The sequence below is a fragment of the Xanthomonas cannabis genome, from assembly GCF_040616535.1.
Classification (GTDB): Bacteria; Pseudomonadota; Gammaproteobacteria; order Xanthomonadales; family Xanthomonadaceae; genus Xanthomonas; species Xanthomonas cannabis.
On sequence record NZ_CP136580.1, the window covers coordinates 4,484,331 to 4,715,016 of the forward strand.

Annotated in this window: 168 protein-coding genes, 2 tRNA genes, 3 rRNA genes, 4 pseudogenes and 1 riboswitch (2 of these 178 only partly in view); of the genes and pseudogenes, 73 read left to right on the forward strand and 104 right to left on the reverse strand. The window is 66.0% G+C overall.

The genetic code is table 11. From position 1 onward, the window contains the following. Positions 1–2,184, reverse strand: the 5' portion of a protein-coding gene (locus RZV17_RS19040) for an ankyrin repeat domain-containing protein (protein WP_355605726.1). It extends 1,137 nt beyond the left edge of the window; 2,184 of the gene's 3,321 nt are visible here — the first part of the coding sequence; it begins with the start codon at positions 2,182–2,184; its stop codon lies beyond the left edge, outside the window. Continuing rightward, positions 2,177–2,437 carry a YcgL domain-containing protein gene (locus RZV17_RS19045; protein ID WP_039414450.1) on the reverse strand — a complete coding sequence of 87 codons (261 nt, stop codon included), beginning with the start codon at positions 2,435–2,437 and terminating at the stop codon, positions 2,177–2,179. The genes RZV17_RS19040 and RZV17_RS19045 overlap by 8 nt, the downstream gene beginning before the upstream one ends. 218 nt (positions 2,438–2,655) lie before the next feature. Between RZV17_RS19045 and RZV17_RS19050 the strand changes: the two genes are divergently transcribed. Genes RZV17_RS19050 through RZV17_RS19065 form a run of 4 tightly spaced genes read left to right on the forward strand, consistent with a single transcriptional unit; the run spans position 2,656 to position 7,062 of the window. After that, complete coding sequence (locus RZV17_RS19050) at positions 2,656–3,852, forward strand: beta-ketoacyl-[acyl-carrier-protein] synthase family protein (RefSeq protein ID WP_166744949.1); 1,197 nt, start codon at positions 2,656–2,658, stop codon at positions 3,850–3,852. Then, positions 3,852–4,625, forward strand: a complete 774-nt coding sequence (locus RZV17_RS19055) for a beta-ketoacyl synthase chain length factor (protein ID WP_355605729.1) — start codon at positions 3,852–3,854, stop codon at positions 4,623–4,625. Before RZV17_RS19050 ends, RZV17_RS19055 begins: the two co-directional genes overlap by 1 nt. Beyond that, positions 4,622–5,443, forward strand: coding sequence for a glycosyltransferase family 2 protein (locus RZV17_RS19060; RefSeq protein WP_039414444.1), 822 nt, complete (start codon positions 4,622–4,624; stop codon positions 5,441–5,443). The genes RZV17_RS19055 and RZV17_RS19060 overlap by 4 nt, the downstream gene beginning before the upstream one ends. Then, on the forward strand, positions 5,440–7,062 hold the full coding sequence (locus tag RZV17_RS19065) for an NAD(P)/FAD-dependent oxidoreductase (protein ID WP_355605732.1): 1,623 nt from the start codon (positions 5,440–5,442) through the stop codon (positions 7,060–7,062). Before RZV17_RS19060 ends, RZV17_RS19065 begins: the two co-directional genes overlap by 4 nt. A 669-nt stretch (positions 7,063–7,731) precedes the next feature. On the opposite strand, the gene fabG is transcribed toward RZV17_RS19065, so the two are convergent. The 9 genes from fabG to xanC all read right to left on the reverse strand — a co-directional run bounded on the left by fabG (position 7,732) and on the right by xanC (position 15,203). Next, positions 7,732–8,469, reverse strand: a complete 738-nt coding sequence (fabG, locus tag RZV17_RS19070) for a 3-oxoacyl-ACP reductase FabG (protein WP_355605735.1) — start codon at positions 8,467–8,469, stop codon at positions 7,732–7,734. Positions 8,470–8,636: 167 nt separating this feature from the next. Beyond that, positions 8,637–9,077, reverse strand: a complete 441-nt coding sequence (locus RZV17_RS19075; RefSeq protein WP_184390084.1) for a phosphotransferase — start codon at positions 9,075–9,077, stop codon at positions 8,637–8,639. Then, on the reverse strand, positions 9,064–11,430 hold the full coding sequence (locus tag RZV17_RS19080; protein WP_355605739.1) for an MMPL family transporter: 2,367 nt from the start codon (positions 11,428–11,430) through the stop codon (positions 9,064–9,066). The genes RZV17_RS19075 and RZV17_RS19080 overlap by 14 nt, the downstream gene beginning before the upstream one ends. A 138-nt stretch (positions 11,431–11,568) precedes the next feature. Beyond that, a complete protein-coding gene (locus RZV17_RS19085; RefSeq protein ID WP_355605741.1) occupies positions 11,569–12,216 on the reverse strand; it encodes a LolA-related protein in 648 nt (215 codons plus the stop codon). Further along, the gene (locus tag RZV17_RS19090) at positions 12,140–13,114 is read right to left on the reverse strand and encodes an acyltransferase (protein WP_039404851.1); all 975 of its coding nucleotides are present in this window, start codon (positions 13,112–13,114) and stop codon (positions 12,140–12,142) included. The genes RZV17_RS19085 and RZV17_RS19090 overlap by 77 nt, the downstream gene beginning before the upstream one ends. Next, complete coding sequence (locus tag RZV17_RS19095) at positions 13,111–13,338, reverse strand: hypothetical protein (protein WP_228890650.1); 228 nt, start codon at positions 13,336–13,338, stop codon at positions 13,111–13,113. Before RZV17_RS19095 ends, RZV17_RS19090 begins: the two co-directional genes overlap by 4 nt. A 71-nt stretch (positions 13,339–13,409) precedes the next feature. Continuing rightward, complete coding sequence (locus RZV17_RS19100; protein ID WP_184557948.1) at positions 13,410–14,159, reverse strand: lysophospholipid acyltransferase family protein; 750 nt, start codon at positions 14,157–14,159, stop codon at positions 13,410–13,412. Between the two features lie 53 nt (positions 14,160–14,212). After that, a complete protein-coding gene (locus RZV17_RS19105) occupies positions 14,213–14,896 on the reverse strand; it encodes a ketosynthase (protein WP_184557976.1) in 684 nt (227 codons plus the stop codon). A gap of 37 nt (positions 14,897–14,933) precedes the next feature. After that, positions 14,934–15,203: a xanthomonadin biosynthesis acyl carrier protein XanC gene (gene xanC / locus RZV17_RS19110; protein ID WP_011260626.1), complete on the reverse strand. Its 270-nt coding sequence runs from the start codon at positions 15,201–15,203 to the stop codon at positions 14,934–14,936. A gap of 301 nt (positions 15,204–15,504) precedes the next feature. On the opposite strand from xanC, the gene RZV17_RS19115 reads away from it, so the two are divergent. Together RZV17_RS19115 and RZV17_RS19120 are read left to right on the forward strand one after the other, a co-directional pair. Next, positions 15,505–16,839, forward strand: a complete 1,335-nt coding sequence (locus tag RZV17_RS19115; protein ID WP_355609504.1) for an FAD-dependent oxidoreductase — start codon at positions 15,505–15,507, stop codon at positions 16,837–16,839. Continuing rightward, positions 16,836–17,843 carry a pteridine-dependent deoxygenase gene (locus RZV17_RS19120; protein WP_228313489.1) on the forward strand — a complete coding sequence of 336 codons (1,008 nt, stop codon included), beginning with the start codon at positions 16,836–16,838 and terminating at the stop codon, positions 17,841–17,843. Before RZV17_RS19115 ends, RZV17_RS19120 begins: the two co-directional genes overlap by 4 nt. Before the next feature lie 95 nt (positions 17,844–17,938). Here the strand turns inward: RZV17_RS19120 and RZV17_RS19125 are convergent, their stop codons facing one another. Then, positions 17,939–19,282: an AMP-binding protein gene (locus RZV17_RS19125; RefSeq protein ID WP_039565974.1), complete on the reverse strand. Its 1,344-nt coding sequence runs from the start codon at positions 19,280–19,282 to the stop codon at positions 17,939–17,941. A gap of 804 nt (positions 19,283–20,086) precedes the next feature. Here RZV17_RS19125 and RZV17_RS19130 point away from each other — a divergent pair. From RZV17_RS19130 to hemF, 4 genes are all read left to right on the forward strand, one after another. Further along, the gene (locus RZV17_RS19130) at positions 20,087–22,447 is read left to right on the forward strand and encodes a prolyl oligopeptidase family serine peptidase (protein WP_355609507.1); all 2,361 of its coding nucleotides are present in this window, start codon (positions 20,087–20,089) and stop codon (positions 22,445–22,447) included. Between the two features lie 545 nt (positions 22,448–22,992). Then, positions 22,993–23,709 (forward strand): hypothetical protein, encoded by a 717-nt coding sequence (locus RZV17_RS19135; RefSeq protein ID WP_355609510.1) that lies wholly within the window; start codon positions 22,993–22,995, stop codon positions 23,707–23,709. After that, the gene (locus RZV17_RS19140; protein ID WP_355605745.1) at positions 23,706–24,272 is read left to right on the forward strand and encodes a hypothetical protein; all 567 of its coding nucleotides are present in this window, start codon (positions 23,706–23,708) and stop codon (positions 24,270–24,272) included. Before RZV17_RS19135 ends, RZV17_RS19140 begins: the two co-directional genes overlap by 4 nt. A gap of 678 nt (positions 24,273–24,950) precedes the next feature. Beyond that, entirely contained in the window at positions 24,951–25,850 is a 900-nt protein-coding gene (gene hemF / locus RZV17_RS19145) for an oxygen-dependent coproporphyrinogen oxidase (protein ID WP_039404874.1), read from the forward strand. A 584-nt stretch (positions 25,851–26,434) separates the two neighbouring features. Here the strand turns inward: hemF and polA are convergent. Continuing rightward, positions 26,435–29,215: a DNA polymerase I gene (gene polA, locus RZV17_RS19150; RefSeq protein WP_355605748.1), complete on the reverse strand. Its 2,781-nt coding sequence runs from the start codon at positions 29,213–29,215 to the stop codon at positions 26,435–26,437. A 77-nt stretch (positions 29,216–29,292) separates the two neighbouring features. On the opposite strand from polA, the gene RZV17_RS19155 reads away from it, so the two are divergent. After that, positions 29,293–29,583 (forward strand): DUF2782 domain-containing protein, encoded by a 291-nt coding sequence (locus RZV17_RS19155; RefSeq protein WP_228315076.1) that lies wholly within the window; start codon positions 29,293–29,295, stop codon positions 29,581–29,583. Between the two features lie 146 nt (positions 29,584–29,729). Here RZV17_RS19155 and RZV17_RS19160 read toward each other — a convergent pair. The 3 genes and pseudogenes from RZV17_RS19160 to RZV17_RS19170 form a co-directional block, all read right to left on the reverse strand. Continuing rightward, positions 29,730–29,873 (reverse strand): annotated as a pseudogene (locus tag RZV17_RS19160) (type VI secretion system protein TssA); the annotation flags it as partial. 104 nt (positions 29,874–29,977) lie between these two features. Further along, complete coding sequence (locus RZV17_RS19165) at positions 29,978–30,445, reverse strand: nuclear transport factor 2 family protein (RefSeq protein ID WP_228315075.1); 468 nt, start codon at positions 30,443–30,445, stop codon at positions 29,978–29,980. After that, on the reverse strand, positions 30,442–31,341 hold the full coding sequence (locus RZV17_RS19170) for an oxidoreductase (protein ID WP_355605753.1): 900 nt from the start codon (positions 31,339–31,341) through the stop codon (positions 30,442–30,444). Before RZV17_RS19170 ends, RZV17_RS19165 begins: the two co-directional genes overlap by 4 nt. Before the next feature lie 234 nt (positions 31,342–31,575). Between RZV17_RS19170 and RZV17_RS19175 the strand changes: the two genes are divergently transcribed. Beyond that, complete coding sequence (locus RZV17_RS19175; protein ID WP_355609513.1) at positions 31,576–32,457, forward strand: LysR family transcriptional regulator; 882 nt, start codon at positions 31,576–31,578, stop codon at positions 32,455–32,457. Positions 32,458–32,883: 426 nt separating this feature from the next. Here RZV17_RS19175 and RZV17_RS19180 read toward each other — a convergent pair whose 3' ends face one another. The 3 genes and pseudogenes from RZV17_RS19180 to ecfK all read right to left on the reverse strand — a co-directional run bounded on the left by RZV17_RS19180 (position 32,884) and on the right by ecfK (position 35,823). Then, positions 32,884–33,057 (reverse strand): hypothetical protein, encoded by a 174-nt coding sequence (locus RZV17_RS19180; protein WP_355605756.1) that lies wholly within the window; start codon positions 33,055–33,057, stop codon positions 32,884–32,886. Between the two features lie 163 nt (positions 33,058–33,220). Further along, positions 33,221–35,305, reverse strand: a pseudogene (locus RZV17_RS19185) (serine/threonine-protein kinase); the annotation flags it as partial. Next, on the reverse strand, positions 35,284–35,823 hold the full coding sequence (ecfK, locus tag RZV17_RS19190) for an ECF-type sigma factor EcfK (protein WP_039404884.1): 540 nt from the start codon (positions 35,821–35,823) through the stop codon (positions 35,284–35,286). The pseudogene RZV17_RS19185 and the gene ecfK, both read right to left, overlap by 22 nt. Before the next feature lie 366 nt (positions 35,824–36,189). Here ecfK and RZV17_RS19195 point away from each other — a divergent pair, with 366 nt between their 5' ends. Together RZV17_RS19195 and tagK are read left to right on the forward strand one after the other, a co-directional pair. Next, a complete protein-coding gene (locus tag RZV17_RS19195; protein WP_355605759.1) occupies positions 36,190–36,447 on the forward strand; it encodes a hypothetical protein in 258 nt (85 codons plus the stop codon). Between the two features lie 47 nt (positions 36,448–36,494). Next, positions 36,495–37,153 (forward strand): annotated as a pseudogene (gene tagK / locus RZV17_RS19200) (transcriptional regulator TagK). A gap of 193 nt (positions 37,154–37,346) precedes the next feature. On the opposite strand, the gene RZV17_RS19205 reads toward tagK, so the two are convergent. The 6 genes from RZV17_RS19205 to RZV17_RS19230 all read right to left on the reverse strand — a co-directional run bounded on the left by RZV17_RS19205 (position 37,347) and on the right by RZV17_RS19230 (position 45,884). Further along, entirely contained in the window at positions 37,347–37,793 is a 447-nt protein-coding gene (locus RZV17_RS19205) for a universal stress protein (protein WP_039405036.1), read from the reverse strand. Positions 37,794–38,101: 308 nt separating this feature from the next. Further along, the gene (locus RZV17_RS19210) at positions 38,102–38,683 is read right to left on the reverse strand and encodes a sugar O-acetyltransferase (RefSeq protein ID WP_039404889.1); all 582 of its coding nucleotides are present in this window, start codon (positions 38,681–38,683) and stop codon (positions 38,102–38,104) included. A gap of 527 nt (positions 38,684–39,210) precedes the next feature. Continuing rightward, positions 39,211–41,397, reverse strand: a complete 2,187-nt coding sequence (gene uvrD, locus RZV17_RS19215; RefSeq protein WP_179456843.1) for a DNA helicase II — start codon at positions 41,395–41,397, stop codon at positions 39,211–39,213. Between the two features lie 81 nt (positions 41,398–41,478). Continuing rightward, positions 41,479–42,915 (reverse strand): FAD/NAD(P)-binding protein, encoded by a 1,437-nt coding sequence (locus RZV17_RS19220; protein WP_355605763.1) that lies wholly within the window; start codon positions 42,913–42,915, stop codon positions 41,479–41,481. Positions 42,916–43,141: 226 nt separating this feature from the next. After that, positions 43,142–44,560: a cardiolipin synthase gene (gene cls, locus RZV17_RS19225; RefSeq protein ID WP_166752545.1), complete on the reverse strand. Its 1,419-nt coding sequence runs from the start codon at positions 44,558–44,560 to the stop codon at positions 43,142–43,144. Between the two features lie 13 nt (positions 44,561–44,573). Continuing rightward, positions 44,574–45,884 carry a LysR family transcriptional regulator gene (locus RZV17_RS19230; RefSeq protein ID WP_355605766.1) on the reverse strand — a complete coding sequence of 437 codons (1,311 nt, stop codon included), beginning with the start codon at positions 45,882–45,884 and terminating at the stop codon, positions 44,574–44,576. 101 nt (positions 45,885–45,985) lie between these two features. Between RZV17_RS19230 and RZV17_RS19235 the strand changes: the two genes are divergently transcribed. The 3 genes from RZV17_RS19235 (at position 45,986) to RZV17_RS19245 (ending at position 48,804) form a co-directional block, all read left to right on the forward strand. Beyond that, the gene (locus RZV17_RS19235) at positions 45,986–46,657 is read left to right on the forward strand and encodes a 4-carboxy-4-hydroxy-2-oxoadipate aldolase/oxaloacetate decarboxylase (protein WP_355605770.1); all 672 of its coding nucleotides are present in this window, start codon (positions 45,986–45,988) and stop codon (positions 46,655–46,657) included. After that, positions 46,650–47,705 carry a 4-oxalomesaconate tautomerase gene (locus RZV17_RS19240; RefSeq protein ID WP_355605773.1) on the forward strand — a complete coding sequence of 352 codons (1,056 nt, stop codon included), beginning with the start codon at positions 46,650–46,652 and terminating at the stop codon, positions 47,703–47,705. The genes RZV17_RS19235 and RZV17_RS19240 overlap by 8 nt, the downstream gene beginning before the upstream one ends. Before the next feature lie 76 nt (positions 47,706–47,781). Beyond that, positions 47,782–48,804: an amidohydrolase family protein gene (locus RZV17_RS19245; protein WP_355605775.1), complete on the forward strand. Its 1,023-nt coding sequence runs from the start codon at positions 47,782–47,784 to the stop codon at positions 48,802–48,804. Between the two features lie 328 nt (positions 48,805–49,132). Here RZV17_RS19245 and rpmG read toward each other — a convergent pair whose 3' ends face one another. The 8 genes from rpmG to rsmG form a co-directional block, all read right to left on the reverse strand. After that, positions 49,133–49,300, reverse strand: coding sequence for a 50S ribosomal protein L33 (gene rpmG / locus RZV17_RS19250; protein WP_002809462.1), 168 nt, complete (start codon positions 49,298–49,300; stop codon positions 49,133–49,135). A 13-nt stretch (positions 49,301–49,313) separates the two neighbouring features. Next, on the reverse strand, positions 49,314–49,550 hold the full coding sequence (rpmB, locus tag RZV17_RS19255; RefSeq protein ID WP_002809459.1) for a 50S ribosomal protein L28: 237 nt from the start codon (positions 49,548–49,550) through the stop codon (positions 49,314–49,316). A 479-nt stretch (positions 49,551–50,029) separates the two neighbouring features. After that, a complete protein-coding gene (locus RZV17_RS19260) occupies positions 50,030–53,245 on the reverse strand; it encodes a CusA/CzcA family heavy metal efflux RND transporter (RefSeq protein ID WP_355605779.1) in 3,216 nt (1,071 codons plus the stop codon). A 176-nt stretch (positions 53,246–53,421) separates the two neighbouring features. Then, positions 53,422–54,693, reverse strand: coding sequence for an efflux RND transporter periplasmic adaptor subunit (locus RZV17_RS19265; protein ID WP_355605782.1), 1,272 nt, complete (start codon positions 54,691–54,693; stop codon positions 53,422–53,424). A 191-nt stretch (positions 54,694–54,884) separates the two neighbouring features. Then, complete coding sequence (locus RZV17_RS19270) at positions 54,885–56,156, reverse strand: TolC family protein (RefSeq protein WP_355605785.1); 1,272 nt, start codon at positions 56,154–56,156, stop codon at positions 54,885–54,887. A 54-nt stretch (positions 56,157–56,210) separates the two neighbouring features. Further along, complete coding sequence (locus tag RZV17_RS19275) at positions 56,211–56,594, reverse strand: hypothetical protein (protein ID WP_039404961.1); 384 nt, start codon at positions 56,592–56,594, stop codon at positions 56,211–56,213. Positions 56,595–57,117: 523 nt separating this feature from the next. After that, a complete protein-coding gene (locus tag RZV17_RS19280; RefSeq protein ID WP_355605788.1) occupies positions 57,118–58,932 on the reverse strand; it encodes a DUF885 family protein in 1,815 nt (604 codons plus the stop codon). Positions 58,933–59,969: 1,037 nt separating this feature from the next. Next, positions 59,970–60,608, reverse strand: coding sequence for a 16S rRNA (guanine(527)-N(7))-methyltransferase RsmG (rsmG, locus tag RZV17_RS19285; RefSeq protein ID WP_047697899.1), 639 nt, complete (start codon positions 60,606–60,608; stop codon positions 59,970–59,972). 193 nt (positions 60,609–60,801) lie between these two features. Between rsmG and RZV17_RS19290 the strand changes: the two genes are divergently transcribed. Further along, a complete protein-coding gene (locus tag RZV17_RS19290) occupies positions 60,802–62,388 on the forward strand; it encodes an alkaline phosphatase D family protein (protein WP_355605792.1) in 1,587 nt (528 codons plus the stop codon). Here RZV17_RS19290 and RZV17_RS19295 read toward each other — a convergent pair. After that, complete coding sequence (locus RZV17_RS19295) at positions 62,373–62,969, reverse strand: 4'-phosphopantetheinyl transferase superfamily protein (RefSeq protein WP_355605795.1); 597 nt, start codon at positions 62,967–62,969, stop codon at positions 62,373–62,375. The two genes, RZV17_RS19290 and RZV17_RS19295, sit on opposite strands and share 16 nt — an antisense overlap. A gap of 126 nt (positions 62,970–63,095) precedes the next feature. Here RZV17_RS19295 and RZV17_RS19300 point away from each other — a divergent pair, with 126 nt between their 5' ends. After that, positions 63,096–63,347 carry a GlsB/YeaQ/YmgE family stress response membrane protein gene (locus RZV17_RS19300; protein WP_355605798.1) on the forward strand — a complete coding sequence of 84 codons (252 nt, stop codon included), beginning with the start codon at positions 63,096–63,098 and terminating at the stop codon, positions 63,345–63,347. A gap of 52 nt (positions 63,348–63,399) precedes the next feature. On the opposite strand, the gene RZV17_RS19305 is transcribed toward RZV17_RS19300, so the two are convergent. From RZV17_RS19305 to RZV17_RS19325, 5 genes are all read right to left on the reverse strand, one after another. Further along, positions 63,400–63,837, reverse strand: coding sequence for a GFA family protein (locus RZV17_RS19305; protein ID WP_355605801.1), 438 nt, complete (start codon positions 63,835–63,837; stop codon positions 63,400–63,402). After that, a complete protein-coding gene (gene xth, locus RZV17_RS19310; RefSeq protein ID WP_355605803.1) occupies positions 63,834–64,613 on the reverse strand; it encodes an exodeoxyribonuclease III in 780 nt (259 codons plus the stop codon). Before xth ends, RZV17_RS19305 begins: the two co-directional genes overlap by 4 nt. Positions 64,614–64,976: 363 nt before the next feature. Further along, positions 64,977–66,704 (reverse strand): cation acetate symporter, encoded by a 1,728-nt coding sequence (locus tag RZV17_RS19315; protein ID WP_355605806.1) that lies wholly within the window; start codon positions 66,702–66,704, stop codon positions 64,977–64,979. After that, positions 66,701–67,018 (reverse strand): DUF485 domain-containing protein, encoded by a 318-nt coding sequence (locus tag RZV17_RS19320; protein WP_047697893.1) that lies wholly within the window; start codon positions 67,016–67,018, stop codon positions 66,701–66,703. Before RZV17_RS19320 ends, RZV17_RS19315 begins: the two co-directional genes overlap by 4 nt. 69 nt (positions 67,019–67,087) lie before the next feature. Continuing rightward, the gene (locus RZV17_RS19325) at positions 67,088–68,479 is read right to left on the reverse strand and encodes a DcaP family trimeric outer membrane transporter (RefSeq protein ID WP_047697892.1); all 1,392 of its coding nucleotides are present in this window, start codon (positions 68,477–68,479) and stop codon (positions 67,088–67,090) included. Between the two features lie 295 nt (positions 68,480–68,774). Between RZV17_RS19325 and acs the strand changes: the two genes are divergently transcribed. The 4 genes from acs (at position 68,775) to RZV17_RS19345 (ending at position 73,146) form a co-directional block, all read left to right on the forward strand. After that, the gene (gene acs / locus RZV17_RS19330; protein ID WP_039404992.1) at positions 68,775–70,718 is read left to right on the forward strand and encodes an acetate--CoA ligase; all 1,944 of its coding nucleotides are present in this window, start codon (positions 68,775–68,777) and stop codon (positions 70,716–70,718) included. A 282-nt stretch (positions 70,719–71,000) separates the two neighbouring features. Further along, positions 71,001–71,666, forward strand: a complete 666-nt coding sequence (locus RZV17_RS19335) for a response regulator transcription factor (RefSeq protein WP_039566073.1) — start codon at positions 71,001–71,003, stop codon at positions 71,664–71,666. Between the two features lie 709 nt (positions 71,667–72,375). Continuing rightward, positions 72,376–72,939 (forward strand): TlpA disulfide reductase family protein, encoded by a 564-nt coding sequence (locus tag RZV17_RS19340; RefSeq protein WP_355609516.1) that lies wholly within the window; start codon positions 72,376–72,378, stop codon positions 72,937–72,939. Between the two features lie 3 nt (positions 72,940–72,942). Continuing rightward, the gene (locus RZV17_RS19345; RefSeq protein WP_005922076.1) at positions 72,943–73,146 is read left to right on the forward strand and encodes a hypothetical protein; all 204 of its coding nucleotides are present in this window, start codon (positions 72,943–72,945) and stop codon (positions 73,144–73,146) included. A gap of 208 nt (positions 73,147–73,354) precedes the next feature. Here the strand turns inward: RZV17_RS19345 and RZV17_RS19350 are convergent, their stop codons facing one another. After that, positions 73,355–74,977 carry a family 43 glycosylhydrolase gene (locus RZV17_RS19350; RefSeq protein ID WP_355605811.1) on the reverse strand — a complete coding sequence of 541 codons (1,623 nt, stop codon included), beginning with the start codon at positions 74,975–74,977 and terminating at the stop codon, positions 73,355–73,357. Positions 74,978–75,611: 634 nt separating this feature from the next. On the opposite strand from RZV17_RS19350, the gene RZV17_RS19355 reads away from it, so the two are divergent. From RZV17_RS19355 to RZV17_RS19375, 5 genes are all read left to right on the forward strand, one after another. Beyond that, on the forward strand, positions 75,612–76,622 hold the full coding sequence (locus RZV17_RS19355) for an aldo/keto reductase (RefSeq protein ID WP_355605814.1): 1,011 nt from the start codon (positions 75,612–75,614) through the stop codon (positions 76,620–76,622). Next, a complete protein-coding gene (locus tag RZV17_RS19360; protein ID WP_355605817.1) occupies positions 76,619–77,491 on the forward strand; it encodes an amidohydrolase family protein in 873 nt (290 codons plus the stop codon). Before RZV17_RS19355 ends, RZV17_RS19360 begins: the two co-directional genes overlap by 4 nt. Then, a complete protein-coding gene (locus RZV17_RS19365) occupies positions 77,488–78,258 on the forward strand; it encodes an SDR family oxidoreductase (RefSeq protein WP_355605820.1) in 771 nt (256 codons plus the stop codon). Before RZV17_RS19360 ends, RZV17_RS19365 begins: the two co-directional genes overlap by 4 nt. 217 nt (positions 78,259–78,475) lie before the next feature. Next, a complete protein-coding gene (locus RZV17_RS19370; protein ID WP_355605823.1) occupies positions 78,476–79,333 on the forward strand; it encodes a fumarylacetoacetate hydrolase family protein in 858 nt (285 codons plus the stop codon). 528 nt (positions 79,334–79,861) lie between these two features. Continuing rightward, entirely contained in the window at positions 79,862–81,184 is a 1,323-nt protein-coding gene (locus RZV17_RS19375; RefSeq protein ID WP_047697884.1) for an L-fuconate dehydratase, read from the forward strand. A 702-nt stretch (positions 81,185–81,886) separates the two neighbouring features. Here the strand turns inward: RZV17_RS19375 and RZV17_RS19380 are convergent. Further along, positions 81,887–82,246 carry an L-fucose mutarotase gene (locus RZV17_RS19380; protein ID WP_047697883.1) on the reverse strand — a complete coding sequence of 120 codons (360 nt, stop codon included), beginning with the start codon at positions 82,244–82,246 and terminating at the stop codon, positions 81,887–81,889. Positions 82,247–82,248: 2 nt separating this feature from the next. Next, the gene (fucP, locus tag RZV17_RS19385) at positions 82,249–83,550 is read right to left on the reverse strand and encodes an L-fucose:H+ symporter permease (protein WP_184385766.1); all 1,302 of its coding nucleotides are present in this window, start codon (positions 83,548–83,550) and stop codon (positions 82,249–82,251) included. A 180-nt stretch (positions 83,551–83,730) separates the two neighbouring features. Here fucP and RZV17_RS19390 point away from each other — a divergent pair, with 180 nt between their 5' ends. Then, the gene (locus RZV17_RS19390; RefSeq protein ID WP_355605828.1) at positions 83,731–84,507 is read left to right on the forward strand and encodes an IclR family transcriptional regulator; all 777 of its coding nucleotides are present in this window, start codon (positions 83,731–83,733) and stop codon (positions 84,505–84,507) included. A 355-nt stretch (positions 84,508–84,862) separates the two neighbouring features. Next, a riboswitch (yybP-ykoY riboswitch) is annotated at positions 84,863–84,989 on the forward strand. Between the two features lie 46 nt (positions 84,990–85,035). After that, positions 85,036–85,620, forward strand: a complete 585-nt coding sequence (locus RZV17_RS19395) for a manganese efflux pump MntP family protein (RefSeq protein ID WP_355605831.1) — start codon at positions 85,036–85,038, stop codon at positions 85,618–85,620. Between the two features lie 181 nt (positions 85,621–85,801). Here RZV17_RS19395 and RZV17_RS19400 read toward each other — a convergent pair whose 3' ends face one another. The 3 genes from RZV17_RS19400 to RZV17_RS19410 form a co-directional block, all read right to left on the reverse strand. Then, positions 85,802–89,251, reverse strand: a complete 3,450-nt coding sequence (locus RZV17_RS19400; protein WP_047697880.1) for a PAS domain-containing hybrid sensor histidine kinase/response regulator — start codon at positions 89,249–89,251, stop codon at positions 85,802–85,804. 734 nt (positions 89,252–89,985) lie between these two features. Continuing rightward, positions 89,986–92,385, reverse strand: coding sequence for a GH36-type glycosyl hydrolase domain-containing protein (locus RZV17_RS19405; protein WP_355605834.1), 2,400 nt, complete (start codon positions 92,383–92,385; stop codon positions 89,986–89,988). 2 nt (positions 92,386–92,387) lie between these two features. Further along, entirely contained in the window at positions 92,388–93,770 is a 1,383-nt protein-coding gene (locus RZV17_RS19410) for an MFS transporter (protein WP_355605836.1), read from the reverse strand. A 157-nt stretch (positions 93,771–93,927) separates the two neighbouring features. Between RZV17_RS19410 and RZV17_RS19415 the strand changes: the two genes are divergently transcribed. Continuing rightward, entirely contained in the window at positions 93,928–94,512 is a 585-nt protein-coding gene (locus RZV17_RS19415) for a gluconokinase (RefSeq protein ID WP_355605839.1), read from the forward strand. 658 nt (positions 94,513–95,170) lie between these two features. Further along, positions 95,171–96,901, forward strand: a complete 1,731-nt coding sequence (locus tag RZV17_RS19420; protein ID WP_349777542.1) for a PQQ-binding-like beta-propeller repeat protein — start codon at positions 95,171–95,173, stop codon at positions 96,899–96,901. Positions 96,902–97,288: 387 nt separating this feature from the next. Here the strand turns inward: RZV17_RS19420 and RZV17_RS19425 are convergent, their stop codons facing one another. The 5 genes from RZV17_RS19425 to RZV17_RS19445 all read right to left on the reverse strand — a co-directional run bounded on the left by RZV17_RS19425 (position 97,289) and on the right by RZV17_RS19445 (position 104,308). Then, positions 97,289–97,516 carry a hypothetical protein gene (locus tag RZV17_RS19425; RefSeq protein ID WP_039412260.1) on the reverse strand — a complete coding sequence of 76 codons (228 nt, stop codon included), beginning with the start codon at positions 97,514–97,516 and terminating at the stop codon, positions 97,289–97,291. Beyond that, positions 97,497–97,946, reverse strand: coding sequence for a 3-dehydroquinate dehydratase (locus tag RZV17_RS19430; RefSeq protein ID WP_355605842.1), 450 nt, complete (start codon positions 97,944–97,946; stop codon positions 97,497–97,499). The genes RZV17_RS19425 and RZV17_RS19430 overlap by 20 nt, the downstream gene beginning before the upstream one ends. 10 nt (positions 97,947–97,956) lie before the next feature. Next, complete coding sequence (locus tag RZV17_RS19435) at positions 97,957–98,385, reverse strand: hypothetical protein (RefSeq protein ID WP_039412264.1); 429 nt, start codon at positions 98,383–98,385, stop codon at positions 97,957–97,959. Positions 98,386–98,675: 290 nt separating this feature from the next. Then, complete coding sequence (locus RZV17_RS19440; protein WP_355605845.1) at positions 98,676–102,530, reverse strand: translocation/assembly module TamB domain-containing protein; 3,855 nt, start codon at positions 102,528–102,530, stop codon at positions 98,676–98,678. After that, positions 102,527–104,308: an autotransporter assembly complex family protein gene (locus tag RZV17_RS19445; protein WP_104581505.1), complete on the reverse strand. Its 1,782-nt coding sequence runs from the start codon at positions 104,306–104,308 to the stop codon at positions 102,527–102,529. Before RZV17_RS19445 ends, RZV17_RS19440 begins: the two co-directional genes overlap by 4 nt. 236 nt (positions 104,309–104,544) lie before the next feature. On the opposite strand from RZV17_RS19445, the gene RZV17_RS19450 reads away from it, so the two are divergent. Further along, positions 104,545–107,244, forward strand: coding sequence for a TonB-dependent siderophore receptor (locus tag RZV17_RS19450; protein ID WP_184375723.1), 2,700 nt, complete (start codon positions 104,545–104,547; stop codon positions 107,242–107,244). Between the two features lie 248 nt (positions 107,245–107,492). On the opposite strand, the gene RZV17_RS19455 is transcribed toward RZV17_RS19450, so the two are convergent. The 3 genes from RZV17_RS19455 to glyQ form a co-directional block, all read right to left on the reverse strand. Further along, a complete protein-coding gene (locus RZV17_RS19455) occupies positions 107,493–109,073 on the reverse strand; it encodes a sulfotransferase (RefSeq protein ID WP_355605848.1) in 1,581 nt (526 codons plus the stop codon). Beyond that, positions 109,073–111,268, reverse strand: coding sequence for a glycine--tRNA ligase subunit beta (glyS, locus tag RZV17_RS19460; RefSeq protein WP_355605850.1), 2,196 nt, complete (start codon positions 111,266–111,268; stop codon positions 109,073–109,075). The genes RZV17_RS19455 and glyS overlap by 1 nt, the downstream gene beginning before the upstream one ends. Positions 111,269–111,556: 288 nt before the next feature. Beyond that, positions 111,557–112,465 carry a glycine--tRNA ligase subunit alpha gene (gene glyQ, locus RZV17_RS19465; RefSeq protein ID WP_039412270.1) on the reverse strand — a complete coding sequence of 303 codons (909 nt, stop codon included), beginning with the start codon at positions 112,463–112,465 and terminating at the stop codon, positions 111,557–111,559. A gap of 89 nt (positions 112,466–112,554) precedes the next feature. Between glyQ and RZV17_RS19470 the strand changes: the two genes are divergently transcribed. The 3 genes from RZV17_RS19470 to RZV17_RS19480 all read left to right on the forward strand — a co-directional run bounded on the left by RZV17_RS19470 (position 112,555) and on the right by RZV17_RS19480 (position 117,027). Next, positions 112,555–114,369: a GspE/PulE family protein gene (locus tag RZV17_RS19470; protein ID WP_104581509.1), complete on the forward strand. Its 1,815-nt coding sequence runs from the start codon at positions 112,555–112,557 to the stop codon at positions 114,367–114,369. A gap of 946 nt (positions 114,370–115,315) precedes the next feature. After that, positions 115,316–116,068, forward strand: a complete 753-nt coding sequence (locus RZV17_RS19475; RefSeq protein WP_104581837.1) for a glutamine amidotransferase — start codon at positions 115,316–115,318, stop codon at positions 116,066–116,068. Between the two features lie 59 nt (positions 116,069–116,127). Further along, complete coding sequence (locus tag RZV17_RS19480) at positions 116,128–117,027, forward strand: BPSS1780 family membrane protein (RefSeq protein ID WP_355605853.1); 900 nt, start codon at positions 116,128–116,130, stop codon at positions 117,025–117,027. Between the two features lie 496 nt (positions 117,028–117,523). Here the strand turns inward: RZV17_RS19480 and RZV17_RS19485 are convergent, their stop codons facing one another. The 5 genes from RZV17_RS19485 to RZV17_RS19505 form a co-directional block, all read right to left on the reverse strand. After that, on the reverse strand, positions 117,524–117,790 hold the full coding sequence (locus RZV17_RS19485) for a hypothetical protein (protein ID WP_355605856.1): 267 nt from the start codon (positions 117,788–117,790) through the stop codon (positions 117,524–117,526). Between the two features lie 5 nt (positions 117,791–117,795). Further along, a complete protein-coding gene (tatC, locus tag RZV17_RS19490; RefSeq protein ID WP_228335251.1) occupies positions 117,796–118,533 on the reverse strand; it encodes a twin-arginine translocase subunit TatC in 738 nt (245 codons plus the stop codon). After that, positions 118,530–119,180: a Sec-independent protein translocase protein TatB gene (tatB, locus tag RZV17_RS19495; protein ID WP_355605859.1), complete on the reverse strand. Its 651-nt coding sequence runs from the start codon at positions 119,178–119,180 to the stop codon at positions 118,530–118,532. Before tatB ends, tatC begins: the two co-directional genes overlap by 4 nt. Positions 119,181–119,195: 15 nt before the next feature. Beyond that, on the reverse strand, positions 119,196–119,423 hold the full coding sequence (gene tatA, locus RZV17_RS19500; protein WP_003484969.1) for a Sec-independent protein translocase subunit TatA: 228 nt from the start codon (positions 119,421–119,423) through the stop codon (positions 119,196–119,198). Positions 119,424–119,495: 72 nt separating this feature from the next. Then, on the reverse strand, positions 119,496–120,395 hold the full coding sequence (locus RZV17_RS19505) for a YSC84-related protein (RefSeq protein ID WP_047694171.1): 900 nt from the start codon (positions 120,393–120,395) through the stop codon (positions 119,496–119,498). Positions 120,396–120,547: 152 nt separating this feature from the next. Between RZV17_RS19505 and hemH the strand changes: the two genes are divergently transcribed. Next, on the forward strand, positions 120,548–121,513 hold the full coding sequence (hemH, locus tag RZV17_RS19510; RefSeq protein WP_355609521.1) for a ferrochelatase: 966 nt from the start codon (positions 120,548–120,550) through the stop codon (positions 121,511–121,513). Then, positions 121,510–122,382: an alpha/beta hydrolase gene (locus RZV17_RS19515; RefSeq protein ID WP_355605862.1), complete on the forward strand. Its 873-nt coding sequence runs from the start codon at positions 121,510–121,512 to the stop codon at positions 122,380–122,382. The genes hemH and RZV17_RS19515 overlap by 4 nt, the downstream gene beginning before the upstream one ends. Before the next feature lie 432 nt (positions 122,383–122,814). Here RZV17_RS19515 and RZV17_RS19520 read toward each other — a convergent pair whose 3' ends face one another. The 3 genes from RZV17_RS19520 to ttcA form a co-directional block, all read right to left on the reverse strand. Continuing rightward, on the reverse strand, positions 122,815–123,600 hold the full coding sequence (locus tag RZV17_RS19520; RefSeq protein ID WP_184372322.1) for a SprT family zinc-dependent metalloprotease: 786 nt from the start codon (positions 123,598–123,600) through the stop codon (positions 122,815–122,817). Between the two features lie 737 nt (positions 123,601–124,337). Beyond that, positions 124,338–125,243 carry a recombination-associated protein RdgC gene (locus RZV17_RS19525; protein WP_166744518.1) on the reverse strand — a complete coding sequence of 302 codons (906 nt, stop codon included), beginning with the start codon at positions 125,241–125,243 and terminating at the stop codon, positions 124,338–124,340. A gap of 60 nt (positions 125,244–125,303) precedes the next feature. Continuing rightward, a complete protein-coding gene (gene ttcA, locus RZV17_RS19530) occupies positions 125,304–126,221 on the reverse strand; it encodes a tRNA 2-thiocytidine(32) synthetase TtcA (RefSeq protein ID WP_184372325.1) in 918 nt (305 codons plus the stop codon). 828 nt (positions 126,222–127,049) lie between these two features. Between ttcA and xylA the strand changes: the two genes are divergently transcribed. After that, the gene (gene xylA / locus RZV17_RS19535) at positions 127,050–128,387 is read left to right on the forward strand and encodes a xylose isomerase (RefSeq protein WP_355605867.1); all 1,338 of its coding nucleotides are present in this window, start codon (positions 127,050–127,052) and stop codon (positions 128,385–128,387) included. A 212-nt stretch (positions 128,388–128,599) separates the two neighbouring features. On the opposite strand, the gene RZV17_RS19540 is transcribed toward xylA, so the two are convergent. Further along, complete coding sequence (locus tag RZV17_RS19540; RefSeq protein WP_166744515.1) at positions 128,600–129,667, reverse strand: LacI family DNA-binding transcriptional regulator; 1,068 nt, start codon at positions 129,665–129,667, stop codon at positions 128,600–128,602. A gap of 176 nt (positions 129,668–129,843) precedes the next feature. On the opposite strand from RZV17_RS19540, the gene RZV17_RS19545 reads away from it, so the two are divergent. The 6 genes from RZV17_RS19545 to RZV17_RS19570 all read left to right on the forward strand — a co-directional run bounded on the left by RZV17_RS19545 (position 129,844) and on the right by RZV17_RS19570 (position 141,235). Then, positions 129,844–132,030: an alpha-glucuronidase family glycosyl hydrolase gene (locus tag RZV17_RS19545; protein WP_355609524.1), complete on the forward strand. Its 2,187-nt coding sequence runs from the start codon at positions 129,844–129,846 to the stop codon at positions 132,028–132,030. Beyond that, the gene (locus RZV17_RS19550; RefSeq protein ID WP_355605871.1) at positions 132,027–133,991 is read left to right on the forward strand and encodes a sialate O-acetylesterase; all 1,965 of its coding nucleotides are present in this window, start codon (positions 132,027–132,029) and stop codon (positions 133,989–133,991) included. Before RZV17_RS19545 ends, RZV17_RS19550 begins: the two co-directional genes overlap by 4 nt. An 11-nt stretch (positions 133,992–134,002) precedes the next feature. After that, a complete protein-coding gene (gene manD, locus RZV17_RS19555; RefSeq protein ID WP_166744513.1) occupies positions 134,003–135,262 on the forward strand; it encodes a D-mannonate dehydratase ManD in 1,260 nt (419 codons plus the stop codon). A gap of 20 nt (positions 135,263–135,282) precedes the next feature. After that, positions 135,283–136,971, forward strand: coding sequence for a glycoside hydrolase family 43 protein (locus RZV17_RS19560; RefSeq protein ID WP_355609527.1), 1,689 nt, complete (start codon positions 135,283–135,285; stop codon positions 136,969–136,971). Positions 136,972–136,973: 2 nt separating this feature from the next. After that, positions 136,974–139,649, forward strand: coding sequence for a glycoside hydrolase family 3 C-terminal domain-containing protein (locus tag RZV17_RS19565; protein WP_355605875.1), 2,676 nt, complete (start codon positions 136,974–136,976; stop codon positions 139,647–139,649). Between the two features lie 113 nt (positions 139,650–139,762). After that, entirely contained in the window at positions 139,763–141,235 is a 1,473-nt protein-coding gene (locus tag RZV17_RS19570) for a mannitol dehydrogenase family protein (RefSeq protein ID WP_355605878.1), read from the forward strand. 200 nt (positions 141,236–141,435) lie between these two features. Here the strand turns inward: RZV17_RS19570 and RZV17_RS19575 are convergent, their stop codons facing one another. Both RZV17_RS19575 and RZV17_RS19580 read right to left on the reverse strand, forming a co-directional pair. Further along, positions 141,436–141,825, reverse strand: coding sequence for a VOC family protein (locus RZV17_RS19575; RefSeq protein ID WP_166752898.1), 390 nt, complete (start codon positions 141,823–141,825; stop codon positions 141,436–141,438). Between the two features lie 120 nt (positions 141,826–141,945). Next, a complete protein-coding gene (locus tag RZV17_RS19580) occupies positions 141,946–142,368 on the reverse strand; it encodes a hypothetical protein (RefSeq protein ID WP_355605883.1) in 423 nt (140 codons plus the stop codon). A gap of 228 nt (positions 142,369–142,596) precedes the next feature. Between RZV17_RS19580 and RZV17_RS19585 the strand changes: the two genes are divergently transcribed. Continuing rightward, positions 142,597–142,755 (forward strand): DUF2256 domain-containing protein, encoded by a 159-nt coding sequence (locus tag RZV17_RS19585; protein WP_081422362.1) that lies wholly within the window; start codon positions 142,597–142,599, stop codon positions 142,753–142,755. A 217-nt stretch (positions 142,756–142,972) separates the two neighbouring features. Here the strand turns inward: RZV17_RS19585 and RZV17_RS19590 are convergent, their stop codons facing one another. Further along, a complete protein-coding gene (locus tag RZV17_RS19590) occupies positions 142,973–143,857 on the reverse strand; it encodes a DNA-binding protein (protein ID WP_355605886.1) in 885 nt (294 codons plus the stop codon). 328 nt (positions 143,858–144,185) lie between these two features. Between RZV17_RS19590 and RZV17_RS19595 the strand changes: the two genes are divergently transcribed. Further along, complete coding sequence (locus RZV17_RS19595) at positions 144,186–145,220, forward strand: kelch repeat-containing protein (RefSeq protein WP_355605890.1); 1,035 nt, start codon at positions 144,186–144,188, stop codon at positions 145,218–145,220. Positions 145,221–145,335: 115 nt separating this feature from the next. Continuing rightward, positions 145,336–146,193: a DUF3800 domain-containing protein gene (locus tag RZV17_RS19600; protein ID WP_355605893.1), complete on the forward strand. Its 858-nt coding sequence runs from the start codon at positions 145,336–145,338 to the stop codon at positions 146,191–146,193. 237 nt (positions 146,194–146,430) lie between these two features. Here RZV17_RS19600 and RZV17_RS19605 read toward each other — a convergent pair whose 3' ends face one another. The 6 genes and pseudogenes from RZV17_RS19605 to RZV17_RS19630 form a co-directional block, all read right to left on the reverse strand. Then, positions 146,431–147,468 carry an SMP-30/gluconolactonase/LRE family protein gene (locus tag RZV17_RS19605; RefSeq protein ID WP_047694008.1) on the reverse strand — a complete coding sequence of 346 codons (1,038 nt, stop codon included), beginning with the start codon at positions 147,466–147,468 and terminating at the stop codon, positions 146,431–146,433. Between the two features lie 78 nt (positions 147,469–147,546). Then, positions 147,547–148,716, reverse strand: a complete 1,170-nt coding sequence (locus RZV17_RS19610) for an endo-1,4-beta-xylanase (protein ID WP_355605896.1) — start codon at positions 148,714–148,716, stop codon at positions 147,547–147,549. Positions 148,717–148,790: 74 nt separating this feature from the next. Further along, complete coding sequence (gene galB, locus RZV17_RS19615) at positions 148,791–151,502, reverse strand: beta-galactosidase GalB (protein WP_355605899.1); 2,712 nt, start codon at positions 151,500–151,502, stop codon at positions 148,791–148,793. A 163-nt stretch (positions 151,503–151,665) separates the two neighbouring features. Then, entirely contained in the window at positions 151,666–153,087 is a 1,422-nt protein-coding gene (gene uxaC, locus RZV17_RS19620; protein WP_355605902.1) for a glucuronate isomerase, read from the reverse strand. A gap of 53 nt (positions 153,088–153,140) precedes the next feature. Next, positions 153,141–154,132, reverse strand: a pseudogene (locus RZV17_RS19625) (endo-1,4-beta-xylanase). A gap of 9 nt (positions 154,133–154,141) precedes the next feature. After that, positions 154,142–155,458 carry an MFS transporter gene (locus RZV17_RS19630; RefSeq protein ID WP_355605905.1) on the reverse strand — a complete coding sequence of 439 codons (1,317 nt, stop codon included), beginning with the start codon at positions 155,456–155,458 and terminating at the stop codon, positions 154,142–154,144. Positions 155,459–155,920: 462 nt separating this feature from the next. Between RZV17_RS19630 and RZV17_RS19635 the strand changes: the two genes are divergently transcribed. From RZV17_RS19635 to RZV17_RS19660, 6 genes are all read left to right on the forward strand, one after another. Further along, positions 155,921–158,851, forward strand: coding sequence for a TonB-dependent receptor (locus RZV17_RS19635; protein WP_355605908.1), 2,931 nt, complete (start codon positions 155,921–155,923; stop codon positions 158,849–158,851). 241 nt (positions 158,852–159,092) lie between these two features. Further along, positions 159,093–160,580 (forward strand): MFS transporter, encoded by a 1,488-nt coding sequence (locus RZV17_RS19640; RefSeq protein WP_355605910.1) that lies wholly within the window; start codon positions 159,093–159,095, stop codon positions 160,578–160,580. 33 nt (positions 160,581–160,613) lie between these two features. Next, positions 160,614–161,648 (forward strand): glycoside hydrolase family 43 protein, encoded by a 1,035-nt coding sequence (locus RZV17_RS19645; RefSeq protein WP_355605913.1) that lies wholly within the window; start codon positions 160,614–160,616, stop codon positions 161,646–161,648. Between the two features lie 708 nt (positions 161,649–162,356). Beyond that, entirely contained in the window at positions 162,357–163,448 is a 1,092-nt protein-coding gene (locus RZV17_RS19650; RefSeq protein WP_355605916.1) for a DUF262 domain-containing protein, read from the forward strand. A gap of 2 nt (positions 163,449–163,450) precedes the next feature. Further along, positions 163,451–163,918: a HEPN domain-containing protein gene (locus RZV17_RS19655; RefSeq protein ID WP_355605919.1), complete on the forward strand. Its 468-nt coding sequence runs from the start codon at positions 163,451–163,453 to the stop codon at positions 163,916–163,918. Between the two features lie 399 nt (positions 163,919–164,317). Next, a complete protein-coding gene (locus RZV17_RS19660; protein ID WP_355609530.1) occupies positions 164,318–164,851 on the forward strand; it encodes a lipocalin family protein in 534 nt (177 codons plus the stop codon). A gap of 28 nt (positions 164,852–164,879) precedes the next feature. On the opposite strand, the gene RZV17_RS19665 is transcribed toward RZV17_RS19660, so the two are convergent. The 5 genes from RZV17_RS19665 to RZV17_RS19685 all read right to left on the reverse strand — a co-directional run bounded on the left by RZV17_RS19665 (position 164,880) and on the right by RZV17_RS19685 (position 167,312). Continuing rightward, complete coding sequence (locus tag RZV17_RS19665) at positions 164,880–165,245, reverse strand: hypothetical protein (RefSeq protein ID WP_104581703.1); 366 nt, start codon at positions 165,243–165,245, stop codon at positions 164,880–164,882. Between the two features lie 88 nt (positions 165,246–165,333). After that, the gene (locus tag RZV17_RS19670) at positions 165,334–165,657 is read right to left on the reverse strand and encodes a YbjQ family protein (RefSeq protein ID WP_355605922.1); all 324 of its coding nucleotides are present in this window, start codon (positions 165,655–165,657) and stop codon (positions 165,334–165,336) included. A gap of 144 nt (positions 165,658–165,801) precedes the next feature. Beyond that, positions 165,802–166,143, reverse strand: a complete 342-nt coding sequence (locus RZV17_RS19675) for a ribonuclease E inhibitor RraB (protein ID WP_047694057.1) — start codon at positions 166,141–166,143, stop codon at positions 165,802–165,804. A gap of 208 nt (positions 166,144–166,351) precedes the next feature. Further along, entirely contained in the window at positions 166,352–166,636 is a 285-nt protein-coding gene (locus RZV17_RS19680) for a DUF5076 domain-containing protein (protein WP_355605926.1), read from the reverse strand. A gap of 103 nt (positions 166,637–166,739) precedes the next feature. Continuing rightward, positions 166,740–167,312, reverse strand: a complete 573-nt coding sequence (locus tag RZV17_RS19685; protein WP_355605929.1) for a hypothetical protein — start codon at positions 167,310–167,312, stop codon at positions 166,740–166,742. 153 nt (positions 167,313–167,465) lie between these two features. Here RZV17_RS19685 and RZV17_RS19690 point away from each other — a divergent pair, with 153 nt between their 5' ends. Then, positions 167,466–167,669, forward strand: coding sequence for a YdcH family protein (locus tag RZV17_RS19690; RefSeq protein WP_039408929.1), 204 nt, complete (start codon positions 167,466–167,468; stop codon positions 167,667–167,669). A gap of 453 nt (positions 167,670–168,122) precedes the next feature. Here RZV17_RS19690 and RZV17_RS19695 read toward each other — a convergent pair whose 3' ends face one another. From RZV17_RS19695 to RZV17_RS19705, 3 genes are all read right to left on the reverse strand, one after another. Next, positions 168,123–169,103 (reverse strand): zinc-binding dehydrogenase, encoded by a 981-nt coding sequence (locus RZV17_RS19695; protein ID WP_355605932.1) that lies wholly within the window; start codon positions 169,101–169,103, stop codon positions 168,123–168,125. A 331-nt stretch (positions 169,104–169,434) separates the two neighbouring features. Then, on the reverse strand, positions 169,435–172,098 hold the full coding sequence (gene plsB, locus RZV17_RS19700) for a glycerol-3-phosphate 1-O-acyltransferase PlsB (protein WP_355605935.1): 2,664 nt from the start codon (positions 172,096–172,098) through the stop codon (positions 169,435–169,437). Then, a complete protein-coding gene (locus RZV17_RS19705; RefSeq protein ID WP_355605938.1) occupies positions 172,098–173,084 on the reverse strand; it encodes a hypothetical protein in 987 nt (328 codons plus the stop codon). Before RZV17_RS19705 ends, plsB begins: the two co-directional genes overlap by 1 nt. Before the next feature lie 406 nt (positions 173,085–173,490). Between RZV17_RS19705 and RZV17_RS19710 the strand changes: the two genes are divergently transcribed. The 4 genes from RZV17_RS19710 (at position 173,491) to RZV17_RS19725 (ending at position 182,732) form a co-directional block, all read left to right on the forward strand. Next, on the forward strand, positions 173,491–174,543 hold the full coding sequence (locus tag RZV17_RS19710) for a LacI family DNA-binding transcriptional regulator (protein WP_166744495.1): 1,053 nt from the start codon (positions 173,491–173,493) through the stop codon (positions 174,541–174,543). Between the two features lie 164 nt (positions 174,544–174,707). Next, positions 174,708–177,746: a TonB-dependent receptor domain-containing protein gene (locus RZV17_RS19715; protein ID WP_355605941.1), complete on the forward strand. Its 3,039-nt coding sequence runs from the start codon at positions 174,708–174,710 to the stop codon at positions 177,744–177,746. Between the two features lie 324 nt (positions 177,747–178,070). Continuing rightward, complete coding sequence (locus RZV17_RS19720; protein WP_355605944.1) at positions 178,071–181,106, forward strand: TonB-dependent receptor domain-containing protein; 3,036 nt, start codon at positions 178,071–178,073, stop codon at positions 181,104–181,106. A 105-nt stretch (positions 181,107–181,211) separates the two neighbouring features. Then, complete coding sequence (locus RZV17_RS19725; protein ID WP_355605947.1) at positions 181,212–182,732, forward strand: tryptophan halogenase family protein; 1,521 nt, start codon at positions 181,212–181,214, stop codon at positions 182,730–182,732. A gap of 296 nt (positions 182,733–183,028) precedes the next feature. Here the strand turns inward: RZV17_RS19725 and pyrF are convergent, their stop codons facing one another. Together pyrF and RZV17_RS19735 are read right to left on the reverse strand one after the other, a co-directional pair. Beyond that, on the reverse strand, positions 183,029–183,760 hold the full coding sequence (gene pyrF, locus RZV17_RS19730) for an orotidine-5'-phosphate decarboxylase (RefSeq protein WP_123137723.1): 732 nt from the start codon (positions 183,758–183,760) through the stop codon (positions 183,029–183,031). After that, a complete protein-coding gene (locus tag RZV17_RS19735) occupies positions 183,757–184,716 on the reverse strand; it encodes a 5'-nucleotidase, lipoprotein e(P4) family (RefSeq protein WP_338121489.1) in 960 nt (319 codons plus the stop codon). Before RZV17_RS19735 ends, pyrF begins: the two co-directional genes overlap by 4 nt. A gap of 320 nt (positions 184,717–185,036) precedes the next feature. On the opposite strand from RZV17_RS19735, the gene RZV17_RS19740 reads away from it, so the two are divergent. Further along, positions 185,037–185,705, forward strand: coding sequence for a YceH family protein (locus tag RZV17_RS19740; protein ID WP_179456984.1), 669 nt, complete (start codon positions 185,037–185,039; stop codon positions 185,703–185,705). A 248-nt stretch (positions 185,706–185,953) separates the two neighbouring features. Here RZV17_RS19740 and RZV17_RS19745 read toward each other — a convergent pair whose 3' ends face one another. Continuing rightward, positions 185,954–186,505 (reverse strand): GNAT family N-acetyltransferase, encoded by a 552-nt coding sequence (locus tag RZV17_RS19745; protein ID WP_123137726.1) that lies wholly within the window; start codon positions 186,503–186,505, stop codon positions 185,954–185,956. 87 nt (positions 186,506–186,592) lie between these two features. Further along, a complete protein-coding gene (rep, locus tag RZV17_RS19750; RefSeq protein ID WP_104581689.1) occupies positions 186,593–188,569 on the reverse strand; it encodes a DNA helicase Rep in 1,977 nt (658 codons plus the stop codon). A gap of 211 nt (positions 188,570–188,780) precedes the next feature. Here rep and RZV17_RS19755 point away from each other — a divergent pair, with 211 nt between their 5' ends. Further along, positions 188,781–189,410 (forward strand): thymidine kinase, encoded by a 630-nt coding sequence (locus RZV17_RS19755; protein ID WP_166744485.1) that lies wholly within the window; start codon positions 188,781–188,783, stop codon positions 189,408–189,410. A gap of 438 nt (positions 189,411–189,848) precedes the next feature. After that, positions 189,849–191,093 (forward strand): GAF domain-containing sensor histidine kinase, encoded by a 1,245-nt coding sequence (locus RZV17_RS19760; protein ID WP_355605954.1) that lies wholly within the window; start codon positions 189,849–189,851, stop codon positions 191,091–191,093. Positions 191,094–191,460: 367 nt separating this feature from the next. On the opposite strand, the gene RZV17_RS19765 is transcribed toward RZV17_RS19760, so the two are convergent. From RZV17_RS19765 to RZV17_RS19800, 8 genes are all read right to left on the reverse strand, one after another. Beyond that, entirely contained in the window at positions 191,461–193,062 is a 1,602-nt protein-coding gene (locus RZV17_RS19765) for a glucan biosynthesis protein (RefSeq protein ID WP_104581716.1), read from the reverse strand. A gap of 68 nt (positions 193,063–193,130) precedes the next feature. Next, positions 193,131–194,234: a DUF4380 domain-containing protein gene (locus RZV17_RS19770; RefSeq protein WP_355605957.1), complete on the reverse strand. Its 1,104-nt coding sequence runs from the start codon at positions 194,232–194,234 to the stop codon at positions 193,131–193,133. 282 nt (positions 194,235–194,516) lie between these two features. Beyond that, positions 194,517–195,332, reverse strand: a complete 816-nt coding sequence (gene mutM, locus RZV17_RS19775; RefSeq protein ID WP_184376295.1) for a bifunctional DNA-formamidopyrimidine glycosylase/DNA-(apurinic or apyrimidinic site) lyase — start codon at positions 195,330–195,332, stop codon at positions 194,517–194,519. Positions 195,333–195,792: 460 nt separating this feature from the next. After that, a 5S ribosomal RNA gene (rrf, locus tag RZV17_RS19780) occupies positions 195,793–195,907 on the reverse strand. 127 nt (positions 195,908–196,034) lie between these two features. After that, positions 196,035–198,915: ribosomal RNA gene (locus tag RZV17_RS19785) — 23S ribosomal RNA — on the reverse strand. Positions 198,916–199,143: 228 nt separating this feature from the next. Continuing rightward, positions 199,144–199,220, reverse strand: a tRNA-Ile gene (locus RZV17_RS19790). A 19-nt stretch (positions 199,221–199,239) separates the two neighbouring features. After that, positions 199,240–199,315, reverse strand: a tRNA-Ala gene (locus RZV17_RS19795). 94 nt (positions 199,316–199,409) lie between these two features. Then, a 16S ribosomal RNA gene (locus RZV17_RS19800) occupies positions 199,410–200,956 on the reverse strand. The 16S, 23S and 5S rRNA genes sit together here with 2 tRNA genes alongside, the layout of an rRNA operon. Positions 200,957–201,667: 711 nt before the next feature. Here RZV17_RS19800 and RZV17_RS19805 point away from each other — a divergent pair. Next, positions 201,668–202,843, forward strand: coding sequence for a benzoate/H(+) symporter BenE family transporter (locus tag RZV17_RS19805; protein ID WP_184368244.1), 1,176 nt, complete (start codon positions 201,668–201,670; stop codon positions 202,841–202,843). A gap of 320 nt (positions 202,844–203,163) precedes the next feature. Here the strand turns inward: RZV17_RS19805 and bphP are convergent, their stop codons facing one another. The 6 genes from bphP to RZV17_RS19835 all read right to left on the reverse strand — a co-directional run bounded on the left by bphP (position 203,164) and on the right by RZV17_RS19835 (position 210,587). Then, complete coding sequence (gene bphP, locus RZV17_RS19810) at positions 203,164–205,068, reverse strand: bacteriophytochrome BphP (RefSeq protein WP_047696398.1); 1,905 nt, start codon at positions 205,066–205,068, stop codon at positions 203,164–203,166. After that, entirely contained in the window at positions 205,065–205,658 is a 594-nt protein-coding gene (locus tag RZV17_RS19815) for a biliverdin-producing heme oxygenase (protein ID WP_104581848.1), read from the reverse strand. The genes bphP and RZV17_RS19815 overlap by 4 nt, the downstream gene beginning before the upstream one ends. 99 nt (positions 205,659–205,757) lie before the next feature. Continuing rightward, a complete protein-coding gene (locus RZV17_RS19820; protein ID WP_184368248.1) occupies positions 205,758–207,023 on the reverse strand; it encodes a TCR/Tet family MFS transporter in 1,266 nt (421 codons plus the stop codon). A 405-nt stretch (positions 207,024–207,428) separates the two neighbouring features. Further along, positions 207,429–209,591, reverse strand: a complete 2,163-nt coding sequence (locus RZV17_RS19825; protein ID WP_355605964.1) for a lytic murein transglycosylase — start codon at positions 209,589–209,591, stop codon at positions 207,429–207,431. 180 nt (positions 209,592–209,771) lie between these two features. Beyond that, positions 209,772–209,978 carry a hypothetical protein gene (locus tag RZV17_RS19830; protein ID WP_166744647.1) on the reverse strand — a complete coding sequence of 69 codons (207 nt, stop codon included), beginning with the start codon at positions 209,976–209,978 and terminating at the stop codon, positions 209,772–209,774. A 219-nt stretch (positions 209,979–210,197) separates the two neighbouring features. Beyond that, the gene (locus RZV17_RS19835; RefSeq protein ID WP_039415530.1) at positions 210,198–210,587 is read right to left on the reverse strand and encodes a YchJ family protein; all 390 of its coding nucleotides are present in this window, start codon (positions 210,585–210,587) and stop codon (positions 210,198–210,200) included. Between the two features lie 313 nt (positions 210,588–210,900). Between RZV17_RS19835 and RZV17_RS19840 the strand changes: the two genes are divergently transcribed. Then, entirely contained in the window at positions 210,901–211,683 is a 783-nt protein-coding gene (locus tag RZV17_RS19840; RefSeq protein ID WP_199680269.1) for a TSUP family transporter, read from the forward strand. 74 nt (positions 211,684–211,757) lie between these two features. Here RZV17_RS19840 and RZV17_RS19845 read toward each other — a convergent pair whose 3' ends face one another. The 4 genes from RZV17_RS19845 to folE form a co-directional block, all read right to left on the reverse strand. Further along, entirely contained in the window at positions 211,758–215,780 is a 4,023-nt protein-coding gene (locus RZV17_RS19845) for an SbcC/MukB-like Walker B domain-containing protein (RefSeq protein ID WP_355605969.1), read from the reverse strand. Positions 215,781–216,195: 415 nt separating this feature from the next. Next, positions 216,196–216,897, reverse strand: coding sequence for a DUF4194 domain-containing protein (locus tag RZV17_RS19850; protein ID WP_355605972.1), 702 nt, complete (start codon positions 216,895–216,897; stop codon positions 216,196–216,198). Next, the gene (locus RZV17_RS19855; RefSeq protein WP_179456088.1) at positions 216,884–218,353 is read right to left on the reverse strand and encodes a DUF3375 domain-containing protein; all 1,470 of its coding nucleotides are present in this window, start codon (positions 218,351–218,353) and stop codon (positions 216,884–216,886) included. The genes RZV17_RS19850 and RZV17_RS19855 overlap by 14 nt, the downstream gene beginning before the upstream one ends. Before the next feature lie 16 nt (positions 218,354–218,369). Further along, complete coding sequence (gene folE / locus RZV17_RS19860; RefSeq protein ID WP_047692703.1) at positions 218,370–218,972, reverse strand: GTP cyclohydrolase I FolE; 603 nt, start codon at positions 218,970–218,972, stop codon at positions 218,370–218,372. Between the two features lie 130 nt (positions 218,973–219,102). Between folE and RZV17_RS19865 the strand changes: the two genes are divergently transcribed. The 5 genes from RZV17_RS19865 (at position 219,103) to RZV17_RS19885 (ending at position 224,539) form a co-directional block, all read left to right on the forward strand. After that, positions 219,103–219,558, forward strand: coding sequence for a MarR family winged helix-turn-helix transcriptional regulator (locus RZV17_RS19865; RefSeq protein WP_039413771.1), 456 nt, complete (start codon positions 219,103–219,105; stop codon positions 219,556–219,558). A 79-nt stretch (positions 219,559–219,637) separates the two neighbouring features. Beyond that, positions 219,638–219,847: a DUF1656 domain-containing protein gene (locus RZV17_RS19870; RefSeq protein WP_047692707.1), complete on the forward strand. Its 210-nt coding sequence runs from the start codon at positions 219,638–219,640 to the stop codon at positions 219,845–219,847. Next, positions 219,844–220,773 (forward strand): efflux RND transporter periplasmic adaptor subunit, encoded by a 930-nt coding sequence (locus RZV17_RS19875; protein WP_047692709.1) that lies wholly within the window; start codon positions 219,844–219,846, stop codon positions 220,771–220,773. Before RZV17_RS19870 ends, RZV17_RS19875 begins: the two co-directional genes overlap by 4 nt. Continuing rightward, positions 220,770–222,218 (forward strand): efflux transporter outer membrane subunit, encoded by a 1,449-nt coding sequence (locus RZV17_RS19880; protein WP_355605976.1) that lies wholly within the window; start codon positions 220,770–220,772, stop codon positions 222,216–222,218. Before RZV17_RS19875 ends, RZV17_RS19880 begins: the two co-directional genes overlap by 4 nt. After that, positions 222,215–224,539, forward strand: a complete 2,325-nt coding sequence (locus RZV17_RS19885; protein ID WP_355605979.1) for an FUSC family protein — start codon at positions 222,215–222,217, stop codon at positions 224,537–224,539. The genes RZV17_RS19880 and RZV17_RS19885 overlap by 4 nt, the downstream gene beginning before the upstream one ends. A gap of 191 nt (positions 224,540–224,730) precedes the next feature. On the opposite strand, the gene RZV17_RS19890 is transcribed toward RZV17_RS19885, so the two are convergent. After that, positions 224,731–226,092 (reverse strand): MFS transporter, encoded by a 1,362-nt coding sequence (locus RZV17_RS19890; RefSeq protein ID WP_184368271.1) that lies wholly within the window; start codon positions 226,090–226,092, stop codon positions 224,731–224,733. Positions 226,093–226,204: 112 nt separating this feature from the next. Continuing rightward, on the reverse strand, positions 226,205–226,756 hold the full coding sequence (locus RZV17_RS19895; RefSeq protein WP_184368274.1) for a YdeI/OmpD-associated family protein: 552 nt from the start codon (positions 226,754–226,756) through the stop codon (positions 226,205–226,207). A 282-nt stretch (positions 226,757–227,038) separates the two neighbouring features. On the opposite strand from RZV17_RS19895, the gene RZV17_RS19900 reads away from it, so the two are divergent. Then, on the forward strand, positions 227,039–228,304 hold the full coding sequence (locus RZV17_RS19900; protein WP_047695578.1) for a phosphatidylserine/phosphatidylglycerophosphate/cardiolipin synthase family protein: 1,266 nt from the start codon (positions 227,039–227,041) through the stop codon (positions 228,302–228,304). A 32-nt stretch (positions 228,305–228,336) separates the two neighbouring features. Here the strand turns inward: RZV17_RS19900 and RZV17_RS19905 are convergent, their stop codons facing one another. Next, on the reverse strand, positions 228,337–228,861 hold the full coding sequence (locus RZV17_RS19905; RefSeq protein WP_355605984.1) for a hypothetical protein: 525 nt from the start codon (positions 228,859–228,861) through the stop codon (positions 228,337–228,339). A 275-nt stretch (positions 228,862–229,136) separates the two neighbouring features. Between RZV17_RS19905 and RZV17_RS19910 the strand changes: the two genes are divergently transcribed. From RZV17_RS19910 to RZV17_RS19920, 3 genes are all read left to right on the forward strand, one after another. After that, complete coding sequence (locus RZV17_RS19910; RefSeq protein WP_166744656.1) at positions 229,137–229,343, forward strand: hypothetical protein; 207 nt, start codon at positions 229,137–229,139, stop codon at positions 229,341–229,343. Next, a complete protein-coding gene (locus tag RZV17_RS19915; protein ID WP_039564723.1) occupies positions 229,330–230,442 on the forward strand; it encodes a type II toxin-antitoxin system RelE/ParE family toxin in 1,113 nt (370 codons plus the stop codon). Before RZV17_RS19910 ends, RZV17_RS19915 begins: the two co-directional genes overlap by 14 nt. 145 nt (positions 230,443–230,587) lie before the next feature. Then, a protein-coding gene (locus tag RZV17_RS19920) for an Arc family DNA-binding protein (protein WP_179456104.1) crosses the window boundary here: on the forward strand, positions 230,588–230,686 show its beginning. It continues 156 nt past the right edge of the window; only the first 99 of its 255 coding nucleotides appear in the window; the start codon lies at positions 230,588–230,590; the stop codon falls past the right edge of the window.

Genomic DNA, 230,686 nt, shown 5'->3' on the forward strand with positions numbered 1-230,686 from the left:
CGCCAGCGACAACGGTGGGTCGCCCGCCGCCGACGGCGCGAACGGGTCGGCGCCGCGGTCGAGCAATTCCAGCGCGAACTGTTCCAGCCCGCGCGACGCGGCGTCGTGCTGCACGCAGGCACTGAGCAGCCGGGTCAGCCCACCGGCGCCGGCCGGCGACACGCCATGGCGCAGCAGGGCCTGCATGGCCGGCACCGCCTCCACGCCGCGCGAGAGCAGCGCAAACATGGGCACATCGCCGCAGGCATCGCGCACTTCGGCATCGGCGCCGTGGCGCAGCAGCCAGTCGACCGCATCGGCATTGAGCGCCAGGTGCGCGTCGTGCAGCAAGCCGCCGAGTTCTTCCGGGCCGCACAACCGCGCCAGGGCGGTCAGGCCGTCACGCTGGCCGAACTGCAGGCCTTCGCGCAGCAGCACCAATGGCGGGCGATCCGGCAGCACGGTCACACCCGGGGTGTCGCCCGGGGCGTCGCTGACGGCGGCCGGCAGCGGGTAGGCCGGATCGAGCAACTGCACGATCGCCCAGCGCCCGGCTTCGGCCGCCACGTCCACGGCGCGACGGCCATGCACATCGGCCGCGTCGGCCGGCACCTGCAGATCCAGCAGGCGGCGAATCAGCGCCGGCGAGACGCTGTCGGCGGCGCAGGCGAGCATTACCGCATTGCGGCTCTCGCCATCGACGGCCAGGACATCGGCCTTGCGCGCCACCAGGCGTTCGAGCACCGCGCTACGCGCCTGCCGCGCGGCGTCCAACAACGGCGTGCGGCCGAGCAGATCGCGCGCTTCCAGGTTGGCCCCGGCCGAGAGCAGCGCCTCGACGATGTCGCCATGGCCCGCCAGCGCGGCTTCGTGCAGGGCGCTGCGGCGCTGCCGGTCGCGCGCATCCACACGGGCCTTGTGCTTGAGCAGTAGCTGCACACCGGCCGGGTCGTCCTCTTCGGTGCCGGCGGCAGCCAGCAGCACCGGTGCGCCGCCATCCGGTTCGGAATGGGCACCACGCTCCAGCAGGAATTTCGCCAGCCGCCAGTTACCGACCTGGCAGGCCATTGCCAGCGGCGAGTGGCCGTCGTTGTTGAGCGCATCGAGTTCGGCGGCGGCATCGCGCAACAGCGCGGCCACGCCGGGGTCGGAACTGCGTACCGCATGGTGCAACGGGGTGTTGCCGTCGTTGTCGCTGGCGCGCGGGTCGGCGCCATTGGCCAGCAGGGTCATCACCGCATCCGGGCGGCCATGCCAGCTGTCGCGGGTGGCGGCCAGCAGCGGGGTCATGCCGCGGTGCGGCTGGTTGACGTCCACGCGCCGCACGATCAACTCGCGCAGCAGGCGCAGGTCCGGCAGCACCGCCGCCAGTGCCGGCAGGCTGCGTTGGTCGCGCCATTCCGGCAGCGGCATCGCCTGCGGGTCGGCACCGGCCTCCAGCAACTGCAGCGCGCGATCCACCCGGCCGCTGCGCGCGGCCTCGAACAATTCGGGCACCAGCTGATGCTGGGCCACCGGCTCCAGCGGGCGCGGCTCGGCGGCGGCCTCATTGAAGAAATCGGCCGCCTGGCGTGCCACCGGCGCATCGCTGCGGGTCGGTGCGGCGGTGCGTTGCAGCAGCAGGTGGGCGGCCGGCAGCAACGCGGCGGCGGCAATCGCCAGGCCCCAGCGCAGGCTGTCGGACAACCAGCCCGGCCAGGCCAGCGCCACCCCCAGCGTGCACACCGCCAGCACCAGCGCGGCCGCCAGCAGGCCACGCCAGGCATGCAATTCCTGCGTGGCCAGCGCATGCCAGCGCGGCGCCAGCGCGCCACCGTCGCGCTCGACCTCGCCCCACAACGGCCAGGTCCGCCACAGGCCCAGCAACGCGGCGCTGATCGCCACGCTCAGCGCCAGCGCCGCGGCCAGGCTGCCGCTGTCGCGCAGGGCGGTCAGCGGCCAGCTGATCAGTGCGGCCAACGCCAGCAGCCCGACGCCCCAGATCGTCAGCAACGGTGGCAGCGTCTGGGCAATGGCACGCGGCTGGGTCGCCAGCGCGCGGCTGCCGCGCGCCCACGACACCGCCAAGGCAAAGGCCGGCTGGGCCAGCCACAGACTCACCGCGGCAATGCCGCCGCCAAACCCGCCCAGCAGGGACAACCCCACACCGGCGGCGCCAGCCAGTGCGGCGGCGCGCACCCGCGCGGCACGCTGCGGCTCAGTCATGGTCGCACTCGCCCGCCAGCACCACCGTCTTGGGTAGCTGCAGATAGAACCCGTGCTTGCCAAGCGCCTCGCGCACGGTGGCCGCATCGGCCTGCGCCAGGCGCCGCTCAGGCGTCAACGCCACCTCCAGCACGAAGGTCAATGGCGCCAGCTGCGTGTGCACGGCAGCGGGAAGACCGGAGAAGTCGTCACGCGTGGCGAGATAGACGAAGGTGTCCTGCTTGCGTTGGCTTTTATAGACGTAGGCGTGCATGCGCGCGTGATCGCGCTCGTAAGAGAGGTGGGCCGCAGGATTGTGTCCCAATTGCGGCGACGGCGAAAGCGCGGAAGCTGCGAAAAATCCCAGCTGCGTCAGCGACATGACCGGCGCGTTCAGTTGCGCCATCGACGGGGTCCAGCCACGCCATCGATATACTGCGAGCACTTTTTGCCAGCCAGACCACCGTGAGCCAAGCGCAGCATTCGTCCCAGATGGCCCCGGTCGCCGTCACCGCCTTCACGTCCACCACCGCGCTCGGTGCGGGTCTCGCGGCCCAGGCCGCCGGCCTGCGGGCGCAGCGCAGCGGCCTGCGTCGCAACGATTTCGGGCCGCAACCGCTGCCCTGCTGGATCGGCCGCGTCGACGGCGTGGAAGACGTGGTCCTGCCCGCCGCATTGCAAGGCTGGGACTGCCGCAACAACCGCCTGGCCTGGCTGGCCCTGCAGCAGGATGGCCTGCTGGACGCGGCGCAGGCCGCCGCGCAGCGCTACGGCGCCGAGCGCGTGGCGGTGATCATCGGCACCTCCACCTCCAGCATCGGTGCCAGCGAAGAGGCCTATACACGGTTGGTGGAAGACGCCGACGGCGCGCGCTTCCCGCCCGATCTGGAGCGCCCGATCGTGCACACGCCGCATTCGCTGGGCGACTTCGTGCAGCACGCCACCGGCCTGCGCGGCCCCAGCGTCACCGTGGCCACCGCCTGTTCGTCCAGCGCCAAGGTGTTTGCGCAGGCAGCGCGGCTGATGGCCGCCGGGGTGATCGACGCGGCCCTGGTCGGCGGCGTGGACACGCTGTGCGGCAGCGTGCTTTTCGGCTTCAACTCGCTGCAGGTGGTGGCGCCGGAGATGTGCCAGCCGTTCGACGCACGCCGGGTCGGGCTGAGCCTGGGCGAGGCCGGCGGTTTTGCGCTGGTCGAACGCACCGAGGCGGCACCGGACGCGGCGCTGTGGCTGTATGGCTATGGCGAATCCAGCGATGCGCACCATATGTCCGCCCCGCATCCGCAGGGCCTGGGCGCGCAGCTGGCGATGCGCGGCGCGCTCGAACGTGCCGGCCTGGAGCCGGGTGCGGTGGGCTATCTGAACCTGCACGGCACTGCCACCCCGGCCAACGACAGCGTGGAAGCGGCCGCGGTGGCGGCGATCTTCCCCGATACCCTGCACGCCAGTTCGACCAAGGCCTGGACCGGGCACACCCTGGGCGCGGCCGGCATCGTGGAATCGGTGATCGCACTGCTGGCGCTGCGCGACGACCTGCTGCCGGGCACGCTCAACAGCGAGGTGCCCGACCCGGCCTGCGGCCCGCAGATCCGTTTCGACACTGCCCACTCCCGGATCGATTACGCAATGAACAACTCTTTCGGTTTTGGCGGCAACAACTGCTCGCTGCTGTTCGGGCGGGCACGCTGATGCTGACCGCCACCATCGAAGGCATCGGCTTCTGGACCCAGGGCCTGCCCCACTGGGAGGCCGCGCAAGCCTTCGTGCACGGCGGCGCGCTGCAGGACACCCCGGCGCGTCCGGCGCCGCAGCTGCTGGCCGCCAATGAACGCCGCCGCGCACCGGACACGGTGGCGGTGTCGCTGGAAGCCGCGCTGGCCGCCTGCACGGCCGCCGGGCGCGCCCCGACCAGCCTGCCCTCGGTCTTCACTTCCACCCACGGCGATCTGGCCATCACCGATTACATGTGCACCACCCTGGCCAGCGACCCGCTGGCCATCTCGCCGACCAAGTTCCACAACTCGGTGCACAACGCCGCGGCCGGCTACTGGACCATCGGCGCCGGTGCGATGACCCCGACCACCGCGATCAGCGCCAACGCGGCCAGCTTCGCGCAAGGCCTGCTGGAAGCGCTGGTGCAGCTCACCGACGGCGTGGATGCGGTGCTGCTGGCCGGCTACGACGCGCGCTCGGTCGGGCCGCTGGGCCGGATCTCGCCCAGCCAGGGCATGCTCGGGGGCGCGCTGGTGCTGGGCCGTGCCGGCCAGGCCGGCAAGCCGCAACTGCAGGCGCGGCTGGACGACGGCGTGCCCTCGCCAGCCGAGGGACCGTTGTCGCGGCATGTCGCCGGCAACGCAATGGCGCCGATGCTGCCGCTGTTCGAGCTGTTGGCCGGCGCTGGCAAGGCCGTGGCACTGCATGCCGGCCCTGGCCGCGTGCTGCATGTGGAGCTGCAACGATGAGCCGGGTACCCCTGAGCCGCGAGGACACCGCCATCCTGGTGCCGGCCCTGAACGAGGCATTGCGCATACGCGAAGTGGTGACCGATGCGCTGACCTATTGCTCGCATGTGATCGTGATCGACGACGGCTCCGACGACGGCACGGCCGATTGCATCGCCGACCTGCCGGTCATCCTGATCCGCCACCCGCAGCGCAGGGGCAAGGGCGCCGCGCTCCGCAGCGGGTTTGCACGCGCCCAGCAGATGGGCATGCGGGCGGTGATGACCATGGACGGCGACGGCCAGCACAAGGCCGCCGACTTCCCGCGCCTGCTGGCGGCGGCCAACCGCCATCCCGGCTGCGTGATCGTCGGTGCACGCATGCGCAAGCGCGCCACCCAGCCCACCATCCGCCGGATCGGCAACGACTTCGGCGACTGGGGCATCGCCTGGGCCTGCGGCTTCCAGCTGGTGGACAGCCAGAGCGGTCAGCGGCTCTACCCGGCCTCGGTGTTCACCCTGCCCGACGTGCCCGGCGAAGGCTTCGTGTTCGAAGCGCAGTTGCTGATTTCGGCCGCGCGCCAGGCCGGTGCGCGCGTGGTCGCGGTGCCGATCGAAACCCGCTACGCCGGCAGTGCGCCCGGCACCTTCCGCAAGAGCCACTTCCGGCTGGTGCGCGACCTGTGGGAAATCACCTCGCACGTGGTCGTCCAGGCCTGGACGTATGGGCACATCTGGCGCGAATACCGCAACGTGCGCGCCAACCCGGTGATCGTTGACGATGCCGACGGCGAATTTGCTACTGTGCCGGCGGTCACCAAGAGCAACCCGTCCCCATGAATGCACAGCGTACCGATGTCGTCATTACCGGTGGTGGACTGGCCGGCCTGAGCCTGGCCCTGCAACTGAAGCAACGCGATCCGGAGCTGGCGATCACCGTGCTGGAGCGCCGCGCGCACCCGGTGCGCGAGGCCGCCTTCAAGGTCGGCGAATCCACGGTGGAAATCGGCGCGCATTATTTCGCCGATGTGCTGGGCCTGCGCGAGCATCTGGAGACGGAGCAGATCCGCAAGTTCGGCTTCCGCTTCTTTTTCTCCGACAAGCGCGACGACATCGACCGCTGCACCGAACTGGGCGTGAGCAAGATCCTGCCGACACCCTCGTGGCAGATCGACCGTGGCCGCTTCGAGAATTTCCTCGGCGAGCGCGCCCGCGCGCAGGGCATCACCTTTCTCGACAGCTGCAGCGTCAAGGGCGTTGAATTGTCCGGGGACGAGGCCGATCACGCGGTGCGTTACGAACAGGCGGGCGTGCAGACGACGCTGAGCGCGCGCTGGGTGGTGGATGCCAGCGGACGCGCCGGCCTGCTCAAGCGCAAGCTCGGCCTGGCACAGGACAACGCGCACAACGCCAACGCCGTGTGGTGGCGCGTGGAAGGGCTGATCGACCCCAATGGCTGGTCGCAGGACAGCAGCTGGTTGCAGCGCTGCACCCCGCCCGATCGCTGGCGCTCGACCAATCACATGTGCGGGCCGGGCTACTGGTTCTGGCTGATCCCGCTGTCCTCGGGCGCGCATTCGCTGGGCATCGTCTGCGATGCGGACATGCATCCGCTGGAGACGATGAACACCCACGACAAAGCCATGGACTGGCTGCGCCTGCATCAACCGCAGGTGGCCGCCACGCTCGACAAGGCCGACTACCGGCTGCAGGACTTCCTGTTCCTGCGCAAGTTCTCCTACGGTTGCAAGCAGGTGTTTTCATCGCAGCGCTGGGCGCTCACCGGCGAGGCCGGGTTGTTCCTGGACCCGTTCTATTCGCCCGGCACCGACTTCATCGCCATCTCCAACACCTACATCTGCGAACTGATCGGCCGCGATCGCGCCGGCAAGTCGCTCAGCCCGTATGTGGAGCTGTACCAGCAACTGTATTTCTCGTTCTACGAAAACACCCTGACCCTGTATCAGGACCAGTACGCACTGTTCGGCGACGAGCAGGTCATGCCGGTCAAGGTGATCTGGGATTACACCTACTACTGGTCGCTGCTGGCGCCGCTGTTTTGCGCCGGACGCATCGCCGACCTGAGCCTGCTCTCGCGCATGAAGGCAGATTTCCTTTACGCGCGCGACATGAATCTGGCCATGCAACGCGTGCTGCACCACTGGGGCGTGCGCAATACCGAACAGGGCATCACCGGCGGCGAAGGACGCCTGCTGGATCAGTACCTGATCGGCTGGTTCAACGAACTCAATGGCGCGTTGAACGACACCCTGGACGACGACGCATTCGTCGCACGCATCCACGCCAACGTGGCGCAGATGGCAGTGCTGGCCCGCGAAATCCTGCAGCAGGCACGCCAGCGCCACCCGGACCTGCCCGACCACGACCTGGATGCGCTGACCGCCAATGCCAGCGGCGCGCCGATCCTGACGGCCACGTGGTACGCCGACGCGGCGTGAGCTTGAGCGAGCGCGCCGATACGCGGTGAGTTGTGGCGGACGTCGCGTGCGAGACGCCCGCCAGACAGTTAGGCGGCTGCTTTATTGAAAGCCCTGCGGACCGACCATCTCGACTGGTCCTTGCCCGCCCACCGTCGCGGGACCTTGAGCGGCATGGATGCCGCGCCAGAGCCTACAAGGACGTACTTGCGGCGTGTCCTGCGATGGTGGGTGGGCAAGGACCCTGCAGCAGAGGCGCAGACCATCCGCTCTGCGCCTGATCTGTCGGGATCGAGCAATCAGGTCGAGATGCCTGCACTGCGCGTATCGCGATCACTTGGCTCTTGAAGTCTGGTCGAGGGCGCGGCGCCCTCACCGATTGCGGGACACGCCGTGAATCCGTACGTGGAGGCTCGGTGGCGGCATCCATGCCGCCACACGGTCCCGCAATCGGCGAGGGCACCACGCCAGACGGTTGGTTGGTGGGTTTGTTGAAAAACGAAGATGCCTCGTCGCCAGCTTGCAGGCTGCTTGAAACCTGTGCGCACCGACCATCCTCACTGGCCTTGTCCGTCCACCGTCGTAGGACCCGTGGCGGCATGGATGTCGCCACGGAGCTACATGGACGTACTTGCAGCGTGTCCTGCGATGGTGGGCAAGCGCCAAGCGCCTGCGTTTTGCCAGCCGCCCTCAGCCCATCCCACCATTGACGCCAATGACCTGGCCATTGATGTAACCGGCAGATTCCGAACACAGGAAGGCGACCAGCGCGGCGACTTCGTCGGGTTTGCCCACGCGCCCGGCGGGTACCAATTGCTTGATCACCTCCGGCGCAAAACTTTCGCCGACCATCTCGCTTTCGATCACGCCGGGCGCGACGACATTCACTGCGATTCCGCGGCTGGCCATCTCGCGCGACAACGATTTGGTCGCGCCATGCAAGGCCGCCTTGGCGGCGGCGTAGTTGGTCTGCCCGCGATTGCCCAGCACCGCCGCCACCGACGACACACTGACGATGCGGCCCCAGCGCGTGCGCGCCATCGGCAGCAGCAACGGTTGGGTGACGTTGAAGAACCCGTGCAGCGAGACATCGATGACGCGATGCCACTGCTGCGCATTCATGCCCGCCATCGGTGCGTCGTCATGGATACCGGCGTTGTTGACCACGATCTGGATCGGCCCGGCTTCCAGCAACTGCTCCAGCGCCGTACCGCTGGCCTGCGCATCGGCCACATCGAACGCCACCGCCTCCGCGTGGCCCCCGTCGGCCACGATGGCGGCCACCACGGCTTCTGCGCGCGCAAGATTGCGATTGGCATGCACGATGACATGCCGCCCCTGCGCCGCCAGCTGGCGGCAGATCGCACCGCCAAGATCGCCGCTGCCACCGGTCACCAGTGCACGACGCTGCGGAATGGATGTGCTCATGACAGTCCCGATAAAGCCGCGTAAAAGACGGCGGAAAGAGCCTCATCCTAACGACTGGCAGCAGGCGCAGGAATAGAGCGCCCGCATCGATCGCCCACATTCGGTAGGAGCGCGCTCGCGCGCGATGGGGCTTTCGCGGTGATGCTTCATCGCGCGCAAGCGCGCTCCTACAGGGCCTGTGCAGCGCCCAGCATCACCGTGGCACGCCCTTCGGCAAGCAATTGCGCGCCGTGGGTCAGGCGAAAACTGTATTGCTGGCTGTCCTCGCCCTGCATCAGCACCTGTGCTTCGCAGTCGATCGCATCCGGCAGCGTGTCCAGATACGTCACATGCAGATCAACGCCACGCAGGGCCACCAGCATGCCCGGGCGTACCGGCTTGCCGGACTCGCGGCCCAGCAAACCGCCATGCACAGCCATGGCCTGCGCACCGTATTCGCATAGATGCAGCGCGCGCAAGCGCCCGTTGGAACGCAATGGATGCGTGTCGCTGCGATGCGCGTGACTGCGCAGCACGATGCGCTGCGCGTCCCAGTCGACCAGCTCTTCCCACAGGCACATGCTGCCCTGGTGCGGAATCAAGGCGGCAATTGCGTCACGTCCCTGCATGCGGCTCTCCATCGCGTCTGCGCTCCAGTGCCGGCTCACGCGAGACCAGCAGCGCGAGAATGAAATTGAACATTACGCCCAGCGCCACGGTAGTGCCGATCGCGCGCAGTACCGGGATGCTCGATGCAGCCAGCAGTGCGAACACCAGCAGCGTCATCAGGCTGCACACGATCAAGGCATGCAGCGTGCGCAGCTGGTCGGCATGATCGTCACCGGCATGATCGAAGAACAGCGCGTAATCCAGCCCCAGGCCGGCGGCCAGGATCAGCGCGATCAGGTGGAACAGGTTGAGCTCCACACCGGTACCACGCAGGATCGCCAGGATCAGCACCGTGGTCAGCGCCATCGGCAACAGCACGCGCACGATGCGGCGCGGACTGCGCAGTGCAATGGCCACGGTAACCGCCAGCAACAGCGCTGCCAGTACCAGGGCGCCCAGCACGCGGCCACGGTAGGCCGCCACCAGCGATTCGGAGGCGTCCTTCAGATCCAGCAACTGCGCGCCGCTGCCTTGCAAGGCGGTGGCCACGACGGCCGGATCGCGCAGGCCCGTCAGCGACACCAGGGCGGTGCTGCGATCGCCGCGCCCCAGCAACAGCCCGCCCACCGAGGTCGCCAGCGGCGAGCCGGCCAGATCCTTCGCCCGCAACGGCGGCGCACGCTTGGCCGTCTCCAGGTCCTGCAGGAACGGGGCGAAGGCATCGCCGCGGAATGGCGTGGTGGCGACGGCCCGCTCGGTCAATGCGCGCGCCTGCGCGGCATCGGGCAACGCGGCCTGACGCGCATGCTGGGTCTTGGCGCTGGGCAGATAGCGTGCCGCCATGTCGTAACCGACCAGCGCACCATCGCGCACCAGCGCATCCAGGCGCGGGCGCAACTGCTCGCTGGCCTGCAACGCCGCCTCATCGCTGGCTGCCGGCAGCGCCAGCACGTAACGCACATCGGGGGCGCCCAGTTCCTGACGCAACCGGGTGTCCTGGGCCAGGGCCTTGGGCGGCACCGGGGTGAGCTTGGACAGATCGTTCTGCCAGAACTGCCCCGGTGCGAAGGCGATCACCGCGATGCCGATCACCGCGATCGCCGCCAGGCTGAGGCGTGGGCGCGGCAGCCGCGCGATGCCACGCCACAGCAGCGCCAGCATGCGCGAGTCGGCGTAGTCGCGCGGCGCCGGGTCGATCAACCACGGCAGCAACCAGCGTGTGGTGATGGCGGCAGTCGCCAGCCCGGCGATGGTGAATACCGCCAGCTGCCGCAGGCCATCCACGCCGGAAAACAGGAAGGTCACATAGGCAATGCAGGTCGACACCACGCCGGTAGCCAGCGTGGGCCAGAGATGGCGCGCGTTGTCGCGCGGATCCAGGCCGGGCCGCTGATGACTGAACAGGTGGATCGGGTAATCCTGCACCACGCCGATCAGGGTGAACCCGAAGGCCACGGTGATGCCATGCACGCCGTCGAACAGCAGCGCTACGGCACTCAGACCAGCCAGCCCGGCACTGGCCAACGGCAACACGCCCAGCACCGGAATCTTCCAGCTGCGGTAGGCGATCAACAGCAACAGCACCAGGCCCACCGTGTCCAGCGTGCCGATCCACTGCGACTCGCCTTGCGTGCGCGCGGTGATCTCCACTGCAAACGCGCCCGGCCCGGTCAGCGTCAGCCGCGTGCCAGTGCCCTTGCTGACCTTGGCAAACGCCGCCTGCGCCGCGTCGTAGGCCAGTTGCTGGCCGGTGGGATCGAACCCGGCCGCGCGCGTCTGCACCAGCAGCAAGGCCGAGCTGCCGGCCCGGTCGAACCACACCTCGTTACGCGTCTGCGGCGCGGCTGCCGGCTGCAGGGTTTCGGCAAGATGCAGCACTTCCAGCGTGGGGTCGCGCGGCAGCAGCGGCTCCACCAATGCCGCTGCCGGTGAACCCAGATCCTGCACGCGCGCCTGCAACGCCGCCTGCAGGTTCGATGCATCCAACGGTGCCTGGTCGAAGCTGTCGCTGAGCAGATACCGATAGGGCAGCAACCGTTCGGGAATCGCATCCAGGCCGGCAGTGCCGCCATTGGCGACCAACTCGAACAACGCCGGCTGCGCCGCCAATGCCTCGCGTAGCTGCTGCGATTGCGTCGCCAGCGTATCCGGATCGCTATTGGACAACGCCATCAGCAGCAGCCGCGAGCCCGGGCCTTCGCCCAGTTCTTCGATCAGCAGTTTCTGCGCCGGCGTGCGCGGGGCGGGCATGAACTTGCGCAGGTCGCCGGTGACCTTGAGCGTCTCGCTCAACCAGATTCCGGCCACCACCAGCAACGCCAGCCACAGCAACGCCAGGCCGATGCGGCGGTTTGCATTCAACTTAAACGCCATGGTGTGCGTGTCCTGGTGCAGCGGCCGCACGTCCACCGGCCGCGCGCGCGGCATGCAAGGTCAGCGGCAGCACACGCTTGCCGAAGGTGAAGGGTGTGATCTCTCTGCAGACGACCGGCGCAACCCTCGCGCGCGCGGTCACGCGCCCGGACCGTGGCACAGCGTGGTCAGCGCGGCGGCATCGGTGACGTTGGCCGCCTCGCGCGCCGCACCAGCCAGCAGCGTGCGCTGCACGTCGCCCTTGGCCGGCACGCTTTCGATACACCTCAGCTCGTCGTTGCGCCCGTACAGACGCAATTCGCGTACCTGCTTGGCAACGGCGGCGTTCTTGGGCTGCAGCGTCAATGCCCAGGCTTGGGGTCGGCCTTGCCCACTGACGCGATACTGTTGTTCCAGCAGTGCGCGGTCGCCGCCCAGCAACGCGCCGAAGCCGGACTTCAGACCCGCCAGTTCGGGTACGCGGCTGAGCGAAAAACGTCGCGGCGGTTTGCCTTCGCGTTCCAGCACGCCTTCGTCGCCCTGCAACGTGGTGGTTTCGCGGTACGGCGCGCTGACCTCGCGCACCAGCGTCTGCGCATCCGGGCGACGGTAGTGGCCCTGCACGCGCAAGGGCGTCTTCAGCAGGGCCGAGCCACGCAGTTCGACGAATTCGGTGCTGACCGGTGCGCGGCGTGCCAGGCGCTGCAGCACCTGGCCGACGTCCAGCGTCTCAGGCGGTGCGGCGCATAGCGGTGCGGCGCTGAACAGCAGTATCAGCATCCACGGCAGGGTGCGGCACATCGGCATGGTGGGTGTTCCAGAAATCGTAGAAGTTGAACCAGTTGTACGGCGCATAGCGTGTGTAATGTTCCAGCCTGGCGGCGTAATCGCGCATGAGTACCGCCAGCACCGGTGCGCGCTGACGACGCGGCACGTCCAGCCCTTCGCTGAAAGTTTCGAACGCCAGCTCGTAATGATTGCCGCCGCGATACAGGCCGAATGCCAGCACCACCGGCACCTTGAGCGCGGCAGCGATCAACCAGGGCGAGGTCGGGAACATCGCGTTACGGCCCAGGAACATCGCCGGCAACGCGGGGTCGCCTTCGCGCGGGCGATCGATCAGCAGCGCCACCAGCGCACCGGCATCGGTGGCTTCCTTGATCGCCATGACGATCGAGGTCGCATCCATGCCGGCGTCGATGATGTTGGCGGCCAGCTGCGGGTTGAGCGCGCCCAGCAGGTCGGTCATGGCGCGGTTGTGCGCCTTGTCCAGCACGACCTTGACCTGCACGTCGGGGCGCTCGGTGGCCAGCACACGCAGCGCATCGAAGCTGCCCAGGTGCGAACCGAAGATCAGCACGCCGCGGCCGCGATCCATCTGCGTGTGCAGCTGATCCAGCCCGGTGATGTCCACGCGGAAGCGCTGCATCTGCCCGCATAGCATGTACACGCGGTCCAGGATAGTGGAGGCGAAGGTGTGGATATGCCGCGCCACGTCGCGCAGCGTTGCCTTCCGCCCCAGCACCCGCGCCAGATAGGCACGCGAGGCGGCGCGTTCGGGCGCACGCACCAGCAGGAAGTACAGCGTGATCGGATACAGCAGCGCGCGCCCCACCGCACGCCCGGCATGCCGTGCAATGCCGCGGATCAGCCACAACGCAAAGCGCCCACCGCCTTCCGGACGCTGCTTCCAGTGCTTGCTCATGCCGCCGCCTCCGCCACCAGCTCGCCGCTGACCAGCAGTGTCTGCTCACGCTGCACGCGGAAGCGCCAGCGCGGGCCATCGCCTTCCAGCGTGACCGAGGCGGTCTGCCCGGGCAGCAAGGGCTGCACGAACTTCACCTGCGGCAGGCGCGCGGCTGCGCGCGGACCATGCAGCGCTTCCACCGCCTGCAGCACATGGTCGAGCACGACCACGCCGGGTACCACGGGACGACCCGGGAAATGCCCGGGCAGGCAGGGATGATCATGCGGCACGACGAAATCCATAAGCGCAGAACTCAGATCCTGGGTTGAAGCATTGCAGCCACGGCCTTGTGTGCCTGCTCGGTCAAGCGTTGGCGGTCCGGCGCATCCGGCCCGGTCACTGCGATCGGCGCACCGATCCGTACGCGAATGATGCCGGGGCGCACCCTGAACAGACCATCGACCGGCAAGACCTTGCCGCAGCCGTCCAGTGCCACCGGCACCACCTGCACGCCAGCATCGATAGCGGCCTGCAGTAGCCCGGCCTTGAATGGCAATAATGCGCCGCTGCGGCTGCGCGTGCCTTCCGGAAACAGACACAACTGTTTGCCCTCGCGCAGCAGCGCGGCGGCCTGACGGCGCACCAGTGCTCCGGCCCGGCGGCTGTCGCGGTCCAGAAACAGCATGCCGGTGGCGCGCGCATACCAGTTCACGAACGGCACCTTGAGCATTTCTTCCTTGAGCAAGAAGCGCAGCGGCACCGGCAGCGCGTAGAACAGCGCGCAAATGTCGATGATCGACTGGTGGTTGCTCACGAACAGATAGTTCTTGGACCAATCGACCTGCTCGCGCCCTTCCACGATGACGGTGGCGCCCGCGCCGCGGAACAGCACCGGCGCCCACATCCAGGCGCCCATGCGCAGCAGGCGGTCGGCGTCGCGCGTGATCGCCAGCAGCACCAGGGCATAGACGATGCCGCCAGCGGTAAACGTCAGCGTAAAGGCCAGTTGCAACAGGTTGAACACGGCCCACGCCAGGCGCGACGGCATCCTTGCCAACGGCATCTTTGTCTTGTCCCCGAAAATATGCACGTACGTCGCTGCCCCTGGCCACGCACTCAGCGCAGCAGATCGCGCCAGAAGTCCGGCCCGAGCCGCGCCATCTGGCGCAAGAAGTCTGGCAGATTACGATAGGGACGCTGTGGAAACCAGCGGCCGCGCAATAGATATTCCCCAACGAAGAACCCGCCAACCACGCCGTAGGCGAGCAGATTGGCGAACAACGAGGCGCGCGCGTCGCTGATCGGCAGCGGCGAGGCGTAGCCCAGCTGCGCCAGCACGCCGCTGGGCTCGGCGCACAGGCCCAGCACCAGGTTGACCAGGGTCAGCGCGCACAGCAGCAGCGCCCAGGCCAGGGTGAGACGACGCGTGTAGCGGTATTGCTCCGGCGTGATCGGCATGCCGGCCTGGCGATACAGCCCTTCGACAATGCGCGTGATCAAGGGCGTGCGCCCACGGCGCAGGCTGCGGCCGAAGAACCAGGCGACCCAGCCGGTGAACACCACCGGCGGCGCGGCCAGCAGCAACATCGCATACGGCGAGTGCCACAGTGCGCTCAGGCCCAGCAACGTCAGCACCGCCAGCGCCCAGGCCCAGGCCCGGCGCGCCACCAGCGGTTCGATCAACACCATCAGCACCAGCAAACCACCGGCAATGACGGCCAGCTCAGGGCGATGGGTGGCGTTGGCCCAGTGCGCCAGCGGCGAGTACGCCACCGCCAGCAACACGCCCAGCCCGAGCACCCATGCGGGCGCATCGGCGGGTTGTGCAGCTGGCAGATCAGACGGTCTTGTTGGCTTCGACATGCGCCGACAGTGCGCGCAGCGACGCGAAGATGCGACGGTTCTCGTCGTTGTCCGAGCGCAGCTGGAAGCCGTAGCGCTTGCTGATCGCCAGCGCCAGTTCCAGCGCGTCGATCGAATCCAGCCCCAGCCCGGTATTGAACAGCGGCGCCTCCGGATCGATGTCGGCGGGTTGGACGTCTTCCAGGTTCAGGCTTTCGACCAGGAGTTCGGCCAGTTCACGTTCGGCAGCGGTTTGCGAGGACATCCAGAAGTTCCAGGGTGAGGGTCGGGCAAAAGTCGGCGCAGGCAGGCGACGGCGCGCGGCCATCGGCGGGGCGGGCGTCGCATCGCCTCGTCAGTGTACGTGGTCGTACCTGTCGATTCCGAGCGCCCGGCCCGCGTCGCATCCGGCGATCGCGCTGTCCTTGCATGGTCCTGAGTGGGTGCAGCATGGGCCCGCATCAGTGTCCGGGCCGCCGGTCAGGCTATCATGACTGCTTGACGCTCGCCCGCTGCAGGTTCGTTCCAGGATGACTTCCACTGTTGTTCGCCCCACCCCGACCGCCATGCCGGCAGCCGGGCCGGCCCCCGGACCGGAGTGTCCGGATGTCCTGATCGTTGGCGGCGGACCGGCCGGCTGTGCGGCAGCGATCATACTGGCCGAGCTCGGCTGGGCGGTGACCTTGCTCGAAAAGGCGCAGCATCCGCGCTTTCATATCGGCGAATCGCTGCTGCCGATGAACATGCCAATCCTCGAACGGCTGGGCGTGCTGGAACCGGTGCGCCAGATCGGCGTGCTCAAGCGCGGCGCGGATTTCCCCAACGACGCCGGCGGCTACAACACGTTTCGGTTTTCGCACGCGCTCGATGCCAAGGCCGACTTCGCCTTCCAGGTCCCGCGCGCGCAGTTCGACCAGGTCCTGTTCAACCGCGCACGCGCGGTGGGCGTGGATGCGCGTGAGCAGGTCCTCGTCGAACAGGTGAACATGGACGGCGAACAACCGGTGCTGCAGGCACGCAGCGCCGACGGCCAGCGCCTGCAGTTCCGCCCGCGTTACCTGCTCGATGCCAGCGGCCGCGACACCTTCCTGGGCAACCGGCTCAAGCTCAAGCGCGCCAATGCCAAACATCAATCCGCAGCGCTGTTCAGCCATTTCCGCGGCGTCGCCCGGCGGCCGGGCGAGGATGCCGGCAACATCAGCATCTATCGGCACGCACATGGCTGGATGTGGCTGATTCCGCTGCCCGACGACATCATGAGCGTGGGCGCGGTCTGCTATCCGGAGTACATGAAGACCCGTCAGGGCGACAGCGAAGGGTTTCTGATGCGCACGCTGGCGCTCAACCCCGAAGTTGCCGCGCGCATGACCGGTGCGCAGCGGGTGGCGCCGGTGCATGCCACCGGCAACTACGCCTACGAATGCACGCGCATGGCCGGGCCGCGCTGGCTGATGCTGGGCGATGCCTATACCTTCGTCGACCCGATGTTTTCCTCCGGCGTCTTCCTGGCCATGCACAGCGCCGAACGCGGCGCGGCGATGGTGGATGCCGCACTGCGCGCCCCGCAGCAGGAGGCCAAGCTGCAGCGCAGGCTGCAGCGTGAACTGGACCGCGGCATCGACGAATTCAAATGGTTCATCTACCGCTTCACCTCGCCGACGATGCGCGCGCTGTTCGCGCAGCCGCAGAACACCTGGCAGCTGGAACAGGCGGTGGTGGCGATGCTGGCCGGCGACGTGTTCGACAGCCCCAAGGTCCGCTTGCGCCTGCGCGCGTTCCGCGCCATCTATGCGCTCACCACACTGTCGATGATGCCGCGCGCCTGGCACTCGTGGCGCCTGCGTCGGCGCCAGGCCAGGCTCGGTTTCGACGGCGACACCTTGCAACGAGACCCCCAATGACCGCTTCCCCGGCCCAGACCGCGCAGCCGCTGCGCCACCCCCGCCTGCAGGTCGATTATGTCGACCAGACCGAACCGAGTGCATTGCTGGCCGACCCGCAGGTGCTGGCGGTGTTCGGATTCGGCAACGCGGCGCCTGGCCTGGACGACCCGCGCTATCTGCGCGTGCCGCTGCAGCCGTACCGGGCCGACGTGCTGGAAGTGTGGCGGACCGATGCGCCGGTGCGCAGTGGCCGTAACGGCAACATCGCCTGGTCCAGCGATGGGCATCTGCAGTTCGGCGTGATCGAGATCGACGAGCAGGAGGTCGACATCGAAGAGGCCGCCGCCAAGGCATATGCGGAAATGACCGCGTTCGTCAGCGGCAGCGCGACACCGCGCCTGCTGCGCATCTGGAACTACCTGGATGCGATCACGCTTGGCAGTGGCGACCGCGAGCGCTATCGCCAGTTCTGCGTGGGCCGCGCGCGGGGGCTGGGAGCGTTCGACACCGCGCAGTTGCCGGCTGCCACGGCAGTGGGCCGCTGCGATGCCGAGCGCATCATCCAGATCTATTGGCTGGCCGCCGCCGATGCCGGCACCCCGCTGGAAAACCCGCGCCAGGTCAGCGCCTACCACTACCCGCGCCAATACGGCCCGCAGCCGCCGAGCTTCGCGCGCGCCATGCTGCCGCCACCCGGCAGCGACATGCCTCTGCTGCTGTCAGGCACCGCCGCGGTGGTCGGCCATGCCTCGATGCATACCGGCCAATTGCTGGCGCAGCTGGAAGAGACCTTCGCCAATTTCGATGCCCTGCTCGGCGCCGCGCGTCAGCACGCGCCCGCGTTGCCCGCGCAGTTCGGCGCCGGCACCCGCCTGAAGGTCTATGTGCGCGAGCAGGACGATCTGCCCAAGGTCGCCCAGGCCCTGGATGCACGCTTCGGCAACGCGGTCCCGCGCCTGCTGCTGCACGCGGTGATCTGCCGCGACGAGCTGGCAGTGGAGATCGATGGGGTGCACGGGTAGGTAAACCACGCCCGCCGCAGATCCTGTCTGCGGCGCCCGACCGCCAAGGATGCGCGACAGGCAGCGTTTGCCGGCTGCACACGCGCCTGCAACGCTCAGCCGTTGAGCAAGCCCAGCACGGTATCGCGCGGCAGTTTGCCGGTCTCGTTGCGTGGCAGGGCGGCGAGCTTGCGCAGGCGGCGCGGCAGAAACACCGGGTCGACGCTGACGCGCAATGCGGCCAGGATCTGGGCTTCGTCCAGGCTCGGCGCCACCACCAATGCGGCGATGCGGCCCACCGCCTGGCCGGCATCCGGGGCCAGTTGCACGATGGTGCCGTCGACCACGCCGGGGATGGCGAGCAGGCGGCGGGTGAGATCGGCCAGCGAGGCGCGTTTGCCGGCAATCTCCAGCAAGTCGGCCTGGCGCCCGCGCACCTGGAAGGTGCCGTCACCGGCCACGTCCATCATGTCGGCCAGCATCACCGGGGTGGCCAGATGCGGTGCATGCACCAGGGTGCCCGCCGCCTGGGCCTGAAGACGCACGCCGGGGAGCGGTGTCCATGCCGCTTCCAGTGCGGTGCGGCGCACGGCGAACACGCAGGTTTCGGTGGAGCCGAACATCTCGCGGACTTCTCCGCCAAAGCGCGCCTCGGCGGCGGCGGCAATGTCCTGGGTCAGTGGCGCGGTGGCCGACACGATGCCCGCCAGCGGTGGCAGCGCCACGCCCGATTCCACCAATGCACGCAGGTGCACCGGCGTGGTCACCAGCACGCGCGGCGCGGGAATCTCTGAAAGCGCGCGCGCCACATCGTCGGGGAAGAACGGCCGGCCGGCGTGCACCGCCAGCTCGGTCACCATCGGCAGCAGCACCGACAGCTCCATGCCGTACATGTGTTGCGGCGGCACCGTGGCCACCACGTGCGGCACCGCGTCGGTCCCGGCCCACAGGCTTTGCAGGGCAACCAGATCCTGCCGCGTACTGGTCAGGAAGCTGCCCCAGGTCTTGGGATTGGGCTGCGGGCTGCCGGTGCTGCCGGAGGTGAAGCCGATCGCCACCAGGGCGTCGTCGGCCAGCTGCGGCACCGCGCCATCGGCCTGCGGCAGCTCGGCCGGCAGCTGCCAATACCGCGGCGGCGCCAGCTCCAGCGCCAGATCGCCCAGACAGTACGCATCGGCGTGACGGGCCTGCACTTCGCCGACCACGGCCGGCGCGCGCGAGGATGGCAGCAGCGACACCTGCCCACGCAGCGCGCAGGCGTAGAACGCGACCATGAAGCGGTACCGGTCTTCGCACAGGTTTACCGCGTGCTGGCCGTCGGGCAGCTGCTGCGCCAGGCCGTGCACGTGCGCGATGAACGTCGCCAGGTCGACCGACTGCCCCGCGCGCCACGCCAGCGGCCGGTCAGGCGCGCCGACGGCCATCGGGTGAAAAACGGCAGAAGCAGGCAGGCTGGACATGTGCACCGACAATCGCAAAAGCGCGCTAGCTTGGCGGCCACCCGGGCTGCTGGCAAGTCGGGAGGTGTCCGGCAGTGGGACGCGGCCGAACAGCTGCCAGATGCGTGCTGCCGGCAAGGCCCAGGACGACAACCGGGGCCTACCGCTGGGATGCGCGCTGCCTGCAACCAGCGACGCCGCACCTCACGGAAGTGCGGTGCCGGTCGGCGCATCCAAAGGGGCATCTTGACTGACCGCTCACCTGACGGCTGCCGTCTGAAGCACTGACCACGCGCATTGACCCGACCGCCAGCGGCCGTTTTGCATCGGTTACCCGTGCACCGAGCCATCACTGCTGCAACGCGATCAGCGCGAACAGGCATCGCTGCGCGACCACGCGCACGCCGCTTTCTGCCGCTGGACACCAGCGTCGTGCATGGCCGCACCGCTTACGCGCAAACGCGCGTGCAATGTTCGAACGCAACCGCCGCGCCATGCCGGCCGGCCGCAGCGCCAACGCGACACCGCACAAACGCGGTCGAGCGCAGGTCCGCACAGGCAAGCACGCGCGCCCGGCAGACTGAAGCGTCTAGCCCGATCCCGGTACCGCAATCGACAGCACAGAGCGACGTCGTGGCGTCGCATTGCACTGCCCACCATCACCGCGTCGATCATCGCCGTCTGCCGCCGCGCAACAGTCCCGCTCGTCATCCCAGACCGCGGCGTGGCACCGCCCACGCATGACCTGTGGCCCAAGCGTGCCGCAGAGGCAAGCTGCTAGGCTTGCCTGCTCTTCCGTTGCGCCCGTTGTTACCGATGCCCAGACTGTTGCCGTTGACCCTCCTGCTGCTGGCCGCCACCGCACATGCGCAGTCCGCCGCACCGCTCACCATCGAACAGGTCATGGCCGACCCGGACTGGATCGGGCCGTCGGTCGATCAAGCCTGGTGGCAATGGGACGGCAAACAGGTGCAATACCTGCTCAAGCGCGACGGCAGCCCGGTGCGCGACACCTATCGCCAGAGCATCGGCGGCAGCACTGCCGAACGTGTGGCCGACACCGCCCGCGCCGGCCTGGATGCGGCCAACCCCAGTTACGACGCAACCCGTCAGCGCATGCTCTTCGCACGCAATGGCGACATCTTTCTGCGTGACCTGCGCTCGGGCGCATTGACGCAGCTGACCCGCAGCAACGAGCTCGAATCGCGTCCGCAGTTCGCCAGCGATGGCGGCGCGATCTGGCGCGCGGGCAACAACTGGTACCACTGGCGTGCCGACGGCGGCACCGCGCAGGTCGCCGTGGTCAAGGCCGAGCGCGACCCCAACGCCGCGCCCAAGGCCGACGTGCTGCGGGAACAGCAACTGGCCACGCTCGCCACGCTGCGTCGTGACCGCGAGCAGCGCGACGCCTTGCGTACCCAGGAAGATGCCTGGCGCCGTGCAGACGCCACCCGTGCGGCAGCGCCGGTGTACCTGGGCGATGAGGTCGAGATCGTCGACAGCGCCCTGTCGCCGGATGGCCGGCACCTGCTGGTGGTGACGCAGGCCAAAAGCGCCGACGAAGGCCAGGCCGGCAAGATGCCCAAGTACGTGACCGAATCCGGTTACGAGGAATTCCAGGAAGCGCGCACCCGGGTGGGCCGCAACGCCCCGGCCGCGCACACGCTGTGGCTGGTCGACGTGGCAGCAGGCAGCGCACGGCAGCTGTCCTTCGATGCATTGCCCGGCATTGCCACCGACCCGCTCGCCGCACTGCGCAAGGCCGCCAAGCGCGATGCGCTCAAGGGCAACCGCGCCGTGCGGGTGGAAAGCGATGGCGACGGTCGCGGCCCTGCCGTGCACTGGAGCGACGACGGCCGCAACGTGGCGGTGGAAATCCGCGCGGTGGACAACAAGGACCGCTGGATCGCCAGTGTGGACCTGGACAACGCCAGGCTGCAGCCGCGTCACCGCCTGAGCGATGGCGCCTGGATCAACTGGGACTTCAACGATTTCGGATGGCTGCCCGACAACCGCACGCTGTGGCTGCTGTCGGAAGAATCGGGCTATTCGCAGCTGTACACGGTGGAAGGCAACGGCAAACCGCGTCAGCGCACACGCGGCAAGTGGGAAGTGTCGATGCCGGTGCCCAGCGCCGACGGCAACGGCATGTACTTTCTGTGCAACCAGAAATGGCCGGGCGACTACGAGGTGTGCAAGCTCGACCTGCGCAGCGACCAGCTCACCGAAGTCACGGCGTTGAACGGCGTGGAAGGCTTCAGCCTGTCGCCGAACGGGCGGCAGCTACTGGTGCGCTACTCCGGCAGTTACCTGCCCACGCAACTGGCCGTGGTACCGGCCACCGGCGGCCAGGCCACCGTGCTCACCGACACGCGCACGCCCGCATTCAAGGCGCAGCCGTGGATTGCGCCGCAGTACGTGCAGGTGCCGTCCAAGCACGGCGCCGGCACGGTCTGGGGCAAGTACTACGGGCCGAAAAATCCCGAGCCGGGCAAGCAGTATCCGATCGTGATGTTCGTGCATGGCGCCGGCTATCTGCAGAACGTGTCCGAGCGCTACACGCCGTATTTCCGCGAGCAGATGTTCCACAACCTGCTGGTGCAGCAGGGTTACATCGTGCTGGACCTGGACTACCGTGCCTCCGAAGGCTACGGCCGCGACTGGCGCACCGCGATCTATCGCAACATGGGCCACCCGGAGCTGGAAGACTACCTGGACGGCCTGGACTGGCTGGTGGCTACCAAACAGGGCGATCGCGCACGCGCCGGCATCTATGGCGGTTCGTACGGCGGCTTCATGACCTATATGGCGTTGTTCCGCAGCCCGGGCACGTTCAAGGCCGGTGCGGCACTGCGGCCGGTGGGCGACTGGATGCAGTACAACCACGAGTACACCTCCAACATCCTCAACACGCCCGAGCTCGACCCGGAGGCGTACAAGACCTCCTCGCCGATCAACTACGCCGACGGCCTGCGCGACCATCTGCTGATCGCCCACGGCATGATCGACGACAACGTGTTCTTCAAGGACTCGGTGGACATGACGCAAAAGCTGATCGAACTGCACAAGGACAACTGGCAGGTGGCGCCGTACCCGCTGGAACGTCACGGATTCACCCGCGCCGATGCATGGCTGGACGAGTACAAGCGCATCCTCAAGCTGTTCAACGAGCAGGTGAAGCCGTAAACGGCTGACAACTGCGCGTGCTGTCTTGAAATGGATATTGACCGCGCGCGTAGAACCTCGTTTGCGTGTGTTGGGGGCAGAAGGTGACTCCATCTTCTGCCTTGACCGCCAGCGCTTATGCGGCCCCTGACGGCAGCTGGCAGCACCAGCCCCGACGTCGAGACCTGGGTATGGCGGGTTTGCATAAAGTCGGCAGTGCCACGCCGATGCCTCTCTACGCACTTAGGCTTGTCGCTCCGAAGCGCTCTCAGTGCTCCGGGCGCGGGGCAGCGACGAACCGCCTTAGCCACGTGTGCAAACTTTTCCCCGTCTCACTATCGGCCGCCGCGGCTGCACACTCCCGGCCGCAATGTGCACGCAACCCCACGTGCGCGGCTCGGTTGCTTCGCACTCACCTGTCGCTACACAAGTGGCTCTAAGCTTGGCGCAGGATAGGTAACGCGCTGGCGCATCGCGTGCGCCGCGTTACTGGTCCGCCGAATGACCGGTGCGCCGCCGGCATGGCGGCGCTTCCACTCACCATTGGCGCAGGGAAGGTAGACACGATGGGCCTGTGGGACCGTTTGTTTGGACGCAAGACCGCTGCGGCAAAGACGCCGCGCATAGAACCAGCCGCAGTGCCCGTCGCTGCCGAACACGCATCGGAGGCGGCGGCCGAGATCGACCCCGCATTGCAGCCGGCATTGACTGCGTTTCAGCACGGCGACCACGTCGGCGCCTACAACGCTGCGCAGGCGCAGCTGCACCTGGGTGCGGACGCGCAGCGCCTGTGCGCCCTGTCGTTGAGCGCGCTGGACCGCTATCGCGAGGCCTACCCGCACTGGCTGGCGCTGTACGAGCTGGAGCCCACCGCACACAACGCGCTGCAGCTGGCGACCACCTCGGTGATGTGCAACGAGATCGAACGCGGCGAGCAATGGCTGCTGACCTTCGACGATCTCAACGCGCAGGAGCGATCGACCTCGCCGGCCACCGCGCGCACCAGCTTCCTGACCGCACTGACCCGCGCCGGCCACGGTGCACATGCCTTGCCGCACCTGGAGTGGCTGCGCGAAGCCTATGCCGGCATGTCGATCACCGACAGTCATTTCCTGTATGTGCGTGGCCTGCCGTTCCTGGAGGCCTTTCTCGAGCGCAGCACCCCGCTGCTGCGCCAGTGCCTGCCGGCCGATGCCCTGCCCGGCTGGTACGCACAGCTGCAGCCTGCGCTGGACCCGCCGGGGCAGGCCGCGGTCGCCGCGCATATCGCCTCCCTGCAATGAACGCGGCACGGCGCGTAGCACCGCAGCCGAACGGCGGATTCGTCTCGCCGCTGGCATCGGTGTCGTTGTTGCTGGGCGTGGTGAGTGCGCTGGCCAACCTGTTGCAGATCGTGCTGATCGCGCTGACGCCGGATGCAGCATCGCTGGGATTGCCCGAAGGCATCACCCTGCCGCGCTCCTGGCAATGGCTGATCGACCATGCGCTGTCGCTCTCTGTTGCCGGCATGGTGCTGTCGGCCGCCTTCGCGTGGTTGAGCTGGGCGCTGCTGCAGCGGCGCGAATGGGCAAGAATCGGTTTCGTGGTGGTGCTCGTGGTGACCGGCCTGCTCAATTTCGGCGGGCTGGCGTTGATCGGGCCGTTGTTCAACGGCGTGCAGGCGTTACTTCCCGCCGATGTACTGCAGAGCCCGGAATGGCCACAGATGCAGGCACGTCTACAGGCAACCCGGCAGATGGCGTTCATCCTCACCGGCCTGGGCGTCGTGGCAATCGGCTGCGTACACGCAGCATTGGCATGGCGGCTGTGCACGCCAGCCGTGCGCGCGGAGTTTGCCCAGGCGTAGTGGCTGCAGCAGCGCGTCAGTCACCAGCCGCGAAGTTCCTTGCCGGCCATGGTCAGGGCATGACGTCTTCGTCATCCAGCGTCTCGCGCTGGGGCGCAGACCGGGCCCTGCAGCAAAGGCGCAGATCATCCGCTCTCCGCCTGATCTGCCAGTATTGAGCCATCAGGTAGCGACGACTGCATCGCGCGTATCGCGAGCGCTTGGCAATCTTCAAGTCCGGTCGAGGGCGCGGTGCCCTCACCGCTCGCGGGACACGCCGTCAACCCGTCCATGGGGGACCGTTGGCGGCATCCATGCCGCCAACGGTCCCGCAATCGGCGAGGACACCGCACCAGACAGTTGGCTGGTGGTTTTGTTGAAGAGCAAAGACACCGCGTCGCCAGCTTGCTATTCGCTGGTTGAGATCCATGCACACCGACCATCTCCACTGGTCCTTGCCCGCCCACCGTCGCGGGACCCTTGGCGGCATGGATGCCGCCACGGAGCTACATGGACGTACTTGCAGCGTGTCCCGCGATGGTGGGCGGGCAAGGGCCTTGCAGCCAACCTGCAGATCAGTTGCTCTTCCCTCTTCCCTCTTCCATCTTCCGCCAGGCATCCGCTCTCCACATCGCCCTGCGACAAACTGGCGCGTTCGGGTGGGCGCACTGGCCGCGATGCACCGCTTAGAATTGCGCCATGAACGAATTCGACCGTGTACGCGATTATCTGACCGACCTGCAGGACCGTATCTGCGCTGCTGTGGAAGCAGCCGATGGGCGAGCGCGGTTCTCCGAAGATCTCTGGCAACGCGAGGAAGGCGGCGGCGGGCGTACCCGCATCCTGCGCGATGGCGCGGTGTTCGAGCAGGCCGGCATCGGCTTTTCCGACGTTTCGGGTACCCGCCTGCCGCCCTCGGCCAGTGCGCACCGCCCCGAACTGGCCGGCGCCACCTGGCGCGCCTGCGGCGTGTCGCTGGTGTTTCATCCGCACAACCCGCATGTGCCCACCACGCATGCCAACGTCCGCTATTTCCGCGCCGAACGCGATGGTGAGGTGGTCGCCGCCTGGTTTGGCGGCGGCTTCGACCTGACCCCGTTCTACCCGGTGGACGAAGACGTGCAGCACTGGCACCGCGTCGCCCAGGCGCTGTGCGCCCCCTTCGGCGAGGAACGCTATGCCGCGCACAAGCGCTGGTGCGACGAGTACTTCTTCCTGCGCCACCGCAACGAGACACGCGGCGTCGGCGGGCTGTTCTTCGACGACCTGGGTCAGGACTTCGAGCGCGACTTTGCGTACCAGCAAGCGGTCGGCAACGGCTTCCTGGATGCCTACATGCCGATCGTGCAGCGCCGCAAGGATGAGCCGTTCGGCGAGCGCGAGCGCGAATTCCAGCTGTACCGCCGCGGCCGCTACGTGGAATTCAACCTGGTCTACGATCGCGGCACCCTGTTCGGGCTGCAGAGTGGCGGGCGTGCCGAAAGCATCCTGATGAGTCTGCCGCCCCGGGTACGCTGGGAGTATGGCTACACCGCAGAGCCCGGCAGTGCCGAGGCACGGCTGCTGGATTATCTGGTCCCGCGCGACTGGCTGGGCTGATGGCCGCCGTGTGAGCGGCCAGTTGATCTGCTTCGGGGGATTTAACAGAAGCGCTGACGTCCTGATCAACGGGGGAGAGACGGCAGCGCCTTATCGCCATCCCCAATCAAGCGCCACTCAGTCGCGTATTCAGAATCCTCAATTCATGCAAACCTGAATTGGGAGAATGAAACACTGTGTTGATTAATCGAGTTAATCGCGCCTATTTATATTTGTAATTGCTCGCATCTCGACACCGAACTCTATTCGTGTGATGCGATGCGCCATGCGCTAGAGAGCTGTTGAGCACAGGACATAAAAAAGCCCCGCAGACCAGGGGGAGGTCGGCGGGGCCAGGGAACGGAAACTTGGGGAGGAGTTTCCGCTCCGAGATCTGCTCCAGGGGATGGGAGAGATCTGCCGACAGGCGTTGCGCCCGTCGAGGGATATAACACCATTTTCTACATTGATGGATCGTGAAGATAACTGTTAAAAAAATGTAGAATTTAGCGGTTATTCATTCCCTCAAACTTGCTGAATTCGCATTATGTTTGAGCGGCTTATGTCTGGTCTGTGCGTTCAGCATATCAGCGTCTCATGGCGCGTCAGTGCGCCTCGTCCCAGTTATCGCCAACACCCGAATCCACCACCAGCGGCACGCGTAACTCGGCCGCTGCGGCCATGCGCGTGGTGACTTCGCGCAGCAGCGTGTCCACGAAATCGGCATCTGCCTCGAACACCAGTTCGTCGTGCACCTGCAGGATCATCAGCGCGCGCTGCGCGTGGTCGGCGATCCAGCCGTCCACGCTGACCATGGCGCGCTTGATGATGTCTGCGGCGGTGCCCTGCATCGGCGCGTTGATGGCGGCGCGCTCGGCGCCGGCGCGCTGGCCCTGGCTGCCGGCGTTGATGAAGTCCAAATACAGCCGGCGGCCGAACACGGTTTCCACGTAGCCCTTGTCACGGGCCTGCTGGCGGGTGGTTTCCATGAAGTCGCGCACGCCCGGGTAGCGGCTGAAGTACAGCGCGATGTAGTCCTGCGCCTCGCCGCGGCCGATGCCGAGCTGGCGGGCCAGGCCGAACGCGCTCATGCCGTACATCAGGCCGAAGTTGATCGCCTTGGCGGCGCGGCGCTCATCCCCGCTGACGGTGTCGATGGTGCGGCCGAACACCTCGGCGGCGGTGGCGCGGTGCACGTCGGCACTGGACTCGAACGCGCCCACCAGGCCGGGGTCGCCGGACAGGTGCGCCATGATGCGCAGTTCGATCTGCGAGTAGTCGCAGGCGATCAGCTTGCGCCCGGCCGGCGCGACGAAGGCACGGCGGATGCGGCGGCCGTCCTCGGTGCGGATCGGGATGTTCTGCAGGTTGGGGTCGGACGAGGACAGCCGCCCGGTAGCGGCGCCGGCCTGGTGATAGCTGGTGTGCACGCGCCCGGACTGCGGGTGGATCATCTCCGGCAGCTTGTCGGTGTAGGTGCTGCGCAGCTTGGTCAGGCCGCGGTATTCCAGGATCACCCGCGGCAGTTCGTGCTGGTCGGCGATGGCTTCCAGCGCTTCTTCATTCGTCGAGGGCTGGCCCTTGGGCGTCTTGACCACCGCGGGAAGCTTGAGCTCGTCGAACAGCAGCGCCTGCAGCTGCTTGGGCGAATCCAGATTGAAGGTGCGCCCGGCCAGTTCGGTGGCTTTCTGCTGGGCGGCGAGCATGCGCTTGGACAGGTCCGCGCTCTGGCGACGCAGCTCGGCCGCGTCCACGCACACGCCGTTGGCTTCGATCCGTGCCAGCACGCCTACCAGCGGCATCTCGATCTCGCGATAGACGCGCTCGAGGCTGGGCTCGGCGGCCAGGCGCTTGCCCAGCACCTGGTGCAGGCGCAGGGTGATGTCAGCGTCTTCGGCGGCGTAGCGGGTGGCATCTTCCAGGCTGACATGGGCGAAGGGAATCTGCTTGGCGCCCTTGCCGCAGACGTCTTCGTACTTGACGGTGTCGTAGCCCAGGTAGCGCTTGGCCAGGCTGTCCATGTCGTGGCGGGCGCTGCCGGAATTGAGCACGAAGCTTTCCAGCAGGGTGTCGTCGGCATAGCCGGCCAGGTCGACGCCATGGCGGCGCATCACGTGCAGGTCGTACTTGCCGTGCTGGCCGAGCTTGCGCACGGCAGGGTCGGTCAGCAGCGGTGCCAGCTGGGCCAGCGCCTGGGCGCGGTCGAGCTGGGCCGGGGCGCCGGGGAAGTTGTGGCCGAACGGCAGATAGGCCGCCTGGCCGGGCTCGGCGGCCACACTCAGCCCGATCAGGTCGGCCTGCAGCGGGTCCAGGCTGTCGGTTTCGGTGTCGAAGGCAAACTGCCCGGCCGTGCGCAGGCGCGCGACCCAGCTGTCGAGCTGTTCCTGGGTGAGGATGGTCTCGTACTGGCCGGGGGCGGACAGCGCCGGGTCCAGGTCCACCGGCGCACTGGCCGGGCCGGACACGAACCCGGTGCCGCGGGCGCGGCCGGGCTCGGTGCGGGCCACCGCCATCGCTTCGGTCTGCGCCCCGGCTGCGGCCGCGCCGCCCAGTTCGCGTAAGGCCTGGCTGAAACCGTAGCGGGCGTACAGCACGGCCAAGGCTTCGGCATTGGGCTCACGCAGGTCCAGCGCACGCGGGCCGCTGGCCAGCACCACATCGGTCTTGATGGTGACCAGCGCACGGTTGAGCGGTAGCCGCGGCAGTGCGGCGCGCAGGTTGTCGCCGATCTTGCCCTTGATCTTGTCGGCGTTGGCGATGACGCCATCGAGCGAGTCGTATTCGGCCAGCCATTTGGCGGCGGTCTTGGGGCCGCACTTGTCCACGCCCGGCACGTTGTCGATGGCATCGCCCATCAGCGCGAGCAGATCGACGATCTGGTCGGGCCGCACGCCGAACTTGGCGATCACCGCCTCGTCCGAATCCATGCGGCTGCCGCTCATGGTGTTGACCAGTTCGATGCCCGGGCGCACCAGCTGGGCAAAGTCCTTGTCGCCGGTGGAGATGGTGACGCTCAAGCCATCGGCCGCGCCCTGCAGCGCCAGCGTACCGATTACATCGTCCGCTTCCACCCCGTCGATGCGCAGGATGTCGATGCCCAGCGCATGCACGATGTCGCACATCGGCTGCACCTGCGCGCGTAGGTCGTCGGGCATCGACGGGCGGTTGGCCTTGTAGTCGGCATACAAGTCATCACGAAATGTCTTGCCGGGCGCATCCACCACGAACGCGACGTAGGCCGGGCGCTCCTTCAAGGTGGCGCGCAGCATGTTGACCACGCCGAACAAGGCACCAGTGGGCTCGCCCTGGGCATTGGTCAGCGGCGGAAGCGCGTGGAACGCGCGGTACAGGTAACTGGACCCGTCGATCAGGACTAATCTGCTCATGGCCCAATTCTACGCTGCACGCCCACGCCACACCGTGCCAGCGCATACTGGCCGGCGACCTAGAACGGATGACAACGATGAAGAGAGCACGTCTTTTGCTGCTGCCGTTGCTGCTGCTTGGCGGCTGCGCCACCACCTCCGGCCGCGCCGGCGATGACAGGATCCCGGCCGGTGCCGATGTCACCAGCAAGACCATGGGCAATGGCGACAAGGTGGACGAATACCGCGTCAACGGCCAGCTGGAAATGGTGCGCGTGACCCCGGCGCGCGGCGCGCCCTATTTTCTGTACGACCGCGACCACGACGGGCATACCGACGCGGAGAAGGACAAGGTCAACAAGGTGTACTGGCAGCTGTATAGCTGGTGATTCGGGATTCGGGATTCGGGATTCGTAGAGCGTAAGCACGGCGGCTTTACCGGCCGCTGGTGGTCCGGTTCCGGTAAACCGCAGCACCTCAGTGGCGGCTAACGCTGATGCGGGTCTGCGGTATCTGACGCCGCTGGGCGCAAGCCTCAGCCGTTGTCCTGCGGGCCGGTGACGCGTTGCAGGTCGTCGATGCCGGCCGGGGCCAGTTCCTTCTTCATCAAGGCCAGGAAGTCGCAGCCCACCAGGCGCAGCAGCATCGGTACCGGGCTGGAAGGCTCGCAGCGCGCGTAGTCGCGTGTGCGCCGGATACGTATCGGTGTACACCCTGCCGAGCACGTGGGTAGCACCGCACAAGCCGTCCGCGCCTGCGCTTTGCCGGATCAGGCGCCAGCGGTCAGGGAAGCTGTGGCGTGCCGAAGGACTGGCCGCCGAACGGCTCGGTATTCAACCACATATAGGTGTAGGAACGGCTGGAAAAGCGCCAGCCGCTTGCGGTCCTTATGAAAGTGTCCGAATACATCGCCACATTGTCGTAGTAGTGATCTGCCGGACCGGTGGCCAGCTCCCGAACCGGCCAACGCGCCGCCGCACGATCGCCCTCGATCACGATCACCCCGGTCGGTACCAGCTGGGTGAAGAAGTTGCGCTCATCGCGTAGTTGATGGAGCAATGCCGCAATGGCTTCGATGCCTTCGCGCCTGACATTGAATGGCGCCCCGATCTCCCAGATGCCATCGTCCGTCCACAAGGCCTTGAAGCCATCGTGGTCGGCGCGGATGCAGGTGTCGGCAAAGCGAGCCACCAACGCGCGGATGGCGCTCTCGTCTTCCAGCCGTTGCAGTCGTTGTTCGAGGGTGTTCATGCGTGTGCCTCGTGTGCGGGACGGGAGTGGGCGGCGATGCCGTCCAGGGTTGCAAGCTGGTCTGCGGACAGCACCAGGTCGCAGGCGGCGAAATTCTCGGCCAGATGCGCTGGCGAGGATGTGCCGGCGATCACCAGCAGGTTGGGCGAGCGCTGCAGCAACCACGCCAGCGCCACCTGCCGTGGCGTAGCACCCACCGCGCTGGCGACGCCGGAGAGTAGGTCCGACTGCAACGGCGAAAAGCCGCCGAGCGGGAAGAACGGCACATAGGCGATGCCTTGCTGCGCGAGCGCGTCGATGAAGGCGTCGTCGTCGCGCTTGACCAGGTTGTAGTGGTTTTGCACGCACACGATCCTGGCCAGCGACTGCGCCTGCTCCAGCTGTCGCGCCGTGACATTGCTCAAGCCGATATGGCGCACCAGGCCTTCGCGCTGCAACTCGGCCAAGCAGGCCACCGGCTCGGCGATCGCGCTGTCGTCGGTGTCGGCCAGAGCGCCCAGCCGCAGGTTGACCACATCCAGCGTCTCCAGGCCCAGGCTCGTCAGGTTGGCGTGCACCTGCCGCCGCAGGCTGTCCGGCGACAGATCGATATGCCAGGAACTGTCGCTGCCGCGGCCGATGCCGATCTTGGTGACGATCACCACATCATCGCGGTAGGGATGCAGCGCTTCGCGAATGAGCGCATTGGAGACGTGCGGGCCGTAGAACTCGGCGGTGTCGATATGGTTGGCGCCCAGTGCGACGGCCTGGCGCAGGACCGCCAGCGCGGAGGCCTTGTCGCGCGGCGGTCCCCACACGTGGGAGCCGGGCAATTGCATGGTGCCGTAGCCCATGCGCCTGAGCTGCAGGGGGGTGCCGGGCAGGGTGAAGGTGCCACCGAGTTGAGTGTTGGTCATGAGATGTCCTTGGATGGGTGAGCGGTACGGCTTCTGCGATTGGGTGGGAGCGGCCGTTGCGGGCACGGCGCACGCTCGCCGGGGATGAGCTGTGTGGGGGTGGCGCCTGCAGCAGGGAAACGCTTCACTTCGTTAGTGCCGCTGCAATTTACGTCCGCGACCTCTGTGCAACAATCAGGTATAAATTGAACGGGCCGTACGGATTTTCGAACGATGAGCAATCGCCTGGGCGACATGGAGGCGTTCGTGCGGGTGGCGCGCGCCGGCGGGTTTCGGGAAGCGGCCAAGAGCGCGGGCCAGAGCGCGTCCAACTTCAGCGATGCGATCAAGCGCATGGAGGCCTGGCTGGGCGTGCGGCTGTTCAATCGCACCACGCGCAGCGTGGTGCTGACCGATGCGGGGAAGGCGCTGTTGGCCCGCGTCGAGCCAGCATTGATCGAGTTGGAGGGCGCCAAGGAGGTGGTCAGCGCGTTTCGCGACAGGCCGGCCGGTACGCTGCGCCTCAATGTGCCGGTCAGTGCGGCGCGGCTGGTGTTGCCGCGCATCTTGCCGCCGTTTCTCGCAGCCTACCCGGACATCACCGTGGAGGTGCTGACCGAAGAGAGCTTCGTCGACGTGATCGCTGCCGGGTGCGATGCGGGAATCCGCTACGGTGAGCGGCTGCAGCAGGACATGGTGGCGATTCCGATCGGCCCGCGTGTGCAACAGAGCGCAACCGCGGCATCTCCCGGCTACCTCGATCGGCGTGGCCGCCCCACCCACCCACGCGAACTGATCGACCACGACTGCATCCGTGGTCGTTTTCCCAGCGGCGTGATTGCCGAGTGGGAGTTCGAGCGCAAGGGAGAGATCGTCACCATCCTTCCGCGTGGGCAGCTCCTGGTGGAGATCGGCGGAGGCCTCGACCTTGCGATCCAGTCGGCGATCGCCGGAAACGGGGTCATTCACCTGTTCGAGCAATGGCTTGCGCCGCACCTGGCATCCGGCGCGCTCGAACCGGTGCTGCGCCCCTGGTGGCAACCGTTTCCCGGCCCCTATCTGTATTACCCCAACCGCAATCTCACCCCGCCCGCGCTGCGCGCGTTCATTGAATTCGTCAAACAGTTGCCTGACTGAGCCTTGCGCCTTTGTAGCGGGGCTTGCCACGACGATGCCCGACACCACGTGCTCTCACCCTCCATTGCAACGCTGCGAGTGGGACAGTCTTGCGACAGGATCCGGTTGCTCGCCCAAGCGCTGCAGACACCCCTTCGTCGCCATCTGCGACAAGCACAACTGGCATGCACAATCCCCACAGAAACCGGCGCGGACGCAGCCTGCACGCTTGCCACTCGTCGCACCTGTCGGCTACAAAGGCCAGGTGCGCTGATGCGGCCGCCTCAGGGAGGCTGCGCTCCGCCGGTCAGTCCAGGCGCTGGCAGCAATGGAGAGGCTGACCCATGCTCGCCACCACTGTTCAGGTGGCGGCATGAGGTCAGGCGACGCTATTTCCTGCCGATCAACACCCAGTCGATGTTCGCCAAGTCATGGCCTGTCGACCAGTCATGATCTCGTCGTTGCCATCCCATCGAGATCGATGATGCGCAACTGATGCGACGCGTCCAATCCGACGTTGGCAGGCTTGGCCCACGTCCAGTTATTGTCGAACTGGCCGCTACGGTTCGCGTCGATGGCATGTTGCAAGGTGTCCGGAGGCAGGCGGGTGGCAGTGTGCATCGGGGCTCTCCAAGGGGCGGCAAGATGACGACGGAGCTACTGCAGTGCGGGTGCGGTTCGACGATGCGCGGCATGACCGGTCAGTGCGTGCTGCGCGTCAGCGTTGCGCCTGTTGCAGGCGCAGTGCACCCGCAGCATCGTGACCATGGCTGTGTCCTTCACGCGCGCCGGCCAGGTTGCCTTCCACCGTCAGCGTGTCGATGGCGTTGTCGCCATAGCGTTTGCGGCTGACCTGCAGCAGCGGCGCCAGCTCGGCCTCTGTACCGGCGTAGTCGCGCTGCATCAGCAGATACATCGACAGACTGTTGCGCATCGACAGCGTGAATGGATGCGCGGGCCCGTCGAGCGCGATGCGCTCGCGCAGCAGGGCGCGCTGCAGGGTGATCGCCGGCGCCAGTTGCCCGACCTCGGCCAGCATGGCGGCGTAGACATTGCCCGCGTTGATGCGCTGCCCCGGGCGCGTGGCAGGGTTGGCCAGCGCCGCTACATAGGCATGCCGGCTTTCGGTCATGGCCTCGGCAATGCGGCCCTGGTCGCGCAGCGTCCAGGCCAGCCATCCGCGCATGTCGTTGGCCATGGTCTGCTGCTGCGCGTCGCCACGCTGCGCCTGCGCAATGCCCTGGCGCAGCAGCTGCGCGGCGTCCTCGCGCCGACCGGCACCGCGTAGCGCCTGGCCCAGCATGGAGGCCGCCTGCAATGCCGGCATGCTGCCCTCCCCGGTGCTCTGCTGCGCCAGCGTCTGCGCAGTGCGCAGGTGCTCCACCGCCTGCGGGTACTTGGCCAGTGCAATCAAGGTGCGGCCCAAGGTCAGCTCCACATCGGTGCGCGCATCCGGCTGGCTGGCCAGCTCGCGCGCGGCGCGCTGCGAGGCCTGCTCCAGCACGCGCAGCATCAGCGTCTTGTCCAGATCCTGCGCCACGCCGGGGTCCACGCTGGACAACACCGAACTCATGAAATCGCCGGTGACGCGCGCGCGTTGCGCATCGCGCGCGGCCTGCTGCAACGACCATAGCGTGGCGCCGAGGCCGGCGAGCGAGGCGACCGCCACCAGGCCGCCGGCCAGCACGCCGCTGCGATGGCGCTGAATGAACTTGCGCAGCCGCACCCAGCGGCCGGCCTGCAAGGCGCGCGGCGGGTAGCCGTCGAGCCAGCGGTGCAGATCGTCCAGCAGCGCCGATACCGAGGCGTAGCGCGCCACCGGTTGCGGCGCCAGGGCACGCAGCACGATCGCATCCAGGCCATCGCGCAGCTGCTGCTGTAGCTGCGCGTGGGTGGTCGCGCGTGCTGCGCAGATGCGTGCACGCGCATCGGCCGGCACGGCCGCCACCCGTTGCGAGGGTGGCTGCGGCACGCCGTCGCTGTCGGCTACCGGCGCCAGCCCGCAGCTCAGCTCGTAGAACATCGCGCCCAGCGCGTAGATATCGCTGCGCGCATCCACGTCCTGCACACCACGCGCCTGCTCCGGGCTCATGTAGCCGGGCGTGCCGCGGCCATGCGCGGACGTAATGCCGGGGTTGGTCGCATCGATGGCGATGCCGAAGTCGATCACGCCCGGCATCGGCCGGCCGTCGATCTCGCTCACCAGCACGTTGCCGGGCTTGAGGTCGCGATGGATCACCCCCTTCTGGTGCGCGTGCTGCACGGCCTCGCTCACCCGCAGCATCAGCAGCACGCGTGCGTGCAGCGATAGCCGATGTTCGTCGCACCACCAGGTGATGGGCTCGCCACGCAGGTACTCCATCACCAGATACGGACGGCCCTGCGCATCGGTACCCACATCGTGGATCTGTGCGATGGCCGGGTGCACCATCTGCGCCAGCAAGCGGCATTCGAATTCGAACAGGGCCCGGCCCTGCGCATCCAGCGCGTCGGCGGCCACCAGCTTGATCGCCACCTCGCGCTCGTAGGCACCGTCAGCGCGGTGGCCCAGGTACACCTGGCCCATGCCGCCTGCACCGAGCAGGCGGTCGATCGCCCACGCGCCGAAACGCGTGCCCGCCGGTAGTTCCGGCAATGGTGCGTGCAAGGCCGCAGCCGCCTGCTTGAGCGGTGCGCGCACACGCAAGGTGGCCTGCGATTCCACCGCCAGCATCGCCAGCAACTCGTCGCGCAACACGGGCGCGTCGCCTGCCTGCGCGCGCGCGAAGGCGTCACGCTCTGCGGCCGGCAACAGGCAGGCCTGATGAAACAAGGCCTCCAGCCGTTGCCAGGTGGTGGCCGCCACGCTCACAGCTGCGCCGCCAGCCACACCCGCGCAAAGCGCAGATCGCGCTCCAGCGTGGGCACCGACACCTCTAGCTGATCGGCCGCTTCGGCCACGCTGAACCCCACCAGCTCGGTCAACGCGAACGCGCGGGCCTTGCGCTCGTCCACCTGCGCCAGCTTGTCGAAGGCGTCGGCCACCAGCATCAGCGCTTCCGGCCGCGCCGCGCCATCGGACAGGCTGATGGTCAGCGTCACGGCCTGCCCCAGCCTCTTGGCGCTGGCCTGCTGGCGTGCCAGATCCACCAGCAGGTGCCGCATCTGCAAGGCCGCCACTGCATAGAAGTGCGTGCGCGAACGGAACGCCTGCTGGCCTTGTTCCAGCCGCAGCCAGGCCTCATGCACCAGCTCGGTGGCCTGCAACCCGGCACGCGCCTTGCGCCGCAGCTCGCGCAAGGCGGTCGCCCGCAACACCTCATAGACCTGCCGCGCCAAGGCGTCGCCCGCTCCGGGCTCGTCGTGCTGCCAGGCCTGCAACAACTCGGTGATCGGCAGCTCGGGCATCGAAGTCCATCTCGCCTGCGTGGACGCGCAGTATCCCGCATTGGCGAGCGGCCGGGCGCTTCAAGCCCGAACGGTTTGGTTCGCTTGCGCCGTTCCTGGCACATAGACGTTGGGACGCCCAATCAGGCGGTCAGCAAAGTGCCGGCTTCCAGGTCGGTCCTGACAAATGACGGTCACGCAGGCTCCGGCGTTCAATCGCCAGCCGCCCCCGTGCTTGATCTTGGCAGTTGCAGGATTTGCCAGATTTCGGGTTGTGGCACCTGCCCTTGCACAGATTCCCAGCATCACCAGTTGGCTGGGAATCGCCCTGCCCTCCAGCGGTTTGTTGCGCTTGACCTGGTCTGGAGTGGCGACGTCGATCCTGTGATGTCCGATCGCTTTTGCCACAAGCGGGTGGGCCGTGGTGAGTTCGGCATCATCTGGCGGACGGCGTCTGCTGCAGGACTCGTCCGTTGCTTCGGTGAATCAGCGACCTCGCACAGGAACGTGCTGGCTGTTACCAGCGCCGATCTCGATGAAGTGCACACCTTGCATCAGCGGCTGGCCAACACGCAGGCCGGCTTCAGTGGGCTCGCCAGCGTCGCGATGCATCGAGGCGAGAGCCGCCCGATTCGGGGTCGATAGCACCGATGCGTGACGCAACGCCGGATTCACGAACGGCGCGTGATGGGTTGGCGATGCTTTTCTCGGTTGATCCAGGGACAGGCCCCGGGGAGTGGGCCGCAGGCAGCACCGCATGAGCATCAGTTACTACAGCGCCATCGTTCCGCAAGCGCCCGCAGCCACGAAGGCGCACGCGCCACTGATGATCGATCTGTTGGCCTACATCGAGCAGCACATTGGCGAGGCGGAGCTTGGTACCGGGGCATTGCAACAGGCGTTCGCGCTGTCGCGTGCAGCGTTGTACCGGTTGTTCCAATCACGCGGCGGGGTGGCCAGCTATATCCGCGAGCAACGCCTGCGTACCGCGTATCGCTATCTTCAGGCGTACCCGGAGTGCAGCCTGACCTGGCTGCTGTACGAGATGGGCTTTGCCTCGGAGCGACAGTTCCAGCGCGCGTTCCAGCAACGCTTCGGCATGCCGCCGATGCAGTGGCGCCGCCTGTGCCGCGCCACGCCGCATGCACCGGCACCGCGCCGCGGCCACTGCATGCCGATGTGGCGCTTCATGCGTGAACTGAGCCAGCACCTACAACCGCCGCCCATCAGCGCATTACGCAGCCGCATGCCAGGTGCGCATGGCGCACCGCTGATGCACGCCGAGGCACTGCGCCGCCTGACGCGGCCGGCAACCGGCGCCACAGTGCAGCGCGAGCCATGGGACGCGTGAGCTGCCGCCCGCAGGAATGGGCTTGCGCGCGAGGGGTTTGCTGGGAAGGCCCTCGCGCCCGGGTGCGCTCCTACGGTGGAACGAGAAACTTGTGTGTGGCAGCTCGGGACATGGCGTTGCACCAAGGATGCAAACGACGTATTGCTGGCACAGCCGCTGGGCGCGTTGCGTGCAGCAGTGCAGCGTCGGTGCCTCAGCGAATCACCAATACCGGAATCGTGCTGTGCGTGAGCACTTCCACGGTCTGGCTGCCGAGCAGCATGCGGCGCATGCCGCGGCGTCCGTGCGACGTCATGATGATCAGGTCGCTTTTGCATTCCTCGGCGGTCTGCACGATGCCTTCGGCGGCGAAGCGATCCAGCACATGTCGCGAGGTCGCCTTGATGTTGGCAGCCGCTGCCAGTTCCAGTGCCGGGCGCAGGATCTTCTCGGCCGCCGCTTCGCGTTCGGTGCGGTACTCCGGGCTTGCTTCGTAACCCACGCTCCAGCCCATCGCATCGTACATGCCCATCGCCCACGGCTCGGACACGGTGACGATGTCGACCTTGGCGCCGGTGGCCTTGGCCAGTTCCAACCCTTGAAACAAGCCACGGTGGGACAGCTCGGATGCATCGATGGCGATGAGAATACGTTTGTACATGGTGACCTCCTGCAAGGGTGGCAGTGCTGCCGATGGGCGTGAACGCACGGTGGCATGTGCGGGTGGAACGGGCCTTGATGCGGATCAGTGCGGCGATGCTGCTGGCTGTGTTGGGGCGCGTTGATGCTGCCGAGAGTGATGTTTCGATTGCGTTGCCGTGCGGGCGGTGGCTGAATGCTTGCGAGCTTGCAGTTGCCATGCCGCTGTTGCCGCCAGCGCTCTGCCTCCGCTGTTCCTGTCTCCGTGGTGCAGGCCGCGCAGCGCCTGTGTGATCGACGACGAAGACCACGACTCGGCACGCGCTGCGCTCAATCGGTGGCAACCGCATCCGGGTCCGGGCGCACCTCGCGCAGGCGTGCCGGATTGCCGACCGCGGTCGCCCCTGCCGGCACGTCGCGCGTGACCACCGCACCGGCGCCGATCAACGCATCGTCGCCAATGGTCACGCCGGGCAGGATGATCGCCCCGCCGCCGATCCACACATTGCGCCCGATGCGGATCGGCCGCCCGAACTCCAGGCCGCTGGCACGCCCGGCGGCATCGCGCGGGTGATCGGCAGCGTAGATCTGCACGCCGGGGCCGATCTGCGTGCCGTCGCCGATGTGCACCTCGCAGATATCCAGGATCACGCAGTTGAAGTTGAGGAACACCCCGGCGCCCAGGCGGATGTTGTAGCCGTAATCGCAATGAAACGGTGCACGAATCACGGCGCCGTCGCCTACGTCGGCAAGGCGCTCGCGCAACAGTGCGTGGCGCTGTGCTGCCGTCTGCACTGCAGCCGCGTTATAGCGCAGCATCCACGCGGCCGCGGCCGCTTGATCGGCCTGCAGCTGCGCATCGGTGGCGCTGTACAGTTCGCCTGCCAGCATCTTCTGTTTTTCGGTCCGCATGGTTTGGCGTCCCACGGTAGTGATGTCGGCCTGCAGGGTGGCACGGACGCCGCGGCAAATGCATCGAGCGATGCACCAATGGTTGCCAGCTCCACCAACGGCGACTGTCCGGGTTTTGCTGTCGCGTCGTAACGACATCATCGATGCGCAGGGACGTGCCGAGCGTTCTTTCTTCGCCATTACGGGCGACGGATGCGGGAAGCCCTGGCCCGGCTGATCGGCTGCCCCAATCCGCCCTTCGGGCACCTTCCCCCGCCTGCGGGGGAAGGGAGCCATGCGGGGTGTTGCCAGCATTGATGTCTCGGCGTGCACGGGAACCCGCACGCGCGTGCAGGCCCTCCCTCTCCCGCCTGCGGGAGAGGGGATGAGATGGGGGCATGACGAAGGTGACAGATGGCAGCGGCCGGCTGGCAGCGCACCAACAACGGCGCCGTTACCCGCTGCCGGTGCGAGGACCGCTACGGCGTGTTCCAGCGCAACCGGCGACCATCCTCAAGGACGGCGCAGCGCCGATGGACGTCACCCGATTACACCACCGTCAAATTGGCGTACGCCATTACCAGCCACTTGGCGCCGACTTCGTCGAACTGCACCTGCACGCGGGCGTGCGCGCCGGCCCCTTCGTAATCGATGACCACACCGCCGCCGAACTTGGGGTGCTCGACGTTGGCGCCGAGCTTGATCGGCGCCGTCTCCACGATGCCGTGCACCGGGCCGCCCCGCGCCGCGCCCAGCGAGGCGGTGCGCGAGACCTGCACCTTCGGGCGCACTTCGTTCAACAGATCGCGTGGAATCTCGCGCAGGAAGCGCGAAGGCACGTTGTAGTTGTCCTGGCCGTGGATGCGGCGCGATTCGGCGTAGCACAGCACCAGCTTCTGCCGCGCGCGGGTGATGCCCACGTAGGCCAGGCGGCGCTCTTCTTCCAGCCGGCCGGTCTCTTCGAGCGAGCGTGCGCTTGGAAACAGGCCATCTTCCAGCCCGACCAGGAAGACGATCGGAAATTCCAGGCCCTTGGCCGAATGCAGCGTCATCAGCTGCACGCCTTCTTCGCCGGCCTGCGCCTGGCCTTCGCCGGCCTCCAGCGAGGCATAGGCCAGGAACGCGACCAGCTCGGTCATGCCCTGGCTGTCTTCGTCGTCGGGGCGGGTGAAGCGCGAAGCCACCGAGACCAGTTCGTCCAGGTTCTCGGTGCGCGACTCCGAATCCAGCCCGCCGCGACTTTCCTTGGCCCAGTGCTCGCGCAGGCCCGAACGCATCAGCACGTGGTCGATGCGTTCGGCCAGCTCCATTTCACCGGTTTCGGCATGCAGCTGGCCGACCAGGCTCAGGAACGTGGCCAAGGCATTGCGCGCACGCGCGGCCAGGCTGTTTTCCTGCGTGGCCAGCATTGCCGCTTCCCACAACGACAAAGCGTTAGCGCGCGCCAGACGGCGCACTTCATCCAGCGTGCGGTCGCCAATGCCGCGCGTGGGCGTGTTGACTGCGCGTTCGAACGCGGCGTCGTCGCTGCGATTGGTGAGCAAACGCAGGTAAGCCAGCGCGTCCTTGATTTCCGCACGCTCGAAGAAGCGCATGCCGCCATACACGCGGTAGGGCAGCTGTTCGGAAATCAGCGCCTCTTCCAGCGCGCGCGATTGCGCGTTGCTGCGGTAGAGCACCGCCACTTCGCCGTAGCTGCCGCCATCGCGCACCCACTGCCGGGCGCGCTCGACCACATAGCGCGCTTCGTCCACTTCGTTGTAGGCCGCATACAGATCGATCGGGTCGCCATCGCCCGAGTCGGTCCACAGCTGCTTGCCGATACGGTCGGGGTTGTGCGCGATCACTGCATTGGCCGCGCCCAGGATATTGGCGCTGGAGCGGTAGTTCTGCTCCAGGCGCACGGTCTGCGCGCCGGGGAAATCCTTCAGGAACCGCTGCACGTTTTCGACCTTGGCACCGCGCCAGCCATAGATGGCCTGGTCGTCGTCGCCGACCACGAACACGTTGCCGGACTCGCCGGCCAGCACCCGCACGAAGGCGTACTGGATGGCGTTGGTGTCCTGGAATTCGTCGACCAGGATCTCGCGAAAGCGCGCGCGGTAATGCGCCAGCAGGGCCGGCGTATCGCGCAGCAACTCATGCGCGCGCAGCAGCAACTCGGCAAAATCCAGCAGGCCGGAGCGGTCGCAACGTTCCTGGTAGGCCGCGTATACCTGCCGGCGCACCTCGGTCCAATCGTCGTTGGGCTCGGGCTGGATATGCTGCGGACGGCGTCCCTCGTCCTTCTGCTCGTTGATCCACCAGCTCAGTTGCTTGGGCGGATATTTGCCTTCGTCCAGTTCCAGCGACTGCACCACGCGCTTGACCAGCCGCAGCTGGTCGTCGCTGTCCATGACCTGGAACCCTTCCGGCAGGCGCGCGTCCTGCCAGTGCAGGCGCAGCAGGCGATGCGCCAGCCCGTGGAAGGTGCCGATCCACATCCCGCGGCTGCCGTTGCGCAGCTGCAGGTCGGTGCGGTGGCGCATTTCGCCGGCGGCCTTGTTGGTGAAGGTCACCGCGAAGATGCCGTGATTCGGCACGCCCTGGACTTCGTTGAGCCAGGCGATGCGATGGATCAGCACGCGCGTCTTGCCGGAGCCGGCGCCGGCCAGCACGAGGTAATGCCCCGGCGGCGCGGAAACGGCCTCGCGCTGGGCGGGGTTTAAATGATCGAGCAAATGAGAGACATCCACCGCGGTATTTTACCGGTTGTGGCGTCGCTGCGGCTGAGATTGCGATGAAGGGGTTGGGATTGCGAGGCTTCGCACTTACCCTCATCCGCCCCTGCAGGGCACCTTCTCCCGAGGGGAGAAGGGAACAACGCCCAGCATTACCAACACATCCCGCGCAATCGCCGCTGCCTGCTCGCGCAACTCCGGCACCGCCAGGCTCTCCCACAGCGAGCCGATGCGCAGGCTGCCGATCACCCGCAGCCGTGGGTTGGCCTGCCTGTCGGCGTCGATCAGGCTGCCATCGGCGGCGGTATCCACGCCGATCCCGTGCGGGCCGGCCACGGCAATGCCCTGCCCCAGCAATTGCTGCAGCAAGGGGTTGCGCATGGCCTGCACGCGCATTTCCACACCGGTGGCATTGACCAGCGCCTGCACATCCAGCTGCAATGCGTGCCCGGCACTGGCGGCGCCGGCACTCACGCGCACGCAGGCACCCACTTCGAAGGCCACATCCAGCCGCGCGCGATGCACCTGCAATTGCCCGCGCGCGCGCATGGCCTGCAGCTGCGCATGCACCGGCGCGGCGATGCGGTGACGATGCACGTCCCAGTAGCGCACCACATGGCGCAGGAAACGGCGTTGATCGGCCACCGACAGCGTCTGCCACAAGGCCTGGCTCAACGGACGAATCCGCTCCATCACGCTCTGCCACGGCCGCCCCTGCGCCAGTGCGTCGCGCGCATGCTGCCGCAGCCGGCGCAGCCGCGCGCGCAGCGGCAGTGCCAGCAGCGGCTGCGGGTCGAAGTCGGCCGCCGCGCCATGCGCCTGCGGCAGCGGCAACAGGCCATGCCGCGACACCACGTGCACTGCGCCGCGATGCGCCTGTGCGGCCAGCGTCACTACCGTGTCGGCCATGCTCAGCCCGGAGCCGACGATGCACACGGCCGCATCCTGCGGCAGCGCGGCCACCGCACCGGTGTCCCAGGCTTCCACCCGCTGCGCCGCCGACAGGCCGGTAGCGCCACGCAGCGGCAAGGGACGCAGCGCATTGCCCACTGCCAGCACCACCGCAGCGGCCAGTACCGTGTGCCCGTCGTCCAGCTGCAACAGCGCACCGGTGGCGCTGGGTTGCAGGGTCTGCACGCGTGCGGCGTGCACGCGCAGGGTGGCAGGGCTGGCGGCACGCGCTGCCTGCAGGCGGTCGCGCAGATACGGTGCGTAATGCCTGCGCCCGATAAATTGCTGCGGCAGCTGCGCAGCGTCCAGCGCCGCGCAACATCCCTGCGCGCGCAGGTAGTCGACGAAATCCTGCGGCACGTCGGCGAGCGCACTCATGCGGCCGGCCGGCACGTTCAACAGGTGTTCGGGGCGCGTGGTGGAATACGCCACGCCTTCGCCCAGCACCGCATGCGGCTCGATCAACACGATCTGCATCGGTGTGGTCGCCTGCTGCAGCAGCTGCACTGCCACCAGCACACCGGATGCGCCACCACCGACGATGGCGATCACCGCATCGCCGGGATTGTGCAGTTCAGTCATCCGGCAATTGTAGGCGATGCCTGCGTCGCGCCGATGACCGCTGCGCGACCCGGCCAGACCTACGCCCGGCCACAGCAGCCACGCCTGCTGCCTGACACATCCGCCGGGCACGCGCGTGGCCACGCTCCAGACCCGGTACGCGCCGCTACTGCCCGCAGATGCAGGAAGACCACGATCCGCCGCCGATCGGCCCTGTCGCGCACAACCCGCAGCGCCCGCGCCCGCCTCACATCAACGCATCGGCCAGCCGCGCAATGCCTTCGCGGCTGCGTCGCCAGGCCGGGCGACGGCGCCACTGCTCCAGCTCCAGCTGGCGCGCGTGGGCCAGATAGTCCTGTTCGATCTCGCGCAGCCGCTGCACCACGGTGCGGTCGTAGCAGAGCATGCCGATCTCGGCGTTGAGCGCAAACGAGCGGATGTCCAGGTTGATCGAACCGACCAGCGCAATGTCGTCGTCCATGCTCAGGTGCTTGGCATGCAGAAAGTGCGGGCGATACAGCGCAATCTTCACCCCGCAACGCAGCAGCTCGTCGAAGTAGGCTTCCTGCGCCCAGGCCGCCAGACGCTGGTTGTTGCTCTGCGACAGGATCAGTTGCACGTCCACGCCCGATACCGCGGCGATGCGCAAGGCGCTCAGCAAGGCTTCGTCCGGCACGAAATACGGCGTCACCAGCACGACCTTGCGCCGTGCCAGGTGGATCACCGCGTTGATGGCATCGCGCGCGTTCTCGAACGGATACGCCGGCCCGCTGGGCAGCAGCTGGGTGGCGATGTTGGCCTGGCACACCGGCGCATCCGGCCACACGTCCAGGCGCTGCCCGGTTTCGGTGAACCAGTCGCTGGCGAACACCGCTTCCAGATGGTTGACCACCGGCCCGCGCACGCGCGCCACCAGTTCGCGATTGGGCACGCCGTGGACGAAGCCGGCATCGGCCAGATTCTGCGAGCCCACAAAACCCACCTGATTGTCGATCACCGCGATCTTGCGGTGGTTGCGCAGATCCATGCGCCCGCTGCGGCGCCAGCGCAGCCCACCGGGCAGCACCGCCAGCACTTCGATGCCGCCAGCCAGCAGACGCTTGCGATAGCGGCGCAGGCCGCGCTTGGCGCCCACCGCATCGAGCAGCACGCGACAGCGCACGCCACGCGCACTGGCGCGCTCCAGCGCGGCTACCACCGCCTCGCCCACGGCATCGTCGAACATGAGGTAATACAGCAGATGCACGCGCTGTTCTGCTGCATCGATCGCGTCGATCAGCGCCTGCAGCGACTGCGCGTAGTCGTCCAGCAACTCCACCGCGTTGCCCAGGGTCGGCATGAAATCGCCCTGGCGTTCGATCAGCGGCACCACCTCGGCACTGCTGGTGTCCGCCTGCGGTGTCCAGCGCAATGCGTGCAATGGCAGTTGCTGTTCGCGGATCACCTGCGAGGCGGTGGCCTGCCGTTCCACGCGCAGGCGCGACAGCCACGGGTGGCCGAACAGCAGGTACAGCGGCAGGCCGACCACCGGCACGAAGCCGATCAACAGCAACCAGCTGCGCGCCGCGCCCGGCGTGGTGCGGGCAGGAATCCACAGCAGGGCGGCCAGCCGGATCACCCAGTCCAGCGCCAGCAGCCAGGTCCCTTGCAACCAGTCGGGCAGCATCAGCGCTCCGTTCTCATGAGGAAGCCGATTCTGACCGGGCCGGACGTGAACGCAACGGCGTGCTGCTACCGGCCTGTCCGCAATGGCGAAAGGGCCCCGCTTCCGAGCCTGCCGGCCGCACACGCTCGGCGCAGACCTGCCGCAGCGTCTGCACGAAGGCGGTCTGCGCGCGGGTGGGGTGCCAGTCGCTGCGCGTGGTGATGCCGATCTGCCGGCGCAGCTGCGGCCCGGCGCGGCCGATCTCGGCCAGCAAGCCGGCGCGGCGTTCGAACAGGAACTGGTCGCGCGACATCAGGGTCAGCCAGTCGTCTTCCAGCAACAGCCCGCGCACGGTCAGCTCCGCGCCGCACTCGATACGCAGCGCCGGCGGCTCCAGCTGGCGGTCGCGGAACATCCGCTCCCAGCGTTCGCGCACCGGCGTGCCGGCGGCGGCGATCACCCAGGGGTAGCCGAGCAGCTGCGCAAACGCATACGACTGCCCGGCCAGCGGGTGCCCGCTGCGCGCCACGATCACCGGCTCGTCGTCGAACAGCGGCTCCTGCAGCACGTCACGGACCGGTAGCCGCTCGCGCAGCGCGCCGATCAGCAGATCCAGCCCGCCATCGCGCAGATGTGCCAGCAATTCTGCATACGGCCCTTCGACCACGCTGATGCGCGCGGCCGGGTGCGCGCGCGCAAACCGCGCCAGCGCCTGCGGCAACAGGATCGCCCGTGCCAGCGGCATCACCCCCACCACCACCCGGCCGGCATGCTGCGAGCGCAGCGCCGCCACCTCGTCGAGCGCGGCGCGTACCTCGGCCAGCGCCAGCCGCACCTGCCGCAGCAGCCGCTCGGCCACCGGCGTGGGCTGCATCGCCTTGCCGCGGCGCATGGTCAGCGGCACCTCGATCACATCGGCCAGCGACTGCACCGCCCGATACACCGCCGGTTGCGACACCCCCACCTGCACGGCCGCCAGCGAGTAGCTGCCCGCCACATCCACCGCGACCAACGCCTGCAACTGCCCCAGCGACACGCGCCGCTCCAGCCCCGGGCGGGCGGGCAAGCGCAGCGCACGCCGCGCCACCCGGATGCCGCGGCCAAGATGCGCCAGCGCACGCTCGACCCGCGGCACCACCAGCTGGGTGGCCTCGGTGGCCACCATCCCGCCAGGCTGGCGGTCGAACAACCGCACCCCCAGCTGCTGCTCCAGCCGTGCCACCGCCTGGGTCAGGGCGGGCTGCGACAGGTTCACCTGCGGGGCGGCCGCGCTGATGCTGCCCAGCCGATGCACCACGACCAGGGCGTGGAGATGGCGAAGGTTCGGCTCGGGCAGCGGCGGCATGCTCTAACTATAAGCAAAACCAATACGCATACCTCAAATGAATCTTGAGCTGTCTCGCTCTCGCCACTCAGACTCGGCACAGCACTAACGAGGATGGATGGATGAGCCAGGTCGTCACCCAGATCGCGCGCACCCCGATCGCCGTCGTGGACGGGCTGGCGCAGGCCGGCGTGGCCACCGTGCATGAGGCGCAAGGCCGCACCGGCCTGCTGCATCACCGGCTGCGCCCGATCTACGGCGGCTGCCGCATCGCCGGTACCGCGGTCACCGTGTCGGTGCCGCCCGGCGACAACTGGATGATGCATGTGGCCATCGAACAGCTGCAGTCAGGCGATGTGCTGGTGGTGGCGCCCACCAGCGACTGCTGCGACGGCTATTTCGGCGATCTGCTGGCGACCTCGGCCCAGGCGCGTGGCTGCCGCGGGCTGATCATCGATGCCGGCGTGCGTGACGTGCGCGACCTCACCGCCATGCAGTTCCCGGCCTGGAGCCGCGCCATCTGCGCGCAGGGCACCATCAAGGAGACGCTGGGATCGGTCAACGTACCCCTGGTGTGCGCCGGGGCCCTGGTGCAGCCGGGCGATGTGGTGGTGGCCGACGATGACGGCGTGTGCGCGGTGCCGCGCGAACGCGCCGCCGAGGTGCTGGCCGAAGCGCAGGCCCGCGAAGCGCGCGAACTGCTCAAGCGCGAGCGCCTGGCGCGCGGCGAGCTGGGGCTGGACATCTACGCCATGCGCGAGCGCCTGGCGGCCAAGGGGCTGCGCTATGTCTGAGCGGGTGCGCGCGATGTGGATGCGCGGCGGCACCTCCAAGGGTGGCTTCTTTCTCGCCGATGACCTGCCTGCCGACAGCGCCGCGCGCGATGCCTTCCTGCTGCGCGCCTACGGCTCGCCGGACCTGCGCCAGATCGACGGCATGGGCGGCGCCGACCCGCTGACGTCCAAGGTCGCCGTGGTGTCGCGTTCGGCCCGCGCCGATGCCGACGTGGACTATCTGTTCCTGCAGGTGGCCGTGGACCAGGCACAGATCAGCGACGCACAGAACTGCGGCAACATGCTGGCCGGTGTCGCGCCATTCGCGCTGGAACGCGGCCTGCTGCCGGCGCGCGATGGCGAAACCGAGGTGCGCATCTTCATGCGCAACACCGGCACCCTGGCCACGGCCACCGTACAGACGCCCGGCGGCCGGGTCAGCTATGCGGGCGATGCGCGCATCGATGGCGTTCCCGGCACCGCCGCGCCGATTGCACTGGCGTTTGCCGACATCGCCGGCTCCTCCTGCGGCGCCCTGCTGCCCAGCGGGCGAGCGCTGGACACGATCGACGGCGTGGAGGTCACCCTGATCGACAATGGCATGCCCTGCGTGGTGTTGCGCGCCAGCGATGTGGGCATCAGCGGCTATGAAGACCGCGCCACCCTGGATGCCGACGCGGCGCTCAAGCCGCGGTTGGAATCCATTCGTCTGCAGGCTGGCCCGCTGATGCGGCTGGGCGATGTCGGCGCTGCAACGGTGCCGAAGATGATGCTGGTGGCCGCGCCGCGCGACGGCGGCGCGATCTGCGTGCGCTCGTTCATTCCGCACCGCTGCCACGCCTCGATCGGCGTGCTCGGCGCGGTCAGCGTCGCCACCGCCTGCCTGCTGCCGGACACGCCTGCGCATGCGCTGGCGCAGCTGCCCGGCGGCGACAGCCAGCAGGTGGGGGTGGAGCATCCCAGTGGCATGAGCAACTGCCTCATCGAGTGCGACGCACAGGGCGCGGTGGTGCGCGCGGCGGTGATCAGGACTGCGCGCAAACTGTTCGATGGTGAATTGTTTGCGTGAACCTCACCGACCTGCCCTGCGCGCCGGCAGTTGACTGCGTGCCACTACCTCTCTCCGCATCGCGACGAGCATTGCCATGATCATCGACTGCCACGGCCACTACACCACCGCGCCCGCGGCGCACGATGCGTTTCGCAAGGCGCAGATTGCGCACTACACCGACGCCAGCGCGCCCGCGCCGGTGTACCCGGCCATCTCCGATGACGCGCTGCGCGAGAGCGTCGAGCAACATCAGTTGCGCCTGCTCCGCGAACGCGGCGCAGACATGACGATCTTTTCGCCACGTGCCAGCACCATGGCGCATCACGTCGGCGACGAGGCGGTGAGCCAGGTGTGGACACGCCACTGCAACGACCTCATCGCCCGCGTGGTGCAGCTGTATCCCCACACCTTCATCGGCGTGTGCCAGTTGCCGCAGTCGCCGGGAGTGTCGATCGCCCACTCGATCGCCGAGCTGGAACGCTGTGTCACCGAGCTCGGGTTTGTCGGCTGCAATCTCAATCCCGATCCTTCCGGCGGCCACTGGACCGGACCGCCCCTGACCGACCGCGCCTGGTATCCATTCTTCGAGAAAATGGTCGAGCTCGACGTACCGGCAATGGTGCACGTGTCGGGCAGCTGCAACGCCAATTTCCACGCCACCGGCGCGCACTATCTCAACGCCGACACCACCGCCTTCATGCAGTTTCTGCAAGGCGACCTGTTCACCGACTTCCCGGATCTGCGCTTCATCATCCCGCATGGCGGTGGCGCGGTGCCGTATCACTGGGGACGCTTCCGCGGACTGGCCGACATGCTCGGCAAGCCACCGCTGTCCACGCATGTGATGCGCAATGTGTTCTTCGACACGTGTGTTTATCACCAGCCCGGCATCGACCTGCTGTTCGAGGTCATCGACATCGACAACATCCTGTTCGGCTCGGAAATGGTCGGCGCGGTGCGCGGCATCGACCCGCAGACCGGCCACTATTTCGACGACACCAAACGCTACATCGATGCATTGGCAATTTCCGCAGCCGACAAGCACAAGGTGTTCGAAGGCAATGCGCGGCGGGTGTACCCACGGCTGGATGCGCAATTGCGTGCGCGTGGGTTTTGACTGCGGCGTTGCACGGCGCGCGTGCCGTATTGCTCCCTTCTCGCATCGGGACATTGTCCTTCTTTATGGGGGAGAAGGTGGCCCGCAGGGCCGGATGAGGGTACGTGCGAAGCCTCTGGTACTCCAACCACTGCGAGTGGCTTCGCCCCGTACCATCACCCCTACCCCTCTCCCGTAGGAGAGGGGATACAGTCCGCCGAGGTGGAGTGGCCCAGGACGTATGCGGATTTAAACCATTGTTGCGATCATCCCCCCGCAACACTCCCCAAACGCAAACACCCGCCTTTCGGCGGGTGTTTGCTTGGATGCAGATCGTGTAATCGGTGGATTACTTGATCTTGCCTTCCTTGTACATGACGTGCTTACGCACGACGGGGTCGTACTTCATCATTTCCATCTTCCCCGGAGTGTTCTTCTTGTTCTTGTCCGTGGTGTAGAAGTGGCCGGTAGCGGCCGAGGAAATCATACGGATCTTGTCACGCTTGCCTTTTGCCATGACTGCTTACTCCTCAGACCTTTTCGCCGCGCGCACGCAGCTCTTTCAGAACGGCATCAATCCCGTTCTTGTCGATGGTGCGCAATGCATGCGCGGAAACACGGAGCTTCACCCAGCGGTTTTCGCTGGCGACCCAGAAACGGCGCTCGTGCAGGTTGGGCAGGAAGCGACGACGGGTTCTGTTGTTTGCGTGGGAGACGTTGTTACCCGTCTGCACACGCTTGCCGGACACTTGGCATACGCGGGACATTACGCACCTCGATAAAGTTTGGTGTCTTCCTTAGCCAGGAAAACGGCGGCCCCGACAGCCGCTTGGCTGCCACGCAACGTTGGGAATCAATCACTTAACGCTGGGAAGAGGCCGGCACCACATCGCGCTGGGTGCCGCCGTCCGGAACGATCCGGGCACAGCGAGCCGCGCATTATGCACGGCAATCCCTTGTGCTGCAAGCACTTAGGCCCGGCGCCGGTGGCGTGCGGCGGCACCTTGCGCACGCGGCCTGCGATGCGGCCTGCCTGCCGCATCGCTTGTCGTTGTCGTCGCCAGCCCTCTCCTGCAGACGCAACGAGCAATGTACCGGCTGCTTGCGCGCGTCCGGGCCGCAGCAGAAAACGCCGTGGCACTCCCGGGACAGGCCCCGAACCAGCATTGGCACGCGCCCGGCCGCGCTCATCGCCGCCCGGTCACACCCTGCGCCGCCGAGGTGCCCCGGCGCGAGCAGGGCACGCTCACGCCCCGCCCCGCTGCGGAACAGCGACATCCGCTTGCACCGCACGCCCGGCCTTGTCCTGATGCAGCCAGCGATACAGCACCGGCAACACCAGCAACGTCAGCAGGGTGGACGAGACGATGCCGCCGATCACCACCGTGGCCAGCGGGCGCTGCACTTCGGCACCGGCGCCCACGTTGAAGGCCATCGGCACGAAGCCCAGCGCGGCCACCAGGGCGGTCATCAACACCGGGCGCAAACGCGACAGCGCGCCTTCGCGCAGGGCCTGCTCCAGCGACATGCCTTCGGCACGCAGGCTGCGCACGAAGGCGATCATCACCAGGCCATTGAGGACCGCCACGCCCGACAATGCGATAAAGCCGACACCGGCGGAAATCGACAGCGCCAACCCCCGCAGCGCCAATGCCACCACGCCGCCGGTCAGCGCCAGCGGCACGCCGCTGAACACCACCAGCGCATCCCGCAGCGAGCCGAACGACCAGTACAGCAGCGCGAAGATCAGCAGCAAGGTGCCCGGCACCACCCAGGCCAGGCGCTGGCCGGCGGAGATCAGCTGCTCGAAGGTGCCGCCGTAGCCGATCCAGTAGCCGGTGGGCAGCTTGACCTGCGCCCGCACGCGCTGCTGCACCTCGGCGACAAAACCGCCCAGGTCGCGATCGCGCACGTTGGCGGTGATCACGATGCGGCGTTTACCGTCTTCGCGATTGATCTGGTTGGGGCCGAGGACGGTCTCGATCCTGGCCACCTCGCGCAGCGGCACCGTGGTCGGTTCGCCACTGCGCCAGCCGGCGGCGCGGCTGGATTCGTCGGCATCGGCGCGCTCGCCATCGCCGCGCAACGGAATCGGCAGGTCCGCCAACGCGGTGGGGTCCTGCCGCAGGCCTTCGGGCAGGCGCACCACGATGTCGAAGCGGCGGTCGCCCTCGAACAACTGCCCGGCCGCCTGGCCGCCCACGGCTGCCGCGACGGTGTCCTGCACCACGCCGGGATTGAGCCCGTAGCCGGCCAGCGCGGCGCGGTCGGGCACCACCGCCAGCATCGGCAATCCGGTGGCCTGCTCCAGGCTCACATCGGCCGCGCCCGGCACCGCGCTGGCCACTTCCTGCACGTGTTGCCCGAGCCTGACCAATGTCTCCAGATCGTCGCCATAGACCTTGATCGCCACATCCGCACGCACGCCGGAAATGAGCTCGTTCATGCGCATCTGGATCGGCTGGGTGAACTCGTAGTTGTTGCCGGGCAATTGCTTGACCGCCTGCTCGATCTCGGCCAGCAACTGCGCCTTGGGCTTGCGCGGGTCCGGCCATCGATCGCGCGGATGCATGATCAAGAACGTATCGGCGACCGACGGCGGCATCGGGTCGGTCGCCACTTCGGCGGTACCGAGCTTGCCGAACACGTGCGCCACTTCCGGAAACTGCTTGATGCGTTTTTCCAGGGTGGATTGCATGGTGATGGCCTGTTCCAGGCTGGTGCCGGGAATACGCAAGGCATGCAGCGCGACATCGCCTTCATCCAGGTTCGGAATGAATTCGCTGCCCAGGCGCGTGGCCAGCACCGCGCACGCCGCTACCGTTGCCAGCGCCGCGATGCCCACCCAGCGCCCGTGCCGCAGCGTGCGATCCAGCAATGGCGCATACACGCCGCGCGCCCAGCGCATTGCGCGGTTTTCATGCTCTGCCACCTTGCCGCCCAGCAGCAACGCAATCGCTGCCGGCACGAAGGTCAACGACAGCAGCATCGCGCCGGTCAGTGCCAGCACCACGGTGATCGCCATCGGGTGGAACATCTTGCCTTCGATGCCGGTGAGCGCGAATACCGGCAGATACACCGCGGTGATGATGCCCAGTCCGAACAGGCTGGGGCGGATCACCTCGGCGGTGGCCTCGGCGGTGAGCTCGAAACGCTCGTCGCGCTCGAGCACACGCCCCAGGCGCAATTGCGCGTCGCCGAAACGGCGCAGGCAGTTCTCCACGATGATCACCGCGCCATCGACGATCAAACCGAAATCCAGCGCGCCCAGGCTCATCAGGTTGCCGGACACGCCACCGCGCACCATGCCAGTGAGCGTGAACAGCATCGCCAACGGAATCACTGCGGCCGTGATCAGGGCTGCGCGGACATTGCCCAGCAACAGGAACAACACCACGATCACCAGCAACGCGCCTTCGATCAGGTTCTTGGCGACGGTGACGATGGTGCGGTCCACCAGTGCGGTGCGGTCGTACACCGGCACCGCCTGCACGCCGGCCGGCAGGCTGGCGTTGGCCACGTCCAGGCGCTGTGCGGCGGCTTGCGCCACGCTGCGGCTGTTGGCGCCGACCAGCATGAACACCGTGCCGAGCACCACTTCGTTGCCGTCCTGGGTAGCGGCGCCGGTGCGTAGCTCGCGTCCTTCGCCCACCTGCGCCACATCGCGCACGCGGATCGGCACGCCTTCGCGTCGGTCCAGCACGATCGCGCCGATCTGCGCGATGCCGTCCACCTGCCCCGGCACGCGCACCAGAAACTGCTGACCGTTCCGTTCGATATAGCCGGCACCGAGATTGCGGTTGTTGGCCTTGACCGCCTGTGCGACGTCATCCAGGGTAAAACCCAACGCCACCAGGCGCGCCGGATCCGGCGTGATATGGATCTGCCGCGCGTAGCCGCCGATGGTGTTGACCTCGGTCACGCCCGGCACATTGCGCAGCTGCGGGCGCACCACCCAATCCTGCAAGGTGCGTAGATCGGTCGCGGTCCACGCACTGCCATCGGGCTTGCGCGCATTCGGCTTGGCTTCGACCGTATACATGAAAATTTCGCCCAGCCCGGTGGCGATCGGCCCCAGTTGCGGCTCCAGCTCGGCCGGCAGTTGCGACTTGACCTGCTGCAAGCGCTCGGCCACCTGCTGCCGCGCGAAATACAAGTCGGTGCCATCGGCAAACACTGCCGTCACCTGCGACAAGCCATAGCGCGACAACGAGCGGGTGGATTCCAGCCCCGGCAGTCCCGCCAGTACCGTCTCCAGCGGAAACGTCACCCGCTGTTCGGATTCCAGCGGCGAGTAGCCCGGCGCGGCGGTGTTGACCTGCACCTGCACATTGGTGATGTCGGGTGTCGCATCGATCGGCAAGCGCGAAAAACTCCACGCGCCGATCGCAATCAACACGCCCGTCAAGGCCAGCATCAACCAGCGCTGCGCGATCGCGAACCGGATGATGTTAGTGAGCATGACGCGCACCTCCGCACACACTCGGCGCAACTGCGTGGACAGCCACACCGATCAGTGCGTGCGTGCCTGCGCCGCAACCACGTCGATGACCGAAAAAACGTGTCACTGAAGCACGGAAGCGGTGTTCGCACGCACCTGCCTGCGGCCGAGGAAGCAGCAAACCGGAAATGCAGCGTTCAGTGATCATGCGAGGCCCCCGACTTTTCGATGTCGGCCTTCACCAGATAGCTCTGCTCCACCACCACCATGTCGCCTGGCGCCACGCCGGACACCACTTCCACCTGCTGCGCATCGCGCGCGCCCAGCTTCACCGGCCGCGCTTCGTACACATCGCCCACCCGCACAAACACCACATCCCAATCGCGGAACCGCTGCAAGGCCCCCGTCGGCACCACCATCGCCGCCGGTTGCTGCGCCACCGTGACTCGCGCCTTCACCGCAGATCCCGGCCGCCACAAACCATCGCTGTTGCGCAGCACCGCGCGCGCCACCGTGCTCTGGCTGGCCGTGGCGGTGCCTGGCAACACGCGCTCCAGGGTGGTCTGCGCCACCACGCCATCGCTGATGCGCGTCACCGTCACCGGCGCACCGGCGGTGATGTGGCCAGCATCGGCGCCGAAGATGTGCAGATCCACCCACAAGGTGGACAGGTCGGCGATTTCGAACAGCGTCTGGCCTTCGCCCGCGTTGCTGCCCAGGCTGGCATTGCGGGCGAGCACGGTGCCGCCGATCGGTGCGCTCACCGAATAGGTGGTCAGGCTCAGATTGCTCTCCACCGTAGCCAGCACCTGGCCTGCGCGTACCTGATCGCCGACATTGGCGCGCAGGCTGCGCACCGGGCCGGGGAAACGCGCGGTGGCCTGCGCCTGCGCGCCTTCTGCGGGCGTCAACAGACCTTGCACTTCATGCTGGTCGGCGATGCTGCCAGCACCCACCGGCGCAATGCGAATGCCGGCATCCTGGGCAATTTTCGCAGCGATGGTGGTGCGGCCTTCGTAGCTGGCATAGCGCCAGCGATGCGTCTTGCCCTGCACGGTGGCGCGCACCTCCACATCGAACGAATGCGGTTCGCCCACGGTGCTGTCGGCCAGCAGGCTGCCGTCGTCGCGTGGCCCCAACCGATGCACTTCATCGACGCCGCCAAGCCGCTTCAAATGCACTTCCACGTTGCCCGCAGTGGCCGGCAACGGTTTGCCATCGCGGTACAGCCAGGCCTGGTAGGTGGGCGGTGTACCGTCTTCGGCGATCGCCAACTCCACGCTGTCGCCGTCCTGGCTGAGCAGGCGCCCGCCGTGTGCGCCTTTTTGTGCGTCTTCGCCATGTGCGTCAGCATCGGCATCAGCTTCGGCAGCATGCCCTGCGTGGTCGTCGTGAGACTCTTCGCTACTGCGGCCGCAGCCGCTCAGCAGCAGCGCCAACAGCAGCTGCGCCATCAAAAAACGTGTCATCGAAATGGGTCCTGGCTGGCGCCGATGCAGTGCGTCGGGCGAACGAATGAAGCCGGCTTGCGCTGGACGCGCGCCGGGCATGGGCAGTGCTTCGCGGCCGCTGGATGATGCAGTTGCGACTGCAGTTGCAGTTGCAGCAGATGCAACCGTGCGTACGCAGTCCACGCGAAAAAATGAGAAGGCGTCAGCGCTCATGGCCCCACCTGCGCGGCACTGTCGAGCACGAACGGCTGCCCGGTCAGGCGCTGGATCTCGATCAACGCGGTCTGCGCGTCCAGTGCGGCGGCCAGTTGCTGCTGACGTGCATCGCTGCGTTGCGCCTGCAGCTGCGCCCAATCCAGATAACTGGTGGCGCCGGCACGGTACGCGCGCTCGGCGGCGGCATCGGCGCGCGCAAGTGCGGGCAGCACATCGCTACGCATGCGCGCCACTTCCAGCTGCGCGGCGCGGTAGCGGCCATGCGCGTCGGCCAGCGTGGCGTACAGCAGCAATGCCTGCGAGTGGCGTTCGATGTCCAGCAACGACAGCTCCGCTTCGGCGGCGCGGATGTCCGGTTGCGCGCGCGCGGCGCTGCCCAGCGCCAGCGAGACGCTGCCCAGCAGCGCGGTGGCGTCGTTGGCTTCGAGCCGGCGCACGCCCACCTGCCAGTCCAGGTCCGGGCGCGCCTGGCTGCGTGCCAGCCGCACCCGCGCCTCGCGCACGCGCTGCTCGCCGTTCAAGCGCGCCAGTTCAGGCGTGGCATCGAGCAGCTGCACCAGCACCTCGAACTCGGGAATCGCCGGCAGCTGCAATGGGTCGCCAGTGACATCGCCGAAGTCCGGCGCACGCTGCCCCCACAGCACCGCCAACTGGCGGCGTGCGGCCGCCTCTTCCAGTTGCGCGCGGTCGCGATCGAGCTCCGCACGTGCCTGCAAGGCCTGCGCGGTCAACACCACCGACTCCGGCGAGGCGCCGGCCTGCAGCCGCTGACGCGCGGCGGCCACGGTGCGCTGGCGTTGCGCCAGGGTCTCCAGCGCGACGGTGCGGCGCTGGCGGGCGGCGGTGATGGCCAGGTAACGCCGCGCCACCTCGGCCAGCACGTCCAGCCCCGCGATCGCCCGTTGCGGTGCCAGCGTATCGATACGGGCCTGGGCCAGCGTGCGCCGCGCATCCAGTTTGCCGCCGCGTTCCAGCACGCCGGCCAGGGTGACGGTGAGTTCGGCCTGGTCCAGCGCGCGGGTCGGGCCGCTGCCGAACACATTTTCCAGTTCGGCGCCGATGCGCAACGGCGGACGCAGCGCGTCGCGTTCTGCTTCGGCGGTGAGGACGGCACGCTGGCCATCGGCCAGGCGCAGGTCGGGGTGCTGCAGGGCGACGCGCGCGATGGCGTCGTCCAGGGTCAGTACGGGTTTGGGCGATACGTCCTGCGCCATGGCGCACGGCACGACCGCGAAGACGGCAATCGCCGTCAGTCGCAACCACATGAGGGTGTCTCCGGAATCGGGATCGATGGACAGGCCGGCACTGCCGGCGAGGCATCAGGCCGCGATCGGGGGACGCAATCCGGTCTCGCTCAGGTGCGAGCGGTAGTGCGCAAACACGGCCACGGGCCGGGCGTGCGCGTGCGTGGACAACGGCAGCCAGGCCAGCGCCGGCAAGACGGCCGGATTCTGGCCGTGGCAGTAGCCGCTATGCATCAGGGCGTGCATCAGGCCGGCCCCATCGCGCTCGCCGGCATCGCCTTCGTCGGCGCCATCATGGCCATGCGGCGCGGTGTCTTCCAGATGCATCTGGTCGTGCGCCAACGCATGCACATCGCCCAATGCGCAGGCCACAGGCGCCACCAGCACGCCCAGCGCCAGCACTGCCAGCGCCATCAGGCGCAGCAAGGGGTGCAACAGGCGGGCGCGACGCAGCAGCATGGCTGCAGCGTATAGAGCCCAGGGTGGTTACACAATTGCATGCGGGTGTGGCGTGGTTGGGGGGGTGCTTGGATGCTCTTTCTGCTCGGATGCTCTTAAAGCGTGGTCTGTCGAGTGCGCGGTGCACTCACCGCTCGCGGGACACGCCGTTAACCCGTCCATGGGGGCTCGGTGGCGGCATCCATGCCGCCAACGGTCCCGCAATCGGTAAGGACACCGCACCGGACAGTTGGCTGGTGGTTTTGTTCAAGAACTGAGGGCGCCGCGTCACTAGGTTGCTGGTTGCCGATCGCTTGTTGAAAACTCTGCACACCGACCAACTCGACTGGTCCTTGCCCGCCCACCGTCGCGGGACCTTGAGCGGCATGGATGCCGCGCCAGAGCTACATGGACGTACTTGCAGCGTCTCCTGCGATGGTGGGCGGGCAAGGGCCCTGCAGCAAATGCAACGATGTCGAGTGCGCGGTGCCCTCACCGCTCGCGGGATTCCAACGTGATGCCCTCAGACGCCGTTACCAACACATCACGGTGCGCTGGCAGCGGCTGGCTTGGACTTGATCGGGCGTGCCTTGCTCTCGGCGATGAAGGCGCGCACCTGCTGCTCCAGCACCGGCAGGGTGACCGAACCCTGCTTCAGCACCACGTCGTGGAACGCCTTGATGTCGAAGCGCTCGCCCAGTTGCTGTTCGGCCTCGGCGCGCAGCTTGACGATGCTGATCTCGCCCAGCTTGTAGCTCAGCGCCTGGCCGGGCCAGGAGATGTAGCGGTCCACCTCGGTGGTGACTTCGTGCTCGCTGAGTGCGGTGCGGTCGCGCAGGTAGGCCAGCGCCTGCGCGCGGCTCCAGCCGTCGTGGTGCACGCCAGTGTCGATGACCAGCCGGCAGGCACGCCACATTTCGTAGGTGAGCCGACCGAATTCTTCATAAGGCGTCTCGTAGATACCCATCTCCTGGCCGAGCTTTTCGGTGTACAGCGCCCAGCCTTCGCCATAGGCGGAGATATAGTTTTCGCGGCGGAACGCGGGCTGCTCGCCCTGCTCCAGCGCCAGCGAGCCCTGCAGCGAATGCCCGGGCGAGGACTCGTGCAAGGTCAACGCCGGCAGGTTGTACAGCGGCCGCGATGGCAGGTTGTAGGTGTTGACCCAATACGTCGTGGCGCCACCGCGGCCGGCGGTCCAGAACGGGGCGATATCGTCGGGCACCGGCTTGATGGTGAAGCGCCCGCGCGGCAGCGTGCCGATGAACTTGCCCACCTGCCCGTCCACGCGCTTGGAGATCCACGCCGCGCGATCCAGCAACTCCTGCGGGGTCTTGGCGTAGAACTGCGGGTCGGTGCGCAGGAAAGTAAGGAACTGCGCGAAGCTGCCCTTGAAACCCACCTGCTGGATGATCGCGTTCATCTGCGACTGGATGCGCGCCACCTCCGCCAGGCCGATCTGGTGGATCTGCTCGGGGCTCAGCTCCAGCGTGGTGTATTCGCGGATCTGCTGGCGATAGAAGGCCTTGCCGTCGGGCAATGCTTCGGCCGCCAGCGTCGTGCGCGCCTTGGGCATGTAGTCGTTGCGGAAGAAGCCCAGCAACCTGCTGTACGCCGGAAGGACGGCCGTGCTCAGCGCGGCCTTGGCCTGTTCGCGTAGTTGCGCCTGCTCGGCAGCGGGGATCTGTGAAGGCAGCTGCTTGAACGGCGCGTAGAAGGTCGATTCGGTGGGGTCCTTGACCTCGGCGATGGTGGCGATGGAGACGTCGCGTCCATCGAGCACCGCGCGCGGCACGCTGAACCCGCGCGCCAGGCCGGCGCGCATGTTGACCATCTGTTGGTCGAAATAGCGCGGCACATCGTTCAGGCGCGCGATGTAGGCGCGGTATTCGGCAGCGGTCTTCATCGGCCGCTGCGCCATGAAGCCCAGGTTCGACCAGAACGAGCTATCGGAGTTGAACGGCATTTCGTACAGGCGCAGGCGCACGTCGGCGGCCAGGTTTTCCACCTGTGGGCGGTAGATGGCGAAGTTGATCTGGTTGGCCGGCGAGAGCTGCCTGGGGTCGATACCGTCGAGCTGCTTGAGCACGCCGTCCCACACCGCCAGGCGCGCCTGCTGGGCGGCCGCGCTGACGTCCGGCAGATGCGTGTTGTCGCCGGTGGTGTCGCTGTCTTCGTCGGCCTGCCCGGTTTCGGCCTGCCGCCAGGCCCACTCTTTTTCGTAGATCGCGCGGAAGCGTGCATCGGCGGGCGCTTCGGCGGTGAGCGTGGCCGGCGCGGGCGGCGTGGCGGCCTGCGTGGACGCGACGAACGAGGTGCCCAGCAGGGCGAGCGAGAGTGCGACGGCGAGCGGAGAGGTCACGTGCGGAAAGCCTGATCTGGAGCGAACGCCCGATCATGGCAGCCCACGCGTGAGCTGCCATGGGCCGGAAGTCCCAATGCGGGCTGGCGCCCTGTGGTGGCTGTTGAGCTCCCTCGCCTGCCTTGGAGCGCATGTGGGGCTGTTGCGCTGATTGGACGGAGTGTCATGCACTGCCCCCATCCGCCCTGCGGGCACCTTCCCCCGCAGGCGGGGGAAGGGACCTGGTGGTTGTCGAGGGTTGGTTGGTTGTCTTTCCGCCCGGGCGGGGCAACTGACGTCTTTCCACCGGGCGGGGCAACTGACCTTACTGGCGAGGCGGTGCTTATTCAGCCTTTGACTTGCGTGAGCGCTGGGCTGTTGCGCTGATTGGCCGGAGTGTCGCGCGCTGCCCCCATCCGCCCTGCGGGCACCTCCCCCGCAGGCGGGGGAAGGAACCTGGTGGTGTCGAGGGTTGTTTGGTTGTCTTTCCGTCGGTGCGGGGCAACTGACGTCTTTCCACAGGGCGGAGCAACTGACGTTGCTGGCGAGGCGGTGCTCATTCCGCCTTCCGCTTGCGCGAGGGCTTGGGCTGTCGCGCTAATGCGGCCGGAGTGTCGCGCGCTGCCCCCATCCGCCCTGCGGGCACCTTCCCCCGCAGGCGGGGGAAGGGACCTGACGGTGTCGAGGGTTGTTTGGTTGTCTTTCCGCCGGGGCGGGGCAACTGACGTCTTTCCACCGGGCGGAGCAACGGACGTTGCTGGCGAGGCGGTGCTCATTCCGCCTTCCGCTTGCGCGAGGGCTTGGGCTGTCGCGCTAATGCGGCCGGAGTGTCGGGCGCTGCCCCCATCCGCCCTGCGGGCACCTTCCCCCGCAGGCGGGGGAAGGGACCTGACGGTGTCGAGGGTTGTTTGGTTGTCTTTCCGCCGGGGCGGGGCAACTGACGTCTTTCCACCGGGCGGGCAACTGACGTTACTGGCGAGGTCGGTGTTGCCCCCTCTCCCGCCTGCGGGAGAGGGCTGGGGTGAGGGCCGCTTGAGGCCGATCGGCGTCGCCTCGGCTCAGGCCTTGCGCACCACCACCAGATGCCGCTCGCCCTCCAGGCCGGGCACCTGCAGCGGATGCACCTCGCTCATGGTCCAGCCGGCAGGCAATGCGGCGATTTCCTCGTGCGGATAGACGCCCTTCATTGCCAGCAAGCTACCGCCCGGGCGCAACAGGTGACCGCCGACATCGATGATGCCGGCCAGCGTGTCCAGCGCGCGCGCGGTGAGATGGTCGTAGGCGGCCGGCTCGTCCAGCGCTTCGGCGCGCGATTCGGCCACCCGCGCATTGCGCAGCTCCAGGTGACGCAGGGCCTCGCGCATGAAGCGCGCCTTCTTGCCGTTGCTTTCCACCAGGGTCACCTGCAGTTGCGGGCGGGTGATGGCCAGCGGGATGCCGGGCAGGCCGGGGCCGGTGCCCAGGTCGGCAAGGGTGCCGCTGGCGATGTAGGGCTGCATGGCCAGGGAATCGAGCAGGTGGCGGGTAACCATCTCGCGTGGGTCGCGCACGGCGGTGAGGTTGTAGGTCTTGTTCCAGCGCACCAGCAGGGCCAGGTAACGCAGCAGCGGTGCGGCGAAGGCCGCATCCAGGGATTGGGCCTGCAGGCCGCGCTCGAGCGCGGCGGAGACATCGGGGGCGAGTGCGGCATCGTTCATGGCGCGATTATCGCAGCTGGGGTGCCGCGCGGGCGCGCGCGTGCAGGCGAGGATGCTGCCGGGTTGTCCGGGCCGACCCGGCCGACGCCTCTTCGCAACGCTGGACACACGCGCTGCACCGACCGCAATGGACACGTGCCGGTAAGACAGCGGCGCTATATCTGGACACCGCTGCCAGAGCTTGGAGAACGCCATGCCCGCCTCCGATCGCGCCCGCCGCCGCCTCCTGCAAGGATTGGGTGCCGGCCTGTTGCTGCCAGCCACTGCCGGCTGGTCCGCGCGCAGCCTGGCCGCGCCTTCCGGGCGTCCACTGATCACCGACGGAGTGCAGAGCGGCGATGCGCTGGAAGACCGCGCGGTGCTATGGAGCCGTGCAGATCGGCCGGCGCGGATGCGGGTGGAATGGGACACGCGCCCCAGCCTGCGCCAGGCACGTCGGGTGGATGGACCGATGGCGGTGGCCGCCCGCGATTTCACTGCGCGCGTGGACCTGAGCGGCCTGCCGCGTGATCAGGACATCTTCTACCGGGTGCGCTTCGAGGACGCCGACAGCGGGGTACTGAGCGCGCCGGTACATGGTCATCTGCGCAGCGCGCCGCGGACACGGCGCGACGTGCGTTTTGTCTGGAGCGGCGACACGGTCGGCCAGGGCTTTGGCATCAATCCGGACATCGGCGGCATGCGCATCTACAGCGCCATGCGCGAACGCAACCCGGATTTCTTCCTGCACAGCGGCGACACCATCTACGCCGACAGCCCGGTTCCGGCCGAACTCACCGTCGAAGACGGCACGCGCTGGCGCAACCTCACCACTGCGGCCAAGAGCAAGGTGGCCGAAACGCTGGACGAATTCCGCGGCAATTACCGGTACAACCTGCTGGACGAGCATGTGCGCCGTTTCAATGCCGAGGTGTCGCAACTGTGGCAATGGGACGACCACGAAACCACCAACAACTGGTCGCCCGGCAAGCAGCTGGATGCGCGCTACCAGGTGCGCGAGATCGACGTGCTGGCCCAACGCGCGCGCCAGGCCTTCCTGGAATACGCACCGCTGCGCGGCGTGCGCGCCGATGGCAACGGGCGCATCTACCGCAAGATCGCCTACGGCCCGTTGCTGGACGTGTTCGTGCTGGACATGCGCAGCTACCGCGGCGCCAACAGCGACAACCTGCAACCGCAACCCGGCCCCGATGCCGCGTTTCTCGGGCCGGAGCAATTGGCGTGGCTGCAGCGCGAATTGGCCGGCTCGCGCGCGCAGTGGAAGGTGATTGCCGCCGACATGCCGATCGGCCTGCAGGTGCCCGATGGTGAAGATGGAGAGGGGCGTCCGCGCTGGGAAGCGATCGCCAATGGCGATGACGGCGTGCCGCGTGGCCGTGAGCAGGAAATCGCCACGCTGCTGCGCTTCATCAGCCGTGCGCGCATCCGCAACACGGTGTGGCTCACTGCCGACGTGCATTACTGCGCAGCCCATTACTACCACCCCGACCGCGCCGCGTTTCAGCATTTCGAGCCGTTCTGGGAATTCGTCGGCGGCCCGCTCAATGCCGGCAGCTTCGGGCCGAACGCGCTGGATGCCACCTTCGGCCCCACGGTGGTGTTCCAGAAGGCGCCGCCTGCACCCAATACCTCACCGTTGGCCGGGTACCAGTTCTTCGGCGAGGTGGAGATCGATGGCGCCAGCGGCGTGCTGACGGTGACCTTGCGCGACCTGGATGGCGTGGCACAGTTCCGTCAGCCGATCCTGCCGTATGGCGCGGGGCCTCACGCGGCCGCGTGAGGGTAGAGCGCCAGCGCGGCGCGGCACTGCGGTGCGGCCCACCATTCGTGCAGCTGCCAGCGCGCGGCCTGGCCCAGCGCCGGGTCGCACCACCGCAACTGCAGGGCGCCATCGGCGGCCAGCGCGTAGGCCAGCCGATGCAGGCCGAACGACAGGCCATGCCCATGCGCCTTGAGCAGGGCTTCCTTGGCGCACCACAGACGAAAGAACAGCGCCTGCTGTGCGTCCGCCGGCAAGGCGGCCAGCAGCGCCAGTTCATCGGGGTGGAAGAAGCGATGCGCGATCTCCAGCAGGCGCGGGCGCGGGCGGATCCGCTCCAGGTCCACGCCCAGCCGCACGCCCTGCCCCAGCCCCACCAGCAGGTAATCGCCGCTGTGGCTCCAGCCGGTATCCCAGTTCGGCAAGGCCGGCTGCAGGGTCGGGCGGCCCCGTGCGTCACGTTGCAATGGCACCTGCGCCGGATCCAGGCCCAATGCCGGACCCAGCAGCTGCCGCGCCTGCGGCTCGCCGCGTTCGCCGGGCCGGTGCGGCCGTAGCCAGAGCTGCACCGGGCCGTGCTGCCAGCTTGCGTACGCTGTCACGCGCCGCCCACCAACCCAACTGCTTCGCCAGCCCGGCGGCCGCGCTCGACAGCTGCTTCACGGCGCGATGCGTCCAATGGCGCCCATGCACCACGTCCGGTGCACAGACATGAGGAGATCGGCAACATGGGCATCATCATCTGGTTGATCGTCGGCGGCATCGTGGGGTGGCTGGCCAGCATCATCATGCGTCGCGATGCGCAGCAGGGCATCATTCTCAATGTGGTCGTCGGCATCGTGGGTGCGCTGATTGCCGGTTTTGTGTTCGGCGGTGGCATCAACCAGGCCATCACCCTGTGGACCTTCGTCTGGTCGCTGGTGGGCGCGGTGATCCTGCTGGCCATCGTCAACCTGTTTACCCGCGGCCGCGTGCGCTGATCAGCGCAGCATCGGTTGCCACGACGCCCGGGCCTGCCCGGGCGTCGTCGTTTCAGCGACCGCCGGCGGCGCGATCGGCAGGATGGTTGACGCCGTCTTCCACCGGCACCGCGATGTTCAGCGCATACGGATTGACGCCTTCCAGGCAACCGACGTTGTAGCCGTATTCGTTGGGATTGGAACGGCGCCGATGATGGGTGTAGATGCCGCACACGCCGCAGAAGTAATGCGCGGCGGCATGGGTGTTGAACTGATACAGCCGTAGCGCGTCCTGGCCTTGCACCACATGCAAGCCGTCGAGGGCGACCGAGGCGACGATGGCGCCACGCCGGCGACACATCGAGCAATCGCAACGGCGTGGGTCGAGCAGGCCGTGCGGCAACTCCAGATCGATCTGCACTGCGCCGCAATGGCAACTCAAGCGGTGCACCGGCCCCAGCGTGATATCGCCCACCTTATGGGTACTGCGACGCAGATGACGCTCGCTCATGCGCCCGCCTCCGCCAGCCGTACCCAGGCCGGCGCATGGTCGCTGGGGCGCTCCCAGGTGCGCGGTTCGCGGTCGATGCCCGATTCAACGGCACGTGCGCGCAAGGCCTCCGACACCAGGGTCAGGTCGATGCGCAGGCCCAGGTTGCGGCGGAACCCGGCCTGGCGGTAATCCCACCAACTGAACTGTTCGGCTTCATCGTGATGCAACCGGAATGCATCGTGCAGGCCCAGCGCCAGCAGTTTTTGCAACGCGGCGCGCTCGGCAGTGGAGGTGAGGATGTGGTGCTCGTTCCACACCGCCGCATCGTGTACGTCGCGCGCATCCGGGGCGATGTTGAAGTCGCCCAGCACCACCAGCTGCGGATACCGCTGCAGCTCTTGCTCGATCCAGTCGTGCACCGCATCCAGCCAGCGCAGCTTGTAGGCATATTTCTCGGTGCCCACGTCCTGGCCATTGACCACGTACAGGTTGACGATGCGCACGCCGTCCACGGTGGCGGCGATCACGCGTTGCTGCACGTCGTCGAAGCCCGGGATACCCATCTGCACGTCCAGCGCCGGCGAGCGCGACAGGATCGCCACGCCGTTGTAGGTCTTCTGGCCGCAGAACACGCTGCGGTAGCCCAGGGCAGCCAGCGCCGCATCCGGGAACTTGTGGTCTTCCAGCTTGGTTTCCTGGACGCCCACCACGTCTGGCGCAAACGCGCCGAGCCACTGTTGCAGGTGCGGCAGGCGCACGTTGAGCGAGTTGACGTTCCAGGAGGCGATTTTCATGGAGGGGGCCGTGGTCCAAACCGCCAATGGTACCGCGCCGCCCGCGCATGCCTCAGGGCCGGGCCAAAAGACGTCCCGGGCTGGTCGGGGCCGGGCGCAGGCGCTACGCCTGCACGATCGGCGCAGCACTTCTGGCAATGCATCGCCCACGTCAGCCGGCGCCGCTGCACGCGGCCGCACTCCCCGAGCGGTTCCATTGCCAGACTGTGCACGCTTTCTTGCCGCAATGAGGCTGCCGTATCCGCGCGCCTGCGCGTCGCGCTGCAAGGCGTGGCTGCCATGCCGGCACCGGGCGGCAATATCGCCAAAACGCAAGACGCCGGCGCAAGGCCGGCGTCTGCGATCACCTGTACAACGCTGCACTCAGTGGCCCGAGGCACCACTGGCACCCAGGCCGGTTTCGGCACGGATCTGCTGCGCCTTGAACGCGGCACGTTCATTGGCCGCCTGCGGGCTGCGATCCAGGATCGAGAACAGCCAGATGCCGACGAAGCCAATGATCATCGAGAACAGCGCCGGCGAGGTGTACGGGAACGGCGCCGAACCGGCCGCGTTGCCCAGCGTGTCCACCCACACCGACGGCGACAGCACGGTGAGCACCAGCGAGGACACCAGCCCCAGGAAGCCACCGGTCACCGCGCCGCGCGTGGTGCAGTTCTTCCACAACAGCGACAGGATCAGCACCGGGAAGTTGGCCGAGGCGGCGATGGCGAAGGCCAGCGACACCATGAAGGCCACGTTCTGCTTCTCGAACACGATGCCCAGCAGCACCGCGATCACGCCCAGCACCAGGGTGGTGGCGCGCGAGACCTTCAGCTCCGAGCCCGGCGCCGGATTGCCCTTCTTGAGCACCGTGGCGTACAGGTCGTGCGACACTGCCGACGCGCCGGACAGGGTCAACCCTGCGACCACCGCCAGGATGGTGGCGAAGGCCACCGCCGAGATGAAGCCCATGAACACGTTACCGCCGACCGCATTGCCGACCAGCACCGCCGCCATGTTGGCTGCACCCTTGCCGCCGTGGATGGTGCCGGCGGTGACGTCCGCAAACTGCGGGTTGGTCAGCACCAGTGCGATCGCACCGAAGCCGATGATGAAGATCAGGATGTAGAAGTAGCCGATCCAGGTGGTGGCCCACAGCACCGACTTGCGTGCCTGCTTGGCATCGGGAACGGTGAAGAAGCGCATCAGGATGTGCGGCAGGCCGGCGGTGCCGAACATCAGCGCCATGCCGAACGAGATCGCCGAGATCGGGTCCTTCACGAAACCGCCCGGCCCCATGATCGACAGGCCGGCCTTGGCGGCATCCTCCGGCGATGCACCGCCATTGGCCGCAATCGCGGTCTTCACCCGCACGCCCTCGGCAAACAGCGCCTCGAAGCTGAAGTTGAAGTGCCACATGATGGCCACGGCCATGAAGGTCACGCCGGTCAGCAGCAACACGGCCTTGATGATCTGCACCCAGGTGGTGGCGGTCATGCCGCCGAACAGCACGTAGACCATCATCAGCACGCCAACCAGGGTCACCGCCACCCAGTAGTCCAGGCCGAACAGCAGCTTGATCAGCGCACCGGCACCGACCATCTGCGCGATCAGGTAGAACAGCACCACCACCAGCGTGCCCGACGCGGCAAAGCTGCGGATCGCGGTCGGCGCGAAGCGATAGCCGGCCACGTCGGCGAAGGTGTACTTGCCAAGGTTGCGCAGCCGTTCGGCCATCAGGAAGGTCAGGATGGGCCAGCCGACCAGAAAGCCGATTGCATAGATCAGGCCGTCGTAGCCATTGGCCATCACCGCGGCGGTGATGCCCAGGAACGAGGCCGCCGACATGAAGTCGCCGGCGATCGCCAGGCCGTTCTGGAAGCCGGTGATGCCGCCGCCGGCAGTGTAGAAGTCAGCGGCCGACTTGGTCTTGGCTGCTGCCCATTTGGTGATCCACAAGGTGCCCAGCACGAAAAAGCCGAACATGCCGATCGCCACCCAGTTGGTGGGCTGCTTGTCGGCCTGACCGATGTCACCGCCGGCGGCCAGCGCGATGCCTGCCGGCAGCAGGCCGGCCAGGATCAGGAGAAGGCGCGAAGTCTTGCTCATTTGCGGGCGTCCTCCAGGATCTGCGCGGTCAGCTGGTCGTAGGTGTTGTTGGCGCGACGCACGTAGATGGCGGTGATGACGATGGTGAACACCATCACCCCGATCGCGATCGGAATGCCGATCGAGGTCACCCCGTCGCCGATGGGCTTGGCAAGGAATTCCTTGTCGAAGGCAATCAGGCCGATGTAGCCGTAGTAGGCCAGCAACATCAGCACGGTCAGCGTCCAGCCCAGCGTGTTGCGTTGGCGTTTGAGCGCGTGGTACTTCGGATTGGCATCGATCTTGGCGATCAGTGCGTCATTCGAGACGGTCATGGTCTGTCTCCTGGAGTGCGGGCGGCACGGCCCGCCCACATGCGTGGCGGGCGGCCGGCGGGGTGAACCTTAGAAGCTGTACTTGGTGGTGAACTGCAGCCGCGAGATGTCGCCGGAGTCGCCGTTTTCGGCTTCGCGGCGGCCGTACATCAGCTCTGCACCCACATCCACCTTGGGCAGCGGCGAATAGAAGACGTTGGCACGCAGGCTCTGCTGCGACTTGCTGGCAAGCCCGCCGGTGTTGGCCAGGCTATGGTCGTAATCCACCCGCGAATACATGATGGTGCTGCGCAGCTTGGCGCTGTAGTCGTGGCGCCACGCCACCCAGCCGGCCACGGTGCTGACGGTGTGGATGTTGCCGTCCACATCCAGCTCCACGTCCGAGCCGTTGCCCAGGCCCAGATAGCGCCCCAGGCCTTCGCCGTAGCTGAGCTGATAGCGCAGGTCGTTGCTGGAATTGATGATCCAGCGGCCGCCGCCGGCGATGGCGCCGCCGAACTCGGTGTCGTTGGTCAGCGCGCTGCGGGTGCGGTACTGGCGTGCGATGGCCGACAGGCCAAACGTGCCCCAGGTGCCCTTCCAGTTGTAGCGCGCGGTCAGGTCCGGCATGGCGCCGTGGTCCGAGGCCAGGATGGTGTTGCCACCCTGGTAAGGCGTGGTCAGCGTTTCGGGGTTTTCTGCAGACACGCTGAAGGCGCCACGGGTGTAGCGGATCTGGGTCTGGCGGCTGAACAACGCGCCGTCGGTCGGCCCGACGATGTCGGCCGCTTCCGGCAGGATGGTGGAGTCGACGAAGTTGGACCAGGTCTGGCCGGCCAGCCAGTTGTTCCAGCTCATGTAGGCATGCCGCAGGGTGCCGCCGTAGAGATTGTTGACCTGGTTGGCCAGCGCGTTACCGAAGAAGTCCAGCTCGATGAAGCCGGTGAGCTTGTCGCCGTTTTCGGTGACGGTGTCCACGCCCAGGTTGAAGCGCGAGAACTTGGCATGGAAGTCGGTGTCGGTGCTCGACGCCTGCCCGCCGACCGGCGTCTGGGTCGGGATGTACAGGTACCGCCCCACCGCGCCTTCGGGCAACGCACCATCGCTGGTGCGGGTGGTCATGAAGTCGGCCTTGATGAAACCACCGTAACGGAACGTTGTCCCCGCCGCTGCGTTCGGTGTGATGCTGGTGATCTGGATCGGCCGCTTGCCGGCCGGAACCGCAGGCGCGGGCGCCGCTGCCGGCGCTTGCGCCTGCAGGGTGCGCACTTCGCTGACCTGGGTCTGCGTCTGTGCGATCTGGCCCTGCTGCTGTTGCTGCGCGGTCACCAGCAGTTGAACCTGACGTTCGAGCTCGGCGATGCGTGCTTCCAGCGCCTTTTCCTTCGGCGTCTGTGCAAACGCCACACCCGGCAGGATGCTGGCCACGAACAAGGCGGCGGCCAATGGATGGCGCACCAGCGGTGCAGTACGGTGTTTCATGGAACCCTCTCCCCGATGAAGGCCTCGCGCTTGATGGCGATGCTGTGCGGAGCGTGAGGCAGTCCGCGGTTTGCAGCCTATTCGCCTTTGGTCGTAGCTGCAACGCAGCATTCCGCAAGGTGACCGATCGTCGCACCAGAGCCCGCAATGGATGTTCGCTGGCGCACTGACCTGGTTACGACCATGGTCTAAGGCGCCGTTGACCGCCGGGACAGAATGGATGCGGCACACTGATTGCCTACCGAGGGCAGCCGCAGCGCCCTCTTCCGACAAGATCATCGCAAGTGAGGGTGCCATGGCTGATGTTTATCCCGTCGATCCCGCGTTCGCCAAGGGCGCACGCGTCAATGGCGAGCAGTACGCAACGCTGTACCGCGAATCGATCGAGCACCCCGAGCAGTTCTGGGGCAAGGCCGCGCAGCGGCTGGACTGGTTCAAGCAGCCCACCCAGGTCAAGGACGTCAGCTTCGCGCTGGACGACTTCCATATCCGCTGGTTCGGCGACGGCGAGCTCAACGCCAGCGTCAACTGCCTCGACCGCCAACTGGCCACGCGCGGCGACAAGACCGCGCTGCTGTTCGAACCCGACAGCCCGGACGCCGCCTCCTACCCGGTGACCTATCGCGAGCTCTATGAGCGCGTGTGCAAGCTCGGCAACGCCCTGCGCAACCTGGGCGTCAAGAAGGGCGACCGGGTCACCATCTATCTGCCGATGATCGTCGATGCCGCCGTGGCCATGCTGGCCTGCGCGCGTATCGGCGCGGTGCATTCGGTGGTGTTCGGTGGCTTTGCCGCCAACTCGATCGCCGACCGCGTGATCGATTGCCAGAGCAAGCTGATCATCACCGCCGACGAGGGCCTGCGCGGCGGCAAGAAGATTCCGCTCAAGGCCAACGTGGATGCGGCGCTGAAGATCCCCGGCACCAATACCGTCGAAACCGTGCTGGTGGTGCGCCACACCGGCGGCGCGGTGGAGATGCAGGCACCGCGCGACCGCTGGTTCCATGATGTGGTCGATGGCCAGCCGGCCGAGTGCGAACCCGAGCGCATGAATGCGGAAGATCCGCTGTTCATCCTCTACACCTCCGGTTCCACCGGCAAGCCCAAGGGCGTGCTGCACACCACCGCCGGCTATCTGTTGTTCGCCAGCTACACGCATGAAGTGGTGTTCGACCTGCGCGAGGACGACATCTACTGGTGCACCGCCGACGTGGGCTGGGTCACCGGCCACAGCTACATCGTGTATGGCCCGCTCGCCAACGGCGCCACCGCGCTGATGTTCGAAGGCGTGCCGAATTACCCCAGCGTGTCGCGCTTCTGGGAAGTGATCGACAAGCACCAGGTCACCCTGTTCTACACCGCGCCCACCGCCATCCGCGCGCTGATGCGCGACGGCGAAGCGCCGGTCAAGAAGACCTCGCGCAAGAGCCTGCGCCTGCTCGGCAGTGTGGGCGAGCCGATCAATCCGGAAGCCTGGCGCTGGTACTACGAGGTGGTCGGCGACAGCCGCTGCCCGATCGTGGACACCTGGTGGCAGACCGAAACCGGCGGCATCCTGATCTCGCCGCTGGCCGGCGCGGTCGATCTCAAGCCCGGCTCGGCCACGCTGCCGTTCTTCGGCGTGCAGCCGGCGCTGGTCGATGCCGAGGGCAAGATCCTGGAAGGCGCCACCGAAGGCAATCTGGTGCTGCTGGATTCGTGGCCGGGTCAGATGCGCAGCGTCTACGGCGACCACCAGCGCTTCATCGACACCTACTTCCGCACCTATCCGGGCAGCTACTTCACCGGCGACGGCTGCCGCCGCGATGCCGATGGCTATTACTGGATCACCGGCCGCGTGGACGATGTGATCAACGTCTCCGGTCACCGCATCGGCACCGCCGAAGTGGAAAGCGCGCTGGTCTCGCACCCGAAGGTGGCCGAAGCGGCCGTGGTCGGCTTCCCGCACGACGTCAAGGGCCAGGGTATCTACGCCTACGTGACCTTGATCGCCGGCGAAACCCCGAGCGAAGACCTGCACAAGGAATTGGTGAGCTGGGTGCGCAAGGAGATCGGCCCGATCGCCTCGCCCGACCACCTGCAGTGGGCCCCCGGCCTGCCCAAGACCCGCTCGGGCAAGATCATGCGCCGCATCCTGCGCAAGATCGCCGAGAACGCACCGGACCAGCTGGGCGACACCTCGACCCTGGCCGATCCGTCGGTGGTGGATTCGTTGGTCAATGAAAGGCTGACGCGCTGAGGGGCCGGGATTCGGCATTCGGGATTGGGGATTGGCTGAGGAGCGGGGATTGGTGATTTGGGATTGGGAATTCGCAGAAGCGGGTTCCCATTGCCTAGTTACCCCTCTCCTCGACCATGCATTGTTTTACTGCAATGCAGGGAGAGACGGTTCTCTTACATCGGCTATTGCGGATCGAGATTCGCTTTTCGACATCCCTGCTCTTACGAATCCCAATGTCCGAACCCAGAATCCCGCGCTTTTGCAAATCCCGAATCCCCAATCCCCAATCCCGGCCCCACCATGACCACCCTGCTGATCGCTGACGACCACCCCCTGTTCCGCGAAGCTTTGCGCGGGGCAGTGCAGCGGGTGATGCCGGGGGTGGAATTGTTCGAGGCCGACAATGTCGATGCCCTCTACACGCTGGCCGATGCGCAGCCGGATGCCGATCTGCTGTTGATGGATCTCAACATGCCCGGCGCGCAGGGATTCAGCGCGCTGGTGCATATGCGTTCGCTGCATCCGCAGTTGCCGGTGGTGGTGGTGTCTGCACGCGAAGAACCCACCGTGATGCGGCGTGCGATCGACCATGGCGCGTTCGGCTTCATCCCCAAGTCCGCCGATTCGGACACCATTGGCCGTGCCCTGGCCACCGTGCTCGATGGCGAACGCTGGATTCCTGCAGAAGCGCAGAACCTGCCGCCGACCGATAGCGAAGAACGTGAGGTCGGCCAGCGCCTGCGCGATCTCACCCCGCAGCAGTTCCGCGTGCTGCAGATGCTGGGCGCCGGCCGTCTCAACAAGCAGATCGCCTACGACCTGGGTGTGTCCGAAGCCACCATCAAGGCGCACGTCACCGCGATCCTGCGCAAGCTCGGCGTCACCAACCGCACCCAGGCGGTGCTGATGGCGGGCAAGCTCGCCATCGATTCGGATGGCATCGTGCTGCCGCCGGAAGAGGAGTAACCCGCGCGGCATGTGCCTGCGTCGGGCGTCTCGGGGAAAGCCCCGTCGCGCCCAGGTGCGCTCCTACGCGTGACCCAGCATCTGCCAGGTCACGCAACAAGAGGCACCACACCGACACACCGCTGTAGGAGCGCCCCGGACGCGACGGCATCATCGATACAGCCCCAGCGCACGCAAGCGCGTGACGACGCCTGACCCTGCATCTGCCAGTCACGCAACAACGGGCACCACACCGCACACACCGACACGCCGCTATGGCAGCGCCCTGGCGCGACGGCATCCTCAAGGCAGCCCCGTCGCGCGCAGGCCACGACGCCTGGGCCCGCATCTGCCAGTCACTCGACATGATGCAGGACACCGCCAGCGCGGCAGTGACGCGTGTCCATCGATTCCCGAGACGGGCAGGCACCAATGCGCCACAGTACACGCCATGCCATGCACCGTGCACAGCAGCTGGCGCTGCGGCAGCCGCCCGTGCCACCTGGTGCGTGGCTGGTTGCTGCGGTGTTTTGCGCAAACCCGCTGCTCGACGTTGCTCCACAGTGGCAAGCCCAAGCGCAGCGGCGTGATCGTCTCCACAGCTGCGCGCCGTGCGACATCGCAGTTGTCGATATCACCATTGACCATGTGCTGATGCCTGGGCAAGGCTCGGTCACCAGGGACGCTTTGGAGTTGGGGTGGCATGACGCGACGATTTCCGTGGCTCTGGATGGGCCTGTTGGTGGCGTGCGCATTGATTGCAGTGCTGGCGTGGCAGAACCGGCAGCTGCGGCTGCAGCAGCAGTGGTTGCAGACGCGCATCAGCACCCCTTACGAGGGCATGTACGTGCCCCGGATAGAGGCGACCGATGGCGATGGTCAGCGCCATCTGCTGGGTGCGCCGCAGGGCCCGGCACAGGTGCTGTTCTTCTTCACCACCACCTGCCCGTATTGCCAGCGTTCGGCGCCAACGGTGCTGCGCGCGGCACGGGAGCTGCAGGCCAATCTACCGGGGCGGCCGCAACTGCTGGGTGTCTGCCATTGCGATGCGGCACAGGCCGCGCGCTATGCGCATGTGCATGGGTTCGATTTTCCAGTGGTCACGTTGACCGACCGTCGCGCGCTGATGCTGTTCCGTGCGCGCAACGTGCCACTGCTGATGGCCATCGATGGGGCCGGGCGCGTGCGCCATTCCCGTCTTGGCGTGTTCGATACCACGGAGCGGGTGCAGGACCTGGTTGCCGCGTTGCGCCGCACGGATGCGCCAGCGGCTTTTGCAACGGTGAAGGAGTAATGCATGAAAAAGCGTTGGGTAAGCTTGCGCAGTGCGTTGATGGCGGCCACGTTTCTGGCCAGCACCGGATTCGGTGCCTTCCAGGTGATGGCCGTGGACAACGCACAGCCGAAAGTCGAATCGTGTAGTGCATGGGCCTGCAAGGCCGAGTGTCCGGAGTTCGGTGGCGATCTCGGACAAGGCAACGTCTGCTACTGCTGCGGCTGAGTCGGCGGCGGGGCCATCCGGGCCCCGCCCTCTGCAGTGCGATGGCGGTGCTGCGCTGCCAATGCAGACCACCGTCGCGCAACCCTCGATGACCACCATCGCGTTGTCATCGTGCGCACGCTGGCCGCCGCGGTGACACCGCGCACCAACCGCTCAGCTGACCGCGAGCAAGGCGGCACCTGTTAGGCACCGATCCAGCCGTCCGCCGTCAGCCCAGCGCGCGGTAGCGGAAGTCGCGCAACACCACCTCGCCCTGCTGCGCGGCGTACATGCCCAGCTGCAGGCTCAGGAACCCGCCAAAGACGTTGTGGTGAAAGCCGGACACTTCCATGCGGGTGGGGTGGCGCGTCCACTGCCGGCCCTCGTCGAAGGAGTAGTCGAAGCGCACGATGTGGTGATCGTTGGTCAGCCGCACGCGAATGCGGCGGTGGGTGTTGGGCGTACGGGCCCACACCAGCTCTTCTGAGTATTCGTAGGTCTTCATGGTGTCGGCGGTGAAGCCGATGCCGACGAAGGCCTTGTGGTTGTAGAACAGCACGATGCCGCCTTCGGCAGTGCCGACCAGCTCCAGCGTCACCTCGGCCACGTAGGCGCGATCGGGCACGCCGCAGGTGAGCGGCGCGCTGTCGATGGGCGATGTGCCCGCGCAGGCCAGCGTCAGCGCCTTGTTCGCACGTCGCACCCGTGTCTGCTCGCCGGGCTTGGGCGCATGCAGGCTCCACTGGGTGCCGAAGCGGTCGCTGGAAAAATCGTCCGACAATGCAAAACCGCTGGCCGCGGCACGAGCGCCGACAGCTGCACGTGCGGGTGTGCGCATTGGCTTGGACAGATCGCCACCGGTGGCGCGGAACCAGCCGTCGGCGGTCCATTCGACCGGCTCCAGCAGTGTCTGCCGGCCCAGCGTGCGGAAGCCGTTTTCGTAGCCGTGATAGACCAGCCACCAATCGCCGCGCGGGCCCTCCACCAGCGTGGCATGCCCGCGCGACCACCACGGCTCCTGCTCGGACAAGGTGCGCACCAGCGGATTACGCGGGCAGTGTTCCCACGGCCCATGCACCGAACGCGAGCGCGCGGCGATCACCATATGCCCGGTCACCGGCCCGGCGGTGCCGCCGACAGCGGTCACCAGATACAGCCAGCCGTTGTGCCAGGTGAGCTTGGGGCCTTCGGGGGCGAAGTTCTCCACGATCCAGTCGTCGGGATAGCGCCATGGTGCGTAGGCCGGTTCGAGTTGCCCGTCGGTGGCCAGGCCGTCGTCGCGCAGGCGGATCTTGCGGATGCCGTTGACGAACAGGTAGCGCTTGCCGTCCTCGCCCAGCACATGGCCGGGATCGATGCAGCCGGCGATACCCAGATCGATCGGCGCGCTCCACGGCCCGCGGATTTCGTCGGCCCAGATCACGAAGATCTTCCAGCCGTGGTCGTCCGGATTGGCCGGGATGTAGATGAAGTAGCGGTTGTCGTGCTTGCACAGGTCCAGCGCCCAGATCGTGCCCAGTTCCTGATGCAGCGCCGGGCCGATCGGTGCCCAGTTGACCAGGTCGGTGGAGTGCCACAGCACGATGCCCGGGTAGGAAAAGAACGACGAAAACGTCATGTAGTAATCGTCGCCATCCTTGAGGATGGTGGGGTCCGGGTGGTCGCCGGCCACGATGGGGTTGAGGTAGGTGCCGTTGCCCAGGTCCGCCTTGCGCTGCCCTTCGATGCCGCGCGCCCACTGCGGGGTGCGAGCGCAGGGTGCGGACGGCGCCTGCGCGGCAGCCGACAAGGGCGCGACCAGCGCGCCGGCCGCCAGCACCTTGAACAAGTCTCGCCGTGTCGTGTCTGGCATGTGCCCGCTTCATCGGATGAGGGCTGGTATCTAGCCCTACGCGCGGGCCTGGGGCAACCGCGCAACCTGCGTTATAGGAACTGGTGATGCGGCATGCGGATTTTGAAATAGCCTGGCAGTGGCGCGTTGCAGCGAGCGGGACTGCGCAGCGGCATCGGGATGCATGCGCACGTGCTGTGCAGGCAGGTGTACGCGCGTTGTGGGCGGGATGGCGCTCATCTCCGCAATGACATGACAGCGCGATGCTTCATCGCGTTCGGCACCGTGAGCTCGTCGGACCGTCACCGGCCGGAGGCTGTGCGACGTTTATCGCTGGGTTGCACCTGACTGGGCATCCAGAAACTGCCTGGTATGTGTCACAGCGTTGGCAAGGTCGAGTGGACACATCTCTCGCGCATTGGCCGGAACCACACGAAAGCGATGCCCGGCCCAGGGCGCCCCGCCGCTTGCGGCGCCCTGGGCAACTGCCTGCAAGCCCACCTGCCATGCTGCACTGCAGCGTGATCTGTTCATTGATGATTGCCATATTCATATGCGAACAGCCGGGCACCCGCCGGCTGGTGGACGTTGCGATGCCCAGCTGCTGCTTTCCAGACTCCGGTTCCGCCTGCGCCGTCTTTTCGGAGCAGTGCGCATGAGCGCCGTCGCGCGGCAGCGCCTGGGGCGCACCGACGTGCAGCTGTCGGCGCTGGGCTTTGGCGCCGCGCCGATCGGCAATCTGTACGCCGAAGTGGACGAGGCCGACGCACTGGCTGCGGTGGCGGGCGCGTTCGATGCCGGCATCCGCCATTTCGATACCGCGCCTTACTACGGCTATGGCTTGAGCGAAGCGCGCCTGGGCCGCGGCCTGGCCGGCGTGCCGCGTGATGCGTACACGCTGTCGACCAAGGTCGGCCGCTGCGTCTACGACGACGCCCAGGCCGTTGCCGGCCGCGACGGCTTTGCGGTGGCCGGGCGCCACGCCGAGTTCGACTACAGCGCCGACGGCGTGCGGCGCGCGTTCGCCTCCAGCCTGGAGCGCCTGGGCACCGACTACATCGACGTGCTGCTGCTGCACGACATCGGCGCGCTGACCCACGGCGACAACCACGCCCGTGTGCTGCAGCAGGCCTTGGAGGAGGCCTTGCCGGCCATGGCGGAGTTGAAGGCGTCCGGTGCGTGCGGGGCGATCGGCCTGGGCGTCAACGAGCAGGACGTGGCACTGGAGGTGCTGCCGCGGTTTCCGCTCGATTGCGTGATGCTGGCCGGCCGCTACACCCTGCTGGAACAGCACGGCGCACGCGCGCTGCTGGACCAGGCGCAGCAACACGGCGTGTCGATCCTGTCGGCCGGGCCATACAGCTCGGGCCTGCTCAGCGATGCGCGCGGCCCCGGCGCCACCTACAACTACGCCCCGGTCGATACCGCCACCTTGCAGCATGCGCAGCGCCTGTATGCCGCCTGCGCCGCGTTCGGGGTGGATATCGGTGCGGCTGCGTTGCAGTTTCCGCTGGCGCATCCGGCAGTGACCACGGTGGTGGCCGGCATGCGCACCGTGGCCGAGGTGCACTCGGCCGCCGCACGGTTGCAGGCGACCATTCCGCCCGCGCTATGGCAGCGCCTGCGCGACGGCGGCCTGCTCGATACGGACCTGCCCACGCCATGAACCGCGTCGATGCGCATCTGCACTTCTGGCATCTGGCACGTGGCGATTACGCCTGGCTGACGCCCGAGCTTGCGCCGCTGTATCGCGACTTTGCACCGCACGATGTCGGCGCTGCGCTGGACGCGGCCGGCGTTGGCAGCGTGGTCGTGGTACAGGCCGCCGCAACGGAAGCGGAAACCTGTTACCTGTTCGAGCTGGCGCACGATGCGCCGCGCATTGCCGGCGTGGTCGGCTGGGTGGATTTTGCCGCGCCCGACGCCGCCGCCCGCATCGGCGCGCTGGTGCGCGCCGGCGGCGGCCTGCTCAAGGGCCTGCGCCCGATGGTGCAGGACATTGCCGACGTGCACTGGCTGGCAGGCGCCGAGTTGGACGCCGCCTTCGATGCGATGCTTGAACACGATCTGGCTTTCGATGCCTTGATCCGCGCGGCACACGTGCCGGCCTTGCAGACGCGCCTGAAACGGCATCCGGCAGTGCGCGTGGTCGTCGATCACGGCGGCAAACCGCAGATTGCGGCCGGCGAATTCGTCGCCTGGGCGGCCGGCATGGCCGCATTGGCGCAACATCCCAATGTGCATTGCAAACTCTCCGGTCTGCTCACCGAAGCCGCCCGCGGCGCCGGCATCGACGCGCTGGAGCCGTATGTCGCGCACCTGTTTGCGCGCTTCGGTGCGCAGCGCCTGCTATGGGGCAGCGACTGGCCGGTGCTGACCCTGCGCGCCGACTACGCGCACTGGGTCGATCTTGCACAGCAGCTCGTCACCCGGCATGCCGCCGCCCACGCCGATGCGGTGTTCGGCGACAACGCACGCACGTTCTATCGTCTGCCACGGCCGGCGGCCCCCACCCACGGAACCTTATCGGTATGACAGTCTCCATCCCCACCACACCCACCACCCGCCTGCACGGCAAGCGCTGCCTGATCACCGCCGCTGGCGCCGGCATCGGCCGCGAAAGCGCGCTGGCCTGCGCACGCGCCGGCGCGCAGGTGATCGCCACCGACATCGACGCCTCGGCCTTGCAGGCGCTGGCGGCCGAATCGGACGCCATCACCACCCAGCTGCTGGACGTCACCGATGCCTCGGCGATCGCTGCGCTGGTCGCGGAGCACGGCCCGTTCGATGTGTTGTTCAACTGCGCCGGTTACGTGCACCAGGGAAGCATCCTCGACTGCGACGAGCCAGCGTGGCGCCGCTCGTTCTCGATCAATGTCGATGCGATGTACTACACCTGCAAGGCGGTCCTGCCGGGCATGCTCGAACGCGGCCGCGGCAGCATCATCAACATGTCGTCGGTGGCTTCCAGCATCAAGGGCGTGCCGAACCGCTTCGTCTATGGCGTGACCAAAGCCGCAGTAATCGGCCTGAGCAAGGCGATTGCCGCCGACTACGTGGCGCAGGGCGTGCGTTGCAACGCGATCTGCCCGGGCACCATCAAGACGCCCTCGTTGGCGCAGCGCGTGCAGGCCCTGGGCGGCGACGAGCAGGCCGTGTGGAAGAGCTTCACCGACCGCCAGCCGATGGGCCGCCTGGGCGACCCGCGCGAGATCGCGCAGCTGGTGGTGTATCTGGCCTCGGACGAATCGTCGTTTACCACCGGCCAGACCCATATCATCGATGGCGGTTGGTCGAACTGAAAGCCGCTGGCGAAACGGTGGTGCAGCGACAAGGCGCACAACTGCTCGCTAGGTTTTTTGATCGCTCTCCGCCCGCTGACACCAGGCCACATCTCACACCTGGCGTCAGCGTTGTTTGCAGCATGCATCACCCGCATTCCTGTTCCGAGCGCACCTTCCGCACCCGTCCGCGCCGTGTGATTGGCCGCTCCACTCCTCCCCTGCAAAGGAAGACTGCATGAAACTCGTACGTGTTGGCGCCGAAGGCCACGAACGTCCCGGCGTGATCGACAACGAAGGCCGCATCCGCGATTTGAGCGGCGTCATCGACGATGTGGCCGGCGAGCACATCACCAATGCCGGCCTGGAAAAACTGCGCGCGCTGGATGTGACCACGTTGCCGCTGATCGAAGGCGACGTGCGTTACGGCGCTGCGGTGGGCCGCATCGGCAAATTCATCTGCGTGGGCTTGAACTACGCCGACCATGCTGCCGAATCGGGCATGGAAGTACCCAAAATGCCGATCCTTTTCATGAAGGCCACCACTGCGGTGTGCGGCCCGAACGACACCGTCATCATCCCGCGCGGCTCGGTCAAGAGCGATTGGGAGGTGGAACTGGGCGTGGTGATCGGCGACGTGGCGCGCGATGTGTCGGTAGACGAAGCCTTGAACCATGTGGCCGGCTACGCGGTGATCAACGACCTGTCCGAGCGCGAATTCCAGCTCGAACACGGCGGCCAGTGGGTCAAGGGCAAGAGCGCCGATACCTTCGGCCCGATCGGCCCGTGGCTGGTCACCCGCGATGAAATCGCCTACCCGCAGAACCTGTCGATGTGGCTGGAGGTCAACGGCCACCGCTATCAGAACGGCAGCACCCGCACGATGGTGTTCGGCGTGGCCGAACTGGTCAGCCACATCAGCCGCTACATGACGCTGATGCCCGGCGATGTGATCAGCACCGGCACCCCGCCGGGCGTGGGCCTGGGCCAGAAGCCGCCGGTCTACCTCAAGCCGGGCGACGTGATGGAACTGGAGATCGAAGGCCTGGGGCGCCAACGCCAGCCGGTGGTGGCGCATCCGCGTGATGCGGGTTGAGGTTTTTTGGAAGGACTGAGGGAGTACTGCATTGCAGTGCGTCCCACCTCTCAGAATGTTCTCACGCGAAGGCCGAAGTACTCGCACAACACGAATCGTGCAGCAAAGCAAAGCCCCTCTCCCCTCGGGAGAGGGGTTGGGGTGAGGGTACGTCGCCACGGATGCGCGCAACGCGACGTCAGTCCACTTGTTATGTGGCCCTGACATTTCGACGCTCGTGCTCACGCATCACACGCACGTTGCTCTCACGGAGTTGCTGCCGCATTAAGTGTCTAAACGTTGTAGCGCGTCGATCGCAAAATGCAATTGGTCGTGCAATAGATTCATTGGGGTGAGTTGCAAACGCCTGCGTCACTGCAGCGCCTCAACACCCCCAGCGCTACGCGTTCGTACCCTCGCCCCATCCCCTCTCCCGGCGGGAGAGGGGCTCAAGCGCGCTTCACTGCTGTCGTTTTCTTGATCCTTCGTTCTTGCACCCATCTGTTTTCCGCCTGTCTTCACTTCCCGCTTGCCATCGCCAGGACTTTCATGAGCACCATCATTGCCCTCGAGACCCACGACGTCCGCTTCCCCACTTCGCGCGAGCTCGATGGGTCGGACGCGATGAATCCGGATCCGGATTACTCCGCCGCCTATGTCGTGCTGCGCACCGATGCGCCGGATGACCTGGCCGGCTACGGCCTGGTGTTCACCATCGGCCGCGGCAACGATGTGCAGACCGCTGCGGTAGCCGCACTGGCCGAACACGTGGTCGGCCTGCGCGTGGATGAGGTCATCGCCGATCTCGGCGCGTTCGCGCGCCGGCTCACCAACGATTCGCAGCTGCGCTGGCTGGGCCCGGAAAAGGGCGTCATGCACATGGCCATCGGCGCAGTGATCAACGCCGCCTGGGACCTGGCTGCACGCGCCGCGAAAAAACCGCTGTGGCGCTACATTGCCGAACTCACACCCGAGCAGCTGGTCGACACCATCGACTTCCGCTACCTCACCGACGCGCTCACCCGCGACGAAGCGCTGGCCATCCTGCGCGCTGCACAGCCGCAGCGCGCGCAACGCATCGCGCAGTTGATCGAGCAGGGCTACCCGGCCTACACCACCTCGCCCGGCTGGCTCGGTTACTCGGACGAGAAGCTGGTGCGGCTGGCCAAGGAAGCGGTGGCCGACGGCTTCCGCACCATCAAGCTCAAGGTCGGCGCCAACGTGCAGGACGACATCCGCCGCTGCCGCCTGGCGCGCGAAGCGATCGGCCCGGACATTGCGATGGCGGTCGATGCCAATCAACGTTGGGACGTGGGCCCGGCAATCGACTGGATGCGCCAGCTGGCCGAGTTCGACATCGCCTGGATCGAGGAACCCACCAGCCCGGACGACGTGCTCGGCCACGCCGCCATCCGCCAGGGCATCACCCCGGTGCCGGTATCCACCGGCGAACACACGCAGAACCGCGTGGTGTTCAAGCAGCTGCTGCAAGCCGGCGCGGTGGACCTGATCCAGATCGACGCCGCACGCGTCGGCGGTGTCAACGAAAACCTCGCCATCCTGCTGCTGGCTGCCAAGTTCAATGTGCGCGTGTTTCCGCACGCCGGCGGCGTGGGTTTGTGCGAGCTGGTGCAACACCTGGCGATGGCCGACTTCGTCGCTATCACCGGCCAGATGGAAGACCGCGCGATCGAATTCGTCGACCATTTGCACCAGCACTTCCTGGACCCGGTGCGCATCCAGCACGGCCGTTATCTGGCCCCGGAAGCGCCGGGGTTTTCCGCAGAGATGCACGCTGCCTCGATCGCAGAATTCAGCTACCCCGACGGACGCTTCTGGGTCGAAGATCTGGCTGCCAGCGCGAAGGGCTGAGGCTACGGCCCCTCATCCGCCCTTCGGGCACCTTCTCCCGCACGCGGGAGAAGGAAGCAGCGGCTAGACGCGCAGGCCGGCCATGGCGGGGCGCGATGGTGGCTCGGCAGGCTCTGCGCTGCGGGTCGGCGCTTCTGGGGCCAGGTCTTGGGCCTGGCGAAACAACGGTTGGCTGACACGCAGCCCACTGCAGACACCAAGCAGATTGGGGTGCATGGCGCAAACGCACCTTGGCCGATCGGCTGCGCCAGCTGCAGCTGATCCACAGCCCCGGTGCCAACGCCGGGCACGCCCTTCTCCCTCCTGCGGGAGAAGGTGCCCGCAGGGCGGATGAGGGCGCGGGCTCAGCGCACGGAACAACGAACGGCTGACACGCAGCGCACTACAGACACCAAACAGATGGGGGTGCATGGCGCAGACGCACCACCGCGCCGGTGCCAACGCCGAACACGCCCTTCTCCCGCCTGCGGGAGAAGGTGCCCGCAGGACAGATGAGGGCGCGGGCTCAGCGCACGGAACAACGAACGGCTGACACGCAGCCCGCTACAGACACCAAGCAGGTGGGGTGCATGGCGCAAACGCACCTTGGCCGATCCGCTGCGCCAGCTGCAGCTGATCCACAGCCCCGGTGCCAACGCCGGGCACGCCCTTCTCCCGCCTGCGGGAGAAGGGCGTGCCCGCAGGGCGGATGAGGGCGCGGGCTCAGCGCTGCGCTTGGATCGCCTCGCTCAACGCGAAGATCCGCCCCGCCTCGCGCCATTTCTCCCCAGGCGCGCTGCCCGGCAGCGGTTTTTGGAACCGCCACATCAGGTCTTCCCAGGCTTGAATCCGCGGATCACCCGCATCGCGCGCCGCCTTGGCCGCCGGGTCGTAGTCTTCGCCGACCTCCATCAGCATCACCAGCCGGTCGCCACTGCGAAAGATCTCCAGCTCGCGGATGCCGGCCTGCTGCAGCGAGGCCACGACCTCCGGCCATACCTCATCGGGCCGATGCCAGCGCTCGTACTCGGCGATCAGCGCCGCATCGTCGTGCAGGTCCAGCACATAGCAAAGACGCGGCATGCTCAGGCTCCTGCAATCACGGGCGCCGCGCGACGGGCACGCAGCGCGAACAACAAGATCACCGCAAAGCATGCGCCCGGCACCACCATCGCCCAATGGATGCCGGCCATGTCCGACACCCCGCCCATCACCGCGGTGAGCAACGCGCCGCCGATGATGGACATCACCAGCAACGACGACCCCAGCTTGCGTGCGTCGTCATGCATGCCGTCCAGCCCCAGCGCGAAGATGGTCGGGAACATCACCGACATGAACACGCTGGCGGCCACCAGTGCGTACAGCCCGGTCCAGCCCGGCAGCGCGATGGCCACTGCGCACAGCACCAGATTGATCGTGGCAAAACTCGCCAGCAATTTGGCCGGCGCCAGATACCGCAGCAGCGCGGTGCCCACGAACCGCCCGGCCATGAACAGCACCAGCGAAATGGTCAGATAGGTCGCTGCAGTTTTTTCCGGCGTGCCCGGCACGGCATCCTGCAGGTAGCGGATCAGGTAGCTCCAGATGCCGACCTGCGCGCCCACGTAAAAGAACTGCGCCACCACCGAAAACACGAACAGCCGGTTACGCAGCAATTCGCCAAAGCGTGCGCGCCTGGGTGCTTCGCCGGGGGTCGCCTCCGGGGCGCCGGTGGGAAAGCGCACCAGCGCGATCAGGATCGCCCACAGCACCACCACCACGCCGATGATCAGGTACGGCATCTGCACGGCGGCCGATTCGGTGGCGAAGAACGCCTCGCGCGCGGCTGGCGCCATCGCCGCCAGTTCGGCCGGGCTGTGCTCCACGCCGGAGAAGATGAAGTGCTGGCCCACCAGCACGCCGGTGATCGAGCCAAGCGGGTTGAACGCCTGCGCAAGATTCAGCCGTCGCGCCGCACCGTCGGCGGGGCCCAGCACGGTCACCAGCGGATTGGCGGTGGTTTCCAGAAACGCCAGGCCACTGGCAATCACGAACAAGGCCAACAGGAACAACCAGTAGGTATGCACCTGAGCGGCCGGATAGAACAGAAACGCACCGCACGCATACAGCAGCAGGCCCAGCACCACCGCAGCCTTGTAGCTGTAGCGGCGCATGAACATCGCCGCCGGCATCGCGAACACGAAATAGCCCATGTAAAAGGCGCTCTGCACCAGCCCGGCCTGCAGGTCGGTCAGTTCGAAGGCCTTCTTGAACTGCTTGATCAGGATGTCGTTGAGGTTGTTGGCCATGCCCCACAAAAAGAACAGGCTGACGATCAACAACAGGGGAACCATGGCGGTACGCGCCAGGTTGCCGCGCGGTGACGCGGCAATGTCACTGTGATGCATGCGACCGATCCCCTCCCAAGGCTGTGGCGCTTGCGTTGCAATCCAGCGAGCGTACTGCGCACGCCAACGCCATGCAAATATAAAATCTTTGTTTATATTTGCACGCGCAGCATCGCACTGACCCGCGCCCGCGATGCCTGTACCCTGGCGCGCCGCACCCTGCCCTGGAACCGCAAACGGATGAGCACCGAACCCGCCAAGTACCGCGCGCCGGCCCTGGACAAGGGCCTGGACATCCTGGAGCTGCTGGCGCGTGACGCGCGGCCGATGAGCATGGGGGCGATTTCGCAGGGTGTGGGGCGCTCGCGCGGGGAGATCTTCCGCATGCTGCAGGTGCTGGAAGAACGCGGCTACCTGGTGCGCGACGCCGAGGGCGACTATGTGCTGACCAACCGGCTGTTCATGCTCGGCATGCAGCAGCCGCAGGTACAGAACGTCACCGAAGCCGCGCTGCCGGTGATGCGGCGCCTGGCCGATGCGATCTGCCAGCCCTGCCATCTGGTGGCGCCGTCGGGCGACCAGATCGTGGTGATCGCACAGATGGACGTGCCCAGCGACCTGGGCCTGGTGGTGCGCCCGGGGCATCGTCGCCCGCTGGCCCACTCCACGTCCGGCCTGGTGCTGTTCGCATTTCAGCAAGCCGATGTGCAGGGGCGCTGGCTGGAGGCGCTGGACGCCAGCGCGGTTGCCTACGACCGCGCGCAGTTCCTGAAGGACGTGCAGCAAACACGTCGCGATGGCTATGCGATGCATGCCAGCGAAGCGGTCGTCGGCGTGATCGACCTCACCGCCCCGATCCTGCAACACGGCAGCGCCACCTACACGCTGACGGTGCCCTTCATCGAACGTCGCCCGGAGCTGGTCAACGCGCGCGCAGCGCTGCAAGCCCTGTGTGCGGCAACGGCCGAGATTTCCGATGCGCTGATGTATCACCCGCCACGCGCATTGGGCGGGTGAATCGGGGCAAGACCGGGCTTGGCGCTTGTGGCGATGTCGCACGCGCGCGATCACCGGCGATGGGTTGACCGACAAGACAGGGCAATGCCGCGTGTACCTGCGATGGCACTCGAACGACCGTGATTGCACGCCCTCAGCTGCGGCTGCGGCAGATCGACGCGGCGGTCCGTTGCAGTGGCCTGGGCAGCACCTTCGCGGTACTCGTCGAAGCTGTTGCGTGCAGTGGCGAGCGGCGTGATTTCCCGCAGGAAGCCAGCATAGCGGCCGCTACGATAGCCAAGGCTATAAAGATCAGACCGACCTTCGCGTGCGGGCAAAACGCCCGAAAGCGCGTTTTGCGTTGTTACACTGCGCGCCCCTTGGGGAGTAGCCTGCTTTCGTCCATCGAAAGCGCCTGCATCAACATCCTCGGCCGTTGCGCCGTGGTGCAGGCAACCAGTGTGGTTTGGCGAGACCAACGACATGCGTGCCTGACGATGGTTGGCGCGGGCGCATGCCGTTGTGAACGTGCCCAACCCGAGCGTGTCGATGTCTCCTGTTTCCATTGTGTTGATCGGTTTTGCGATGTCCACCGATGCCTTTGCCGCCGCCATCGGCAAGGGCGCGGCGATGCGCAAGCCGCAGTGGCGTGACGCATTGCGCGCCGGCCTGGTCTTCGGCTGCATCGAAGCCATCACCCCGGTGATCGGCTGGCTGCTGGGCCGTGCGGCCTCCAGCCATCTGCAGGCCTTCGATCACTGGATCGCCTTCGGCCTGTTGGGCGCGTTGGGCATGCACATGATCGTGGCCGGCCTGCGCAACGAGCCGGACGATGCCGAAGACGCAGCCTCCCAGACGTCGAAGCGGCACGGCTTGCTGGCCTTGGCCACCACCGGCTTTGCCACCAGCATCGACGCGATGGCAGTCGGCGTCAGCCTGGCGTTTCTCGACGTGCACATCGGCGTGGTGGCGGTGGTGGTGGGCCTGTGCACCTTCAGCATGGTCACCGCCGGCATCATGCTGGGGCGTGCACTGGGCGCCTTGATCGGCAAGCGCGCCGAGATCCTCGGCGGCGTGATCCTGGTGATCGTCGGCAGCGTGATCCTCTACGAACACCTCAGCGGCGCGGCATAAGCGCAGGCAGTTGTCGTAGGAGCGCACCCGGGCGCGACGGGCATTACCAGGAAAGCCCCGTCGCGCCCGGGTGCGCTCCTACGATGCATGGCATGCGCTCCGCGCGCGATCGGCATCGTGGGATGTTTACTCGATGCCGACTGCATCGCCGCATGTCGCGGTGATGGCAGGGATGCACCCGTCAGCGCGTTTTCGCGTCGTGATACGCACTCAAAAACGCGCGCAGCGAGGCCGGTTTCACCGGCTTGGTCAGCAGGCGGTAGCCGCGTTCGCGCGCAAGCTGTTTGAGCTCGTCGCGGCCGTCGGCGGTGAGCAAGGCGCCGGCGATCGGCGCGGTTGCCGCAGCCTGCACGGCATCGAGCGTGTCCAGGCCGTCCAGGCGGTCGTGCAGGTGATAGTCCACCAGCATCAGGTCCGGTTGTTCGCGCGCACGCTCCAGCGCCTGGTCCACGGTACTGGCGGTGATGACTTCCACCTGCCAGCGGCCGAGCAGCGCGCGCATGCCGTCGAGGATTTCGCGGTCGTTGTCCACGCACAGCACGCGCAAGCCGGCCAATGAATCGCCACTTGGCAACGCGCGCGTGGCCGGCACCGGCAACAGCGGCGCCACCGGTACCGCCGCCACGCGCGGCAACAGGATCGAGAACATGCTGCCGCGGCCGACCTGGCTGCGCGCGCTCAAGTCGTGGTCGAGCAGGCGCGAGATGCGTTGGCAGATCGACAAGCCCAATCCCAGGCCCTGCTCGCCCCAGTCGAACGGCTGCTGATAGCGGCGGAACTCTTCGAAGATCTGCCGCATGTGATGTTCGGGAATGCCCGGGCCGGTGTCCCACACCTGCAGCTCCACCTGCTGCCCGCGCCCGCGCATGCCCAGCACGATGCGTCCCTGGCGCGTGTAACGCAGCGCATTGGCCAGGAAGTTCTGCATCACCCGGCGCAGCAGCCGGCGGTCGCTACGCACCCAGATCGTGCGGCTGTGCACCTGCAGGCGCAGGCCACGGCTGGCGGCCACCGGTGCGTACTGCGCGGCCAGTTCGTGCATCAGTGCGCTGGCATCGAAATCTTCCACCGTTGGCCGCAGCCCGCCGGCGTCCAGCCGCGAGACATCGAGCAGACCATCGAGCAATTCTTCGGCCGCACGCAGCGAGGCATCCACGCGTTCGGCCAGATGGCGTTGTTCTTCGTTGTTCTGGTGGCTCTCGCGCAGCGCGGAGGCGAACAGGCGTGCGGCGTTGAGCGGCTGCAACACATCGTGGCTGATGGCGGCCAGAAAGCGGGTCTTGGATTGCTGCGCCAGCTCGGCCTCGCGCGAGCGATCGGCCACGCGTTGTTCCAGATTCTCGTTGGCGTCCAGCAGCGCGCGCTCGGCGCGCTTGTAGTCGGTGATGTCGTTGTAACTGGTGACGTAGCCGCCGCCGGGCAGTGCCTGGCCACGCATTTCGATCACCTTGCCATCGCTGCGGGTGCGCTCGAACACATGCGGCGAGCCGGCACGCATGTGGCGGATGCGGCGGTCGATCTGGTCTTCGATATCGCCCTCGCCCAGCTCGCCGCGCTCGGCGTTGTAGCGGATCAGGTCGGCCACCGGGCGGCCGACGTACAGCATGCCGTCGGGGTACCCGAACAGCTGCTGGTAGCGCCGGTTCCACGCGGTCAGGCGCATGTCCGGGTCGACCACGCTGACCGCGGCGCTGATGTTTTCCAGCGTGGTGGACAGGATCTCGCGGTTGAAGCGCAGCTCCTGGCCGGCCTCGTCCAGCACCGCCACCACCTCGCCCAGCTCCATGCCCGAACCGCGCAACAGGCTGGTCAGCACCAGCCGCGCGGAGGCGGCACCGATGGAGGCGGCCAGCAGGCGCTCGGTGAACTGCACCCAGGCGCGGTCGGCCACCACGGTCGGCTGCAGCTCGCGCTCCAGCAACTGCGCCTGCTCCACGAACGCACGGCGCGCATGCCGCTCGCCCACCACGCGCTCGGCCAATGCCTGCAGGTCGCCCACCCGCACATGCCCCGGCCATTCGCCGGCCACCGCCGGACGCTGCGCATACGGGTCCAGGAAGGGCGCGGCACGCAGCCGCTCGTCCACCCCGGGGCGCCAACGCGCCGAAACCAGCATCATCGCGCCGACGTTGATCAGCAACGACCAGAAAGTGCCGTGCGCCAGCGGGTCCCAGCCGCGCATGCCGAACAACTGCTGCGGCTGCAGCCACGCAATGCCGAATGGCCCGTCCACCAACCACTCCGGCTGCAGCCAGCCCGCACGCGTGGCGGCCGGCAGCAGCAGCGTATAGATCCAGGTCATGAAGCCGAGCACCATGCCGGTCTCCACGCCCTTGCGGCTGGCGCCGCGCCAGTACAGCCCGCCGATCACGCCCGGCGCAAACTGCGCCACCGCTGCAAACGCCATCAACCCATACGCGGCCAGCGTGGTGTCGTTGGCTACGCTGCGGTGGTAGCCATAGGCGACCAGCGCCAGCAGCAAAATGGCGACGCGGCGGATCCACAGCACGCGCGAGGCCACTGCCGCACGCGCGTTGGCGCTGACGCGGCGGCGCAGCAGCACCGGCATCACCAGATCGTTGCTGACCATGGTGGCCAGGGCGATGCTGGCCACGATCACCATGCCGGTGGCCGCCGAAAAACCACCCACGTAGGCCACCAACGCCAGCACCGTGTTGCCCTGGCTCAGCGGCAGCGCCAGTACCACCGCATCGTCCACCACCGCACTGCCCTTGCCGAACAGCGCGATGCCGGCCGAGGCGATCGGCACCACCATCGCCGAGATGATCACCAGGTACGCACCGAACAACCAGCGCGCGCGACGGATATCGCCGACATCGCTGCATTCCACCACTGCCACATGGAACTGCCGCGGCAGGCAGATCACCGCCAGAAAACTCAGCAGCGTCTGCGAAATGAACCCCACCGATGGCGTGTGCTCGAACAAGGTGCGCGCCGAATCGGCGATATGCAGCTGGTGGTCGCTCAACCACAGCCAGGCAAACAGGCCCACCGCCACGATGGCGATCAGCTTGATCACCGACTCCAGGGCGATGGCCAGCATCATGCCGTGATGGTGCTCGGTGGCATCCACCTGGCGGGTGCCGAAAAGTGTGGCGAACAAGGCCATCAACAGCGCCACGTACAACGCCGGGTCGGCGAAGATGCCGCGCCCGGCACTGCTATGCCCGGTCAGCACCTCCAGGCTCATTGCCACCGCTTTGTACTGCAGCGCCAGGTACGGCACGATGCCGACCAGTGCGATCACCGCCACCAACGCCGCCAGCCGCCGCGAGCGGCCATAGCGCGAGGAAATGAAATCGGCGATGGAGACGGTGTTTTCGGCGCGTGCGATCAGCGCCAGCCGCTCGATGATGCGCCAGCCGAACAGCAGCAACAGCAACGGCCCCAGATAGATCGGCAGATAGCCGATGCCGTTGCGCACTGCCGAGCCGACTGCGCCATAGAAGGTCCACGACGAGCAGTACACCGCCAGCGCCAGGCTATAGACCGCCGGCCGCAGCCATGGCCGCTCCGGATACATCGGCCGGCGGTCGCCCCACCACGCCACGCCGAACAGCAACGCGGCATAGCCCACGGAGACCAGCAGCAGGATCCAGCTTGATACCAAGGGGCGTTCCCAGGCGGCGCGATGCGAGCCTGGGAGTTTACGCAGTGGGATTGGGGATTGGGGATTGGGGATTGGGGATTGGGGAATCGTGCCGGACTGTTTGGCGGAGGGCGAAGCCCTTCGGCCACCTGTGGCAGTTCCTGTCGTCTTGCAGGAGGCGTGGTGTCGTGATGTAGGCGTTGCACGCGTTTCGCGCTGCCGGGACGCCGGTCCTTTGAATCAGCCGCTGACCAGGGGCATCGGGCTGAAGGTCAGACGCCCCCCCATCCGCCCTTCGGGCACCTTCCCCCGCAAGCGGGAGAAGGGACCGCGGTTGCGGTGTGCCATGCACTGGCCTGCCGCATCTCTGGCCCACCAAGCTGGTTAGGGGCATCGGGCTGCAGGTCAGACGCCCCCCATCCGCCCTTCGGGCACCTTCCCCCGCAAGCGGGAGAAGGAACCGCGGTTGCGGTCTGCCGTGCATTGGCCTGTCGCATCTCCGGCCTGCCAGGTCAGGCAGCCGGCAGGGGGCTTCTGCCGCATGGCTGTACGAAAGTGTGCACGGCCGGGCGGCATGCACCGTTACGGTCGGCGACGATGCACTGTTACGGTCGGGCGACGCCGTACCGCTACGGTCGGGTCGGGCGTCGCTGCGCCGTTGTTGCGATCAGCCGATGATGCAGCGGCCACCCGGTGTTGGCCGCTCCCCTCTCCCGCCTGCGGGAGAGGGTGCCCGGAGGGCGGGTGAGGGGCGCTCAGCCCGGCAGCCGCACCTGCACCCGATACACCCGACCGGCGGTCACCGCGTGCACGCGCTGGTCCGCGCTGACCACACCATCCACCAGTACCTCCGTCGCCACCCGTTCGGCTTCGCGCTGCAGCTGTACCTCGAACTGCGCGCCCCGGAACTGGCGCGTGACCTGCGCCTGCGGCCAGTGCGACGGCAGCTGCGGACGGATCGCCAGCGCATCGCCCTCGCCGACCAACCCGAACAGACCTTCCAGCACGCAGCGATACACCCAGGCCACCGTGCCGGTGTTGAACAACTGGCTGGACCGCCCGGCGGTGCGCGGATACTGATGCCAGGCACCGCGGTAATAGTTGGGCAGCGACACCGGCAGATGGCCGCGCTGCAGCACGTCCTCGCGCGTCGGGCCCGGCAGCATCGCGCGCAGGATCTCCCACGCGCGGTCGGCCTCGCCGATCTGGTACAGGCTGTACAGATAAAACGCCACCGCGTGGTTGTAGACCGCGCCGTTCTCTGCCGCGCCCGGCCACTTCTGGGTCAGCCGCCCCACGTCGTCACGCATGTGCGTGTATGCCGGCGCCAGCATCACCGGACCATACGGGGTGTGCAGCTGCTCACGCACGGCCTCCAGCAGCGCCGCGCGTTGCTGTGCATCCGCAGTGCCGGCCAACAGCGCGAAACTCTGCGGATTGAGATAGATGCGTCCTTCCACGTCCTCGGCGATGCCGAAGCGCACACCATCGTCGGTGATGCCGCGTGCATACCAGTTGCCGTCCCACAGCTCGCGGTTCGCGTCGGCATTGACCGCGCCTACCGCCTGGCCAAACCTGTCCGCCTGCGCGCTGCGTCCGTGCGCAGCGCAGATGTCCGACCACAGCCGCAGCGCATACGCGGTGGCCACGGTCAGCCAGCCGGACACACCCTTGCCGCGCCAGCCGACCATGTTCATCGGGTCGTTCCAGTCACCCTGGGCGATGAAGCTCAAGCCGCGTGCATCGCGTGCGTCCAACAGCCACTGCATGGCCGCATCCAGCCGCTCAGCCACGCTCAGCGCCTGGCCATCCTGCGTGCGCACCACTGCTTCCAGCACGCTGGCATCATTGGTTTCGGCCAGATACGCGCTCAGGAAGATCGGCAACCACACGCAGTGGTCGGTATGCGGCACCTGGTTGATGTATTTGAGCTCGGCGCCTTCCACCAGCAGGATGCCGTCCGGCATCGCGCCGCTGGGTTCCTGCTGCGACAGCGCATGCAGCAGCGCCGCACGCGCGGTAGCCGGCTGCAGGTAGGCCATGCCCATATGGTCCTGCAGATAATTGCGCGTCTGCGGATCGGTGGTCAGGCGATTGACGTCGCCGTGGTAGAACACCTGCCGCGGCAACCAGTGGTTGACCAGGTTGTCCAGCGCCGCATCCGGCGTGGCGATCTGCACGCAGCCATGGCCGGCCTGCAGGTACTGCGCATACTCGCGCGCCGCTTGCGCAAAGCCTGCTTCCGACAGATAGCGCGCACGCAGCGCGGCGATTTCTGCATCGTCCTTGGCCGGCCCGAACGCAAAGCGGTACACGCTTGCCGCATCCGCTTCCAGATGCAGGCGGTATTGCAGCGCTGCCGCCGGGGTTTCGTAATGCGCCTCGCTGTTGCCCAGTTGTTCGGCCTGGATGGCAGAGGGCGCATGCAGCCCGCCTTCGCCTTCGAACGCCAGTTGCTGCGCGTCCCAGGCCACCGGCGGTTGTTCGTGCAGCAGGAAGGTGCAGTCCTTGAAATCGCGCTGGCGAAAGTAGTCGTCCACCTTCTGGTACGGCGCCACGCTACGGCAGACGATGCCGCCCAGCGCCGGCTCGTAGCCGCCGGACTGATGCATCCACGACATGTAGCCAACCGGGAAATACACGTACAGGCTCAGCCTGCGCGCACGCCCGGAAGCGTTGTGTACGCGGCATTCCCACAGCTCCACCGCATCGTCGGTCGGCAGGGCCACGCACAGCTCCACCACGACGTCGTCATGCTGCACGCGCCAGCGCACATCGTGCTTGCCGGCGGAGAATTCGAATGCCTGCGGCTGCGCGCGCACCGGCTCGTGCGGCACCGAATACAAGGCGCCAGTGTCTTCATCCTTGAGATAGAAAAAGCGCCCGGGATGGTGCGCGTAATACGGCTGCTCCGGCATCATGAAGTTGCGCGCCTCCAGCACCGGCGCATGCGCGTACTTGGACGGCTCCGGCTGCATGAACTGGCCGGTGGCATAACCGCGACAGGTGAGCTGCAACATCATGCGGCGGTTCCACAGGAACCCGCCGGCATTGGGCATGGCTGTGGGGCTGTAGAGCGCGTAGCGCGCGCCGTCGGCGCTGGGCGCCAGCAAGGTGGACAGATCGTCGGACGCAGCAGGGGGCAGTGCAGACACGGTCAGGGGTGCTCCGGTTCGTCGCGCTTGCGCGCGGCCAGTTCGTGCTGGATGCGGCGCAGCAAGCCGTCATCCAGCGGATAGAAACGCATGGTCCAGGCCGCCAGCAGCGCCACCGCACCGGGGATGACCGTCAGCAGCAGCACGATGCCGGTCAACGAGCCGGTGGACTGCGTGCTGTTGGCCACATAGCCCATGCCGGCCAGCACCCAGGCGATGCCGGCCGAGGCGAGCGCGCCGCCAAGCTTCTGCGAAAACGTGGCCGCCGCAAACGTCATCGCGGTGGCACGCCGGCCGGTGCGCCATTCGGTGTAGTCGGCGCTGTCGGCATACATCGAAAACGCCAGCGGCGACTTCGGCCCCAGTGCCAGGCCGATCAGCATGTTCAACGCAAAGATGGCCCACACCGCATCGGCCGGCACGAAGAACATCGCACAGCTCAGCAGGCCGACCATCACCATCAGCCCGCACATCAGCTGGCGCTTGTCCCAGTGCCGGGTCAACAGCGGCGTGATCGCCGCGCCCACACCCAACGCCACCGAATAGCAGCCCAGGAACAAGCCGACCAGATCCGGGCGCTGCACGTAATATTTGAGGTAGTACACGCCCGCACCGCCACGCATGGTGATGGTGATCATGATGATCAGCGACAGCACGAACAGCACGCACCACGGCTTGTTCTGCAACAGGTCGGCGATGTCGCGGCGTACCGGCGTGCGTTGCTGCGGCGGCGGCTGCACGCGTTCGCGCGTGGTCAGGGCCACGCCGACGAACAGCGCCACCGCGATGGCGCCATACAGCATCATCGTGCGCTGCCAGCCCAGCGCATCGTTGCCGCCGCCGAACCAGCGCACCAGATCCATCGTGAAGTAATTGACCAGCGTGGTGCCCGCAAATGCACCGATGAACCGCAGGCTGATCAGACCGGTGCGCTGCTTGCTGTCGGCGGTGATCACCCCCGACAACGCCGAGTACGGAATGCTCACCACCGTGTAGGCCAGCATCATCACCAGGAAGGTGAGCGTGGCCCACACCATGCGCCCGTGTTGATCCAGCTCCGGGGTGGTGTAGGCAAGCACGCCGGTCGCTGCCATCGGCACCGCGCCCCACAACAGATACGGGCGGAACTTGCCCCAGCGGCTGCGGGTGCGGTCGGCGATGGCGCCCATGGCCGGGTCGGCGATCGCATCGGCGATCTTGGTCAACAAAATCATCGTGCCGACTGCGGCAGCCGGCAGGTGCATGGTGTCGGTGTAGAAGATCAGCAGAAACGCCGAGATGTTGGCCCAGTAAAGATTCAGGCCCAGATCGCCGGCGCCGTAGCCGAGCTTTTCGCGCCAGCGCAGGGGCGCCGATGCAGGAGACGTTGCGGGGGGTGACGTCATCGGCAGACCTTCGCATGCGTTGTACCCGGCCGGGCACGCCGTTACGCTGGGTGCCCGCTCACCTGGCAAGGAGCGCCGACGCTACACCACGCATCGGCTGCCGCCAACGTGAAATCCGCTCAAATGCCGAATCGATCCGGAGATATAACCTGACGTGATGGACACCGCCGTCCCCGCCACGCCCGCGTCCGCTTCGCCCCTGGCCATCGTCGTGATGGGCGTCTCGGGCAGCGGCAAGACCACCATCGCGCAGGCGCTCGCCGCGCATTACGGCTACCGCTTTCTGGATGCCGACGACTACCACAGCGTGGCCGCACGCGCACAGATGGCCGCTGGCCAACCGCTCACCGATGCCGTGCGCCTGCCCTGGGTGGAACTGCTGGCCGCGACCCTGCGCGACTGCGTGCAGGCCGGCGAATCGGTGGTGCTGGCATTCTCGGGTTTACGCGGCACGCACCGGCAATTGCTGCGCGGCAGCGGCATACCGATGCGCTTCGTGTTCCTGCATGCGGCCCCGCACGTGATTGCCGCACGCCTGAGCGCACGCGCCGGCCACTTCATGCCGCCCAGTCTGCTCGACAGCCAGCTGCAGACCCTGGAGCTGCCGCTGGACGAAGCGGACGTGGTGTCGGTGGATGTGGACGCCACGGTGGCGGAGGTGGTGCAGGATGCGATCACGCAACTGGCGCTGATCGCTCCCCCTGCGGTGCACAACGCCGCACCCTCGCCTCAAAACGCCTGACGCACCAGCTAACGCGGCCCGGCATCGCACGCCCGGGCGTCTCCTGCTCACATGGGAGCAGGATGGCGCGCAGCACCGGATGAGGATGCGGGCCAAGCCCGTGGGTGCGGACGACACAGCGGCATCGCCCATCCCTTGACTCCTGAATATTCGGCGGACGCCGACGGCGAGGGCTCCAAGGCACGCGTGACAACTGCGCGCAGGCAGTGCCATATCGTCAGAGAGGAGTGGGCATCAGAACGCGCAACGCGTGCAGTACTGCGTGGCAATGCCACCACCACCGCCACCGCCACCAGAGATCGCCTCGCAGCGCGCAGCGATCGCGGCTTTACCGCCGGGTCGATCCACCGCACAAGGTGGCGCAACATTTCCTGGTTACTTTTTGCAAACCGCTGATTTGCATGGACATCCGGCGCTTTCTGGCTGAATCATTTTTTCTATCGTACTCAAGCAAAATAGTGATGAATCATCACCATTTGTGCGGTTAACGCACGCATTGAACGCAAATTTTGCGAGCTGGTACGACCAGATTCAAGCAGACCCGACCACTCTCTGAATGCAGCCGCCGAGCCGTGTTGCACGGTCGCCGCAATCGGCGATCTTCATCCAGCAGATCCGGGGGGATCCAGCGCTTCCTTCCATCAATGGACACGCCGTGATGACAAATCCCAATCGCCGTTTGCGCTTACGCAGTTTGACGCTCATCCCTTGCCTGCTCGCCAGCGCAGTGGCTTTCGCCCAATCTGGCGCCACAACCGCGCAGGCACCCGTGTCGTCGCTGGATACGCAGGCGTTCGCGCGCTCCGGCGAGGTCTGGCGCAGCTTCGGCAATGCGCTGCCCTTCGCCAGTCCCACCAGTTGGCCGATTGCCGGCGGTGGTTATCTGAACCAGCGCTTCGCGCCAGGCGAGTGGAAGATCAATCGCAGCACCGTACCCTCGCTCAAGCCGGCGTGGACCCTGACCACCACCGGCGACATCTCGGCAACGCCCAGCATCGAGGGCGGCACGCTGTATGTCCCCGACTGGGGCGGCACGCTGTACAGCGTCGATACCCAGACCGGCAAGCCGAACTGGCAGGCCAAGCTGTCCGACTACACCGGCAAGAGCACGTCGCTGTCGCGGACCACCCCGGCCATTACCCCCAAGAGCATCATCCTGGGCGACATGGCTGGCGGCACCGTGCTGGCCCTGGACAAGAAGACCGGCAAGTTGCTGTGGAAGAGCGAGGTGGAAACCAATCCGCAGGCCCAGATCACCTCGTCCCCTGTGGTCTACGGAAACCGCGTGTACCTGGGCGTGTCGTCCAGGGACTACGAAAGTCTTGATCCGACCCATCGGTTCTCGTTCCGCGGCAGCGTCGTGGCACTGGACCTCGCTACCGGCAAGAAGGTGTGGCAGTTCTACAACGCCCCCGAGGGCTATACCGGTGCGTCGACATGGGGCCAGGTTGCCGTCGATCCCATCGCACGCCGCATCTACTTCGGCACCGGCAACAACTACAACATTCCCGCAAGCGTCGGGAACTGCGTGTCCAACGCACGTTCCTACCGCGGCAGCGAACTGACGGTGCAGGATGAACTCGACTGCATGGCGCCGGACAACTATGTCGACTCGGTGGTCTCGCTGAATCTGGACACCGGCAAGCTGGTCTGGGCCAACCGGAACCAGGGGTATGACGCCTGGAACCTGTCCTGCATCCTCGCTCCCACCAATGGCCTGTGCCCGAATACCCAGGCGACCAATCTGACCGGGCCCGACTACGATTTCGGTGGCGCAGGCATCAACCTGTTTTCCGTCCAGCGCGAGGGCAAGCTGCAGCAATTGGTCGGCGCCGGCCAGAAGAGCGGCATCTACTGGGCCTTCGACGCCAAGACCGGCGCCAAGGTGTGGTCCACGCAGGTCGGCCCCGGTGGCACCACCGGCGGCATCGAGTGGGGCGCGGCGTTCGACCCCTACAAATCGCGCGTGTATGTGGGGATCAACAACAATTTGAATACCCCCTACACGCTGGCGCCGGGCAATACCGTCAGCCATAACGGCGGCTCGTGGGCAGCGTTGGATGCGGCCACCGGCCGGATCCTGTGGCAGGTCAAGACGCCGGGCATCAACCCCGTCAACCCGGCCGTGCCGGCAGGTGCCCAGGGACCGATCAGCGTCTCACCCAACCTGCTGTTTGCCGGCTCGATGGCAGGCAACATGGTGGCCCTGGACAGCGACACCGGTGCCACGCTGTGGAACTACAAGGCTACCGGCTCGGTGATGAGCGCACCATCGATCGTGGACGGTGCGCTGTACTGGGGCTCCGGCTATGCGCGCAACAACTTCGGCGTCGCAGCCACGGCCAACCAGTTGATCAAGTTCGTGCCGGACGCCCCCGCAGGCAAGTAGGGGTCAACGTGGATGCTCTGCGCGACCTGACGCGCAGCATGGCATGACAACGGCGCCACCTTCGGGTGGCGTCGTTGTGTCTGCAGTTGTCGTGATCCTCGCGCTCGATGCGCAGGAGCATGCTGCATGTCTTGCTACTCGGGCATGGCCATAGCGAGGTACATTCGAGCTCCCATCCGGTGCAGTTGGCCGCAGCGCAGCGGCACTATCTTTGAATCGCCGCTGCTGTGTGGGCGCTCTTTCCTCCAGGCGATGCGATGCGCCCTGCATACTGATCGGCCAAGGCAGCGCCACGCGGCTTTGATCCGCATCCAACGCAGGTCACGTGTGGGTGCCTGCCAAAGCATCGGCGCAGCGTCCGGCCGCGCTGTGGTAGCGGCAGGGCCGCTACAGCCGGGTCACCTGGCATAGCCGGATCTGCCCCGCCTCCAACCCATGCGCCTCGGCCGCCCGGCGGCGCAGCGCGCACACCAATCCCGCTGCATCCAGCTCGCCGTCGGCAGGCACGTCCACGCTGTGCGTCAATTGACCCCACACCACCGGCCGGCCATCGCAATAGCCTTCGTAGTCGGCAAAATAATGCAGCTGGCGCGGCTCAGGTCCCGACATGGACATCGCCCTGGATCTCCGTGCAGCCCAGATGCTCCAGCGCGATTTCCAGCCCGAGCAGATAACTCTGCGCGCAGTAGCCGCGCACGGTTGCAATGCAGGGCGCAAACCCCGGTGGCAGGCACCGCTCCGGCCGGTCCGCGCTGTCATCGTGGGTCTCCACGAACGGATACGGCAATGCACCCAGCACACGGTGCAGACGCGCACTGTCCACGCAACTGCCCGGATCGATCAACGCGATCTCCATCCGCGCCTGCCCCGCCGCGCGCAAGGCATCCAGCAATTCCTGCTCCGACCCACAGGCCCGCAGTGCCACGGTCTTGCGCGCATCGCCGGCGCATTGCACCAGCTGGCGAATGACGGCCCGCGGCAACGGCTGCGGCCCACGCACCAGCGGCAGCGATGCCTCCGGCCCACGCACGATCATGATCGACATGGCGCGCTCCTCAGGCAGCCACGCGCAACGGCGCGTGTAACGACGGCAGGCAACGCGCGGCAATGCCGAGCGACATCGCATACGCGCGCGGCGCGTCGTGCGGCGTGATCACCACCGCCAGCGGCGCATGCTGCGCATGCAGCCACGGCTCCAGCTCCTGATCGGCATCGGTATGCAGCTCGATATACGGCGTGGGCAACGCATCCACGGCAGCGCGCAAGGCCCGCGCGCAACTGCGCTCGGACAAGGGCAGATCGCCCGAATCCAGCAACACCAGCTCCACCTCGGCATCGCCACCGGCCGCATGCAACTCGGCGATCAAACTATCCACATCGGCACACGCCAGCGTGCGCAACGCGCGGCCAGCACACTCAGGCAATTGCATCGGCACCGATGGCGCCGGAATCGCCTGAGGACCTCGCAAAATCAGGATGCACATCGTATTTGGCTCAACGCACCACAGTGCGGGAGTAGCAAGGTAGGACCGATGGGCATAAAGGGGCCATTCGCGCGCTGGTGCGCCGGCATAAAAAGTGCGTAATGCCTGCGCGATGCCGGTGTGCCGCGCCCGACAATGCGGCTGAAGAGGTTGTAGATAAAACTGCAGCGCTCAACCTGGCGATGCCTCACGCATGGCCGAACATCCCTTGATATCTGCATGTGTCAGGTCTCGACCTGACACATGCGGCGCCACGCACACCATGTGATGCACTGTTGTGCGATTGACTGTTACTTCTCCCGCCGCCAGTTCACCGAGCCCTTGGTCTCCACGGTGCTCGATTCGGCCTCGATATCGAAGCCGCGGCTGAGCAGGTATTTGAGCGTCAGCACTGAGCCGCTACCGACCATCGACACGCCATAGCCGACGTAGAGTTTCGGCGAGAGATATTTGCCGAAGCCCACGACCGAGCCGGCGGTGCTGGATTCGCTCACCCCTGCTTCGTCCAGGCCGAGCTTGGCGCCGATCTGCGAGGCGATCAGGCTGCTACCAGCCGACAGGGCAGCCGAGGCAGCGCTGACCTGCTGGGTTTCGTCGCTGCTGGCGGTGGACAGGCCGCGGCCGAGCACCAGGTACGACAACGCTTCGGATTGCGACATGGCCGGCTCGGACCACACGTCGGCACGCGGCGATTCGGCGCGTCCGCTGACGTCGATGCCGGCGGTGACGTCGCCGATCTTGCGTTCGGCGCGCAGGCTCACGCGCGGGTCGGAGACGATGTTGTTGTTCCAGGTCAGCTGGCCGCGGCTGATGGTCAGGTCCTGGCCATAGGCCTTGTAGCGACCACGCACATCCAGCCCGCCGTTGGCGGTCATTTCGCGGCCCGGGCGCGCGCGGATCTGCATCTGCCCGCTCAGCCCGCCCTTCAGGCCGAAGCCGCTCATGTTGACCTTGTCGCCAAGCACGATGGCCAGGTCCATATCCAGCGGCGAGGCGGGCGTTTCTTCCGGGTCCACCGGGTCCAGCACCACCACGTCTTCGGACACCGAGGTGCCACGATCCAGCCGCTCCAGGTCGATATCGGCTTCGGGCACGGTGACCTTGCCGCGCAGCTGCATGGTGTTGTCGGTGATGCCGAACTGCATGTCCGGATTGGCAATGATGCGCAACTCGCTGGTGTTGTAGGCCAGCACGTTTTCGCCGCGGATATTGAGCAGCAGCGGCGTGCTGGTGCCGAACCACGACAGCCCGCCATCGATGTTGAGCGTGCCCTCGCCGGACTTGGCCGATGCGGTGATCTTGGCCGAGCCATCCGGCAGCGCGTCGAAGCGCCCCTTGCCTTCGCTCAGGGTCAGGCCCATCGAGGGGTACTCGGCGGTGAAATCGCTCAGCGTGGCGTCGCCGCCCAGCAGCGGTTTGTCGCGGGTGCCGCGCAGGCTCACGTGGCCTTCGACCAGGCCCTTGGGCCGCACCACGTCAGCCACGACCAGCTCCAGCCAGTACAGCCGCGACATGTTGAGATACAGCTCGCCGTTAAGCGGTGCGTACGCATCCCAGCCGGTGTTGAACTTGGCATCCACAAAGCCCGCGCCCTGGAAACCGATACCGAGCTTGGCCTGGATCTGCTGCTGGGTGAAATCAGCCTGCACGCTGAACTGGTCGTAGCGCAGCAACTCGCCGCGATTGGGATTTCCGGCCACCGCGGCGTAGCGGGTTTCACCGAGGCGAATGCCGCCTTCCGGCGAGGCAATACGCAGGCTGCCTTCCCAGGCGTTGCCGCGCGGCTTGAAACTGCCGTCCAGCGACAGCTCGCCACGCAGATAGATCTGGCGGCCTTCCTGCTTGGGCAACCACGGTTGCACCAGCGCCAGCGGCAATGCATCGCCATGCACCACCATGCCCTCACGTGGCCAGTTGGCGCTGGCGCACAGCGCGCCGCCGGTGGCCGCGCCCAGGCAGGTATCGGACAAGGTAAATGCGGCGCCATCGGTGCTGAACTGCGCCGGCTGGCGCAGCGCCCAGGCATCGCCCTTGGCTGGGGCGATCCGCAGCGTGGCGACCTGGCCCTGCCAGCGCTCGCCATTGCGGCGCATATCGCCCTGCAAGGCGACGCTGGCCATGCTGTTGGCAATGTCGGCATCCAGGCGCAAGGCTTCCACCGCACCGCGCGCCTGCACGCGCACGCTGTCCAGCACCACGCCCGCCTCGATGGCAGCGCCCTGCAAGGCCAGCTGCCCGTCGCTGCCGCGCCACGGCAGGCGGCCGCGCAGGCTGATGCTCTGCGCGCTATAGCTGCCCCAGCGCAAGCCATTGCCGGCGATGTCGGCGCTGATGTCCGGCGCATCGCGCTTGCCGCTGACCTGCAGCTGCCCGCGCACCACACCGGTGGCACCCGGCAGCACATCGTCCAGCTGCAAGGGCTGCAGCTGCGCGGCGATGTCGAGCTGGTCGCCCACCTTGCCCTTGGCGTTGATGCGGCTATTGCCCAGCGCCAGTTGCAACTCACCCTCGCCTTGTTCGCCACGCAGTGCGAACTTGCCATTGGCCGACAGCGCGCGTTGACGCAGCTGGCCGGTCAGGCTGGGTATCTCTGCAGTGGCCTCGAAGCCCGGCGAGACACCGCCGGCCGGTGCCGGCAGCTGGCGGCCCTTGGAGGCGACTTTGCCAGAGAGATTGCCGTTCCAGCCCGGCGCGAAATAGCCCGGATCGAACTTGGCCAGCTGCGCGGTGACGTCCCACTGCAGCTCCGGCGTCCAGCCCACCTCGCCGGTAAGATCCAGCGAACCGCCCGGCGTTTTCGCCTGCACCTGCTTGAGCTGCGCGCGTTGATCGTTGCCGCGGCTATCGAACACCAGCGCGGCCTGCTGGCCGTCGCGTTGCAGCGTGGCGCGGCCGATCGCCGCCCATGCCTTCAAGGTGCCGGCAATGCCCAGGCGCGCCTCTTGCAACTCCACCGGCACCAGCGGTGCATCCGGGGTGGCCGGGTCCGGCGTCGGGGTGAAGCGCAGGCCGCTGGCGTTGACGGCAAAGCGGAAACTCGGATTCTGGGTATCGCGGAAATCGGCGGTGCCGCGCAGCTGGGTGCGACCTTCGAAGGTGTCGATCACCAGCGGTTCGACGGTCAGTACCTGATCGGCCAGGCTGATATGCGACGGCTGCAGGGTGGCGCTCAACTCGCCCTGTTTGATGCTGCCCTGCAGGTCGGCGTTGCCGCCCTTGCCGGAGGCGGCCAGGTTCACTGCGATTGGCGTGGCCGGCGCGCTGGGCGCGCCATCGGCAGCTGGAATCAACAGCGAGGTGTCCAGCGCCTCGGTGACCGCCTTGAACGCCCAGGTCGGGTCGTCGCGGCCGGTGAACACCAGGCTGGCCTGCAGCGGTGCCGGCGCGCGGCCGGCGATGGCCACTTCCATCTTGTCCAGATCGCCGCGTGCGACCAGCCCCAGGCTGGCCGGCGTACGCCCGCGCGCGGCCGGCAGCACTGCGGTGGCGGTGAGATCGGCGTGGTAATCGTCGTTGGGAAGGTAGTCGCCATGCAGGCGGAAGTCGCCCATGTCGGTGTCGACCACCAGATCGCGCGTGCGCAGTTCGCCGGTGGCCACTTCCAGGCCGCCCTGCACGGTGTGCAGCACGATCATCGGCTGCTGCAGCTGGGTGATGCGCAGGTTCTGCACATCGATCTTGTCGGCCTGGATCGCCAGCGGCACGTTGATCTGCGGCAGCGACTCCGGCCAGCTGGGCAAGGTGAACGGTTCGTCGCTCTTGCCGAGGTTCAAGGTGGCATTGCTCACCTGCACGGCGTCCAGTTGCAGCTTGCGCCCCAGCAGCGGCCGCAGATCCGGCTCCAGGTACACGCGCTCGGCGGTGAAGTGGATGTCCTGATACTTGAAATCGACGTTGCGCAAGGTCAACGGGCCCGCTACCGGGCCTTCGACGGTGCCGTAGGTAAAGCTGGCGCCCACCGGCAGGCGCGCCACCACCTGGGCCAGCAACACATCGCGCCCGGCCACGGTCTGCAGCAACCAATAGATCGCGATCAAGGCCAGCAGCACCAGCCCGAGCACGGTCAGGCCGGAGCCCACCCAGAAGCGGCGCCGGCGGTAGAAGCGCGCGCGGCGCGGCGCGGAGGGCGGCGTGGGTGTACTCACAGGTTGGCACCGATATCGATATACAGCTGGAACTGCGAGTCGGGGTCGTTCAGGCCGTGCGCGATATCCACGCGCACCGGCCCCACCGGCGAGCGCCAGCGCAGGCCGAAGCCGATACCGGTATGCCAGTCGGGCGTGTTGTCGAACGCGCTGCCGCTGTCGACGAACACCGCCCCGCCCCACGGCCCGCCCTTGAGGTAATGCTCGTACTCGGCACTGGCGGTGACCGCATTCTTGGCACCCAGTGCGAATTCGTCCGGCTTGGGCGTGCGCGGGCCGACTTCGCGGAATGCATAGCCGCGGATGCTGTTGGCGCCACCGGCGAAGAAGCGCAGGCTCGGCGGCATGGCGACCAGGTCGCTGGTCCAGGTGGTGCCGCCTTCGCCGCGCAGGATCACCCGCCCGTTGTCGCCGGCGCCCAGGAACCAGCGCAGCTGCCCATACAGCTGGCCGAAGTTGGTGTCCGAGCCCGCCCCCTCGGCGCCGCCACGGATGAACATCTGCGCCGACACGCCACTGCGCGGAAACAGGCGGTCGTCGACATTGACGTAGTTGGCCTGCAACTGCGGATAGATCAGGGTGGAGGTTTCGTACACCGCCCCTTCGAAGTCGTTGCCGCTGCTGAAGCGCCAGCGCTCGCGCAAGGCGTTGATGGACGCGATCGCGCTCCAGCGCTCGTTGATCTGGCCACTGCGGCTGCCGGTGAGCTTGACATTGCGCAGGTCGATGTACTCGGTCTGCTCGTCATACAACCGCGCCGAGGCGGTGTACCAGCCGTCGAGCCAGCGGAACGCGGGGACCCGGTAGCTGGTGGTCAGGCTCTTGCGGTTCTGCGCGTAGTCCAGCTGCGTATCCATCTTGTGGCCGCGCGAATTGACATAGCGCCGCTCCACGCCGCCGCGCACACCGGCACCGCTCTCGCTGCCGTAGCTCAGGCCCGAGGTGTAGACGGTGCGCTTGGCACGGGTGAGCTTGACGTCCACCGGCACGCGGCCATCGGCGTCGGCCTCCTCGGGCTTGGGCTGGATGTCGATGCTGCTGAAGTAATCCAGCTTGGTCAGCGACTCGCGCAGCCGGTCCAGCTTGCCCTCGTGGTAGTAGCTGCCCTCGTCCCAGTACACCAGCGGGTCGAATAGCCCGTCGCGGAAGTAGTCGTAGTCGAAGCGCACCTTGCCCATGTCGTAGCGGCGACCGCTGTCCCAGTTCAGATCGATGTCGGCGGCGTGTTCGGCACGCGTCACCGCCACCCGGCGCTGGGTGAAATCGGCATCGAAATAGCCGCGCTCGGCCAGACGACGGGTGATGCGCACCTTGCTGGCCTCGTACTGCGGGTGACTGAAGACCTGGCCTTCGCGCGGCTCGAACTGCTTGAGGTCTTGCCCCAAGTAGCGGTCCTGCTCGGCCCAGCCGGTGATGGAGATATGCGAGGTGCGCACCCGCACCGGCTCGCCGCGGTCCACCGTGATCACCACCGTGACCCGGTCGCCGTTGCGCGGCGCCGCCAGCTCGATGGTCGGCGAGTAATAGCCGAACGGCTCCAGCGCCTCGCGCGTCTGTCGCTCGGCCTGGGCCAGCAGATATTCCAAGCGCGACTCGCCCTGCTCCTTGCCCACGGCCTCATATAGAGACAGGGAGACCTCGATGTTCTCGATCATCTCGGCGTCGTCGCCGTCGTCCAAGCCCTTGATTTCGATCTTGTCGATGGTTGCCCGAGCTACCGCTGGCAGCGGAACAAGCAGGGTACACAGCAGGGAGAGAGCAAACGCGACTTTAAGCATCGGCCAAGGATACCCAGCCTCGGTGTGAAGGGACAAAAAATCTGAGCAAACGCGACTATACGGCGCCCAATGGACTGGTTAGAGTCGGGGTGTTGTTAACGTTTCGTTGACACCCATCGCGTGCGGCGTCCCCCGATCACCGCGCGCCCGTTCTACACCTTTGGAGAGAGGTTTTCATGAAGCGTCATTTGCTGGTTACCGCCGTGTGCACTGCCCTGGCGATGCCGTCGCTTGCGATGGCACAGGATCAAGATGCAGTGACCGAATTGAACAAGGTCACGGTGACGGGATCGTTGATCCCCCGTTCCCAAGTCGAAACTGCAACGCCGGTCTTCTCGATCACCGCCCAGGACATCCAGCGTCGTGGCTTCAAGGACGTCTACGACGTGCTGCGCTCGCAACCGATGGCCACCGGTTCGGTGCAGGACGGCCAGTTCAGCAACGGCTTCACCGCTGGCGCCAAGTCGCTGAGCCTGCTCGGCCTGGATCCCGGCTTCACCCTGGTGCTGATCGATGGGCGGCCGATGGCCGACTACCCGTTGCTCTACAACGGCCAGAGCAACTTCGTCGATCTGGCCAGCGTGCCGGTGGGCATGGTCGAGCGCATCGACGTAGCGCCCGGTAACCAGTCCTCGATCTACGGCTCCAGCGCAATTGCCGGCGTGGTCAACATCATCCTGAAAAAGCGCATGGACGGCGTACAGATGAACTACCGCATGGGCACCTACGACGGCGGTGGCGGCAACAACCAGCGCTTCCAGCTCACCGGCGGCAACGAGATCGGCGGCGCCAACATCGTGTGGGGCCTGCAGCTCAACAACCAGGACCCGATTTACGGCTACCAGCGCCGCGATTTCGACTCCACCAACGACAATCCGGACCCGACCCTGCGTTACGGTTCACGCATCGCGCTGCACAGCCTCCCCGGCCCCCCGGCCAGCTATGTCGATCCAGGCGCAGACAACTGCGCTGCGTTGGGCCCGCTGTTCAATGGTTCGGTGCAGTACGACAACCGCGCCAACCGTGGCAACTTCTGCAGCAGCCGCGCAGTACCAGGCTATGCCAGCATCCTCAACAAGGAGCGCAGCGCCAGCGGCTATGCCAACCTGAGCTATGCGTTCAACGACAACGCCGAGCTGTACTCGACCCTGTTGCTCAACCGCACAAAGGTCGAGGTCAATAGCGGACCTCGCTTCTGGCAGAGCTCAGTCGACACCGGCGGCTTGTTCTACAACCAGGACAGCCAGCAACTGGAGGGGTATCAGCGCACCTTCGCGCCAGAAGAAACCGGCAACAACGATTTCAACAACAACCGCCAGACTGCCGATTCCTACAACATCGCGCTCGGCCTGAAAGGCGGCCTGGGTGCCAGCAACTGGACCTACGATGCGTATTACGCGCGCTCGGAATATCGTATTGATAGCCGCCAGCAGTGGCCGCTGGCGGACCGCATCGAAGATTTCTTCCGCGAACAGTTCCTTGGCGCACAGCAAGGCGAGTACTACGGCTACCCGATCTACTCGCCCAACGATGCCAACTTCTATCGCGCATTGACGCCGGCGCAGTACCGCAGCTTCAACGATGAAATCCGCACCAAGTCCAGGACCTGGACCCAGAACGTCAACCTGCAGCTGACCAACACCGAATTGTTCAACCTGCCGGCCGGTGCGGTCGGCATTGCCGGCGTGTTGCAGGCAGGGAATCAATACTGGACCAACCCAACCGATCAACGTGTCATTGCCGGCGATTTCTACCAGCTGACCGGCACCCAGGGCAGCGGCAAGCGCGAGAACTGGGCGGCGGCCTTCGAAATGCGCGTGCCGATCCTGAGCACGTTGACCGCCAATCTGTCCGGCCGCTACGACGACTACAAGAACCAGGGCGGCGGCGGCGATTCCAAGTTCACCTACAAGGCCGCGCTGGAATTCCGCCCAATCGATTCGCTGCTGTTCCGCGGCAACTACGCCACTGCCTTCAAGGCACCGGACATGGCGTTCTCGTTCGCTGGCGACAGCGGCTTCTTCCAGAGCGTCAATGATTATTACCGTTGCGCGGTCGAAGAACCCGGCGTGCCGATCTCCGACTGCACCTATGCCGGCAGCAGCATCCAGGGCCGTCGGTCCGGCAATGCGGATCTGAAGTCGATCACCGCAAAGTCCTGGGGTGCCGGTGTGGTGTGGTCGCCGAGCGCACGCTTCAGCGTCAATGCCGATTACTACAACATCAAGATCGACGACAAGGTCAGCGACCTGAGCACCGATGCATTACTGCAAAACGAATCGGCCTGCCGGCTCGGCGCGCTGGACATCAACTCGCCAACCTGCGTGGACGCGCTGTCGCGTATCGACCGCACGGCCACCGATGCGCCGGTTCCCAATCGCCTGAGCAACATCCGTATCAATCCGGTCAACATCTCCAACGAGGAAATCTCCGGCGTACTGACCAAGGCGACCTACAACCTGGCCACCGAATCCTGGGGCCTGTTTGTGTTCGACGCGCAGTACAACCTGACGCTCAAGCACGAAAGCCAGCAATTCCCGCAAGACCCGGTACGCGATCTGCTGAGCGAACCGTTCTTCTCTTCCGAGTTCCGCAGCATCACCAATGCCTCGATCACCTGGCAGAAGAATGCATGGACCACCACCTTGTTCGGCCAGCGCTACGGCCGTACCCCTAACTTCACCGCACAGCAGAGCACCGATGGCTATGCGGTGGAGGGCGCACGCAAGGTCGGCGCCTGGACCACGGTCAACGCAACACTGGACTATGCGATCAACGACGACATCTCGCTGACAGCCACCGTCAACAATCTCGCCGACACCCGTCCGCCACGTGATCGTACCTACACCGATTACCCGTACTACAACATCTTCAACTACACCGGGTTCGGCCGTTCCTACATGCTGGAATTGAACTGGCGCTTCGGCGCGCAGTGAGTCGTTGCATTGCGTACCGCCAGCGGCAGCCATGACGGCTGCCGCTGGCGTTTTGGGGTCGCGAGGTGGGTCCCGGCCCCGTTGCTTGGATGCCTGCAGCAGCTGCGTTCGAGACCTTGTGCGGGTGGCGCCGCCAGATTGCCTGCTGCATACCGAAGCATCGCGCGCCGGGCGCGCAAGCAAGTTAAGGCGCGTGGATCTTCAGGTGCAGCACTTCATCCGCTGTATTCGGCCAGGCTGAAGCAGGCCTATGTCGCGATCAGGCCTGCCTGCAACAACGCCTGCCGCAACGGCTCCAGCTGCGTGGCATAGCGCCGCCACTCTTCCACGTTGCGCCCGTGAACGCCTTCGCGCACCTGCACGCTGCTGAGCGTTGCCGATGCGGCGGCATTGCGGGTGATGTCGATTTGCCCAGGCTCGATGTCCAATCCGCACTGCGTCATCAACTGCTCCAGCACCCTGGATGGATCACGCACCATCTGCGCGTACTCCACATCGATCACCCGGCCCGGCAATGCCGCGCGCCATTGCGCCATCAACCCGTGATACGCCTGGTAGTGACGCGCCAGCGTGTGCAGGTCGTAGCTGTAGGCGTACGAATCACCGAACAGCGCGCGGTAATTGGAGAAGCACACCGCCATCGGCTCGCGCACCAGATGCACGATCAACGCGCCCGGCAACGCACGCGCGATTGCGCCGATCGCCACTGCATTGGCCGGCAATTTATCGATGTACCAGCGCGCCGCTCCGGCACGCCACTGCGTCTGTTCCAGATACCGTGTGCCGATCTGGACGTAGTCCAGGATGGGAAGCGCATCCAGCAGGCGCGCATCCAGCAGGCTGCGGCCTGCCTGGTCGGCGCCCCAACGCAGCTGATGGCCGAAGTCGTTCAATTCGCCGGCCGAGACGATCTGCGAATGGTTGCCCAGCATCCGCTCCAGCACCGTGGTGCCCGAGCGTGGCAGGCCCAACACAAAGATCGGCTGTGGGCCGTGTACGTTGGCAGATTCCTGCGCCGCGAAGACACCTTGTTCGGCCAACGCACCCAACTGCGCGTATAGCGTTGCTTCGGCGTCGGCATCGTGGCGCAAGCGCGCATGCATCACTGCGTTGCCGTGGGCCAGCGCGTCCCAGGCGGCATCGTTCTGGCCGAGATCTTCCAGCTCCTTGTACAGCGCAAACGCCAACCCGGCGCGGTCTTCGCCATCGGGTTTGGCTAACTGCAGCTGCTGACGCAATTGATCGACATGGTGGCTGCTGACGGTTTGGCGGCGCAGGCGCGCACGTGTCAGCGCAGCGCGCCCGTAACCAGGCTTCAGTGCCAAGGCGTGATCCAGCGCCTGCGCTGCATCGTCGAGGCGATTATTGAATTGCAGTTGCACCGCAAGAAAGAATCGGAAGTCAGGGCCATCAAAACCACACCCCTGCGCGCGCTGCATCATCGCCAATGCGTCGACGTGTTCGCCCAAGGATTGGTGTACGTGCGCGAGCAAGGCCAAGGTCGCACCGTCACGACACTGCGTCACAGATGGATGCCGCAGCAGCGCGTGCAGTTCGCGGTGCTCGCCCACGCGCAACAAGGCCTGCGCCACACGGCAACGCATCGTCACATCGTCGCCGACATCGCCTGCGGCCAACCGGAGTTGCGTGACCGCCTCGCGCATCCTGCCATTGGCCAACACGGTGCCGGCCAGCAGCACGCGTGCCGCCACATGTGTTGGCTCAACCGCCAGCAGCGCCTGCAAGGCAGACGCCGCCACACCCAGGTCGCGCCGTGCCAACGCGGCCTGGGCAGTCTGCCAGTGCGCCGCGCCGGCGGAGCTGGACATCAGCTGGACAGATGCTCGATGGCGGCCACGCTGCCGAGACGGTCGCCGAGCTTCTTGAGCAGGGCCAGGCGGTTGGCGCGCAGTTGCGGGTCTTCGGCATTGACCATCACGCCGTCGAAGAAGGCATCGACCTGCGGGCGCAGGCGGGCCAGGCGGGCGAGCACGGCGACGTAGTCGTGGCGATGCAGCGCATCGCCGGTGTCGCCGATGGCCGCTTCCACCGCTTCGGCCAGGGCTTCTTCGGCCGGTTCGCGTAGCAGGCTGGTGTCGATGTCGCCGGGAATCTCGCCCTCGACCTTGCGCAGGATGTTGCGGATGCGCTTGTTGGCGGCGGCCAGGGCTTCGGCTTCGGGCAAGGTGGCGAAGATGCCGATGGCGTCGATGCGGCGGTCGAAGTCGTAGAGGGAGCCGTGGGTCGCGCCCAGGTGCGCTCCTACGCCCAGCGGTGTAGGAGCGCCCTCGGGCGCGACCGAGAACAAGGCAGCGACGGCATTGAAATGCGTTGCTGGCACGCCTTTGTCCGCGTAGTAGCCGCGTAGGCGGTCGAGGATGAAGTCAAAGATTTCCCCCGCAAGCTGCGCGTGCTGTGTCGAGTCGATTTCAGCAATCGTTGCTTCGTTCGACAGCGTCGCTTTCTTGATCAGGCGATCCCATGGCAACAATTTGGAAGCAGTCACCAAAGTCGCCTTCAAATCCAAATCAAACCCACTCTCAATCACCGTCCGCGCCAACCCCAACGCATTACGCCGCAGCGCAAACGGATCCTTGTTACCGGTCGGCTTCAGACCCGCCGCAAACCCACCGGCCAAGGTATCCAGACGCTCGGCGATCGCCAGCACCTTGCCCAACGGCGACAGTGCGATGTCGTCGCCGGCAAAACGCGGCTGGTAGGCCTCGTCGATAGCCAGCGAAATCTCGCTGGGCTCAGCAGCGGCCTTGGCGTAATGGCGGCCGGCAATGCCCTGCAATTCCGGGAATTCATTGACCATGCGCGACTGCAGATCGTTCTTGGCCAGTTGCGCGGCACGCCGCGCCTGCACCGGATCGGCGCCCACCTGCGGGGCGATGATTTCGGCCAGCGCCGCCACGCGTGCGACCTTGTCGGCCACGCTGCCGAGCTTGGCCTGATACGTGACAGTGGCCAGGCCTGCGCCCATCGCTTCCAGGCCCTGCTTGAGGTCCTCGTCGAAGAAGAACTTGGCATCGGCAAAGCGCGGGCGGATCACGCGCTCGTAGCCCTTGGCCACTTCGGCCACATCCCTGGATTCGATATTGGCGATGCCGATGAACTGCTCGGTCAACTTGCCGCCGTCATCCAGCACCGGGAAAAACTTCTGGTTGATCTCCATGGTCTCGATCAGCGCTTCCTGCGGCACCGCCAGGAAATCGCGCTCGAAACTGCACAGCACCGCCGACGGCCATTCGACCAGGTTGACCACCTGCTCCAGGTTGTCGTCGCTGATGCGCGCACTGCCACCGGCCTTCCTGGCGGCCGCTTCCACCTCTTCAACGATGCGGGAGCGGCGCGCATCGGCGTCCACCAACACATGCGCGGCACGCAGCGCGTCGATGTACTCGCCCGGCGCGGCCAACGACACCGCGCCTTCATGCATGAAGCGGTGGCCGCGCGTGATGCGATCGCCGCGCACGCCCAGCAATTCGGCCGGAATCACCTCATTACCGAACAACAGCACCAGCCACTGCACCGGCCGCGCAAAGGCGTAGTCGTGCGCCCCCCAGCGCATCGGCTTGGGGATCGGCATGGCAGCGATGGCTTCGCGCAGGATGTCGGGCAACAGGTCGGCAGTGCGCGCGCCCGGCGTCACCGCGCGATGCACGAAGCGCTCGCCCTTGGCATCGCTGGTGCGCTCCAGCGCGGTCCAGTCGATGCCGGCCTTTGCGGCGAAGCCGGCCAGCGCCTTGGTCGGCTTGCCTTCGGTATCCAGCGCGATAGTGAGATACGGCCCAAGCACTTCGGAGCGCTGCTCAGGCTGCTCGGTGGCAACCCCCGGCAGCAGCACCGCCAGCCGGCGCGGCGTGGACAACGGCTTGGCATCGCCACGGGTGATGGCAACGCCGCGTTTTTCCAGCCCGGCCAGCACACCGTCGAAGAAAGCCTGCGCCAGGCCCGGCAGCGCCTTGACCGGCAGCTCTTCGGTGCCCAGTTCGATCAGCAGGGGAAGTTGTTCGCTCATGTGACATGGACCTTTGCGTATTCCCTTCTCCCGTCGGGAGAAGGTGCCCCGAAGGGGCGGATGAGGGTACGGGCGAAGCTCTGTGGAGTTTGGGTGCGTGAGGGCTGCGCCCCGTACCCTCACCCCAACCCTTCTCCCGCAGGAGAGGGGCTTATTGCTTCCTTCTCCCCTTGGGAGAAGGTGCCCCGAAGGGGCGGATGAGGGTACGGGCGAAGCTCTGTGGAGTTTGGGTGCATGAGGGCTGCGCCCCGTACCCTCACCCCTCTCCCGGTGGGAGAGGGGCTCTCGTTACTTCTTCACCCCGGGGAACCCCAGCTTCTCGCGCTGCGCGTAATACGCCTGCGCCACGCCTTGCGCCAGCGCGCGCACGCGCAGGATGTAGCGCTGGCGCTCGGTGACGCTGATCGCGCGGCGTGCATCCAGCAGGTTGAAGGCGTGGCTGGCCTTGGTCACCTGCTCATACGCCGGCAACGGCAGGCCGACCTCGACCAGGTGCCTGGCCTCGGCTTCGCAGGCATCGAAACGGTGAAACAGCTCGGCCACATTGGCGTGCTCGAAGTTGTAGGTGCTCTGCTCCACCTCGTTCTGGTGGTACACATCGCCATACGTCACCGCGGCGCCATCCGGGCCGTAGGTCCACACCAGGTCGTAGACGTTGTCGCAGCTCTGCAGGTACATGCACAACCGTTCCAGCCCGTAGGTGATCTCGCCCAGCACCGGCTTGCACTCCAGGCCGCCAGCCTGCTGGAAGTAGGTGAACTGGGTCACCTCCATGCCGTTGAGCCAGACTTCCCAGCCCAGGCCCCAGGCACCGAGCGTGGGCGATTCCCAGTTGTCTTCGACAAAGCGCAGGTCATGCACCAGCGGGTCGATGCCCAGCGCCTTGAGCGAGCCCAGGTACAGGTCCTGGATGTTGTCCGGGTTGGGCTTCATCGCCACCTGGTACTGGTAATAGCGCTGCAGGCGGTTGGGATTCTCGCCGTAGCGGCCATCGGTGGGACGGCGCGAAGGCTGCACATACGCCGCATTCCACGGCTCCGGTCCCAGCGCGCGCAGGAAGGTGGCCGGGTGGAACGTGCCCGCGCCCACTTCCAGGTCCAACGGCTGGATCAGCACGCAGCCCTGGTCGGCCCAGTACTGGTTGAGGGTCTGGATCAGGCCCTGGAACGTGATTGGAACGCGGGGGGAATCGGACATGCAGCAAGGGCCGTGCGAAAGGGGTGCGCTAGTATACCGGCCCACCCGCAGCGCTTCGCCGCGGGCGATTGCGGCAGGGGACAACCAGCATGGAACAGCGGCGCACCGCCGATCCGGATAACGCAGTGGCATTGCTGCCGCGCGGCCGGCTGATGTTCGACTCGGTGGCCGCCGCGTTGCTGGCCGATGGCATGGTGGTGGCGCACGAGCACGAGCGCGTGCAGTTCTCCGCGGCCGGCGCGCGCAACGCCAGCGACGTGCATCCGCTGGTGCTGCTGGCCAACCTCAAGCTGCACGCCGCGCAGCCACCGGCCGGTGAACTCGGCCTGGAACGGCTCACCGAGTGGCTGGCGACCCGCACCGGCCTGCGTTACCTGCGTATCGATCCCACCCGCATCGATGTGGCCGCCGTCACCGGCGTGGTCTCGCACGCGTATGCGCGCCGCCACCGCATCCTGCCGCTGGCGCTGGATGCCGAGCGCGTGCTGATCGCCACCAGCGAGCCGCTGGCGCTGGAATGGCTGGCCGACGTGCAGCACTTGAGCCGACGCCGCATCGAGCTGGCGCTGATCAACCCGCTGGACCTGCATCGCTACACGATGGAGTTCTTCGGCGTGACCCAGTCGGTGCGCGGCGCGCGCGGCGATGCGCGCAGCACCGAGTCCAATGCGGGCCTGCCCAGCTTCGAGCAGCTGGTGGAACTGGGCCGCGCCGGCGACGTCAATGCCGACGATCACCACATCGTGCATATCGTCGACTGGCTGCTGCAATACGCCTACGAGCAGCGGGCCAGCGACATCCACCTGGAACCGCGCCGCGAGGCCGGGCGCATGCGCTTCCGCATCGACGGCGTGCTGCACAAGGTGCTGGAAGTGCCGCCCTCGGTGATGACCGCCGTGGTTAGCCGCATCAAGGTGCTCGGCCGTATGGACCTGGCCGAACGCCGCCGCCCGCAGGACGGCCGCATCAAGACCCGCTCGCCGGGCGGGCGCGAGGTGGAAATGCGTTTGTCCACGATGCCCACCGCCTTCGGCGAGAAATGCGTGATGCGCATCTTCGACCCGGATTCGGCGTTCAAGAGCATCGAGCAGCTCGGCTTCAGCCCCGAGGAGGCCGCCGGCTGGAGCGCGCTGGTAGAGCGCCCGCATGGCATCGTGCTGGTCACCGGCCCCACCGGCTCGGGCAAGACCACCACGCTGTATTCCACGCTCAAGCGCCTGGCCACGCCGGACGTGAACGTGTGCAGCGTGGAAGACCCGATCGAAATGATCGCGCCGGAATTCAACCAGATGCAGGTGCAGCAGAACATCGACCTGGATTTCGCCAGTGGCGTGCGCACGCTGCTGCGGCAGGACCCGGACATCATCATGATCGGCGAAATCCGCGACCTGGAAACCGCGCAGATGGCGGTGCAGGCTTCGCTCACCGGGCATCTGGTGCTGTCCACGCTGCACACCAACGATGCCGCCTCGGCGATCACCCGCCTGCTGGACCTGGGAGTACCGCACTACCTGGTGGCCTCCACGCTCAACGGCGTGCTCGCGCAGCGGCTGGTGCGCACCCTGTGCGTGCACTGCAAGCGCCCGCACACGCTCAGCGACGCCGACTGGGCAGCCATCCGCGAGCCCGGCGAAGCGCTGCCGGAACCACTCAACGTGCACGCACCGGTCGGCTGCCTGGAATGCCGCCGCACCGGCTACCTGGGCCGGGTGGGCCTGTACGAACTGTTGCCGGTCACTCCCCGCCTGCGCACCCTGATCCGCCCGGACACCGAATTGGCCAGCTTCAGCCACGCCGCCCGCGGCGAAGGCCTGCGTACGCTGCGGCGCACCGGGCTGGAAAAGGTCGCCGCCGGGCTGACCACGGTGGAAGAAGTGCTGTCGGTATTGCCGCCGCGGGAGTAGCGAAGCCACTTTGGCCGAGGGAGCGGCGAGGCCCCCCCACCAGACAGTTGGGCAGCGGTTTTATAAAAGCTGGGCATGGTGCGAAGACGGTGCGGCTTCGCGTTTGGGTGCTGCAAGCTGGCCGCGCCCAGTGATGTAGCCAGCGCACGTCGCCTGTCGCCTGCACTGACACACCGAGCATCTCCATCGGTCCTTGCCCGCTCACCTTCGCGGAACCTTGAGCGGCATGGATGCCGCGCCAGAGCTACAGGGACGTACTTGCAGCGTGTCCTGCGATGGTGGGCGGGCAAGGGCCCTGCAGCAAACGCAAAGTCGTCGAGTGCGCGGTGCCCTCACCGCTCGCGGGACACGCCGTGAATCCGTCCCTGGAGGCTCGTTGGCGGCATCCATGCCGCCAACGGTCCCGCAATCGGTGAGGACACCGCACCAGCAAGTTGGCTGGTGGCTTACCAGAAGAAACAAAACACCGCACCAGAGCGTTGGTCGTTGCGCTGTTGAAAGCTCTGCGAACGACCAACTTGACTGGTCCTTGCCCGCCCACCGTCGCGGGACCCTTGGCGGCATGGATGCCGCCACGGAGCTACATGGACGTACTTGCAGCGTGTCCCGCGAGGGTGCGCGGGCAAGGGCCCTGCAGCAAAGGCGCAGCGTGGAGGGCGCGGCTTCGCGTCGAAAGTCGGTCAATCCAGCCATGCCTCTCCCGTTCAAGCAGGCCACGGCATCCTCAGGCCGCGACGCGACGAACGCGCCGACAATCCAGTCGCGCCGCTCGCTGCCGATATCCAGGGCATGCCACCGCCGTGGCGATCCCGTCGACCCCGCCTGGAGGGAATCAAGACATGTCATTCGGCAATGACGCGCAGGGCCCATCCGGGGGAGACGCTTGAAACAAAGCCGCCCCTGCCGCCTACAATCGGGCACATCTGTCGTGTCCGGATCTTCGCGCATGTCTGTTTTGCCGTTCCTGATCATCGAAACCGGGCAGCCCGTGCCGGAGATGAAGCGCTACGGCCGTTTTCCGCACTGGATTCGCGTGGCGGCGGGGCTGGCCGAGCATGAAACGGTGGCCATCGACGTCGCCAATGGCGATCCGCTGCCTGATCCGGCTGACTTTGCCGGCGTCATCGTCAGCGGCTCGGCCGCCTTCGTCACCGACCGCGCCGACTGGAGCGAACGCAGCGCAGGCTGGCTACGCACCGCGGCGCACCAGGGCATGCCGTTGCTGGGCATCTGCTACGGGCACCAGTTGCTGGCGCACGCCCTGGGCGGCGAGGTGGACTACAACCCGGCCGGGCGCGAGTCCGGCACGATCGCCCTGGAACTGCATCCGCCAGCCGGGCAGGACCCCTTGTTTGCAGGCCTACCGGCGCAGTTCCCGGCCCATGCCACCCACCTGCAGACGGTGGTGCGCGCCCCGGACGGCGCCATCGTGCTGGCGCACTCGCGCCAGGACCGCTGCCATGCGTTCCGCTGGGGCCGGGCCACCTGGGGCGTGCAGTTCCACCCGGAGTTCGCCACCCACCACATGCGCGGCTACGTCCAGGCCCGCGCGGACTGCATTGCCCGCCACGGCCGTTGCGCCCGCACCGTGGCCCGCGAGGTCACCGCCGCGCCGGTGGCCCGCAAGCTGCTGCGCCGGTTCGTGCACCACGCCCGCGGCCTGCAAACAGTGAACGCTCGTCCCGCCGCGCACACGTAAAAGCAGCGATAATCGCGTCACGCCGGATGGTCCGGCGCGCGTATCGATCCGGAATGGGAATGAGCGAAATTCGCAAGGTGCCGGCATCTGCCGGCGCAGAATGGCTGTTGACCGGTTTCTCGCTGTTGAAGCGGGCGCCGCTGGCGCTTGGCTCGCTGGGGGTGATCTGGAGTGTGGCCGCCTCGCTGGTGGTGTCGCTGTCGGTGCTGGTGCCGCTGCTGGGCCCGGCCCTGCAGTTCCTGCTGGTGCTGGCCGGCCCGCTGTTCATGGGCGGCCTGCTGTGGGCGATCCGCGAGGTGGACGAAGGCCGCGTCGCCAAACCGTCGCATCTGCTGCACGGCCTGCAGGACGGCCGCGCCCCCCATCTGTTGGTGTCGTTGCTGCCGCAGCTGATCGCCGGCCTGCTGCTGGGTGTGCTGTTGCTGGCGATGATCGGCGCCAGCGGGCTGCAGCAGTTGTCCGAAGTGATGGTGAAGATCAACCAGATCAGCCAGTCCGGCGCCCAGCCCGACCCGGTGCAGATCGAGCAACTGGCCGCCAGCCTGCCGGCCGGGCGCATCCTGCTGTGGCTGCTGCTGACCATCGCGACCTTCGCGGCGATGACGCTAGCGCTGTTCGTGATGCCGCCGCAGGTGATGTTCGACCGCAGCACCGGCGGCCACGCACTGCGCGAAAGCCTGCGTGCCAGCCTGCACAACCTGCCGGCGATGCTGGTGTTCTTCGTGCTGGCCTTCATCGCCATCTTCGCGATCTATTTCGCGGTGATGATCGTGGCGCTGATTGTCGGCCTGGTCGCCGGGCAGACCGTGGCGATGTGGCTGGCCCAGCTGCTGCTGATGGCGGTGCTGATGCCGGTGTTTGCCGGCTCGGTGTACGCGGCGTGGAAGCAGATGTTCACCCACGACGGCACTGTCGCCCAGCCGATCAAGCCCTCACGGCCGGATGTGTTTGCGGCTTGATCGTGGAGCCGTAGGAGCGCACCTGCGCGCGATCGCACCTTGCATGGAAAACCGATTGCGCTGCGTGGATGTTGCTATCTGCCTCGCCTTTTGCGACGCACATAAGAGGTGCGTACCAACAGCGTGAGAACGAAGCTTGGCAAGATCAAGAACACAAGACCAAAGATCCAACCGAACAAGTGCGCAACTGCCCTCGCTGCTCCATCATTTGGAGTGAAGGGATGCTCGTAGGACCACGCGACTGACAGATACGTCAGGCGCCAGCACAGCAACGTGCCAAGAGCGAGTGCAAGCATCTGAATCAGCAGACGGAACCTGCCCGCCGTACGCAATGAGCCTGAACAAATGCCGGGCGCGGTGCCGATAAGGACCCAAGGCAAGTCATAGGGATTCTCCATGTCCGCGACGATAAGTCCGGATCGTGGGGCGACAATGAAGTCAGCAACCCCCGGCCGCCTGAACTGAAGGCACCGCCACGTATTAGAGGCCTGAGCTGTTAGGTGTCAAGCCTGTTATTGGCAATCAAGCGCGCCAACACGTTATAACCAACCTCTGCCAGCTCCGCCTCAGGCATGGATGCCAAGTTGTTGAGGCAACCAGACGGATAGTCGTTGAAGGTAAATAGGCTCTCGGATGCCCATGTGCCAGGCCCGTGACCTTTACGGGCGTCATCGAGAATTACCCTCAGCGAGCCGTCGGGTAACTCGGCGAGACTGCATAGAACAGCCATATCCTTCACAGGAGCTTTCTGTGAGCTTTCCATGACATCTAGCTTTCCTTCGGCCCTACCGCACGCGATGCAATGATGCCCAGCTCGTAGAGCAGGCACATCGGGATGGCCAGCATCAGCTGCGACACCACGTCCGGTGGGGTGAGCACGGCGGCCAGGATGAAGATGCCGACGATGGCGTAGCCGCGGCCTTCGCTGAGCTGCTTGGGGCTGACCCAGCCCAGCAGCACCAGGATCACCAAGGCCACCGGCAGCTCGAAACTCGCGCCGAAGGCGAAGAAGATCGCCAGCACGAAATCCAGGTACGAATTGGCGTCCGGGGTAATGGCGATCACGTCCGGCTTGAACGTGGTCAGGAAGTGGAACACCGCCGGCAACACCAGGAAATACGCGAACGCGCAGCCGATGTAGAACAACGCCACCGCCGAGGCCAGTAGCGGAAATGCCAGCTTCTTTTCGCGCTGGTACAGCCCCGGCGCGACAAACGCCCAGGCCTGGTACAGCAGCCAGGGTACGCTGAAAAACACCGCCACAAAGAAGGTCAGCTTGAGCGGGGCGAAGAACGCACCGGCCGGGTTCATCGCGATCATGGTCTGCCCCAGCGGCAGCTGCGAGATCAGCGGCGCGGCCAGCCAGGAATAGATCGCCCGCGAGAACGGCAACAGCACCAGCAGCACCGCACCCAGGCCGATCAGGGCACGCACCAGGCGGGCGCGCAATTCGACCAGGTGTTCGATCAGACTGCTTTCGGCCTGTGCGTCGTCGAACAGGCTCACGGGTGCTTCTCCTGGATCCTGGCCGGGTCGGCCGGGGTTGGTGCGGTGGACACGTGCAGCGTGCCCGGCTCGACAGGCGGTGCGGCGACCGGGCCCTGCGCAGGCGCACTGGTGAGATGCGCTGCATGCGGTGCCGGTACCACGGGGTCATGCGGCGCCGGCACGACTGCCTGGTGGGGCGCCGGCGCAATGGGCTGTGCCTGTGCAATCACCGGCGCTGCCGCCGCCGGTGCGGCGATGGCAGCACCCGGGGCAGTCCCGGCAACCGGCTCCGCATTGGCGCCGGTCGACAGATCCGCATGCACCAGCTCCAGTGGCATGGCCACCGGCGTTGCGCTGCTGCGGATGTCGATATCGCGGCCCACGTCGTCGTGCAGTGCGCGTGCACCCTGCTCCACCTGCTGCTGCTTGTGACGCAGCTGGTCTTCGGCTTCGCGCAGCGAGGCCTGCACGTCCTGCAGACTGCGTTTGAGCTCCTCGGCTTCCAGCTCGCGTTCGAGTTCCTGCTTGACCGAATCCCACTGCGCGCGCGCGCGGCGCACCCACAGCCCGGCGAAGCGGGCCGCCTTGGGCAGGCGCTCGGGACCGAGCACCACCAGGGCGACGATCGCAATCAGCGTCAGTTCGCCAACACCTATGTCAAACACCGACGCTGCTCCGGATCAGCGCGCGTCGCGGTCGCGTTCGGCCTGCGCCTCACGCGCCTGCTCGGCAGTGCGGGAGTCGTCACCGAGCTTGCCGGCGGGCTTGTCGTCGTCGTGCATGCCTTTCTTGAATTCCTTGACCGCGCTGCCGAGGTCCTTGGCACCGCTGGTGAGCCGCTTGGTACCGAACACCAGCAACACGATCACCAGCACGATCAGCCAGTGCCAAATGCTGAAACCGCCCATGATCTGCTCGCTTGCTGAAAAGAAGGAAGGCGCAGGATACCCCAGCGCACCGTGCAGGGGGATGACAGCGCCTCAGCGGTTGCCGTCTAGTGATTCGGTGCGGATTTCACCATCGGACACCGGTTGGAACCCCTGCTGCGGCGGCGGGGTGGTGCTGGGCTGCATCGGTACCGTGCTGGCTTCGTTGGCAGGCGGCGGCGGTGCGGATTGGGCCGCCGGGGCCGCGCCCGGGGCACGCGGCGGCACCGGTGCGGTGTCGTCGTCGCCATCGCTGGTGCGGTTGGCGCGTGCGGTGTAGGTGACTTCCTCCAGACGGTCGCGGAAGGCGATCACGTCGGTGGACGGGCGCTCGTTGGTGCGGCCTTCGAAGATCATCCGCGGGGTGGCGCCCCCGCCATAGGCGTTGAGGTCGGCGGCATCGTCGATCTGCAGCACCGCGCCGTCCAGCGCCACGCCGGCAAACAGCCCGCGTGCGCGCGACCACGACCAGATCTCGGCCTTGAGCTGGCCGTCGGTGGCGGCAGCGGCGTTCCGGCCGACCGGACCTGCAGCCACGCCGGCATCCGCGCCGAGGGTGAACTTGCCGTTGACGATGTTGTCCAGGCTGCGGTCGTTGCGGAACACCAGCACCACGTCGGACGACTGCACGCCGGCCTGGAAGCCGATGCTGCCGCCGGTGAGCTTGACGAACACCGGCTGCGACCAGCTGCCGTCGGCGTTCTTCATCGACATCAAGCCGTGGCCGCGACGGCCGCCGATCACCAGCCCGGCCTTGAGCGTGTCGGGGATGACCACGATGGCGCGCGCCTCGTCGAGCAGTTTGTCCGGAATGGACTGCTCGGGAATCTTCATGATCTCGTTGAGCACCCGCACCGCATTACGTGCGCGCTGGTCTTCTTCCGGGCCGGCCACGGCATGGCCGGCGGCGAAGGTCAGCGACAACAACAGGGCCAGGCGCGACAAACGAGGCATGACAAGCTCCAGGGGACGATGCGTCAAAGATAGCAATGCCGCGACGTTAGTGGTGGCGCAATGAATCGGTGGTGAGCGCAACCGGCTGCAAGACGCGGCCGATCGCCGCCATTGGTGCAGTGTTCTCGGCAGTGCTGCCCGGCTCTGCCAGAATGGCCCGCATGAACACCACTCCCGATACCGCCCTTCTGGTCGTGAACCTCGGCACCCCCGAATCGCCGACCGCCCCGGCCGTGCGCCGCTACCTGGCCGAGTTTCTCAGCGACCGCCGCGTGGTCGCCATTCCGCCGCTCTTCTGGAAACCGCTGCTGTACGGGGTGATTCTGCCGATCCGTGGGCCCAAGTCGGCGGAGAAATACGCCAAGGTGTGGTTACCCGATGGCTCGCCGCTGGCGGTGTATACCCGCCGCCTGGCCGATGGCCTGAAACAGGCGCTGCCCGACTGGCACGTCGAATGGGCGATGCGCTACGGCGAGCCGGCATTGCGCAAGACGCTCGATGCCCTGCGTGCGCGCGGCATCCGGCGCATCGTGGTGTTGCCGCTGTACCCGCAGTACTCCACCACCACCACCGCCTCGATCCAGGACGTGGTGGATGCCTGGCGCCCGAGCGCGCCGGAGATCGCGGTCGAGGTGATCCAGGACTATTGCGAAGACGCCGGCTGGGTGGCGGCGATCGCCGACTCCATCCGCGCGCACTGGCAGGTCCACGGGCGTAGCGAGAAGCTGATGTTCTCCTTCCACGGCCTGCCGCAACGGGTGGCCAATGCCGGCGACCCGTATCCGCAGCAATGCGAGCGCAGTGCGCAGGCGATCGTGGCGGCGCTGGGCCTGGGCGCGGACGAATGGCAGATGGGCTACCAGTCGCGCTTCGGGGCCGAACGCTGGTTGCAGCCGTATGCCGAACCGACCTTGTGGGCATTGGCCGAAGGCGGCGTGCGCAGCTTCGATCTGGTGTGCCCGGGCTTTGCCACCGACTGCCTGGAAACGCTGGAGGAAGTGGCATTGGGCTTTGCCGAAACGCTGGCCGAACGCGGCGCCACGCTCAGCTATATCCCCTGCCTCAATGCCAGCGATGCGCACGCGCAGGCACTGGCTGCACTGGCGCGTCGCGCGTGAGGTTGGAGCCGTTTGCGTGCGAGCTGGCCATCGGTCGTATCACCGGGTTGCGCAGCACAGAGCGCGGGCCGCGCCGGGTGCTGGCCCTGCATGGCTGGCTCGATAACGCGGCCAGCTTCGTACCGCTGAGCGCGCATCTGCACGCGCAGGCGCTGGATCTGGTGGTGCTGGATCTGCCCGGCCATGGCCATAGCGCGTGGCTGCCGGTGGGTGCCGAGTACACGCTCAGCAGCGCGATCCACAACCTGTTGCAGGTGGCCGATGCGCTGGGCTGGGACCGCTTCACGTTGTTGGGCCATTCGCTCGGTGGCGGCGTCGCCAGCCTGATGGCCGCTGCCGCGCCGGAGCGCATCGAGGCGCTGCTGGTCATCGAGGCGCTGGGCGCCCTGGCCGAGCCGGTGGAGAGCACGGCCGAACGACTGCGCGACTCGGTGCGTTCGACGCGCACCCTGGCGCAGCGGCCGCTGCGGGTGTTCGCCTCGATGGAGGCACCGGTGCGCGCACGCATGATGGCCAACCAGCTCACCGAACCGGCTGCACGGTTGCTGGTGGAGCGCGGCCTGCGCGTGGTGGAAGGCGGCTACAGCTGGTGCACCGACCCACGCCTGACCCTGCCCACCGCCATCCGCATGACCGAGGCACAGATCGACGCGGTGCTGGCCTCCATCGTGTGCCCCACCCAGGCGATCTTCGCCACGCCGGCGCAGCCGTATTTTTCCGATGCGCTGCGCGATCACCGCGTGGCGATGGTGCCCGACGCGCGTCTGACGCTGCTGCCGGGCACGCACCATCTGCACATGGAAACCCCGGCACCGGTGGCGGCGGTGATCAATGGGTTTCTTGCGGATCTGCCGCAACCGCCGAGGTGATGCAGGCAGCTGCAAGGAGCGTGATGCGTCATGCGGCGCGTGGTGATTGCAATTGAGTGCCTCGACCGGTGGGATGCGCCCTGGACGTTTTGCGGTGCGGTTCGTGCCGATCCAACGCTTGGGGCAGACGATCGTGCGTTGTTCGAACAGGTCTGGTCGACAGCGTGCGACGCACGTCATTGGACAACGGCCCGCTCCTTGGACACAGGCGTCGCCATGGCCGAACGCGCCCTGGCGCAGCAGTTTGCCTGGCTATCGCCGCTGGCCCGACGGCACCTCGCCCAGGCTGCAGCGTACGAATGGCGCTAGCGGGCTTGCCGCGCGCCAAGGCAGACCGCGCAGTGGCTTTGCATCGCTGTTGATTGGACTTAGTGCGACCGGATCAGCGCGAGCGCTGCGCACCTGACAGACAGACATCGCTGCGGCCTCGCATCAGGCGACCTGCAACAACCGCCGCAGCTGCGCCTTGAGCTGGCGGCCGTGTTCGTGAAAATAGCTGCGTTCGTCGCGCCAGGTGGGGAAACGCTGTTCCACTTCGGCCCAGAAGGCCGGCGAATGATTGGCCTGCAGCAGATGGCAGAGCTCGTGCACCAGCACGTATTCGAACGCAGACGGGCGGCCGAGCACCAGTGCCAGGTCCAGTGCCATCGAGCCGTCCGGGGCGAGCGAGCCCCACTGCGAGGACATCACCTTCAAACGCAACCGTGCCGGTGCGCGCGGCAGGCCGGGGAGATAGGTGGGCAACCAGCGGCCGACATCGGCGCGGGCCTGCGCTTCGTAGAATTCCTTCAGTGTGCGACGTAGACCGGCATCGCCCAGGCGGGTGGGCACATAGAACTGCGCACCTGCATCGGTGATGTCGATGCGTGCGTAGCGGCCGTCGTGCCAGCTCAACGGCAGCAGCGCCCCGCGCAGGGGCAGCAGCCCCGGCACCCCGCGCTCCAGCGCAGGAAAGGCATCGACCTGCTGGTAGCGCGACAGCTGCGTGCTCAGCCAATCCAGGTGCGCGTGCAGGAAGCGCTCGCCGGACACCAGGCTTGCGCGCAGCGGCAAGGTCAACCGCGCGCCACGTTCGTCGACGCTGAGTTTGATGCGTCGCGCACGCGGGTCGCGCACGCGCAGCACGTCGATGTCGCGGCCTTCCAGTTGCACGCGCACGCAATCGCGTTCGACAACCTGTGAGGGCGGCGCAATCAGGCGGCGGACGGGCTTGAACATGCGCACAGGATAGCGCTGCGATGTGTCAGGTGGTGAGACGGCGCATGTGATGCATTCGATGTTGGCGCGACTTAGAGCGACCCACCAGACGGCCACGCCCACTGGCAGATGGGCGCAGCCGAATTGGGTGGATATGCGGCCTGGCTGCATGGCCCTGCCCTCGACCTCCGCAGGACGCACTGACGATACGTCTTCAAGAAAGCAGCCGACCAACGCTCCGGTGCGGTGTCCTCGCCGCTTGCGGGAGCATTGGCGGCGTGGATGCGATCAACGAGCCGTCATGGACGGGTTTTACGGCGTTTCCCGTGAGCGGTAAGGCGCCGCGCCCTCGACGTCTTTGCGTTTGCTGCAAGGCCCTTGCCCGCTCACCATCGCAGGACACGCCGTGAATCCGTCCCTGGAGGCTCTGGCGCGGCATCCATGCCGCTCAAGGTCCCGCGACGGTGGGCGGGCAAGGACCAGTCGAGATGGTCGGTGCGCAGAGTTTTCAGAACAGCGATCAGCGGATCGGCGACGCGGTGTCTTCGCTCTTCAGTAAAACCACCAGCCAAATTTCTGGTGCGGTGTCCTCGCCGATTGCGGGCTCGATGGCGGCATGGATGCCGCCATCGAGCCCCCATGGACGGGTTAACGGCGTGTCCCGCGAGCGGTGAGGGCACCGCGCACTCGACTCACCGCGCTTTTGACGCACGCATCGACTCGCGCCTGCCAAATGCCGCCACAAGTTCGAAACCTGGTTACTCCGCCTTGCTGAGCTTCAGCGCGGTTTCCAGCAACAGGAACAGCCGGCGGACTTCGGCGCTCATCAGCGTAAAGCGTGCGTCGAGTTCGGCGCGCGCGCCGTCGTCTTCGCTGTGTTCGAGTTGATCCAGCGCGCCGTCGAGAAACTTGAGCTTGCGGATCACCAGGTCGTCGCCGAGCACGAACGAGAGGTTGTCATCCAGCACCAGCGCCAGCTTGGTGACCTGCTTGCCGGCTTCCAGGTGCTTGTCGATCTCGTCGCCGCGCAGTTCCTGATGCTGGCACTTGACCACCGCGCCGCCTTCGATCGGGTCCTTCATTTCGCATTCTTCGCCCAGGCTCAGGCCTTCGGGCAAGGGCTCGCCGGCGATCCAGCCGGTGAGGATGGCGCGCGGGGCGACTTCGGCATTGAGCGGCAGCGCCGGGAAGCTGCCGAGCGCGCCGCGGATCTCGCTCATCACGTTCTCGCCGCTCTTGCGGCTGGAGGTGTTGACCGCGATGTAACCGTGCTGCAGATCCAGGATGGCGTCGGTGCGCGAGCTCTTGACGAAGGCACGCGGCAGCAGCTCATGGATCAGGTCGTCCTTGAGGCGTTTGCGGGCCTTGCCGCCGGGGCGACGGCCTTCCTTTTCCTCGATCTCGGCGACCTTGCGCTCGAGCAGATCGTTGACCACCGCGCCGGGCAGGATCTTGTCCTCGCCACCGACGGTGAGCCACAGGAAGTCTTCCAGGCGGTGCGAAAGCACTTCCTGCTCATCGCGGCCGAACGGCGAAATGAAACCGCGCGAGTTCATTTCCAGCGGGCCGACCGGCTTGAGCTGCACTGGCGGCAGCAGCGTTTCGATTTCGGAAAAATCCAGCGTGGTCGGGAAACGGAACAACGTGAGATTGCGAAAGAACATGCGTAAGACCGAAGAAGACAAACGTGGAGGTGGAAGACCGACGGCGACCGGGCGGGCGCGTCAGTCGCTGTTGTGTGGGGTGTCGCTGGCGGCCAGCCAATCGCCACTGGCGTCGGGCACGGCCGCAGCGGCCCCGGGCGCGCGGCCCAGGCTCAGGAAATCGAACAGGCGGCGGTCGGCCAGTTGCTCGGGGCGCACATCGCCCAGCGCGCGCGCGATCTGATCGACCCGCCCGGGTTGCTCGCGATCCCATTGCTGCAACATGCGGCCGACCTGCTGGCGCTGCAGGTTTTCCTGGCTGCCGCACAGGTTGCAGGGAATGATCGGAAACTGCCGCGCCTGCGCGTAGTCGGCGATGTCGGCCTCGCGCACGTAGGCCAACGGGCGGATCACCACATGCGCGCCGTCGTCGCTGCGCAACTTGGGCGCCATCGCCGCCAAGCGTGCGTGGTGGAACAGATTCATGAAAAACGTGGCGACGATGTCGTCGCGGTGATGGCCGAGCGCGATCTTGGTCACGCCATGTGCCTGCGCGTAGGCATACAGCGCGCCACGACGCAACCGCGAGCACAGCGAACACATGGTCTTGCCGGCCGGAATCACCCGGCTGACCACCGAATAGGTGTCCTGCTCGACGATGTCGAACGGCACCCCCAGCGCGCGCAGATAGGTGGGCAGCACGTGGGCGGGGAAATCCGGCTGCTTCTGGTCCAGGTTGACTGCCAGCAGCGTGAACGGCACCGGCGCCTTGCGCTGCAGGTGCAACAGCATGTCCAGCAGGGTGTAGCTGTCCTTGCCGCCGGACAGGCAGACCATGACCCTGTCGCCGGCTTCGATCATGCCGAAGTCGGCAATCGCCTGGCCCACCTGGCGTTGCAAGTGTTTGCCCAGGCGCAGCTGTTCGGGCATCGGCCGCTGGCGCGGGTTGCGCGGCGCGGGGTCGGCCAGGGGTTGCGGCAGCGGCAGGACAGCGGTCATAAGCCGGCCATTGTAGCTGCCGGGGGGATGGGGATTGGGTCGTGAGGTCAGGGGTGGCTGCCCCCATCCGCCCTTCGGGCACCTTCCCCCGTAAACGGGGGAAGGGAGCAAGCCCTTGTTTGTGGGGGGAGCGCCTCCCACCGGCGCTCTCCTGGCGGCGCTCTCCCAGCAGCTCCCTACGCCCCAGCAGCTCCCTCACCCCGGCGGTTCCCTCTCGTGGCCATTCCCTCTCCTGGCAGCTCCCTCTCCGGGCTGCTCCCTCTCTGGGCTCCCTCTCCTGGCAACTCCCTCTCCCCCCGGCAGCTCCCTCTCCTGGCGCTCCCTCTCCTGGCGATCCCTCGCCCGGCGGTTCCTTCTCCTGGCGATTCCCTCTCGTGGCAGCTTCCTCTCGCCCCAGCAGCTCCCCCGCTCGGCGATTCCCTCTCCCGCATGCGGGAGAGGGTGCCCGAAGGGCGGGTGAGGGCCGTACGCCCCGGCCAGCCCACAACCGGCCAGCACCACACCTAGCCGCCACGCCACATTACGTATCTCGCAGCGCAGCAAGCCTTTCGGCGCCGGGCTGGGTAAAGTCGGGCAGACCGCTTCACTCGGAATCGGCATGGAATCTCCAGCTTCGCTTCATCGCGCGGCTTTTTTCGGTCGCAATTGTGGTAGCGCTAACATTTTGCGTGGTGTGGGTCGGATCTTGCGCGCGCAGTCCCCCTTGGTGCCGGCCGCGCGCGCTGCTGGCGCAGCGGCAGTGCACATAGGCGACTGCCGCGCTGCGCGACTGGCCACTCGTTTGCAACACCCTTGCCTTCCCTCGCCTCCTTGCAGGAGTTCCACCCCATGAGCAACACCGTCTACATCGGCGCCAAAGAGTATTTCCCCGGCATCGGCAAGATCGGCTTCGAAGGCCGCGACTCCGACAACCCGCTCGCGTTCAAGGTCTATGACGCCAACAAGAAGATCGGCGACAAGACCATGGCCGAGCATCTGCGCTTTGCCGTGGCCTACTGGCATAGCTTCTGCGGCAACGGCGCCGATCCGTTCGGCCCGGGTACGCGTGCGTATCCGTGGGATATCGGCAACAGCGCGCTCGACAGTGCCGAAGCCAAGGCCGATGCCGCATTCGAATTCTTCACCAAGCTCGGCGTGCCGTATTACTGCTTCCACGATATCGACCTGTCGCCGGATGCGGACGATATCGGCGAGTACGAAAGCAACCTCAAGCACATGGTGGGCATCGCCAAGCAGCGCCAGGCCGACACCGGCATCAAGCTGCTATGGGGCACCGCCAACCTGTTCTCGCACCCGCGCTACATGAATGGTGCATCCACCAACCCCGACTTCAATGTGGTGGCGCGCGCCGCCGTGCAGGTCAAGGCCGCGATCGATGCCACGGTGGAACTGGGCGGCGAAAACTACGTGTTCTGGGGCGGCCGCGAAGGTTATGCCTGCCTGCACAACACGCAGATGAAACGCGAGCAGGACAACATGGCGCGCTTCCTCACCCTAGCACGCGACTACGGCCGCGCGATCGGCTTCACCGGCAACTTCCTGATCGAGCCCAAGCCCATGGAGCCGATGAAGCACCAGTACGACTTCGACAGCGCCACCGTGATCGGCTTCCTGCGTCAGCACGGCCTGGACCAGGATTTCAAGCTCAATATCGAAGCCAACCACGCCACGCTCTCGGGTCACAGCTTCGAGCACGATCTGCAGGTTGCCAGCGATGCCGGCCTGCTCGGCAGCATCGATGCCAACCGCGGCAATCCGCAGAACGGCTGGGACACCGACCAGTTCCCGACCGACCTGTACGACACCGTCGGCGCGATGCTGGTGGTGCTGCGCCAGGGCGGGCTGGCACCGGGCGGCCTGAATTTCGATGCCAAGGTGCGCCGCGAATCGTCCGATCCGCAGGACCTGTTCCTGGCGCATATCGGTGGCATGGACGCGTTTGCACGTGGTCTTGAGGTTGCCAACGCATTGCTGACGTCTTCGCCGCTGGAGACCTGGCGCGCCGAGCGTTACGCCAGCTTCGACAGCGGCGCCGGTGCCGACTTTGCCAACGGCACCAGCACGCTGGCGGATCTGGCCAAGTACGCCGCCGGTAACGAGCCCAAGCAGATCAGCGGCCGTCAGGAAGCCTACGAAAACCTGATCAATCAGTATCTGATCCGGTGAACGCTGCCACGCGCGCGGCGTGGGACGCGGCGTGGATGGGACACCCCGCCTGCATTGCCCTAGCGGCAATGCAGGCGATGCCACTCATCCAGATCGACGACACCGTGGCGCGTATTACGCAGGGGACATCACGCCGGCCACCGCAGGGACGCACAGGACATGCACAACCCGTCGGCGACTGCGCCCGTACTGCGGCCGCGCCGTCGCTCCTCTTACTCGGCCGGATCGGAGGGTGTCGGTGCGGCCACCGAATCCCGCTTGACCAGCAGGTGCGCGACCACATGATCGACCATCTTCGCCGTGCGCTCCTTGGCACGTATCGTCTTCAACAGGATGTCCAGCGCGGCATCGGCCATGGCGGCGATGGGTTGCTGCACGGTGGTGAGTTCGGGCCATACCGCCGTGGCGGCAGAGGTGTCGTCAAAGCCCACTACCGACAGGTCGCGCGGCACATCCAGCCCACGGCGGTGCGCGACCGAGATGGCCGCAGCTGCCATGTCGTCGTTGCTGGCGAAGATGGCACTGGGGCGGCGTTTGCGCGCCAACAGTTTTTCGGCGGCGACCAGGCCGGATTTGTAGGTGTAGTCGCCCGGCTGCACCAGATGCCGATCCAGGCGCAAACCGGCATCGGACAACGCGGCCTGAAAACCTTCGAACCGCCGGGTGCTGGCCGACAGGTTCGGGTGCCCGGCGATATAGCCGATGCGCGTATGCCCCTGTGCGATGAGATGCTCGGTGATCTCCTTGGCGGCGGCGAATTCGTCGATCCGCACGCAGGCCACATCGGGGCTGAAGTGATTGGAGGCGATCGCCACCACCGGCACCTTGGCGCGCACCAGCTCCAGCACCGCGGCCCTGGACTCGCACAACGGCGGCGGCAGGATCACACCGGCCACGCCCTTGGCAAGCTTGCGTGCGGCACGGCGCTCGGCATCGGCATCCAGGTCGTCCCAGCAGTCGATCACCAGCTGGATCGAGGTCCGCGAGGCCACGCGCAACACACCCAGCAACAGCTCGCGCAAATACGCGCCGCTGGGATCGCTGTAGATCAACGCGATACGGGTGCTCTGTGCAGCGGCCAGCGCACTGGCAGCGAGATTGGGCGTGTAACCGAGCTTGTCGACCGCGCGCATCACCCGCTCGCGGGTGGCATCGCGGACACTGCCGTTGTTGTTGACCACACGCGAGACCGTCATCGGCGACACCTTCGCCAGCGCCGCCACCTCGTCGATGGTGGTCGCGCGACTGGTACGGCGGACCGACTTCCTGATCTTCTCCAAGCGTGGCCTCTTCAGGTGACTGCGACAGCGGGCGGATGCTCGCGTGCTGCTGCCGGTACACGCGCGGCAGCCCGACGTGGCGCGATGCAAGCCATGGTACCGGGAAGCAGACAGAGCGGCGAGATGCACCCACGCGCCTGCAGCCTGCAGGAGCGCGCCGCATGAGCGCATGCCGGATGGGCCGCACGCGCGCGAGCGGGCATGTGCTGGCGCTGCTGTGGCTGGTCCTGCTGGGTGCCGCGTTGGTGCCGGTCGCCCCCGTGCATGCCGAAGATGGCTACGAGTTATGGTTGCGCTACCACACCCTGGGCAAGGCCGCGCAGCTGCGCCAGCACGCAAGCGCCCTGGTGGTGGCCGGTGATTCGCCTACGCTGCAGGCCGCGCGGGAGGAACTGCAACGCGGTGTACAGGGGCTACTGGGCAGCACGCTGCCCACCACCGCGACCGTCACCGCCGATGGCAGCATCCTGCTGGGCGCCGCGACCGCCCCGCAGATGGCGGCGTTGAAGCTGAAAACCGATGGCCTGGGCCGCGAGGGCTATCTGATCCGCACGGTCAGCGTCGATGGGCATCGAACCACGGCCATCGTGGGCGGCAGCGATGTCGGCGCGCTATATGGCGCGTTTCACTTTCTGCGCCTGCTGCAGACTGGCCAACCGCTCACTGCGCTGGATGTGCGCGAGGCGCCGCGCCTGCAGCTGCGCATGCTCAATCATTGGGACAATCTCGATGGCGTGGTGGAGCGCGGCTATGCCGGCGCCTCGTTGTGGAACTGGCAAACCTTGCCCGGCTATCTGGACCCGCGTTACACCGACTACGCGCGCGCCAATGCCTCGTTGGGCATCAACGGAACCGTGCTCAACAATGTCAACGCCAAGGCGTGGAGTCTCACGCCGCAGTACCTGGACAAGGCCGCGGCACTGGCGCAGGTGTTTCGTCCCTATGGCATTCGGGTGTTTCTCAGTGCGCGCTTCAGTGCGCCGATCGAGATCGGTGGTCTGAAAACTGCCGACCCACTGGACCCGCAAGTGCAGCGCTGGTGGCGCGACAAGGCCGACGAGATCTATGCGCGCATCCCGGATTTTGGCGGATTCCTGGTCAAGGCCAATTCCGAAGGCCAGCCCGGCCCGCAGGATTACGGACGCAGCCACGCCGATGGCGCAAACCTGCTGGCCGATGCGCTGGCGCCGCATGGCGGGGTGGTGATGTGGCGGGCCTTCGTCTATTCGCATGAGCAGCCGGACGACCGCGCCAAACAGGCGTACAGCGAATTCGTGCCGCTGGATGGCGCCTTTCGCGACAACGTGATCGTGCAGGTGAAGAACGGTGCCATCGACTTCCAGCCGCGCGAGCCGTTTCACCCGTTGTTCGGTGCGATGCGCAAGACGCCATTGATGCCGGAGTTTCAGATCACCAAGGAATACCTGGGCTTTTCCACGCATCTGGCGTACCTGGGCACGCTGTTTTCCGAAACATTGCAGGCCGACACCTATGCGCGCGGCAAGGGCTCGACCGTTGCAAAGACCGTGGATGGAAGCCTGTTCGCCGATAGCAAACGCACACGGCTGACCGGCATTGCCGGCGTGGCCAATATCGGTGCCGACCGCAACTGGAGCGGCTCGATCTTCGATCAGGCCAACTGGTACGCGTACGGGCGGCTGGCGTGGGACCCGCAGCTGTCGCCGCAGGCCATTGTGCAGGAATGGGCACGCATGACGTTTTCCAACGATCCGGCGGTGGTCGAACCGGTGGTTGGCATGATGCTGCGTTCGCGCGAGGCGGTGGTGGACTACATGACCCCGCTCGGGCTGCATCACCTGATGGGGCGCGGCCACCATTACGGCCCGGCACCGTGGGATGCCGGCAGCGAACGCCCTGACTGGGACCCGGTGTATTACCACCGCGCCGACCGCAACGGGATCGGCTTCGATCGCAGCGCCAGCGGCAGCAATGCCGTTGCGCAATATGCGCTGCCGGTGGCGCGCGTGTTCGGCGATGTGCAGCGCGTGCCCGAGCCGTTGCTGCTGTGGTTCCATCATGTGCCGTGGGATCACCGCATGGCCTCCGGCAGACCGCTGTGGGACGAGCTGGTCTGGCGTTACGACCACGGTGTGAGCGAGGTGGCTGCGATGCGCACGACCTGGCAAGGCCTTGCCGGCAAGATCGATGCGCCGCGCTACCAACAGGTGGACGCTTTCTTGGCTATCCAGCAGCGTGAGGCGCAGTGGTGGCGCGATGCGAGCATCGCCTATTTCCAGAGTGTGTCCGGCCGCCCGCTGCCTGCCGGCGTGGCGCCGCCAGCGCATCCGTTGGCGTATTACCAGGCACTGACATTTCCGTACGCACCGGGGAATCCGAAGTGAGCGCATGTCGGCTGAACGTGTTGGTCGCCACGTTATCGGTGTTGCTGCTGCCGCAACTGGCAAGCGCCGCAGATGCACCGCTGCTGCATCCCGTGTTCCAGGACCATGCGGTGCTGCAGCGCGATGCGCCGATCCGCGTATGGGGCGATGCGGCGCCGGGCGCGCGTGTCACGGTGCAACTGGAGACGGCGCAGGTGCAGGTTCGCGCAGACCGGCAAGGGCATTGGCAGGCACGCCTGCTCGCGCATGCGGCCGGCGGCCCGTACCGCTTGAAGGCCAGCACTGCCAGCGGGGTGGTGCAACAGATCGACGATATTTTGATCGGCGATGTGTGGCTGTGTTCGGGGCAGTCGAACATGGAGCTGCAGGTGCACCGCACGCTGGATGCACGCAGCGAGATTGCCGACGCCGACCACCCCAGCATCCGCATGTTCAAGGTGCCCGCGCAATCCAGCCCAACCCCGCAACGCAGCTTCGGTGGCGTTGCAACGTGGCAACGCACCACGCCGGAGACGGTGAAGGAGTTTTCGGCCGCGTGCTACTACTTCGCGCGTGAGTTGCAGAAGAGTGTCGACGTGCCGATGGGCTTGATCAACGCCTCATGGGGCGGCTCGCAACTGCAGGCCTGGATCGGCGACGCGCCGCTGCGTGCGGCCAGCGACGATGGTCCGGCACTGGATGTGCTAGCACGTTACGCAACCGACCCGGTGGCTGCCGCGCCGCAGTGGGCCGCGCTGTGGGAAGCCTGGTGGCATGCGCATGGCGAAGGCGAACCGTGGCAGCCCGATGCGCCCGGCGACTGGCAGGGCGCACCGCCGGCACTGGGCGCATGGGACGACTGGGGCGTGCCGCAGCTGGTCGGCTTCAACGGCATGGTGTGGTACCGCACCAGCATCGAACTGACACCGGCACAGGCCGCGCAGGACGCGACGTTGTTGCTGGGGCCGGTGGACGAACTGGACCAGACCTGGGTCAACGGGCGCGGCGTGGGCAGCAGCTACGGTGCGGACCAGCCGCGTCGCTACACACTGCCGCGCGGGCGGCTGCATGCCGGGCGCAACAGCATCGTGCTCAATGTGCTCAACACCTATCGACGCGGCGGCTTGTTGGGCGATGCGCAATCGCGCGCACTGCAGTTTGCCGATAGCAGCACAGTGGCGCTGGACGCGCCCTGGCAATACCGCATCGTGCCGCAGGCAGTGGGCTCGCCACCGCGGGCGCCGTGGTCGTCGGCTGCAGGGCTCACCACCTTGTACAACGGCATGATCGCGCCACTGGGGCAGCTGGGCCTGCGTGGGGTGCTGTGGTACCAGGGCGAATCCAATGCCGGCGATGCGGCGCATTACCCGGCCTTGCTCAACGCATGGCAGCGCGATTGGCGACAGCGTTTCGGTGCGCAGTTGCCGCTGCTGGTGGTGCAGCTGGCCAATTACGGCACCCCGCCCACCCAACCGGTCGAAAGCGGTTGGGCGCAATTGCGCGAGGCGCAGCGGCGCTTCGTTGCCGACGATGCACACGCCGGGTTGGCGGTGGCGATCGATATCGGCGACCGCTACGACATCCATCCGGCCAACAAGCAGGAGCTGGGCCGGCGCCTGGCGCGTGCAGCGCGGCATGTGGTGTATGGCGAGGCGATTGCGCCGTCCGGCCCGGTGCCGCGCAGCCTGCAGCGCGAGCGCGACAGCGTGCGCATCCGCTTCGATGACGTGGACACCACCTTGCTGAGCTATGGCAACGACGCACCGATCGGCTTCGAGCTGTGCGGCGAGGCGTCCGGCACTTGCCGCTATGCCAGCGCCACGCTGCAGGGCCGCGATGTCAGCGTGCGCGTCCCTTCCGGCATGACCGCAACGCGCGTGCGCTACTGCTGGGCCGACAGCCCGGTGTGCACGCTGTACGACCGCAGCGGCTTGCCGGCCGGCCCGTTCGAACGTCCCATTACCGCCACCCCTTCCCCCTGAGCGAGATCACGATGTCACAGACTCCCGACTCCCCTGCACCGCTGCAAGGTTCCGCCCGCGACCGCGAGATCGTCGAAGCGCGCGTCATCGTCACCTGCCCGGGCCGCAATTTCGTCACGTTGAAGATCCGCACCCGTTCGGGCATCACCGGGCTGGGCGATGCCACGCTCAACGGGCGCGAATTGGCGGTGGCGGCGTACCTGCAGGAACACCTGGTGCCCAACCTGATCGGCCGCGATGCCGGGCGCATCGAGGACATCTGGCAGTTCTTCTACCGCGGTGCGTACTGGCGGCGCGGGCCGGTAACGATGAGCGCAATTGCCGCGGTGGATGTGGCGTTGTGGGACATCCTGGGCAAGATGGCCGGTATGCCGCTGTATCAACTGCTCGGCGGGCGCTCGCGCGAAGGCGCATTGGTGTACGGCCACGCCAACGGCCGCGATATCGCCGAAACCAGCGATGAAGTGGGCCGCTTCCGCGAGATGGGCTTCATCGCCATCCGCGCGCAATGCGGCGTGCCCGGCATCAAGAAGACCTACGGCATTTCTGTCGGTGGCAAGCCCTACGAGCCGGCCGAAAGCGAGCTGCCCACCGAAACCGTGTGGTCCACGCCGCGCTATCTCGGCGTTGTGCCCAAGTTGTTCGAACAATTGCGCAGCGACCATGGCGACGAGATCGAGCTGCTGCACGATGCGCACCACCGGCTCACCCCGATCGAAGCCGCGCGCCTGGGCCGCGACCTGGAGCCGTACCGGTTGTTCTGGCTGGAAGACGCCACCCCGGCGGAAAACCAGCGCGCATTCGAGATCATTCGCCAGCACACCGTGACACCGCTGGCAGTGGGCGAGGTGTTCAACTCGATCTGGGACTGCAAGCACCTGATCGAGCAGCAGCTGATCGACTACATCCGCACCACCATTGTGCATGCCGGCGGTATCACCCACGTGCGCCGGCTGGCCGATTTCGCCGCGCTGCACCAGGTGCGCACCGGCTTCCACGGCGCCACCGATCTGTCGCCGGTGTGCATGGGCGCAGCGTTGCACTTCGACACCTGGGTGCCCAACTTCGGCATCCAGGAATACATGTTCCATTCCGACGAAGCCAACGCGGTGTTCCCGCACGACTACACCTTCCGCGACGGACGCCTGCACTGCGGCGAAACCCCCGGGCATGGCGTGGACATCGATGAAGACCTGGCCGCGAAGTATCCGTACGTGCCCAAGCAGTTGCCTATCGCACGCCTGGAAGACGGCGCGATGTGGGACTGGTGATGCGCCTGCTGCCGGCAGCGCTGGCTCTGCTGATGGCTGCGCCTGCGCCTGCTGCGGTGCAGGCACCGGCAACGACAGCGGCGCCCACCGGCGTGGATGTCGCCTTCGATTGGTTCGACTACCGCGGCGACGATGCGGTGTTCGCAACTCCGCTGCCGGCCGGGCATTACCGCAATCCGGTGCTGGCTGGCTTCTATCCGGACCCCAGCATCACCCGCGTGGGCGAGCGCTATTACCTGGTCAATTCCACGTTTGCGTACTTCCCGGCGATTCCGGTGTTCGAGAGCACCGATCTTGTGCACTGGACGCAGATCGGCAATGTGGTCGAGCGCCGCGAGCAACTCGATTACGACGGGCTCGGCGTGTCGCGCGGCATGTTCGCCGCCAGCATCCGCCATCACGCCGGGCGCTTTTACGTGGTGGGCACGTCGGTCGATAGCGGCGGCAATTTCATCGCCAGTGCCAGCGACCCGGCGGGCCCGTGGTCGGCGCTGACCTGGCTGCCGGGTATCGACGGCATCGACCCCTCATTGTTCTTCGACACCGATGGCAGCGCGTATCTGCTCAACAACGGCCCGCCGGAAGGCACGCCGTTATACGAGGGCCATCGCGCGATCTGGATGCAGCGTTTCGACCTCGCCACCAAGCAACCGATTGGCCCGCGCAAGGTGTTGCTCAATGGCGGCGTGGATCTGGCCAGCAAGCCGATCTGGATCGAGGGCCCGCACCTGTATCAACGCGACGGGTGGTACTACCTGTCCTGCGCCGAAGGCGGCACCGGCCCGCAGCATTCGCAGGTGGTGTTGCGTAGCCGCGACGTGTGGGGGCCGTATGCGCCCGCGCCGAGCAACCCCATCCTGACCCAACGCGATCTGCCGGCCGCGCGCGCGCACCCGATCAGCAATGCCGGCCACGTGGACCTGGTGGACACGCCCGATGGGCAGTGGTGGGCGGTGTTTCTCGCAAGCCGTCCGTATAGCGGCGACCGCTACAACACCGGGCGCGAAACGTTCTTGCTGCCGGTGCAGTGGCGCGATGGCTGGCCCTCCATCCTGCCGGCGGGCCAGCCGATTCCCTACATCGCCAAGGCGCCCACCGGCGCGAAGACGGCACGTGCCACGCAGGCGCCGTTGGCGGGCAACTTCACCTGGCATGACGACTTCGACCACGCCACGCTGCAGCGCGAGTGGCTGAGCGTGCGCGTGCCCAGGGGTGAGCTGGCCGACCTGCGCACGCGTACAGGCTGGTTGACGCTGCATGCCGGCACGCAAGGGCTGGACAGCGCCGGCACACCGGCCTTCCTCGCACGCCGCCAGCAACACACACGCTTTACGGCAAGCACCGCGCTGGATGTGCCCGCGCAGGCGGGCGTCAGTGCGGGGCTGGCCGCGTTTCAAAATTCCAACGCGTGGTATGCATTCGGCGTCCGTCGCGATGGCGATGCGCTGCAGGTGTTCCTGCACAAGCGCGATGGCGCCACCACCACCACGCTTGCACAGACCCGCATTCCGGCAACCGCACAGCTGCGCCTGCAGATCAGCGGCGATGGCGGCGCGTACAGCTTCGCCTTCGACGCCGATGGCCGCGGCTGGCAATCGCTCCGCCGCAACGACGATGCCGGCTTTCTCAGTACCGAACAGGCCGGCGGCTTCGTCGGCAGCATGATCGGGCCGTTCGCCCAATCGCACCCCGACCGCCAACAGGACTGACCATGCCCTCCTACCCGCCCGCCCGTTTCCGCTCGCTCGCGCACGGCGTCCTGCTCGTACTCGGATGCGCCGCAGGCGCTGCCCATGCAGCCACACCACCGCCGTATCTGGACACGCAACGCAGCTTCGACGCGCGCGCCGCCGATCTGGTGGCGCGCATGACGCTGGAAGAAAAAGCCGCGCAGATGCAGAACGCTGCGCCCGCCATCCCGCGCCTGCAGGTGCCGGCCTACGATTGGTGGAACGAAGCGCTGCACGGCGTGGCGCGCGCCGGCGGTGCCACGGTGTTTCCGCAGGCGATCGGGTTGGCGGCCACCTTCGACACGCCGCTGATGGCCGAGGTGGCCACCGCCATCAGCGACGAAGCGCGCGCCAAGCACCACGCGTTCCTGGCGCGTGGCGAGCACAAGCGCTATCAGGGGCTCACGTTCTGGTCGCCGAACATCAACATCTTCCGCGACCCGCGCTGGGGCCGCGGGCAGGAAACCTACGGCGAAGACCCGTTTCTCACCGCACGCATGGGCGTGACCTTCGTGCAGGGCCTGCAGGCGCAGCAGGGGCCGTACCGCAAGCTCGATGCCACCGCCAAGCACTTCGCCGTACACAGCGGCCCGGAGGCCGACCGCCATCATTTCGATGTACACCCCAGCGAGCGCGATCTCTACGAGACCTACCTGCCGGCGTTTCAGGCCCTGGTACAGGAGGGCAAGGTCGCTGCGGTGATGGGCGCCTATAACCGCGTCAATGGCGAATCCGCCTCGGCCAGCACCCGGCTGGAAGGCATCCTGCGCCGCGATTGGGGTTTCGACGGGTACATCGTCAGCGACTGCGCCGCCATCCGCGATATCTGGCAGAACCACAAGATCGTGCCCACGCCCGAAGCCGCCGCCGCACTCGGCGTCAAACACGGCACCGACCTGGATTGCGGCGACACCTACGCCGCGTTGCCTGCGGCGGTGCGTGCCGGCTTGATCGACGAGGCCCGCATCGATACCTCGCTCAAGCGCCTGATGACCACGCGCATGCGCTTGGGCATGTTCGACCCGCCGGCCAGCGTGCCGTGGGCGCAGATTCCCGCCTCGGCGAATCAATCGCCGCAGCACGATGCGCTGGCGCGCCGCACCGCACGCGAATCGCTGGTGTTGCTGAAAAACGACGGCGTGTTGCCGCTCAAGCCCACGCTCAAGCGCATTGCCGTGGTCGGCCCCACCGCCGACGACCCGATGTCGCTGCTGGGTAACTACCACGGCACGCCCGCCGCGCCGATCACCATCCTGCAAGGCATCCGCGATGCCGCACCGCAAGCCGATGTGGTCTATGCGCGCGGCAGCGACCTGGTGGAAGGGCGCGAAGACCCCAACGCTGCCGCACCGATCGAATCGCGCTATTTGCGCCCGGCGGCCGGTGCCACGCAGAACGGCCTGACCGGCGACTATTTCAATGGCCGCACGCTTGCCGGCCAGCCGGTGCTGACCCGCATCGACCCGCGCATCGCCTTCCGCTGGGACCGCAACGCGCCCACCGACGATGCAGTTGGCCGTGGCGAACTGCAGCCCGACCGCGCACTCGGCAAGGACGATTTCAGCGTGCGTTGGCATGGCCAGTTGCTGCCGCCGGTCTCGGGCACGTACGAATTGCAGATTGCCGCCGACGATGGCGTACGCCTGTACCTGGACGGTAAGTTGCTCATTGATCAATGGAGCGATGCACCGCGCATGCGTGGCGGCAATGCCAGCGTGGCGCTGGAAGGCGGCAAAGCCTACGACCTGCGTGTGGAGTATTACGAAGCCACCCGCGATGCCGGGGTGCGCCTGGCCTGGCGCATGCCCGGCGCCAAACCGCCGCTGCAGGAAGCGGTGGACGCCGCCCGCAATGCCGAAGTAGTGGTGTTTGTCGGCGGCCTCACCGGCGATGTCGAGGGCGAAGAAATGGACGTCAATTACCCCGGCTTTGCCGGTGGCGACCGCACCGACACGCGCTTGCCCAAGCCGCAGCGCGAGCTGCTGCAAGCGCTGCAGGCCACCGGCACGCCGGTGGTGGTGGTGCTGACCACCGGCTCGGCGCTGGCCATCGACTGGGCCCAGCAACACGTGCCCGCCATCCTGCTGGCCTGGTACCCCGGCCAGCGCGGCGGCAGTGCGGTGGGCGATGTGCTGTTCGGCCAGGCCAGCCCCGGTGGCCGCCTGCCGATCACCTTCTACAAGGAGGACGAGCGCCTGCCGGCCTTCGACGACTACGCCATGCGCGGGCGCACCTATCGTTACTTCGCCGGCAAGCCGCTGTATCCATTCGGACATGGCTTGTCGTATACGCAGTTTGCTTATTCCACCGTGCAGGTTGATCGCAAGACCGTGGCCGCCGACGGCACACTCACCGCAACGGTCACGTTGAAGAACACCGGCCAACGCGCAGGCGACGAAGTGGTGCAGCTGTATCTGCAGCCGCTGAAGCCACAACGCGAACGCGCCATCAAGGAACTACGCGGCTTTCAACGCATCACCCTGCAGCCGGGCGAACAACGCCAGGTGCGCTTCACCATCACGGCGCAGGACGCGCTGCGCATCTATGACGACCAGCGCAAGGCGTACGCCGTGGATCCGGGTGCCTATGAGGTGCAGATCGGCGCCTCCAGCAGCGACATCCGCAGCAAGCAACGCTTCACCGTCACCGATAAGTAATCGCGCCCCCACAAGCCGCCGAGCAAAGCCCCTCTCCCTGCGGGAGAGGGGTTGGGGTGAGGGTAAGGCCACCAAGCAAACCTGCAGCACCCCACGATTACTAAAAAGACCCCATGCCAATTCCAACGCTCTCCATCGCAGCACTCGCTCACCTACCAACCACTGTTCTCACACCAAGCTACACCCCAAAACACACCACCATCGGCATCGTGCATCTGGGCGCAGGCGCCTTCCATCGCGCTCACCAGGCCGTCTATATCGACGATTTACTCGCCGAAGATCCCACCTGGGCCATCTGCGCCGTTTCCTTGCATAGCCCGCACGTGCGCGATGCGCTGCGTCCACAAGATGGGCTCTACACATTGGCCTTGCTCGACGAACACCCGCAGCTGCGCATCATCGGCGCTATCCGCGAAGTCCTCTGCGCCGCCGACGAACAAGCCACCGTGCTCGCACGCCTGTCAGATCCTGCAGTGCGCCTGGTCACGCTCACCGTCACCGAAAAAGGCTATTGCCTGGCCGGCGACACGCTCGACCTGGCGCATCCCGACATCGCCCACGACATCGCCAACCCCGCAGCCCCGCGCAGTGCCGTCGGCTATCTCGTCGCCGGGTTGCAGCAGCGCATGCGCAACGGCACCGCGCCATTCACTGTGCTCAGCTGCGACAACCTGGCCGACAACGGCACGCTGCTGCAGCGCGCCGTGGTGCGGCTTGCGGAACAGAATGACCGCGCGCTCGCGGCCTGGATCGCGCAACACGCAGCCTTCCCGCGCTCGATGGTGGACAGCATCACGCCCGCCACCGATGACGCGCTGCGCGCGCACGTGCAAGACCAGCTGGGTGTGCACGACGCCTGGCCGATCCAGCGCGAGCGTTATAGCCAATGGGTGATCGAAGATCGTTTCTGCAGCGGCCGCCCTGCATTCGAACGCGCAGGCGTCACCCTGAGCGAGGACATCGCCGGCTACGCGCGCGCCAAGCTGCGCCTGCTCAACGCGCCGCATTCGGCGCTGGCGTATCTCGGCAGCCTGCTAAACCTGGAGACGGTAGCCGACGCCATGCGTCACCCTGAACTTGCGGCCTTCGTCGAGACACTGATGCGCGACGACATCGCGCCCACCCTGCAGCCGATGCCGGGCTTCGACCCACAGCACTACAGCGACGCCATCCTGGCCCGCTTCCGCAACCCCGCCATCCGCCACCTGCTCGCCCAGATCGCCTGGGACGGCTCGCAGAAGATCCCGGTGCGGCTGCTGGGCACGATCGGCGATGCGCTGGCCTCCGGGCGCCCGATCGACCGCGTATGCCTTCCGGTCGCCGCCTGGTTGCATTTCGTGCGCAGGCAGGCATGCATTGGCGTGGCGCTGGTCGACCCCTTGAACGATGCCCTGGGCGCGCTTGGACGCGCAGCCACTGGCGATGCCGCCGCTGATGTCGCGCGTTTTCTCACGCTGGATGCGGTGTTTGGCACGCTGGCTGCAGATTCGCGCTTCACCGATGCGCTGGCGAAAGCCTATCTCGCGTTGGGTGATGCCACACCAGGCCAAGTGGAGACCGTGCTTGCCTCGCTGGAGGCCAGTTGAGCGACGTTGCATCCTGGCAACGGTGGCTGAGGTGTGAGCTGCGCACGACACATGCCGCGCCGCGCAGGAGCGGCCCACCTGCCATCGGTGCGCCTCTCCACCACGCGTAGAGGCGCCCGATGGTTCCTGCGTGCCGCTGCGCGCTCCACGTGCGTGCTGCCGCAGACCTGGCTCACACAGCCCGACGATTACGGCGCGTGTCAGCGACCGGCAATGACCTGCCCGATCCGCAGCAGGTTGCCGCTCTCGTCCACGATCGCAAATTCGCGCATGCCCCAGGGCTTGTCGGCAAGCGGGTCGATGCGCGGGATGCCTTGCGCCGGGAGCCCTGCCGCCTGCAGTGCGGCGTAGACGTCATCCACGTTGCCCACCCGCAGGTAACAGCCCGCATAGCACGCGGCCGGGTCGAGATCCGGATGCGCAAAGAAATGCAGCTCTACCGCGCCACGTCGCAAGATTGCATAGCCCGCATCATGCGGATGCGCATCGCCTTCAAAGCCCAGTCGGCGATAGAACGCCAGGGTCTGCGCAATCGCGCGGCTGGGCAGGATCGGAATGGTCTGGTCGGCGGCGTTGGCGTGGGCGTTCATCATCGACTCGTCGGCAGCGGGATCGGGGCACACGCCGCTACGGTACTCCTTGGACACACGGGCCGCTTGGATCCGCGCGCATCGCAGACGTCAGCAGCCCGGGCAACGGCTTGCGCCCGATCACGCTGCGCGGCCGCCATGCAGCGCGGCGGGCATGTTGAACAGACGGATCAACACCACGACGAGCAGGAGCACAAAGCTCAACGCCCAGACATAGAACGCGGCGCCCACGTGGTCGATCATCACCTGATGGCCCGCCTCGTTCTTGTCGAACCGGGTTGCGCGAAAGGTATCCAGTCCGATCAGACAGGCCGCCACCAGCAGCGCCGCCGCCATCTTGTCTACCTTGAGGCCATAGCAGAGCCACGCCAGCCAATACAGCGGGTTACTCATCCAGGCGATGCACTGGCCGTCGACCACCTGCATCCAGCCGAGCAGCAGAATGGCAAAGCCCCCCAGGTGTTCATCGCCGCCATGCAATGCAGGAAGGCAGAGCGCAACAACGTATAGCAGGGCCGACAACACGAGCAGAAAACGCTTCACAAGCATCCTTGTTTGAGTCTGGTCTGTGTACGTTTGCGCGTCTGTCACTTCAGACGGCGTCCGCACGGCCACCGATGTCCACTATAGACACTCGCTGCAGACTTTTGCGCGGTGCGCCGCTGCTCCCGACGGCATCAGCGGCAGATGGGATGGCAGGGGCTTCGACCGGGCGCGTCGCCATGACATGCTTGAACCCCAACCATCCAGCACCCGGAATCCGACCTCGACATGGCAACTCCCAAGAAGCAGAACCTGCCGGAAAAGGTCTGCGTGCAATGCGGACGGCCGTTCTGTTGGCGCAAGAAGTGGGAGAAGGTCTGGGACGATGTGAAATATTGTTCGGATCGATGCCGCGGCGATCGCAAGCGGCAACGCACGTCGCCTTAGCACGCGTGCCGGCATGCGTGCTGGCCTGCACGGGACGGTCGACGCAGCGATGGCGTGCACCACAGCCCTGCAGCACTGCGCCGAAGCCCTCGCCGCATGCTGGACCAAGACTTGCTCCGTCTGCAAAATGCTTTCGCCGTGCACGATGCAGGTACGCCGCGTCAGCACTCCCAGCGCCGACGCAGCATGACCCGATGGCGAAGAGTGCCGCCTGAGGTTATTTCTTCATCGCCGCCTTCTTCGCGGCGCCCGATGTGCCCACACGCTTGGTGGTTCGCTTGCTGGCAACCGCCATGTTGTCCACCAGGTTGGGATAGGGCCGGCCCGCCGCCTTGGCACGCTTCCTGGCCTGGGACTTCTGTGCGGGAGACAGCGATGTGGACCGCGATGCGCTCTTGGGGTTGGGCGTTTTCCAGGGTGCAGACTTCCTGGCGGTGGCTTTTTTTACGGCCTTCGCGGACGTAGCGCTCTTGCTGGCAGTGCCGCGTTGCGCCGACGCCTTCTTGGCCGCGTGTGTTCCGGCTGACGTCTTCCTGGCCGGCTTGTTCGTTGCCGCCTTCTTCGTTGCCGCCTTCTTCGTTGCTGACTTCTTCGTTGCTGACTTCTTGGTTGCTGCCTTCTTCGTTGCTGCTTTCTTTGTGGCAGCTTTGCGCGCTGGCGTCTTTTTCGTCACCGACGACGTTGCGCCACGTGTCTTCGACGTCTTCTTGGCAGCCGTTTTCGAGGCGCCACCTGCACTTGTGGAGGCGCCGGCCTTCTTGCTCGCCCCTGCGTCCAGACGCTGGAGCAGACGTGCAGCCCAGCGCTGGCCTGCATCGCCGCCCCACAGCAGCCAGGCGATATAGCCGGCCGAGGGTACCTTGGCATCTGCCCAGCCTTTGCCGTTCTTGTCGACGCTGTGTCTGGCGAAGTAGGAATGCATGCGGCGAATGGTCTGTGCAGACAGCGACTTCTGCGCGGAGAGATCGCGTGCACGCGCCACGCCAATTGCGGTGCCGCCGCGCCCATGCTGCTCGCGCAGGCGCAGGCCGCGCGCAGCGGCAGCAGCCACCGCCTTGGGTGGAGCGGTTTGCAGAACCTGCTTTGCTTGAGTGATGGCCACACGCATCTCCGGGTCGATTTACCGTAGTGTTCGCAAGCGCGGTTCTGCTGCACGTGAAGAGCTCGCAGGCACCGGTCCGCATGCGGCATGCGGGCGAACGGTTTGCGGCGCAGCTCATCGCCGCCCTTCCAGGTGGAACTCTGGACCAGGCCATGTTGCGGGACGAGGTGGAACAGCTGGGCTCCGGCATCGTGGAGGCTGGGCGCATCTGCCGCGATGCGTACAACTCGCCACGCGCACACTGCTACCGGATCAGGCTGCTTGTGCAGCTGGATCGTGCGGCCGCTGTCGCTACACTGGTCTGCCATGGCCACTGGCAGAGCGCTTCATGCGACTGTTGAACATCACGCTCCGCGCGGGGCTGCTCGCCGCGACCATTGGCTGCGTGCCTGTGCTCGGCATCGCGGCCGAACACGCTACGTCTGCCAAGACCGCCGCGCCATCGCCGCAGTGGCACTCGGTTGCCACACATGGCAAACCGCATGCGCGCCACGAGAACAGTCTGGTTGCCATTGGTGAGCGGCTGTATCTGATCGGTGGACGCGACCAGCGCCCGCTGGAGATCTTCGATACCCGCACAGGTCGCTGGTCGCAAGGCAGCGCACCGCCGCTGATGGTCAGTCACGCGCAGGCAGTGGTGTCTGCAGGCAAGCTGTATTTCGTCGGCGGCTTCACCGGCGACTACCCGGAAGAAGCATCGCTGACCCACCTGCTGATCTACGATCCGCAAACGGACACGTGGCAGACGGGCGCGGAAATCCCGCAGCATCGGCGTCGCGGCGCCGCAGGCGCGGTCGAGCATGCCGGCGTGCTGTACCTGGTCGGCGGCAACACGCGCGGGCACATGAGCGGGTACGTGCCGTGGCTGGATGCCTTCGATACCAGGACCCAGCAGTGGACACAGCTGGCGGACGCGCCGCACGCGCGCGACCATTTCCATGCGGCCGTGATCGACGGAAAGCTGTATGCCGCCGGTGGACGCAGGTCGGCCCACGAAAGTGGCAACACCCTGGCGCAGACGATTGCGGAAGTGGATATCTACGACGTTCAACGCGGCACCTGGTCCGTTGCGCCGGCCGCGTTGCCGACGCAGCGGGCCGGCACCAGTGCCATTGCACGCAACGGCAAGCTGCTGATCATCGGCGGCGAGAGCCTGCGGCAGGTCACGGCGCATGACGAGGTGGAAGCCTACGACCCGCAGCGCGCCGCCTGGACAACGCTGCCAGCGCTACCGCAGGGGCGCCATGGCACGCAGGCCGCAGCCGTCGATGGCAGCCTGTATCTGGCTGCCGGCAGCGCCAACCGCGGCGGTGGCCCGGAGCTGGAGGATCTGCTTGTACTGAACGACGGCCAGACGCCATAGCGCAGGTCCGCGCGGACCCGCCGCCGTGCGAAACTTCAGGCATGAGCATCGTGCGGTGACAGGCGTGTAGCCAATCCGCCGACATGTCTTTCCGAGGCGGCGTGCAGGAGCGGCAATGGCCAAGCGCAGATCAGACCGACCACCACTGGCAACGCCCGGGATGGCAGGCCAGTTTTCACTGCCGCTTGTCCATATGGAAGGCAAGCCAGAGGCGCCGCCACTGCTGGCCACGCCCAACGAAAACTACAGCAACTACATCGTCTACGTCGATGAGAGTGGCGATCACGGGCTGGAGTCGATTGATCCCAATTACCCGGTGTTTGTGCTGGCGTTTTGTGTTTTTCACAAAAGACACTATGCACAGCGCGTGGTACCGGCGGTCGAATCCTTCAAGTTCCGGCACTTCGGGCATGATGTGGTCATTCTCCACGAGCACGATATCCGCAAGGAAAAGGGACATTTCCGATTCACGGATCGTGTGGAAAAGCAGGCATTTCTCGAAGAACTCACCACGATCATCGAGTCACACAATTTCATCCTGATCAGCTGCGTCATCGACAAGACGCGGCTGAAGGAGAAATCGCAGATGGGCAACAATCCCTATCATCTGGCGCTCGCGTTCTGTCTGGAGACACTGTTCGAACTGATGCAGGAAAAACATCAAGACAAGGTTCCGACTCATGTGGTGGTCGAGTGCCGTGGCAAGAAAGAAGACCGTGACCTGGAGCTTGAATTCAGGCGCATTTGCGACGATGCGAACCGCTGGGGCCTGCAGTTGCCCTTCAACATCGTGTTTGCGGACAAGAAGGCCAACTCGTCCGGCTTGCAGTTGGCAGACTTGGTGGCGCGTCCCATTGGCCTGTCGGTACTCCGGCCGGGTCACCCCAATCGAGCGTTCGAGGTGTTGCAGCAAAAATTTTCTGCAAAGAAGGACGGCGCAGGCTGGGAATCGACTACGCGGGCTGGGGCCTGAAGGTTTTCCCACCGCCGGAAAGCGAAAAGCCCCGGTGATCTCACCGAGGCTATGACGCCGACCAGGAACCCCCAGTCCACTTGGACGCGAGTCTAGATTCCTGGGCCAGTAAATTCAAGGACGCGCGAAAACTCAACGCAGTCATGCGGCATCGCAGTCGGACCACGTGCTGCGTGGATCGCCAGCGCTTCTGTGCCCATCTGGCGATCTCACGACAGGTTGCCTGACTCTGGCGAGCTACTTGGCGAACTGCAGCCCCAACGCCTTGACGCGCACGCGCGCCAGCATCGCGTGCGAGGTCATGTAGAGCGTGTGGCCGTCGTTGCCGAAGGCGCAGTTGGAGACGGCTTCGCCGGTCTCGATGCGCCCCAGGCGCTGGCCGGCCGGATTGAATACGATGACCCCGCCCGGGCCGGTGGCGAACAGGTGGCCGTCGGCAGAGACCGCCATGCCGTCGGGCAGGCCGGGCGCGTCCTTGGCCACCAGGTCCGAGGCATCGGCGAACACGCGCTTGCCGGTGACGGCGCCCTGGGTGTCGAGCGCATACGCCATCCAGATCGGTCGCTCCGGGTCGGAGTTGGACACGTACAAGGTGCGCTCATCGGGCGAAAGCGCGATGCCGTTGGGAAAGCTCAGGCTGTCGTCGAGCAGATGCACGCTGCCGTCGGTGTCCAGCCGGTAGACGCCGTTGAAGCGCAGCTGCTTGACCGGCGAGTTGTTCAGATCCTTCAGGCCATACGGCGGATCGGTGAAGAACACCACGCCGTCGCTGCGACGCACCACATCGTTGGGACTGTTGAAGCGCTTGCCCTCGAAGCGGGTGGCCAGCGGGGTCTTCTTGCGCGTGACCGGGTCGAGCCGGGCCACGATGCGGGTGCCGGAATCGGCCAGCAGCACGGTGCCGCTCGGCTCGGCGTAGAGCCCGTTGGCACCGGCCTCGCGCAGCGTGGCCTGCTCCGGGCCGGTATAGCCGGACGGCGACAGCAACACCGACAGGCCGGCCTGTTCGGACCAGCGATACAGCTTGTTTTCCGGCACGTCGGTAAACAGCAGGTAGCCTCCGTCGCGCACCCATGCCGGGCCTTCGGACCAGGTGAACCCCTCGGTGAGCTTTTCGATACGCGCATCGCTGGCAACCACATCGGCGAAGCTGCGGTCGAAGGTGTCCACATGCCCGATGGCCGGGAAGCGCGGCGGCGGCGGATCCTTCCTGGCGCAGGCGGCCACGATCGCCAACAACGGAACAGCCAACAACAGATAGGGCGGCAAGCGCATCGGAGGGTCCGGACAATCAGGTGGGTCCATCATGCCATCAAGCGCGTGCAAGGTCCCTGCGCACGCTGGCAGACGCGACTAGGGAGCGGCCGAGACCGGCACTGCCAGCACCGCCTCCAGTGCCGGTTTGGGCTGGTGGTTGCGGTCGAACAGCAATGGGTAATTGGTGCGGCCAGGCACGGGGTAATCGTTCTTCCACGACATGCCGTCGCTCACGCCCCAGACGCTGACGCGGGCGAGCTTGTCGCGCTTGCGCCAGAACAGCGCGAACAGCTCGGCGTAACGATCGCGCAACTGTGCCTGCACCTGCGGCGGCAGGCCATCGCGGTAGGGGTCGAGGAAGCGCTTGAACTCCGGCAACTGGAACTGCGCGTGCGCAAGCCCGGTGCCGATGACCTGGCCTTCGCGGGTAAGCGGCAGCACGTCCACGTCGAGCTCGGTGATCATGACCTTGATGCCGAGCGCGGCGTAGGCGTCGATGGCGTCCTCGATATCGCGCAGGCTGGGGTAATTGAGCCCCCAGTGCCCCTGCATGCCGACGCCATCGATACGGATGCCGGCCTGCTGCAGCATCTTGACCATGCGCACGATGCCCTCGCGCTTGGCCGGCCGCCAGGCATTGAAGTCGTTGTAGTAGAGCTCCGCATCCGGTGCGTAACGCTGCGCGAAGGCGAAGGCATTGCGCACCACCGTGTCGCCGTCGCCAACGCGCTGCACCCAGTTGGTCGAACGGTAGCTGCCGTCTTCGTCGATGATTTCGTTGACCACATCCCAGGCCTGCACCTTGCCGACATAACGGCCTGCCACCTGCTCGATATGTGCGCGCATGCGCTCGATCTGTGCGGCCGGGGTGTTTGCCGCGCCGCGCGTCCCCACAAAAAACCAGGCCGGGGTCTGGTTGTGCCAGACCAGCGTGTGGCCGACCACGAACAACCCGTTGCGTTGCGCATAGTCCACAAACGCATCGGCGGCGGTGAAGTCGAGTTCGCCGCGACGCGGCGCAACGACCTCGGCCTTCATCACGTTTTCCGGCGTCACCGCGTTGAAGTGGCATGCCACCAGCGCCGCGGAGGCGGCGTCCTTGCCGGACACGATGTCGGCATTGACGGCAGTGCCAAGCAGAAAGCCGTCGGCGTACACCAGCTTGAGCGAGGTGCCAGGCGTGTCGCAGCGCGCCCATGCCGGAGCGGCAACGAGAATGGCAGCGGTGGCGAGTGCGCAACGCAACAGGTTGATCAGGTACGGCATGGCGTTGTGCCTGGTTGGGGTTGCATTGAGGGGTTGCATTGAGGTGCTGCAGCGGGTGCCTCACAGGCTCAGCCTCACTGCACGACGATCTGGGCTTGCGCGGCATCCAGGTGCTCCGATTCCACATGCAGCGTGATCGTGCCGCGCCCGCCCGGCGTGGCGCGCACGATCGCCAGGCATAGCCCGTTGAAGGCGTTGCGTTGCGCTGAGGCAAACGACTCCAGATTGGTTGCATCGCCATTGTCGGTGGCCACCAGTTCGCCCGGGCCCTCGATGCGAAACCGCAGGCGGTCGCCGGCGGTGGGCGCCGGCCGCCCGTCGCGGTCCAGCAAGCGCACGGTGACAAAGCTCAGGTCACGGCCATCGCCGTCGATGCGGCTGCGGTCCGGGCTCACCTGCATGCGCGCCGCCGGCCCGGCCGTGAGCACGCGATCGTCGGCCCAGGGCTTGCCGTGCTTGTAGGCCTGCACGCGCAATTCGCCGGGCTGGTACACCACCGCATCCCAACGCAACCGGTACTGCAGTGCGCCCTTGCGCTTGCGCCCCTGCGAGATGCCGTTGACGAACAGCTCGGCCTCGTCGCCGGAGGTGAACACATGCACCGGTGTGACCTGGCCTTCGCGCCCGGGCCAGGTCCAGTGCGGCAGCAGGTGCGCCATCGGCAGCTCCGGGCGCCAGCGCGCCTGGTATAGCCAGTAGCGGTCCTTGGGAAAACCGGCCAGATCGAAAGTGCCGGAGTACGCGCTGCGCGAACTGTAGTACGGCGTGGGCTCGCCCAGGTAATCGAAGCCGGTCCAGACGAATTCGCCGGCGACATAAGGGTGCGTGTCCAACGCGGCAAACACCTTGTCGGCGCTGGAACCGAAGTCCACCGCATGCAGCTCGTACGCGCTGACCTGATGCACGGCCGAATCGCCACCGCGCCCATCGCGCACCGGTGCGCTAGTGTCCGGGGTGACCGGGAACAGGTACACGCCGCGGCTGCTCAGCGCCGAGGCGGTCTCGCTGCTGAGGATGGCCTTGTGCGGAAACCGCGCATGAAACGCCGGGTACTGCGGCGGCTTGCGAATGCGCTCGGTGCCTTCGAACTCGGGCGCATCACGAATGCCTTCGCCCTGGTAATTGAGGCTGATGACATCCAGCGCAGCCGGTAGCGGCATCTCGGGCGAGGCGTAGTTCATCGCCACCGTGGCCGGGCGCGTGGGGTCTTCCTCATGCACGATGGCGTGCAGCATGCGCGCAATCGCTGCGCCCTGTTCGCCGGTGTATTGCTCGCCGACCTCGTTGCCCACACTCCACAGCATCACCGACGGATGATTGCGGTCGCGCCGCAGCATCGCGCGCAGATCCGGCTCGTGCCATTGCGGAAAGACCAGATGGAAATCGAGCGGGGTCTTCTTCATTTCCCAGCTGTCGAACACTTCATCCACCACCAGCAGGCCCATGCGGTCGGTGAGCTCCAGCAGCTCCGGCGCGGGCGGGTTGTGGCTCATGCGGATGGCATTGGCGCCCATCCGCTGCAGCAACTGCAGTTGGCGCTCGGCGGCGCGCACGTTGAATGCCGCACCGAGTGCGCCGAGATCATGGTGATTGTTCACGCCGCGGATCGGCACCTGTTCGCCGTTGACCAGCAGTCCCTTGTCGGCATCGAAGACGATGGCGCGGATGCCGAAAGGTGTCTCGTAGCGATCCACCAGCTGCCCGTTCTGGCGCACCTCGGTCACTGCCACATAGCGATGCGGCTGCTGGGTGGGCGGTGGGCCCCATAGCCGTGGCGCATCGATGTGCGCGGTGCCCTGCACACGCGCGTGACCGCCGGCAGGCACCTCCACCGGCAGCGCGGCGATGTGCGCCACCGCCTCGCCGGTGCGTGTGCCGCTGGCTGCGTCGAGCACGTAGATCGCGGTGCTGACCTGCGCCTGCGCGGTGGCGGGTGCGGCGTTGTCCAGCGTCACCGCCAGCTGCACCTGTGCTGCAGCGGCCGACACCTGCGGCGTGGTCAGCTGCGTGCCCCAGTGCGCGATATGCAGCGGCGCGGTCTTGGTCAACCACACATTGCGATACAGCCCGCCACCGGGATACCAGCGCGCCGATTCGGGCGGGTTGTCCAGCCGGATCGCCAGCTGGTTGACGCCGCCAGCGACCAGGCAAGACGTCAGATCCACCCGCCACGAGCTGTAGCCATACGGCCAGCCGCCCACCAGCTGGCCATTGCACCAGACCGTGGCGTACGCCATCGCGCCATCGAGGTCGAGAAACAGCGAGCGGCCGCGGTCGCTGGCCGGAATATCCAGCGTTTTGCGGTACCAGCCGATGCCCCAGCTCGGCAACCGCCCCATGCCGCCGTACGGACCATCGACCAGAAACGGCCCCGCAATCGCCCAATCGTGCGGCAGGTCCACCAGCTGCCATGCACTGTCGTCGAACTGCGCTTGCACATAGGCCACGTTGCTGCCCGGATGGCCGGGCGGGCGTTGGTGGCGTTGTGCCGGGTCGGCGATGAGCGCATTGGCGGTCGGCAGGATCCATGGCCTGAGCACATCCTTGGCGGTGGATTGCAGCGGCTGCGCCTGATCCGGGCGCGCATCGGCCACCTTGCCGTCGTCGCTGCCGGTGACCTGAGGGCGGGCCGCATAATCGAGCACCACCGGGTTGCCTGGCGGGTCGCCACGCTGAAAGCGCCATTGCGCATTGAGCGACACCCGCTCGCGCGGGGCGCCGGTCTGCGCGAGTGCGCCGAGCGCGGGCAGTGCCAGGCAGACACAGGCGAGCACGCGTCCTGTCATGCACGCCCACCTGGCCGCGATGCGCCGCGCTACTGCAGGTGCAGGGTGTGCCACTGTCATGACGCCGGCGGCTGCCGTTGCGCGCCACTGCGTGCCGCAGCGCGCGTCGGTGCCGCTGCAATGCGCGCGCAGCCGCACGCGCACCGGCTACGCAGCGGCTGCCTCACAGCTTGTACGCCTGCTTGGGCAGCCGATACGCAAGATCCATCGCCACCTCCATCGCCTCGTCTTCCTCCAGCCGATGTTCGGCCACCAGCTTGGCCAGGAACGCACTGTCCACGCGCCGTGCCACATCGTGGCGCGCGGGTATCGACAAAAAGGCGCGGGTGTCGTCGTTGAAGCCCACGGTGTTGTAGAACCCGGCGCTGGCCAGGGTCTGCTCGCGAAAGCGCCACATGCCTTCCGTCGCGTCATGGAACCACCATGCCGGGCCGAGCAGCAGCGATGGGTAATGGCCGGCCAGCGGCGCCAGCTCACGGCTGTAGCTGGTTTCGTCTAGCGTGAACACGATCAGGCGCAGACGCGGATCGTTGCCGTAGCGATCCAGCAGCGGCTTGAGCGCATGCACGTAGTCGGTGCGCATCGGGATGTCGGCGCCCTTGTCGCGCCCGTAAGTGTCGAACAACTGCCGGTTGTGATTGCGAAAACAGCCCGGATGCAGCTGCATCACCAAGCCATCGTCCAGGCTCATCGCCGCCATTTCGGTCAGCACCTGTGCGCGGAACAACTCGGCCTCCGCCGGCGTGGCCGCACCGCGCACCACCGTGTCGAACAGCCGCTGCGCCTCGGCAGGCGACAGATCTGCGGTGGCGGCGCTGGGGTGCCCGTGGTCGGTCGAGGTGGCACCGTGTGCGGCGAAGAACGCACGCCGTTGCCGGTGCGCACGCAGATAGCCGGGCCAGCTCAGCACGTCCTCGCCGGTGAGCGCGCCGAACTGCTGCAATGCACCGGCAAATTGTTCGTGTTCCGGGTCCACCACCGGGTCGGGGCGATACGCAGTCACCACCCGTCCCTGCCAGCCGCTGGCGGCAATGTCCGCATGGTGCTGCAGCGAATCCAGCGGCGATTCGGTGGTGGCGATCACCTCGATGTTGAAGCGCGTAAACAGCGCGCGGGGAAGAAAGCCCGGCGTCTGCAGCGCAGCAGTGATGTGGTCGTAGTAATGATCGGCGGTGCCGGCATCCAGCCGGATGCGCAGATCGAAGACCTCATGGAACACATGATTGAGCCATAGCGCCGACGGGGTGCCGCGCAGCAGCGTGTAGTGCTCGGCAAACACGCGCCACGCCGCGCGCGGATCCACCGGCGCGCGCGTGCCGTCGGCACGCGGAATGCCCAGCGTATCCAGGCGGATGCCCTGGCTGTACAGCATGCGGAACACGTAGTGGTCCGGCACCAACAGCAACTCGGTGGCGTTGGCGAACGGCGCATTGCCGGCGAACCACGCCGGGTCGGTGTGGCCATGCGGACTGATGATCGGCAGGTTGGCGATCTGCGCGTACAGCCTGCGCGCGATCGCCCGCGTGCCGGGGTCGGCAGGCAATAGGCGGTCGTCATGCAATGCGAGGGGCAAGGAAGCAGGCATGGATCAGGACACCAGGCAGAATGGAAAACATGCAAGGCAACCGGCGCAGCGCATCATGGCGCCGGCGTGCCGGGATGGGCGGCCACGTAGTCACGTAGCCAGGTCATGGCCGGCCGCTCACTGCCGTCGCCGCGCACCAGATACGCGGCCTCCTTGTCGCGCCACAGCCCGGGGCGAAATCCCCACAGCGTGATGCCGCGCACCGCCGGGTGCTCCCAAAACGTCGGAAACACGCGCTGGTAATCGGCCAGCTGCTGCGCATCGGTGGGTCCATCCAGATCGAACTCGGTGATATAGATCGGCAGGCCGGTGGCGGCCAGCGCATCGAGATTGGCGCGGTGCACCGACATCGCCACGTTCGGCGTGGTCTCGAAGGCGTGCTCCTGGATGCCGATGGCATCCACCAGGCGCTCGCGCTGCAGCAGCTGCACGATGTGCAGGTACTTCTGCGTGGCCTGCACGCTGTTGGTGATGCTGTAGTCGTTGATCATCAGCCTGGTCTGCGGAAAGTGCTGGCGCGCAAGCCGGAACGACTGCAGCACCCATTCCCAGCCGCTGTCGCCAGTGCCGCCCAGTGCCTGCAGGTAGTTGCCGCCGCCGGTATCGGCCTTGCTTGGCGGGTCGTTGAGCGGCTCATTGATCACTTCCAGCAGATCGATCTCCGGGTAGCGCTGCGCCACGGCGGCAAACCACTGCTCGATCTCGCGCCGCTGTTCGGCCGGGCGCAGGGTCTTGATCCATTCCGGCTGCTGGTTGCCCCACACCATCACATGCATCTGGAATGGCAGGCCGTTGGCCTTTGCGAACCGGTACGCGGTGTCCAGCGCACTCCAGTCCATCTGGTCGCGCACCGCTTCCACCGTGCCCCATTTACCGCCGTTCTCCGGAGTGAGCTTGTTCCAGTACTGTGCAAACCCCGCAGCCTGTTGCGGGCCATAGGCACTGCCAGAAACTTGGATGCACCGGCCGCCAATGGCGCGGCCTGCGCGGTCGGTGCGAGGCTTGCCGCCAACAACAGGGCCAGGGTGAACGGGCGCAGATGCATGATGATTCCTCAGGACGAAGAAGGCGTGGCAGTGGTCGCCGGCAGCTGCGCCGGGTCCAGTCGCGGCACCAGAGAGTGCACCACTGCCAGCGCCAGCAGATAGGCCGACCCTGCCATCAGGAACACCGGCACATAACTTCCGGTCGCCTGTAGCAAAAAGCCGATGAAGGTGGCAATGAGCATGCCGCCCACCGCACCGGCAAATCCGCCGATGCCCACCACGGTGGCCACCGCATGCCGCGGAAACATGTCCGAGGGCAGCGTGAACAGATTGGCCGACCAGCCCTGGTGCGCAGCGGTTGCCAGGCCGATCAACGCTACCGCCAGCCACAGGTTGTCGGCACGTGCGGCAAACACGATCGGCACCACTGACACCGCGCAGATCAGCATGGCGGTCTTGCGCGCGCGATTGACGCTCCAGCCGCGCGCGATGAAGCGCCCGGCCACCCAGCCGCCGGCGATGCTGCCGATATCGGCCAGCACGAAGATCACGATCAATGGCGCGCCCAGTTGCAGCAGGCTCAAACCATATTCGGCATGCAGGAACTTGGGCAGCCAGAACAGGAAGAACCACCAGATCGGGTCGGTGATGAACTTGCCCAGCACGAACGCCCAGGCCCGCCGATGCCGCAGCACCTGCAACCACGACAGCCGTGCCTGCACCGGCTCGTGGACATCGCTGCGGATATGCGCCAGTTCCGCTGGCGACAGGCCGGGCTGCTGTTCGGGCGGGTGATAGGTGAGCCACCACACCACCAGCCAGGTGGCACTCAACACGCCGGTGAACAGGAACGCTGCCTGCCAGCCCCACGCGGTGGCGATCACCGGCACCAGCAATGGCGCAACGATAGCACCGATGTTGGAGCCGGAATTGAAGATGCCGGTGGCCAGCGCGCGTTCGCGCCGGGGGAACCATTCGGCCACCGTCTTGAGCGCAGCAGGAAAATTGCCCGACTCCCCCAACCCCAGGAAAAACCGCGCAATCGCAAAGCCCACCACGCTGGTCGCCAATGCATGGCCCATTGCCGCCAGGCTCCACACCCCGATCGCCAACGCATACCCGAGCCGCGTGCCGAAACGGTCGATCACCGCGCCGCTGCACAACAGCCCCAACGCATAGGCAGCCTGGAACGCGGTGACGATGTAGCCGTACTGGATCTCGTTCCAGCCGATCTGGGTCTGCAAGAATGGCGCCAGCACGCCCAGCACCTGGCGATCCACATAGTTGATGGTGGTGGCCGCCAGCAGCAAGGCGCACACGCGCCAGCGCACCCGGCCCAGCCGTGCCGGCGCAGTGACAGGCGCAACGGTGGGCAGCTCGCTCATGCGTGTGGCCTGCACCACCGCAGCGGACCGCCTGAGGCCTGCACAGGGTGCAGGGCGTTGTGCATGCGTAAGCCAGCCAGCTGCCAGCCGGGCGTATCGCTGCCGCGTTTTTCGGTTCGATTCATCGGCCACTGCACCTGCACGAAGGTGGCCTTGCGCCACCGGTGATAGCGCTACCATTACCACGGCATTGCGATAAATCCATCGCGCAGTGCAGCACTGCGCCACCGTATGCATGCGTCTGGGCGCTGGCTTTGTTGCTCGCGCGGGCTGCTTGCGGCCATGCCCCCACAACTATGCTGCCCTGCAGCGTGATGTTCTGAATTTGGTAGCGCTAACATCCAGCGCCACTGATCGCCCGTCTCCCCACCGCACCATCGCCGCGCCGATTCCAGGCAGCGGCACTCCCTGCGCCGGGGCGATGCGTGGGACATCTGCTCACCTGTTAGGGAAGGGATTACGGTGAAGAACAGCTACGCACATACCGCGTTGTCCTGCGCGTTGGGGTCCATCCTGCTGGGCATGACCAGCGCTGCCGCCTGGGCACAATCCACCGATGCCACCGCCGCGCCACCGCCGCCGGACCCGGCAGGCAGCAACGACGCGGTGACCCAGCTCGACACCGTCACCGTCTCCGGCTACCGACGCAGCATCCAGTTTTCCACCGACGCCAAGCGCGATTCGGTCGGCTTTGCCGATACCGTGTTTGCCGAAGACATCGGCAAATTTCCGGACATGAACATCGCCGAGTCGCTCAACCGTATTCCCGGTGTGCAGCTGGCGCGCGACGTCAACGGCGAAGGCCTCAACATCGCCATCCGCGGCCTGGGCACCAGCTTCACCAAGACCACGCTCAACGGCTCCAGCATCGCCACCGCCTCGATCGGCCTGAACGCGCAGAACCAAAATCGCGAAGTCGATCTGAACCTGTTCCCCACCGAATTCTTCACCCAGCTCACCGTGAGCAAGACGCCCACCGCGAGCATGCTCGAAGGCGGCGTCTCCGGTGTGGTGGACATGCGCAGCGCGCGCCCGTTCGATCGCCCCGGTGTGCACTTCACCTACCAGGCGCAGGCGGACTGGAACAGCACCAGCGAGAAGACCACCCCGCGTGGCGCCTTCATGGGCAGCTGGACCAACGAGGCAGGCACGCTCGGCGCGTTGTTCGGGGTGGCCTCGGTGCGCAGCAAGCTCGGCGTGCGCGGCTTCGAGAGCGTGGGCTGGACCAACCCCGGCCTGACCTACACCCAGTGCGGCCTCACCCCGCCGGCGGGCACGCCGGCCACCAATCAACCGGCCGCCTGCAACGTCAACGGCGGCGGCAACTGGCGCATTCCCGACCGCGTGCCGGCCACCGCCGGCAACGGCCTCACCACCGGCGAAACCATCGATGCCGCGTGGCTGCTGGCACGCAACCCGGGCCTGAGCATCGACCAGATCAGCGATGCCTTGATTCCGCGGTTGGGCCGCCAGGTCTACATGGATGGCGATCGCGACCGCGATGCCTCGGTGATGTCGCTGGAATGGCGCCCTTCCGACAGCATGCATTTCTACCTGGACACGCTGTATTCCGAAGCCAAGCGCACCACCGAGCGGATCAGCATGAATCTGATCGGCCGCAACGGCAACATGATTCCGCTGGGCATGCAGCTGGACCAGAACAACGTGGTCACCAGCGCCACCTTTGCCAATGCGCAGTACTTTCTGGAAGCGCGCCCGTATCGCGAGAACGTCAAGTTCTGGAGCGTCAATCCCGGCGCAGAGCTGCTGTTCGGTGCCGAGCAGGACATCAAGCTCAACGTGCAGGCCAACGCCACGCGCAGCTGGCTTGACCGCGAATCGCCCAGCATCCTGGCCACCTCGCCGTTCACCACCGTGGACTATCGCAACCAGGGCGGCGACCGCCCCTCGATCAGCAGCCCGCTGGATCTCAATGACCCCAACCTGGGCTGGGGCTGGAGCGGTGGCCGGGTCAATATCCAGAACGAAAAACGCGTGACCGAAACGCGTGGCGCACGCGCCGACCTGCAGTTCGGCGAAGACAAGCGCAACATCAAGATCGGCGCCGCCTACGACCAGGCCGAGCGCACCATTCGCGGCTTCGACAACAGCGTGGCCTGGGAACAGGTGGTGTGCCGCGGCGGTGGCGGCAATGTCTGCAATGGCGGGCCTGGCTCGGCGGTGCCGAGTTCGGTGCTGGCCACGTATCTGACGCCCGGCCCGGACGGTTTCATCACCGCCGACTTCGACCGTTTCCTGCGCGACACCAACTACTACCCGCTGCGCGATTCCGCACCGGAAACCAACTCCGCCAACACCGGCGCCTCGGCCGGCGGCATCCGCGAGAAGAACCTGGGGTTCTACATCGAGACCAACGCCGAGACCGAAGTGTGGAACCGCACCCTGCGCATCAACGCCGGCGTGCGTTACGTCACCACCGACCAGACCATCACCGGCCCGGTCACCATCAACGGCATTCGCCGCATCCAGGTGCTGGACTCGGATTACAAGGAAACCCTGCCCTCGTTCAACGCGGCCTGGGATGTGGCCGATAACGTGGTGCTGCGCCTGTCCAGCTCGCGCACGCTCACCCGCCCGGACCCGAGCGCGATGTTGCCCAACACCAACTTCAGCGACCCCTCCGCGCAGACCGCAACGCAGGGCAATCCAAACCTGGCGCCGTACCTGTCCACCAATGTGGATTTCGGCGGCGAGTGGTACACCGGCGGCGAGGGCTATGTGGGCCTGACGCTGTTCAACAAGCGCATCAGCGGCTTCACCGTCAATGGCGTGCGGCGCATTCCGTTCAACGACCTGGGCGTGCCGTACGAGAGCCTGCTGCCGATCCAGCAGGCCGGCCTGGACCAGCGCGGTGGCCCGAACGCCGCCACGGTGGACGTGCAGACCCAGGTCAATGCCGAGGGCGTGCTCAATATCCGCGGCACCGAGGCGATCTGGGTGCAGCCGCTGGACAAGCTGGTCGACGGCATGGGCTTCAGCGTCAACTACACGCATGTCACCCAATCCTCCGAAGGCGAAGGCATCCCGGCCGTTGCCGTCGGCGTGGCGCCGAACCTGTGGAACGGCACCGTCTACTGGGAAAAGAACGCGGCCTCGGTGCGCCTGTCCTACACCTGGAACGACGACATGGTGATTTCCGGCGCCAACCAGAACGGCATTCCGTATGCACGCCTCAACGCCGATGCACGCGGCCAGCTGGATCTGTCGGCCAGCTATGCGCTGGACTGGCTGCCATCCAAGCCGCAGATCACCCTCAACGTCACCAACATCACCGACGAGCCGCTGCGCACCACCTACGCCTGGCCCAACGCCACCTACGATCTGTACGAGCCCGGGCGCACGGTGATGCTCGGCATCCGCGGTACGTTCTGAGCATGCGCATCGCCATGACGACGCAGGTGCCGGGCCGGTGCGGCCGCTCCACCGCACGCGCGTGGCCTTGCCGCAGGCTCCGCGCAGTGCGCGCCATCGCCCCCTCCCTGGCGACGGCGCGCACGGTTTTGCTGGACACTTCAGCCGCCATGCCTGCTGCCGCGATCCGGCTGGATTGCGGCCGGCGGTATGGCGCGCGCCGCGGCGTTTTCCGCAGCACTCTTCGAGCCCGCCTCACCTCATGAACGATCGGTCACAGCAGCTCTCCGTGCGCGAAAAGATCGGCTACAGCCTGGGCGACCTGGCGGCCAATCTGATCTTCCAGACGCTGGTCACCTTCCTGGCGTTCTTCTACACCGATGTGTTCCGCATCCCGGCGAGCGCGGCGGCCGCGTTGATCTTCGTAGTCGGCCTGCTCGGCGCGTTCGTGTTCACGCCCATCATCGGCATCTTGGCCGATCGCACCCGTACCCGCTGGGGCAAGTTCCGTCCGTGGATCCTGTGGACCGCGCTGCCCTTCGGCGCATTGTCGCTGGCGGCATTCAACACGCCCGATCTCGGCGAGCACGGCAAGATCACCTACGCGTTCGCCACCTACACCTTGCTGATGCTGGTCTACGTGGCCAACAACCTGCCCTATTCGGCATTGAGCGGCGTGCTCACCGGCAGCATGGAGCAGCGCAACAGCCTGTCTGCTTATCGTTTTCTGGCGGTGACCTTTGCGCAGTTCATCATCCAGGTGTTGCTGCTGCCGCTGGTGCTGATCCTGGGCAATGGCGACAAGGCGCAAGGCTTTCGCAACACCATGGCGCTGTTCGCCGCGGTCGGCACGCTGTGCTTTCTGATCACCTTCTTCACCACGCGCGAGCGCGTGCTGCCAATCACCGAACACCGCAGCAGCGTGCGCCAGGACCTGACCGACCTGGTGCGCAACAAACCCTGGCTGGTGATGCTGGCACTCACCATCCTGGTGTTCATCAATCTCGCCATGAAGGGCGGGATGTACATCTACTACTTCAAGTACTACCTCGACGCCGGTGCGCTGACCCACTTTCTCGACGCCACCGGCTTCAACCGCTTCATCGCTGCCATCAACAGCGTGCTGACCGGCGCCGGCATGAGCGCCTTGCAATGGCCGCAGGACGCACCGACCTCGGCCTTCAGCGTGTTCAGTGCCGGCGGCATCCTGGCGATGATCGTGGGCATCGGCTTTTCCAAGCGCCTGGCGGATCGCTACGGCAAGCGCAACGTCTTCGGCGGCGCGCTACTGATTTCCACGCTGTTTTTGCTGGCGTTCTACGTGTATCCGCCGGATGCGATTGGCTGGGTATTCGCCTCCTACGTGCTGCACGGATTTTTCTACGGCATCACCATCCCGCTGCTGTGGGCGATGATCGCCGACGTGGCCGACTACTCGGAGTGGAAGAACCACCGCCGCGCCACCGCGATCATCTTTTCGGCGATGTTGTGCGGCCTGAAGATCGGCCTGAGCGTGGGCGGCGCGCTGGTCGCCGGCATCCTGGCGTTTTACGGCTATGACGCAGCACTGCCCCAGCAAAGCGCGGCGGTCACCGACGGCATCCGTCTGGCCATCAGCGTGTATGCCTCCCTCCCGTTCCTGCTCGGCACCGCGCTGCTGGCGCTATACGAAATCGACAAACCGCTGGAAACCCGCATCGAACACGAGCTGGGCGTGCGCCGCCAGGCCGCCCCATCCGTTTCGCCATGATCTCTCTCTCCCACCTCATGCACAGGTACGCGCATGTCCGATGAACTGGAAGCCGCTGCACTGCAGGCGCTGACGCGCACCGCCATTTCCGCACCGCTGGTCACCCACCTCTACACCGCCGACCCGTCTGCGCATGTGTTCGACGGCGCGTTGTATATCTATCCCTCGCACGACATCGATTCCGGCGTGGCCTTCAGCGACGACGGCTCGCATTTCGACATGGCCGACTACCACGTGTTCCGCATGGCGCATCCCGATGCAGCGGTCGAGGACCTGGGCCAAGTGCTGCATGTGCGCGACGTGCCCTGGGCACAGCGCCAGATGTGGGCACCGGATGCGGCGCAACGCAACGGCAAGACCTACCTGTATTTCCCGGCCAAGCGCGCCGACGGCATCTTCCAGATCGGCGTTGCGGTAGGCGACCAACCGCAAGGCCCGTTCGTCGCCGAACCCGAGCCCATCGCCGGCACCTACTCGATCGACCCGGCCGTCTTCGCCGACGACGATGGCACGCATTACCTGTATTTCGGCGGCATCTGGGGCGGCCAACTGCAGCACTACCGCAACAACGCCTATGCGGATACGCATCAGGAGCCGGTAGGCGACGCGCCCGCACTCGGCCCCCGCGTGGCGCGCCTACACGACAGCATGACCGAACTGGCCGAGCCCACCCGCGAGATCGTCATCCTCGACGAACACGGCGCCCCACTCCGCGCCGACGACCACGCCCGCCGCTTCTTCGAAGGCCCCTGGGTCCATCGTCACGCCGGCCGGTATTACCTGTCGTATTCCACCGGCGACACCCACCGGATCTGCTACGCCACCAGCGATTCACCCTATGGCCCATTCGTCTACCAAGGCGTGCTACTCGCACCGGTGGTCGGCTGGACCACGCATCACTCCATTTGCGCCTTTGACGACCAGTGGTATCTGTTCTATCACGACGCCAGCCTGTCGCAAGGCCAGACGCATCTGCGCAGCATCAAGATGACCCCGCTGCAGCACGACGCCGATGGCAAGATCGCGACAATTTATCCGTACGGGGAGGCGGCGGCGTCGCCTTGGTGATGAAGTACAGTTCCGAAATACGCGTACAGCGCAACAAAAGCATCTGCATTCGATAAGTGTTTTGCCTTCGACGAACATTACTTGGCGTCGAAGCACGGAATACGGCACCTACTGCGCAAGCGCTAAGGCGCCAATTGCTTTCGCCTTGACTCCGCTGTGCCCGCGCAGCACACTCGGCGACGGAGCGTAGCAACTCCACAGGTAGCGGTGCCCACCCCCGCAAAACGGTGGTTTTTTGTGCCTGACGTTCGGAGCACATGCTCGGCATCTCCACGCCGGGAGGGCGGCGAATACAACACCCGCAAGGGGAATAAGCCCGCCGGCTATCTGCGGTTGCTAACCTCCCGGCATCCCGCCGCGTCGTGCGGCGGGAGCCTGTCCGGAGAGTCGAGCATGCACCAGTCTCTATTCGGGTACTACCTGCTGCCGGAAGACGCGCAGCTTCGGCTACTACAGATGCGTGATCACTTGAAATTGTTGGTAGCGCTTACGCGCCCACGGCATAAGACTTCTCTAGATGCTGATGAGGTGCCAGTTTCACTGGACGCATTGTCATTTTACTTCCAACTCCTATCGGAGCAGCTTGACGAAATATTGAAGCGGACTCAACAACCTGATCACTGGTGACTTTGTGTATCATGTTTTTTAGATCTTAAAAATTAAATTTCGCCGTCCGATTGCAAAATATCGCTATGGAGAACTATCGCCGTGGATGAGTTGCTCGAAAACATTGAAGATGTTGAAGAAAAAGAAGATTCGGTCGAATACAAGTTCGATTTAACGTTCTACGGGGCAGATTACCCGGTGGACGGATTAGTAAGCCGCCTTAAAAAGAACGATGTTGTCGTCCCTTCATTTGATCCAGCCAATAATATGGCATTTGACGTGGAGGCATTTCAGCGTAAGTTTGTATGGACTAAGCTGCAATGCGATCGGTTCGTCGAATCATTACTTTTAGGACTTCCAGTTCCTGGAATTTTTTTAGTTCAGCAATCAGATAAGAGGCTCCTTGTTCTCGATGGCCAGCAGCGGCTACTCACGCTACTTGCTTTTTATGAGGGGACTATTAATAAAAAAGAATTTTCCCTTGATGTCACACAGGATCAATTTAGGGGAAAAACTTACAAGACGCTTAATGATGATCAGCGGCGAACCCTGGACGATGCGATTATACACGCTACAGTTATAAAAAAAACACAGGAGTCACAAGATCTTTCAAGCATATACTCTCTTTTTGAGAGATTGAATTCTGGTGGAACGCGGCTATCTCCTCACGAAATCCGGGTAGCCCTAGCTCCTGGGAAATTAATGCAGCTTGTAAGAAGCCTCAATGAAAATGGCTCATGGCGCGGCGCATTTGGAAAACCATCCAAGAATCTTAAAGATCATGAATTAATTTTAAGGTTCATTGCACTTTATTTTTCGCCTAATGCTTACCAAAGCCCCATGAAAGATTTTCTTACAAACTACGCGATATACAATCAGGACTTAACGAATAACTCGGCAGCAGAAATAAGCTCCGCGTTTGAAAGCGCTATAGACATAATCGTTAAAGCTGTAGGACCAAAACCGTTCCGCTTGACAACCGCCTTGAATGCAGCAGTCTTTGATTCCGTAATGGTTGGAATAGCGAAAAGACTTGCAGACGGAACACCAGGAGACCCACAAAAATTAAAATCTTCCTATGAAACCTTAATCAAAGATAAAGATTATGTAAACGCAGTTAGCAAAGCGACAGCGCGCGAGGACCAAGTAGAAGCGAGAGTTAAATTAGCCGAAGCTGCGTTTAGGGATATCTAAAGATGAAACGTCAGACGTCTGATAAGGATTCATTAGATGCGACTTTTGAGCGAGCGAATAGGATAGATCCATCTGAGCTTGAGCTAAGAGCGGATTTTGCTCGCCACCTATGCGTTCTAGTCTCGGGATTTCTAGATCAGTCGATAAAGCGATTTACTACTGAGTATGTCGAAAAACGAGCCTCGCCTACAGTGGCCCGCTACGTCAACCAGAGCATAACAAACTTAACTAATCTCAAATCGTCTAAGTTAGTAAATCATCTGTGCTCTATCGACGAAAGCTGGAAATCAGCATTAGATATCTTAGTCGCGGAAGAGCGAAAAGACGCGATTGATAGCTTGGTCACGCTTCGCCATGGAATTGCGCATGGTAAGCCGGGAGACGTGACTCTCGCGCGAGTTGCAAACTACTATAAAGAAATAATCAAAGTGATTGACGGCATACGGGATCTAATGCGCAAAGAGACTTGAGCATACGTAGGTTAGTTGCCGTTATCCCCTCAAATTTGACAAACAACAACACGTTAGAATACTGGACGGGCAAGGCTGTTTAGTTAAGTGTTGGAAACAAGCATTGACTCAACTGCAGAAAGCGTAAGCGAAGAGCTCGATTCTTGGCATATGCGTCTCTCCTGACTGCCGTCGTTGCGGTCGGTCTTCTATCGACTGCGCAGCGTGCTAAGGCTCAAGAAGCCCGCTTTATGCACAAATAAGCGTACGGTTGCACGCGGCCATGAAGTCATTAAAACGGTAGTGCTCGGTCAGTGGTTTTAAGGTGATCCTTACGTCGGTGCCATGCTTCACGGGATGTGCATCCAGGCACACGGTTGCTACGTAGGTTTATGGAACTGTTCGCTTATCGAGGTTGCCATGCGGAAAGGTTCGATGTTGCTCTTATTGACGCTCGCCGTTTACGGGAGCGCAAGCGCGAACGAGCCGCGTCCTGCGCTGCCCCGCGCAGACTACGTGGACGTGCCGCGCTTCATGGGCGATTGGTATGTGATCGCGCATATTCCGACCCGGCCGGAGCGCAAGGCCTATGACGCGGTGGAGAGCTATGCGCTGCGGCCGGACGGCCGCATCCAGACCACCTTCATATTTCGCAAGGGCAGCTTTCAGGCGCCGCTCAAGTCCATGCATCCGGTCGGCCAGGTAGCAAAGGAGGGCAATGGCGCACTGTGGAGCATGCAGTTCCTCTGGCCGTTCAAGGCCGAGTATGTAATCGCCTGGCGCGATGCAGATTATGCGCAGACCATCGTGGCACGCAGCAAGCGTGATTACGTCTGGTACATGGCGCGCACCCCGCAGGTTTCAGAGGCCGACTATCAACAGGCCGTTCAACGTATTGCCGCAATGGGTTACGACGTCTCGCAGCTGCGACGTGTGCCGCAGTCAGCACGCTGATGCGGAAGCGTTTTCCATCGCACCGGCGTTACCAACGCCATCCGTATCTCTTCTTTCGTTCTTCATGGACTGGCTTATCGTCAAGGATGTCGTACTTTCGGTAGCCTCGTCCGTAAATCCCCCAGTGGACGAAGAGATAGCCGATGGGCACCAGAACTCCTAACCACAAGACCGACGAAAGCGGAGCTGCCCCGACGACGATTCGATAGATCAAGATGCTGCCGCCGCCCCATAAGCAAAGCGCCACGCCGAAGCAGGACACGCGCCTTATCAGAAGCCAGATGCCAGCGAATAATCGCTCGACCTTGCTGGGCGGCTTGTCGCGTCGGGATTGAAAGTAGTATTGCACGCCGAAGAGCGCGGCTACAAAAGCAAAGGGAACCAATATATCCATCAGGCAACTTTATTCGGTCAGCGTGTCCATCCATTAGGAAGTCGGCATCTGACCTTGTTCTTTCCCGGTCAATGTACGTAGCGCGTTTTCAGTTGTCTTGTGCTTCCACCACAACCGCGGTGCCATAACAAAGCACTTCAGTCAGCCCTGCCATTAACTCGGTCGCGTCATACCGAACAGCGATGATGCCGTTCGCGCCCAGCTGCCTGGCATGCTGCACCATGTCGCGATACGTTTCCGATCGCGCCTGCTCGCACAGTTCGGTGTAGATGGTGATGTTGCCGCCGAACAGTGTCTGCAGACTGCCGAAGAAATTGCCCACGATGGAGCGCGACCTCACGGTGATGCCGCGCACCAAGCCCAGGTTGCGCACGATCCGGTAACCCGGCAGTTCCAGTGCGGTGGTCACCATGGTGTCGTTGAGCGACGAGATCGATGTATGGACCGGCGAAGAATCGTATGGATTTGTCACGAACGCCTCTCTCGACAGGATGAAAACGCGCTTGCCGTCTATGCCGGAGGCATGCAGGCGTGGGGAAGCTGCAACCGCTGCGTTCTACTGCTCCGAAAATCCCCAGCCATCGTTATAGCCGCCCAACGGCGTGGCCTGTGACGCCAGCTCCTCTTCGAACGCAACGATGGCCTTGTACGTCGGCACCATGGTCGGGTACACGGTGACGTCCATGGGGAAGGCGGTGTTTTCCGGGTAATGACGACAGCACACCTTTTGCTCGCAGCGGAGCATGGCTACCGAGAACTCCAGTGCCGATTCCTTGGTGGGGAAGACCACCGAAAAATCGATCTCCCTGGGTTTGGTCAGGTCCACTCCCTGCTGGGCGATGTGCCACAGGGTGTCGCCGTTGTCGTCTTTGGGATATAGAACAGGATCTCTCTGCATGGCGCTCTCTTGAAGGTGGTGGCTAGGGCAACCCATGACGTCGGCATCTGCGCCGCGCATCGGCAGACGGGGTGCGACACGTACCAGCAAGCCCCATGATGAGACGCCAGGATGCGCTTGCAGCTGATGGATCACCGACACGCTGGGGCAGGGCCGACGGTGGCGAGGCTGGCGCCCACCCTGCAACGCGCGGGCGTCAACGACACTGCTAATGCTCCGGGGGAATGGCTCCCTCCCGGCTACCGGTTGGATCGGCGACGCGCCGCAGGAAATCGTCCAGCATCAATGTGCGGCACTGGGCCAGCGGCATACGGTCGCGCTGGGCGAACATACGCGAGGCATGCTCAAACAGGTCGGCCAGCAGTTCGCCAAAATCCTCTGCCCCGCCGCCCAGACTGCTGTCGATGCTGACGTGCAGTTGCTCGTGCGCGGCCCATAGCCGCAGGATCTCGAACGCATCCGGGTCGGCCAGTGCATCAGGCGGGATGATCAACTCTGCTTTGTGCATGGCGTGCCTTCTCCCAGGCGTTGAACCGTGCGTCGAGACACTGCCGGCAGCAACGGCGCTGCCGGGTGGCGTTTGCGCTCGTTGCGCCTCACTGTACCCAGATCAGGTTCATCAACTGCGGATCGGCGGTCACCTTGACCAGCTTGCCGCTGGGACCGAACTGCACCTGGTACTCGGAGAAGCTGTCGCGCCAGTAGCGCCACAGCGAGGCTTCCAGGTTGGGGTTCTCGCTGCTGATCGGGTAGCCGACCGCCATCAGCACCTGCTCGCGGGTCATGCCGCCGGTGAGCTTGCCGTCCACGATGGCCTGGCGGATCTTGGGCGGGAAGGTGGCGAGCTTGAGCTTGGGGTCGGCGGTGACGACATAGCGGGCGGCGAAAGCGGTGTTGTCCAGGTCGCGGCTGTAGTCGTTGCCGATGGACTGCTTTTCGCCGGCGATCTTGAGGTTGACGCGGTTGCGGCCAAAGCCGGTGACGCTGACCGGGGTGCCCACCGGGAGCACGCGCTTGCCGTCTTCGGCGTAGTTGCTGTCGCTGATCCAGCTACCGTCGGTGCGCAGGTTGCAGCACAAAAAGCCGTCGTACTTGGCGACTTCGGCGGCGCTGGCCAGGTTGGCGGCGGTGAGCAGGCCCAGGGCCAGCAGGGACGAATGCAGACGCATCGTAAGACTCCTTTCTCGACGGCCGTAGCCGCGCGGCATGATGGAATGAGGTGCGCCGCCGTTTCCCCGGGGGCGCGCGGGCATTGTCGCAGCCTGCGGCCGCTTGGCAAGCACGGGTGACGCGCGTCGCCGCAGGTTGTGTATGCTCGGGGCGTGGACACCCTCTTACCCGCCGAGATCGTCGAGCAGATCGCCGAGTTGCGACGCGCCCACCGCGCGTTGGACGAGGAGATCCAGCGCATGCCTGCAAATCTGGAAGACGAGCTGCAGATGAAGCGGTTGAAGAAGCGCAAGCTGCAGATCAAGGACTGCATCATCCGGCTGGAAATGGAGCTGGTGCCCGACGAGCCGGCATAAGGCCGCCTTGCGCTTGGGTCTGGTTGCTTGCATGCGTGCGCTTGGCGGAGTGACCGCCTGACCCCGTGCGGGGATGCCCGACTGAACTGCGGTATGCAGGCGTGCGCCGTCGGCAGGGTAACGGCATGGACCCAATGGGGGCGCTGCCTTGCGGCTGTGGCGGGCTGGTTGGCGCCTGGCGATGCACGACGTGCGTTTGTTTGAGCGACGCTGCGTTTCCCCCTTCCGCCCTTCGGGCACCTTCCCCCGCAGGCGGGAGAAGGGAGGACTATTGGACTACCGTGTGCGGGTGCGCAGCCGGCGCGCAACAGGATCTTGCCGCCGCCTTGGTTGGCGCCTGGCGATACACGACGTGCGTCTGTTGGGCGACGCCGCTTTCCCCCATCCGCCCTTCGGGCACCTTCCCCCGCAAGCGGGAGAAGGGAGGACCATTGGACTACCGTGTGCGGGTGCTCAGCCGGCGCGCAACAGGATCTTGCCGCCGCGTCCCGGCTCGGCGCTGGCGGCGGCTGCCTTGGCGGCATCGGCCAGGTCGAACACGGCCTCCACCGGCAGTGCCAGCGTACCGTCGACAGCGGCCTTGAGCAGTTCGCCGATCATGCGGCGCTTGTCCTCGGGTTTGGTGGCCTGCATGACCTTGCTGCCCCAGAAGCCGCGGACCGTCGCCTGCTTGAAGATGACATCGCCGCTGGAAATCTGCAGCGGTTCGCCGGTCATCGAGCCGAAGGAAATCAGCTCGCCGCCTTCGGCCAGCAGGCCCATCAGCTCGCCTGCCGCCTTGCCGGCGACCGAGTCGATGGCGCGCACGATGGGCGCGTCGCCGGCCAGCGCGCGAACGGTGTCTTGCCAACCGTCCTGCGCAGTCGACACCGCGTTCCCGATGCCCAGCGCCTTCAGTTCATCCACGCCGGCGTCGCGACGCACCAGATTGATCACGTTGATGCCGCGCGCCGCAGCGAGCATGGCGACCGTCTTGCCGACCGCGCCGTTGGCGGTGTTCTGCACGATCCAGTCGCCTTTTTCGACCTGCAAAAACTCGATCAACATCAACGCGCTCAGCGGCATGGCGATCAGCTGGCAGCCGCGATCGTCGTCTAGTGCGTCGGGCAGCGGGACAACGCCGCTTGCATCGGCGAGAAAGAACTCCGCCCAGCTTTCGTGCACGCCGGCCGCGACCACGCGCTGGCCAACCTGCAGGCCTTCAACGCCTTCGCCGAGTGCGTCGATCACGCCGGCCGCTTCGCTGCCGCCGATCGCCGGGAGTTCGGGCTTGTAGCCGTAGTTGCCGCGCACCGTCCACAGGTCGTGATTGTGGATTGGCGAACGCCGCATGGCGATACGGACCTGGCCCTTGCCAGGCTGCGGTGTGGGGCGTTCTGCGAGTTCAAGCACCTCGGCCGGGTCGCCGAACTGGGTGTGGATGGCTGCGCGCATGAAAGTCTCCTGCCGGGCACGCCCATCAGTGCAACGCGCCCGATCACTATGAAAGGTAGCGCGATGCTAGCGGCACGGCTGCAAGAGAGGGATGAAGCGGACAGAACCGTTGTGTGAAGTTGATGAGACTTGTGCAGCGCGCCGGCGGTGAATCTGGTTGAGGGCGGAGCTGGGTCATTTGCTTGCTGACCGGCCCTCATCCGCCCTTCGGGCGCCTTCTCCCGGAGTGAGAAGGGAGCGTCGTCGGCGTCGGGCAGCGCCGCTTTGCTGCCCTGCTGCCCTGCTGCCCTGCTGCCCTGCTGCCCTGCCGCCGCCCCGCTGCAACGCCGTGTTACTCAGCCGGTGGCAGCACCACATCCGGCTTGACCGCTTCGGGGCTCACCCGCTCGATGGTGTGGCGCAGCTCGCGGCCCAGGATGAACTTGGCGTCCTTGGCCCAGGCATCCAGGCGCTCGTCGAACACCAGCTTGCTGTTCTCGTCCGGCCACACCAGACGCAGCTCACGCAGTTTCTGGATGAAGCTGCGGAACAGCGTCTTGTCGAAGAATTCCGGCGCGGCCGGTGCGTACAACAGGCTCAGGCGCTGTGCGGCCTGTTGGCACAGGCTTTCCAGTTCACCGGCACCGAGCACGCCGGGGCCGTTCTTCACCAGCACCGAGATGGCGATGTAATAGCGCTCGAAGGCCTGTTGCAGCGAATGACCGATCGCACGCAGGCGGAACACTTCATCGGTCTGCCCGGTGTTGCGCGCCAGGATGCCGCCGTCGTCGTCGGTGACATTGAGCAGCAGGCCTTCGCGCACGAACATGTCGATGGTCTGTTCGATGCGCTCGGCAAAGCGGTCTTCGCTCCACGGCAGGAACAGCTCCGCCTGCAGGAACGGGTACACCGTGCGACCCAGCCGCAACAGCCCGGCGCGGCTCATGCGGCGGTTGTTCTGGAAGCAGCACGCCACCCACGAGGAGGCGGTAAACAGGTGCAGCACGTTGTTGCGGAAGTAGCTCAGCAACACCGCGGTGTCGCCGCTGACGCTCAGCACATCGCCCAGCGGATGCGACACGCGCGTGAGCACGTTGATCTCTTCGGCGTGGGTGATGATGCGCGCCGGGGTGTGCGGGGTGACGGTAACGCGGTCCGAGTACGGCATTTCGGCCAGCAGCTTCTTGCACAACTCGATCTGGGCGATCAGGTCGGCCTCGCCCATCGCGTGCTTGGGCGTGGACAGCAGCGCCAGCGCCAGCAGGTTGATCGGGTTGACGTCGGCGGCGCAGTTGATGCGGGTCTGGATCTGGGTGGACAGCGTGTCCACCGCCGGTGCCAGCCAGGTGGGTTTTTCGTCTTCCGGCAGCGGCTGGCCGTCCCAATCGGGCGCGTGCTTGGCCAGCACGTCGTTGAGCGCGATCGGCTCGCCGAAGTTCACCACTACCTGGCCGTAGTTCTGCTTGAGCACCTTGGGGATGGACCACAGCAGGCCCCAGATGGATTCCTTTTCCTTGGGCCGGCCGGTGAGTTCGTCCAGGTAGCTGTTGCCTTCCATCAACTTTTCGTAGCCGATGTACACCGGCTGGAACAGCACCGGCTTGCGCGGCTGGCGCAGATACGCGCGCAGCGTCATCGCGATCATGCCGCCCTTGGGCTGCAGCAACCGCCCGGTGCGCGAACGCCCGCCTTCGACGAAGTATTCGATGGAATAGCCGCCGGCCACCAGCTGCGCGACGTATTCGCTGAGCACTGCCGAATACAGCGCGTTGCCCTTGATCGAGCGGCGGATGAAGAACGCACCGCCCTTGCGCAGCAGCGTGCCGACCACCGGCAGGTTGAGGTTGATGCCGGCCACGATGTGCGGCGGCACGATGCCGCGTTCGTACAGCAGGTAGCTCAGCAGCAGGTAGTCCATGTGGCTGCGGTGGCTGGGCACGTAGACCACTTCGTGCCCGGGCGCGGCCTGCTTGAGCTTGTCCAGGTGATGCACCAGCACGCCGGCGTAGATGCGGTTCCATACGTGGGTGAGCAGGAAGCTGGCCGAACGCACCACCGGGCTGGAATAGTCGGCGGCGATTTCCCACGCATAGGCATGCGCCTTGCGCCAGGCATCGACCGGCTTGGAGTTGTCGCGCTTGGCCTGGGTGGCGATGGCCTCGCGCACCGAATCGGCGGCCAGCACCTGGTCCACCAGCAGGCGGCGGGTGGACAGGTCCGGCCCGATCACCGCCTCGCGGATGCGCCGGAAGTGCGTGCGCAATACGCGCTGCAGCTTGCGCAAGGTGCGCTCGGGCGGCAGCCCTTCCGCCATGGTCTGGCGCAGCGAGATCGGCGGGGCGAAGCGCACGATGGTGGTACGGCCGTTGAGCAGCACCGACAGCAGGCGGCGGAAGCGGCCGACCAGCGCCCAGTTTTCCGAGAACAGCACCGCGAACCAGCCGCTCTGCTTGTCCGGCGCGCGGCCGACGAAGATCGACACCGGCACCAGATGCACGTCCAGGTCGGCGCGCACGCGGTGCGCCTGCAGCAACTTGGCCAGCGAGTCGGAATGGGTCTTGCCGCCGCGCTGTTCGGGGATCAGCGAATTACTGCTGCTGCGACGCGACAACGCCAGGTAGGCGCGCTTGCGCTCCAGCGGGTCGCCCGGCAGCGGCAACAGTGGCGACGGCAGGCCGACTTCGCGGCAGGCCTTGTCCAGGATCAGCGCGTTGGACAGGCCGTAGTCTTCCAGCACGTACACCACCGGGCGGCCATCGTCGTAGCGGCCGGGTTGATCCGGCTCGATGGTCAGGCTCAGCCAGGGGTCGGCCAGCCGGCCGAGCAAGCGCGCCCACCACGGGCGCTTGGCGCTACGGGCAGCGGCAACGCCGGGCGCGATCGCCGGCGCGACCTCCGCAGGCAGCGGCGCGGCAACCGGTAACGCCGCCTGGGCAGCGGGGTCGGCGGCAGCGTTGGAGGGAGCGGGCTGGCCGTCAGGAAACGGCAGGGGATTCTGTTCTGGCATCACGGGCATTATCGCCCAGCCGGGCGTTGCCCGGTGTCGGCGGGCGTGGCGGGCGGGACCGCCGGGGTATCGGACGCCGGCGCGGCGCCCGGCAAGGCCGTTGCCGGTGCCGGTGCCGGCGCGGCACTGAGTACGGCCTGCACCTCGTCCTGGGTCTGCTGCTGGTACCAATGGCCATCGTGCTTGATCAGCGCAACGCTCAGATCGATGTCGTGGGCAGCCAACGGATAGCGCAGCCGGACCTGGGCGGTATCGGCGTCCTGCTTGATCAAGCCGGTGCGCAGTGCGTCCAGGCTGCTGTCGATCGACAGGCCGTAACGCTCCAGCACCTTCTTGCAGGTTTCCCAAAACGGCCCGAGCCGGCGCAGGCTTTCTTCCATGCCCAGCTGCTGCAGGTCGGCGTCGGAGGTAATGCCGGTGGCACGCGCGGCGGTCACCAGATCGGCGATGCTGGCCTTGGCACGCGGGCGGTCGGCCAGCGGCGCGGTGGCGGCCCAGGCGCTGAGCGCATCGACCAGCTGCACATAGTGGGCCCGCTGCTCGGGCTGGTAGTCGTTGCGACTGCGCAGGTACTGCACGCCGAACTGGCCCAGCGATTGCGCGGCCTGGGCAATGCCCCGCGACTGCCCGGCCAGCTGCGCATCGAAGGCCTGCTGCAGGCGGCGCTCGGCGTCCGGGACCGACAGCGACCCCAGCAAGGCGCCCACCTCGTTGGGCAGCGGCAACTCGGTCAACGGCCACCGGCTGGCCCCGCTGCGCCAGGCTGCTTCCAGTTGCGTGTACTGCGCGGGGGTAACCCGGATGCGCGCATAGGCAACCAGGTCGTTACGCCGCAGCGGAAGGGTCATCGACTGCATCGCGGCGGCCGGCTCGGCCTTGGCGCCGGGCAACGGCGCGGCGGTGTCGGTGCGCTGGCAGCCGCCCACGCACAGCGCCGCCAGCAGCCCCCACGCAATGAACTGGAACCGGCCGGCGCGGACGGTAGATGGCGACATGCGCACGCTGTTCCCCTGATCGATCGGCGCATCTTGCTGTCTGAATGCACCGGCGGCAAGGCGCGCTTCACACCGTGCGCCATGGTATGGGCCAAAGATGTTACGTTTTCGTCGCTACCCAGGCGTTGTCAGTCGGTGTCTGCCGTTGACGCGCGTTGTCTCGCCGGACAAATTTGTCCACTCACCAGGTCGCAGCCCTTGTCCCAGCGATGTTTGGCCCGATGCTGCATCGCATCATGTAAGCGCTTGCAGATCCTGCTAGCGTGCGCGCCATCTCGCTTCGAGGTCGCCATCGGATGGGGCCGATGACCTTCATGTGCCTGTGCGACACGAACGTTCTGCGCCCGCAGGCCGTGCGCCCTGCCCGGGCGCGTGGTCGCCACTGCCTTGTTTTGGAGAAAGCGCCATGAGTCGGCCACGTTCGGAAGGCGGCAGCGTCACCATCAAGGATGTCGCGCGCCAGGCGCAGGTGTCGGTGGCCACGGTGTCGCGCACCATGAACGGCCATCAGCACGTGGCCGAGTCGGTGCGCGAGCGCGTGCTGCAGGTGGCGCGTGCGCTCAATTACATCCCGCACCACGCTGCGCGCAGCCTCAGCAGCCGGCGCACCCACACCATCGGGGTGGTGCTGCCGGATCTGCACGGCGAATTCTTTTCCGAATTGATCCGCGGCATCGACCAGGTGGCGCGCGACCAGGGGTATCACCTGCTGGTGTCCAGCTCGCACGGCGACCCGCAGGCGCAGCGACGGGCGCTGGAGCGCCTGCCCGGGCGCGTGGACGGAGTGGTGGTGATGTCGCCCTCGCTGGGCGACACCGGCGTGCACGAGGACGCGCTGCCCGGCGGGCTGCCGGCGGTGCTGCTCAACTGCGCCGGCAGCGCCAGCCAGCGGCCGGTGCTCAATGTGGACAACTACGGCGGTGCGCGGGTGATGACGCGGCATCTGCGTGACAGCGGCCACCGCCGCATCGCCTTCATCGCCGGGCCGGCCGACAACTTCGATGCGCACGAGCGTCTGCGCGGCTACCGCGACGAGCTGGCGCTGGATGCGGACGCGCAGCCGTGGGTGTTGCCGGGCAACTTCGATGAGGAGTCCGGCTACCGCGCCGGCCAGGCACTGGCGCAGGACACGCGCCCCGACGCGGTGTTTGCCGCCAACGACATGATGGCGCTGGGCTGCCTGTTCGCGCTGGGCCATGCCGGGCTGAAGGTGCCGCAGGACATCGCGCTGGCCGGGTTCGACGATGTGCCGATGGCGCGCTACGTGTTGCCGGCGCTGACCACCATGCGGGTGGATATCGCCGGCCTGGGTGCGCGTGCCTTGCGCCTGCTGCTGGGCCAGCAGTTGGTGGATGCGCCCGCGCCGCCTGCCGACGCCGCACCGCCGGCGTTTTCGGAAATGGTGCCGGAGCTGATCGTGCGCGCGTCCAGCGCCGCGCGCGGCTCGCCCGGCGGCTGATCCGGCACTCCATCGCATCTTCACGAAATCTTTGCGCTTTCTTATGCTTTTTATAACGCCTGCCCGTTGCCTGCCGCTGTTCTGCTGTCGTTGAAACAACGCACCATCCGCGCCACGCCGACCATCTCCGCCGGTACGCGCCTGACCCCTGGGAGGGGGACGTCATGAAGACCTACCGCACCGTTTCCACCCTGCCGGCGCGCAGCCTGCTGTGCTGCGCCCTGGCCGCTTCGTTGCTGGCCGCCGCTCCGGCCATGGCCCAGTCCAGCAATGCCACGTTGCGCGGGCAGGTGGCCGCGTCGCAGGCCGGCACCACTGTGACCGCCACCAATGTCACCAGCGGCGCGGTGCGACGGGTGACCACCGGCGCGGACGGTAGCTATGCGTTGGTCGGCCTGCCGCCGGGCACCTACAAGGTCGATGCCGGTCCCGGCACAGAGCAGACGGTGACCCTGTCGGTGGCCTCGTCGGTCAGCCTGAACCTGGGTAGCGGCGGTGAGGCGGCCGCACCGGCCGCCGATGGCACGGCCACCACCCTGGACACGGTCAAGGTCACCGCCACCACGTTGCAGGAGGTCAAGACCTCCGAAGTCGGCACCACCATCTCGCTCAAGCAGATCAACACGGTGCCGCAGCTGACGCGCAACTTCCTGGAGTTTGCCGACACCGTCCCGGGCATGCAGTTCGAGACCGACTCCAACGGCAACAGCCGGGTGCGCGGCGGCGCGCAGGCCAGTTCGGCGGTCAATGTGTACATCGACGGCGTGGGCCAGAAGAGCTATCTGTTCGGTGGCGTATCCGGCCAGCAACAGAGCGCGGGCAACCCGTTCCCGCAGCTGGCGATCGGCGAGTACAAGGTCATCACCTCCAACTACAAGGCCGAGTTCGACCAGGTGGGGTCGGCGGCGATCGTGGCGTCCACCAAGTCCGGTGGCAACGAATTCCATGGCGAGATCTTCGGGCGTACCACCAACACCGATTTCCGCGCGCGCCAGGCCGACGAACGCGCCGGCGCGCCCAATGCCGATGGCAACAAGCGCCAGACGCACCAGGACGAATACGGTGCGGCGTTCAGCGGGCCGATCGTCAAGGACAAGGCGCACTTCTTCGTCAGCTACGAAGGCAAGGGCTTTGAGGTGTCGGCCAACCCGGTCGCGGTGCCGGACCGTTTCAGCGCACTGAGCGACGATCTGCCGGCCGGCGTGCAGAGCCGCCTGGGCTCGGTCACCCGTCCGTTCAAGGAAGACCTGTACTTCGGCAAGATCGATTGGGACATCGGCGACAACGACCGCCTGGAGCTCACCGCCAAGGTCCGCGACGAAGAAAGCCGCGACAGCGTGGGCGACCAGAACACCGCCATCGCCGCCAAGATCAACCTCAATTCCGAAGAGCGCTACGACCTGCGTTGGCAGCACTTCGGCGAGCGCTACATCAACGAGGCACGGCTGTCGTACGAAGACGTGCTGTTCAACCCCACCGCCTACACCATCGGCAGCCAGACCGTGTACACCCGCGGCATCGCCGAAGACGACGTGCTGCTCAACGACGACGCCACCAGTGGCCTGGCGATCCAGCGCAAGGGGCAGAAGGGCCCCAGCTTCCAGAACGACCTGACCTTCAACAACATCGAGTGGCATGGCAACCACGTCATCAAGATGGGCGTGAAGTACAAGGAAGTGGAGCTGACCCAGAGCGAGAACTCTGCGGCCAATCCGTCGTTCTACTACGCGGTGAACGATGGCGTGGGGACCGCGCCCATTCCGTACCAGGTCCGCTTCAATCTGCCGTTTGCCGGCGCCGCGCCGTCGGTGACCACCACCAGCAAGCAGCTGGGCCTGTACATCCAGGACGATTGGGACGTCAACGACAAGCTGCAGTTGAATCTGGGCGTGCGCTGGGATGGCGAAAAGATTCCGTCTTACCTGGACAACGTGACCCCGCCGGAAGTGATCGCCGCCTTGAACGGCCCCGGCACCGACCCGGCGGTCAGCGCCACCTATGCCGAGCAGCTGGCCAAGGGCGGGGTCGATATCAACGACTACATCAGCAACGGCCGCAATCGCAAACAGGACAACAACAACTTCGCACCGCGTCTGGGGTTCTCCTATGACTTCCGCGGCGACGAATCGCTGGTGCTGTTCGGCGGTGCCGGGCGCAGCTACGACCGCAACCTGTTCGACATCATGGGCCTGGAACAGGTCAAGTCGGCGCTGTCGCAGTACACCATCCGCTTTGTCGAATCCTCCAACTGCACGCCGGCGCCGGGCACCTGCACCAACTTCAACCCGGCCTTCGTCAGCAACCCGGACAGCCTGGGCGGCCTGGTCAATGCGCGCGTGCGCAATGGCGAGATCGATCTGCTCAACAACGATCTGAAGACGCCGTATTCGGACCAGTATTCCATCGGCCTGCGCACGCGCGTGGGCGAGTGGAGCAACTCGGGCACGGTGTCGTATATCCACAGCAAGGACGGTTTGATCCTGACCCTGGGCAACCGCTATCCCAATGGCGATTTCTTCCAGAATGGCGGACAGCCGTGGACCCAGTCACCGGCGGGGTTCGGCAACCTGATCATCGGCAACAATGGTGTGGAGACCAAGACCACACAGCTGTTGCTGTCCACCGACAAGGCCTACACCAAGGAAAGCGGCTGGGGCCTGACCGCGGCGTACACGTTCTCGCGCGCACGCGGCAATCGCGGCAATGACGAGCAGTACGGATTCGATGCGGCCACCATCGCCAGCTATCCGTTCCTGGATCTGAACTCGGTGCCGCGCCATCGCCTGGTGGTCACCGGCATCTACGACCTGTTCTGGGGCATCAGCGCCTCGGCCAAGCTGACCCTGGCCACGGTGCCGCCGCGTAACGAAGCGGTCTCCTTCGATCAATACGGTGGCCCGCCGTCGGACAATATCCGCATCGTCTCGGTGGATGCGCCGGGCGGCAAGTTCCTGGCCGGTGGCGACATCTTCGGCACGCGCCAGCTGGATCTGTCGCTGTCCAAGGACATGCATGTCACCGATGCGCTCACCGTGCAGGTGCGCGGCGATCTGATCAATGCGCTCAACTTCCGCAACTACGATCAGTACGCCATCGACTGGGGCAACGGCGGGGTGTTCAATCCGCGCGCCAGCATCAACCAGTACGGCGCGCTGTCCACGCCGCCGCGCACGCTGTTCCTGAGCGCGCGCATCATCTGGTAATTCGATAAGAAAACGCCAGCTCGGCCTGCGCTGCCAGCAACCGGCGATCGCCCGTGCTGCAGCGCACATGGACGCACGCCGGCGCATCGCCAGCGTGTGCATTGCCCGTTGAACGCCGATGCGCTGCATCGGCCACGCGCAGCCAGTGTTCACCCGTCTCGACCCGTGCCTGAAGGAGCAGCCGCCCGTCACCGCAGACCTTTGTCGTTCTTGCAGCCCTTGCGGCTGTTGTTACCTGCCGTTCCGTGTTTCACCCCAAAAGCACCAACCCAACGCGCCAGTCACTCCACTGCGTCGCGCTTTACCCCTGGGAGGGGGAAAGTCATGAAGACCCACCGTACCGTCTCCACCCTGCCGGCGCGCAGCCTGTTGTGCTGCGCCCTGGCCGCCTCGTTGTTCGCCACCACCCCGGCCATGGCCCAGTCCAGCAACGCCACCTTGCGCGGCCAGGTCGCCTCCGCGCAGAGCGGCAGCGAAGTGGTCGTCACCAATGTCGCCACCGGCTCGGTGCGACGCGCACCGGTCAATGCGAACGGCAACTACACCATCGTCGGGCTGCAGCCGGGCACCTACAAGGTCGAATCCAACGGCATCAGCCGCACGGTGACCTTGTCGGTGGCCTCCAGTGCCACGGTGGATCTTGGCAATGAGCCAGCGGCAGCACCGGCCGGCAATGCGACCACGCTGGACACGGTGACGGTCAGCGCGCCGATGATTCGCGATGTCAAAACATCCGAGGTAGGTAACACCATTTCCGCGCGGCAGATCCAGCAGTTGCCGCAGGCCACGCGCAACTTCCTGGAGTTTGCCGACACCGTGCCGGGCATGGTGTTTCAGGTCGATGGCAACGGCAACACCAAGCTACGCGGCGGCGCATCCAACGCCAGCGCCGGCAATCTGTACATCGATGGCGTGGGCCAGAAGAGCTACGTGCGCAGCGGCGGCGTTGCCGGCCAGAGCGACACTCAGGGCAATCCGTTCCCGCAGCTCGCCATCGGCGAGTACAAGGTGATCACCTCCAACTACAAGGCCGAGTACGGCCAGATCAGTGGCGCGGCGATCACTGCGGCCACCAAGTCCGGCACCAACGAGTTGCACGGCGAGGTGTTCTACCGCTACACCGATCAGGATCTACGCGACAAGCGGCCCGACGAAGAAGAAAACGGCAAGATCGATTCGCAGACCAAGGAATACGGCTTCGCGTTGGGCGGGCCGATCATCCAGGACCGCATGCATTTCTTTGTCGCCTACGAAGGCAAGGAAAACGTGGCGCCCAAGAGCGTGCAGCCGAGCGCCGAGGCAGCCGCCTTCGTCAACCAGTTGCCGTCCAACCTGGCCAGCCAGTACGGCCCGGCCAACATGCCGTTCGAAGAAGACCTGTTCTTCGGCAAGATCGATTTCGAGCCCACCGACCGCGATCGCATCGAGCTGAGCACGATTTATCGCGACGAAACCCAGACCGCGAATGTCGGCGGCACCAACACGCTGGCGCAGGCCACCGACAAGATCAACAAGGACAAGCGCACCAACCTGCGTTGGCAGCACAGCGCCGACAATTGGTTCAACGAGGTCATCGTCGGCACCGAGAACTCGGAGAACAACCCGACCCCGCGTACGCTTGGCAACGGCATCGTCTACAAGTATTTCCAGCCACGCGCCGGCTCGGCCGATATCGATGAGCGTACCTTCCTGACCACCGGCTCGGCGGGCGGTCTCAATGCGCAGCGCAAGAGCCAGAAGGGCTGGTTCATCCAGAACGATCTGACCTTCACCAGCTTCCAGTGGCATGGCGAACACACCATCAAGATGGGCGTGAACTACAAGGACGTCGAGCTGACCTCGCAGGATGCGGCGGCGGTGAATCCGCAATTCAGCTATCGGGTCAACGGTGGCAGCGTGGAGGCTACGCCATATCGCGTCGACTTCGTGGCGCCCTACACCACGCCCGGCCAGCGCGCGACGGTGGTGTCGCCGTCCAAGCAGTACGGCATCTACCTGCAGGACGATTGGGCCGCCACCGACAAGCTGATGATCAACATCGGCGTGCGCTACGACTACGAAGACACACCGGCCTACACCGACTTCGTCACCTCGCAGCCCTTCGTGGACGCGTTGTACGCAAACGATGCGGAAAACCCCGGCCAGCCGTGGGCCAACCGCCTGCTGCCCAGCGGCATCAACGTGGCCGATTACATCAGCACCGGCAACAACCGCAAGAACTTCAAGGACGCCTGGGCGCCGCGCTTCGGCTTCTCGTATGACTTCTTCGGTGACGAAGCCGCCATCCTGCACGGTGGTGCGGCGCGTTCGTACGACCGCAACCTGTTCGAGCAGTTGGCGCTGGAAACCAGCAAGGCGGCGTTGTCGCCGGTGGCGGTGTATTTCGAAAATCCCGCGACCCAACAATGCTATCGCGCCGACCGCACCTGCGTTGCGTTCGATCCACGCTATCTCAACGGCATCGATCAGCTCAATACCATTCCCGGTGTCAGCGGCAGCGCCGAGCTGTTCATGTTCAACAACAAGCTCAAGACGCCCTACAGCGACCAGTACAGCATCGGTATCACCAACCAGGTGGGCGAGTGGCTGACCGATGTCACCTTCCAGCGCATCCTGAGCTACGACGGCTTTGCGATGGGCTTGATCAACCGTTATCCAGATGGTTCGTACTTCCAGAACGGTAATGTGCCGTGGGGCGAACCGGTGCCGGGCTACCAGAACACCATCCTGGGCACCAATGGTCTGGAACAGCGCAACAGCCAGGTCCTGCTGTCGGCCGACAAGCCCTACACCAAAGAATCCGGTTGGGGCCTGACCTTGTCCTACACCCACACCAGCGCGCGCCAGAACCGCAACATCGATGAGCCATACGGCTTCGACAAGGCGACCATCCGTGGCTATCCGTTTGTGAAGTCCGACGCGGTGGCCGCGCATCGCTTCGTGGCCTCCGGCTCGATCGATATCCCGTGGGGGGTGACATTGGGCGCCAAGTTGGTGCTGGCAACGCCCGAGCCGATCAACACGATTGCCTGCTTCGGCTTTACCGATCCCGATGGGGCGACCTGCCAGCAAGTGGGTGTCACGCCGCCGGGCAGCGGCAAGTTCCTGGTGGGCGGCGATATCTGGGGCTACCGCACGGTGGACTTCCAGGCCACCAAGGAGTTCACCGTGGTTGGCGACTTCAAGATGTCGGCACGCGTGAACCTGCTCAACGCGTTCAACTTCAAGAACTACAGTGCGTACGCCTATAACGGCTTCGGCAGCAATGGGCAGTTCGATCCGGACATCGCGATCAATACCAGCGGCGAAATCAACTACGTGCCGCGTAGCGTGGTGCTGGAACTCGGCGCCAAGTTCTGAGTGATCGTCATCGCCACACGCGTGCGGCTGCGCGTGTGGTCCTTCGCGACGGGGCCAACTGGCCCCGTTCGTGTGTCCGTCCCTAATGATCAGGAACGTGCAGACATGATTCCCGCTCCACTCCGCAACATCGTCATCGTCGGCGGCGGCACCGCCGGCTGGATGGCCGCTGCCGCCTTCGCGCGCGTGCTTGGCCCCACCTTCAACGTGCAGCTGATCGAATCCGAACAGCTCGGCACCGTCGGTGTAGGCGAAGCCACCGTGCCGCATATCAAGGCCTTCAACAATCTGCTCGGCATCGACGAGGCCGAGTTCGTGCGGCAGACCCAGGGCAGCTTCAAGCTCGGCATCGAGTTTGTCGACTGGCAACGCCCCGGCACTTCATACATGCATGGGTTCGGCACCCAGATCGGGCACCCGCTCGGGCTGCTGCCGTTCCACCAGTACTGGATCAAGCAGCACGCGCGCGGCAAGGCGCAGCCGCTGGGCGCCTATACGCTCAACACCGTGGCCGCGGTGCGCGGCAAGTTCATGACCTCGCCCGGCGATGTGCCGGCCACCTCGCCGCTGGCCAATATCGCCTACGCGTATCACTTCGATGCCGCGCTGTACGCGCGCTTCCTGCGCGGGTTTGCCGAGGCACGTGGCGTCACGCGTATCGAAGGCATGGTGGAGCAGGTGCAGCTGCATCCGGAATCGGGCAACGTGGTGGCGCTGCACCTGGCGTCGGGCCAGGTAATCGCCGGCGACCTGTTTATCGATTGCTCGGGCTTTCGCGGGCTGTTGATCGAAGACGCGCTGCACACCGGCTACCACGACTTCACCCACTGGCTGCCCTGCGATCGCGCGCTCGCGGTGCCCTGCGAAAAGGTCGGCCCGCCCACACCGTACACGCGCTGCACCGCGCGCGCGGCCGGTTGGCAATGGCGCATTCCGCTGCAGCACCGCACCGGCAACGGCTATGTGTATTGCAGCGCACACATCAGCGACGACGAAGCCGCCGCCACCTTGCTGGCCAATCTGGATGGCAAGCCGCTGGCCGACCCCCGCCCGCTGCGCTTTACCACCGGCCGGCGCAAGCAGTGCTGGAACCGCAACGTGGTCGCGCTGGGCCTGGCCAGCGGTTTTCTGGAGCCGCTGGAATCGACCAGCATCCATCTCATCCAGTCCGGCATTTCCAAGTTGCTGGAGCTGTTTCCGCGCGAGGGCATCAGCCCGGTGCTGGTGCAGCGCTACAACGACCGGCTGGCATTCGAGTTCGACCGCATCCGCGATTTCCTGCTGCTGCACTACCACGCCACCGAGCGCGACGACAGCGCGTTCTGGCGGCATTGCCGCCAGATGCCGATCACCCCAGAGCTTCAGGCCACGCTGGAGCTGTTCCGCGACAGCGGGCGGTTCTATCGCAATGCCGAGGAGATGTTTGCCGAGATCAGCTGGGTGCAGGTAATGGTCGGCCAAGGCATCGTGCCGACCGGCTATCACCCACTGGCGGACCAGGTGCCCGACCGCGACGCCGAAGGCTTCCTGGCCAGTGTGGCGCAGACCATCGCGCACTGCGTGGACGTGATGCCTACCCACCAGCAATTCATCGACCGCTTCTGCAAGGCGCCCGCGACACGCTGAGCGGAGGCCAGGCGATGGTGGCGAGGCAGGCACTCCTGCGGCGGGCAGGCGGGAGACCACCAGGCAGAGGCGGCGCTGCGCCTGCCGGTCAATCCAGCGGGCAAAAAAAAAAGGATCGGGCACAAGGCCTGATCCCTTCGAAAACCGGGACAAGCCCGGTGGACAATGAGTGGCACAGCTTCCGACTGACATCGGACGCCGGCATGTTAACGAGACTTTCACATTAAAGCAATGCTTTAATTTTCATGGCTTAACTCTTTGATTCTATTGGCTAGACGCCAGCAACAGCTGGGCGATCAGTCCTTGTGCTGCACCACCGCCGCACGGATCTCGGCCTGCATCGCAGCCGCCGCGGCGGCCGGATCGACCGCCAGGCGGATCGGCCGACCGACGACGATCGCGTCGGCGCCGTCGGTGAAGGCCTCGGCCACGCCCACGGTACGTTGCTGGTCATCGCCAACCGGGCCGCCGGGGCGGATGCCGGGGCAGACGATCGAGAATGCCGGGCCGGTGGCACGCCGGATCGGGCCGGCTTCCTGGCCGGAGGCAATGACGCCATCGATACCGGCAGCCTGGGCGGCCAGCGCGCGCTCCACCACCACCTCCACCGGTTCGCGGTCGATGCCCATCGCCGCCAGGTCCGGGCGGCCCATCGAGGTCAGCACGGTCACCGCCAGCAGGCGCATGTCGCCCTGGTTGGCTTCGGCGGCGGCTTGCAGCATGCCGGCATGCCAGCCGTGCACGGTGCAATAGCTCACCGGCCACTGCGACAGGCGGCGGATGGTGCCGGCCACGGTGGCGGGGATGTCGAAGAACTTCAGGTCCACGAACACCCGCTTGTTGCGCTTGGCCAGCGCATCGAGCACATGGAAGTACTCGCCCGACGCCAGCAGCTCCATGCCGATCTTGTAGAAAGACACCGACTCGCCCAGGCGGTCCACCCAGGCGATCGCCTCGTCATGGCCGGGGACGTCCAGCGCAAAGATCAGCCGCTCGTGCGCGGCCAGGGCTAACGGGGGACGGTTCATCGGGCGATCTCCAATGCGGCGCGCTTGGCGTCGTGGCGTGCTTTCCAGGGTTGCGCATAATCGTTGTTGAACTGCGCCGGCTCCCAGCCGCCGTAGCTGGGGTTGGGCAGCATCCACCAGCGCTCGCCGAACCAGTCGTGGTACTGCTGCAGCAGCGCGCCACGCGCCTGCCCGGTGTTGGCGCTGACCTGCACGAAGTCGCCCAGCTGGTCACCGAACTGCATCAGCACGCGGTACGTCTGCCCGGCCAGCTGGCGGCGGCAATTCTTCTCGCTGCCGTTCTGCTCGCACCCGGGCACCACCGTGCCCAGGCCCAGGAACACGCTGTCGTCGGCCACCGGCAACCCCACGCTGCGCAAATTGGCCAGCGTGGCGTCCTTCAGGTGCACGGCGCGGTTGGAAATGTAGATCAGGGTGACGCCGCGGGCGTTGGCGGCCTTGGCGAAATCCACCACCCCCGGGATCGCGGTGGCCTTCTTCTCGGCCACCCACTGGTCCCAACTGAGCTCGTCGTATTCCTTGCCGTCGCGCAGCAGGCGTGCCTGGTAGGGCGAGTTATCCAGCACGGTCTCGTCCACATCCAGCACCACCGCCGGCTTCAGGCCGGTGGCAGCGTTGGCGCGCTCTTCCGGGACCAGCGCATCCCAGTTGGGCTGTTTGAGCGCGGTGTCGAGCTTGTCGGCGGCGGCGCGATAGGTCTGCTCGGCCACGGCGCGGTATTCCTCCGAGCGCTGCATCCACAGCACCGCGTTGAGGTTGTCGTCGCCGGCCGGCGCGGTGGTCGCCGACGTTGCGGCCTTGGTGACCGCGGCGCTGGCATCGGCATGGGCGGTTGCAGCGGCAGCCTGCGCAGGCTGGGCCGGTTGCGTGTCGCCGGGCTTGCAGGCGCTCAGGGCCAGCGCGGTGCAGGCGAGCAGGGACAACGGTGCGTAAAGCGAGGGGCGCATGGCATCCACCAGAACAGGAACGGCAATGAAGAGCGCAATTTTAGCGGGTTCGCGCCAGTCCGCTCGCGGTTGCCGCTGCCAGGAGGCGAGCCGTGCGCGCCACCCGTGCGACGCGGCTTGTAAGGCAGCCTGGCCGGACGGGGTTTCGGCACGATGCGCATGCGGATGCGGGCGTGCGCCTGTTCCTGCAGGCGCAGGCGTGTTTCGCCGCACGACGCAGACCGGCGCCATCCGGAGTTAGCTGCCGCCGCCGCGCGTGTTCGCTGCATCGAAAGAACGCTGGCAGCAGATCGGCATATCCTTGTGCGCTGATTGCCCCGGAGTCACCGATGACCGAACTCTCGTCCCCGCCCGTTCTCGACACCGCCCAGGCCCGCGTGCTCGGCTGTCTGATCGAAAAGGAAGCGACCACCCCGGATGCGTATCCGCTCACCGTCAACGCCGCCCAGGTCGCCGCCAACCAGAAGACCGCGCGCGAGCCGGTATTGAACCTGCAGACCGGGGTGGTGCACCACGCGCTGCGCCAGCTGGAAACCCTGGGTCTGGTGCGCCAGCAGTTCTCTTCGCGCGCCGAGCGCTACGAACACCGCCTGGGCAATGTGCTGGACCTCACCCGCCAACAGGTGGCCCTGATCGGCCTGCTGCTGTTGCGCGGCCCACAGACGCTTGGCGAGCTGTTTGCGCGCAGCGAGCGGCTGGCGCGTTTCAACGATGCCGACGACGTGCGCCATCACCTGGACCGCTTGATCCAGCGCGGCCTGGCGGCACAACTGCCACGCGCCAGCGGCCAGCGCGAAGACCGCTACGCGCATCTGCTCAGCGGCGAGCTGGATATCGACGCCTTGCAGGCCGCCGCTGCGCGTGCCGCACCGAGCACACGCAGCGGCAGCGACACCAGCGAACTGGACGCGCGCGTGCAGACCCTGGAAACCACGGTCGCCGAGCTGCAGGAGGCGCTGGCCGCAGTGCAGGCGCGGCTGGACGCGGCCAGCGCCTGATCCGACGGTCGGCAGCCGACAGCTGCGACATCAGCGCTGTGGCCGGTCTGCAGCGCTGCCGCCTCTCGCCTTGGGGTTGAGGCCAAGAACGGCTACAAGGGCGGACTTGCAGCGTGTCCTGCGAGGGTGGGCGGGCAAGGGCCCCGCAGCCGAACCGAGATCGGCTGCTCATGCATTAGACCGCATGAAGTCGTCTATCAGGCGCCATCACGCTTGCATGAGCGAATGAGCCGATATCGCCTGGGCGCTTAGCCGGACCTACCGGCAGGCGCAAGATCGATTGCGTAATACAGCACTGCAGGGGTGTCGGGACTCAATACCCGCAGGCCCTCGCGTTGCAAGCCCAATGCCTCCAGCGCGCGGATCGACGCGGCGTTGTCCGGCGACACGATTGCGCACAGCTCCATCAGTCCCAACACGTCGCGCGCATGCTCGAGCACCGCCCGCCCGGCCTCGGTCACATAGCCCTTGCCGCGGTGCGCGGGCAACAGCGCAAAACCGAGATGCGGCACCGGCAAAGGATCGCGGCACAACAGCCCCAACGTACCGATAAACGCGGCATCCTCACGCGTTTCCACTGCCCAGTGCGCGAACCCATACCGCGCGTGGTGCGCCTGCGCCCATTCGCACAGATGCGCTCGCGCCTGCTCGCGGGTGCGGATACCACGGTCGTTGATGCCGGCGATAAATCCGGGGTCGTTGACCAGCGCCAACATCGCATCGGCGTCGCGCTCGGGATCGAGCAGACGCAAGCGCAGACGCGGGGTTTCGATCACGACGGTCACGGCGCACTCCGGCATCGGGGGAAACCAGACTGCCGTGCGGCCGCGTCACTGGCAAGCGATGCACTGCGTGCTGCGGGTTGCGGTGCAACCGCGCACCATGCGTCAGTCGAACAAGGCCTGGATCGCGGCCAACCCCGCGCTGGCGCGCTCCTTCTTGCGCTCGGCATCGGCCACCGGGTCGGCACCGTCGCGCTGCAATTCCTCGGCCGGAATCTCGTCGAAGAAGCGGCTCGGCTTGAGCCGCACATGCTCGCCGAACTTGCGCGTCAATTTGCTGTGGCTCATCCACAACTGTTCCTTGGCGCGGGTGATACCCACATACAGCAAGCGGCGTTCTTCCTGCAGATTGCCTTCTTCCAGGCTCACTTCGTGCGGCAGCACACCGTCCTCGCAGCCAACGATGAACACGTAGCGGAACTCCAGCCCCTTGGACGCATGCATGGTCATCATGCGTACCTGGTTGCCGCCATCGTCCTTGTCGTTGCGCGACAGCAGCGCCAGCTGCGCGGCCAGATCGCTGGCACTCGCACCGCGCGGACCACCTTCGAACCACTCGGCCAGCTCGTCCAGATTGCGCTTGCGCCGCTGGAAGCCGGTCTCGTCCTTGGACTGGTTGCGCAGATCGTTGAGCAGGCCAGACTTGTCGGCCAGCATGCGTACCAGTTCCCCCGCTGGCAGCCTGGTCGAATGCTCGCGCATCTCACGCAGGATGTCGGTAAACGCACTCAGGCCGTTGGCCGCACGCGGCGGCAGATGCTGCAACGCGCCCATCGACTCGGCCGCGCGCGACATCGGCACCGACTTGCCGCTGGCCAGTTCCGCCAGGCGCGCCAGCGAGGTGGCACCGACCTCGCGCTTGGGCGATTGCACCGCACGCAAAAACGCCGCGTCATCGTCGGGGTTGACGATCAGGCGCAGCCAAGACAGCAGGTCCTTGACCTCCTGTCGCTCCAGAAATGCGGTCCCACCCGTCAGGTGGTACGGCACGCGCAGCAGCTGCAAGGCTTTTTCCAGCGGCCGCGATTGGAAATTGCCACGGAACAGTATGCAGAAATCGCTCCACGGCACCTGCTTGGCCGTGCCCAGGAACGAAATCTCGGCCGCGACCTTTTCCGCTTCGTGCTCGCTGTCGCGGCACTCCCACACGCGGATGCGCTCGCCGTCGGCCTGGTCGCTCCACAATGTCTTCAAGTGCTCGTGCGGGTTATGCGCGATCAACGCATTGGCCGCGCGCAGCACGCGGTTGGAGCAACGGTAGTTCTGCTCCAGCTTGATGATTTCCAGCGCCGGATAGTCGCGGGCCATCTGCTGCAGGTTTTCCGGGTTGGCGCCGCGCCAGGCGTAGATGCTCTGGTCGTCGTCGCCTACGCAGGTGAAGTTGCCGCGCGGCCCGGCCAGCATCTTGAGCAGCCGGTACTGTGCATCGTTGGTGTCCTGGCACTCGTCCACCAGCAGGTAGCCGATGCGCTCGCGCCAGCCCAGCACGATCTCTTCGTTGGCTTCCAGGATCTGCACCGGCAGGCGGATCAGGTCATCGAAATCCACCGCATTGAAGGTGGTCAACCGCGCCTGGTAGCGCTCATACAAGCTGGCCGCTTCTTTCTCGCGGTTGCTGCGCGCCGCTGCCATCGCCTGTTCCGGCGACAGCCCGGCATTCTTGGCGCGCGAGATCAGGTTCTTGGCATCTTCGATCGCATCGGGCTTGGCGCCATGCATCAGGTCCTTGATCTGGGCGGCGGCATCGTCCGAATCGAAGATCGAAAAGCCGCGCTTCAACCCGGCCGCCGCATGCTCGATCTGCAGGAACTTCAGCCCCAGCGCATGGAAGGTACAGATGGTCAGCCCATCGGCGCCATCGCCGCGGATGCGCTTGGCCACACGCTCGCGCATTTCCTTGGCCGACTTGTTGGTGAAGGTGATCGCCGCGATACGCTTGGCCGGATAGCGGCCGGTGGCGATCAGGTGGGCGATCTTCTCCACGATCACGCGCGTCTTGCCGCTGCCGGCACCGGCCAGCACCAACAAGGGACCTTCGCAGTGCAGCACTGCAGCGCTTTGCGGGGGATTGAGACCGTGCATAGGAGCTTCCGACAGAGCGCGCCATTGTACCGGGGCGGCCTGCCGCTGGCCGGCGCGACGGGTTCATCTGGTCAGGCAGGCGCGTGTTCGCGCTGGGCCAGCGATGCAGGCCGCGCAGCACGGCGTTGAAGCTGGGCAGCGCTCAGCCCCGGCATGGCCATCTGGCAGCACGCACCCCGCAATCAGCCGCCCGGCCCGGTAAAATCGACCGATGGCCAAGCTCTACTTCTACTATTCGGCGATGAATGCCGGCAAGACCACCACCTTGCTGCAGTCGGCGCACAACTACCGCGAGCGCGGCATGCGCACGCTGATCCTCACTCCCAAGCTCGACCACCGCGCCGGCAGCGGCGTGGTCGCCTCGCGGATCGGCCTGCGCGCGGACGGGCACCCGTTCGATCGCGATACCGAACTGCAGCAACTGGTGGAACGCGATATCGCCAGCCAGGGCGCGCTGCATTGCGTGCTGGTCGATGAGGCGCAGTTTCTCAGCCGGGCACAGGTCTGGCAGCTGAGCGAAGTGGTCGACCGCCTGCGCATCCCGGTGCTGTGCTACGGCCTGCGCACCGACTTTCGCGGCGAGCTGTTCGAAGGCAGCCAGTTCCTGCTGGCCTGGGCCGACGAACTGGAAGAGATCAAGACCATCTGCCATAGCGGCAGCAAGGCCACCATGACCGTGCGCGTGGATGCGCAAGGGCATGCCGTGCAGGATGGCCCGCAGGTGGAGATCGGCGGCAACGAGCGCTATGTGTCGGTCAGCCGCGCCGAGTTCAAGAAGATCATGCGCGGCGAAGGCCGCATCGACCCGCTGCAGATCGCCCTGCCGCTGCCGTCTGCGTAGACGTAGGCGAGGGCTGACCTCGACGCTTCGGCCCTCCTTCGCAGGATCGACGCCGGAGTGGCAACAGCGATCGATTCCAGCGCATGCAACGCCCTCACTGTGCCGCCCACGCAACCAGCGCGGCACAGCCGCTTGCGAGCTGTGACGTGGTGCGACAGCCCAGCCCAAACGGCCCTCTGATTCAGCGCCGCCGCTGGCGGCACGCAGGTTGCTCGCCAAGGTTCCACCGGTGGATGCGTGCCCGGTCAACACCGTCCGTCCTGGTCGACCTATACGTTCCCTCTGCACGGCTAGACCTGTTCGGGCATGGGCCCGTTGCGGCATCGTCCACGCCCGCCGACAGGCGTATTGTTGGGCGCGTGACGCCGCACCGTTGCGTACAACCAGGCCCATCCGCAGTCCTGTAGACTGCGCTCCATCCACTGTCGGGAGGCACCCATGGATTCGCTTCCTGCCGAGTTACGCGCCGATATCGCGCGGGTGGGCCGGCTATCGTCGGTTCCCGATGTCCTGAGCATCCTGACGCGGCTGACCGGCATGGGGTTTGCTGCCGTGGCGCGGGTGACCGAAGCGCGCTGGATCACCTGCCAGGTGCGCGACGACCTGTCCTTCGGCCTGCTGCCCGGCGACGAGCTACCGCTGGCGACCACCTTCTGCGACAGCGTGCGGGTCAAGGGCAATGCCGTGTGGTTCGGGCATGCCTCGGACGACCCGGTCTACCGCGACCACCCGTCGCCGCGCCTGTATGGCTTTGAAAGCTATGTCTCGGTGCCGATCCGCTTCGACGATGGCAGCGTGTTCGGCACCTTGTGTGCACTGGATCCGCTGCCACGCGCGATGGACCAGCAACTGGTGGAGAAGGTCGAATTGCTCGCGCAACTGCTGGCCGCGCAGATCCAGGCCGAACAGCGCGCCGAAGAAAGCGCACAGGAATCGCGCCGCGCACGCAGCGAACTGGGCCGCGCCGGCGCCTCGGCACGATTGCGCGAAGAGTTCATCGGCATTCTCGGCCACGACCTGCGCAACCCGCTGCAATCCATGCACGCGGTGGTGGACATGCTGTCCATCGACCAGCTCAGCCAGCGCCAGGGCGGGGCCATCCGCTCGATGCAGCGCAGCCTGCAGCGCATGGAAGAACTGATCGATTTCGCCTGTGATTTTGCCCGCGGCATCGAACGCGACTGGCTGCAGCTGGACTACGGCAACGGCAGCGACCTGCTCGACGCACTGTCGCAGGTCGTGGACGAAACCCGCGCCGCGTATCCCAATCAGGTGCTGTCCACGCATGTGGCGATCGACGAGCCGGTGCATGGCGATGCGGTGCGCCTGGCGCAGATGTTCGGCAGCATGATGATCAACGCGGTGGTGCAAGGTCAGCAGAGGTCGCTGATCAAGGCGGTCGCCGTCACCGAGCAGGGCCGCCTCCGCATCGAGGTCTGCAATCTGGATGGCATCGACCCGCGCCGGTTGGATGTCCTGCATGCCTCCACCCATGTGCACAGCGCCGGCCGGCCAGCGCCGGAAGTGGACCTGGGCCTGCATATGGCCGCGCAGATTGCGCAGGCGCATCAGGGCGAGCTGCGCATCACCAGTGGCAAGAACGGCACCTGCTTCCGCGTGGAGCTGTCCTGCGCCCGCCCACGCGCACGCATGCAGCTGGTCAAGGGCACGACGTCGGCCTGAGCTTGCCGGCCGACAGCGCTTGCTCGCAGCGTGATCCAACCCGCGTGCCGAGCAACCCACCTCGCTCATCTGCCAATCGCCAGCCGCGCCCAGCAGTGGTAGGCGCATGACCGGTGCCGCATGCACGCGATGCATGCCACGTATGTAGGCGCAGGTGCGTCGCCGATGGCTGCGCCGGCAACCGGTGCAGTGCATACCTGTTCGGGCGAGCTGTCATGGTCACGGCGCGGCTGACCGCACCCGTAAAGGTGCGGGCCTGCGCAGCCCGAGGATCAGCGACGACATGCCGGCAGCGGCACTCCGTCAGCCAGGCAGGCCGTGCATGCCGGCCCTGGCAGCGCCGGCATGCACGACGCGTTGCACACGCTCAGTAGAGTTTGCGCTCGCTCGCCGGCGGCGGCGTCCATTGGTAAAGCCAGGTTTCGGTGAGCGGCTTGCCGTTGGCGCGCAGATACAGGCGGATATCGATCTGCTGGGTACCTTCGTCCGGCGGCACCAGATCGAACATCGCCCGATAGCCCTTGAGCTCATGCAGCGGCCGCGCCGACACGATCTCGGTGGTGCCGCGCGACACCTGGATCACCGCCTCGACCTTGGTCTTGGCGTCCTTGACCAGGCCAGGCAACTCGCCACCGGCGAAGTCCACCGCAAACCGCCACGAGAAATGACCGCGCTTCTGCCCGACAACGCCGCCCAGACCGGTGCGCGTCGCCACGCAGTGCGCCAACGGCGAACTGGCTGGCGGCTGCGCACCCCAATACAGGCGGTAGCCCATCAACAGTTCCTGCCCCGGCTGTGGCTTGGCCTGCGGGTTCCAGAACGCCACGATATTGTCGAAGGTCTCATCCACGGTCGGGATCTCGACCAGTTGCACCGAGCCCTTGCCCCAACCGCTCTTGGGCTCCACCCACAGACACGGGCGCTTCTCGTAGAACACCCCGTCGTCCTGGTAATGGTCGAAATTGCGGTCGCGCTGCAGCAGCCCGAACCCGCGCGGGTTCTCGTCGACAAACATGTTGAAGCGCAGCTGCGGCGGGTTGCACAACGGGCGCCAGATCCATTCGCCGCCCCCGGTCCACATCGCCAGGCCATCGGTATCGTGGATTTCCGGGCGCCAGTCCCAGTCCATGCGGTTATCGTTTTCGCCAACCTGGTACATGCTGGTGCACGGGCCGATCCCCAGCCTCTCGATCGCCTTGCGCGGGTACAGCGCACTGTCGATGTCCATCACCAGCACCTCGCCATTGGTGATGGCAAAGCGGTAGGCACCGGCGACGCTGGGCGAGTCCAGCAGGCCGTAGACCACCACCGTGTTCGAATCGTCGGCGGGCTGCTCAAGGTAGTAGGCAATGAAGTCCGGAAACTCCTCCGGGCCACCGGTGCCGGTGTCGATGGCCAACCCACGCGCCGACTGCCCGTACTGGCCTTCCTTGCCCACCGCGCGGAAATAGCTCGCCCCCAGAAACGCCGAAAAATCGCGGTCGGTGTCCTTGCGGGTATTGAGCCGGAAGCCGGCAAAGCCCAGATCCTTGGGCAATTGCTTGCCGCCCAGCCCGCTGCTGCCGTAATCGAACGCAGCCGGGTCATAGGCCAACTGCTGCGCCTTGCCATCGACGATGTCGTAGATGTGCACCGGGGTGTGGAAGTACAACCCCAGGTGGAAGAACTTCGCCTGGAACTTGCCGTTGCCATCGGCCCATAGCGCATGGTCCTGACGGTAGCGGATCGACTGGTACTGATCCCAGTTCAATGCTTCCAGCGGGCCTGGCAGGATCTGCTTGTGACTCTTGTACGGCGCGGCGGCCAGCGCACGTGCCTGCCCCTTGAGCCAGGCATAGTCGAACGGCTGCGGCTGACCCAACCGACGCAACCCCACGGCCTTGGCAGCCAATGCCCACTGCGGCACTGCCGGTAAACCGAGCGCAGCCAGGGCGGCAGCAGCATTCTTCAGGAAATGGCGTCGTTGCATGCGCATCGATCTGGTCAGGGAATGGGCGACATCATAGCCACAGCCTGAGGTGGACGCGCATACCGGACTCAACGCGCTGCGGCTTCCGCTACGCAGGCGTGCTCCAGCGCCAGCTCCTTCGCCTTGCTGCACAGGAACTGCCGCTGTGCCTGCTCCTCGTCCGGCCCGGTGTATTGCAGCAAGGTCCACTGCTCCATGGCCTGCATTTGCGCGCCCGGCGCCAGCTGGCGGTAAGGCGCATGCACTTCCATTTCCAGCAGGCCATCTGCCGCACGCCGGGCTGGCGCATCCATGTACAACTCCACCTGCCCCTGCTCGGGATGGATGGCAGCCAGTGGCTCATGCGCAAAGCGAATGACCAGCACCTGCGCACCGGCAAAACCCGCCATCCAGCCTGCCGATGGCTGCAGCAACAGCTTGCCGCGCTGGATCAGCCCGTCCTTGCGCGCGTCCGCGCGCAGAGCAAGAAGGCCGGCACGGTGCTGGTAGGCCGGCGGTACGGTACCGGCCTCAGTCGGCGGCTGCACGCGGATATCGGCAGTCGCTGCCACCGGCACGAACACACGGGTGTTTGCTGCAACGCGCGTGTTGAACCATAGATCCCAGGCAACCGCGTGCTTGCGGATATTGCGTGCAGCAGCATGCACCTCGACCGTGTCCGCCCGTGTGCTGGACAGCGCGATGCGCTTGGTCAGCTGCACCCCCGTCACCGGACTGGGCACGCCTTCCAACGTCAGCTGGCCCGCATCACGCGCGGCCACACGCGTGGTGGCCAATGACAGATACGGATCAGGCGGCCATACCGCTGCCGCGGCCTTGCGCTCGGGGTTGACCTGCTGGTGCAGCCACCACTGGCTCTGCGGCCCCACCCATACGTCGTGGCCCAGATACGGAACATCCCCCGACCGCGCCGACACTTCAGCCACGGGTGAGCGGTCCACGGCGCGACCGATCTTCAACACACTGGGCTGCCCGCGCAGCTGAAACGACAGGATGCGTCCGCCAAAGGACGGCGTTGCACTCAGCTGCACCACATCGTTGCTCAGCTGGATGCGCTGCGCGGCAGCTGCCTGTTCTTTTGCGGGCTCATCGGCATGTGCGCCACTGACGCAAAGCACCGCCAACGCAGTGACAACAACCTGCGATAGGCGCAGAGACGGTGAGATGGGCATGCAGCACTTCCAGATGCAGGACGCAGGGATTGTGGCGCGGTGTCACGCTGGAAACTAGCGGCACGGTGTTACCCGCTATAGAGCGGTGACGCTATGCTCCCTGCTCAGCCGTCGAGTCCTCATGACATGGCGCTGTCGCAGTGGAAAGCCTGGACGGGCTGGAAGCGCACTTTCGCGACAAGGTGCGCGGGTTGGATACCGGCGCGCTGAAAAACTCCAGGCTTTCTTGCACGATTCGCGGTGACGGGCTTGCTTTAGTCGCCCGCAATACCCGCGCCTTGCTTATCGCTGACAGCTCCCACACCACACAGTGGCGCGTTGCCCGATGGTGGCATGTTTCAACGCACGCCCGCACTGCTTGCAGGGCTCGCCTTCGCGCCCGTACACCGTCAATTCCTGCTCGAAATAGCCGGGTGCACCATCGGGGCTGATAAAGTCCCGTAGCGTGGTCCCGCCGCGCCTGATCGCGTAGTCGAGAATGTCCTTTACGGCGGCAACCAGGCCGCGATACCGGTCAAGCGAGACCTTTCCGGCTTCACGCAATGGACTGATGCCTGCACGATGCAGGCTCTCGGCCGCATAAATATTGCCGACGCCAACCACCACCGCCTGATCCATCAGGAATGTCTTGACCGCCGCGCGGCGACCTCGCGAGAGCGCATAAAGATAATCGGCAGTAAATGCCTCCGATAATGGCTCGGGACCGAGTGCGGCAAGCAATTCATGCGTTTGTGCATCGGTTTGCCACAATAGACAACCAAACCGACGCGGGTCGTTGAAACGCAGGACGCGCCCATTCTGCAGGCTGATATCCACATGATCGTGCGCGCGCGGCAGGGTATCGCCCGGCAACACACGCAGGCTCCCCGACATGCCAAGATGCAGCAACGCGCTGCCACCTGCATCGGTATCCACCAGCAGATATTTCGCACGTCGCCGTACCTGCGTGATGGTGGCTCCAGGCAACAGGCGCTCGATCTGCTCGGCAATCGGCCACCGCAAATCCGGACGACGCAGGATCACGCCATGGATGCGTTGCCCAACCAGGTGTGGCGCAAGCCCACGCATGGTCGTTTCGACTTCGGGCAGCTCAGGCATCGAGGTTTCCAGATCAATCGGTCAGGCACCGGCAGACACCGATATGGAGGCCTGACTGCCGAAAAGCAATCAAGTGCAAACAAGCGCTGCGTTGATCCGGGCGCGATGCCTGACGTCGCTTAGCGACGCCTTTCAACATCAGCCCCTTTGGTGCCCGCGGAGGCGGCTGTCGCTGGTTCTTAGCGGAAGTAGCCCCGCGGACGAAGCATCGTAGATGCGTATCAGCGTGCTGCAATTGCCGCTGTCTGAGAGGCGGCCTGGCCGAAGAGGCGGCATGCCGCGGTATGCGCGGAGGAGGCGATGCGCAGGCAATCAGGCGTCCGTTGGACGCTGCGGGCGGCGTCGACTTGATGGCTCACATACCGCAGCCGCCGCAGTGCGCTACAAACTCAGGCTGTGACCAACATTCGGGCAAAAAAGAAACCCTCAGTCCAGTTGGACTGAGGGTTTCGGGTAAAGCCCCTGGCGATGACCTACTCTCGCATGGCTTGAGCCACACTACCATCGGCGCAGCTGCGTTTCACTTCCGAGTTCGGGATGGGATCGGGTGGTTCCACAGCGCTAATTTCACCAGGGAGACGGTTGGAGCGTCGCCATCCAAGAAACGGATTAAGGCGCCCAGTCTCGCATAGTTAACTTGTGACGTAGCTTGCATTTGATGATCTACCAACGTTCGTTGGGACCAAGGCAACTTGAGGTTATATGGTCAAGCCGCACGGATCATTAGTATCAGTTAGCTCAATACATTGCTGTACTTACACACCTGACCTATCAACCACGTAGTCTACATGGTTCCTTTAGGGGGCTTGTGCCCCGGGAAGTCTCATCTTGAGGCGCGCTTCCCGCTTAGATGCTTTCAGCGGTTATCGCTTCCGAACATAGCTACCCGGCAATGCCACTGGCGTGACAACCGGAACACCAGAGGTTCGTCCACTCCGGTCCTCTCGTACTAGGAGCAGCCCCTCTCAAACTTCCAACGCCCATGGCAGATAGGGACCGAACTGTCTCACGACGTTCTGAACCCAGCTCGCGTACCACTTTAAATGGCGAACAGCCATACCCTTGGGACCGACTACAGCCCCAGGATGTGATGAGCCGACATCGAGGTGCCAAACACCGCCGTCGATATGAACTCTTGGGCGGTATCAGCCTGTTATCCCCGGAGTACCTTTTATCCGTTGAGCGATGGCCCTTCCATACAGAACCACCGGATCACTAAGACCTACTTTCGTACCTGCTTGATCCGTCGATCTTGCAGTCAAGCACGCTTATGCCTTTGCACACAGTGCGCGATGTCCGACCGCGCTGAGCGTACCTTCGTGCTCCTCCGTTACTCTTTAGGAGGAGACCGCCCCAGTCAAACTACCCACCATACACGGTCCCTGATCCGGATAACGGACCTAGGTTAGAACGTCAAGCACGACAGGGTGGTATTTCAAGGATGGCTCCACTGCAGCTAGCGCCACAGTTTCATAGCCTCCCACCTATCCTACACAGACGAACTCAACGTTCAGTGTAAAGCTATAGTAAAGGTTCACGGGGTCTTTCCGTCTTGCCACGGGAACGCTGCATCTTCACAGCGATTTCAATTTCACTGAGTCTCGGGTGGAGACAGCGCCGCTGTCGTTACGCCATTCGTGCAGGTCGGAACTTACCCGACAAGGAATTTCGCTACCTTAGGACCGTTATAGTTACGGCCGCCGTTTACTGGGGCTTCGATCAAGAGCTTCGCCTTGCGGCTGACCCCATCAATTAACCTTCCAGCACCGGGCAGGCGTCACACCCTATACGTCCACTTTCGTGTTTGCAGAGTGCTGTGTTTTTGATAAACAGTCGCAGCGGCCTGGTTTCTGCGACCCTCTTCAGCTATAGCTCGCATGAGCCACCAAAAAGGGTGCACCTTCTCCCGAAGTTACGGTGCCATGTTGCCTAGTTCCTTCACCCGAGTTCTCTCAAGCGCCTGAGAATTCTCATCCTACCCACCTGTGTCGGTTTACGGTACGGTCTTCGTGAGCTGAAGCTTAGGAGCTTTTCCTGGAAGCGTGGTATCAGTGACTTCGCCATAAAGGCTCGTCTCGGTGCTCGGTCTTAAAGAATCCCGGATTTGCCAAAGATTCAAACCTACCGCCTTTCCCCGGGACAACCAACGCCCGGTACACCTAACCTTCTCCGTCCCTCCATCGCACTCACGCGAGGTGCAGGAATATTAACCTGCTTCCCATCGACTACGGCTTTCGCCCTCGCCTTAGGGACCGACTAACCCTGCGTCGATTAACGTTGCGCAAGGAAACCTTGGGCTTTCGGCGTGCGGGCTTTTCACCCGCATTATCGTTACTCATGTCAGCATTCGCACTTCCGATACCTCCAGCAGACTTCTCAATCCACCTTCGCAGGCTTACGGAACGCTCCTCTACCGCGCATAAAACAAGTTTTATGCACCCCAAGCTTCGGTTCACTGCTTAGCCCCGTTAAATCTTCCGCGCAGACCGACTCGACCAGTGAGCTATTACGCTTTCTTTAAAGGGTGGCTGCTTCTAAGCCAACCTCCTGGCTGTCTATGCCTTTCCACATCGTTTTCCACTTAGCAGTGAATTTGGGACCTTAGCTGTGGGTCTGGGTTGTTTCCCTTTTCACGACGGACGTTAGCACCCGCCGTGTGTCTCCCATACAGTCCGTCTCGGTATTCGGAGTTTGCAATGGTTTGGTAAGTCGCGATGACCCCCTAGCCATAACAGTGCTCTACCCCCGAGAGGATACATATGAGGCGCTACCTAAATAGCTTTCGAGGAGAACCAGCTATCTCCGGGTTCGATTAGCTTTTCACTCCTAATCACAGCTCATCCCCGTCTTTTGCAACAGACGTGGGTTCGGGCCTCCAGTACCTGTTACGGCACCTTCACCCTGGCCATGACTAGATCACCCGGTTTCGGGTCTACTGCCCGCGACTATGCGCCCTTATCAGACTCGGTTTCCCTTCGCCTCCCCTATACGGTTAAGCTTGCCACGAACAGTAAGTCGCTGACCCATTATACAAAAGGTACGCAGTCACTCTTGCGAGCTCCTACTGCTTGTACGCACACGGTTTCAGGATCTATTTCACTCCCCTCTCCGGGGTTCTTTTCGCCTTTCCCTCACGGTACTGGTTCACTATCGGTCGGTCAGGAGTATTTAGCCTTGGAGGATGGTCCCCCCATATTCAGACAGGGTTTCACGTGCCCCGCCCTACTCGTCTTCACTGGAGTGGCCCTTTTAAATACAGGGCTATCACCTTCTATGGCCAATCTTTCCAGATTGTTTTTCTAAAGCCATTCCAGCTTAAGGGCTGTTCCCCGTTCGCTCGTCACTACTCAGGGAATCTCGGTTGATTTCTTTTCCTCCGGTTACTTAGATATTTCAGTTCACCGGGTTCGCTTCCAGCAGCTATGAATTCACTGCAGGATACTGCCGAAGCAGTGGGTTTCCCCATTCGGATATTGCCGGATCAAAGCTTGTTGCCAGCTCCCCGACACTTTTCGCAGGCTACCACGTCCTTCATCGCCTCTGACCGCCTAGGCATCCACCGTGTGCGCTTATTCGCTTGACCATATAACCCCAAGTTGCCTCGGAGTTACATGTGCGTGTTGTGTGGGGTACAAAGCCACCAACGCGAACATACGACTCAATTATTTAGGGACTCGAAGTCCCCGCCTTAGCCTCAACGACACGTTTAGATAGATATCTCAAACGCTCGCTACGTCACAAGTTATAAAAGAACATGTATCAGCCTCAACGCTGATCCATATAAATTCTTAAGTGTGCACTACATTCAGAGTGGTGGGTCTGGGTAGACTCGAACTACCGACCTCACCCTTATCAGGGGTGCGCTCTAACCACCTGAGCTACAGACCCGAAGTCTTTTCACTCAATATGGTGGAGCCTGTCGGGATCGAACCGACGACCCCCTGCTTGCAAAGCAGGTGCTCTCCCAGCTGAGCTAAGGCCCCAAAAGGGACTTCGCATACCGACCTGTGCCGGTATGAATCTCTGAATGCAGGTAATTTGTGAGGACGCCCGACAGGACGAATGACGTCATGCTCAAAAGGAGGTGATCCAGCCGCACCTTCCGATACGGCTACCTTGTTACGACTTCACCCCAGTCATCGGCCACACCGTGGCAAGCGCCCTCCCGAAGGTTAAGCTACCTGCTTCTGGTGCAACAAACTCCCATGGTGTGACGGGCGGTGTGTACAAGGCCCGGGAACGTATTCACCGCAGCAATGCTGATCTGCGATTACTAGCGATTCCGACTTCATGGAGTCGAGTTGCAGACTCCAATCCGGACTGAGATAGGGTTTCTGGGATTGGCTTACCCTCGCGGGTTTGCAGCCCTCTGTCCCTACCATTGTAGTACGTGTGTAGCCCTGGTCGTAAGGGCCATGATGACTTGACGTCATCCCCACCTTCCTCCGGTTTGTCACCGGCGGTCTCCTTAGAGTTCCCACCATTACGTGCTGGCAACTAAGGACAAGGGTTGCGCTCGTTGCGGGACTTAACCCAACATCTCACGACACGAGCTGACGACAGCCATGCAGCACCTGTCTCACGGTTCCCGAAGGCACCAATCCATCTCTGGAAAGTTCCGTGGATGTCAAGACCAGGTAAGGTTCTTCGCGTTGCATCGAATTAAACCACATACTCCACCGCTTGTGCGGGCCCCCGTCAATTCCTTTGAGTTTCAGTCTTGCGACCGTACTCCCCAGGCGGCGAACTTAACGCGTTAGCTTCGATACTGCGTGCCAAATTGCACCCAACATCCAGTTCGCATCGTTTAGGGCGTGGACTACCAGGGTATCTAATCCTGTTTGCTCCCCACGCTTTCGTGCCTCAGTGTCAGTGTTGGTCCAGGTAGCCGCCTTCGCCACGGATGTTCCTCCCGATCTCTACGCATTTCACTGCTACACCGGGAATTCCGCTACCCTCTACCACACTCTAGTGACCCAGTATCCACTGCAATTCCCAGGTTGAGCCCAGGGCTTTCACAACAGACTTAAACCACCACCTACGCACGCTTTACGCCCAGTAATTCCGAGTAACGCTTGCACCCTTCGTATTACCGCGGCTGCTGGCACGAAGTTAGCCGGTGCTTATTCTTTGGGTACCGTCAGAACAATCGGGTATTAACCGACTGCTTTTCTTTCCCAACAAAAGGGCTTTACAACCCGAAGGCCTTCTTCACCCACGCGGCATGGCTGGATCAGGCTTGCGCCCATTGTCCAATATTCCCCACTGCTGCCTCCCGTAGGAGTCTGGACCGTGTCTCAGTTCCAGTGTGGCTGATCATCCTCTCAGACCAGCTACGGATCGTCGCCTTGGTGGGCCTTTACCCCGCCAACTAGCTAATCCGACATCGGCTCATTCAATCGCGCGAAGCCCGAAGGTCCTCCGCTTTCACCCGTAGGTCGTATGCGGTATTAGCGTAAGTTTCCCTACGTTATCCCCCACGAAAGAGTAGATTCCGATGTATTCCTCACCCGTCCGCCACTCGCCACCCATAAGAGCAAGCTCTTACTGTGCTGCCGTTCGACTTGCATGTGTTAGGCCTGCCGCCAGCGTTCACTCTGAGCCAGGATCAAACTCTTCACTTAAAATTACATGTCCGAAGACAAATACTTTAGCTGCAGAAGTTCAACCACTGACAACTTATCGCTTGCAAAGCAATTAATATGTTGCTTTTTGATTAAACGTCTGCAAGATGGACAATCATCCTTCCTGCAGGCGTCCGCACAAATTACCTGCGCACACTGTCAAAGAACATTGGGAAGTGGCCTCAGCGCCGTTCCCGTCAGCTTCGTCGTTTCCGTCGAAGCGAGCCGCCCATTATAGCGGACTTTTTCTTACCGTCAACACCTCATTTCGAGGTGGTTGACGCTGCTTCGTTTCGACTCGAAGGTTTTCTGCGAAGCGAGCCGGCCATATTAGCAGGCTTTTCATCCTCGTCAACCCCTCGTGAAGAGGAAGTTGCCGCCGCTGCACTTCAATCCGCCGTAGCGTCTTTCCGTGTAGCGAGCCGCCCATCATAGCCGGCTTTTTCGTTTCGTCAACACCTTGTGATGTTTTCGACTCGCCTCGTTCGTTGGTGCGGTGCTTGGAGAAGCGCCGCCGTCGTGAGCGAGGACGCGCATCTTATCGAGCCTGCGCAGAAGTGCAAGCACTTTTTGACACAGGCATGACATCGAGGCGCTTTTCGGCAGCCTGGCGACTGCCCCGGCTTGATCCTTTCGGCATTGAATTACGCAGGCTGATTCCGCTTGTTGATGCTCTCAGTGAGAATGCTCGCCTTAGTCAGGAGCCCCGCCATGCCGCCAGCCCGCAGCCTGTTCCGCGATCTGTCGCTGCCTGCGATTGCCGCGGGATTTGTCACCGTGTTGGTGGGGTTTGCCAGCTCTGCGGTGATCGTGTTCGAGGCGGCGCGGCATCTGGGGGCCGACCAGGCGCAGATCGCATCGTGGATGTGGGCGCTCGGGATCGGCATGGGCGTGACCTGCATCGGCTTGTCGCTGCGGTATCGGGTGCCGGTGGTAACGGCGTGGTCCACGCCCGGCGCGGCAATGCTGATCGGCAGCGCGGCGGGTGTGCCGTTGCGCGAGGCGATCGGTGCCTTCGTGGTGGCAGCGGTCCTGGGAGTGGTGGCCGGGTTCTCGGGGATGTTCGAGCGTGCGATCAAGCGCATTCCCATCGCGTTGGCGTCGGGCATGCTGGCCGGGGTGCTGCTGCGCTTTGGCCTGGATCTATTCGTGGCCATGCAGCGCCAGCGGGTGCTGGCGCTGGCGATGCTGGCGACCTATCTGGTGGGACGGCGCTGGTTTGCGCGCTATGCCGTGATTGCGACCTTGCTGGTCGGCGTCGCCATTGCCGCCAGCGGTGGGTTGCTGCACCTCGAAGCGGTGCAGCTGGAACTGGCAAGGCCGGTACTGGTGGTGCCGTCGCTGTCCTGGGCGGCGCTGTTCGGGCTGGCGATCCCGCTGTGGGTGGTCACCATGGCCTCGCAGAATGTGCCCGGGGTGGCGGTGATCCGGGCGTCTGGCTACACAGTGCCGATCTCGCCAACGATCGGCTGGATCGGCGTAGTCAACACCGTGCTGGCGCCGTTTGGTGGATATGCGTTGAATCTTGCGGCGATCACCGCCGCGATCTGCATGGGCCGCGAGGCGCATGAGGACCCGGCCCGTCGTTACACCGCAGCGGTGAGTGCGGGCGTGTTCTATGTGGTGATCGGGTTGTTCGGGGCGACCGTGGCCGCCGCGCTTGCGGCCTTTCCGCGCGAGCTGGTGATGGCCATCGCCGGGATCGCGCTGTTGGGCACGATCGGCAACAGCCTGGCGGCGGCGCTGCGCGAAGACAGCGAGCGCGAGGCGGCGTTGATCACGTTTCTGGTGACCGCCTCCGGGCTGACCCTGGGCGGGATCGGTGCTGCGTTCTGGGGACTGGTGGCCGGCACGGTCACCTTGCTGGTGCTGCGACCGCGACGTTAGCGGTAACCGACGCGGTTTGTATCTGCGCCTTGATGGGGCGGCGAGCCTTGGCTGGATGTGCGGATGCCAATGTCGCGCCTTGTACGGTCACGCGCTGCGGCCGCCCGCGGAGACTGCCATGCATATCACACGCTGCGTGTCGTAGTGTCAGGCGCTCTTGGTGCCTCGCTTCCGCGGCTGCCAGGCGCTGTGCGACAACAAGGATGGAGCCAGCCGCCGCCGGTGCGGAGAACCGCGTCGGACCCGAGGTGCCCACGCTGCCCGCGCGACACTGCGATACCAGGCCGCAGCGTCGGCGTGGCCGCGCCAGGTGGCGGCGCTTATTCGGGGTCGCGCAGCTGCAGCAGCCAGTGCGCCGTCACGCCGCTGGGGCTGGGCAGCGGTTCGAGGTGGAACTGGCGATACACCGGCGAGCCGTCCAGGGCGCGTAGCGGCAAGGTGACGTAGGCGGCGCGTCCCAGGCGCAGGGCGTCTTCGAGCAACTCGACCTTGGAGCGGGCGGCATCGTCGGCGACCAGGGCGAGCATGTCGCGGCCGATCAGGTCGGCCACCTCGGCCTGGCTGAGTTCGGCGAATGCCGGGTTGACGAAGATCAGCCGGTGCGCGGCAGCGCTGGCGCCCCGTTCGATGATGGCCACGCCGTCGCGCAGCCGCGACAGCGAGGCTTCGAGCAAGGTGAAATCCTGCTGGAAGCGCTTGCGTTCCATCAGCTCGATCAACACGCGCAGGCTACGCGCAGACTCCAGATGCAGCGGCGACCAACGCCGCGCGCGGCCGCGCACGGTCTGCTGCCAGAGATCGAAGCTCTTGCGCGGCGACAAGCGCGAGTTGGGGATGTCCTGCAGCTTGGCCAGCTGCGGGTTGCCTGCCCACTTGACCTGCTGCACCTGCTCGCGCCGGGTCCACAGCAGGGCGCTGCGCGATTGCGGCATCAGCGGCACGAAGATGAAGCCGGCGGCCAGCGGAGCCAGGTCGGCCAGCTCCGGAAAGACCTCGCCGATGGCATCCACATGCAGGGCGCCGACGGCGTCCTCGCGCAGGGCGTCGTGGTGCTCGGATTCGAGATGGTCGCGGATGCGCCGCAGCGCCGCCACATCCGGGGTACTGCCGTGACGGCTGATGTCTTCACCGTGGAAGACCGCCACGCCGTCGGCATCCACCACGTCCATCAGGTCCGGCGCCATGTCGGCGAGCATGTCCACGGTCAGGTGCTCGGCGTCGTTGAAGTCGGTGATCAGCTTTTCGCGGATGGTCAGCAACACCGATTCCAGCCGGGCACGCGCCACGGCCTGCAGCGCGCCGATGCGACCGGCCAGCGCGCGGGTCACCGCATCGGTGGCATCGCGCATGGTGTGGCTGGTGAAGTGCGGGCTGTAGTGATGGCAGGAAATCAGCCCCCACAGTGCGTCGTTGACCACGATGGAGGACACCAGCGTGGCGCTGACGCCCATGTTGGCCAGATATTCCAGGTGCACCGGCGAAACGCTGCGCAGGCTGACATCGCTCAGGTCCACCGGTGTGCCCAGGCGTGGATGCAGGGTGGGCTGGATCGGCGATGGCTGGTAGCCGACGTCGGCGATCTGGCGCACGCGGTTGCGCAGGTACAGCGCGCGCGCCTGCGCGGGGATGTCGCTGGCGGGGTAATGCAGGCCGAGATAGGCCTCCAGCTCGGGCTGGCGGGCCTCGGCGATGACATCGCCGTTCCATTCTTCGTCGAAGCGATAAATCATCACCCGGTCGAAGCCGATCATGTTGCGCAGGCCCTTGGCTGCGCGCACGGCCGCCTCGGCGATGCCCGGGTCGCGCTCGATGCTGCGCAACAGCGGCAAGGCCTCGCGCAGGGTGACGTCCATCAGGCGCGCGTCACGCGGCTCGATTTCGATCAACCACTGCTCCGGATACAGATGCCAGGCGGCTACCCAGGGGTGGTCGGGCGGCGCGCTGCGCTGCGGGAAGCGCACATCGGCATGCAACAGATGCTGCGGTTGGTCGTCCACCGCAGCCGGCAAGGTATCAGGCAGCTCCAGCACCTGGGTGTAGGGCATGCCCAGCAAGGCGTCCATCGGCACGCCGAGCAACTCGGCGGCGGTGGTACTGGCCTGCACGATCCGACCGTCGGCAGGTTCGATCACCAGCAGCACGCCATAGGGCTGGATCATGCCGGGAATGTGGATCGGCTCGCGCGCGCACTCGTCCATATCCAGGGGTTCGGTGTGCTGATTCACGGGCGCGGCTCCGCTGCGAGGCAGGTATGGAAATGGGCAAACATGGCATGCGCGCCATCGATGGCGGCCGCGTGGGTCTGCGGCGAATCCAGGCGTTGATCGAGCACGGCCTGAAACCGGCGCCAGGCGGCCGGGTCTTCGTCGGCCAGTTCGAAATACTGCAGCGCACTGGCCAGCGCGGGCTGGTGCCTGCGCAGGCCGCGGGCAATCACCCGGCCGCCCAGCTGGGCGCCCTCGATGACGTACAACATGCCCCAGCGCGCGGCGTCGGTGCGCACGTCAGGCAGCGCGAGCGGGGGATCCGGCGGTTGGTTCAGCGTGCGCAAGTCCGCGCGCAAGGCCGGCACGCGACGGCGATAGTGCCAGCCACTGCCGACCAGCGTGCCCAGCCAGCCGCTCAACTGCTCTTCGAAACCAGCCAGCAAGGCATGGTGGCGACGCAGGATCTGCACGTACGCGGCGCGGTCGACCTGCCCCTGCCCCAGCGCCTGCATCAGCGGCACCGCTTCGACCCGGCGATGCGTGTCCTGGGTGGCGTGACGCAGCACGCGTGCGGCCGATGACGGAACAGCCTGGGTGTCAGGACACATAAGCAATCGAGGCAGTGCCGCGGCACGGAGTGCACCAGCCTAGCAGCGCGCGCGCAAATCAGATAAAGCGGACACGAGCGCTAAATGAATCCGTTGGCATCACCCTTGCGCAGCAGCGGCAATTCCACTGCCCCGCCCTGCACGCTTCCATGCCATCCACCACCCTGCAGCGAGCAACAGGCCGGCCAGCAACCAGGGCGCGCCGGGCAGATGCAGCGGTGCGCCAGCGCCGATGAACCAGGCAAACACATTGGCGAACAACAGCGGGCCCGCAATGCCGGCCAGGCTGACCAGGCCAGTCAAGGCGCCCTGCACACGCCCCTGCGCATCGGCGCCGACCTCGCGGGTGATCAAGGCTTGCGCGGCGGGTGCGGCAACTGCCCACAACGCGCTGATCGGTACGCCGATCAGGAACATCGCGCCGCTGTCGGCCAGCCCGTAGATGACGAAGCCGATCACCCCGCAGCCCAGCCCCAGCAGCAAGGCGCGGCGTTCGCCGAGCCAGCGCACCAGGCGGCCGACCAGCAACGCATTGACGATGATGCTGCACACGCCAACCCCGGCCAGCACCCAGCTCACTTCGCGCGGGCCCCAGTGATATTGGTAGCCGGCGAACAGCACGAAGATGCTGGGATAGACGTAATGCGCCAGGTTGGCCAGGAACACCACCGAGGCCAGGCCGAACACCTGCGGATAACGGCGCAGCAGCTTGAGCGCGCCGAGCGGATTGGCGTGCGACCACTCCAGGCGCGCAGTGCGACGTTCGGCGGGCAGCGATTCGGGCAGCACGAAGCAGCCGTACAGCACATTCAACAAGGCCAGCCCGGCGGCAAACCAGAACGGCCAGCGCAACCCGATGCTGCCCAGCCAGCCGCCGATCAAGGGGCCGGCGACAAAACCAATGCCGAACGCGGCGCCGAGCATGCCGAAGGCGCCGGCGCGTTTGTCGGCCGGTGTGACGTCGGCGATGTAGGCGTTGGCGGTGGAAAAGCTGGCCGAGCACATGCCGGAGATCACCCGGGCCAGCAGCAGCATGGGCAGGCTGTGGGCGACCGCCATCAGGATGAAGTCCAGGCCCAGGCCCAGGCATGACAGAAGGATCACCGGGCGTCGGCCGAAGCGGTCGGACATTGCGCCTTGCAGCGGCGAGCAGACGAACTGGATGGCGGCGAACAGGAAGCCGAACCAGCCGATCCAGCCGGCGGCCACCACGTAGTCGCCGCCGGTGAAATGTCGCACCAGATCCGGCAGCACCGGGATGATCACACCGAACGACAGCACGTCGATCAGGACGGTGATGAAGATGAAGATCAATGCGGCGCGGCGGCGCCCCGGAGCGGCAGCGGAATCGGCGGGGAGAGACATCGCGCGGCCCAGGGTAGCGAGGTGGGGAGTGTAGCTGCGGATGGAGCGCGGTGCCGGGGGTAGCGGGGGCTGCGTGATCCGGCACCGCCTGGCGAGTGGCGTTGATGGTTGGTTGGCTGGGGTGCCCTCCCCTCATCCGCCCTTCGGACACCTTCTCCCGCTAGCGGGAGAAGGGGGTGTGCCGCCGGGCTGCCGGTGGTGGTTCTTGGACGCTGAGGGGCTGGGTCCGGGCTGAGGGGCTGAGGGGCTGAGGCTGAGGCTGAGGCTGAGGCTGAGAGGCTGGGGCTGGGTGGGGCTGGTGGTGAGGGGGCGCGATGACGTCGGGGCCGGCGCTGGATGCTTCCAGATACCTGTCTTCTCCCGCTGGCGGAGAAGACAGCGTGCCGCCGGGCGACCGGTGGTTGGCTATTCGACGCTGATGGTCTGGGTCAGGGTGTGGCTGGCGCCGGGGGCGAGTTCGATGACGTCGGGGCCGGCGTTGGCCGCTTCGAGGCAGACGTAGTCGCGCCAGCCCTCGCCCACGTCGGCCATCTTTTTGGCGGCCTCTTCGCCCGGGTTCCAGGCCACCAGCGAGCGGCTGCCTTCGGTGGCGATGACGATGCGGCGGCCGAGTACCGGGTCGGTGAGGGTGTAGCGGCCGCCGGCGTTGGTGTAGATGCGGTCGCTGCGGCCGGGGTCGCGCGGGTCGCGCAGGCTCCAGTCGCCTTGCTGACGGTGGGCGGTGGCGTAGTTTTCGTATTTATCGAGGTAATCCAGCCCGTCCAGTCCCTGCACGCTGACCTTGAGCGCATCGCCCACGCGGAAATAGTTGTGCAGCGCCTGGGTGAAACGCACCGCGGCGGCGCTGGTGTTTTCGGTGATCAGGCGTTGCTCCAGGGTGCGGCCGATGCGCAGTGTCATGCGCAGGCGCAGCGCCAGGTCGTCGAAGCGCGGCGGGGTGAGCGTGAGCACCACGGTGCCGTCGTCCTCGCGGTGGCTCTCGGTGAGTTGCCACGCCACCGTGCGCACGAAGCCATGGGCGGGCACATCGCCGGTCTGGTCCTGGCGGCCGAAATACGGCCAGCACACCGGCGCGCCGCCGCGGATCGGGGTGGGCGGCTGCTGGGCGGTGGGCGACAGCCACATCACGTCCTGCCCGCCCTTGGGCACGAACGACAGCAGCTGGCCGCCGAACAGGCTGATGGCGGCGGTGGAGAACGGGGTGTCGATCAGCAACGAGGGAAAGCCGTGGAAATCGCCTGTGGTCAGGCCGGTGGTGTCGGACATGGGGGATGCCTTGTGGACGATGGGGGATTGGGCGAAGGCGGGGTACGCGGCCGGCAGCTTGAATGCTGTGGCGCGCACTGCAGCGGCGCCGGTGAGCGCCGGGGCGGCACGCAGTGCGGTGAGGATGCGCTGGCCGGGGCGGCCGTCGGCCGGTTGCAGGCCCAGGCGGGTCTGTTCGACCTGGATGGCGCGGCGGGTAGCGCTGCCGACCATGCCGTCGGCTTCGCCGATCTGGTGACCGCGGGCGAGCAGCAACTGCTGCAGTTCGCGCCGTTCCGGGCGGCCCAGGCCGGGGTCGTCGGTGGGCCAGGCGGCGACCAGGCCGGGGTCGCCGCGCAGGCGGTCGGCCAGCAGGGCGATCGACAGCGCGTAACTTTCCGCGGCGTTGTAGGCGTAGATCGCATCGTAGTTGCGGAACACCAGGAACGCCGGGCCGGTGGCGCCGGCCGGCAGCAGCACGGCGGCGGGGGTCTCGGCCGGCAGCCCGGTTGGCGCCAGCGGTTTGCCATCGGTGCCGAGCAGGCCGGCGTTTTGCCAGGCTTGCAGCGACTGGCGGCGGGTGCGGCCGGCCTTGCTGGCGTCGAAGCCGCGCGGCAGCGTGACTTCCATGCCCCAAGGGCGGGCGCGCTCCCAGCCGGCCTTGACCAGGTAGTTGGCGGTGGAGGCCAGTGCATCGGGAATGCTGGCGACCAGATCGCGGCGGCCGTCGCCGTCTCCATCCACCGCGATGCGTGCGTAGGTCGAGGGCATGAACTGGGTCTGCCCGAACGCGCCGGCCCAGGAGCCGGTGAGTCCATCGGCGGACAGATCGCCTTGCTGCAGCAGGCCGAGCAAGGCGAGGAATTCGCCACGGAAGAACGGTTGGCGGCGGCCTTCGCACGCCAGCGTGGCCAGCGACACCAGCAGCGGGCGCTTGCCGGTGACGCGGCCGTAGTCGCTTTCCACGCCCCACACCGCGACGATGGTGGCCGGGTCCACGCCGGTCTGTTCGGACAGGCGGGTCAGCAGCTCGTGGTGGGTGACCAGCATGGCCTGGCCGTCGGTGACACGCTGGCTGTCCACCAGGCTGGCCAGGTAATCCCAGATCGGTGTGGTGAATTCGGGCTGGGCATCGAGTAGTGGCAGCACGCTGGGATCGGGCGCCAGCCCGGTGGTGAAGCGCTGGAAGCTGGCGGCGTCCACGCCCTTGGCCGCGGCCTGGGTCTGCAGGCTGGCCAGGCAACGGTCGAAGGCCGGGTCGGCATAGGCAACCAGCGGCAGCAGTCCCATCAATAACGGCAGTGCGCGCCGGGGCAGCGTCATGGCGCGGTGGCCAGCGGATGGGCAGACGTCATGCGGTGGAGGGCTCCTGCGCGGCTGGTCGAGCTGACGAGCATAGCCAACCTGACTGGTTGCGGGCGTGCAGGTGGTCGCGAGGGTATGCGTAGCTAGGTGAAGCCCGCCGCCGTCGAAGCCACCGGTGTTGCCGTCGGCCCGACGGGCCTAGCTGCCGTCGCCGGTGACCCCGGTCAGCAGCGACAGGGCCGGCGCCGATGCGGCGCCATCGGCCACCCGGCGCGTGCGGGCGCGGCGCGGGGCATCGTGGCGCGGGCCGAAGCGAATCAGTGCAGTGGCCACGCAGGCGGGCAACACAACCGCGAACACGACCGCCGCCAGGAGCACCCATTGCCAGAGATTGAAGGTTGCCATGATCCGAGTCCCACCCCGCGGCGGAGTTCGCCAGCGCGGCAAGCTTCCGGGATCGGCTGCGAACGTGGCGTCGACAAACGGCGGGTCTGGATGCCGTTCGTCGGGCTGAACCGGGCTTCTGGGCAGCGCGTTGGGGTGCGGACGGGTCGGTTGGCTGCGCGGGTGTGCAGACGTGGTTGGGGTTGCGTGGGCTGCGGTAGCGACTGGCCCGGGTCGTGCTCAGCGCGCGTCGAGGTAGTACCAGTGGCCGGCTTCGCGCACGAAACGGCTGTGTTCGGTCATGCGCACCGCGCTGCCGCCACCGATGCGATAGCGCGCCAGAAAGATCACTTCGGCGGTGTCGGGGCCGGTCGCGAGGGCGCGCTGTACGGTCAGGCCGAGCCAGGTGGTGCGCCCGCCTTCGTCCAGCGACAGCTCCGGCGGGCGCGTGGACGGATGCCAGCTGGCCAGCAGGTAAGCGGTATCGCGGCGCACATAGGCACTGTAGCGGGCGCGCATCAGGGTCTCGGCGTCGGGCGCGGCGGCGCCTGCGTGGTACGGGCCGCAGCACTGCGCGTAGTTGGCGGGGCGGCCGCAGGGACAGGGGTCGGTGGGTGTGGAGGTTGGCATGCGGGGATTGTGCGGGATGGGATTGGGGATTGGGGCGTTGTTTAGCAGCCTCTGATCGAACAACGAGGCTTGGCCCCGTACCCTCACCCCAACCCCCTCTCCTGCGGGAGCGGGGCTTTGGATGCCGTGATCTGATGTGGCACGGTCTCCATTGGCGTGTGCGTGGGTGACACGGGGCAGGCATCGGCTTGCTACTGCTGATGCTGATACTGCAACTCCCGACGCGGCTACACCTGCCGCGATTCCGCGTAGCTTTTACTGCGGCGCGCGAGCTCGGTGCACTCGCTATGCTGTCGCCCCCGTTGTGTGGAGCGTGGCCTTGCTGGAATTGATTCCCACCGAATTGCCCTGGCTGCTGTGCATCGCATTCGTTGCCGGGCTGGTGGATGCGGCGGTGGGTGGCGGTGGGTTGATCCAGTTGCCGGGCCTGTTTGCGACGCTGCCGCAGCAGGCGCCGTCGCTGATTCTGGGCACCAACAAGTTCAGCGCAATGTTCGGCACCGCGGCGTCGGCGTGGCGGTATGCGCGCACTGTGCGCTTTCCGTGGCGGCCGGTGCTGTATGCAACGGTGGCGGCGTTTACGTTTTCGTTTCTGGGCGCGACCGCCGTCAGCCTGATGCCCAAGCAGGCGGTGCGGCCGCTGATTCTGGTGCTGCTGGTCGCGATGTTGATCTACACCCTGATCAAGAAGGACTTCGGTGCGCTGCATCGGCCACGCCGGATCGGCCGGCGCGAACTGGCCACCGCGTTGGCGATGGGCGCGGCAATCGGGTTCTACGACGGGTTCTTCGGCCCGGGCACGGGCAGCTTTCTGATCTTCCTGTTCATCCGCTTTTTCGGGCTGGATTTCCTGCGTGCTTCGGCGGCGGCCAAGGTGGTGAACCTGGCCACCAATCTGGCAGCGCTGTCGTTCTTTTTGCCCAGCGGGCAGGTGATGCTGGCGATCGGTATCCCGATGGCGGTAGCGAACGTGGCCGGCGCAGTGGCCGGCACGCGAATGGCGTTACGCGGTGGCACGCCGTTGATCCGCAAATTATTCCTGGTGCTGGTGATCGTGCTGATCGGCAAGATGGGCTGGGATCTGCTGCAGCAGTAAGTGCAACTTGCTGGCGATGCGACATGCTCGACGCGGTGACACCACCCTGCAGATGGTGTCGCCGTGCACTGTTGTCAGCGCTTGCCGCGCGTCTGCGCCGTGCCTGGCTTGGCGCCGCGCGTTTTGGCCGGTGACGGTTTAGCCACCGCGCGCGTCGAGGTCTTCTTGCCGGCGCCACGCGCTGGCTGCCCGGTCGATGCGGCTGTTGCACGTGGCTTGGCGGTGACGGTTTTCACTGCCGCCGATGCGGCGGCGACCTTCCTGGGTGTGGCGTTGGATGCGCTTGTGGCCACCGTCGCCTTGGCCAGCGTTTTTGAAGACCGAGTGGTCCTGCCCACAGTGGACGTGGATGCAGCTCCTGACGACACCGCCGACACGCCCGCTGTACGTTTGCCAGCTGCCGGCCTGGCGGCATCAGCCGAATTGCGCGAAGGCGATTTCTTCGTCTGCTTTGCTTGAGGCTGCGCCGCAGCGCGCGTGGAAGATGCAGTCCTGGCCTTCTTGCTCTGCGTGTTGGTCGTCGCGACTGCCGGCTTGCGCTTACCTGTCTGCGTTTTCTGCGCTGCGGGCGGGGTCCCCGCCGCCGCAGGCGATGCCGTGTGCATTGGGGCGCCGTCAATTGCCATGCCATCTGCGCTTGCAGTGCCCTGCACTCCTGCAGATTCACCCGAAGCCTCGGTCGAAGGCGCAGCATCAGTGGTGTCGGCAACTGCCGGCTCATCGCCACGCGACCGCTCCGGCAACTTCAAGCGCTGCGCCTGCTCGTCGTATTCGATCAACAACACGCCCGAGTTGTGGCGGCCGCTGATTTCCACAAAGCAGGCGCCGCCAATGAAAGGCTCCAGTGTCATCACCGACTTCAACGGCGTGGCCACCACCATCTGGAAGCCGAAGTTCTCGAAGATGTTCATCGCCAGCGCGGTGAACTCGTTGTCGGCCTTGTCGAAGGCTTCGTCCAGCACCACCGCGCAGTAGCGCGGCAGTTCGCCGTCTTCGCCGCCGAGCTGGTAACGCAGCGCCGCTGCAAGACAGGTGGTGGCAAGCTTCTGGCGCTGGCCACCGGATTTGCCGGCGCCGCTGCGGTAGATCTCTACCTGCGCGCGCGTTTGCGCATCCAGTTCCACACCGATGAATTCCACATGCAGGCGCACATCCAGCACCTGTTCGCGCCAGCGGCGTGCCTCCGGTTCCTGCGCGCCCAGGCGCGCGACCAGGGCGCGCAAGGTGGAAAACTGCGCCTCGGCCAGGGCGCGGTCTTCGGTCTGTTGATGCGACAGCACCGCACGCAACTGCTGCTGGAATTCCTGCACCTCGGCCAGGCGGCGGTCGCTGACTTCGATGGTCAAGATGGTGTCGCGATTGAACGGCACCTGCTCCAGGCTGGCGTTGACCTCGTCCATGCGCTGCTTGATGCCCTTGTGGGCTTCGGCAGTGTGGCGCTGCAAGGCCAGCAGGTTGTTCTTGCTCTGGGTCTGCAACAGGTCGAAGAAGCGATGCTCGTGCCGCGGCAGGCCATCGCTTTCCAGCCGGTCCAGGCGCGCAAGAAAATCGTCGGCGCTGGCCAGACTCACGGTGAAGTCGCCGCTGTCTTCGGGCCACTGCTGGCAATACTTGCGGAAGCATTCCAGCAATTGCGCGCTGAGCCGGCTGTCGCGGCCCTGGCTGTCGGCCAGCTGCTCGGCCAGGCCACGCTCGACCACGCGGAAATGCGCTTCCAGGTTGTCCAGCGACAGCGGCGTCAAGGCAGCGAGCCGTTCCCGCAGGCCCTGCAACTGCGTAGGTGTGAGCGTGGCGGTGCCGGCGCGGCCCGCACACGCAGCGTGCTGCTGTTCGAGACGCACGCGCTCGCGCGCCAGTTGCGCACGTTCCAGCCGCACATCGTCGTAGGTGCGCTTGGCCTGGTCGCGCAAGGTGCGTGCGGTGTCGATGGCCTGGCCGAGCGCGCGCAAGCCGCTGTTGCCTTCGCGCAGCTGCACCAGCTGCTCGTCGATATCGCTCAGGCGTTGCAGTTTGGGACCGACGTCGATCTCGTCCCAGTCGCGCTCCACCAGGGTGTGCGCGGCCAGCTGTCGTTCCTGATCCTGCTCGCGTTGCTTGCGCAGCGCTGCGACATCTGCATCGCAGCTGGCGATGCGCTGGGCCAGCGCCTGCGCTTCGCGCTCGAACACCTTGAGCTTGTCGCGGTTGTCGTGACCGAGCAGCCACCGCTTGCGGTCGTTGACCGCGTGGCGGTCGTCCTTTTCGTAGCGATCGCCGGGATGCTTGACCTGCCCTTCGCGGGTGATGGCGCGGTCGGCGTTGCGCAACGCGGTTGCGTTGTCCACGCAGGCATAGTCGAAGCGACGGGTCAGCTCGTTGCGCAGCCATTCGGTGAAGGCGTGCTCGCGCAATTGCAGCTTGCCGGGCAGTGCATCGGGATCGACCCGCCGCGAGTGCAATTCGTCGTTACGACGCACACGGAAGTAGACCAGGCGCGTGCCGATATGGGTGCGGTTGACCCATTCGCTGACCTGCGCGTAATGCCGCTCGTCTACCAGCAGCGACTGCGCAAAGCCGTGCAGCACGCGCTCGATCGCACCGCGCCAGGCGACCTGGTCTTCGCGCACCTGCACCAGCTCGCCAACGAACGGTAGCGCGGCCTCGGCAATGCCGGTGTCTTCGCATAGCCGCGCGCGCAGGGCCTGCATCGGTGCAGGCATGCTCGACGGCGCCTTCTTCAGTGCATCCAGCTCGGCGCGGATCTCGGCAAAGCGGCGTTCATCGTCGCGGCGTGCGCCCATGCGCTCGGCAATGGCGTCATCCAGCGCGCTGGCGTCGTGCTTGCCGTTATCCAGCACGGTCTGCGCATGCGCGATCTGGGCGGCAAAGCCGCTGGCGCCTGCCGCCAGGGCGGTGCCAAGCTGGCGGCAGGCCTGCTCGATCTGCGCACGGCGGCGCAGGCGTTCGTCGCGCTCGCGTTCCACACGCGCACGCTCGCGTTCCAGTTCTTCGATCTGCTCACCGCCGGCGGCGCGCTGCTCGCGCTCCAGCCCGGCCAGTTTCTGCTCGTGGTTATCCAGCGACTCGCGGCGCTGGCCCTCTTCGCCGGCCAGTCCACGGTCCTGGTTGTCCAGTTCCTGCAACCGCTCATCCAGCAAGGCCAGCCGCTGCTGCTCGCGGTAGCTGTCCACGCCCAACTGCAGCTCGCGCAACTCGCCCACGCTGTGGCGCAATGCCATCAACGCCGCATGGTGCTCGCGTGCCGGCGTCAGCGTTTCCACCTGGCGGCGTGCGGTCACCACCGCATGGTGCGCGCCATCGAGTTCGGCAAAATCCTCCACCAACCGATCGGCGGCTTCGAAGGTGCGCGGCTCGTCCAGCATGAAGCCACGCAGGAAGGCATTGAGATCGCCCAGATTCTTGGCCGACTGGGTCTTGTGCAACAGCCGCAACGCCATCTCGTTGTTGATGCCCAGCGCATGCCGGAAACGTTCGGCATAGCCGGCGAATCCGTCGAAGTGGGCGACCTCCTCACCCAGCCGCGCCTTGAGCCTGCGCAGGTCCAGATCGAAGCCGTCCAGCTCGGTGGCCACATCGAAGCTGCGCGGCGCCACCATGTAGTGGCGGCGGACGTCGGCAGCCGCATTGCCACTGCCGGCGATCCAGAACAAGCGGATCAGGCTCACCGCCTCGCCATGCGCGTTGCAGTATTCCAGCACCAGCGCGGTCCAGGTGGCGCCCTTGCGCAGGTATTGGGTGGCGATTTCGCCCGACGCGCTGTCCTGCTGGTCGGCCCAGGCGCCGCGTACATACGACACCAGGCTGCGATCGCGCCCGCTGCGTTCGGCCTCGCGTGCGGCGGCGTTGAAGTCGACGATGCTCGGTGGCGTCAGCAAGGCCGACATCGCATCCAGCAGGGTCGATTTGCCGGAGCCGGAACGGCCGACGAACAGAAAGCCCTTTTCCGCGATCGGCACTTCGGTCAAGCCGTTGAACGTTCCCCAGTTGTGCACCTGCAAGCGCCGCATGCGGAACTGCTGCGCCCGCTGTTCGGCAAGCGAATCGGCGAACAAGGAAGCGCCCGGCTGCGCCGGTGACAGGTTGGACTGGGAATTCATGGCTCACTCACCAAAACGGATGACGGGTCACGCTGAAGACGAATCACATCACGACTGTTTGAAGCGGGGTGTTGCTGGACAAGCATGTACTGCGGTGGCTGACGGTAATCGGGTACGTCCCTTCGCGGCCTGGGCCGCTCCTACGCGGCGCGGTGATCTGGATGGACACGGATGAGTGACGAGAGCGGGTGCTGACCGATGCGCGGGAAGCTGATGGCTCAGTACCGCCCATGAAGAAAGTCACTTGCGCTTGACGGGGCGTGAGAGCTGACTTTCATCGCGCAATGCATGACGCACGGCTACACACACTCGCTAGACATCACATCCAGGCATTGCGATCGGCCGTCCCCTCATCCGCCCTTCGGGCACCTTCTCCCGGTGGGAGAAGGGATGGCGATCCGGGGTGCAGACGCCATCACTCCAACGCAACCTCCCCCTCTCGCAGCTCCCGATACGCCACCACCAGGGCCTGCACGTCCTCGGCCGAGAACAACAGCTTCAACACCGGCGAGACTTCGTAACGCTCCTCGCTGCCGCGCAGGCGCGACAGCAACTGGTTGTCGCGCATCTTGCCGATGGCCGTCATCACCCGTCGCGCAAACCCTGCGCGGTCGGTGGACACGTTCTTCTCGTACACCGACAACGCCTCCACTAGCTGCGCCTCGTCCACCACCGCACGCGCGCCGCGGGTATCGGCTTCGGCCAGTTGCTGGCGCAGGAACAGCAGCAACACCGATTCGATAAAGGTCAGCGGCGCGCTGCGCAGCAAGGTGGGCGATTCCAGCTCGGCGGTGTCGGCCTGACGGGTGAAGGCCACCCCGCCCTCGCGGTCGAGCACCAGCTCCAGAAACAGCTCGCACAACAGCTGACGGATCGCCGCCTCGTTGCGCAACAGCGCCGGCCACAACGCGCCGTGGCGTTGCGCATCGATGCTGGGCCCTGCCAGCAACTGGCACAGCGCGCGGCGCGCGTCGAACGGCAACGTGCCGGTGTCGCCCAGAAACAGCTCGCCGCGCGGTTGCGCGCTCGAGGCATCCGTCATCGGCGGGCGGCCGTCATTGGCCGGGGCACCGGTGTCCTCGTCGGCGTCCAGGCGCGTGTCCTCAGACCAGTTCATTGCGTTTCTCCCGGGTGAACCACACCAAGGGAATGCGCGCGCGACGCGTGGCGCCGTCGCTGCCTTCCCATTGCACCGTTTCCATTTGTCCCTCGATCACCAGGCCGTGGCGCGTGCCCAGCGACAGGTAACCGATGACGCTGCCCAACCCTTGCACGGCCGGGCGGTGTTGCAACGCATCGCCGATGGTGAGCCGCGGGCGCTGGCCCAGCAATTCATGCAGATCGCGGCGCAGGCTACGCACATCGATTTCCGATTGCGCGACCAGGTCGCCCACGCTGTCCAGCGAGATCTCGGCGGCATCGGCGGCTTGCACACGCCCATCCACCTGGGTGAGCCGCGGGTCGTGCAGCCGCCATTGCGACAACGAACGCAGGCGGCTGCTGCTGAGCGCCTGGGTATACCCGGTGGCGGTGGTGGCATGCAGGCTGTCGCGCAATTGCAGGGCTTCGCCCTGCGCCTGCTTGAGCAATTGATTGAGCCGGCGCTGTTCCAGATAGCCGCGGCTCTGCACGAAACCGCGCAGGCTGCGCGCGAAGTGCTGCATCACCGTATGCACCTCGCCGCCGCGCTCCAGCAGCGTGCCGGTGAGCCCGCGCAGGAAGGCGCGTTCGCGGCGGTCGAGCTTGCGCGCGAAGCCGCGTGCGAGCAGCGCATCCAGCGCCTGATCGAGCTGGCTACTCTGCTGGGTGTCGTTGAGCAGGCTCCAGAACGCCTCGAAGGTGCGCCCGGCCTCGCTGTCGGCGATCACATCCACGCCGTTGAACAATTGTTCGAGCACATCGCCGCGCGCGCCTTCGTCGTCGATGATGCGCTCGCGGAACTGACGGTTGAGCTGCTCGAAATCATCGCGCACGCGATGGAAATCTTCGGCCAGCTCGTCGGAGAGATGGATCAGGTCGCGGGCGCGTTCCAGCGCGCGCTTGCCATCCAGTGCCGCCACGCGGCCCGACGCCACGCGTTCAATTTCGGCATCGATGCGCGCACGTTCGTCGCGCAGGGCAGCCAGGCGCAACTCCGGATCGGCCTCGGTCTGGCCGGCCAGCTGCACCAGTTGCTGGATCACCAGCGACAGGCGGCTTTCGGTAGCGCTGCTGCTGCTTTCGCGCAGACCGACGATGAAGCGGATGGCCTGGGTGGCCGCACGCGACAACTCGTATTCTTCTTCGGCTGCACCTTCGGGCAGGCGACGCTCCAGCCAGCCCTGTGCCAGCCAATGCGCCAGATAGGCCTGCGCGGTACGCGGCAATTCGCGCGACAGCTCGTCGGCGCGCAAGGCATCGAGCTGGCGCTGCAACCGCTCGTGCAGCACGGCCGAGGGCAGGCGCCGTTCGCCATCCATCAACACGGTCTGCAGCAGGCCGATCAGTTCGGGGGCGTGGTCGGCGGCGAGCAGTTTCCATACCGGCTGCTCGCGCAGTTGCCGATACCCGGCGATACGTGCCTGGTGCTTCATGCGCGCTGCGGCTGCCTCAACGCTTGCCGCCCACTTCGATGAACTGCAGGAATTCGGCGCGGGTGCGGGCGTCTTCGCGGAAGCTGCCCAGCATCTTGGAAGTGACCATGCTGACGCCGCGCTTGTGGATGCCGCGGGTGGTCATGCACTCGTGCGCGCCTTCCACCACCACGCCCACGCCGCGCGGTTGCAGCACGTCCTGGATGCACTGGGCGATCTGCGCGGTCATCTTCTCCTGCACCTGGAACCGGCGCGCGTAGCTTTCCACCACGCGGGCCAGCTTGCTGATGCCGACCACCTTGCCGCGCGGCAGGTAGCCCACGTGCACCTTGCCGATGATCGGCGCCATGTGGTGCTCGCAATGGCTTTCATAGGAGATGTCGCGCAGCACGATCAGCTCGTCGTAGCCGGCCACTTCCTCGAAGGTGCGTTCCAGGTAGGCACGCGGTTCTTCGCGGTAGCCGCTGAACCAGTCGCCATAGGCTTCGGCCACCCGGCGCGGGGTGTCCAGCAGGCCTTCTCGGGAGGGGTCTTCGCCGGCCCAGCGCAGCAGGGTGCGCACGGCCTCTTCGGCCTGGGCCTGGGTGACGGAGGAATCGGGCTGGTCGGACTGGCTCATGCGCAGGTGCACCCAAAGGGGGCGAGCATGGTACCCGAGGACGGGGCGACGGCCCCAGCACCGGTTGCGGCCGCTGCCGCGGGTTCAGTGACTATTGATTCATTGTTGAATTGATAGCATCCTAACTATTATGACGATCAGCACTGCATCCCCGCGCGCCCAGCTCAGTTCCGGCCTGTTGGTCGCCGCCCGCCAATGGCAACGGCTGGCCGACCAGGCCTTCGAGAGCTTCGGGCTGTCCAGTGCATGCACCGGCCCATTGCTGATGATCGGCCGCTCCGGCGGCGGCATCCGTCAGGTGGCGCTGGCCCAGCAGCTGGGCATGGAAGGCCCCTCGCTAGTGCGGCTTCTGGACAAGCTGGCCGCCCAGGACCTGGTCCGGCGCGAAGCCGACAGCAGCGACCGCCGTGCCAACCAGCTCTGGCTCACCGCTGCGGGCCAGGCACTGGCCGGGCAGATCGAGGTGCGCCTGGACGCGTTGCGCGCCGAGGTCTTCGGTGCGCTCAGCGAGGCGCAGGTGCAGACCGTGCTGACGCTGTGGGAGCAGATCGCCCAGGCGCATGCGCGGCTGGGGCAGTCCGACTAGCGCACGGCGGTATGCGCTTGCAGTTGGCCGGCACGCCAGGTGGTGCCGGGCAGCGTTGTTCCCTTTCCAGGTAGGCCCGATGTACGGCGAGTTCAGTCTCTACGGTGTGTTCGTTCCCACCCTGCTGGCGTTGATGACGCTGGCGTATCTGCTCAACAGCGCGATCGGCGCGCTGCTGACCCGCGCGGGCGCGTACCGCCACATCTGGCACCCGGCGCTGTTCAACCTGGCGCTGTACATCGCGCTGCTGGGCGGCCTGTTTTCTCTCATGCGGTGGATGCAAACGTGAAAAAGCTGATCAAGACTGCCGGGCCGGCGCTGCTGACCCTGGCAATGGTGGTGGTGGCTGCGTTGGTGCTGCAGCACCTGTGGCGCTATTACATGGACGCGCCGTGGACGCGCGATGCGCACGTGGGTGCCGACGTGGTGCAGGTGGCGCCGGATGTGTCCGGGCTGGTGGAATCGGTCGCTGTGGCCGACAACCAACCGGTCAGGCGCGGGCAGTTGCTGTTCGTGGTGGACCGCGCGCGCTATGCGATCGCGCTGGAACAGGCGCGCGCCGCGCTGGCCGAGCGCCAGGCCACGCTGAGCCAGTTGCGCCGCGAGATCGCGCGCGACCGCAGCCTGCAGGACCTGGTCGCCGCCGAAGATGCGGAAGTGCGCCGTTCCAATGTGCAGAAGGCGCAGGCCGCGGTGGCCACCGCACAATCGGCAGTGGACCTGGCCCAGCTCAACCTGGACCGCACCCAGGTGCGCAGCCCGGCCGATGGCCATGTCAGCGACCGCACCGTGCGCGTGGGCGATTACGTCAGCGCCGGGCGGCCGGTAGTGGCGGTGCTGGATACCGGCTCGTTCCGCATCGATGGCTATTTCGAAGAAACCCGCCTGCAGGGCGTGCACCCCGGCCAGCGCGTGGACGTGCACCTGATGGGTGAGCCGGTCACGCTGCATGGGCATGTGCAGAGCATCGCCGCCGGCATCGAAGACCGCTACCGCAGCGGCAGCGCCGGTGCGCTGCCCAATGTCACCCCTGCGTTCGACTGGGTGCGGCTGGCGCAGCGCATCCCGGTGCGCATCGTGCTGGATCGGGTGCCGGCGCATGTGCAGCTGATCGCCGGGCGCACTGCCACGGTGAGCATTCTGCCCGACACAGCCACAGCCAATGCGACCCCGGCCGCCGCGCCTGCCCGCGTGCAGGCCAAGGCGGCGCCATGAAACGCGCCGTGTTTCGCCATCTCGGTCTGGCGGCCGCGCTGACTGCAGTGAGTGCCTGCAGCACGGTCGGCCCCAACTACGCGCTGCCGGACAATGCGGCCTACCAGCGGCCGGCGGCCAATGCCGCCTTTGTCGACACCGGCAACGACCAGGTGCAGCCCGGCGCCGCGCTGCCGGCGCGCTGGTGGGCGCTGTACCAGGACCCGATGCTCGATGCCCTGGTCGAACAGGCCCTGCGCGACAACGTCGAGCTGAAGGTGGCCGGCGCCAACCTGCGCCGCGCCGCCGCGGTGTACGAACAGGCGCTGGATGCCGGTGGTTTCGATTACGAGGTGGACGCCGGCGTCAGCCGCGCGCAGGTCTCGGCCGAGGCGTTCCTGCAGCAGGAAAAGCTGCCGGTGTTCAACCTGGCCGATGGCAAGTTTGGGGTGTCGTATCAGTTCGATCTGTTCGGCAAGCTGCAGCGCGGTGCCGAGGCCGCGCACGCCGATACGCAGGTGGCCCAGGCGGCGATCGATCTGGCGCGCGTCAACGTGGCCGCGCAGGTGGCCGGCAGTTATGTGGAGATCTGCCACGCCAACCACGAGCTGCACGTGGCCGAGCATTCGCTGCAGTTGCAGCAGCGCAGCCGCCAGATCACCCAGCGCCTGATCGCTGCCGGCCGCGGCACACCGCCGGATCTGGCACGTGCCACCGCGCAGGTGGCGATGCTGGAAGCTGCGCTGCCGCCATTGCGCGCGCGCCGCCAGGCCGCCGGCTACCAATTGGCCGCACTGCTGGGCAAGACACCGAGCGAGGTGCCGGCCGGCGTGGACAGCTGCGACCACGCGCCCGCCCTGCAACGGCCCATCCCGATCGGCGATGGCCGCGCGTTGCTGGCGCGTCGCCCGGATGTGCGCCAGGCCGAGCGCCGGCTCGCCGCCGCCACCGCACGCATCGGCGTGGCCACTGCCGCGTTGTATCCGGACATCCGCCTGGGCGGTTCGATCGGCGCCACCGGCCTGCTGGCCGACATCGGCGAGCCGGCCACGCAGGCGTGGTCGTTCGGCCCGCTGATTTCCTGGACGCTGCCTTCCAGCGGTGCGCGTGCACGGGTGCGCGCCACCGAAGCCGGCGCCGATGCCGCATTGGCGCAATTCGACACCACCGTGCTGCAGGCCTTGCGCGAAGTGCAGACCGCGCTGTCGCGCTACGCGCAGGATCTGGACCGCCTGCACCTGCTGGAACAGGCGCAGCAGCAGGCAGAACTCGCCTCGTCGCAGAACCGTCGCCTGTATCAGGGCGGGCGCACGCCGTATCTGTCCAGCCTGGATGCCGAGCGCACCCTGGCCACCGCCGACATGACGCTGGCCAATGCGCAGGCGCAGGTCTCGCAGGATCAATTGCAGCTGTTCCTGGCGCTGGGTGGCGGGTGGGACGCCGCTGCCACGACGGCCGCACGATGACTGCCCTGCTGCGCGACCGCCAGGCCTGGCTGTTTTCGGCCAGGACGTTCGCTGCCTCGATTGCGGCGTTGTACGTCGCACTGGCCGGCAACCTGTCGCGGCCGTACTGGGCGATGGCCACGGTCTATATCGTCTCGCAGCCGCTGCTCGGCCCCACCCGCGCCAAGGGCGTGTACCGCGTGCTCGGCACGCTGCTGGCCGGCGCGGCAACCTTGGTGATGCTGCCGAATCTGGTGGAAACGCCCTTGCTGCTGAGCGCGGCGATGGCGTTGTGGCTCTCGGCTTGCCTGTTCCTGGCGCTGCTCAATCGCGGCCCGCGCGGTTATGCGTTTTTGCTGGCCGGCTACACCACCGCCTTTATCGGTTTCCCGGCGGTCACCGCACCGGAAGGCATCTTCGACACCGTGGTGGCGCGCAGCGAAGAGATCGTGTTGGGCACGGTGATGGCGGTGCTGTTTGCCGCGCTGGTGTTCCCTGCGTCGGTGCGGCCGATGCTCACCGCACGCATCGGCAACTGGATGCAGGACGCGGCGCAGTGGTGCCGGCAGGTGCTGCAGCGCGGCCCCGCACACGCCCCGCGCAACCGCCTGGCGGCCGACCTGGTGCAGTTCGAGGCCTTGATCGCCTTCGTGCGCCACGACGACCCGCGCCATGCCGGTGCCGCCCCCGCGCTGGAGCAGCTGCGCGCACGCATGCTGATGCTGCTGCCGGTGCTGTCCTCGATCACCGACCGGCTGGATGCGCTGCACGGCGACGCCACCGCCCGGCCTGAGCTGGCCGCGCTTCTGCGCGATGTTGTGGCCTGGGTGGATCCCGGCGACGGCGCCACGGCCGATGCCGTCGACATCGATACCTTGCGCGCCCGCATCGCCGCGCTGCGCCCCACGGTGGATCAGCACATCGCGCATCTGCTGCTGGCCAGCCTGTTGCTGCGCCTGGAAGAACTGCTCGACCTCTGGCAGGACTGCCGCGCGCTGGAGCAGGCCCTGGTACAAGGCACGGCGCCCGCAGCGCTGCGGGCAATGCCGAATGCGGCAAGACCGGCGACCGGGATACCGGCCGCAACGGCCGCCTCACCCGAGCGGGCCGCCGCGGTGCGGAGCGCAACCGGATCAGCTTGGCGCGTGCGCACCTCGTCGCAGCGCCCGGCGGGTTCACGCAGCGACGCTGCGACGGCTGCCTCGGCCGGACCGGTCGCAGGCGCGCCGCCCGAACCCGGCACACCTCCGCACACGCGCACCTCGCTGCTGCAACGCCTGCGCGGATTACGCAGCGACACCGCCGATGTGCCTGCACGCGGCGGCACCACGCGCCACATCGATTTCGGCATGGTCGCGTTTTCCGCCGCCAGTGCCGGCTTCGCGTTGATGGCGTATTGCGTGCTGTGGATCGGCATCGGCTGGGAGGGCGGCGGCAACGGCGCCATGATGGCGGCGGTGACGGCCGCGTTCTTCGCCGCGCAGGACGACCCCGCGCCCAGCATGCTGTCGTTCCTGACCTGGGCGGTGGTGGCCAGCGTAGTGGCCGGTATCTACCTGTTCGGCATCTTTCCGGCCATCCACGATTTCCCGATGCTGGTGCTGCTGCTGGCGGTGGTGTTCCTGCCCTTGGGCGCGCTGCTGCACCGCCCTGCCAGCATGCTGATCGCGCTGCCGCTGGTGGTGAACCTCACCGCCCTGCTCAGCCTGCAGAACACCTACAACGCCAATATCCAGAGCTTCGTCAACGCCGCGGTGGCCATGGTGCTCGGTATTGGTTTTGCCGTGGTGCTGACGCGGCTGTTCCGCTCGGTCGGCGCCGAATGGAGCGCACGCCGGCTGGTGCGCCAGGGCTGGCGCACGCTGGCCGCTGCGGCAGAGGGCCATGGCACGCAGGACCGGCAGCACTTTGCCGCCCGCATGCTGGACCTGCTCGGCCTGCTCGCACCGCGGCTGGCACTGACCCCGGAAGGCAGCGACCTGGCCTCGGTGGATATGCTCAACGAAGTGCGCGTGGGCTTGAACATCCTGCAACTGCGCAACGCGCGGCATGGGTTGCCGCAGCCGAGCATTGATGCAGTGGACGCGATTCTGGCCGAGGTTGCGGCGCATTACCGGCAGCAGGTGGCGCACAAGCGGCCGTTGCCGGGGCCCAACTCTTTGCGTGATCGTCTGGATGTATCGCTGACGCGTGTGGACAAGGTGCCAGCGGGCACGTATCGCGATGAAGCGCTATTGGGGTTGATTGGGCTGCGTTACAGCCTGTTTGCAGAGACAGTACAGCGACGCGAAGACATCAAGCACAAGCCGTCTGCTTTAGCCCCTCTCCCCTCGGGGCGATAAGGCACTGCTTGCGCGCCACTGGCGCGCGTGCCTTGGAGCGCCCGCGCCGCCAGCCCGGGCCGGGGCGCGGAGCGGGGGTTGGGGTGAGGGTACGGGGCAAAGCCTCGTGCGTATTCAATGTCACCAGGCTTCGCTCGTACCCTCATCCGCCCCTTCGGGGCACCTTCTCCCGACGGGAGAAGGGCGATGCCTCAGCGCTTGCGCTGATGCATCGCCGCTTCGTCGTCCAGCCAGTTGCTGCCCTTGTTGGTCAGGAAGAACATGTAGACCACCAGCGACACCGCGATCACCGCTGTTGCGTAGATCACGAATTCGCTCACATGGTTGGTCTTCAACGAGGCCTGGTACAGCAACGGCGCGGTGCCGCCGAACGCGGAATTGGCCAGTGCATAGCCCAGGCCAACGCCCAGCGCGCGCACATGGGTGGGGAACAATTCCGCCTTCACCACCGCATTGATCGAGGTGTAGCCGGTCAGGATCACAAAGCCCACGGTAAGGATCGCAAACGCGGTCAGCCAGTCGGTCTGCTTGGGCAGTTCCAGCACCAGGAACCAGGTATAAAGCACGCCGCCGATGCCGAAGAACACTAGCAGGGTCTTGCGCCCCACGATGTCCGACAACCAGCCGCCCACCGGCTGCATCAGCATCAACACCGTCAGTGCCACCAGGTTGATGATGGTGCCGGCCATCACGTCGCCACCGGCGAACGCGGTCTGGATCATCTTCGGGCCGGTTACCGAATAGGTGTAGAACGCGATCGTGCCGCCGGCGGTGATCAGGAAGCACAACAGCAGCGGACGCCACTGATTGACGAACAGCTCGCGCATCGAACCGGAGGCCCTGGCCTTGCCGGTACGCGAATCGGCGATGGATTCGGAGCTCAACGACTCGTCCATGGTCCGGCGCAGCCAGAACACCACCAGCGCACCGATACCGCCCAGGCCGAATGCCACGCGCCAGCCCCACGCCGACACCTGCGACGCATCGAAGAAATGCAGCATCACCAGCAAGGTGGCCTGCGCCAGCACATGCCCACCGACCAGGGTGACGTAATGGAACGAGGACAGGAACCCGCGCCTGCCCGGAATGGCCGCTTCGGACATATAGGTTGCGCTGGTGCCGTACTCGCCACCGGTGGCAAAGCCCTGCAGCAGGCGCGCCAGCAGCAAAATGATCGGCGCGGCGATGCCGATCGTGGACACGGTCGGCGTGATTGCGATGACGAACGAGCACACCGCCATCAACGACACCGAAATTGTCAGCGCCAAACGGCGGCCGTAACGGTCGGCGAAACGGCCGAAGTACCACGCACCGATCGGGCGCATCAAGAACGTCATCGCAAAGATCGCCCACACGAACATGGTGGCGTTCTTGTCTTCCTTGGAAAAGAACTGCGATTCGAAATACGTGGCAAATACCGAGTAGACGTAGACGTCGTACCACTCGACCAGATTGCCGGCCGATCCCTTGAGCGTATTGGACACCGAGCGGCGAAGGCTACCGGGTGCTGCGCCAGAACCGGCGGCGATCGGAGACGATGGGGGTGCGCTCATGCGGTGGATTCTCTTGGGTGGGACAGCCCCGAAGTATAGGTGCGTGCTTGTGTGACGCATGTAAGCATTTCGGCGCATATACAGCGGCACAGTGCACGCCGGGCCGATCGCTTCAGTCCGCTTTTGGGGTCGGCGCCGCAAGCGATTTGCTGTACATCCCGGAGCGATCGAAGCAGCACGCACGCCGCTTGCCGGCCGCGAGCATGTCGCAGGCGGTGGCGACGCGCCTGACCCGCGTGTCGGCCTTCTTGCCCGAGACGATCCAGAAGATCCAGTCGCGCCGCGCCACTGCGGTGATGTCATCCCAGGTCGCACGCGCGGCCGGATGCGCGGCCAGTGCGGCGTGCAGATCGTCCGGCACGACCGGCTCGGGTTCCACGTCCACCGGCGCGATCTCCAGTGCCACCGCCTGCCCGGCCGCAACGCCCGCCGCCTGCTGCAGCGCGCGATCAACCCTGAGCCAATGCCCACCCTGCCCGTCCGGCTGCAGGGTCGCCTGCAAGCGCTGCCCGGCCAGGGTGCCCGCCACCGTCACCATGCTGCGCGTGGGCAGCCTGTCGCTGGCCGCCGTAGGCAGCACCAGAAACAGCCAGGACGCACCGGCAGGCGCCGCAGGTGCCAGCAACGTCGCCTTGCAGCAGATGGTGGCAACGGCGTTGACCATGCTGCGGACCATAGCACCGCAAGATCGCCACACGCAGCGCTGCAGAACCGACCACATGCAGCGCGACGCGGCAGCCTTGTCGAGGTCGCATGTCGTGCAGGTGCGTGCCTTGCCCCTACGATTGAGTGCGACACAGCGGTCCCAACGCGCCGCGTTTTACGCCGGCGCGATGCGCTTGGTCTTCCTCATCCATGCCGCGCCCTTCACACCCCCCATGCCGTCCGCCTTGCCAGAATGCCGGCCGCTTGTGGCCGCAATGGCAGGGGAACCGGAGTTGGATGCATGACATGGATCATCGTGGCCACGGTCGTCATCACGTTGGTGATGGGGCTGCTGGCGCTCAACTTCGCCACGCCTGAGAAAAAGCTCCAGCACATTCCCGGCCATTGCTATGACGTGTCCGACCCGCAGTTCAAGCGCGAGATGTCGGTGTTGCTGGGGCCGGCGATCCTGCCCGGCAACAAGATCGATGTGCTGCAGAACGGGCGCGAGATCTTTCCGGCGATGCTGGCCGCCATCCGCGGCGCGCAGCACACCATCACCTTCGAGACCTATATCTATTGGTCGGGCGAAATCGGTCGCGAGTTCAGCGAGGCGCTGTCCGCGCGCGCGCGCGCCGGGGTCAAGGTGCGCGTCACCATCGACTGGGGCGGCAGCTTGAAGATGGACCCGTCGCTGGTGGAGGAGATGACCGAGGCCGGCGTGGAAGTGCATCGCTACCGTCCGCTGACCTGGTACAACCTGCATCGCGTCAACAACCGCACGCATCGCAAATTGCTGGTGATCGACGGCCGTCTCGGCTTCACCGGTGGCGTGGGCGTCGCCGACCAGTGGATGGGCGATGCGCAGGACCCGGACCACTGGCGCGACTCGCACTACCGGATCGAAGGGCCGGTGGTGGCGCAGGTGCAGGCGGCCTTCAACGACAACTGGATCAAGAGCACCGGCCGCGTGCTCAACGGCGCCGAGTATTACCCTGAGCTGGCACCGGCCGGCGACAGCGATGCGCAGCTGTTCGTGGCCTCGCCCGCCGGCGGCAGCGAGAGCATGCACCTGATGTACCTGATCGCCATTGCCGCGGCGCGCACGTCCATCGATCTGGCTGCAGCGTATTTCGTGCCGGATGCGTTGATCACCCGCTCGCTGCTGGAAGCGCGCAGCCGCGGCGTCAACATCCGCGTGCTGCTGCCCGGCAAGCATATCGATGCGATCTCGGTGCGGCTGGCCTCCAAGGCCAGCTGGGAGCCGCTGCTGCAGGCCGGCATCGCCATCCACGAATACACGCCCACCATGCTGCACACCAAGCTGCTGATCATCGACGGCCTGCTGGTGTCGGTGGGCTCCACCAACTTCGACATCCGCTCGTTCCGCCTCAACGACGAGGCCAGTCTGAACGTCTACGACCGCACCCTGGCCGCGCGCATGACCGAGGTGTTCGAGGCCGACCTGCAACGCGCCGAGCGCTACACGCTGGAGCGGTGGCGCGCACGCCCACTGCGACAGAAGCTGGGCGAGAAGCTGGTATTCCCGTTCCGCTCGCAGGTGTAGTGCGCACGGCGTCCGCCGTCAGCAACACCGCCTCACAGCGGCGCGGTAGTTCCGGCCTGCAGACGCAGCTGGCGCAGGCGCCACCACACCCCGCCCACGTGGACCAGCGAATACAGCACCAGCGCCGCGGCGATGCCCAGGGTCAGCGCGCTGGCCTGCGAACCGGCCACCGTCACGCCCTGGCTGAAGGCGCCCGAGGCCCAACGCCAGGCCAGCCGGCCCAGCAACACCAGCATCAACGCAGCGCCGATCCAGGGGTTGGGCGTATACCAGCCGCGCCCGTCCACCCACTCGGCATGCGTATAGCGCAGCGACAGCGCACCCAGCCCCATGCCCACCAACGTGCCCACGGCAATGCCGGCCCGCACCTGCGGCAAGCCGTAGACCGCATACGCCAGCGCCGCGGCCGCGACGATCAGCACCACGCTGCGCACTGCCGTGCTCGCCGGCTTCCACTGCTGGCGGCCGAAGCTGCGCCGGATGCGCCAGTAGTAGAGGTAGCCAATGGCGGCCATCGAGAGATACGGCGTCAGCGGTGCGATGGCAGCGGCGGGCATGGCGGTTCCTTTGCGGGTGGGTTGAAGCGACCGACGCAGAATGAAACCAGCCACCGGCGCGAACAAGGTGCCAAGTGTCACTTTCTGCAGGCGGCGGCGTGGCGGCCCGTCGCCGGCAAGCCGCCGTCTGGCAGGGCTGTGCGCACGTAGGACCACCGCAGCGGGTGCGTTCCCGCCCCGGCCGGTGAACACCGCAAACGCGCGCCGGCGGTTGCCACACGCGAACGGGAGCGGCACAGGTAGACTTGCGCGCAGTGTTCCCCCACCGCAGTGCCATGTCCGCCATCAAGCAAGACGCCCACACGCTGATCGACACGCTGCCCGACACGGCCGGCTGGGACGACGTGGTTCGCGCCGTGGGCGATGCCAGCTTCCAGGCTGCGGTGCAGGACGGCATTGCCGCCGCAGAGCAGGGCGCGTTTGCCGCACCGGCGCAGGTCGGCGCACTGTTCGCCAGGTGGGGCGTTGATGTTACGGCGTGACTGGACCGTCCCGGCCGCCAAGCAGCTTGCCCACGCCCAGGATCACTACCACGCGCTCAACCCGGCCGCGGCCGCCGCCATGGGCCGGCAGGTGCTGGAAGCCACCCGCACGCTGGCCGAGCAGCCCGGCCGTGGCCGTGCCGGCCGGGTGCCTGGCACTCGCGAGTGGGTGGTCAGGCAAACCCCGTACGTGCTGGTCTACCGCGTGCGCGACGACGCGCTGCAACTGCTGCATGTCCACCTCGACGCCAGCGACTGGCTGCCGCGCACCGAGCCGCTGATCGAACGCATCGAGCCGTGGATCGCCGCGCTGATCAGCGCGCTGCTGCACGTGCTGATGCTGCTGATCCTGCTGTCGGCCTCCACCCCCACCGTCACTCCGCCGCAGGGCTCGCCCAGCGGTGGCCGCACCAAGGTGGACTTTGTCGGCGACACCAGCCAGCCGCAGCAACCCACGCCCTCGCCGACTCCCACGCCGCCCTCGCAGACCCCGGCCCCGGTGCAGCCGCCGCCGGCCGCCTCGCCGGTGCAGTCCACCCTGGTCCAGAACGCCAGGAACCCGGTGCCGCCGGCGGGCAACACCCGCCGTGGCGGCCTGACCGAGCAGCGCCAGACCCGCCCCGTGCAGCGCCCCACCCCGCCGCAACCGCCGGCCGAACCGTCGTCGCCGCCGCAGCGTCGCCCCGAGACCTGGACCGGGCGCCCACCGGGCATGCTCGACGAACCCGCCGACGCCGCCGAAGACGGCACCGCCTACACGCCCACCATCAGCGAGGGCCGCCGCCGCGACCGCAACAACGCCCAGCCCAGCCTGGATATCGGCGGCTTCCAGGTCTATTACGACGTGCGCAGCGAAACCCAGCTGCGGGTGTGGAAGGAACAGGGCATGCAGGAAATCGCCATCATCCTGCCGGGCACCCAGCAGCGCATGGTCTGCCCGCTGGAGGTCGCCCTCAAACGCGGCTCCAGCAAATGCCGCCTGCTGCCACCGGACTCGCCGGAGCTGAAGACCATCGGCGACGCCCGCGAGGTCATCAACATGATGGAGGTCTACAAGCAGGGCGAACCGGTGTGGCGCGGGCCGGGGCCGTATCGGTGAGGGGTGGGGTGGGGCCAGGTTGGGCCCGGATTCCACTTACCTGCTAATGCGGGAATGACTGCATTCGATACCGGGCGTGCTGACGTTGCCTGAGTGCTTGCACTTCTCTAAAGTGCAAGCAACCTGATGTCACCGGGAGGGCCATATGCCTTCTTTCACCGTCCGCAATATCCCAGACGACGTGCATCGCGCGATCCGCGCGCGGGCTGCACTCCACGGCCGCAGTACTGAAGCAGAAATCCGC

What these genes read in the sequence shown, in the direction of transcription:
- RZV17_RS19345 (WP_005922076.1), top strand. Translation starts at nt 72,943, where the DNA reads ATGAAAAAGCGTTGGGTAAGCTTGCGCAGTGCGTTGATGGCGGCCACG.
- RZV17_RS19390 (WP_355605828.1), top strand. Translation starts at nt 83,731, where the DNA reads ATGAGCACCGAACCCGCCAAGTACCGCGCGCCGGCCCTGGACAAGGGC.
- RZV17_RS19335 (WP_039566073.1), top strand. Translation starts at nt 71,001, where the DNA reads ATGACCACCCTGCTGATCGCTGACGACCACCCCCTGTTCCGCGAAGCT.
- RZV17_RS19305 (WP_355605801.1), bottom strand. Translation starts at nt 63,837, where the DNA reads ATGAGCGAGCGTCATCTGCGTCGCAGTACCCATAAGGTGGGCGATATC.
- mutM (WP_184376295.1), bottom strand. Translation starts at nt 195,332, where the DNA reads ATGCCTGAGCTGCCCGAAGTCGAAACGACCATGCGTGGGCTTGCGCCA.
- RZV17_RS19245 (WP_355605775.1), top strand. Translation starts at nt 47,782, where the DNA reads ATGATCATCGACTGCCACGGCCACTACACCACCGCGCCCGCGGCGCAC.
- RZV17_RS19445 (WP_104581505.1), bottom strand. Translation starts at nt 104,308, where the DNA reads ATGCTTAAAGTCGCGTTTGCTCTCTCCCTGCTGTGTACCCTGCTTGTT.
- RZV17_RS19415 (WP_355605839.1), top strand. Translation starts at nt 93,928, where the DNA reads ATGGACACCGCCGTCCCCGCCACGCCCGCGTCCGCTTCGCCCCTGGCC.
- RZV17_RS19080 (WP_355605739.1), bottom strand. Translation starts at nt 11,430, where the DNA reads ATGGCGTTTAAGTTGAATGCAAACCGCCGCATCGGCCTGGCGTTGCTG.
- RZV17_RS19360 (WP_355605817.1), top strand. Translation starts at nt 76,619, where the DNA reads ATGAACCGCGTCGATGCGCATCTGCACTTCTGGCATCTGGCACGTGGC.
- RZV17_RS19260 (WP_355605779.1), bottom strand. Translation starts at nt 53,245, where the DNA reads ATGCTCACTAACATCATCCGGTTCGCGATCGCGCAGCGCTGGTTGATG.
- RZV17_RS19155 (WP_228315076.1), top strand. Translation starts at nt 29,293, where the DNA reads ATGAAGAGAGCACGTCTTTTGCTGCTGCCGTTGCTGCTGCTTGGCGGC.
- RZV17_RS19725 (WP_355605947.1), top strand. Translation starts at nt 181,212, where the DNA reads ATGATTCCCGCTCCACTCCGCAACATCGTCATCGTCGGCGGCGGCACC.
- cls (WP_166752545.1), bottom strand. Translation starts at nt 44,560, where the DNA reads ATGCTGCCCGACTGGTTGCAAGGGACCTGGCTGCTGGCGCTGGACTGG.
- rpmG (WP_002809462.1), bottom strand. Translation starts at nt 49,300, where the DNA reads ATGGCAAAAGGCAAGCGTGACAAGATCCGTATGATTTCCTCGGCCGCT.
- RZV17_RS19825 (WP_355605964.1), bottom strand. Translation starts at nt 209,591, where the DNA reads ATGACGCTGCCCCGGCGCGCACTGCCGTTATTGATGGGACTGCTGCCG.
- RZV17_RS19485 (WP_355605856.1), bottom strand. Translation starts at nt 117,790, where the DNA reads ATGGAAAGCTCACAGAAAGCTCCTGTGAAGGATATGGCTGTTCTATGC.
- RZV17_RS19585 (WP_081422362.1), top strand. Translation starts at nt 142,597, where the DNA reads ATGGCAACTCCCAAGAAGCAGAACCTGCCGGAAAAGGTCTGCGTGCAA.
- RZV17_RS19900 (WP_047695578.1), top strand. Translation starts at nt 227,039, where the DNA reads ATGACATGGATCATCGTGGCCACGGTCGTCATCACGTTGGTGATGGGG.
- fucP (WP_184385766.1), bottom strand. Translation starts at nt 83,550, where the DNA reads ATGCATCACAGTGACATTGCCGCGTCACCGCGCGGCAACCTGGCGCGT.
- RZV17_RS19055 (WP_355605729.1), top strand. Translation starts at nt 3,852, where the DNA reads ATGCTGACCGCCACCATCGAAGGCATCGGCTTCTGGACCCAGGGCCTG.
- RZV17_RS19835 (WP_039415530.1), bottom strand. Translation starts at nt 210,587, where the DNA reads ATGCCAACCTCCACACCCACCGACCCCTGTCCCTGCGGCCGCCCCGCC.
- RZV17_RS19915 (WP_039564723.1), top strand. Translation starts at nt 229,330, where the DNA reads ATGTTACGGCGTGACTGGACCGTCCCGGCCGCCAAGCAGCTTGCCCAC.
- RZV17_RS19350 (WP_355605811.1), bottom strand. Translation starts at nt 74,977, where the DNA reads ATGCCAGACACGACACGGCGAGACTTGTTCAAGGTGCTGGCGGCCGGC.
- uxaC (WP_355605902.1), bottom strand. Translation starts at nt 153,087, where the DNA reads ATGCCTGCTTCCTTGCCCCTCGCATTGCATGACGACCGCCTATTGCCT.
- RZV17_RS19805 (WP_184368244.1), top strand. Translation starts at nt 201,668, where the DNA reads ATGCCGCCAGCCCGCAGCCTGTTCCGCGATCTGTCGCTGCCTGCGATT.
- pyrF (WP_123137723.1), bottom strand. Translation starts at nt 183,760, where the DNA reads ATGAACCGTCCCCCGTTAGCCCTGGCCGCGCACGAGCGGCTGATCTTT.
- RZV17_RS19355 (WP_355605814.1), top strand. Translation starts at nt 75,612, where the DNA reads ATGAGCGCCGTCGCGCGGCAGCGCCTGGGGCGCACCGACGTGCAGCTG.
- RZV17_RS19655 (WP_355605919.1), top strand. Translation starts at nt 163,451, where the DNA reads ATGAAACGTCAGACGTCTGATAAGGATTCATTAGATGCGACTTTTGAG.
- RZV17_RS19480 (WP_355605853.1), top strand. Translation starts at nt 116,128, where the DNA reads ATGAGCGAAATTCGCAAGGTGCCGGCATCTGCCGGCGCAGAATGGCTG.
- RZV17_RS19165 (WP_228315075.1), bottom strand. Translation starts at nt 30,445, where the DNA reads ATGAACACCCTCGAACAACGACTGCAACGGCTGGAAGACGAGAGCGCC.
- RZV17_RS19275 (WP_039404961.1), bottom strand. Translation starts at nt 56,594, where the DNA reads ATGCTGCTGCGTCGCGCCCGCCTGTTGCACCCCTTGCTGCGCCTGATG.
- RZV17_RS19605 (WP_047694008.1), bottom strand. Translation starts at nt 147,468, where the DNA reads ATGCGCTTGCCGCCCTATCTGTTGTTGGCTGTTCCGTTGTTGGCGATC.
- RZV17_RS19420 (WP_349777542.1), top strand. Translation starts at nt 95,171, where the DNA reads ATGACAAATCCCAATCGCCGTTTGCGCTTACGCAGTTTGACGCTCATC.
- glyS (WP_355605850.1), bottom strand. Translation starts at nt 111,268, where the DNA reads ATGAGCGAACAACTTCCCCTGCTGATCGAACTGGGCACCGAAGAGCTG.
- RZV17_RS19670 (WP_355605922.1), bottom strand. Translation starts at nt 165,657, where the DNA reads ATGGTGACCACCGCACTGGAACTGCCGGGTTACCGGATCGTGCGCAAC.
- RZV17_RS19850 (WP_355605972.1), bottom strand. Translation starts at nt 216,897, where the DNA reads ATGAACTGGTCTGAGGACACGCGCCTGGACGCCGACGAGGACACCGGT.
- RZV17_RS19660 (WP_355609530.1), top strand. Translation starts at nt 164,318, where the DNA reads ATGCGGAAAGGTTCGATGTTGCTCTTATTGACGCTCGCCGTTTACGGG.
- RZV17_RS19455 (WP_355605848.1), bottom strand. Translation starts at nt 109,073, where the DNA reads ATGTCCAGCTCCGCCGGCGCGGCGCACTGGCAGACTGCCCAGGCCGCG.
- xylA (WP_355605867.1), top strand. Translation starts at nt 127,050, where the DNA reads ATGAGCAACACCGTCTACATCGGCGCCAAAGAGTATTTCCCCGGCATC.
- RZV17_RS19320 (WP_047697893.1), bottom strand. Translation starts at nt 67,018, where the DNA reads ATGACCGTCTCGAATGACGCACTGATCGCCAAGATCGATGCCAATCCG.
- RZV17_RS19380 (WP_047697883.1), bottom strand. Translation starts at nt 82,246, where the DNA reads ATGCCGCGTCTTTGCTATGTGCTGGACCTGCACGACGATGCGGCGCTG.
- RZV17_RS19695 (WP_355605932.1), bottom strand. Translation starts at nt 169,103, where the DNA reads ATGCGCGCAGCCATCCACACCCAGTTCGGCGACCCGGCCGAGGTGCTT.
- RZV17_RS19450 (WP_184375723.1), top strand. Translation starts at nt 104,545, where the DNA reads ATGGCACAGGATCAAGATGCAGTGACCGAATTGAACAAGGTCACGGTG.
- tatA (WP_003484969.1), bottom strand. Translation starts at nt 119,423, where the DNA reads ATGGGCGGTTTCAGCATTTGGCACTGGCTGATCGTGCTGGTGATCGTG.
- plsB (WP_355605935.1), bottom strand. Translation starts at nt 172,098, where the DNA reads ATGCCCGTGATGCCAGAACAGAATCCCCTGCCGTTTCCTGACGGCCAG.
- RZV17_RS19720 (WP_355605944.1), top strand. Translation starts at nt 178,071, where the DNA reads ATGAAGACCCACCGTACCGTCTCCACCCTGCCGGCGCGCAGCCTGTTG.
- RZV17_RS19210 (WP_039404889.1), bottom strand. Translation starts at nt 38,683, where the DNA reads ATGCGGACCGAAAAACAGAAGATGCTGGCAGGCGAACTGTACAGCGCC.
- RZV17_RS19565 (WP_355605875.1), top strand. Translation starts at nt 136,974, where the DNA reads ATGCCCTCCTACCCGCCCGCCCGTTTCCGCTCGCTCGCGCACGGCGTC.
- RZV17_RS19645 (WP_355605913.1), top strand. Translation starts at nt 160,614, where the DNA reads ATGTCCGATGAACTGGAAGCCGCTGCACTGCAGGCGCTGACGCGCACC.
- RZV17_RS19265 (WP_355605782.1), bottom strand. Translation starts at nt 54,693, where the DNA reads ATGACACGTTTTTTGATGGCGCAGCTGCTGTTGGCGCTGCTGCTGAGC.
- RZV17_RS19600 (WP_355605893.1), top strand. Translation starts at nt 145,336, where the DNA reads ATGGCCAAGCGCAGATCAGACCGACCACCACTGGCAACGCCCGGGATG.
- RZV17_RS19740 (WP_179456984.1), top strand. Translation starts at nt 185,037, where the DNA reads ATGACCGAACTCTCGTCCCCGCCCGTTCTCGACACCGCCCAGGCCCGC.
- RZV17_RS19630 (WP_355605905.1), bottom strand. Translation starts at nt 155,458, where the DNA reads ATGAGCGAGCTGCCCACCGTTGCGCCTGTCACTGCGCCGGCACGGCTG.
- RZV17_RS19830 (WP_166744647.1), bottom strand. Translation starts at nt 209,978, where the DNA reads ATGGCAACCTTCAATCTCTGGCAATGGGTGCTCCTGGCGGCGGTCGTG.
- RZV17_RS19235 (WP_355605770.1), top strand. Translation starts at nt 45,986, where the DNA reads ATGAGCCAGGTCGTCACCCAGATCGCGCGCACCCCGATCGCCGTCGTG.
- RZV17_RS19170 (WP_355605753.1), bottom strand. Translation starts at nt 31,341, where the DNA reads ATGACCAACACTCAACTCGGTGGCACCTTCACCCTGCCCGGCACCCCC.
- manD (WP_166744513.1), top strand. Translation starts at nt 134,003, where the DNA reads ATGTCACAGACTCCCGACTCCCCTGCACCGCTGCAAGGTTCCGCCCGC.
- RZV17_RS19365 (WP_355605820.1), top strand. Translation starts at nt 77,488, where the DNA reads ATGACAGTCTCCATCCCCACCACACCCACCACCCGCCTGCACGGCAAG.
- RZV17_RS19050 (WP_166744949.1), top strand. Translation starts at nt 2,656, where the DNA reads ATGGCCCCGGTCGCCGTCACCGCCTTCACGTCCACCACCGCGCTCGGT.
- acs (WP_039404992.1), top strand. Translation starts at nt 68,775, where the DNA reads ATGGCTGATGTTTATCCCGTCGATCCCGCGTTCGCCAAGGGCGCACGC.
- hemF (WP_039404874.1), top strand. Translation starts at nt 24,951, where the DNA reads ATGAACGAATTCGACCGTGTACGCGATTATCTGACCGACCTGCAGGAC.
- RZV17_RS19135 (WP_355609510.1), top strand. Translation starts at nt 22,993, where the DNA reads ATGGGCCTGTGGGACCGTTTGTTTGGACGCAAGACCGCTGCGGCAAAG.
- RZV17_RS19060 (WP_039414444.1), top strand. Translation starts at nt 4,622, where the DNA reads ATGAGCCGGGTACCCCTGAGCCGCGAGGACACCGCCATCCTGGTGCCG.
- RZV17_RS19340 (WP_355609516.1), top strand. Translation starts at nt 72,376, where the DNA reads ATGGGCCTGTTGGTGGCGTGCGCATTGATTGCAGTGCTGGCGTGGCAG.
- RZV17_RS19705 (WP_355605938.1), bottom strand. Translation starts at nt 173,084, where the DNA reads ATGTCGCCATCTACCGTCCGCGCCGGCCGGTTCCAGTTCATTGCGTGG.
- RZV17_RS19890 (WP_184368271.1), bottom strand. Translation starts at nt 226,092, where the DNA reads ATGAGCGCACCCCCATCGTCTCCGATCGCCGCCGGTTCTGGCGCAGCA.
- RZV17_RS19090 (WP_039404851.1), bottom strand. Translation starts at nt 13,114, where the DNA reads ATGAGCAAGCACTGGAAGCAGCGTCCGGAAGGCGGTGGGCGCTTTGCG.
- RZV17_RS19820 (WP_184368248.1), bottom strand. Translation starts at nt 207,023, where the DNA reads ATGTCTCTCCCCGCCGATTCCGCTGCCGCTCCGGGGCGCCGCCGCGCC.
- fabG (WP_355605735.1), bottom strand. Translation starts at nt 8,469, where the DNA reads ATGAGCACATCCATTCCGCAGCGTCGTGCACTGGTGACCGGTGGCAGC.
- RZV17_RS19885 (WP_355605979.1), top strand. Translation starts at nt 222,215, where the DNA reads ATGACTGCCCTGCTGCGCGACCGCCAGGCCTGGCTGTTTTCGGCCAGG.
- RZV17_RS19270 (WP_355605785.1), bottom strand. Translation starts at nt 56,156, where the DNA reads ATGTGGTTGCGACTGACGGCGATTGCCGTCTTCGCGGTCGTGCCGTGC.
- galB (WP_355605899.1), bottom strand. Translation starts at nt 151,502, where the DNA reads ATGACAGGACGCGTGCTCGCCTGTGTCTGCCTGGCACTGCCCGCGCTC.
- RZV17_RS19410 (WP_355605836.1), bottom strand. Translation starts at nt 93,770, where the DNA reads ATGACGTCACCCCCCGCAACGTCTCCTGCATCGGCGCCCCTGCGCTGG.
- RZV17_RS19765 (WP_104581716.1), bottom strand. Translation starts at nt 193,062, where the DNA reads ATGCAACGACGCCATTTCCTGAAGAATGCTGCTGCCGCCCTGGCTGCG.
- RZV17_RS19905 (WP_355605984.1), bottom strand. Translation starts at nt 228,861, where the DNA reads ATGCCCGCCGCTGCCATCGCACCGCTGACGCCGTATCTCTCGATGGCC.
- RZV17_RS19240 (WP_355605773.1), top strand. Translation starts at nt 46,650, where the DNA reads ATGTCTGAGCGGGTGCGCGCGATGTGGATGCGCGGCGGCACCTCCAAG.
- RZV17_RS19640 (WP_355605910.1), top strand. Translation starts at nt 159,093, where the DNA reads ATGAACGATCGGTCACAGCAGCTCTCCGTGCGCGAAAAGATCGGCTAC.
- RZV17_RS19865 (WP_039413771.1), top strand. Translation starts at nt 219,103, where the DNA reads ATGACGATCAGCACTGCATCCCCGCGCGCCCAGCTCAGTTCCGGCCTG.
- RZV17_RS19570 (WP_355605878.1), top strand. Translation starts at nt 139,763, where the DNA reads ATGCCAATTCCAACGCTCTCCATCGCAGCACTCGCTCACCTACCAACC.
- RZV17_RS19325 (WP_047697892.1), bottom strand. Translation starts at nt 68,479, where the DNA reads ATGAAACACCGTACTGCACCGCTGGTGCGCCATCCATTGGCCGCCGCC.
- folE (WP_047692703.1), bottom strand. Translation starts at nt 218,972, where the DNA reads ATGAGCCAGTCCGACCAGCCCGATTCCTCCGTCACCCAGGCCCAGGCC.
- RZV17_RS19065 (WP_355605732.1), top strand. Translation starts at nt 5,440, where the DNA reads ATGAATGCACAGCGTACCGATGTCGTCATTACCGGTGGTGGACTGGCC.
- RZV17_RS19665 (WP_104581703.1), bottom strand. Translation starts at nt 165,245, where the DNA reads ATGGATATATTGGTTCCCTTTGCTTTTGTAGCCGCGCTCTTCGGCGTG.
- RZV17_RS19300 (WP_355605798.1), top strand. Translation starts at nt 63,096, where the DNA reads ATGGGCATCATCATCTGGTTGATCGTCGGCGGCATCGTGGGGTGGCTG.
- RZV17_RS19475 (WP_104581837.1), top strand. Translation starts at nt 115,316, where the DNA reads ATGTCTGTTTTGCCGTTCCTGATCATCGAAACCGGGCAGCCCGTGCCG.
- RZV17_RS19375 (WP_047697884.1), top strand. Translation starts at nt 79,862, where the DNA reads ATGAGCACCATCATTGCCCTCGAGACCCACGACGTCCGCTTCCCCACT.
- rep (WP_104581689.1), bottom strand. Translation starts at nt 188,569, where the DNA reads ATGCACGGTCTCAATCCCCCGCAAAGCGCTGCAGTGCTGCACTGCGAA.
- RZV17_RS19880 (WP_355605976.1), top strand. Translation starts at nt 220,770, where the DNA reads ATGAAACGCGCCGTGTTTCGCCATCTCGGTCTGGCGGCCGCGCTGACT.
- RZV17_RS19470 (WP_104581509.1), top strand. Translation starts at nt 112,555, where the DNA reads ATGGAACAGCGGCGCACCGCCGATCCGGATAACGCAGTGGCATTGCTG.
- RZV17_RS19770 (WP_355605957.1), bottom strand. Translation starts at nt 194,234, where the DNA reads ATGCCCATCTCACCGTCTCTGCGCCTATCGCAGGTTGTTGTCACTGCG.
- RZV17_RS19710 (WP_166744495.1), top strand. Translation starts at nt 173,491, where the DNA reads ATGAGTCGGCCACGTTCGGAAGGCGGCAGCGTCACCATCAAGGATGTC.
- RZV17_RS19140 (WP_355605745.1), top strand. Translation starts at nt 23,706, where the DNA reads ATGAACGCGGCACGGCGCGTAGCACCGCAGCCGAACGGCGGATTCGTC.
- xanC (WP_011260626.1), bottom strand. Translation starts at nt 15,203, where the DNA reads ATGTCCTCGCAAACCGCTGCCGAACGTGAACTGGCCGAACTCCTGGTC.
- RZV17_RS19085 (WP_355605741.1), bottom strand. Translation starts at nt 12,216, where the DNA reads ATGCCGATGTGCCGCACCCTGCCGTGGATGCTGATACTGCTGTTCAGC.
- RZV17_RS19855 (WP_179456088.1), bottom strand. Translation starts at nt 218,353, where the DNA reads ATGAAGCACCAGGCACGTATCGCCGGGTATCGGCAACTGCGCGAGCAG.
- RZV17_RS19120 (WP_228313489.1), top strand. Translation starts at nt 16,836, where the DNA reads ATGACCGCTTCCCCGGCCCAGACCGCGCAGCCGCTGCGCCACCCCCGC.
- xth (WP_355605803.1), bottom strand. Translation starts at nt 64,613, where the DNA reads ATGAAAATCGCCTCCTGGAACGTCAACTCGCTCAACGTGCGCCTGCCG.
- RZV17_RS19610 (WP_355605896.1), bottom strand. Translation starts at nt 148,716, where the DNA reads ATGCCGTACCTGATCAACCTGTTGCGTTGCGCACTCGCCACCGCTGCC.
- RZV17_RS19575 (WP_166752898.1), bottom strand. Translation starts at nt 141,825, where the DNA reads ATGAACGCCCACGCCAACGCCGCCGACCAGACCATTCCGATCCTGCCC.
- polA (WP_355605748.1), bottom strand. Translation starts at nt 29,215, where the DNA reads ATGAGCAGATTAGTCCTGATCGACGGGTCCAGTTACCTGTACCGCGCG.
- ecfK (WP_039404884.1), bottom strand. Translation starts at nt 35,823, where the DNA reads ATGCCCGAGCTGCCGATCACCGAGTTGTTGCAGGCCTGGCAGCACGAC.
- RZV17_RS19220 (WP_355605763.1), bottom strand. Translation starts at nt 42,915, where the DNA reads ATGACTGAACTGCACAATCCCGGCGATGCGGTGATCGCCATCGTCGGT.
- RZV17_RS19675 (WP_047694057.1), bottom strand. Translation starts at nt 166,143, where the DNA reads ATGCAGAGAGATCCTGTTCTATATCCCAAAGACGACAACGGCGACACC.
- RZV17_RS19760 (WP_355605954.1), top strand. Translation starts at nt 189,849, where the DNA reads ATGGATTCGCTTCCTGCCGAGTTACGCGCCGATATCGCGCGGGTGGGC.
- RZV17_RS19205 (WP_039405036.1), bottom strand. Translation starts at nt 37,793, where the DNA reads ATGTACAAACGTATTCTCATCGCCATCGATGCATCCGAGCTGTCCCAC.
- RZV17_RS19895 (WP_184368274.1), bottom strand. Translation starts at nt 226,756, where the DNA reads ATGGTCAACGCCGTTGCCACCATCTGCTGCAAGGCGACGTTGCTGGCA.
- RZV17_RS19505 (WP_047694171.1), bottom strand. Translation starts at nt 120,395, where the DNA reads ATGCCTCGTTTGTCGCGCCTGGCCCTGTTGTTGTCGCTGACCTTCGCC.
- RZV17_RS19430 (WP_355605842.1), bottom strand. Translation starts at nt 97,946, where the DNA reads ATGTCGATCATGATCGTGCGTGGGCCGGAGGCATCGCTGCCGCTGGTG.
- RZV17_RS19425 (WP_039412260.1), bottom strand. Translation starts at nt 97,516, where the DNA reads ATGTCCATGTCGGGACCTGAGCCGCGCCAGCTGCATTATTTTGCCGAC.
- RZV17_RS19175 (WP_355609513.1), top strand. Translation starts at nt 31,576, where the DNA reads ATGGAGGCGTTCGTGCGGGTGGCGCGCGCCGGCGGGTTTCGGGAAGCG.
- RZV17_RS19290 (WP_355605792.1), top strand. Translation starts at nt 60,802, where the DNA reads ATGCCCGCCTCCGATCGCGCCCGCCGCCGCCTCCTGCAAGGATTGGGT.
- RZV17_RS19045 (WP_039414450.1), bottom strand. Translation starts at nt 2,437, where the DNA reads ATGCACGCCTACGTCTATAAAAGCCAACGCAAGCAGGACACCTTCGTC.
- hemH (WP_355609521.1), top strand. Translation starts at nt 120,548, where the DNA reads ATGGCCCGCATGAACACCACTCCCGATACCGCCCTTCTGGTCGTGAAC.
- RZV17_RS19125 (WP_039565974.1), bottom strand. Translation starts at nt 19,282, where the DNA reads ATGTCCAGCCTGCCTGCTTCTGCCGTTTTTCACCCGATGGCCGTCGGC.
- rsmG (WP_047697899.1), bottom strand. Translation starts at nt 60,608, where the DNA reads ATGAACGATGCCGCACTCGCCCCCGATGTCTCCGCCGCGCTCGAGCGC.
- RZV17_RS19525 (WP_166744518.1), bottom strand. Translation starts at nt 125,243, where the DNA reads ATGTTCTTTCGCAATCTCACGTTGTTCCGTTTCCCGACCACGCTGGAT.
- glyQ (WP_039412270.1), bottom strand. Translation starts at nt 112,465, where the DNA reads ATGTCCGATTCCCCCCGCGTTCCAATCACGTTCCAGGGCCTGATCCAG.
- RZV17_RS19755 (WP_166744485.1), top strand. Translation starts at nt 188,781, where the DNA reads ATGGCCAAGCTCTACTTCTACTATTCGGCGATGAATGCCGGCAAGACC.
- RZV17_RS19115 (WP_355609504.1), top strand. Translation starts at nt 15,505, where the DNA reads ATGCCGGCAGCCGGGCCGGCCCCCGGACCGGAGTGTCCGGATGTCCTG.
- RZV17_RS19845 (WP_355605969.1), bottom strand. Translation starts at nt 215,780, where the DNA reads ATGAATTCCCAGTCCAACCTGTCACCGGCGCAGCCGGGCGCTTCCTTG.
- RZV17_RS19715 (WP_355605941.1), top strand. Translation starts at nt 174,708, where the DNA reads ATGAAGACCTACCGCACCGTTTCCACCCTGCCGGCGCGCAGCCTGCTG.
- RZV17_RS19370 (WP_355605823.1), top strand. Translation starts at nt 78,476, where the DNA reads ATGAAACTCGTACGTGTTGGCGCCGAAGGCCACGAACGTCCCGGCGTG.
- RZV17_RS19685 (WP_355605929.1), bottom strand. Translation starts at nt 167,312, where the DNA reads ATGCGTCTGCATTCGTCCCTGCTGGCCCTGGGCCTGCTCACCGCCGCC.
- RZV17_RS19315 (WP_355605806.1), bottom strand. Translation starts at nt 66,704, where the DNA reads ATGAGCAAGACTTCGCGCCTTCTCCTGATCCTGGCCGGCCTGCTGCCG.
- RZV17_RS19595 (WP_355605890.1), top strand. Translation starts at nt 144,186, where the DNA reads ATGCGACTGTTGAACATCACGCTCCGCGCGGGGCTGCTCGCCGCGACC.
- RZV17_RS19815 (WP_104581848.1), bottom strand. Translation starts at nt 205,658, where the DNA reads ATGTGTCCTGACACCCAGGCTGTTCCGTCATCGGCCGCACGCGTGCTG.
- RZV17_RS19075 (WP_184390084.1), bottom strand. Translation starts at nt 9,077, where the DNA reads ATGCAGGGACGTGACGCAATTGCCGCCTTGATTCCGCACCAGGGCAGC.
- RZV17_RS19870 (WP_047692707.1), top strand. Translation starts at nt 219,638, where the DNA reads ATGTACGGCGAGTTCAGTCTCTACGGTGTGTTCGTTCCCACCCTGCTG.
- RZV17_RS19230 (WP_355605766.1), bottom strand. Translation starts at nt 45,884, where the DNA reads ATGCCGCCGCTGCCCGAGCCGAACCTTCGCCATCTCCACGCCCTGGTC.
- RZV17_RS19180 (WP_355605756.1), bottom strand. Translation starts at nt 33,057, where the DNA reads ATGCACACTGCCACCCGCCTGCCTCCGGACACCTTGCAACATGCCATC.
- RZV17_RS19395 (WP_355605831.1), top strand. Translation starts at nt 85,036, where the DNA reads ATGTCTCCTGTTTCCATTGTGTTGATCGGTTTTGCGATGTCCACCGAT.
- RZV17_RS19195 (WP_355605759.1), top strand. Translation starts at nt 36,190, where the DNA reads ATGTCCGATCGCTTTTGCCACAAGCGGGTGGGCCGTGGTGAGTTCGGC.
- RZV17_RS19745 (WP_123137726.1), bottom strand. Translation starts at nt 186,505, where the DNA reads ATGCCGGAGTGCGCCGTGACCGTCGTGATCGAAACCCCGCGTCTGCGC.
- RZV17_RS19520 (WP_184372322.1), bottom strand. Translation starts at nt 123,600, where the DNA reads ATGTTCAAGCCCGTCCGCCGCCTGATTGCGCCGCCCTCACAGGTTGTC.
- RZV17_RS19100 (WP_184557948.1), bottom strand. Translation starts at nt 14,159, where the DNA reads ATGCCGTTGGCAAGGATGCCGTCGCGCCTGGCGTGGGCCGTGTTCAAC.
- RZV17_RS19910 (WP_166744656.1), top strand. Translation starts at nt 229,137, where the DNA reads ATGTCCGCCATCAAGCAAGACGCCCACACGCTGATCGACACGCTGCCC.
- ttcA (WP_184372325.1), bottom strand. Translation starts at nt 126,221, where the DNA reads ATGACCGCTGTCCTGCCGCTGCCGCAACCCCTGGCCGACCCCGCGCCG.
- RZV17_RS19545 (WP_355609524.1), top strand. Translation starts at nt 129,844, where the DNA reads ATGGGCCGCACGCGCGCGAGCGGGCATGTGCTGGCGCTGCTGTGGCTG.
- rpmB (WP_002809459.1), bottom strand. Translation starts at nt 49,550, where the DNA reads ATGTCCCGCGTATGCCAAGTGTCCGGCAAGCGTGTGCAGACGGGTAAC.
- RZV17_RS19435 (WP_039412264.1), bottom strand. Translation starts at nt 98,385, where the DNA reads ATGTGCATCCTGATTTTGCGAGGTCCTCAGGCGATTCCGGCGCCATCG.